The sequence below is a fragment of the Streptomyces glaucosporus genome (assembly GCF_039533345.1).
Lineage (GTDB): Bacteria > Actinomycetota > Actinomycetes > Streptomycetales > Streptomycetaceae > Streptomyces > Streptomyces glaucosporus.
In genome coordinates this window covers 1-225985 of sequence record NZ_BAAATJ010000003.1, presented here as the reverse complement: position 1 = coordinate 225985, position 225985 = coordinate 1, and the positions used below count along the sequence as shown (strand labels likewise).

Here is a 225985-nt window from a genome sequence, read left to right as displayed (position 1 = left end):
CGGGACCGGCGCCCCAGCGGGTACGATCCGCTGCGTACCGACGGATCAAGCCCATCCACAGCGGAGGCGCCACCGTGGCGGGAGAACCACAGGCCGACTGCCTGTTCTGCAAGATCGTCGCGGGCGAGGTCCCGGCGACCGTCGTCCGCGAGTCGGAGACGACCCTGGCCTTCCGGGACATCAACCCCCAGGCGCCCACCCACGTGCTGGTGATCCCCAAGGCGCACTACCCCGACGCCGCGTCGCTGGCCGCCGCCGCCCCCGGGCTGGCCGCGGACGTGCTGCGCGAGGCGGGCGAGGTCGCCGCCCAGGAGAAGATCACCGCCGAGGAGGACGTGCCCAGCAAGGGCTACCGCATCGTGTTCAACACGGGCTCGGGCGCCGGGCAGACGGTCTGGCACGCGCACGCCCACGTGCTCGGCGGGCGCGGCCTGAACTGGCCGCCCGGATAAGGACCGGTTCCCCTCCCGCATGTCCGTACGCGAACTGGTCGTGCTGGGCACCGCCAGCCAGGTGCCCACACGACACCGCAACCACAACGGCTACGTCCTGCGCTGGGACGGCGAGGCCCTCCTGTTCGACCCCGGCGAGGGCACCCAGCGCCAGCTGCTCCGCGCGGGCGTGGCCGCCCACGACCTCACCCGGCTGTGCGTGACGCACTTCCACGGCGACCACTCCCTCGGTCTGGCCGGGGTGATCCAGCGCATCAACCTCGACCGGGTGCCGCACCCCGTCACGGCGCACTACCCGGCGAGCGGGCAGCGGTTCTTCGACCGGCTGCGGTACGCCACGGCCTACCGCGAGACGGCCGACCTGCGCCAGGAGCCGGTGTCCGGGGAGGGCGGCACACTGGCCGCCACCGGCGCGTTCACCCTCCGGGCGCGGAGGCTGTCCCACCCGGTGGAGTCCTACGGCTACCGCCTGACCGAGCCCGACGGGCGCCGGATGCTGCCCGAGCGGCTCGCCGCCCACGGCATCACCGGCCCGGACGTGGGACGCATCCAGCGGGAGGGCGAGCTGCGCGGCGTCACCCTCGACCAGGTGAGCGAGCCCAGACCGGGACAGCGCTTCGCGTTCGTGATGGACACCCGGCTGTGCGACGGCGTGTACGAGCTCGCCGAGGGCTGCGACATGCTGGTCATCGAGTCCACGTTCCTCGACGGGGAGGCGGAGCTGGCCGAGGAGTACGGCCACCTCACCGCCGGCCAGGCCGCGTCCGTCGCGGCGGAGGCGGGCGTGCGGCACCTGGTCCTCACGCACTTCTCCCAGCGCTACGACGACCCGGCCGAGTTCGCCCGGCAGGCACGGGAGGCCGGGTACGCCGGGGAGCTGACCGTGGCCGAGGACCTGATCCGGGTGCCGGTGCCCCGGCGGCGCTGACCGTCCCGCCCCGCCGCGGGAGGCGGGCCGCCCCCGCCTCCCGCGGCGGGCGCCGGCCGTCGGGCACACTGGCCGCATGCTGGACCCGCTCGCCTCGCTCCGCACCCCCGGCGACCCGCCCTGCGACGTCTACCTGACCGGGACCGTCTTCCTGGACATCGTCTTCACGGGACTGGACTCCGCGCCCGTGCGCGGCACCGAGTCCTGGGCGAAGGGCATGGGGTCGAGCCCCGGCGGCGTCGCCAACATGGCCACCGCCCTGGCCCGGCTGGGGCTGCGCACCTGGCTCGCCGCCGCCTTCGGGGACGACGTGTACGGCGAGTACTGCTGGGAGGCCCTCGAACAGGGCGAGGGCATCGACCTGTCGCTGTCGCGCACCGTGCCCGGCTGGCACTCCCCGGTCACCGTCTCGATGGCGTACGAGGGCGAGCGGACGATGGTCTCCCACGGGCACGAGGCGCCGCCGCCGGAGGAGCCCGCCCCCGGCGTGCCGCCCCCGTCCCGCGCCTGCGTGGCCTCCCTGCAGCCGGGCGTCCACCAGGAGTGGGTCGAGGCGGCGGCCCGCCGCGGCAGCCGGGTCTTCGCCGACGTCGGCTGGGACGAGAGCGGCCGCTGGGACCCCGCGGACCTGTCCGACCTGCGGTACTGCGAGGCGTTCCTGCCCAACGCGGAGGAGGCGATGCGCTACACCCGCACCGACTGCCCCCGCGCCGCCGCCCGCAGGCTCGCCGACCTGGTGCCGCTGGCCGTGGTCACCCTCGGCCCGGAGGGCGCCTACGCGGTGGACGGCGGCAGCGGCGAGACCGCCGAGGTGCCCGCCATCTCCGTGGAGGCGCTGGACCCCACCGGCGCCGGGGACGTGTTCATGGCCGGCTTCGTCACCGGCACCCTGGCCGGCTGGCCGCTCGCCGACCGGCTCGCCTTCGCGGGCCTCACCGCCGCCCTGTCGGTCCAGGAGTTCGGCGGCTCGCTGTCGGCCCCCGGCTGGGCCGAGATAACGGCCTGGTGGCAGCACGTCCGCTCCTTCGACGACCAGGACCGGGAGGCCCTGCGCCGCTACTCGTTCCTGGACGCCCTGCTGCCGGGCGCCGCACGGCCCTGGCCGCTGCGCCGGGCGGTGCCGACCATCGGTTTCCGGCGGGTGTGAGCGGGCGCCGGGGAGCGGGAGCGGGCCGCGCGGCGGGGTGAGGCAAATCCCTACTGGTCTGTCAGCCTCACGGCGTACTCTTGAGGGCGAAGCGCACGGCAGCCACAGAGAGGGACGCGCAGGCCACAGAGCCGGCCCATGACTCAGACACAGACAGACCAGGCACGGTCGAATTCCACGAGCGCCCAGTTCACCGTTCCGGCCAAGCACCCCATGGTGACGGTGCTGGGTTCGGGCGACTCCCTCCTCCGGGTGATCGAGAGGGCCTTCCCGTCGACCGACATCCATGTCCGCGGCAACGAGATCAGCGCCACGGGCGACGCGGCGGAGGTAGCTCTCGTCCAGCGGCTCTTCGACGAGATGATGCTGGTGCTGCGCACCGGCCAGCCGCTCACGGAGGACGCGGTGGAGCGCTCGATCGCCATGCTCCGCGAGGCGGACCCCGAGTCGGAGACGCCCGCCCAGGTCCTCACCCAGAACATCCTGTCCAACCGCGGCCGCACGATCCGCCCGAAGACGCTCAACCAGAAGCGCTACGTGGACGCGATCGACAAGCACACCGTCGTGTTCGGCATCGGCCCGGCGGGCACGGGCAAGACGTACCTGGCCATGGCCAAGGCGGTGCAGGCCCTCCAGGCCAAGCAGGTCACCCGCATCATCCTGACCCGGCCCGCGGTCGAGGCGGGGGAGCGGCTCGGCTTCCTGCCGGGCACCCTCTACGAGAAGATCGACCCGTACCTGCGCCCGCTGTACGACGCGCTGCACGACATGCTCGACCCGGACTCGATCCCGCGGCTGATGGCCGCCGGGACGATCGAGGTCGCCCCGCTGGCGTACATGCGCGGCCGGACGCTCAACGACGCGTTCATCATCCTCGACGAGGCGCAGAACACGAACCCCGAGCAGATGAAGATGTTCCTCACCAGGCTCGGGTTCGACTCCAAGATCGTCGTCACCGGCGACGTCACGCAGGTGGACCTGCCGGGCGGCACGAAGAGCGGTCTGCGCCAGGTGCAGGAGATCCTCGAAGGGGTGGAGGACGTCCACTTCGCGAGGCTCACCAGCACCGACGTCGTCCGCCACAAGCTGGTGGGCCGTATCGTCGACGCCTACGACCGCTACGACGTCCGCAACGGCACGACCGACGGCGGCGACCGCAGAAAGTAGCGACCGCGGAGAGCCGCGGTCGCGGAGAACAACGGAGAGCGTCCACCACCCCCATGTCGATCGACGTCAACAACGAGTCCGGGCGGGAGATCGACGAGCGCGCGATCCTCGACATCGCCCGCTACGCCCTCGCCCGGATGCGCATCCATCCGCTCTCGGAACTGTCGGTGATCGCCGTCGACACCGACGCCATGGAGCAGCTCCACCGGCAGTGGATGGACCTCCCCGGCCCCACCGACGTGATGTCCTTCCCCATGGACGAGCTGAGGCCGCCCGCGAAGGACTCCGACGAGCCCCCGCAGGGCCTCCTGGGCGACATCGTCCTGTGCCCGGACGTCGCCGAGAAGCAGGGCGCCGAGGCCCCGACGAAGCACTCCATGGACGAGGAGCTCCAGCTCCTCACCGTCCACGGCGTGCTGCACCTGCTCGGCTACGACCACGAGACCCCCGCCGAACGGGCCGAGATGTTCGGCCTCCAGGCGGCGATCGTCGACGGCTGGCGCGCCGAGCGCGGCCTGACCGGGCCCTCGCCGGCCCCCACCACGACGTGAGCGTCCAGCTGATCGTCGCGGCGGTCGTCCTGGTGGGCGTCGCCTGGCTCGCGGCCTGCGCCGAGGCCGGCCTGGCCGGCGCCACCGGCTACCGCGCCGAGGAGGCCGTACGGTCCGGGCGGCGCGGCGGCGCCAAACTGGCCGCCGTCGCCGCCGACCCCACCCGCTACCTCAACCTGGCGCTGCTGCTGCGCGTCGCCGCCGAGATGGGCGCGGGGGTCCTGGTCACCTACGGCTTCCTCCACACCTTCGACGAGACCTGGCAGGCCCTGGCCGCCGCCATCGCCGCGATGGTGCTCGTCTCCTACGTCGCGGTCGGCGTCTCGCCGCGCACCATCGGCCGCCAGCACCCGCTGAACACCGCCACGGCCGCCGCGTACGTCCTGCTGCCGCTGGCCCGCGTGCTGGGCCCGCTGCCGCAGCTCCTGATCCTCCTGGGCAACGCCCTCACCCCGGGCAGAGGCTTCCGCAAGGGCCCGTTCGCCACCGAGGCCGAGCTGCGGGCGATGGTGGACCTGGCCGGACGGGAGTCGCTGATCGAGGACGAGGAGCGCCGGATGGTGCACTCCGTCTTCGAGCTGGGCGACACCCTGGTGCGCGAGGTGATGGTGCCGCGCACCGAGCTGGTCTCCATCGAGCGGTTCAAGACCATCCGCCAGGCCCTCACCCTCGCCCTGCGCTCCGGCTTCTCCCGCATCCCGGTGACGGGGGAGAGCGAGGACGACGTCGTCGGCATCGTCTACCTCAAGGACCTCGCCCGGAAGGTCCACATCAACCGCGAGGCCGAGACCGAGCTGGTCTCCACGGCGATGCGGCCGGCCGTCTTCGTCCCCGACACCAAGAACGCCGGGGACCTGCTGCGCGAGATGCAGCGGGACCGCAACCACGTCGCGGTCGTCATCGACGAGTACGGCGGCACGGCCGGGATCGTCACCATCGAGGACATCCTGGAGGAGATCGTCGGCGAGATCACCGACGAGTACGACCGGGAGCTGCCGCCGGTGGAGGACCTGGGAGAGGGCCGCCACCGCGTCACCGCCCGCCTCGACCTCGGCGACCTGGGCGAGCTGTACGGCCTGGACCTGGAGGACGAGGACGTGGAGACGGTCGGCGGCCTGCTGGCCAAGCTGCTGGGCCGGGTCCCCATCGCGGGCGCCACGGCCGTCGTGGACGTCACCGGGGCCCGCGCCGACCGCAGCGCCGACCCGGCGCTGGAGGCCCTGCGGCTGACCGCCGAGTCCACGGCGGGGCGCCGCAACCGCATCCTCACGGTCCTGGTCGAGCCGGTCCGCGCGGCCGTCCCCGAACCGGAGGAGGAGCACGCCGCGGGGAGCGGCGGCTGACCGCCCGGTCCGCGCCGGTACGTACCGCCGGACTCCCTCCACCCGCGGCGGGGGGAGAGCATATGCTCGGCCCCATGAGCGAAGCCGCCGCCCTGGACCCCGAAGACCGCAAGATCATCACCCTCGCCCGCAGCGCTCGGGCCCGCAACGGCGTGCCCGAGGGGGCGGCCGTCCGGGACGAGACCGGACGCACCTACGTGGCCGGGACCGTCGCGCTGAAGTCGCTCAGGCTCAGCGCCCTGCAGACGGCGGTCGCCATGGCGGTGGCGTCCGGGGCCCAGTCCCTGGAGGCCGCGGCCGTGGTCTCCGAGGCGCCCGCGGTGCCCTCCGCCGACCTCGCCGCCGTCCACGACCTGGGCGGGCCGGCCACGCCCGTGCTGCTCGCCGGGCCCGACGGCGCGCTGCGCTCCACGGTCACCGCGGGCTGAGCGGCCCGGGGCGGCCCGGAGCGGCGCGGAACACTCCGCCGATCGGGGAGAATGGCCACCATGAGCGACCGTTCCCCCTCATCCCGGCCCGCCCAGCGGACGGAGCCCGCGCCGCACCGCGCGGGTTTCGCCTGTTTCGTCGGCCGCCCCAACGCGGGCAAGTCGACCCTCACCAACGCCCTGGTGGGGACGAAGGTCGCGATCACCTCCAACCGCCCCCAGACCACCCGCCACACCGTGCGCGGCATCGTCCACCGCCCCGACGCCCAGCTCGTCCTCGTGGACACCCCCGGCCTCCACAAGCCGCGCACCCTGCTGGGCGAGCGGCTCAACGACGTGGTGCGCACCACCTGGGCCGAGGTCGACGTGATCGGTTTCTGCCTGCCCGCCGACCAGAAGATCGGCCCCGGCGACCGGTTCATCGCGGGGGAGCTGGCGTCCCTCAGGCGCACCCCGAAGGTCGCGATCGTCACCAAGACCGACCTGGTGGACTCCAAGGCCCTGGCCGAGCAGCTCCTGGCCGTGGACCGGCTCGGCAAGGAACTGGGCATCGAGTGGGCCGAGATCGTGCCCGTCTCGGCCACCGAGGGCACGCAGGTGGGCCTGCTGGCCGACCTGCTCGTCCCCCTCCTCCCCGAGGGGCCGTCGCTCTACCCGGACGGCGACCTGACCGACGAGCCCGAGCAGGTCATGGTCGCCGAGCTGATCCGCGAGGCCGCGCTGGAGGGCGTGCGCGACGAGCTGCCGCACTCCATCGCCGTGGTGGTCGAGGAGATGGCGCCCCGCGAGGGCCGTCCCGCGGACCGGCCGCTGCTGGACATCCACGCCAACCTCTTCATCGAGCGCCCCAGCCAGAAGGGCATCGTCATCGGCCCCAAGGGCAGCCGGCTGAAGGAGGTCGGCACCAAGTCCCGCCGGCAGATCGAGGCCCTCCTCGGCACGCCCGTCTACCTCGACCTCCACGTCAAGGTCGCCAAGGACTGGCAGCGCGACCCCAAGCAGCTTCGGAAGCTGGGCTTCTAGCCCCCGTGCCGCGCCCGTGCCGCCGTCCGCCCCCCGAGGCCGGGGCGGCGGCCCGGGGCGGCCGCGTGGAGACGGACGAGGAGGTCCCGCCGGGCGGCGGGACCTGCGGGGCACTGGCCCCCGACGACCTGGCGGACGACTTCGGCTTCCCCCGGTGCGGCCTCCCCCGCGGCCACACCGGCCGGCACCGGGAGCCGGCGAGCGGCGCCGCCCGGCACGGGGAGGACCGAGCCGCACCCGCCGCGGGGCGGACACGGGGGCGGACACGGGGGTGAACCCGCGTCCGTCCTGTGAGTTCTCGCATACTGATACGCGCCGCCGTACGCATTCGCCCTCGGTTATGTTTGAGAGGTCATGCGTTTTGGGCTGCTTCTCCTTAGCTGCCGCGGCGAGGGCCTGTAGACATACGGCCGACCCCCTCACCGCGGAGTCCGGTGCTGCCGTCGTCGGCCACCTTTGAAGCCACCTCACTCCGCGATCAGGAGACAAGCCCACCATGAGCGATTCCTCTTCCCGCGTCGGCCGTCCCACGCCCGTCACCGCGGCGACCGTCACCCAGAAGCCGTCGGGGATGCCGATCCACAAGTACCGCGGCTACGAGGCCGTGGAGCTGCCCGACCGCACCTGGCCGGACAAGCGCATCACCAAGGCCCCCCGCTGGCTGTCCACCGACCTGCGCGACGGCAACCAGGCGCTGATCGACCCGATGTCGCCGGCCCGCAAGCGCGCGATGTTCGACCTGCTGGTCCGCATGGGCTACAAGGAGATCGAGGTCGGCTTCCCCTCTTCCGGGCAGACCGACTTCGACTTCGTGCGCTCCATCATCGAAGAGGGCGCCATCCCCGAGGACGTGACGATCTCCGTCCTGACCCAGGCCCGCGAGGAACTGATCGAGCGGACCGTGCAGTCCCTGGTGGGCGCCCCCCGCGCCACCGTCCACCTGTACAACGCCACCGCGCCCGTCTTCCGCCGCGTGGTCTTCCGGGGCAGCCGGGAGGACGTGAGGCAGATCGCCGTGGACGGCACCCGCCTGGTGATGGAGTACGCCGAGAAGATCCTGGGCGACGACACCGTCTTCGGCTACCAGTACAGCCCGGAGATCTTCACCGACACCGAGCTGGACTTCGCCCTGGAGGTCTGCGAGTCGGTGATGGACGTCTGGCAGCCCGAGGAGGGCCGCGAGATCATCCTCAACCTGCCGGCCACCGTCGAGCGCTCCACGCCCTCCACCCACGCCGACCGGTTCGAGTGGATGTCGCGGAACCTGTCCCGCCGCGAGTTCATCTGCCTGTCCACCCACCCCCACAACGACCGCGGCACCGCCGTGGCCGCGGCCGAGCTGGCGGTCATGGCCGGCGCCGACCGCGTCGAGGGCTGCCTGTTCGGTCAGGGCGAGCGGACCGGCAACGTGGACCTGGTCACCCTGGGGATGAACCTGTTCAGCCAGGGCATCGACCCGCAGATCGACTTCAGCCAGATCGACGAGATCCGCCGCACCGCCGAGTACTGCAACCAGATGGAGGTCCACCCGCGCCACCCCTACGCGGGCGACCTGGTCTACACCGCCTTCTCCGGCTCCCACCAGGACGCCATCAAGAAGGGCTTCGAGGCGATGGAGGCCACCGCCGCCGAGCAGGGGAAGACGGTGGACGAGATCGAGTGGGCGGTGCCGTACCTGCCCATCGACCCCAAGGACGTCGGCCGCTCCTACGAGGCCGTCATCCGCGTCAACTCCCAGTCCGGCAAGGGCGGCGTCGCCTACGTCCTGAAGAACGACCACAAGCTGGACCTGCCGCGCCGGATGCAGATCGAGTTCTCCAAGATCATCCAGGCGAAGACCGACGCCGAGGGCGGCGAGGTCACCCCGCAGCAGATCTGGGACGTCTTCCGGGACGAGTACCTGCCCAACCCGGAGAACCCCTGGGGCCGCATCCAGGTCAAGAAGGGCCAGACCACGACCGACACCGACGGCGTGGACAACCTCACCGTCGAGGCCACCGTGGACGGCGCCGAGACCGTGCTGACCGGCAGTGGCAACGGCCCGATCTCCGCCTTCTTCGACGCGCTGGCGAAGATCGGCGTCGACGCCCGGCTCCTGGACTACCAGGAGCACACCATGAGCGAGGGCGCCTCCGCGCAGGCCGCCTCGTACATCGAGTGCGCCATCGACGGCAAGGTGCTGTGGGGCATCGGCATCGACCCCAACACCACCCGCGCCTCCCTGAAGGCCATCGTCTCCGCCGTCAACCGCGCCTACCGCTGACGGACGCGGCGCCCACCGCGGCCCGCGCCGAACCCGCCGCCCCCGCCGGACGCCGTCCGGCGGGGGCGGACCCGTTCCACGCCCCCGGGGAGGGGCTCACCGGACGTCCAGCTCGGCCCAGACGGTCTTGCCGGGCGACGGACCCGGTTCCCGCCCGCAGACGCCCCAGCGATCCGCGAGAGCCCCGACGAGGAGAAGTCCACGGCCGTGCTCGTCGGAGGGCGCGGGGGCGATGGGCGACAGGGACGGACGCTTCTCGCCCCGGGCGTCCGCAACCTCGACGCGCAGGGTCGCGGGCAGAGGAGGAGGGGCGGAGAGAGCGAGCCGGAGAGCGAAGTCCCGGCCGGGCACGCGGCCGTGGACGACGGCGTTCGCGGCCAGCTCGGCCACCAGCAGGCAGGCCGTTCCGGCGGCGTCCCCGTCGTAGGGGAAGCCCCACTCGTCGAGCCGCACCGCGGCCAGGTGCCGCGCGAGCCGCGCACCACGCGGAGTCGGACTGAACCGCATCCGGAACTCGTACGGACCGCACGGAGGGGTGTGGGCGCGGAGGCCGAAGAGAAGGCGGCTTGAGGGGCTTTCAGGCGTCATGCCCACCAAGGAACAGCACCACCGCGTGAGTTGGGGATGGCCGCCGCGTCCCTACCGGGAGGTGTACGCGTTTGTACGAGGTCCTGTACGCGCCACGCGCCGTAACGGCGACTCATGAGGCCGAGTTGTCCATGCGAAGCCTGCGGACGGGGTGGTGTCACATGGGTGAGCAGAGCGACTACGGGGCGACGACGCTCAGGTACTTCGGCAGCCAGATGAAGCTGTTCCGCCGGAGGGCGGGGCTGTCCCGCGCGGAACTCGGCGACCGGATCGGGTACTCGGAGGCGACGGTCGCCTCCGTCGAGCAGGGGCGGCGGATGCCGCAGCAGGAGTTCGTCGACCAGGTGGACGAAACTCTGGGCGCGGGCGGGGTGTTGCGAGCGGGCATGCCGTACCTGCTCCAGTCCCGCTACCCGACATGGTTCCGGGACTTCGCCCTGCTGGAGGCGGAGGCGGTGAGCCTGTACTCGTACGAGAACCACGCGGTGCCGGGGCTATTGCAGACGGAAGAGCACGTACGCGAAGTGATCTCGGCTCGCTGCCCACCGCTCGACAACGAGGAGATCGAGAACCGTGTCGCTGCCCGAGTCGATCGGCAGGGACTCCTGAACCGTAGTCCAGCGTGCGTACTGGGTTTCGTGATCGAAGAGGTCGTGCTGCGGCGCCCTATCGGGGGTAGGAACGTGCACAAGAGGCAGCTTCGGCGCTTGTTGGAGTGTGCGGAGATGCGCAATGTCTCGGTGCAGGTCATGCCGACGTCGCGGGAGACCCACATGGGCTTGGATGGGCCCTTCGTCCTGTTGGAGACTCCAGACGGCCGGAACCTGGCTTATGCGGAGGGACAGAGCGGGAGCTTCCTGGTCTCCGACCGGAAACGAGTGAGTGTGCTCGCGCAACGGTATGGAATCATCCGGGCACAGGCTTTGTCCCCGGAAGAATCAGCGCATCTCATCGAGCAGGCGGCGGGAGACCTATGAACACCGAGCGGGCCACGGGAACCAGCGGATTGGTGTGGCGCAAGAGTAGCTACAGCGGCAACGAGGGTGGCAACTGCGTCGAGGTCGCGACCGACCCTGGCACCGTCCACGTGCGGGATTCCAAGGAGCCGGGACGAGAGCCGTTGGCGTTCCCGCGTACGGCTTGGAGTGCGTTCGTCGGCTTCGCCGCGGAGTGACCTCCGTGTCGGGGTCACTCGGGTCTACCGGGCGGCCCCGATGTGTTCGAGCAGGGCGCGGAAGGTCCTCGGCGTGGGTGTTGGGTTTCTGATCGAAGAAGTCGTGCTGCGGCACCTCATCGGGAAGGAGCGCGCACAGGAGGCAGCTTCGACACGTGTCGGAGTGCGCGAAGATGCGCACTGTTTTGGTGCAGGTGATGCCGACATCGCGGGAGACCTATGAACAGCGAGCAGCCCACGACCGCGCCCGACGGACTGTCGTGGTTCAAGAGCAGCTACAGCGGTGGGGATGGCGGCAACTGCGTCGAGGTCGCGGCCGGCTCCGACACTGTCCGCGTACGCGACTCGAAGGACAGGGCGGGCGGGACGCTCGCCTTCGTCCCTGCGGCTTGGAGCGCGTTCGTCGGCCTCGCCGTGAAGTGAACCCCGTGTCGGGGCCACCTGGATCTACCGGGCGGTCCCGATGCGTTTCAGCAGCGTGCCCAGGATCTCCTCGGCGTGCGTCCACAGCACCGCGCCCCCGATTCCGGGGACGAGACGGCGGACGGCTCCGGGGATGCGTGACGCCAGCGAGGCGCCCCGGTCGGGGGAGTGGGAGGTGTCCTCCGCGCCGTACCACAGGTCCACCGGCACGGCGATCTCCGACAGGTCCAGCCCCACCGCTTCCAGCGGCCCATGACCAGGGCGGTGTCGCGGGCGTAGCCCTCCGGTCCCTGGGCGAAGCCCTCCTCCAGCGCCCGCCGCCAGGCGGCGGCGAACGCCGGGTGCCGGTAGACCGCCAGGTCGCACTCCGGGCTGCCCGCCAGCACCATGTCCGCCATGGCCCGAGGCGTGAAGCCGGCGAGGATCCGCTCCGCGGCGGCCGGGTCGGCGACGGCGGTGCCGACCAGTCGCCGCAGGCCATCCGGCAGTGCGTCGGCGAACCGGGGATCGGCGATCTCGTCCGCCCCGGAGACCACGGCGAGCGCGCCCACCACGCCCCGCGCCGCGCAGGCGAGGGCGAACGGCGCGCCCTGCGAGTTGCCCACCATGGCGGGACGTCCGAGCCCCCGGGCGGCGGCGAAGACGCGGACGTCCTCGGCGAAGCCGGCGAAGGTGCGTCCCGGGGACGGGGTGGAGGCGCCCAGGCCGGGCCGGTCCAGGGCGATCAGCCGCACCCCGAGCGCGGTCACGGCGCCGCTGCCGAACCCCAGGTGCCGGCTCGTGCCCGCGCCCGGGGAGAACAGCACGGGGACGCCGTCCTCCGGTCCCCACTCCGCCCAGCCCAGCAGCCTCCCGCCGGGAAGCCGCTCCTCGCCCGTCCGCTCCGGATCGGTCACGCCCACGTCCATGCGCGCCATCCTGCCGAGCCGGCCGGCGGGTCCGCGACGGCATTTCGCCCGCCCCGGTCGCTCCCGAGGTCACCCCCCGGAGGTGCCGGGGAACGCCGTCCGACCGGCGGGAACACCCCTCGGACCGGTGCGCAGGGGCCGGACGGGGCGGGGATATGTCCCGTCCGGGGTACTGACGTCACCTCAAGAATGTGGTTAGCATCACGTTCACGCGGCAATGGCGCTGAAGCGTGACGGAGGTACGTCAGTGGTGCACTCCCGGAGCCGGGACGGCCGGAAACTGCGTGTGGCGGGCGTCCGTACGACATGGCGCACGGTCGACGACGGCGAGTTCTTCTGCCCGTCGTGCGGAGGGGACCGCAACTACCGGCGCCGCACCGGACGCCGCCGGCTGGTCGTGCTCGGCGTGCCCGTCCTGCCGCGCGGGGACGCCGGTCCCGTGCTGGAGTGCGCCGAGTGCCGCGAGCACTTCGGCACCGACGCCCTGGACCACCCCACCACCACCCGGCTGGGCGCCATGCTCCGCGACGCCGTCCACACCGTCGCCATGGCGGTGCTCGCCGCGGGCGGGTCGGAGTCCCGCGCGGCCCGCGAGGCGGCCGTCGAGGGGATCAGGGGAGCCGGTTTCCCGAACTGCTCCGAGGAGCAGCTGGTCGCCCTGCTCGCGGCGGTCGGGGCCGACAGCGTCGCCATGGACATCGAACTGCACGAGGCCCTGGCCCCGCTCGCCCCGCACCTCGCCCCGCCGGGCCGCGAGAGCCTGCTGCTCCTGGGCGCCCGCGTCGCCCTCGCCGACGGCCCCTACACCCCCGCCGAACGCACGGTGCTGACGTCCGCCGGACAGACGCTGAGCCTGTGCCGGGAGGACACCGAGCGGCTGCTCGACACCGCGCGCACCACCCTCTCCTGAGCCCCTTCCCCCGGCGCCCGCCGCCCCACCGCGGGAGCGCGGGTGGGGGAGAATGGGGGAATGAGCCTGTTCCGCGACGACGGTGTGGTCCTGCGAACCCAGAAGCTGGGCGAGGCGGACCGCATCATCACGCTCCTCACACGCGGACACGGCAGGGTGCGGGCCGTGGCGCGGGGGGTGCGGCGCACCAAGTCCAAGTTCGGCGCGCGGCTGGAGCCCTTCTCGCACGTCGACATCCAGTTCTTCGCCCGCGGCAGCGACCTGGTCGGCCGGGGGCTGCCGCTGTGCACCCAGACCGAGACCATCGCGCCGTACGGGCGGAACATCGTCACCGACTACGCCCGCTACACCGCCGGGACGGCGATGCTGGAGACGGCCGAGCGGTTCACCGACCACGAGGGCGAGCCGAACGTCCAGCAGTACCTGCTGCTGATCGGGGCGCTGCGGACCCTCGCCGCGGGCGAGCACAGCCCCGGGCTGGTGCTGGACGCCTTCCTGCTGCGCTCCCTGGCCGTCGGCGGCTACGCGCCGAGTTTCGAGGACTGCGCCCAGTGCGGGCTGCCCGGCCCCAACCGGTTCTTCTCCGTGGCCGCCGGCGGTGTGGTGTGCGCCGACTGCCGGGTGCCGGGCAGCGTCGTGCCGTCCCCCGAGGCGCTGCGGCTGCTGGGCGCGCTCCTCACGGGCGACTGGGCGACCGCCGACGCCGCCGAGCCCCGGCACGTGCGGGAGGGCAGCGGCCTGGTCTCCGCCTACCTCCACTGGCACCTGGAGCGCGGCCTGCGTTCCCTGCGCTACGTGGAGAAGGGCTGACCGGCTACTCTCGCCGTAGTCCCCCGACCCACCGAGCCCGTTACCCGGGCGTGGCCGCGGCGGCCCGCACGGGTGGAGAAGAGAGCACCATGGCACGGCGCGGAATGCTGTCCCGGCAGCGTCGCGAGTACCTCACGCCCGATCCGCACCCCTCCGGCGCGCGTCCGCCGAAGATCCCCGGCAGCCTGGTGCCGAAGCACGTGGCGGTCGTCATGGACGGCAACGGCCGCTGGGCCAAGCAGCGCGGGCTGCCGCGCACCGAGGGGCACAAGCGGGGCGAGGGCGTCGTCATGGAGGTCCTCAAGGGCTGCCTGGAGATGGGCATCGAGAACCTCTCGCTGTACGCCTTCTCCACCGAGAACTGGAAGCGCTCGCCCGAAGAGGTCCGCTTCCTGATGAACTTCAACCGCGACGTCATCCGCCGCCGCCGCGACGAGATGGACGCCCTGGGCATCCGCATCCGCTGGGTGGGCCGGATGCCCAAGCTGTGGAGGTCGGTCGTCCAGGAGCTCCAGATAGCGCAGGAGCAGACCAAGGACAACGACGCCATGACGCTGTACTTCTGCGTCAACTACGGGGGCCGGGCCGAGATCGCCGACGCCGCGGCGGCCATCGCGGCGGACGTGCGGGCCGGACGGCTGGACCCGTCGAAGGTGACGGAGAAGACCGTCGCGAAGTACCTGTACTACCCGGACATGCCGGACGTGGACCTGTTCGTCCGGCCGTCCGGCGAGCAGCGCACGTCCAACTACCTGATATGGCAGAGCGCCTACGCCGAGATGGTCTTCCAGGACGTGCTCTGGCCGGACTTCGACCGCCGCCACCTGTGGGACGCCTGCCTGGAGTACGCCCGGCGCGACCGCCGCTTCGGCGGGGCGGAGCCCAACCAGGTGCCCGCCGCCGGCGAGCGGCAGGACGGCGGACCGGAGGAGCCCGGGCAGGCGGGGGAGCCGGGAGAGCCGGGGCAGGTGGCCCCGTCCGGCGTCTGAGCGTTTGGGCGTCCCGGCATCCGGGCGCCCACGCGGGACGCGCCGCGGCCCCGCCGCACCTGCGGGTGCGGCGGGGCCGCGGCGCGGGTGCGCGGTCCTTGTGCTCAGGCCTTGGAGCGTCCGGCGGCGGCGCACTCGCCGCAGGTGCCGAAGATCTCGACGGTGTGGGCCACGTCGACGAAGCCGTGCTCCTCGGCGATGGAGTCCGCCCACTTCTCCACGGCGGGGCCCTCCACCTCGACGGCCCGGCCGCAGTGGCGGCAGACCAGGTGGTGGTGGTGGTCGCCACTGCTGCACCGGCGGTAGACGGCCTCGCCGTCGTCGGTGCGCAGGACGTCCACCTCGCCCGCGTCGGCCAGCGACTGGAGGGTGCGGTAGACCGTGGTCAGACCCACCGAGTCGCCTCGGTGCTTGAGCATGTCGTGCAGCTCCTGGGCGCTGCGGAACTCGTCGACCTCGCTGAGAGCCGCCGCCACAGCGGCGCGCTGCCGGGTCGACCGGCCGCGTACGGGGGGACCTGCGGTCGCCACCATTGCCTCCTCATGTCGGCGCTACCTCGCGTAGCTGATCGGCCATTGTGCCAGGGTGTGGCGGGCGCGGTGGGGGAGCACCCCTTACCGGTGCGCCGTGCCGGTGGATCCCACCGGCGCGTTCCCGCCCGTGCCGCCACCGGCGACCGTGGTCACCTCACCGCACGACCGTAGCGCCCTCGGGTGCCTCCTGCGTCCTGTGGTGTTCCTCATGCCGGGCCCCCGCTCTGCTCCGTACCCGGTCTAGGAGGGGCGCCACCACCGCCAGGAGCGCGAACAGCGCGATCGCCAGCAGCACGATGCTCGCGCCGGGCGGCACGTCCGCGTAGAAGGACGTCGCGGTGCCGGAGAGGGCGACCAGCACGCCGGTGGCCACCGACAGCGCCAGCGTGGTGGCGAAGCCGCGCGTGACCTGCTGGGCGGCGACGACGGGCAGCACCATCAGGGCGCTCACCAGCAGCAGCCCCACCACCCGCATCGCCACGGTCACCGTGACCGCCGCGGTGACGGCCAGCAGCAGGTTGAGCATCCGCACCGGCAGTCCGGTGACCCGGGCGAACTCCTCGTCCTGGCAGACGGCGAAGAGCTGCCGCCGCAGCCCCAGGCAGACCGCCAGCGCGAACGCGGACAGCGCCACGATCGCGGTGACGTCCTCGGGGGAGACGGTGGTGATGGACCCGAACAGGTACGTCATCAGGTCGGCGTTGGAGCCGCCCGGCGACAGGTTGACGATCATGACGCCGCCGGCCATGCCGCCGTAGAACAGCAGGGACAGCGCGATGTCGCCGCGCGCCATGCCGTACCAGCGGATCAGCTCCATCGCGACCGCGCCGAGGGCGGAGACCAGCACGGCCGTCCACACCGGGTTGGTGCTCAGCAGGAAGCCCAGCGCCACACCGGTCATCGCCACGTGCCCGATGCCGTCGCCCATGATCGCCTGGCGGCGCTGGACGAGGTAGATGCCGACGGCCGGGGCGGCGACGCCGACCAGCAGCGCGGCCAGCAGGGCGCGCTGCATGAAGGGGTAGTCCAGTAGTTCGATCATGTGAGCAGTCCGGTCCGGGCGGGGGCTGAGGGGTCGGGGTGCGGGTGGCAGGCCTGGTCGTGGAGGTGGGTGGTGCCGTCCACGCGCTCGACCCGGCCGTCGTGGAGGACGACGGTGCGGTCGATCAGCGGGGCGAGCGGACCCAGCTCGTGCAGCACCAGCAGGACGGAGGCGCCCCGCTCGGTCTGCTCGGTCAGCGCGTCGGCCAGGACGCGCTGGCTGAGCAGGTCCACCCCGGCCAGCGGCTCGTCCATGACCAGCAGCTCCGGCTCGCCGGCCAGCGCGCGGGCGATCAGCACGCGCTGGTGCTGGCCGCCGGAGAGCGCGTCGACCGAGTCGCGGGCCCGGCCGGCGAGCCCGACCAGCTCCAGGGCGCGGTGCACGGCTTCCCGGTCCGCGCGCCCGAGCGGCCTCAGCCGCCTGCGGGCCAGCCGCCCGGCGGAGACCACCTCGCGCACGGTCGCGGGGACGCCGGCGGCGGCGGTCGAGCGCTGCGGCACGTAGCCCACGCGCCGCCAGTCGCGGAAGCGCCGCAGCGGGGTGCCGAACAGCTCCAGCTCGCCGCTCGTGGGCCGCACCTGGCCGACGACGGTCCGCACCGTCGTCGACTTCCCCGATCCGTTCGCGCCGAGCAGGGCGACGACCTCGCCGCGCGCCACGTCCAGGTCGATCCCGCGCAGCACCTGCCGCCCCCCGAGCGAGGCGGTCACGCCCCGCAGGGACAGCGCCGGGGGCGCCGTGGTCCGCTCGTCCGCCATGGGTGGCCTCCTCATCGGGCTGGTCGGGCTGGTGGGTTTCGCCGGGCTGGTGGGTCCCGCCGGGCCGGCCGCCGGGTTCACTCGGCGCCGAGCGCCGTGCGCAGGGCCTGGAGGTTGGCACGCATGACCTCGAAGTAGTCGTCGCCGCGGGAGTCGTCGCCGATGCCCTCGACGGGGTCGAGGACATCGGTGCGCAGGCCCAGGTCGTCGGCGAGGGTCCCGGCCGTCCGGTCGCTGGCGGCGGTCTCGAAGAAGACGGTGTTCACCTTGTCCTCCTCCGCGATCTCGTGGAGCTCCTTCATCCGGGCGCCGCTGGGCTCGGACTCGGGGTCGAGGCCGGCGATGGACTCCTCGTGGAGGCCGTAGCGCTCGGCGAGGTAGCCGAAGGCGGAGTGGGTGGTGATGAAGGTGTCGGTCCGGCGGTTCTCCAGGCCCTCGCGGAAGTCCGCGTCGAGGGCGTCCAGCTTCTCCGCCAGCGCCTCGGCGTTCTTCCGGTAGTCGGCGGCGTGCTCCGGGTCGGCCTTCGCCAGGGCCTCGCCGACGCCCTCGGCGATCTCGGCGTACTTCACCGGGTCGAGCCAGACGTGGGGGTCGAGGGCGTCCTCGCCGTGGCCGTGGTCGTGGCCCTCGTGCTCCCCGCCGTGCTCGTCCCCGTGTCCTTCCTCGTGTCCCTCATGTCCTTCCTCGTGCCCGGAGCCGTGCGTCTCCAGTTCGGTGTACGAGCCGGCCTCGGCGACGTGCTCCGCCCCGGACTGCTCGATGGCCTTGTCGACGGCGGGCTGGAACCCCTCCAGGTAGACGACGAGGTCGGCCTTGCCCAGGTCGGCGATCTGCCGGGGGCTGAGCTCCAGGTCGTGCGCCTCGACGCCGGGCTTGGTCAGGGTCTCCACCGTGACGTGCTTCCCGCCGATCTCCTCGGCGAGGAACCGCATGGGGTAGAACGAGGCGACGACGTCCACCCCCTTCCCCCCGCCGTCCGCCGTGCCGGTGCCGCACGCGGTCAGGCCGAGCGCGCCCAGGGCGACGGCCCCGGCCAGGACGGCGCGGGAGGCGGTGCGGGGACGGGGTATGAGGGGGCGTCGTCGAGCGTTCATGACAGTCATTTTCAGCCGAGATGGAAATGATTGTCAAATGAAATGAGGGGATCTCCGTCCGGCCCGCCCGGGTGCCCGCCCGGCGGTGCCCGAACCCCGGACCGATTTGGTCAGGCCCCCTCCATCGCCGGTAACCTGAGGTATTCCGTCGTCTGTACCGAAGAGAGCACCGTGGCCGCCGACAAGATCGACACCATCGTCAGCCTCAGCAAGCGCCGTGGCTTCGTCTACCCCTCCAGCGAGATCTACGGAGGGACGAGGGCCGCCTGGGACTACGGTCCGCTGGGTGTGGAGCTGAAGGAGAACATCAAGCGCCAGTGGTGGCGCTCCATGGTCACCTCGCGCGACGACGTGGTCGGCATCGACTCGTCGGTGATCCTCGCCCCCGAGGTGTGGGTGGCGTCCGGTCACGTCGCCACCTTCACCGATCCGCTCACCGAGTGCACCTCGTGCCACAAGCGGTTCCGCGCGGACCACCTGGAGGAGGGGTACGAGGCCAAGCACGGCCGTCCCCCGGCGAACGGCCTGGCCGACGTCAACTGCCCCAACTGCGGCAACAAGGGCCAGTTCACCGAGCCCAAGCAGTTCTCCGGCCTGCTGTCCACCCACCTCGGCCCCACCCAGGACTCCGGCTCCGTCGCCTACCTCCGCCCGGAGACCGCGCAGGGCATCTTCACCAACTTCGCCGCCGTCCAGCAGACCTCGCGCAGGAAGCCGCCGTTCGGCATCGCGCAGATGGGCAAGTCCTTCCGGAACGAGATCACTCCGGGCAACTTCATCTTCCGGACCCGCGAGTTCGAGCAGATGGAGATGGAGTTCTTCGTCAAGCCGGGCGAGGACGAGAAGTGGCAGGAGTACTGGATGGAGCAGCGCTGGAACTGGTACACCGGCCTGGGGCTCCGCGAGGAGAACATGCGGTGGTACGAGCACCCCGAGGAGAAGCTCTCCCACTACTCCAAGCGCACCGCCGACATCGAGTACCGCTTCCAGTTCGGCGGCAGTGAGTGGGGCGAGCTGGAGGGCGTGGCCAACCGCACCGACTACGACCTCACCGCGCACTCCAAGGCCTCCGGCCAGGACCTGTCGTACTTCGACCAGGAGGCCGGCGAGCGCTGGACGCCGTACGTCATCGAGCCCGCGGCCGGTGTCGGCCGCACGATGCTCGCGTTCATGCTCGACGCCTACGTCGAGGACGAGGCGCCCAACGCCAAGGGCAAGATGGAGAAGCGTGTCGTGATGCGCCTCGACCCGCGCCTGGCGCCGGTCAAGGTCGCCGTCCTGCCGCTCTCCCGCAACCCGCAGCTCTCGCCGAAGGCCAAGGAGCTGGCGGCCGCGCTGCGCAAGCACTGGAACATCGAGTTCGACGACGCGGGCGCCATCGGCCGCCGCTACCGCCGCCAGGACGAGATCGGCACGCCGTACTGCGTCACGGTCGACTTCGACACCCTCGAGGACAACGCGGTGACCGTGCGCGAGCGCGACTCGATGAAGCAGGAGCGGGTCTCGCTCGACCAGGTCGAGTCCTACCTCGCCGGCCGCCTGCTGGGCTGCTGAGCGAACCGTCAGCCTTCCGTGGCACGGGCGGTGCACCGCGTCACGGAAGCGGAAGGGAACCGGCCGGTTCACCGGCCCCGAACCGCTCCCCCTGCCGGGATCCGGCAACCGGGCGGCCCCCGACACTGCTGCCATCGCCCCTGCCGCCGCGTCCGGCCGCCTGCCAGGATCGGCCGGGACGCACGGCGGTGTCCGGAAGGGGGATGAGGGACGGATGCCGACAGTGAGCATGGTCAGCGGCTACGGCACGGACGGGCGCCTCCACGAGGTGCGGATCGTCCGCGACATCTCCCTCCGCCGCGGGGCGGGGGACGCCCACATCGTCTGCGGCACCTGCGACCACCGGGAGGCGGCCCCGTGCGGCGGCCCCGCCCGGGCCGGGGCCGCCCACCACCTCGCCGAGCACGGCGGCGGGATGCCGCAGCGGCTGAGCCCCGCGCCGTGGATCCTGGGGCTGGTCGGGGCGGCGGGCTTCCTCGCCGTCCTCGCCGCCGCCGTCCTGGGGCACTGAGGCGGCGGCGCGGGCCGGTCCGGGGCCGGCCGGAGGGCGGGGCCGCGAACGGGCGACGGCGAATGGGGGACAATGGGGGACCGTCCCCCCGGAACGACCGTCCCGAAGCGACAGAGGATGCCCACGCCCATGACACAGCAGCTCGCCATCGGCCCGCACACGGTCCGGCCGCCGGTGGTCCTCGCGCCGATGGCCGGGATCACCAACGCGCCGTTCCGGACGCTGTGCCGCGAGTTCAGCGGCGGCAGGGGGCTGTTCGTCAGCGAGATGATCACCACCCGGGCGCTGGTGGAGCGGGACGCGAAGACCATGCGTCTCATCCGCTTCGATGCGAGCGAGAAGCCGCGCTCCATCCAGCTCTACGGCGTGGACCCGGCGACCGTCGGCAAGGCCGTCCGCATGATCGCCGACGAGGACCTGGCCGACCACATCGACCTCAACTTCGGCTGCCCCGTCCCCAAGGTGACCCGGAAGGGCGGCGGCTCCGCGCTGCCCTACAAGCGCCCCCTGCTGCGGGCGATCCTGCGCGAGGCCGTGGCGGGCGCGGGCGGACTGCCGGTGACGATGAAGATGCGCAAGGGCATCGACGACGACCACCTCACCTATCTGGACGCCGGGCGCATCGCCGTGGAGGAGGGCGTCACCGCCATCGCCCTCCACGGCCGCACCGCCGCCCAGCACTACGGCGGCACCGCCGACTGGGAGGCCATCGCCCGGCTGAAGGAGGCCGTCCCCGAGATCCCGGTGCTGGGCAACGGCGACATCTGGTCGGCCGACGACGCCGTGCGGATGATGCGCGAGACCGGCTGCGACGGGGTCGTGGTCGGACGCGGCTGCCTGGGGCGGCCGTGGCTCTTCTCCGACCTGGTCAACGCCTGCGAGGGGTCCGGGGAGCGCGCCCGGCCGTCGCTGCGGGAGGTCGCGGCGGTGATGCTGCGGCACGCCCGGCTGCTGGGGGAGTGGCTGGAGGACGAGGCGCGCGGCGTGATCGACTTCCGCAAGCACGTCGCCTGGTACACCAAGGGCTTCTCCGTCGGCTCCGAGATGCGCCGGAGGCTGGCCGTGGCCTCCTCCCTGGCGGAGCTTGAGGACCTGCTGGGCGAGCTGGACCTGGACCAGCCCTGGCCGGCGGGCGCCGACGGGCCGCGCGGGCGCACCTCGGGCCGGAACCGGGTCGTCCTGCCGGACGGCTGGCTGGACGACCCGAACGACTGCGCGGGCGTCGCGGCGGACGCCGAGCTGGACACCTCCGGCGGCTGATCCGGCGACCGGACCCAGGGCGGGACCGGGGCCGGTCCCGTCACCGGGGCGGCCCGGGGTCACCGGGCCGCTTCGCCGCTCCCCACCGGGGCCTCGGCCCGCGCCTCGGCCTGTCCTTCGGCCCGCGCCTCGGCCCGTGCCTCCGCCCGGACCCGGGCGCGCGGCCGGGCGACGGCGGCGGGCACCGGGGCGTGCTCCCCGGCCCGCGCGGTCCGGTGCAGCAGGTCCAGGACGAGCGCCGCCGTCCAGCTGAACTCCCGGCTGCCGTGCCCGGCTCCGGTGTGGGGGTCGACGTACTCGGCGAAGTCCGAGGAGGCGGCCGCGGCCAGTACCGCGGCCCGCAGGGCGTCGGCGTCGGCGGTCCGCCCGTGCTGCCGCAGGCCGCGCTCCATCAGCCAGTTGATGTTGAACCAGGCCGGGCCGCGCCAGTAGCGGCGCGGGTCGAAGGCGTGTCCGCGCAGGTCGTAGCTGGGCACCAGCCGTACGGCGCCGCCCAGCCCGAAGTGCTCGCCGCGGACCGTGTCCAGCAGGGCGCCGACGACGTCCCGCGGCAGGCCCGGCACGATCAGCGGCAGCAGTCCGGCGACGCTGCGCTCGGCGATCGGCCGCCCGGAGCGCACGTCGAAGCAGAGGAACTGCCCGGCCTCCGCGTCCCACAGCCCGTCCACCAGCGCGGCGGTCAGCTCGCGGGCCCGGCGGCGGTGGGCGTCGGCGTCGGCGCGCAGCTCCTCCCGGGCCCCGGAGACGGGGGCGATCTCGGGCGCGATCTCCTCGGCGATGTCCGCGAGGGCGTGCTCGGAGGCGATCAGCAGGGCGTTGACGCCGGGGTCCTCGACGGCGAACCGGTGCGGCGCCCGGGCGTCCAGGTAGCCGTGGTCGCGGTAGTCGGCGGCCAGCCGCACGTACCGGGCGTAGTCCAGGTCGGTGGGGCGGTCGGCGGCGGAGCCGTGGTCGAGGTCGGCGCGGCGGAAGGAGCCCGGCGGGGCCGGCTCGACACGCGCCAGCGGCCCGTCCCAGCAGGGGCTGTTGTCCATGCCCGGCTCCCACGGGTGGACGACCGACACCAGCCCGCGTCTTCCCAGGTCGCGGTGGGCGGTGAGGTAGTGGTGCCAGGCGACCAGCTTCGGGTACAGCCGCCGCAGGAAGCCGCGCCGCCGCGAGAGCGCCGGGTCGGCCCGGTGCACCAGCCAGGCGGCCAGCGCGTGGACGGGCGGCTGCACGATGCCCGAGGTCTCGACGTCCGCGGGCGCCCCGGCCGCGGCTCCGGCGGTGGAGGACCGCCAGAAGTCGGGGCTGGGGAAGTAGGCGTCCAGGGGGACGGCCGGGTTGAAGACGATGTGCGGGACGCGTCCGTCGCCCCACTGGGCGGCCAGCAGCGTCTCCAGTTCGCGCTGGGCGCGTTCCGGCGACAGGTGGCGCAGGCCGATCGCGACGAACGCCGAGTCCCAGCTCCACTGGTGGGGGTACAGGCTGCGCGAGGGGACGGTCGAGCCGCCGGTCCAGTTGCGCAGCAGCACCCGCCGCGCGGCGTCGCGCAGCCCGTCCGCCGCGGAGCCGGACGCGGACCGCTGGGCGGGGACGTGGAGCCGGACGGGCGGGATCTCCCTCATCGGACCGCCGCCCGGCGACCGGCGCGGAGGACGGCCGGTGCGGACCCGGTCCCGCCGTCCGGCGCGTGTGCGCCGGTGGAGGGAACGGCCGGGTGCACACGGTGGAACCGCGGGTATCCGGTCGAGGGCCGGGGGACGTCCCCCGGAACGGCTGTGGGCCGGGGAGGGTCGGTGAACGGTGCGACGCGCTCCACGAGGACTCCGGATCTGAAGATGACGTCTGGGTTACGCCTATGTAAGCCTAGGGTTTTGTCTTACGGAAAGGCAGAAATGGGGTTGTGAGGCCTGACACAGGGGGCGCGAAGAGGGTGAAAGGGGGCGTATGCGGGTCAATGCGTGCCCGTCAACTCCGTTGCGTCGCAGCGGCGCTGGCCGCGGTGCTGCTCTGCGCCGGTCCGCTGTCCGGCTGTTCGAGTGAGGCGAACACCACGCCCGACAACAGGATCACGGTGTGGTCCCTGGAGAACCTCCCGCCGCGGATGGCCGCCACCGAGGAGGTCGTCGCCCGGTTCGAGGAGAGGACCGGGGTCGAGGTCGACCTGGTCGGCGTCGCCGAGAACCAGCTCCCCCAGATGGTCATGTCGGCCGCCGCCGCGGGCGACCTGCCCGACGTCATCGGCGCGGTGACCCTCGGGCAGGTCTGGCAGATGTACGCCAACGACCTGCTGAACACCGAGGTGGCCGGCGACGTCGTCCGCGCGCTGGGCGCCGACACCTTCACCGCCGGGGCCCTGGAGCTGACCGGCGACGGGGACCGGCGGCTGGCGGTCCCCTCCGATGCCTGGCTGCAACTGGTCGTCTACCGCGCGGACCGCTTCCGCGAGGCGGGCCTGCCCGCCCCGGACACCTACCGGAACCTGCTGCGCGCCGCCGGGGAACTGGACGGCGGGGGCCGTACCGGGATCTCCCTGCCCACCGACCCCGCGGACGTCGCCACCCAGCAGAGCTTCGAGTACCTGGCCCTGGCGGACGGCTGCGAACTGGTGCGCGCCGACGGGGACGTGGCCCTGGACTCACCCGCCTGCCGCCGCGCCTTCGCCCTGTACGACACCCTCGCCCGCGAGCACGGCGCCCCGGGCACCCAGACCGTCGACACCACCCGCGCCGCCTACTTCTCCGGCTCCTCCTCGGTGCTCGTCTGGTCCTCCTTCGTCCTCGACGAACTCGCCGGGCTGCGCGACGACGCCCTGCCGAGCTGCCCGGAGTGCGCCGGCGACCGCGGCTTCCTGGCGGAGAACAGCGGGATCGTCACCGCCGTGGAGGGCCCGGACGGCACGGGGCCCGCCCGGTTCGGCGAGATCACCTCCTGGGCCGTCACCCGGACCGCCGAGACGGAGGCGTCCCGGGCCTTCGTGGAGTACATGATGAGCGAGGGCTACCGGGACTGGTTCGGCATGGCCCCCGAGGGGAAGATCCCGGTGCGCACCGGAACCCCGGGGGACCCCGGGGAGTTCCTGCGCGCCTGGCGCTCCGGCTCCCTCGGCGTGGACCGGCGCGAACCCATGGACCGGGTCTACCCGCCCGAACTCCTCGACCGGCTCGCCGACGGCGTGACGGGCATGAGGCGCTGGGGCATCCCCCAGGGCCAGGGCACCCTCGTCGGCGCCATGAGCGGCGAACTGCCCGTGCCCAAGGCCGTCGGGGCCATGACCGGCGGCCGGCTCTCCCCCGGCGAGGCCGCGCGCGACGCCGACGAGGAGGTCTCCGCCCTGCGGGACTCCCTGCGGTGACCCCGCCCGGGCCCCTGGCCCCGTACCCGTCCCCGTACCCGTCCCCCCCCCCACACGCCCGAGGTACGCAGCCCATGACGACGACGCACCGCCGCGCGGCCCGGCGCCGCGACCGGCCCCTCACCGCCGCCCAGCGGGAGAACCGCGCGGGACTGGCCTTCGTCACCCCCACCGTCCTGGTGGTCCTGGTGGTGGTCGTCCTGCCCATCGCGTGGACCGTGCTGCTGGCGTTCCAGGACGCCCGGCTGGTCGACATCCAGGGCATGGGGCTGCTCGGCGACTGGACGTGGGACAACTTCACCGCCGTCTTCGGCGCGCCCGGCTTCTGGAGCAGCCTGGGCACCACCCTGGTCTACGCGGTGGGCGGCACCGCCGGATCGATCCTGCTGGGCCTGGCCGCCGCCCTCGCGCTGCGCAGGCCGTTCCGCGGCCGGGGCCCGCTGCGCGCCGCGATGCTCCTGCCGTACGTCGCGCCGGTCGTCGCGGTGGCCTTCGTCTGGCAGGTGGCGCTCAGCCCGCAGTACGGCATCGTGGGCGAGTGGGGGCGGCGGTTCCTCGGCTGGGAGCGGGCGCCGGCCTTCCTCTCCACCCGCGGCCACGAAGTCTCCCTGCTGGGCCTGGAGTTCGAGATCCCCCTGGCCCTGCTGACCGTCATCGCCTTCGAGACCTGGCGCTACTTCCCGTTCGCCTTCCTCTTCCTGCTGGCCCGGCTCCAGGCCGTGCCCGCCACCCTGGAGGAGGCCGCCACGGTGGACGGCGCCACCGTCTCCCAGCGCTTCCGGTACGTCCTGCTGCCGCAGCTGATGCCGGTCGTCGCGCTGCTGAGCGTGCTGCGCTTCATCATGACGTTCAACAAGTTCGACGACGTCTACCTGCTCACCGGCGGCGGGGCGGGCACCGACGTCGTCGCGGTGCGCGTCTACGAGTTCCTCACCGCCCGCTACGACGTGGGCGCCGCCGCGGCCCAGGCCCTCGTGCTGGCCCTGGTCCTGGTGGCCCTGCTGGGCCTGTACTTCCGGTTCTTCGCGGGCAGGACGAGGGAGGAGGCGTGATGAGCCGCGCCCGGGTGGAGGAGAGGGTCTTCGCGGTCCTGCGGTGGGTGGTGATCGCCTTCCTCGCGCTGATCACGGTCGCGCCCTTCTGCTACATGCTGCTGCTGTCGGTGAAGCCGATCGACGCGCTGCTGCTGGACCCGGGGAGGCTGTGGGTGAGCGCGCGCGAGTTCACCGCCGACACCTACCGGGAGGTGCTGCGGCCCGCCTCCGAGGGCGGCCAGGGGTTCGTGCGGATGCTGGCCAACTCCGCCGCGGTCTCCCTCGGCACCGTCGCGCTCACCCTGCTCGCGGCGGTCCCCGGCGCGTACGCCGTCGGACGGCTGAGGTTCTTCGGCGGCCGGCACGTCGGCGCGCTCTTCCTGGCCGTCTACCTCTTCCCCGCCACCCTGCTGGCCGTGCCGCTGTTCGTGCTGTTCGCCAGGATGGGACTCCAGGGGAGCCTGACCGGGCTCGCGATCGTCTACATCGCGCAGACCGTGCCGGTGTCGATCTACATGATGAGGAACTACTTCGCGACCGTCCCCCGCAGCGTCGAGGAGGCGGCGGCGCTCGACGGCTGCACCCGGCTGCAGACGGTCCGCAAGGTGGTGCTGCCGCTCTCGGTGCCCTCCCTGATGGCCACGGGCCTGTACATCTTCATGATCGCCTGGAACGAGTTCCTGTTCGCGCTGCTCTTCCTCGTCGCGAAGCCGGAGAAGTGGACGGTCTCCCTGGGGCTCCAGCAGCTCGCGGGCGGGATCGAGGTCTCCAAGACGGTGCTGATGGCCGGGTCGGTGGTGCTCACCGTGCCGGTGGTGCTGCTGTTCTTCGCCGCGGAGCGGATGCTGACGGAGGGGCTGACCAGCGGCGCCGACAAGGGGTGAGCGGCGGGGAGCCCGCGCGAGCGGCGAAGATTGCGGCATGATCGAGAACCAGTCGAGCGCGGGACACCTGCTGCACCTCATCCGCAGCGGCGAGGCGACCACCCGCGGCGAGCTCCAGCGGGTCACCGGGCTGTCCCGCTCCACCGTCGGCAACCGTCTCGACCGGCTCTTCCGGGCGGGCTGGATCCGGGAGGGCACCACCGTCCCCGTCGGCGGGGGCGGCGGACGCCCCGCGGGACGGCTGGAGTTCGACGGCACGCACGCCGTGGTCCTCGCCGTGGACCTGGAGACCCGGTACGGGCGGGCCGCCGCGCTCGACCTGAGGGGCAGGGTGCTGGCCGAGCACACCGGCCCCCTGAACGTCGAGGACGGCCCCGAGACGGTGATCGACCGGCTGGCGCGCTGGTTCCCGTCGCTGCTGGAGCGGGCCGGGGCCGTGCCCGGGGACGTCTGCGGCATCGGCCTGTCGGTGCCCGGGCCGGTGGAGTGGGAGTCCGGGCAGGTGGTCCAGCCGCCGATCATGCCGGGCTGGGACCGCCATCCGATCCCCGAGCGGACGCGGCGGGCGTACGCCGAGCACGTCCTGGGGGACGCCGGGGCGGAGGACAGGGCGCCCGTCGTCCTGGTCGACAACGACGCCAACCTCATGGCGTACGCCGAGCAGCGCGCCCACTACCCCGACTGCGGCGCGTTCCTCCTGGTGAAGGTCTCCACCGGGATCGGCGCCGGGCTGGTGGTGGGCGGCGAGGTGTACCGCGGCATCGACGGAGGCGCGGGGGACATCGGGCACATCCGGCTGCACGACCGGCCGGACGCCCTGTGCATGTGCGGGTCGTACGGCTGCCTGGCGGCGGTCGCCAGCGGCCGGGCGCTGGCCGCGCAGCTCGGCGCGGCCGGGGTGGCGGCCGGCACCGGAGCCGGGGTGCGGGACCTGCTCGCCGCGGGCCGGCCCGAGGTCGTCCGGCTGGCCCGGGAGGCGGGCCGCAGGGTGGGGGAGGTGCTGGTCACGGTCGTCACGGTGCTCAACCCCGGGGTGCTGATGATCGCGGGCGACCTCGCCGGGACGCCGTTCGTCACGGGGGTGCGCGAGCTGCTCTACCAGCGGGCCATGCCCCGCAGCACCGCTCATCTGACGGTGGTCACCTCCCGGCTCGGGGACCGCGCGGGCCTGATCGGGGCCGGGGCCATGGTGGTGGAGCACCTGTACGCCCCCGGCCGGGCCGACGCCCGCCTCGCCGCCATGGGCCTGTGACGAAGGCGGACGGAACGGGGCGGAACGGAAGGGCGGGAGGGGCGCCGGCCCGGTCTGCGGCCACTGATCGCTCATCGGAGCGGGAGGGAGCGCGAATGTGTCCGATGACTGAGACGAGGCGGTTACCGAGGGCGTGATTCTCGCCACTTTGATAGGAGCCCTGCTCATATGAGCGAGAAAAGGTACCCTGCACTTCTCCAAGGGGTGGCACTGAGTGCCACCCCTGCTCATTTCAAGAGTTGACGCCGGATGTCACCCATGGTGGCGATGGAGCGCTCCATCCGCGACCGACGGTGCAGAAGACTTTGGACGGTGAACTCGCCTTTCCCCGGCTCTTGGGAAGCCCTTTGCTTTTGATCCTTCACCTGATGGGCGGTTACACCCTCATGGCCTAATGGTGGCCGTACTCCAAACCCTTCGATCTGGGTACTCTCCCCGCCGTCAGGGCAGCCTCCCCCGGACCCGTCCGGGGGGATCCAGCGAGGAGCGCGATTCTCGTGCCGGAAAACGAAGAGCCTCACGTAACCAGGAAGTTCGTCTACGACTTCACCGAGGGGAACAAGGACCTCAAGGACCTCCTCGGCGGCAAAGGGGCCAACCTCGCCGAGATGACCAACCTCGGCCTCCCGGTCCCTCCCGGGTTCACCATCACCACCGAGGCGTGCAAGGTCTATCTCGAATCCGGCGCCGAGCCCCCGGCGCTCCGCGACGAGGTGAGTGCGCACCTCGACGCCCTGGAGCGGAAGATGGGCAAGAAGCTCGGCCAGGCGGACGACCCCCTCCTCGTGTCCGTGCGGTCCGGCGCCAAGTTCTCCATGCCCGGGATGATGGACACCGTCCTCAACATCGGCCTGTCCGACGCCTCGGTCGCCGGGCTCGCCGCCCAGGCCGGGGATGAACGTTTCGCCTGGGACTCCTACCGCCGCCTCATCCAGATGTTCGGCAAGACCGTGCTGGGCGTCGACGGCGACCTGTTCGAGGAGGCGCTGGAGGAGGCCAAGCGCGCCAGGGGCGCGGCCACCGACGTCGACCTGGACGCCGGCGACCTCAGGAAGCTCGTCGAGCGGTTCAAGGCCATCGTCTCCGAGGAGACCGGGCGCGAGTTCCCCCAGGACCCGCGCGAGCAGATGGACCTCGCCATCCGCGCGGTCTTCGACTCCTGGAACGGCGAGCGGGCCCGCCTCTACCGCCGCCAGGAGCGCATACCCCACGACCTGGGCACGGCCGTCAACGTCTGCTCCATGGTCTTCGGCAACCTCGGCCCCGACTCCGGCACCGGCGTCGCCTTCACCCGCGACCCCGCCGGCGGCCAGCAGGGCGTCTACGGCGACTACCTCGCCAACGCCCAGGGCGAGGACGTCGTCGCCGGCATCCGCAACACCGTGCCGCTCGCCGAGCTGGAGAGGATCGACAAGAAGTCCTACGACCAGCTCATGGAGATCATGGAGACCCTGGAGAACCACTACAGGGACCTCTGCGACATCGAGTTCACCATCGAGCGCGGCAAGCTGTGGATGCTCCAGACCCGCGTCGGCAAGCGCACGGCCGCCGCCGCCTTCCGGATCGCCACCCAGCTCGCCGACCAGGGCCTGATCGACGACGCCGAGGCGCTCCGCCGCGTCACCGGCGCCCAGCTCGCCCAGCTGATGTTCCCGCACTTCGACGAGGCGAAGGCCGGCGACGGAGGGGCCGAGCGGATCGGCAAGGGCATAGCCGCCTCGCCCGGAGCCGCCGTCGGCCGGGCCGTCTTCGACTCCGCCACCGCCGTCAGGCGGGCACAGGAGGGCGAGAAGGTCATCCTGGTCCGCCGCGAGACCAACCCCGACGACCTCGACGGCATGATCGCCGCCGAGGGCATCCTCACCAGCCGCGGCGGCAAGACCTCGCACGCCGCCGTCGTCGCCCGCGGCATGGGCAAGACCTGCGTGTGCGGCGCCGAGGAACTGGAGGTCGACACCAGGCGGCGCCGGCTGACCGCGCCGGACGGCACGGTCGTCGAAGAGGGCGACGTCATCTCCATCGACGGCTCCACCGGCAAGGTCTACCGCGGCGAGGTCCCCGTCGTGCCCTCCCCCGTCGTGGAGTACTTCGAGGGCCGCATCCGGGCGGACGAACAGGCCGGCGAGCTGGTCAGGGCCGTGGACCGGATCATGACCTACGCCGACGGCGTCCGCCGCATGAAGGTGCGGGCCAACGCCGACAACGCCGAGGACGCCGCCCGGGCCCGCCGCTTCGGCGCCCAGGGCATCGGCCTGTGCCGCACCGAGCACATGTTCCTCGGCGAGCGGCGCGAACTGGTCGAGCACCTGATCCTGGCCGAGACCGAGGAGCGGCGCGAGTCGGCGCTGGACGCGCTGATGCCGCTCCAGAAGGGCGACTTCGCCGAGCTCTTCGAGGCCATGGACGGCCTGCCGGTCACGGTGCGGCTGCTGGACCCGCCGCTCCACGAGTTCCTCCCGGACCTCACCGAGCTGTCGGTGCGCGTCGCGCTCGCCGAAGCCCGCGGCGAACGCGACGAGAACGACCTGCGCCTGCTCCAGGCCGTCCGCCGCCTCCACGAGCAGAACCCCATGCTGGGTCTGCGCGGCGTACGGCTCGGCCTGGTCATCCCGGGCCTGTTCACCATGCAGGTGCGGGCCATCGCCGAGGCCGCGGCCGACCGCCGGGCCGCCGGCGGCGACCCGCGCGTGGAGGTCATGATCCCGCTGGTGGGCACCGTCCAGGAACTGGAGTGCGTCCGCGAGGAGGCCGAGAAGGTCGTCGCGGAGGTGGAGCGGGCCCGCGGCGCGGATCTGAACCTGGCCATCGGCACCATGATCGAGCTGCCGCGCGCCGCGGTGACGGCCGGGCAGATCGCCGAGTGCGCCGACTTCTTCTCCTTCGGCACCAACGACCTCACCCAGACCACCTGGGGCTTCAGCCGGGACGACGTGGAGGCGAGCTTCTTCGCGACCTACCTGGAGAAGGGCATCTTCGGCGTCTCCCCCTTCGAGACCATCGACAAGGAGGGCGTCGGAGCGCTGGTGCGCACCGCCGCCGAGGCCGGCCGGGCCGCCCGCCCGGACATCAAGCTCGGCGTCTGCGGCGAGCACGGCGGCGACCCGGAGTCCGTCCACTTCTTCCACGAGGTCGGTCTGGACTACGTCTCCTGCTCCCCGTTCCGCATCCCGGTCGCCCGCCTGGAGGCCGGCCGCGCGGCGGCGATGGAGACCGGCGGGGGCAGCGACAGCCGCTGACCCCGCGACCCGATACCACCACCCGACGCCGGAGCCCGTCCCCGTCAGCCCCTACCCTCACCGGCGGGGACGGCCCCGGCCACCGAAAGGAAGGGGCGGCGCCTGTGCGGAGGCGCCGCCCCTTCCGCCATGGCCTGCTCGGATTCCCGGGACGAGGGGGTGCGCGGGGGCGCGGGGCCCGGGCCGGACGGGCGCGGTGGACGGCGGCGCGGGCCCCGGCGAGCATGACCCGGACGGGAACCGACCCGGAGGGAGACACGCGGATGACCGTGATCAGGACGCCCCGGCTGGTGCTCCGGCGCTGGCGCGAGGAGGACGTCGAGCCGCTGGCCGCCGTCAACGCCGACCCCGAGGTGATGCGCTGGATCGGGGACGGATCGGTCCGCGACGTGGAGCGGACGCGCGCGGGCGTCGAGGAGATGGAGCGCGAGTGGGAGGCGGAGGGGTTCGGCCTGTTCGCGGTCGAGGTCCGCGCCACGGGCGAACTGGCCGGGTTCGCGGGCCTGTCGGTGCCCCGCTTCCTGCCGGAGGTGATGCCCGCGGTCGAGGCCGGCTGGCGGCTGGGGAAGCGCTTCTGGGGCAGGGGGCTGGCCGGTGAGGCGGCCGCCGCCGTGCTGCGGTTCGGCTTCCTGGAGTGCGGGCTGGACCGTGTGGTGAGCATCGTCCAGGTCGGCAACGACGCCTCCGAGCGCCTCGTGCGGAGACTGGGCATGCGCTGCGAGCGCGAGACCGTCGACCCCTCCTGCGGGCGTCCGGTCCGGGTCCACGCGATCACCGGGACCGAGTACACCGAGTACGGCGCGACGCGGTGACAGGCGCCCCGGCGGAACCGGCGGGGACGGCAGGGCCGTCCCCGCCGCCGTACGCGACCGCCGACCGCCCGAGGACGACTCCATGACCGCAGCGACCGCCGCCCGCCACCTGTACCTCGCCCGGCACGGCGAGGCGACGCCCGACGAGAGCGCGCTGACCCTGGCCGGACGCCGCCAGGCGGAGCTGCTGGGGGAGCGGCTCCGGGGCGTTCCGCTGTCGGCGGTCCACCACGGGCCGCTGCCCAGGGCGGAGGAGACGGCCCGCTTGGCCGCCGGGCGGCTGGACGGGGTGCCCCTGCACCGGTCGGAGGCGGCCGGGGACTACGTGCCGTACGTGCCGGCGCCGGAGGAGCTGCCGCCGGAGTGGGCCGGGGGGATGCCGCGCCGGCTCGGCGGTGTCGCGGCGGAGGAGCGCGAGCGGGGAGCGGAGCTGGCGCGGGAGGCCCTCGCGCGGTTCACCGGTCCGGTGCCGGGGGAGGAGCCCCGCCACGAGCTGGTCGTCACCCATGCCTTCCTGGTCGCCTGGCTGGTCCGCGACGCCCTGAGCGCACCCCGGTGGCGCTGGATGGGGCTGAACCACGCCAACGCCGCGCTGACCGTCATCCGGTACGCGCCGGACGGGCCGCCGTCGGTGCTGCTGTACAACGACACCGGTCACCTCCCGGAGGGGCTCCGCTGGACCGGGTTCCCGCCCGGGCTGCGGGTCCGGTGAGCCCCGGCGGGGTGACGAAAGGGAGATACGGCGTCAACTCTTGAACGAGTGACGCCAGTTGCAGATCGTTTCCGTCCAACATCTTGACGGCTGTTTATCTCAACTTTACGTTGCCGGAATCTGAGAGCGCTCTCAAACCCCCCGCACTCCCCCACGAGGAGCCGTTCATGAGATTCCGCAGACGTCCCGCCGCGCTGCTGGCGGCGGTGGCGGCCACGGCGGCCGCCGCCACCGGCCTCGGCGTCGTCGGGGCGGGCACCGCCGGCGCCGCCACCGTCCCCGTCGGCCAGGGCGGCTACAGCGACACCCGGCCCGCCGGGGCCGCCGGGCCGGAGAACAACGCCGGCGCCTCCGTCAAGCCGAAGGTCACCTCCGCCGCCGCGGGCAAGCCGGTGCCCACCAACGACTGGTGGTCGTCCCTGGTCTTCCAGCGCTACCCCGACAACCCGTACTCCGAGAACATGTACGGGCACCCGCTCACCTACCGGGCCGTCTCCGGCGGGCTGGAGGTCGGCTACCCCACCTCGCACGCGATCGTCGGGGACGGCCGCCAGTACGAGTTCACCCACAAGCGGGACCTGACCATCGGTCTCCAGGGCCTCAACTCCCCCGACGCCAGGGCCGACTCCTGGAGCGACTGGACCGTCACCCCCTACTGGTCCGACGGCACCCGCACCCTGCGCACCACCATCGGCCACGGACTGCCCTACGTGTACGCGCAGGGCACCGGCGGCGCCGCGCAGATCTCCGCCGCGAGCACCCCGAACGTCTTCGCCGACGACGGCAACGTCCTGGGCGTCACCGTCGGCGGCCACCACTACGCGCTGTTCGCCCCCACCGGCAGCGACTGGACCGTCTCCGGCAACGACATCCGCGCGAACCTGGGCGGCAAGGACTACTTCTCCCTGGCGGTCCTGCCGAGCACCGACGCGCTGGCCACCTACCGCAAGTACGCCTTCAGCTTCGTCACCGGCTCCAAGGTCACCTGGGACTACGACCGGGCCGCCGGCCGGATCAAGGCCACCTACGCGCTGACCACGACCGCCAAGGAGGGCAGCCAGACCGGCACCCTCCAGGCGCTCTACCGCCACCAGTGGCTCCACACCTCCGACCCGCTGACCTCCTACACCTACGTCTCGCCGCGCGGGACGATGAAGGTCCGCGAGGGCACCTCCTTCACCACCTCCCAGAAGGTCACCGGGGTCCTGCCGGGCCTGCCCAGGACGTCCGGCGTGGACAAGGCCAGGCTCACCGGCTACCTGAACGAGGTCGTGAACGCGGCCGACCCGTTCGACGGGGCCACGGACACCTACTGGACGGGCAAGCAGCTCGGCAAGCTCGCCCAGCTCGTGCCCATCGCCGACCAGATCGGCGAGACCGGCATCCGCGACAGGCTGCTCGGCCTGATCAAGGGCCGGCTCCAGGAGTGGTTCACCGTCGGCGGGGCCTCGGAGTTCTCCTACGACCGCGACTGGAAGACCCTCATCGGCTACCCCGCCTCCTACGGCAGCGACAAGGAACTCAACGACCACCACTTCCACTACTCGTACTACGTGATGGCCGCGGCCATCGTCGCCCAGTACGACAAGGCGTGGGCCGCCGACTCCGCCTGGGGCGGCATGGTCAAGACCCTCATCAGGGACGCCGCCAACCCCAGCCGCACCGACGAGAAGTTCCCCTTCCTGCGCGGCTTCGACGTCTACGCCGGCCACAGCTGGGCCGCCGGCCACGCGGGCTTCGCCGCCGGCAACAACCAGGAGTCGTCCTCCGAGTCGATCAACCTCAGCGCCGGCCTGGTCCTGTGGGGCTCGGCCACCGGCGACACCTCCCTGCGCGACCTGGGCGTCTACCTGCTGACCACCGAGGCCGAGGCGATCGCCCAGTACTGGTTCGACGCCGACCAGCAGGTCTACCCCGGCAACTTCGACCACGACGTCGTCGGCATGGTGTGGGGCAGCGGCGGCGCGTACTCCACCTGGTGGACCGCCAACCCCGAGGAGATCCACGGCATCAACGTCCTGCCGGTGACCGGCGGCTCGCTCCACCTGGCCCGGAACAAGGACGCCATCCGGCGGAGCATCGCCGAGATGGAGAAGGCCAACGGCGGCCCGGCCGTCGAATGGCGCGACATCTTCTGGGAGTTCCAGGCCCTGGCCGACCCCGCCAAGGGCAAGGCCGCCTGGGACGCGCAGGGCGGCAACTACGGCCCGGAGGCGGGCGAGAGCAAGGCCCACACCTACCACTGGGTCGCCACCCTGGACGCGATCGGCGCCCCCGACCCCTCCGTCACCGCCGACAGCCCCACCGCCGCGGTCTTCACCAAGAACGGCACCCGCACCTACGTGGCGCACAACTTCTCCGACTCGGCGAGCACGGTGACGTTCTCCGACGGCGGCAGGCTGACCGTCCCGGCCCGCTCCACGGCCACCGGCACCGGCACCGCGGACCCGGGCGACCCCGGTGACCCGGGCACCCCGGCCACCGGCGACACCCTCCACCTGCGCTCCGGCGGAACGCTGAGCACCACGTCCGGTTCCGCCACCGCCGACACCATCCCCTCGGCGGGCGGCGCCAACCACGACGGGACCCCCAACCGCCCGCTGGTCTACGAGATCAGGAACGTCAACGGCACCCACAAGGCGGGCGGCACCACCGACTTCCGGCTGAAGGTGGACGCGGGGACGGCCGTCGGCCTCGGCCAGCAGGCCCGGGTCTCGTACGACCTGACCGGCGACGGCACCTTCGACCGGGTGGAGACCTACCGCTACTTCGCCACCGACCCGGTGGACGGCTGGGAGGAGTACGCCGCCTCCCGCGCCGGACTGAAGTCGGCCTCGGGCAGCCTGGGCAACCTGCGGGGCGGAACGGTCCGCGTCGAGGTGTGGAGCGCGATCGGCAACGGCCCGTCGAAGCTCCAGGTGGGCTCCGGATCGGTGCTCACCATCCCCTTCGGGTGACCGGTCCCTGGCACCGGACCCCGACAGGGCGCCGTGCCCGCACCGCGTCACGCGGTGCGGGCACGGCCGCTCCCGGCCGGCGCGGGGAGCGGAGTAGCGTGCACTTCGTGGCCCCGGTCCGGGTGAACGCGGTCCGGTGAACTCCGGTGGTTCGTCGGACAGTTCGCCGATGACCGGAGACCGCGCCATGCGCACCCTTCGCGCCCGTGCCGCCGCCCTCGCCGTGCCCCCGGCGTCATGCCTGGCATGCCTGTCGCTCCTGTCGGCCTGCTCCACCGGTTCGGACACACCGGTGGACGGCGGCCCCCCGGAGAGCGTGGAGAGCGCCGCGGCCCCGAGTTTCTCGCCGCACCCCGAACCGGAGGGGCGAGAGGAGCGGGAGGAGCGGTGGAGACTCGGCCAGGCGGGCCCGAACGGCGAGACGCCGTGGCCGCCCTCGCCCGGACCGAAGGCGGTGCGCGACGCGTTCGCCGGTCTGCAGGACACCCTGGACGACTCCTGCGACACCCCGGGGAACTGCGAGTACCTCCCGAACCGGGTGCTGGACGAACTGGCGGACCCGGACGAGGCGATGAAGGCCGACGCCAAGGGCCCCGGCCGCTTCCCCGAGCCGATCGCCTGGATGGCGGCGCTGCGCGAGGACGCCGGCGACGACCCGTCCTACCAGCACCTCAAGGCGCACCAGGAGGAGATCTTCGGCACCCGCGACCGCATCAACGTCTGGATGCAGGACCATCCGGACGACTACCGCTGGCGGGCACGGCGGGCCCGGTCCCCCGGCGGCGCGCCGCCGGGGGACCGGGGGGGGAGGGGGGAGGAGCCTCAGGAGCGGAACGGGCCCCGCACCTCGTAGGTGATGCCGCCCGAGCTGCTGCCGCTGGTGCCGCGCTGGCTGGAGAAGTACAGCCGGCTGCCGTCGGGGGAGAAGGCCGGGCCGGTGATCTCCGAGGACGACTGGCCGCCGATCCGCAGGAAGGGCGCCACCACACCGTCCGGGGTGATCACGCAGATCTCCATGTTGCCGCCGTCCTCGGCGACGAACAGGTCGCCGGAGGCCGAGCCGGTGACGTTGTCCACGCCCGTCAGCGGGGCGCCGCCGGTGACCAGGGAGTCGTCGTAGGCGAGTTCGATGGTGTCGCTCGCCGCGTTGAGCCGCCACACCCGGCCGTCGCCCTTGGTGGTGAACCAGCAGATCCCGTCCGCGTAGTGGCAGCCCTCACCGCCGTTGAAGTGCTTGGCCGCCGAGACCTGGTGGCGGGTGGCGGTGGAGGAGGCGGACGGGTCCGGGACGCGGGCCCAGCCGATGGAGCCGGAGGTGCCCGTGCCGCCCGTCATCACCTCCAGCGTCCCCGAGGAGAGGTCGCCCCAGGTGGTGGGGCGGAAGCGGTAGAGGCAGCCGTCGGAGACGTCCTCGGTCAGGTAGATCACCTTGCGGACCGGGTCGGCGGCCGTGGCCTCGTGCTTGAAGCGGCCCATGGCGTCGCGGCGGACGGCGGCCTTCACGCCCCACGGGTCGGTCTCGTAGACGTAGCCGCGGTCCACCTCCTCGCAGGACAGCCAGGTGTTCCACGGTGTCGCGCCGCCCGCGCAGTTCTGCCGGGTGCTCGACAGGATGCGGTAGGCGCCGGTGACGGTGCCCGAGGAGTCGAAGCGGACCGCGCTCGCGCCGCCGCCGGGGTTGATCTCGGAGTTGGAGACGTAGATCCAGCCGGTGCCGTCGGGGTAGCAGGCGCCGCCGTCGGGGGCGTTGTGCCAGGTGTAGGAGGTGCCGGGGACCCTCTGCCCGGAGCGGGCGATCACCCGGCTGGTGAAGCCCTGGGGCAGCTGGATCCCGTTGGCGTCGGCCGATCGCAGGGCCCCGTAGGGGCTCGGGCCGGGCTGGGCGGGGGCGGCGTGCGCGGCGCCCCGCCACAGGGAGCCGCCGAAGGCGGCCACCGATCCGGCGAGGACGGCACCGCGCAGGAAGTCACGACGTTCCACGATCACTCCACCGAGGTCGTCTGGCCCCGCGACCGGCCGGCCGCGGGGTCGAACGATCCGGAAAGGTAGGGACCCTGCTTTGACGGGACATGAACAATCGACCGCTCCGGGTGGCCGGTTGCCCCAACACCGTTCGTCCCGCCCGGGCTTCCGCGGTCCGGTCGCCCGCCCGGCCGGGCGGACGGCCGCCGCTCACCGGGCCGCCGCTCACCGGTACGGCGGGAACTCGTAGCGCACGCCGGTGAGGCGCTCGGACACCGCCCACAGGCGCTCGGCGGCGGCGTTGTCGCGGGTCCAGGGCGCGCGCCAGGACGGGCCGGGCTCCCCGCGCACGCCCAGCCGGCTCGGCCCGGTGAAGGAGTCCTGCCGGACCATCGGGGCGGTCGCGGCGTGGAGGATGGGGAGGGCGCCCGCCTCGGGGGAGGAGGCGAGGAGCCGGTTGAGCAGGCGCGCGGCCCTCTCCCTCCCGTGGCGGCCCGCCAGCCGCGGCCCCTTGGCCTGGAGCTCGGTCGAGGAGTACCCGGGGTGCGCGGCGGCGGAGAGGATGTGGTGGGGGGCGGCGCGGCGGGCCAGTTCGCGGGTGAACAGCAGGTTCGCCGTCTTCGACCGGGCGTAGGCGATCCAGGGGTGGTAGCGGTGCTCGGCGTTCGGGTCGTGGAGGTCGACGTTCGCCATGGCGTGGGCGAGGCTGGAGACGGTGATCACCCGGGCGCCGCGGGCGGCCAGCAGCCGCGGCAGCAGCAGGCCGGTCAGCGCGAAGTGGCCGAGGTGGTTCACCCCGAACTGCGTCTCGAAGCCGTCCGCGGTGCGGGAGCGGGGGAGGGCCATCAGCCCGGCGTTGTTGACCAGCAGGTGGAGTTCGTCGAAGGGCAGGGCGTCGGCGAAGGCCCGCACCGAGGCCAGGTCGGCGAGGTCCAGCAGCCGCATCTCGGCCCGCGCGTCCGGCACCTGGTGGAGCAGCCGGCACAGGGCCGCCGAGCCCCGCCGCCGGTCGCGGCAGGCGAGCACCACCCGCGCGCCGTGCCGGGCCAGCTCACGCGCGGTGACCTGGCCCAGGCCGCTGTTGGCGCCGGTGACCACGGCGGTCCGCCCGCCGAGGTCGGGGATGTCCCGCGCGGTCCAGCCCATGCCCTGTCGCTCCTCGCCTCGGCCCCGCCCGGTCTACCGTGACGGCGCGATCGGTCACCTTCGCGGGGCACAGCGTAGGCCGGGCGGGAGGCCGGGGCGAGAAGTCCGGCGCCACCGGAGTGGGGCGCCGGGGCCGGATGGGTCGGGGGCGGTCAGGAGGCCAGGACGCGCACCTCCGTGCCGCAGGACATCCGGCGGTCGTGGCCGACCGTGCGCTCCGGCCCGGTCAGGGTCAGCGGCACGGTGTGGCGGACGTCGGCGCTGGAGGCGGCCAGGCGCAGCTCCACGGCGCCGGGTTCGACGATCCGCTGCCCGGGGCGCAGGGTGTACGAGGTCAGGTCGGCGTGGAAGTCGAAGACGACCTCGGCGGCCTGGCCCGGCTCCAGCGTCACCCGCGCGTAGCCGATCAGCCGGCTGACCGGCTGGACGGTGCGGGCCACGGGGTCGTGGAGGTAGAGCTGGACGACCTCGGTGCCGGCCCGCTCACCGGTGTTGCGGACGGTGAGGCGGACGCCGGTGCCGCCGTCCGTCGGCACGGTGTCGGAGTCGGCCCCGGCGGCCTCCCACGCGAAGGTGGTGTAGGACAGGCCGTGCCCGAAGGGGTACAGGGGCGTCGGGTCGATGTTGCTGGCCGCGCCCTTGAGGCCCAGCGGCGGCGCGAGGTAGGTCCAGGGCTGGCCGCCGTTGCCGCGCGGCACGCTGACCGGGAGCCGGCCCGAGGGGTTGACCCGGCCGGTGAGCACGCCGGCGACCGCCGGTCCGCCCTCCTCCCCGGGGAAGAACGCCTGCACGGTGGCGGCGAGCCGCCCCTCCCACCGGCCGAGCGCGTAGGGGCGGCCGGTGAGGAGCACCAGCACGACCGGGCGGTCGGTGCTCTCCAGCAGCTCGTCCAGGAACGCGGCCTGACCGTCGGGGAGGGTGAGGTCCTCGGCGTCGCAGCCCTCGCCGGAGGTGCCGCGCCCGAAGAGGCCGGAGCGGTCGCCGAGCACGGCGACGACGACGTCGGCGTCACCGGGGTCCCCGGTGAGGGCCGCGCCGGGCAGCTCGGCGCCCAGGGCGTCCAGCAGCGTGGGGATCTCCACGCCGACGGGCAGCTCGGGGTGCTCGACGCCGACGTGCCGGGGGAAGGTGTAGCAGCCGAGCATGGCGGACTGCTCGTTCGCGTACGGGCCGACCACGGCGATGCGGGCCGTGGGGTGGAGCGGCAGGACGCCCTCGCGGTTGTCCAGCAGCACCACGGACTCCTCGGCCACGCGCCGGGCCAGGGCCCGCATCGCGGGCGGGTCGAGGTCGATCGGCCCCTCCGAGACGGGCGAGGACTGCGTCCAGTCGGGGTCCAGCAGCCCCAGCTCGCACTTCTGCCGCAGGACCCGCAGCACGGCCCGGTCCACCAGCTCCTCGGGGACCTCCCCGGACCGCACGGCCTTCAGCAGGGGCTCGCCGTAGCAGCGCACGCTCGGCAGCTCCACGTCGACGCCCGCGGCGAGGGCCAGGGCCCCGGCCCGGGCGGGGGAGTCGGCGACGCGGTGGTTCCGCTCCAGGAACGAGATCCCGAAGTAGTCGGCGACGACCGTGCCGTCGAACCCCCACTCCTCGCGGAGCAGACCGGTGAGGAGGTCGGGGTTCGCCGCCGCCGGGACGCCGTCGATGTCGTTGTAGGCGTGCATCACCGAGCGCGCGCCGCCCTCGCGCAGGGCCATCTCGAAGGGCGGGAGGATCACGTCGGCCAGCTCGCGCGGGCCGATCGAGACGGGGGCGTGGTTGCGGCCGCCCCGCGAGGCCGAGTAGCCGGCGAAGTGCTTGAGCGTGGCCACGATCCCGCTCGACTCCAGGCCCGCCACATAGGCGGTGGCCACGGTTCCCACCAGGTAGGGGTCCTCGCCGATCGACTCCTCGGTGCGGCCCCAGCGCGGGTCGCGCACCACGTCCAGGACGGGGGAGAGGCCCTGGTGGATGCCGACCGAGCGCATCGAGGCGCCGATGGCCGCGGCCATCTCCCGGACCAGGGCCGGGTCGAAGGTCGCCCCCCAGGCCAGGGGGGTGGGGAAGATGGTGGCCTGCCAGGCGGTGAAACCGGTCAGGCACTCCTCGTGGGCGAGGGCCGGGATGCCGAACCGGTTGGCCGCGGCGACCTTCTTCTGGAAGGCGGCCAGCGCCCGGGCGCCCTCGCCCGGCTCCACGGGAGCCGTGCCGAAGGGGCGGGTGATCTGGCCCAGGCCGTGGGGCAGCAGGCCGTCCAGGTCGACGGCCTCGGAGACCTCGTGCTGGAACGGAGCGACGTCCTCGCCCTCGGCCTCGGAACCGGGCCAGATGCTGGAGAGCTGGGCCAGCTTCTCCTCCAGCGTCATCCGGGACAGCAGATCGGCGGCGCGTTCCTCCGCGGGGCGGGAGGTGTCCTGCCAGGGGTGGTGATGCATGAGGCTCCTTGTTCAGCGTCAGGCGTGTCTCGCGCGGTCCCCGCGCGGCTCAGCGCCCGCCTGCGCCCATGAGGCCGTTGATGAGCTGACGGCGGGCGAAGAGGTACACGACGAAGATCGGCACGATCGACAGCACGACCGCGGCGAGCAGGGCCGGGATGTCCACCCGGAACTGGCCCACGTAGTCGTAGAGGCCGAGGGTGAGCACCCGGCTCTCCCGGGACTGCGTGAGGATCAGCGGGAAGAGGAAGTTGTTCCAGGCCTGCAGCGCCGCGTAGACGCCGACCGTGGAGATCCCGCCGCGGGAGAGCGGGACGACGAGCTGGAGGAGGACGCGGGTCTGGCTCGCCCCCTCCAGCGCCATCGACTCGTACATCTCCTCCTCGATGTCCCGCATGGTGCCGGCCAGGATCAGCACGCAGACCGGCAGGCAGAACGCCGCCGTCGGCAGGATGATCGCCAGCAGGCTGTCGTACAGGTTCATCTGGGTGATCAGCAGGTAGATCGGGATGATCACCGCCTGGGCCGGGATGGCCAGGCCCAGCAGGAAGAACTGGAAGATCTTCTGCGAGGTGCGGCTGAGGGTCCGCACCACGGTGTAGCCGACGCCCACCGAGAGGACGACGACGATGGCCGCGGTGGCCACCGTGACGATCGCGGTGTTGAGCAGGTACGTGAAGAAGTCGCTCTCCAGCACCTTGCGGTAGTTGTCCAGCGTCAGGTTCGTGGGCAGGGCGAGCGAGCCCTCGTCGAAGTAGGCGTCGCGGTCCCGGAGGGTGGTGAGGACCAGGACGTACAGCGGCAGGCCGACGATGACCAGCCAGACGACGGAGGCGACGCCCGCCGGGATGTTCCACTTGCGGACGCTCCGGAGCCTGCCGCGCAGGCCCCGGTCGTTCCGCCGCTGAGGGGTCCGCGGGAGCGGCTCGGCGGGCCGGGGCTGCTGCTGCTCCGGCCGGGTTGCGGTCTTCACATCCCCTCCCGGGTGCTGCGCATGGCGCTGAAGCCGGAGATCCGGACCATCAGCAGGGAGATGGCGGTGGCGACCACGACGAGGACGGTGGCGATGGCGCTGGCGTAGCCCATGTCGTAGGCCTGGAAGCCGGTCTCGTACATCAGGTAGGGCACGATCGTGGTGTCCGTTCCCGGCCCGCCCTCGGTCAGGATGAGGACGGTGTCGAAGAAGGTCAGCGCGCCGACCACCATCAGCACCGAGGAGGTGACGATGGTGTTGCGCAGCTGCGGCAGGGTGATGGAGAAGAACTGCCGGACGGTTCCCGCCCCGTCGAGGGAGGCGGCCTCGTAGAAGGACTTGGGGATCTGCCGGGCGCCGCCCTGGTAGAGCAGGGTGTGGAACGGGATGAACTGCCAGGCGGCGACGAAGGCGACCGCGGCCATGGCGCCCTGCCCGGAGCCGAGCAGGTTTCCGTCCTCCAGGCCGAACCACGGGCCGATCTCGGAGATCAGGCCGAAGTTGGGGTCCAGCAGCGACTTCCACAGCAGCGCCAGGGCCACCGAGGACGCGAGCAGCGGCAGGAAGAAGATCGCGCTGAGAACGGCCCGGTTCTTCTGCCGCCCGGCCGACCACACCCCGAGCAGCAGGGCGATCGGCGTCTGGATCAGCCAGCTGGCCGCGGTGAGCACGACGCTCAGCCAGATGGCCTGCCGCATGGTGGGGTCGCTGAACAGGCGCTCCCAGTTGCCGGTGCCGCTCACCGAGGGGAAGGAGCCGAGGCCGTCCCAGCTGGTGAAGGAGAGGTAGACGACCAGGGCCATGGGGCCCACGGCGAACAGGACGAAGAACAACACGCCGGGAACCGCCCAGGCAATGCCCGGGCGGCCCACGCGCGGCGACGCGGTCGGTGCTGCTTGCTTCACTTGAGAGCCTTCATGGCGTCGACGAACTCTTCGGGGCTGAGCTGCTTGTTGAAGAGCTTCTGGATGTTGGTGAGCATCGGCGAGGCCTGCTGCGCCGGCAGGGCCTGGTCCCACGAGAGGGTGAAGGACGGGGCGTCGCGCACCATGTCGTACTGGTAGATGGCGTAGTCGGGGGCGTCGTGCCCGGCCACCAGGTCCTCGGAGTCCGAGGTGGTGGGGACGTCGCCGTTGTCGACCAGGGACTCGGCGTACCAGTCCTCGCTCGCGGTCTTGACGAACTCGATGGCCGCCTCGCGCTGCTTGCCCTTCAGCTTGGAGCTGATCGACCAGAAGTTGGTCGGGTTGCCGACCACGCTCTTGGGGTCGCCCTTGCCGTCGGGGAGCGAGGGGAAGGTGGTCCAGCCCAGGTGCTTCTCGGCGAACTCCGGCTGGTTGGCCTTCTGGTTGGAGAACTCCCAGCTGCCCATCAGGTGCATGGCGGCCTTGCCCTTGGCGAAGAGGGTGGAGGCGCCGTCGGCCGTGTAGTTGACCGACTTGTAGTTGTTGCCGAACGCGCCGCGGTCGACGAGGTCGCGGATGGTCTCGGCGGTCTTCAGGACGGCCGGGTCGCCCCAGGCCTTGGAGTCGCCGTCCTGGATGCGCTGGAAGACCTCGGAGCCGCCGATGCGGTCCAGCAGGTACTCGACCCACATCAGCTCGGTCCAGGCGTCGGTGCCGGCGAGCGCGAAGGGGGTGACGCCTTCCTTCTTGAAGGTGTCGATCAGCTTGAGGACGTCTTCCCAGGAGTTCGGCGGCTCGGCGCCGGCCTTCTCGAAGACCTCCTTGTTGTAGAAGAGGATCACCGGCTGCATGCCCCGCATGGGGACGCCGTAGTACTTCCCGTTGACCTTGCCCGCCTCGAGGATCGAGGGGATGAAGGACTCCTTGAATTCGGCGTCCTTCTCGAACTCGGGCGTGAGGTCGACCAGCATGTCCTTCTCGACGAAGTTGCTGATGCTGCCGCCGCCCCAGTTGAAGAAGACGTCCGGGGCGTTGGGGGTGCCCATGGCGCTGCGCATCTTGTCCTGGTAGCCCTCACCGGGCACCTCGACGAGCTTGGCCTTGACGTCCGAGTTCTTGTTGAAGCGCTCGACCGCGTCTCGCTGCACCTTGGTGGAGGCGTCCTGGTAGACCCAGACCTCCAGGGTGTCGGCCTTCGACTCGCCGGGGCCGCCGCTGCCGCAGGCGGTGAGCAGGGAGGCGGCCAGAGCGGCTGCCGTCACCGTGGCGGCGTGGCGCCGCCGGAACCCTCTACGGCCCGCCTTCGCAGAGCCCAGCACTGCTGTTCGCATCGCGCATACCTTCCGGAAGGAATCCGAAAATTATCGGTAGTGGTGTGGGGAACGTACGGATGCGCCATGCGTGTGTCAACGGGTCTGACAAAGAAACGGGAGGAGCGGGCCGGGATGTGATGTTCCCGTGACCTCCGGATGTCCGGCGGGACGCCCCGGGCTCAGGCCCGCGGGGGCGCCGTGCTGGCACGAACGACCAGCTCGGTGGCGAGTTCCACGCGCGGGGAGTCCACTTCCTCGCCCCGGGCCTGGCGCAGCACGGTACGGGCCGCCACCTTGCCCATCTCCACCAGCGGCTGACGCACCGTGGTCAGGGGCGGAGCGGACCAGCGCACTTCCGGAAGGTCGTCGAAACCGACGATGCTGACGTCCTCCGGCACCCGCATCCCGCGCCGCCGCAGCGCCTCGATGGCGCCCAGCGCCATCTGGTCGCTGGAGGCGAACAGCGCGGTGGGCGGCTCGTCCAGGTCCATCAGCCGGTTGCAGCCGGTGAAGCCGGACTCGTGGTAGAAGTCGCCGGGCACCATGAGCCGGTCGTCCACGGGCACGCCCGCCGCCTCCAGCGCGGCGCGGTAGCCGTCCAGCCGGGCACGGCTGCACAGCAGGCGCGGCGGGCCGGCGATGAAGCCGATCCGGCGGTGGCCGAGCCGGAGCAGGTGCTCGGTGGCCGCCATGCCGCCGGCCCAGTTGGTGGCTCCGACGGTCGGCGCGTCCAGGGCGAGCGACCCGGCCGGGTCCACCACGACCAGCGGCACGCCCAGCCGGTGGAGCTCCTCGTGCAGCACCGGCTCCAGGACCGAGGTCACCAGGATCACGCCGCCCGAGGCCCGGGCCCGCAGGTTGCGCATCCACTGCCGGGCCGAGCCGGCGCGGTCGTGGATCGCCGAGACCACCGTGCCGAAGCCGACCTCGTGCGTGGTCTCCTCCACCCCGCGGATGATCTCCACGGCCCACGGGCTGTCCAGGTCGTTGAAGACCAGGTCGATCAGGGCGGGACGGTCACCGGAGGAGGAGGTGCGGCGGCGGTACCCGTACTGCCGCAGCAGCTCCTCGACCCTGGCGCGGGTCGCGGGCGCGACGTCCGACCGGCCGTTGACCACGCGCGAGACGGTGGGGACCGAGACCCCGGCCTCCTGGGCGATCGCCGTGATCGTGACCTTCTGCTCCACCTTCGGCGCGATTCTCTGCTCGGCGACCCCGCCGGCCGTGCCCGCCGCGCTCTCCGTCATGCCGTCTGTCATGCCCTTGCTCCTCCACCGTTGACGGGCGTTCCCATCGGCTCTACCGTTCCCGGCGCACCCTCGAAACCTTCCAACAGTCTTCCGGAAAGTGTTCCGGGGCGTCGAGAGAGGGACACCCCAGCATGAGGTCACACCGTGTACGCACCGTACGTCGTTTAGCCAGGGCAGTCGTAGCCGCGTCCGCGGCGGCGGCCACCCTGGCCTTCGGTTTCGCCGGCACGAGTCAGGCGGCCGTACCCACCTTGAGGGAGGAGGCCGAGCCCACCGGCCGCTTCATCGGCACGGCGATCAACGACGGGCTGCTGAGCAACAGCACCTACCGGGGCATCGCCGCGACCGAGTTCAGCAGCGTCACGGCCGAGAACGCCATGAAGTGGGACGCGGTCGAGCCGCAGCGCGGCCAGTTCAACTGGGCCGGCGGCGACCGGCTGGTGCAGTTCGCCCAGCAGAACGACCAGCTCGTCTACGGCCACACCCTGGTCTGGCACAGCCAGATGCCCCAGTGGCTGCAGAACGGCTCGTTCTCCAACACCGAGCTGCGCACCATCATGACCGACCACGTCACCACCCAGGCCGGCCGCTACCGGGGCCAGGTCCAGCGCTGGGACGTGGTCAACGAGGCGTTCAACGAGGACGGCACCTTCCGGCAGAGCAAGTTCTACCAGCAGCTCGGCGAGTCCTACATCGCCGACGCCTTCCGGGCGGCCCGCGCCGCGGACCCGAACGCCAAGCTCTTCATCAACGACTACAACACCGAGGTCCGCAACGCCAAGAGCGACGGCCTGTTCCGGCTGGTGCAGCGGCTGAAGTCCCAGGGCGTGCCCATCGACGGGGTCGGCTTCCAGAGCCACCTGATCGTCGGCAACGTGAACGGCCCCGCGATCCAGCAGAACCTCCAGCGCTTCGCCGACCTGGGCCTGGAGGTCGCGATCACCGAGCTGGACATCCGGATGCGGACGCCCTCCGACAGCACCAAGCTCCAGCAGCAGGCCCGGGACTACCGGGCCGTGGCCGACGCCTGCCTGGCGGTCTCCGCCTGCTCCGGCATCACCGTCTGGGGCATCAGCGACCGCGACTCCTGGGTGCCGGGCACCTTCCCCGGCGAGGGCGACGCCTGCCCCTGGGACAGCGACTACCGGCCCAAGCCCGCCTACGAGGCGCTGAAGGCCGCCTTCGCCGATGCGGGCGGCGGCCCGGGTGACGGCCCGGACGACCCGGGTGACGAGCCGGACGAGCCGGACGAGCCGGACGACCCCAACGCCTGCACCGCCGTCTTCACCGTCTCCAACCGCTGGGCCACCGGCTCGGTCGTCTCCGTCACCGTCCGCACCACCCAGGCCCTGAACGGCTGGCGCGCGGAGTTCGAGCTCCCGGCGGGCGTGACCGTCGCCAACGGCTGGAACGGAAGCTTCTCCCAGAGCGGCAACCGCGTCACCGTGACCAACGCCGCGTACAACGGCACGGTCCAGGCCGGCGGGACGGTCTCCTTCGGTTTCCAGACCGGCGGAGGCTCGGCCCAGGACGGCACCGCCGTCAGCCTCGGCGGCCAGAGGTGCGCCGCGGGCTGACCCCCGGTCTCCCGGCCGGCGCGCCGACCGTCAGGGCAGGGCGGACGGTGCGCCGGACGGGGCCGCCCCGGTCGCGGCCCGCCCCACACGGGCCGCGGCCGGTTCAGCGGGTGCGGACGGCGTAGACGGGCACCGACACCCCGTCGTCGTCCAGACAGCGCCCCGTGGCCAGGTCGAACCGCTGCTTCAGCAGCGGCGACGCCACGAACGCCCGGCCGCCGGCCGAGCCCAGCAGCCCGCGCGAGAGGACGCAGGCGCCGGTGAACGGATCGCGGTTGCCGACGGCGTAGGTCCGGCCCGCCCGGTCCCGGAAGAGGGCGATCTGGCGGCCGTCGGGCAGCAGCGCCGCCACCCCCCGGCCGGGCAGCAGGTCGGACAGGGCGCACACCGCGGCCCAGTCGCCGCCGGCCCGCACCTCCACGCGCGGGTCGGCTGCCGCGGCGGTCGTGACGTCCTCGGAGGCGGTGACGGTCATCGGGAAAGGCTCCCTTCGGGAGTGCGGACGGGGATGTCCGGGCCGGACAGGATCGTCAGGTCGGGCCTGACCTGCTCGCGTTCGGGGACGAACCGCACCGAGGGGTCGGGCGTGCCCGGCGCGTTGACGAAGGACACGAAGCGCCGCAGCCGTTCGGGATCGTCCAGGGTCTCCGCCCACTCGTCCCGGTAGTTCGCCACGTGCCCGGCCATCAGCGCCTCCAGCTCGTCGCACAGCCCCAGCGAGTCGTGGACGACCACGTCCCGCACGTGGTCCAGGCCGCCCTCGATCCGCTCCAGCCAGGCCGCGGTGCGCTCCAGCCGGTCGGCGGTGCGGACGTAGAACATCAGGAAGCGGTCGATCAGCCGGACCAGTTCGGCGTCGGACAGGTCCTGGGCCAGCAGGTCGGCGTGGCGCGGGGTCGCGCCGCCGTTGCCGCCCACGTACAGGTTCCAGCCGTTGGCGGTGGCGATCACGCCGAAGTCCTTGCTCCGCGCCTCGGCGCACTCGCGCTGGCAGCCGGAGACCGCCGCCTTCAGCTTGTGCGGCGCCCGCAGGCCCCGGTAGCGCAGCTCCAGGTCGATGGCCATCCGCACCGAGTCCTGCACCCCGTAGCGGCACCAGGTGGAGCCCACGCACGACTTCACCGTGCGCAGCGCCTTGCCGTAGGCGTGGCCCGACTCGAAACCGGCGTCCACCAGCCGCGCCCAGATCGCCGGGAGCTGGTCCACGCGGGCGCCGAACAGGTCGATCCGCTGCCCGCCGGTGATCTTGGTGTAGAGGCCGAAGTCGCGGGCCACCTCGCCGATCACGATCAGCTTCTCGGGGGTGATCTCCCCGCCGGGAATGCGCGGCACGACCGAGTACGAGCCGTTGCGCTGGAGGTTGGCCAGGTGGTGGTCGTTGGTGTCCTGGAGCGCGGCCTGCTCGCCGTCCAGGATGTAGCCGCCGGCGCCCAGCACCGGGGCGAGCGAGGCGATGACCGAGGCGACGGCCGGCTTGCAGATCTCGCAGCCGTCGCCGCCGCGGGCCTCCTCGCGGCCGTGGCCGTCCAGCAGCTCGGCGAAGGTGGTGAGCCGCCGGGTGCGGACGATCTCGTACAGCTCGCCGCGGGTGTGGGAGAAGCAGCCGCACAGGCCCTTGTCGACGGTGACGCCCCCCGCCTCCAGCTCGGCGTCGACCAGCGCGGTGAGCACCTTCACGCAGCTTCCGCAGCCGGTGCCCGCCCGGGTGCACTTCTTCACCTCGGGCACGGTGGTGCACGCGTGGTCGGCGACGGCCGCCCGGACGGTCCCCTTGGTGACGTTGTGGCAGCTGCAGATCACCGCGTCGTCCGGCAGCGCGGCCGGCCCCAGTGCCGCCGGCGCCCCGGCCCCGGCGGGCAGGACGAGCTGCTCGGGGGCGACCGGCGGGACGCCGCCGGTCATCGGGCGCAGCGTGCCGTACGCCTCGGCGTCGCCGACCAGCACCCCGCCCAGCAGGGTGCCGTCGGGGGCGACCACCAGCTTCTTGTAGACGCCGGCGCGCGAGTCGGAGTAGACGACGTCCAGGCAGCCCTCGGTCCTCCCGTGCGCGTCGCCGAAGGAGGCGACGTCCACGCCCAGCAGCTTGAGCTTGGTGGAGGTGTCGGCGCCGGTGAAGGACGCCCCCGCGCCGCCGGCGATCGTCTCCGCCGCCACCGCGGCCATCTCGTAGCCGGGCGCGACCAGTCCGTACACCGTGCCGTCGGCGGCCCTCGCGCACTCGCCGATGGCGTACACGGCCGGGTCGGAGGTGCGGCACCTCTCGTCGACGGCGATGCCGCCGCGCTCGCCGACCTCCAGCCCGCAGTCGCGGGCGAGCCGGTCGCGGGGCCGCACGCCCGCCGAGAAGACCACCAGGTCGGTGGCGATCACCGAGCCGTCCGAGAGCGTCATCGCGGTGACGGCCCCGCTTTCGTCCGCGGTGATCTCCTGCCCGCCGACGCCGGTGTGGACGATCAGCCCCATCCCCTCGACGGTCCGGCGCAGCGCCGCGCCGCCGCCCTCGTCGACCTGGAGGGACATCAGCCGCGGGTTGAACTCCACGATGTGGGTCTCCAGCCCCAGCCCGTCGAGCGCCCCGGCCGCCTCCAGGCCGAGCAGGCCGCCGCCGACGACGGTGCCGACCCGGCTGCCGCGCGCGTACTCCTCGATGGCGAGCAGGTCCTCCACCGTGCGGTAGACGAAGCAGCCGGTGCTGTCGTGGCCCGGTACGGGCGGTACGAACGGGTACGAGCCGGTGGCCAGCACCAGCGTGTCGTAGCCGATCTCCAGCCCGGCGCGCGAGGTGACGGTGCGCGCCTCGCGGTCGACCGAGACGGCCGGGTCGCCCACGTGCAGCTCGATGCCGTGCCTCGCCATGAAGCCCTCGTCCACCAGGGACAGCTCCTCGGGGGAGGTGCCGGAGAAGTACGAGGTGAGGTGGACGCGGTCGTACGCGGGCCGCGGCTCCTCGCACAGCACGACCACCCGGGCCCGCCCGGTGACCCCCCGGTCCGCGAGCTCCTCCAGGAACCGCTGGCCGACCATCCCGTGTCCGACGAGCACGATCGTGGGGTGTGGCGTTCGGGGCATGTCTACAGGCCTCCATCGTCGGTGATCAGGTGGAGCAGCGGGGCGGAGGGCAGCGGTTCGTCGTCCTCCCAGGTGCGGGCGAGCGTGCCGACGGCGCCGAGGTCGCCCAGGAGGATCCCGCCGGCGAGCCGGCCGCCGCGGACGACGACCTTGCGGTAGAGGCCGCGCGTGGCGTCGGCGAGGCGGACGACGTCGTCCTCCGGCCGGGGCACGGTCTCGCCGAACGCGGCGAGGTCCAGCGTCCGGCCCGGTCCGCCGGCGGGCGGGGCGAGGGTGAGCCGGGTCAGCGCCCGGGTGCCGGCGTACGCGGCGCCGTCCGCCCCCAGCAGGACGCGGGCCAGCGCGTCGGCCTGGTCCTGGGCGGCGCCCGCCAGGCCGTAGACCGTCCCGCGGTGCTCGGCGCAGTCGCCGACGGCGTGGATCCGGGGATCGGAGGTGCGCAGCCCGTCGTCGACGACGATCCCCTCGCGGACCTCCAGCCCGGCCGCCCGGGCGAGCCCGGTCCGCGGCCGTACGCCGCAGGCCAGCACGGCGACCTCGGCCTCCAGCCGGTAGCCGTCGGCGAGTTCGACCGCGCGGACGGCCCGCCCGCCGGTCCCGCCGGTCCGGGTCTCCAGCCCGCGCACCCGGCACTCGGTGTGGACCTCCACGCCCAGGCCCTCCAGGTGGTCGCGGAGCAGCGCCGAGGCGCGGGCGTCCAGCCGGCCCTCCATCAGGTGCTCGCCCTGGTGGGCGAGGACGGTGCGGACGCCGCGCCCGGCCAGCGCGCGGGCGGCGGAGACCCCCAGGAGGCCGCCGCCGACCACGACCGCCCGCGTCCCGGGGAGGGCCTCCGCCATCAGGGCCCGGCAGTCGGACAGGGTGCGGAAGGGGTGGACGCCCCGGGGCAGTTCGCGTCCGCCCGGGGCGGCGCCGGGCGGGCCGCCGCCGGACAGGCCGCGCAGCGGCGGCAGCACCGGGTTGGCGCCGGTGGCCAGCACCAGGGTGTCGTACGGCACCGAGGAGCCGTCGTCGCAGAGCACCTGCCGCCCGGCCCGGTCCAGGCGGACCGCCCGCACCCCCCGCAGCCAGCGGGCGGCGGGCGGCAGGGGGAGGGCCGTCACCTCCGGCCCGTACCGTCCGGCCAGCACCTCGGCCAGCAGCACCCGGTTGTACGGCGCGTACGGCTCCTCGCCGACGACCGTCAGGTCCACGGCGGCGCCGGCGGCGGACAGCTGCCCGGCGAGCCGCGCGGCGGCCATCCCGCCGCCGATCACCACCACACGTGTCGTCGAGGTCATGCGGGCAGCGTGCCGCGCCGCTGTTTCCCTCCGGCATCCCGGCTGTTTCCCCCGGGCAACGCCGCCCTCAGCGCGCACCGGCCCGGGGTGTGAGCCCCGGACGACGGCGCGGCCCGGGCGGGATCAGGCCGGTTCGGGGGCCGGCGGCGCGCACGGCGCGGACGGGCACGGCACGGACGCGCACGGCACGGCGGAGGCGGTCCGCCGCGCGGCCGGCCGGACGGGCAGCGCCGCCAGGCGCCTGGCCCAGGGCGACGACGCCCACACCAACTCCTCCTGGGGCACGGAGAGTTCCATGTCCGGCAGGTGGTTCCGGAGGACCTCCACGGCCGTCCGCACGATCAGCCGGGCCTGCGCCTGGGCCGGGCAGGCGTGCGGGCCCGCGCCGAACGCCGTGTGCGCCCGGTTCCCCGGCACCGGCCGCCCGCCCCGGGGCAGCGCCCGGGGGTCCGTGTTGGCGGCGGCCAGCCCCAGGACGAGCATGTCCCCGGCCCGGACGTCCTGCCCGCCCAGGAGCAGGTCGCGGGTGGCGTAGCGGGCGGGGAGGTGCTGGACGGGAGGGAACCGCCACAGCACCAGGTCGAGGACGTCGTCCACGGTGAGGCGCCCGTCGTCCAGGGAGGACCGCACGGCGGAGTCGGTCAGCAGGACGTGGAGGGCGGAGGCGATCCAGTCCCTGGTCGTCTGGTGGGCGATCCCGGCCGTCAGCGCCACGCTGTGCAGCACCTCCTCGTCGGTCAGCGCGGCGGGGTGCGCCAGCAGCAGGGAGACGACGTCGGCGCCCGGCCGTCCGCGCTTCTCCGCGATCAGCGCGCCCAGGAGGCGCTCCAGGCGGCGGACGGCGTCGGGGGAGTCCGCGCTGACCGCGGCGGCGCCGGCGGCGGCCTCGGCCACCTGCCAGCCGGTCCGCTCGTCCGCGCCCAGCAGCAGGGCGAGGACCGACAGCGGCAGCCTGCGCGCGTAGTGCGCCACCAGGTCGACCTCGCGCCGCCCGGCGAAGGAGCCGGCCAGCCGCTCGGCCGCGGCCCGCACCGCGCGGCCCAGTTCGTGCCCGCCGAACCGGGCCAGCGCGCCGGTGACGGCCGCCCGCATCCGCGGGTGCCGCCGCCCGCCGGCGGGCGGCGGAGCCGGGCGCAGGCCGAGGGACGCCAGCAGCGGTGAGCCGGCCGGGACGAGACCCTCGCGCAGCAGGTTCCAGCACCGCGGGTCGCGGCCGAAGTCCCGCTCGTTCCGGGCCAGCAGCAGCACCTCCCGGTAGCCCAGGACGAGCCAGGCGTGGAGGTCCGGGGCGAGGGCCACGGGGGCGACCGGACCGTATTCGGCCCGCAGCCGCTCGTACAGCGCGTGCAGGCCGTTCCCGCCGGGGCCCGGCGCGTACAGCGGGACGGGACGGCGGCGGCCCGGCGGCGGTCCGGCCGGAGGCAGGCGGTGGGGGATGGCGATCATGGCGTGGCTCCGGGGGGGGGGAGAGAGGCGACGCGGTGGGCGAGGTCCGCACCCGGAGACAACGCCCTTCCGGCGTGTGAGGTCAATCTCCTTGTCTGAAAAGCGGGTTGGGATACCCCTGACGAGTGACCGCGGTATTGCGCGGAGCGCTTCCACCTGATCGGCGGGCCCGCCCGCCGGGCTCGGTCGGCCAGGGCCCGCCCCGGATCCCGCCCGCGCGGCCCGGGGAAGCGCGGGCCGGGGGTGAACGCGGCGTCCGGCCCGGCCTTGACCGCACTCGCCACCTCGCGCAGGGCGCCGTGGCACCAGATGGCGCCGTGCGGCTCCCCGGCCCCGACGCCGTACGCGTCGGCACCGGCCGCCCGGCACAGGGCCGGCGCGCGGCGGACGTGGAAGTCCCGGCTCACCGGCGGGGCGCGCTCGACGCCGAAGATCCGGCGGGCCCGGGAGCGGGAGTCCCAGGTGTCGAAGCCCGCGTGGTCGCCGACCGCGTCCCCGGCGGGAACGCCGCGCCGCACCGGACAGGCGCGCATCGCGCCCGTCCCGCCGTAGTCGCGGCGGCTGTTGTCACCGGCCACCGGCACCGCGCGCACCGCAGGTGACGTCCCGCGGCGTGCCGGGGCCGCCCGGCTACCGTGGACCGGCAGGACCGGCAGGACCGGCAGGACCGGCAGGACCGGCAGGACCGGCAGGACGGGCAGGACCGGCAGGACGGGCGACAGGGACGAGACGAGGAGCGGCGGCGATGACGGAGACGACGCGGGCGGTGCGGACGGCGGGCGTCCTGACCGTGCTGACCACCACCGACACCCCCGAGAAGGCCGACGCGCTGGCCCGCGGCGCGGTGGAGGCCCGCCTCGCGGCGTGCGCGCAGGTGACCGGGCCGGTGACCTCGGTGTACCGGTGGGAGGGCGCCGTGCAGTCCGAGCGCGAGTGGCAGGTGCTGCTGAAGACGACGGCGGACCGCTACGACGCCCTGGAGGCGCACCTGCGCGCGGCCCACGACTACGACACCCCGGAGATCATCGCCACCCCCGTCGTCCGGGGCGGCGCGGACTACCTGGCGTGGGTCGCCGCGGAGGTGCGCGAGGCGGACGGCGGGGAGGCGGGGAGCGACTGACCGCGGCGCGCGGCGGCGTCCTCCCCGGAGGCGCTCCGCGGTCCGCCCGCCGCCGCGCTCACCCCGCCTCCGGCGTCCCCGGCGCGGCTGTGCCGCCGGAGCCGCCGTCCCCGGCGCGCTCCACCCGGACCGCGCACACCTTGAACTCCGGCATCCGCGAGACGGGGTCCAGGGCCGGATTGGTCAGGGAGTTGGCGCGGCCCGCGCCCGGCCAGTGGAACGGCATGAAGACGGTGTCCGGGCGGATGCCGGCGGTGATCCGGGCCGGGGCCACCGCCCGGCCCCGCCGCGAGACCACCGCGACCGGCTCGCCCCCGGCCACCCCCAGCCTCCCGGCCAGCCGCGGGTGGAGCTCGACGAAGGGGCCGGGCGCGGCGTCGTTCAGCTCCGCCACCCGGCGGGTCTGGGCGCCCGACTGGTACTGGGCCGGCACCCGGCCCGTGGTGAGCAGCAGCGGGTACTCCGCGTCCGGCTCCTCCGCCGGGGGCCGGTGGGCGACGGGCACGAAGCGGGCCCGGCCGTCGTCGGTGGCGAAGCGGTCCAGGAACAGGCGCGGGGTGCCGGGGTGCGGGCCGGGGGAGCCGTCCCCCGCGGGGACGTCCGGGCACGGCCAGAAGACGCCGTCCTCCTCGGCGATGCGCCGGTAGGTGATGCCGGAGTAGTCCGCCCGGCCGCCGGCCGAGGCCCGGCGGAGCTCGCCGAAGACCTCCTCCGGGTCCGTGGGGAAGCCCCTCTCCCAGCCCAGCCGGGCGGCGAGCGCGTTCAGCACCTCCAGATCGGTGCGCACCCCGGGCGGGGCGTCCACGGCCTTGCGGCGCAGCAGCACCCGGCCCTCCAGGCTGGTCGTCGTGCCCGTCTCCTCCGCCCACTGCGCCACCGGCAGCACCACGTCGGCCAGCTTGGCCGTCTCGGAGAGCACCACGTCGCACACCGCGAGGAAGTCCAGCGAGGCGATCCGCTCCTCCACATGGGCGGCGCGCGGCGCGGAGACCACCGGGTTGGAGCCCGTCAGCAGCAGGGCGCGCACGTCGCGGCCGAGCGCGTCCAGCAGCTCGTACGCGCTGCGCCCCGGCCCCGGCAGCACGTCCGGGTCCACGCCCCACACCCGGGCCACGTGCTCGCGCGCGGCCGGGTCGTCCAGCCGGCGGTAACCGGGGAGCTGGTCGGCCTTCTGGCCGTGCTCGCGCCCGCCCTGGCCGTTGCCCTGGCCGGTCAGGCAGCCGTAGCCGGACAGCGGGCGGCCCGCCCGGCCGGTGGCCAGGCACAGGTTGATCCAGGCGCCGACGGTGTCGGTGCCCTTCGACTGCTGCTCGGGACCGCGCGCGGTGAGCACCATCGAGGCGGGCGCGTCGCAGAACATCGCGACCGCCTCCCGCAGCCGCGGCACCGGCACCCCGGTGATCCGCTCCACCAGCTCCGGCCAGTGCGCCATCGCCGCGGCGCGCGCCTCGGGCCAGCCGGTGGTGCGGGCCGCCACGAACTCCTCGTCCACCCGCCCCTCGGCCACCACCAGGTGCAGCATGCCCAGGGCGAGGGCCAGGTCGGTGCCCGGACGCGGGGCCAGGTGGAGGTCGGCCTGCTCGGCGGTCCGGGTGCGCCGGGGGTCGACGACGACCAGTTTCCCGCCCCTCTCGCGCAGCTCGGCGAAGTACCGCAGGGCGGGCGGCATGGTGTCGGCGGGATTGGCGCCCACCAGGATCACGCAGCCGGTGCGGGGGATGTCCGCCAGCGGGAACGGCAGGCCCCGGTCCAGACCGAACGCCCTGTTCAGGGCGGCGGCGGCCGAGGACATGCAGAACCGCCCGTTGTAGTCGATCTGCGAGGTGCCCAGCACCAGACGGGCGAACTTGCCCAGCGCGTACGCCTTCTCGTTCGTCAGCCCGCCCCCGCCGAACACCCCGACCGCGTCCGGCCCGTGCGCGGCCCGCACCTCCGACAGGCCCCGGGCGACGCGGTCCAGGGCCTCCTCCCAGGACGCCGGCTCCAGCGGCCCGCCGGGGCGGCGGCGGACCAGGGGCCCGGTCAGCCGCACCCGGGAGGACAGCAGGGCGGGCGCGGTGCGGCCCTTGCCGCACAGGGCGCCGCGGTTGACGTCGAACGCGGTGCGCCCGACCGCCTCCACACCGCCCGCCGCGCCGTCCGCGGCCGGCCGCAGCGCCATGCCGCACTGCAGGGCGCAGTAGGGGCAGTGGGTTTCCACGGACGCCGCGGGGGAACCGGGGGCCGGACCGGCGGGCGGGGCAGTCGTCGCGCTCATGCCGCACAGCGTGCGCGGCGCGTGTTACGCCCCGCGCCCCCGCGGGTTACGGGAGGGGCACACCGGCCTCCTCCCGGCCCGGGGCGCGGCGTGAGCCGTCCGCAACCGGACGACACGGCCGCGCAACGGCGGGGCAACCGGCGCCCGCCACACTCGCCCCCATGACTCCCTCCCTCCTGCCCGGCCCCGCGCCCGTCCTGGTCGCGGTCGCCCACGGCTCCCGCGACCCCGAGGCGCTGCGCACCGTCACCGCGCTGCTGGCGCTCGTCCGGTCGCTGCGGCCCGGACTGCGGGCGGAACTGGGGCACGTCGAACTGAACGAGCCCCTGCTCACGGACGCCCTGGACGCGCTGCCGCCCGGCGAGACCGTCCTGGTCCCGCTGCTGTTCGGCCGCGGCCACCACGTCAAGCACGACCTGCCGCGGGCCGCTGCCGCCGCCCGGCACCTGCGGACGCGGATCGCCGCCCCGCTGGGCCCGCACCCCCTGCTCGCCGACGCCCTCGCCGCGCGCCTGGCGGAGACCGGCTGGACCGCCTCCCGCACCGGCGGCGTGGTGCTGGCCGCCGCCGGCTCCCGCGACCCGGAGTCCGCCGTGGACGCCGGGCGGACGGCCGCCCTGCTCTCCGCCCGCCTCGGCGGCACCCCCGTCGTCCCCGCCTACGCCTCGGCCGCCGCGCCGACCGTTCCCGAGGCGGTGGCCGCCCTGCGGGCCGCGGGCCGCCACCGCACCGCCGTCGCCTCGTACTTCACCGCCCCCGGCCTCTTCGCCGCCCGGTGCGCGCGGGCCGTCCCCGGCCTGCCCGCCGCCCGGCCGCTCGGCGCGCACCCGGCCCTGGCCCGCCTGGTGCTGCACCGCTACGACGAGGCCCGCGCCGCCTCCCTTCCCGGCCGCCTGAGCGTCGCGGCCCGCGCCTCGTGACCCCCGGACGCCGCAGCGGCCCCCGGATGTCGCAGGGCACGCGTACGGTCGGTGTGTGGACGGCGGACACGGCGATGCGTACGGCATGGACGAGACCCTGCACGAGACCGGGCACGAGACCGCGCACTACGACGCGGCGGCACTCGAACGCTGGGTGCCCGAGCCCGACAAACGCCCCGGCCGGACGGCCTTCCAGCGCGACCGGGCACGGGTGCTCCACTCCGCCGCGCTCCGGCGGCTGGCGGGCAAGACCCAGGTCGTCGCCCCCGGCGGAGCCGCGCAGGCGTGGGACGCCACCCCCCGCACGAGGCTGACGCACTCCCTGGAGTGCGCCCAGGTCGGCCGGGAGCTGGGCGACGCGCTCGGCTGCGACCCGGACCTGGTGGAGACCGCCTGCCTCGCCCACGACCTGGGCCATCCGCCCTTCGGGCACCACGGCGAACGGGTGCTGGACGAGATCGCCGCGCCCTGCGGCGGCTTCGAGGGCAACGCCCAGTCGCTGCGGCTGCTGTCCCGGCTGGAGCCGAAGCGGTTCGCCGAGGAGCGGACCGGGGACGGCGTCCGGCCGGTCAGCGTCGGCCTCAACCTCACCCGCGCCGCGCTGGACGCCGCCACCAAGTACCCCTGGCCGCGCGGCGGCCACCCGGACGACCCCGCCTCGAAGAAGTTCGGCGTCTACGAGGACGACCTGCCGGTCTTCGAGTGGTTCCGGCGCGGCGCCCCCGGGCGCCGGCGGTGCTTCGAGGCGCAGGTCATGGACTGGTCCGACGACGTCGCCTACTCCGTCCACGACCTGGAGGACGGCCTCCACGCCGGGCACCTCGACCCCAACCTCCTGCTGGCCGAGCCCGAGCGCCGCGAGGTGCTTGCCGTCGCCGCCCGCCGCTACGCGCCGCCCGGCACCGAGGAGGCCGAACTGGCCGAGGCCCTCGACCGGCTGCTGGACCAGGAGTGGTGGCCGCACGGCTACGACGGGACGGCCGTCGCCCAGGCCCGGCTGAAGGACGCCACCAGCCAGCTCATCGGCCGCTTCTGCCTGGCCGCCGAGGGCGCCACCCGGGAGGTGTACGGTCCGGGCCGCCTCACCCGCTACGCCGCCCGCCTGGTGGTGCCGCGCGGAACACGGCTGGAGTGCGACGTGCTCAAGGCCGTCGCCGCCCGGTACGTCATGCAGCGCCCCGACCAGGAGCGGCTGCGCCGCGAGCAGCGCGCCGTCCTCCTCGAACTGGCGGACGCGCTGACCGCCCGCGCCCCGGCCGGCCTGGACCCCCAGTTCCGCGCGCTGTTCGCGGCGGCCGGCACCGACGCGGACCGGCTGCGGGTGGTCGTCGACCAGATCGCCTCCCTCACCGACGCCTCGGCCCGCCGCCTCCACGCCCGCCTCACCGGCACCGGCACCACGGTCGTCGACACCGGCGCGGGGTGAGCCGGACGCGGCCGGCGGTCACACGCGCGGCACCGGTCCGGAAGGGGTCCCGGTCCGACCGCGAACGGGGCGAGTCCCCACGGCCCCCGGGGCCCGGCGCCACCCGATCGCCCGACGGGTCCCGGGGCCGGCCACGCACCGGACCGGAGGACGGCGGCGGGCGACAACCACCCCAACGCCCCAACTGCGGTGGCAGACGGGACGGCGGGCGGATTGCATCGGGGGTGAGGCCCCACCGGGCCCGACCTTCTGCCAGTTCTTCGGAAAGGCACACCGTCCATGCGACGTATCACCACAACGCTGGGCTCCCTCGCCGCGGCGGCTCTGATGACCCTCTCCGTTCCCACCTCCGCGTCCGCGGCGGAGGGACTCCTCGTCCTCGGGGACAGGTCCTTCCAGAACCCGAGCGGCTGCTACGCCCTCCTCGGGGACCGGGGCGGCCGCGCCGTGACCCTCGAGGAAGGCGCCGCCGCCGACATCGCCGCCCAGCTGCCGGCCGACACCCCCGCCGGCACCGCCACCGACACACCCGCCACCACCACTCCCGCCACCACCCCCACCGGCGGCGGGAACGACGACGGACGCGGCGGCGACGGACGCGGCCGCGAGACGACGGTCGGCAACTACACCAACCGGGCGGCCCTGATCTTCGAGGGCGACTACTGCACCGGGTACGCGGTGGACACCGTCTACCCGGGCGAGCACGTCGAGGTGGAGGGCCGGAGTCTCTTCATCCGGTAACCCCTCCCACCGCGTGTCACCCCACGCACCGCACCCGCCGGGCACCGCGCCCGGCGGGTGTGCGGCGCCCTGGGAACGGCCCTCGGCGGGAGCCCGGCCGCACGGCGGGGCCGGGCGTCAGGAGAGGGCGTGCCCGGTGGTGCTGTCCACGTGGGAGGGGATCTCGCCCTCGTGGCGGTCGCCGGTCGAGGCCGTGCCGGTGGGTTCGAACATCAGGATCGACCCTCCCGGCGAGGACGGCTTGTGCTCGGTGCCGCGCGGCACGACGAAGACGTCCCCCTTGTTCAGCACGACGGTGGACTCGACGCCGTCGGCGTCGCGCAGGGCGATGTCGAACCGGCCGTCGAGGACGAGGAAGAACTCGTCGGTGTCCTCGTGGACGTGCCAGACGTGCTCCCCCTCGGCGTGGGCGATCCGCACGTCGTAGTCGTTGACGCGGGTGACGATCCGCGGGCTGTAGACGTCCGTGAAGGAGGCCAGCGCCTCGGTCAGGTTCACGGGCCGCGCGGGCCGCTGTGCGGGTTCGGTGTCCATAGGGCCGATTCTGGCCCGAGCCGCGCCGGGTGTCCCGGCCTTTTCCGGGCATGATCGCCGCGGGCCCGCCCGCACCGTGGGACGCCCGTATCCGTTGCCCGGTACACGCACCGGTTCCGCGGAGCCGTACCGGAAGCCGGCGGGGACCGCTAGCCTGCCCGGATGTTCGCGGAACTGACGGACCCCCTGTGGAACGGGGACCCCGAGCCCCTGCGTGCCTGGCTGGACCGCCGGGGAGTGGACACCCGGAGCCTGTGGCGTCTGCCGCGCTGGAACACCGAGCCCATCCGGGACGGCGTGCCCTCCGGCAGGCGGCCGCCGGACCGCCTGGCCCAGGCGGCGGCGGAGGTGTCGGCACAGCTGCCGAAGGTGACGGACGAGCCGGGCGGCGTGCCCCTGCTGCTGCTCTACCTGGTCCACGAGGTGGCGGAGGCGTGGGAGACCTCCTACCACTTCAGCCTGCTCTGGGACACGCTGCGGGGCGCACGCGGCTGTGTCCGCGACCACTGGACGCCCCGGCACCCCGCGGACGGGACGGCGGCGGACGCGGCGCTCCGCCTGATGGACACCCTGGACGCCAGGATCACGGCGGAGAACGCGATGGCCAGCGGCCTGTTCACCGCGCTGGCCGAGGCCACCGACAGCGCCGTGGCGCACGCCCGGGAGGCGGCCGCGCTGGCCGCGGAGCTCCCCGCGGAGTACGCGGGCGTACGGGAGTACGTGACGCGGGTGGCCGACAGGGACACCGCCCACGGCACCGCGACGGCCCTCGCGGCACGCGCGGCCGAGGCGTTCCTGCGGGACGGAACCCCGCCGGACTCCGCGATCGAGGCGCTGGCCGCGGCGGAGGACGACGACCGGATCGACCGGAGGCACCGCAGCGAACTCCGCGCCCACCGGTTCAGCCTCGCCGCCCTGAGCCGCGACGCCGGCAGGGACTGGCTGCGGCTGGACCGGGGCACGGTGGTGTACCTGTACCCGTTCTCCCTGCGGGGCGTCAGCCCCGAGGAGGCCGTCGAGTGCGCCGTACGGGAGGCGGCCGGGTGGCGTCTCGCGGGGGCCGGAGCCGTCCAGGTCCACCACTCCCTGGACCTGGACGACGTCTGGGACGGGGCGGACTCGCTCGGCCGCCGCTACGAGGGGGCCTCCGTCCACCTGCCGGAGGTGGCCGTCCGAGGCCTCGACGGAGCGGAACTGGCGAGGCTCAGGGCCGAGATCAGGTTCTCCCGGCTCGGCAACCACTGCGTCCGCTTCGAGACGGAGGCCGAGGACCTCTCCCCGGCCGGCCTCCACGCGCTGATGTTCCGGGCCGCGCCCGAACACGGCGCGGGACGCGTGGTGTTCTCGGGCGGCGCCGGGGACGGCGGCGCCGGGGCGGCGCACTGGCCGCGCCTGTCGGACCTCGCCCTGCAACTCGCCCTGGACACCGCGGAAGGACTGCGCGCGGCCGACGGGTTCGACCGGGTGAGGGCCGTCGCCCGGCCCGGCATGTTCCACGTGGTCGTCTCGGTCGACGAGGCGTCGGTGGTCCCGGGCCCGCGCGCGGACCCCTCCTCCGCCCGCCGCGAGGTGACGACTCCCGAGGAGCTCGCCGCCGCCGCGGGGGCGCAGGTGCTCACCAGCCCGGTCCCCAACTTCACGGGGGCGGTGGCCGAGTGGAGCCGTTACGTCACCGGCGAGGCCCTGTCGTCGGACTTCGTGAACGTGACCGGGAACCGGGTGCTGACCACCTGCAACACCACGGTGCTGGTCGGGTTCGGGACCGCCGACTTCGTCATGAAGGGGGACAGGGCCATGGCGGAGTTCGCCGCCTCCCTGGAGGGGCTCTTCGCCGGCTGGTCCGACGAACTGGCCGACCACTACCGGAAGATCAGGGAGCTGCAGGCGAGGGTGGCCGGGGACGGCCGGTCGTCGGCCGGCGCCGACGTCCTGGCGGACCTGTCGAGGGAGCTGGACGCGGAGAAGATCCGTCTGGACGAGTTCGCGATACAGGCCAGGTCGACCATGGCGCTCATCCGCTCCCCGTCCCTGCTCTCCTCGCCGGTCGCGGCCCACACCCTGGAGCGGATGCTGGACGCCTCCGGCTACCCGAAGCGGGTGGACGAGCTCGTGCACCGCATCGAGGAGGTGGCGCACGAGCAGCTCGGCGTGGTCGTCGACAAGATCGCCGGGCAGCGCAGGGAGCAGGAGAGCCGGGCGGAGGCGGAGGCGGAACGCCGGCGCAGGAACAGGCTGGACACCCTGCTCGCGGTGATCGCGGCGATCGGCATCTCCGGTCTCGGCCAGATCTTCCAGTCCGGCTACGAGGTGAAGGACTGGGGCGCATGGGGGATCATCGTGGTGGTCCTCACGCTGGCGGTCGTGGCGGGATGGGTGTTCCGCCGGGTGACGGACGAGAGGACGGACGGAGGGGCGTAGGCCCGTGGGCTGAGGAGGCGGCGGTGCGGGTACGGGACGTCGCCGACGGTGATCCGCTGCTGGCGCGCGTCTACGACGACCTGCTCGTCCCGTCGTTCCCGGCCGACGAGATGGAGACCCTGGAGTGGCTCCGCACCCGGCTGGCAGAGGGGACCGCGGTGGTGACCGCCGCCGTGGAGGCCGACGGCACGCCGGTGGCGGCGGCCGTCGGGGAGTGGGACCCCGGCAGCCGGGTCCTGCTGCTGTCCTACCTGACCGTCCGCCCCGGGCTGCGCTCGAAGGGCCTGGGGAGCCTCCTGCTGGAGGAGGTCGCCGGGGCGTGGCAGGAGCGCTTCCGCCCGCTGCTGACGCTCGCCGAGGTGGAGCACCCGCTGGCGCACAAGGCGGACCGGGCGTACGGGGACCCGGCCGCCCGGCTGCGCTTCTACGCCCGCCACGGCGCGCGCGCCCTGGACCTCCCGTACTTCCAGCCGGCGCTGCGGCCCGGAGCCGGCCGCGTCCACGGGATGCTGCTGCTGGTGCTCGCCCGGGCGGCCGGCGGCGGGGGACGGGAGGAGGGCACGGTCGCCCCCGGGCCGGTCCGCGCGTTCGTCGAGGACTACCTGCTGTCCGAGGGGGAGGCGGAGCCGGACGGGGCGGTGCGGCGGCTGAGGGAGGGCCTGGCGCGCCCCGGCGGCATCCGGCTGCTGCCCCTGGACCCCCCCGAAGCGCTGCCGCTGTCCACCCCTGACGGGATCTGACGCCGGCGGTCAGCGGCCGCCCCCCGGCTCCCGTGCCGCCAGGTCGGCGACGACGGCGGCGTGGTCGGAGGGCCATACGCCGTCCACGGGGGCGTCGCCCGCGCGCCGCACGGACAGCACACGGCCGGCGCCGCCGGGGCCGGGCGGGCCGACGCGGATGTAGTCGACCCGGTCGCCGGGGCCCTCGGCGGCGCGGGACCCGGCGATGTCCCGGGTGGCCGACGGCTCCCGGGGGTCGGCGTGGTCCCAGGCGTCCAGGAGGACCTGGCCGGGGACGGCGGGAGGCGTCCCGCGGCCGCCCAGCAGCCGGATCTCGTCGGAGTCCGGCCGGGCGTTGAAGTCGCCGGTGACCACCGGAGGGAAGCCGGTCCGGCCGCGGCGGGCCGCGACCAGCCCGGCGACGGCGGCCACCTGCTCGCGGCGCACGGCGGAGGCGTGGCGGGCCGAGGTCAGGTGGGCGGTGAAGAACGGCACCCGGTGGGCGGGCGCGTCGACCAGCGCGTACAAGGCCATGCGCCCGTCGTCCAGGTCCCGCGGCGCGGGCAGCCGGACCGCCTCGTGGGCGGCCACGGGCCAGCGGCTGAGCACGGCGAGGCCGATGTCGGCCGCCGGGTCGCCCAGGCGCTCCCGCCATCTCCCGGGCCTGTCCGAGGGGGCCCAGACCCAGTGCATGCCGAGTTCCCCCGCGAGCCACTCCGCGAGGTTCTCCCCGGGATCGGCCCACACCTCCTGGAGCCCGACGATGTCGGGCTCCAGGTCGCGCAGCACGGTGAGGACGGCCTTCCGCCGCTCCTGCCACGGACCGAACCGCCACCACACGTTCCACGTCAGCACACGCATTTGCCGCCCGTCCCTTTCCCGTCCCGCCGGAATCTCCGCGTCCGTCGCCCGGTACCCGGGGGAGGTGACGCGCAACGGCCCGGCGGGGGAACGGCCGGCGAACCCTGCCCCGCCGGGGCCGCTCCCGGTGGCGGACGGCACCGTTCAGGAAAGTCGGAGGCGTGTGCCATGCTGCGGCCTCAGGACCGCCGTACCGGCGGTAAGGACTGGTTGTGCGGGCGCACACGCCGCCCCGGCGACCGCTGGGCGGCGGCCGCGGCACGACCACTTCGACATGGACATCTGTGGGGCATGGTGCTGTCGTGGGAGATTCCCGGGCGACCTGGGAGTCCCTTCCGAGGAGGGATGCGCGGATGCACGGTGCGAACGCGGCACGGACGGCCGTGGCGGAACTGATCGGCGGCGCCCGCGCGGGGCGGGGCGGCGCCCTGCTGGTGCGGTCCGAACCGGGGCTCGGCACCACCACCCTGCTCGACGAGGCGGCCGCCCGCTTCGGGAGGGACGGCGGCACCGTGCTGCGCGTCCGGGGCGCCGCCGCCGAGACCGCCGTCCCCTACAGCGGGCTGCACGCCCTGCTGCACCCCGTCGCCGACCGCCTGGCGCCGGACGACCCGCGCACGGCGGCCCTCGCCGGGGCCCTGACGCTCGGCGAGGTGCCCGCCGCCGCGGCCCGGGGACCGGTGCCGGCCGCCCTGCGGGCCCTGCTGCAGGACCTGGCGGCCCGCGGCCCGCTGCTGATCTGCGTCGACGACGCCCACCACCTGGACGAGCCGTCCCGCCGGGCCCTGGGCTTCGCCGCCCGGCGCCTGGACGCGCCCCTGCCCGTGGCGATGCTCGTCGGGGCGCACGACGACGGGACCGAGGACCCGCTGCTGGCGGGCCTGCCCCGAACCGCCCTGGAGCCGATGGACACCGCCGCCGCGGCGGCGCTCCTGGACGGGCTGCTGCCCGAGGACGCCGGCCCGGCCCTGCGGGAGGCCCTCCTCCACACCGGCGGGGGGAACCCCGGGCTCCTCACCGACCTCGTCGCCTCCCTCACCCCCGAACAGCTCACCGGCGCCGTCCCGCCGCCCCACCCGCTGCCGCCGGCCGGACCCAGACTGCGGTCGTACGCCGCCGGGCTGGCGCGGCTGCCCGGCGGCGTCCGCACCCTGCTCCTGACGGCCGCCGCCGCGTACGAACTCGGCGGCACCGCCCACCGCGCCACCCTGCTGCGCGCCGCCGCCCGGGCCGGGACCGGTCCCGGGCCGCTGGACGAGGCCGAGGAGCGAGGCCTGCTGCGGCGCGAGGGGGACACCCTCCGCTTCGCCCACACCCTGCTGCGCCTGGCCGCCTACTGGGGGGAGCCGCCGGAGCGGCGCCGCACCGCCCACCGGCTGCTGGCCGGCGCCCTGGCGGAGCGCCACTCCCGCGGCCCGGGCGGGACCCCGCGGCACCTGACCGCCCTGCGCCACCGCGCGGCGTCCGCCGCGGGTCCCGACCCGCACCTCGCCGACGCCCTCGCCTCCGCCGCCTGCGACACGCCGGCCGCCGGCGAGCGCGGCCACGCCGAACTGGCCGACGCCCTGTGGCGCGCCGCCGAACTCACCGGCGACGACCAGGACGGCGACGACCAGGACGGCGACGCCCAGGACACCGGCGTCCGCGCGGCCCGGCTGACCGCGGCGGCCGAGCACGCCTGGTCGGCCGGGTTCCCGTACCGGGCCCTGGCCCTGCTGGACCGGGCCCGCGCGCTGCCCGTCCACGACGCCGTCCGCGGCCGCACCGAACTCGTGCGCGGCTCCCTGGAGTTGCGCAACGGCGTGGTCACCGACGCCCACGAGCTCCTGTCCTACGCGGCCCGGCTGCTCGCCCCGTACGACCCGCACACCGCCCGCCGGGCGCTGCTCCACGCGAGCGAGGCGTCCTGGGCGGTCGGCGACATCGGGGGCCTCCGCGCCGACCTCGCCCGCATCGCCGCCCTCCCGCACTCCGCCGGGGACCCGCTGCTGGACGACTACCGCGCCGGGCTGGACGCCGTGCTGTGCGGGGACTTCGCCCGCGGCGCCCCGCCGCTGCTCCGCGTCCTGCACCACGCCGCCGAGGAGCGGCAGCCCTGGCGGCTGATCCGGGCCGGGATCGCGGCCCTGGTCGTCGGCGACGTCGCCGCCGCCCTGGACCTCAACACCCGGGCCCTGGCCGCCGCCCGGGCGTGCGGCCCGGCCGCCCTGGTGCCGCAGGCGCTGGAGCACCTGGCCTACAGCGAGCTGCGGGCCGGACGGCACCGCCGTGCCCGCGCCCACGCCCGGACAGGGCTGCGTCTGGCGCGGCGCACCGGGCAGCGCAACTGCGCCGCCCACCACCACGCGGTGCTGGCGATGGCCGCGGCGGTGGAGGGGGACGCCGAGGCGTGCGCCGGGCACGCCCGCGCGGCGGGCGAGGACGCCGGCCCCCACGGTCTGGGCGTCGCCGCCACCCTCGCCCAGTGGGCCCTGGCCCGCTGCGACATGGGACAGGGCAGACCGCACGAGGCCGCGGCCCGGCTGGACCCCCTGGTGGGCTCCGGGCCGGGCGCCGGGCAGGGGCACTTCGCGCTCCAGGCGCTGGCCGCGCCGTGTCTGGCCGAGGCCGCCGCCCTCGCCGGCGACACCGGAACGGCCCGCCGCGCCGTGGAGTACTTCACCGGATGGGCGGCCGTCACCGCCGATCCGCTGGCGCCCGCCCAGCTCGCCCGCTGCCGGGCCCTGCTCGCCGGACCGGAGGAGGCGCCCGGGCTGTTCGCCCGCGCCCTGGAGGAACACGCCGTCACCGACAGCGACTTCGAGCGGGGACGCACCCAGCTGCTGCACGGCAAGGCGCTGCGCCGCGGGCGGCGGCCCGGCGCGGCCCGCGGCGTGCTGCGCGACGCGCTCCTGGCCTTCGAGCGGTGCGGCGCCCGGATCTGGGCCGAGCAGGCCCGCGCCGAACTGCGGGCCACCGGCGAGGCGGACGGGGCGGCGGGCGCGGACGGGCCCCGGGTCCTGGGCAGGCTGACGCCCCAGCAGCTCCGCATCGCCCGGTGCGTGGCGGAGGGGGCCACCAACCGGGAGGTCGCGCTGCGGCTGTCGGTCAGCCCCCGCACGGTCGACCACCACCTGCGCAACGTCTTCGCGGCGCTGGGCGTCCGCTCCCGGGTGGAGCTCACCCGTGTCCTCGCGGCGGCGGGCGACGGCTGACGGCCGCCGCGCCGCACCCCGCGGAACGCGGCTCCGGGGGACGCGCTCTTGACGGAGGACGCGCGGAAGCTTTGGACACCTGGGAAACTGAGCGGTCGCTAAGCAATGTCGGCGCACCCCTGGCGTCCCCGACCCCGCCCGTCCACAATGCGGCATCAGCCCCCTGATGCCCGCCAGGTGGAGGACCGTGATGCACCCCGTCGTACGTTCCCCTGTGAACGCGGAGGCCGTGGCCGTGCTGCACCGGGCCGCCCGCCCCCTGATGGACGAACTGCCGCAGCTCACCGACCGCGTCGTCGCGCTGCTGCGGAAGGAGGAGCCCGCCTACCGCGCCGCCTCGGTGGACCAGGACGAGCTGTGGCACGAGGTGCACCGCTCGCTGCGGCACAACGTGGGATCCCTGCTGCGCCCGGGGGAACTGCGCGAGGCCGCCCGGCACTGCTCCCGGCAGATCGGCGCCCGGCGCGCCGAGCAGGGACTGCCGCTGGACGCCCTGCTGCACGCCTTCCGGCTCGGCGGGGCCGTGGTCTGGCAGGCCCTGGTGGACCAGGTCACCCGGCGCGACCCCGACGGCGCCCGGCTGCTGGTCCACATGGCGGCCGAGGTGTGGGACTTCGTCGACGAGCACTGCGCGGTGGTGGCCGAGGCGTACCGGCAGACCGGGCGGCGCCTGACCTGGCGCCGCGAGAACCGCCGGCGGCTGATGGCGGAGGCCCTGCTGGAGGGCACCATGCGCGTCGCCGACCTGCCGGAGGTCTCCGAGGCGCTGGGGCTGCCCGAGCGGGGCCGGTACGCGGTGGCGGTCGTCGCCGGCCCCGGCCGGGAGACCCACCGGGCCGTCGTCCGCGCCGCCGTCCCGGCCGGGGCGCGCGTCCTGTGGCACGTCCGGGCCGACGCGGACCTGGGCATCGTCCTGCTCGGCGGGAGCGGCGACGGCAGCGGCGGGGGCGGCGCCGGGGACGGTGCGGACGGCCCGGACCTCCTGGAGGCGCTGGCCGCCGCCCTGCCCGCCCTGCCCGGTGTCCGGACCGGCATCGGCTCCGCCGTGGACGGCCTGGCCGCGGTCGGCGACGCCCGCCGGCTCGCCGAGACCGCGCTGCGCTCCGCCGCCCCCGGGGGCGACCCGGTCCTGCTGGACGAACACCTCCCGGCGGCCCTGCTGGTCTCCTCGCCCGACCTGGCGTCGGCGCTGGCCGAACGGGTGCTGGGGCCCGTGCTGCGGCTGGAGGGCGGCGACCGGGACCTGCTGCTGGACACGCTGGCGGTGTGGCTGGAGTGCGACGGATCGGCGCGGCGGGCCGGCGGCAGGCTGTTCTGCCACCGCAACACCGTCCTCAACAGGCTCCGCCGCTTCGAGCAGCTCACCGGCCGGTCGCTCAGCCGCCCGCACGAGGTGGCCGAGCTCTCCCTCGCCTTGACGGCCCGCCGACTGCTCCACACCCCGGCCCGTACCGCTGTGTGAGACCGGCGGTGAGACCGCGCCCGCCGGCGGCGTGACGGGGACGGCGGACGGGAAGGACCAAGGGGGAGGAACGCCGGAGAACGGACGAGAACCCCGGCAACACCCGCAACGCATCCGCAACACACCCGAACCGCCCATCCCCGCCCCTTTCCGGCGGCGCGGCCGATGCGGCACGCTCACGGGGGACGCACACCGGCAGGGGGGCACGCAGCGAGGAGGACCACGTGGTCGACGCACACCGCACGTTCGTCATCGTCGGCGGCGGTCCGGCCGGGGCCGGGGCGGCCGAGACCCTGCGGGCCGAGGGGTTCACCGGCCGCGTCATCCTGATCGGCGACGAACGCGACCACCCCTACGAGCGGCCTCCCCTCTCCAAGGGGTACCTCGCCGGCACCACCGGACGCGCCGACGTCCTCCTCCACGAACCCGCCTGGTACACCCGGGCCGAGATCGAACTCCACCTCGGACAGCCCGCCGTCCGCCTCGACCGCGAGGCCGGGACGGTGGAGCTCGGCGACGGCACCCGCATCCACTACGACGCCCTGCTGCTGGCCACCGGCGCCGAACCGCGCCGCCTGGACGTCCCCGGCACCGGCCTGGCCGGGGTGCACCACCTGCGCCGCCTGGCCCACGCCGAACGGCTGCGCGGCGCCCTGGCCGGACTGGGCCGCGACAACGGGCACCTGGTCGTCGCCGGGGCGGGCTGGATCGGCCTGGAGGTGGCCGCCGCCGCCCGCACCTACGGCGCCGAGGTCACCGTCATCGAGCAGCGGGCCACCCCCCTGTACTCCGCCCTCGGCCCCGAACTGGGCGACGTCCTCGCCGACCTCCACCGCGAGCACGGCGTCCGCTTCCGCTTCGGCACCCGGATCACCGAGATCGTCGGCCAGGACAGCCAGGTCCTGGCCGTCCGCACCGAGGACGGCGACGAGCACCCGGCGCACGCCGTGCTCGCCGCGATCGGCGCCGCCCCCCGCGTCTCCCTGGCCCGGTCCGCCGGGCTGGAACTGGCCGCCGACCCCGTGGGAGGCATCGCCGTGGACGCGTCCCTGCGCACCTCCGACCCGCGCGTCCACGCCGCGGGCGACGTCGCGGCCCTCCACCACCCGCTCTTCGGCGTCCGGCTGCGCGACGACCACTGGGCCAACGCGCTCGACGGCGGCCGGGCAGCCGCCCGCGCCATGCTCGGGCAGGAAGTGGTCTACGACCGGATCCCGTCCTTCTTCTCCGACCAGTACGGCACGAGCCTGGAGTACTCCGGCTGGGCGCCCCCGGGCTCCTACGACCAGGTGGTGGTCCGCGGCGACGTCGGCAGACGGGAGTTCACCGCGTTCTGGCTGGGCCGGGAGAGGGTGCTGGCCGGGCTGGGCATGAACGTCCGGGACGCCGCCGGCCCCGTCCGGCGGCTGGTGCGCTCCGGCGGCCGGGTGGACCCGGAGAAGCTGGCCGACCCCTCGGTGGCCCTGGACGACCTGACCGGCGGCTGATCCGCGCGGGCCCCGACCGGGGCCGTGGCGCGGCGGGCACGACCGGCCCCGCGATCCGCACCGCCGTGGGGCCCGTCCCCGGGGTCCTCGGCCCGCACCGCGTCTCCGCCGGGGGCGTCGGCGGCGCGCGGTGACACCACGTCCGCCCCGCCGGCGCACGGGCGCGGACGGGGCGGGACGGGGAACGGGAAGCCTCAGTTCCCGTCGGCCGGCTCGGGCCGGGCGGTCCGGCCGGCGCCGGGGGCGGCCGCGTCGTGCCGATCCGCCGGGAAGTCCTCGTCGAACGGCGGCTTCCGGTCCGTCCAGGTCATCTCCGTGATGACGGTGTAGCCGAGGAGGTCCCCCGGCTCGTGGCCGTCGTGCGCCCTGAGCGCCACGTCCTCCGTGGCCATGGGCGCTCCGGTCCTCCGGTCGAAGACCAGCCGGTGCTCCCGGTCGCCGTTCGTGCTCCCGTCCCCGATCGCGACCGCGTTGCCGACCCGGCCGTCGCGGGTCTCGACCTCGCCGAGGTCCCGCACGCCGGGCAGGGCGGCCAGCAACCGGTAGGCGGCGGCGCGCTGCCCGGACGTGGCGGGCATGTGGAAGGCGAGGTGGACGGTGGTGTGGAGCAGCATCTCGTCCATGACCCGCCGCGGGGCGTTGTAACGCCGGTCGACCAGCGCCTCCAACTGGGTGCGGAGCTTCCCGGGATCGGTGGACAGGCCGGCCAGTTCGTCCAGGCCGAACTCCCCCATGCGACCGCTGTCCGCGATGCCGCCCGGGGCGTCGGAGCCGATCAGCCCCCGGCCCTCGTAGGTGACGATCTCCCGCACATCGCCGGGTCGGGCGCCGGGGACGGTGAGGTCCCACTTCCTCGGCGAGCCGTCGGCGCGCCAGGCCTCCTCGTCGGCCGGGCTCGCGGGCCGGGCGCCCATGTCGAGGTCCTGGGACCACTGCTTGCCGGTGCCGGCGGCGACCCACCTCTTCGACAGGTGCCGGACGTCGAGCGTGTAGTCCCCGCCGGGGACGTCCCGCAGCCGGCCCCTGCGCTCCTCCCGGTACCAGTACGCGCCCGACGCGTCCGGTGTCCGCTCCACGTCGGAGGCCGCCGCCAGCAGCACCCGGGAGGGGCCGAACGACGGCCGGGCGGCGTCCGTGCCGCCGTGCCGCACCACGCCGTCCCCGGGTACGCCGGAGGCGATCACCGCCGCCGCCACCGCGGCCGCCGCGGCGGTCAGGGCCGTGCCCCACACCGGACGGGGCCGCCACAGGGGCCGCCGCGCCCGCCGCGGGACCGGTCCCGGGCCGCCGGCCGGGCCGTCCGCGGCCCCGGCCGGGAGCATCGCCCGGTCGAGTTCCCGGGCGCGCGTCCCGGGGTCCACCGGCCGGTCCGGATCGAGGTGGCCGGGACGTGCCGCGGCCAGCCGCCGCATGACGTCGTGCTTCATCTCACGCATCCTCTCCTGTGGTCCGCACCCGGAGGGGCGCGGCGGAACGCGCCGGCGCCGTGCCGCTCCCGGCGGCCCTGGCCAGCCGTCTGCGGGCCCGGTGCAGCCGCACCCGCATCGCGGCCGCGGAGCAGCCGACGACCTGCGCGGCCTCCCGCGGACCCAGCCCCTGCCACGCGGCGAGAACGAGGACCTCACGGTCCTCGTCGCTCAGCGAGGCCAGCGCGCGGCGCAGCGCCATCCGGTCGGCCACCTCCTCGGCGATGTCGTCCTCCGTCCGCTCGGTCCACTCCCGCAGCTCCGCGGCGAGCGAGGCCCGGCGGACGTCGGCCCGCACGGTGTCGCGCAGGACGTTGCGCGCCACGGCGAGCAGCCACGGCAGGGGCGGCTGCGGCACGTCGCCGAACCGGCGCCACGCCACGGCGAACGTCTCGCTCACCACCTCCTCGGCCACCTGCCGTCCCGCACGGCTCACGACGTAAGCCCACACGCGCTGCCGGCAGGCGTCGTACATGCTGGTGAAGCGTGCCGCGTCGTCGGACACCGGCCGCACCTCCGTTCCTCCGGGTGCCTTACACCGAGTAGTGGTGCGGGAGGGCCGATCGTTACAGGCGGGTCCGCCGGATCCGGGGCGTCCGGGACGCGCCGTAGACTTCTGCCGTGGCGGGCAGGATCAACGACGAGGACGTGAAGGCGGTACGGGACGCGGTCCCGATCGACGCCGTCGTCTCCGAGTACCTCCAGCTCCGCCCGGCGGGCGGCGGCAACCTCAAGGGCCTGTGCCCCTTCCACGACGAGAAGTCCCCGTCCTTCCACGTCAGCCCCAGCAAGGGCCTCTACCACTGCTTCGGCTGCCAGGCCGGCGGCGACACCCTCGACTTCGTGATGAAGGTGGACCACCTCTCCTTCTCCGAGGCCGTCGAGCGGCTCGCCTCCCAGGCCGGGATCACCCTGCGCTACGAGGAGGGCGGCTACGCGCCCGGCCGCCAGCAGGGCGAGCGCATCCGGCTGGTCCAGGCCCACAAGGCCGCCGCCGCGTTCTACGCCGAGCAGCTCGACTCGCCCGAGGCCGAGATCGGCCGCCGCTTCCTGGCCGAGCGCGGCTTCGACCAGGACGCGGCCGCGCACTTCGGCGTCGGCTACGCCCCGGCCGGCTGGGACCACCTCACCCGCTTCCTGCGCGGCAAGGGCTTCAGCGACAAGGAGCTGATCCTCGCCGGCCTCTCCCAGGAGAGCCGCAACGGCCGCCCCATCGACCGCTTCCGCGGCCGGCTGATGTGGCCCGTCCGCGACATCACCGGCGAGGTCGTCGGCTTCGGCGCCCGCAAGCTGCGCGAGGACGACAACGGGCCCAAGTACCTCAACACCCCCGAGACGGCGATCTACCGCAAGTCCCAGGTGCTGTACGGCATCGACCTGGCCAAACGGGAGATCGCGAAGACGGGCCGGGCCGTGGTCGTCGAGGGCTACACGGACGTGATGGCCTGCCACCTGGCCGGGGTGACGGGCGCCATCGCCACCTGCGGCACCGCCTTCGGCGGCGAGCACGTCAAGATCCTCCGGCGGCTGCTGATGGACAACTCCCGCTCGGAGGTCGTCTTCACCTTCGACGGCGACGCCGCCGGCCAGAAGGCCGCCCTGCGCGCCTTCGAGGACGACCAGAAGTTCGCCGCCCGCACCTCCATCGCCATCACCCCCGGCGGCATGGACCCGTGCGAGCTGCGGCTCGCCCAGGGCGACGAGGCGGTGCGGGACCTGGTGGAGGGCCGCTCCCCGCTGTTCGAGTTCGCCATCCGCTCGGTCACCGCACAGCACAACCTGGACACCGCCGAGGGCCGCGCCGCCGCCCTGGAGGAGGCCGCGCCGATCGTCTCCCGGATCAAGGACGGCGCGATCCAGCACCAGTACGCGGTCCGGCTGGCCGGGCTGCTGGGCATCCTCGACACCGAGTTCGTCGTCCGGCGGGTGGGGCAGCTCGCCCGCTGGGAGCGCGAGCGCCGCGCCGCCGCCCCCGGCGCTCAGCAGCCCCGCCCCGCCGGGCCGCCCGTGCCGCAGCCGCCGGCCGGCCCGGTCCCGCGCGGTCCCCGGCTCGACCTGCGCACCCCCCAGCGGCTGGCCGAGCGCGAACTGCTCAAGCTGGCCCTGCAGTTCCCGCACCTGGTCTCCCCGCTCTTCGACGCCTACGGCTCCGACGAGTTCACCGCCGACCCCTACGTCGCGGTGCGCGAGGCCATCGAGAAGGCCGGGGGAGTGGAGCGGGCCGACGGGGAGTACCTCGCCCGGGTGCGCGACGCCGCGCCGGACGACACGGTGCGGTCGCTGATCACCGAGCTGAGCGTGGAGCCGCTGCGCACCTCCCGCGAGCCCGACGAGGGCTACGCCGGGGAGTTCCTGGTCAAGGTGCGGCTGGAGGCGGTCAACCGCAGGATCGCCGACCTGCGCGGCACCTTCGAGCGGCTGGTCAGCACCGGCAATGAGGGCCAGACGGCCGTCGCCGAGCAGCTGTGGACGCTGGAGCGGTACGGACGCTCCCTCCGCGACCGGGGCGCCGCCGCCCTCTGGGGCTGAGACCTCCGCCCTCCGGGGCCGGGCCCCCGCCTGTCCCGCCCGCCTCCCGTCCGGGGCGGCCTCCCGCGGCCCGTCCCGTGGCGTTCCGTGCGCGTCCGGTCACGGTGGAGTCCAAAAACCGGGCGCACGACTCTCGTGGGCGGAGTGTGTCGTACCCCACACTGGGGACGGTACCCGAGTCCTCGGAGCGTCGATCTTCCGGAGAGCCGCTCATCCGACCGGGGACGGACGGCGGCCCGGCCGCGCCCGTCTCCCTCCCGTGCGTCGCCCCCGAACCGGCAGCGATCAGCTTGGAGGCCGCCCCCGTGCAGACCCAGACCCCGGCCGGCGCGACCCTCACCGCCCCCGTCGTGCCCGTGTCCCCGTCCGTCCCGTCCCCTCCGCCCGGCGTCCCCGCCGCGGACCCGGCCGGCCTCCCGACCGACGGCCCCTCCGCGGAACCGGAGCAGGACGCGCTCCCGCTCCCCGGCCGGCCCCCGTACGTCCCGCTGTCGCTGAGATCCGAGGGGTCCGGCCCCTCCGCTGACCTCTTCCGCCAGTACCTGCGCGAGATCGGCCGCATCCCCCTGCTGTCGGCGGCCGAGGAGGTCGAACTCGCCCGGCGCGTCGAGGCGGGCCTGTTCGCCGAGGAGAAGCTCCTGCGCACCCCCGGCCTCGACGACCGGCTCGCCCTCGACCTCGACCGGCTGGTCGTCATGGGCCGGATGGCCAAGCGCCGGCTGATCGAGGCCAACCTCCGCCTGGTGGTCTCCGTCGCCAAGCGGTACGTCGGCCGGGGGCTGACCATGCTCGACCTGGTCCAGGAGGGCAACCTGGGCCTGATCCGGGCCGTGGAGAAGTTCGACTACACCCGGGGCTTCAAGTTCTCCACCTACGCCACCTGGTGGATCCGCCAGGCGATGTCGCGGGCGCTGGCCGACCAGGCCCGCACCATCCGCGTCCCCGTCCACGTCGTGGAGCTGATCAACCGCGTCGTCCGCGTCCAGCGCCACATCCTCCAGGAGCGCGGCTACGAGCCGACGCCCGAGGAGGTGGCGGACCGGCTCGGCCTGACGGGGGAGCGGGTCGGCGAGGTGCTGCGCCTCGCCCAGGAGCCGGTGTCGCTGTACGCGCCGGTGGGCGAGGAGGAGGACGTCCACCTCGGCGACCTGATCGAGGACGGCGACGCGCCCTCGCCCGTGGAGTCCGCCGCGTTCCTGCTGCTGCGCGAGCACCTGGAGGCGGTCCTGTCCACCCTCGGCGAGCGCGAGCGCAAGGTCGTCCAGCTCCGGTACGGCCTCGACGACGGCCGCCCCCGCACGCTGGAGGAGATCGGCCGTCTCTTCGGCGTCACCCGCGAACGCGTCCGCCAGATCGAGTCCAGGACCCTCGCCAAGCTCCGCGACCACGCGTACGCGGACCAGCTCAGGGGCTACCTGGACTGAGCCGGGGCCGGGCCGGGCGGCTCAGCCGAACGCCCCCGGGTGGGTCTGCTCCCGCACGGCCACGTACTGCTGCCGCACCGCCTGGCCCACCGCCAGCTCCTCGCCCGCTTCCAGGACCCGGCCGGCGGGCGCGGGCCAGAGCGGGGGCTGCTGCGGCGAGAGCGTGCCCTGCGCCACCCCCAGCGCCCAGGCCGCCTGGCGGGCCGCGCCCAGCGCCGTGTAGTCCGCGGGCTGCGGGACCACCACCTGCGCCCCCAGCAGGGACGGGGCGATCGCCTGGACGGCGGGGAGCTCGGCGGCGGCGCCCAGCAGGAACACCCGCCGGACCGCCACGCCCCTGCCCCGCAGCACGTCCAGGGCGTCCGCGAGCCCGCACAGCATCCCCTCGAACGCGGCGCGCGCCAGGTGCTCCGGCTTCATGCTCTCCCGCCGCAGCCCGGCCAGGGTGCCCGCGGTGTGCGGCAGGTCCGGGGTGCGCTCGCCCTCCAGGTAGGGCAGCAGCACCAGCCCGTACGAGCCCGGGGTGGACTCCAGCGCCAGCGCCGACAGCCCCTCCAGGTCGGTGCCCAGCAGGTCGGCGGCGCCGCGCAGCGCCCGCACGGCGTTGAGGGTGTACACCACCGGCAGGTGCATCCCGGTGGCGTCGGCGAGCGAGGTGATCATGCCGCTCGGTTCCGCCAGCGCCTGGTGGTGGACGGAGAAGACCGACCCGGAAGCCCCGAGGGACACCACCGCGTCGCCGACGCCGACCCCCAGCCCGAAGGCGGCGGCCATCGTCTCGCCCGTGCCGGCCGAGATCAGCAGCCCTTCCGGGGTCTGCCCGGCGGCCTCGGCCGGGCCGATCACCTCGGGCAGCCGCACCGGCCGGCCGAGCGCCAGCTCCGCCAGGTCGGGCCGCCAGGACTCGGTCGCCGCCGACCAGTAGCCCGTCCCCGAGGCGCCGCCGCGGTCGGTGGTGCGCCGGGCGGGACGGCCCAGGAGCTGCCACACCAGCCAGTCGTGCGGCTGGAGCACCTCGGCCACGCGCTGCGCCGCGTGGGGCTCCTGCCGCGCCAGCCAGCGCAGCTTCGCCACGGGCTGCGCCGCCTGCGGCACGACCCCCACCGCCTGCGCCCACGCCTCGCGTCCGCCGAGCGCGTCGACGAGGTCGGCGGCCGCGGTCTGCGCGCGCCGGTCGTTGCCGACCAGCGCGGGCCGTACCGGGGCGCCGTTCTCGTCGAGCGGGACCAGCCCGTGCTGCTGGGCCGAGACGCCGATCGCCTGGACGCCCTCCAGCAGCCCGCCGGCCGCGGCGTCACCGAGCGAGAGCAGCCAGGCCTGCGGGTCGATCTCGGTGCGCCTGCCCGCGGCCGCGCCGTCCCCGCCGTCCGCGCCCTCCGGCACGGGATGCGGGGCGTGTCCCTGTCTGATGACGGCACCGGTGTCGGTGTCGCAGACGACGATGCGGGTGTACTCGGACGAACTGTCCAGACCGGCGACTATCCCCATGAGGGGACATGATGCCTCACCGGCGGCCTCACTGGCCTCCGGGGGACTGGAGTCCCTCCGGGGCCGCGACGGCCTGCGTCTGCGAGGCCGGCGCCTCACCGGCCGCCCCCTCGCCCTTCCGCGCCGCCGGACGCAGCAGCTGCGGGAACACGGCCCGGACCAGGGGCTCGGTCCAGCGGGCGGCGAGCGGCCCGATGACCACCAGCAGCAGGACGTACGCGGTGGCCAGCGGCCTGATCTCGCTGGAGACCCCGGCGGCCAGTCCGGCGATGACGATGGAGAACTCGCCGCGCGCCACCAGGGCGCCGCCCGCGCGCAGCCGTCCCCGCGGACTGATGCCCGCGCGTCCCGCCGCGTACCAGCCGGTGACCACCTTGGTGACGACGGTCACCACCGCCAGGATCAGCGCGGGGACCAGCACGGGCGGGATGTTGGCCGGGTCGGTGGACAGGCCGAAGAACACGAAGAAGACGGCCGCGAACAGGTCCCGCAGCGGGGCGAACAGCCGGTGGGTGTTCTCGGCGACCTCCCCGGACAGGGCGATGCCGACGAGGAACGCGCCGACGGCGGCGGAGACGTGCAGCCGCTGGGCGATGCCGGCGATCAGCAGGGTCAGTCCGAGGACCACCAGCAGCAGCAGTTCCGGGTTGTCCGAGGAGACCGACTTGCTGATCAGCCGCCCGTGGCGCAGCGCGACGTACAGCACCAGGCCCACCGTGCCCAGCGCGATGACCAGGGTGAGGCTGCCGCCCGCCAGGCCGACGCCGGCCAGCAGGGTGGTCAGGATCGGCAGGTAGAGGGCCATCGCCAGGTCCTCCATGACGAGGACGCCGAGGATGACGGGGGTTTCGCGGTTGCCGAGCCGGCCCAGGTCGGTGAGGACCTTGGCGATGACGCCGGAGGAGGAGATCCAGGTGACGCCGGCCAGCGCCACGGCGGCCACCGGGCCCCAGCCCATGACGAGGGCGGCGACGGCCCCGGGGGTGGCGTTGAGGACGAAGTCCACCAGTCCGGACGGGTACTGCGTCTTGAGGTTGTCGACGAGTTCCGAGGCGCTGTACTCCAGGCCGAGCAGGAGCAGCAGCAGGATCACGCCGATCTCGGCGCCGATCGCGACGAAGTCCTCGCTGGCGCTGAGCGGCAGGAACCCGCCCTTGCCGAAGGCGAGCCCGGCCAGCAGGTACAGGGGGATGGCGGACAGTCCGATCCGTCCGGCGAAGCGTCCGATCAGGCCGAGGCCGAGGATGATGGCGCCCAGTTCGATGAGCAGGATGGTGGTGTCGTGCATACTCAGCCCCCCGTGATGATCTGGGCGAGTTCCTCAACGCCCTCGCGGGTGCCCACGACCACGAGGATGTCCCCCGCCTCCAGCCGGAAGTCCGGGCCCGGCGCGGGGTGCGGCGCGGTGCGCCGCAGCACGGCGACGATGGACGCGCCGGTACGGGTGCGGGCGCGGGTGTCGCCCAGCGGCCGTCCCCGGTACGGGGACTTGGTGGTGACCGGGATGCGCTCGGTGGCCAGGTCCAGCTCGCCCACGGCCAGGTCCGGTCCCCTGTCGGGCGCGATCAGCGCGGCGAGCGACGCCGCCTCGTCGGGGTCGAGTTTGAAGGACGCCTGGCAGTTGTCGGGGTCGTCGGCCGAGTAGAACCCGAGGAAGCGCCGCCCGTCCTGGTGGACGACGATGGACAGGTGCTGTCCGGAGTGGGTGGTGACGTCGTACTGGACCCCGACACCCGGAAGCGGTGTGCGTTTCATGGGCAAGGCTCTCTCCGTGGAAGGCGGATCGGGCGGGCCCTGGGACCGGCGGCGGCGACGGACGAGCCCGTGCGGGTAAAGCGCCGGTAAGTTTCTCACAAAGCGCCTGGACAGCGGTCGTACAGACGTGCGCGGACCGTGCGCCACGCCGGTCGGGATCCCCGGATCCGGGGCGGAGAGGCGGCGGGAGGACGTGGGCCCCGCCGGCCGGATCCGCCGGGGACGGGCGGCCCCCGTGCGATGGCGGGGCCCGGTGACAGGGTGCCGGCCGTCCGGGCGGAGTGCCCCGGAACGCCTTCGACGGGGCTCGGTGTGGGGCGGGTGGGACTCGAACCCACGGCCGACGGATTATGAGTCCGCTGCTCTAACCGGCTGAGCTACCGCCCCCGGAACGGCGCGTCACGCACATCTGTGCGCGCCGTCTGCCGCAGCATAGCCGCTCATACGATCTGCCGCCCGTGCCGGGGTGGGCATCGGCCGGTGAGGCCCGTGATCACCGGATTGCCGGTTTCGCCGCGACGCAGAGCGCCTACCCGGAAGATCGCCCGATACGCCGAGAGGGGCCCCGTTCGGGGCCCCTCTCTCACTGCTCCCCCGACTGGACTCGAACCAGTAACCTGCCGGTTAACAGCCGGCTGCTCTGCCAATTGAGCTACAGGGGACTGCTCTGTGGAACCGCCCTTCCGGTTTCCCGGGGGCGTTCCCTGCTGGCGAGGAATACAGTAGCGCATCCCCGGGGGTGCTCTGAAATCGGTATCCGTCCCGGCCCTCGGGGTACTCGTGGGATGTCCGCCGCGGACCGCGGCCCGCACCCCGGTGCAGGGGTGCGCAGGGAGATGTCTGAGGAGAGGGTGGAGCCAATGCGCTACCGGCTCACGTTCGTCGTAGGGATGGCCGTCGGGTACGTGCTCGGCACGCGGGCCGGGCGCGAGAGGTACGAGCAGCTGCGCAAGAGCGCACGGCGGTTCATGGAGAACCCCGCGGTGCGCAACGCCTGCGAGTCCGCCGCGGTCAACGGCCGGCAGATGGCGGGCAAGGCCCTCGACACGGTGTCCGAGCGGATGGGCGACCGCCTGCCCGGCACGGTGTCCGACAAGGTCCGCTCGATGGGGGGACGCCGCGCCGCGCAGGGCTCGCCGCTCGACGACGGCTGGGGCACCAGCAACACCTGAACGGGTCCCGCCCCGCTGCCCTTCGCGCGGGGGAGAGACGGGACGGCCGTCAGCCGCCGTCCGGCAGCCGGCCCGCGCGGGAGGCGTCGAGCAGCGGGCCGAGCAGGTCGCCGTGCCGCTCCAGCCGGGGGGCGACGTCCCCGGCGGTGAAGACGAGGTCGCCGGGATCCGTGCACCCGGCGATCTCGTCCCACGTCACCGGCGTGGAGACGGTCGGCCGGGGGCGGGCGCGCAGGGTGTACGGGGCGGCCGTGGTGCGCGTCCAGGCGTTCTGGCTGTGGTCGACGAAGACCCGGCCCGTGCGCAGGCTCCGGGGCACCTGGTGCACGGCCAGGTCCGGCAGTTCCTCCGACGCCTCGCGGGCCAGCCGCTCGGCGTACCGGGCCACCGCTGCGGACTCGGTGGGGCGCAGCGGGACCAGCACGTGGAGGCCCTTGGAGCCGGAGGTCTTGGCGTAGGAGTCCAGGCCGTCCCGGGACAGCCGGTCGCGGAGCCAGCGGGCGACCGCGCAGCACTCGACGACCGTGGCGGGGGCGCCGGGATCGAGGTCGAACACGAGCCGGTCGGCCTCGCCCTCGCCGGGAAGCCGCCACTGGGGCACGTGGATCTCCAGGGCGGCCAGGTTGGCGGCCCACAGCAGGGTCGGCAGGTCCTGGACGAGGACCTGCCGGTCGGTGCTCCCGTCCACGCGGTGCACCTCGCGCACGGTCACCCAGTCCGGTGTGCCGGACGGCACGTGCTTGGCCATGAAGGGGCTGCTCTCCACACCGCCGGGGGCGCGGACGAACGACGCCGGGCGGTCGCGCAGGTGGGGGAGGAGGACGTCGGCAGCGGCGGCGTAGTAGTCCACCACGTCGCCCTTGGTGAAACCGGCGGCCGGGTAGAGCACTTTGTCCAGGTTGCTCAGGGCCAGATCACGGCCTTCCACGACGGTGTTCGGCATGGGGGACGAGTGCCACGGGCGGCGCGGTTCATGCGGCGGCGGGGCGGCGCCGGGGCGGACGGGAGGCGTTGCCGGGCGGTTCGGGCTGCGGATAACCTGTGTTCGCGATTCCGGCCAGGCTTCGGAATCTCGAACATGAAAGACCCGGGGGCCCGGGGAGAATGGGGGGAGGGCGGCGATGGGACGTCTCGTACCGGCCGTGACCAGAGCTCTCGACATACTGGAACTCTTCCTCGACGGGGACGGCACCCTGTCCGCGCCGGAGATCACACGCAGGCTGGGGCTGCCCCGCACCACCGTCCACGAGCTGGTGACCACGCTGGCCGCCCGCTCGTACCTGGTGCCCGTTCCCGGACAGCCCGGACGCTACCGCCTGGGGGTGCGGACGTACCAGCTCGGCAGCCGCTACGCCGAGCAGCTCGACCTGGCCGCCGAGGGGCAGCAGGTGGCCCGGAGCGTCGCCGAGACCTGCGACGAGACGGTGCACGTGGCCATCCTGGAGGGCGCGGACGTCATCTACATCGCCAAGGTGGACAGCACCCACGCCGTCCGGATGGTCTCCGCCGCCGGACGGCGCCTGCCCGCGCACTGCACCTCGGTGGGGAAGATGCTGCTGGCCTCGCTGCCGCCGGAGGAGCTGGACGCGCGCCTGCCCGGCCCCGGCGACGAGCCGCTGAGGGCGATGACCGAGAACTCCATCACCTCGCCGGCCGAGCTGCGCGAGGCGCTGGCGAAGATCAGGGAGCGCGGCATCGCCGTCGAGGAGCGGGAGTCCAACCCGGACGTGAGCTGCGTGGCCGCGCCCGTGCGCGACAGCACCGGCAGGGTGGTCGCGGCGCTCAGCATCTCGGTGCCCACCATCCGCTGGAGCGGGGAGCGGCGCGCCGAACTGGAGACGCTGGCGGCCAAGGGGGCCGCCGAACTGTCGGCGCGGCTCGGACACCGGGGCGCGGCGTAGGCGGACGGACGGAGGAAGGGGCGGGCATGGCCGGAACGGGCGGGGCGCCGCGGATCGAGGTCGCGGTGCGGCACGACGCGCTGCTGGGCGAGGGGCCGACCTGGGACACGGCGAACGAGCGGCTGATATGGGTGGACATCCTCTCCTCACGGGTGCACACCTGGGACCCGGCCGCCGGCCGCCGCACGGTGCTGGCCACCGAGCAGCACGTGGGCGCGGCCAAACCGCGCGCGGGCGGCGGCCTGGTGGTCAACCTCCGTGACGGGGTGGGCCTGTACGACGCGGACGGCTCCTTCTCCTGGCTCCACCGCGACCCCGTCCCCGGCCGCCGCGGCAACGACGCCGCCGTGGCCCCGGACGGCGCGCTGTGGGCGGGCACGATGGCGTACGACGAGCACGCCGGCGGCGGCACGCTCACCCGCGTCGCCCCGGACGGCTCGGCGGTGACGGTCCTGCCGGAGGTGACGGTCAGCAACGGCACGGGCTGGAGCTCGGACGGGCGGCTGATGTACTACGTCGACACCCCCACCCGCCGCATCGACGTCTTCGACGCCCCCCGGGCGGGCGGCCCCGGGGTGACCGGCCGCCGGACGCTGGCCGTGATCGAGGAGGGGGCGGGCTTCCCGGACGGGCTGACGGTGGACGCGGACGGCTGCGTGTGGGTGGCCCTGTGGGGCGGCGGCGCGGTCCGGCGCTACACCCCCGACGGCAGGCTGGACCGCACCGTCCCCGTCCCGGCCGTCAACACGACGGCGTGCGCCTTCGGCGGGCCGGGGCTGCGGGACCTCTACATCACCACGGCGCGCACCGGGACCGACCCCGCCGCGCAGCCGCTGGCCGGCTCCCTCCTGGTGCTGCCGGACGCGGGGCAGGGGATCGGGCAGCCGCCCTTCGCGGGGTGAGCACAGGATCTTCACAAGGGGAGTCTTTCGTTCGGCGCGCGCGCCCCCGTACTCTCCGGACTCCATGGCCTACTGCGTCACGTGCCGTCGCCATCTGAACGGCGCCCTCTCCTGCCCGGGTTGCGGCACACCCAGCCATGACCTGGCGCCGGCGGACCCGTCCGCCCCCGCGCCCGCCGGTCCGGCCGCCCCGGAGCCGGCCGGTCACGGCTACGGATCGTACGGCCCGTACGAGCCGCACGGCGGCTGGGGCCCCGACCCGTACCAGGCGTACCCCGGCGACGGCCGCGACGGTCCCGGCGTCCGCGACGAGGGCGCCGGCGAGAGCCATGACGGCACTCCGGACGGGCGGGACGGGCACGGCGGCGAACACGACAGCCAATACGGCGGCGAACACGACAGCGAGTACGGCGGCGAACACGCTGACGAGCGCGGTGACGGGCACGAGCGCGGCAGCGTCCCGCCGCCCGCGCGGCGCGGGCGGCGGGCGCGGTCGAACACCGGGCGCCGCCGCCGGACGGCCGTGGCGGGCCTGGTGCTCGGCGCCGGGCTGGCCACCCTGGGCATAGCGGAGTTCACCACGGAGGGCGTGCTGGAGCGGCTTCCGCTTCCCGCCCTCCCCGCCTTCTCCACGGACGGCGGCTCCGACGACGGGCCGGGCGACGCCCCGGCCGAAGACGGCGACACGGCCGAACTCCCGCCCGCCGCCGAGCGGTCGGGCGCGGGCGCGCCCTCGTCGTCCGCCTCCCCCTCCGCCTCGGGCTCGCCGTCCGAGGGCCCGTCGGAGTCCGCCGACGCCTCGGCCGGCCCGGACGAGGCGGAACCCTCCGGGTCGGCGGACTCCGGCGGGCCCTCCGCCGCCGTCACCGAGTCGGACGCCGCAGGCGGGCCGCAGCCCACCGCCGAGCCCACCGGGGAACCGGAGCCCCCGCGGACGACGCCCGCCGCCCCGCCGCCTCCCGAGCCCACCCGGGAGCCGGAACCCGAACCGGAGCCGACCTGCAACCGCTTCATGTGGTGGTGCGTCTAGCGGGGCCCGGCAGGTCGACCCGTCCGGCGTCCAGCACGCGCTTGAGCAGGTCGCGCAGGAGTTCGCGCTCCACCGGGGTCAGCTCGGCCAGGGGCTCGCGGGCGAAGTCCAGCGAGGCGCTCAGCCGTTCGGCCGTGTCGCGGCCCTCCTCGGTGACGGCGGCGAGCTTGACGCGCCGGTCGGCCGGGTCGGGGCGGCGCTCGACGAGGCCGCGGGACTCCAGCCGGTCGACTATGCCCGTCACGTTCGACGGCTCGCACTTCAGCCGCCGGGCGATCTCCCGCATGGGCAGGGGGCGCTGCCGGAGGAGGGCGAGCAGCCGGGCCTGGGCGCCGGTCAGGTCGTGCCGGGCGGCGGCCTCGTCGTACTCCTGGTGGTAGCGGGCGACGACCGCGCCGATCAGCCCGACGACCTCGGAGGTGAGCGGATCGGCGGAGGAGGGGCGGGAGGACATGGCACCAGCGTACCGATTTGCTTGACAGGATGAAATATTCAGGACACGGTTGTTTCAGGCACTGAAATTTCTGGAGGCGTTTTCATGACGTTGCCCGCGACCGGACGCGAGTGGCACCTGACCGCCCGCCCGCAGGGATGGCCCGCCCCGGACGGCTTCGCGCTGCGCGAGGCTCCCGTACGGACCCCCGGCCCCGGCCAGATCCTGGTGCGCAACCTTCACCTCTCGGTCGACCCGTACATGCGCGGACGCATGGACGACCGCAAGTCCTACGTGCCCCCGTTCCGGCTGGACGAGCCGATGGACGGCGGGGCGGTCGGCGTCGTCGTCGCCTCCGAGGCCGAGGGCATCGCCCCGGGCGACCACGTGCTGCACGGGCTCGGCTGGCGCGAGTACGCCACGCTGGACGCGCGGCACGCCTCGAAGGTCGACCCCTCTCTGGCCCCGCTGACCACCTACCTCGGGGTGCTCGGCATGCCCGGGCTGACCGCCTACGCCGGGCTGCTGGAGGTCGCCTCCTTCAAGGAGGGGGACGCCGTCTTCGTCTCGGGGGCCGCGGGCGCGGTCGGCAGCCAGGTCGGCCAGATCGCCCGCCTCAAGGGCGCCTCGCGCGTCGTCGGCAGCGCCGGGTCGGACGAGAAGGTCCGGCTGCTCACCGAGGAGTACGGCTTCGACGCCGCCTTCAACTACAAGAACGGGCCCGTGTCGCAGCAGTTGAAGGAGGCCGCGCCCGACGGCATCGACGTCTACTTCGACAACGTCGGCGGGGACCACCTGGAGGCCGCCATCGGCTCCCTGAAGGTCCACGGCCGTGTCGCCGTCTGCGGCATGATCTCGCAGTACAACGCCACCGAGCCGCCCGCCGCCCCGCGCAACCTGGCGCTCGTCATCGGCAAGCGGCTGCGGATCCAGGGGATGCTCGTGGGCGACCACTCCGCCCTGCGGCCGAAGTTCGTGGAGGAGGTCTCGGGGTGGATCCGCTCCGGTGAGCTGAAGTACCACGAGACGGTGGTGAAGGGCATCGAGAACGCGCTGGACGCCTTCCTGGGCATGCTGCGCGGGGAGAACGTCGGGAAGATGGTCGTCAGCCTCGACGACTGAGCCGGCGCCCCCCGGCGCTCCGTGTGCGGAGGCCGCCCCGGAACCTCCGGGGCGGCCTCCGCGCGCTGTGCGGCCCGTCACACTCGTTTCTGCGCAAACCATTGACGCGAACGATCGCTCGACCTAACTTCCCGTTCGGACTTCCGATCACTATTCGAAATTTCGAACGTGGGGTGGATGGTATGCGTCGAACCTCCCTGCCGGGCCGCGCCCCCAGCCGGCGGCGCGTGCTCGGCGGCATGGCCGCCCTGGCCGCCCTGGCGGCCACCGGGGCGGTCGGCACCGCGGGATGCGCCGCCCCCGCGGCCGTGGGCCGGGGCCGGACCAGGGTGCGCTTCTGGCACCTCTACGGCGGAGGCGACGGCGTGAACATGCAGACGATGCTGGACGCCTACCGCGCCGCCCACCCCGAGATCGCCCTGGAGGCGTCCACGCTCCAGTGGGGCGCCCCTTACTACACCAAGCTCGGCATGGCGGGCGCCGGCGGACGCGCCCCCGAGGTCGCCGCCCTCCACCTGGCGCGGCTGCCCGGCTTCGGCCCCGGCCGGCTGCTGGACCCCTTCGACCTCGACCTGCTGGCCGAACACGGCGTCACCGAACGGGACTTCCCCGCCGACCTGTGGCGCCGCGGCCGGATCGGCGGAGCGCAGTACGCCGTCCCGCTCGACACCCACCCGATGGTCCTCTACTACAACACCGACATCTGCGCCGAGGCCGGACTGCTCGGCCCGGACGGCAGGCTGAAGCCGATCCGCGGCACGGAGGAGTTCACCGCCGCGCTCCGCGCGGCCGGGAAGGTCACCGGCAAGCCCGGCCTGGTCGTCGAGACCCTCGGCGCCGGAACCATCGGCCCCTGGCGGCTGTTCTCCACCTTCTACTCCCAGACCGGCGGCACCCTGCTGAACGAGGACGCCACCCGCATCACCGTCGACGACGCCAAGGCCCTGGACGTCCTGCGCTTCATGCGGCGGCTCACCGAGGAGGGCCTGGCCCACCGCCGGGTCGACTACAACGGGACGGTCGGGGTCTTCGGCGGCGGCGAGACCGCCTTCCTCCTCAACGGCGAGTGGGAGGTCAGCACCTTCGCCAACCTCGACCTCCCCTTCTCCATGACCCGGGTGCCCGCCCTGTTCGGCCGCCCCAACGCGCAGGCCGACTCCCACTGCTTCGTCCTCCCCCACCAGCGCGACCGGGGCGGCGAGACCAACGAGGCGGCCCACGCCTTCGTCGCCTGGATGCTGAAGAACACCGTCGAATGGGCCAAGGGCGGCCACGTCCCCGCCTACCTGCCCGTCCTGGAGGAGCCCGCCTACCTCGACCTGGAGCCGCAGTCGGAGTACCGGTCCGTGATCGACGACGTGGCCCTGGACCCGCCCGCCTGGTTCGCCGGCTCCGCCTCCACCATGTGGATCGAACTCGGCGCGGTCTTCTCCGGAGTGCTCACCGGCTCCCGCACACCGCGGGGAGCCCTGGAGGAGGCCAAGGCCCGCCTCCGGGAACTGCTCGACACCCCCGATCCGCTCGGAGGCCAGGCATGACCGCGACCGCGCCCACCGCTCCCGTGCCGCCCCCGGCGGCCGCCGGAACCGCCGGGAAGACCCGTCCCGTGACCGTGCGCCGCCGCTGGACCGAGCACGGCCTGCTCTTCACCGGGCCCTTCCTGCTGCTCTACGCCCTCTTCCTGGTCTGGCCGCTGCTGCTGGGCCTCAAGATGAGCCTGGGCGACGACAACATCGCCGGCACCGGCGGCGACTTCGTCGGCCTGGACAACTACGCCGAGGCGCTGCGGGACCCGGCGGTGTGGTCCTCGCTGTGGCACACGGTGTGGTTCACGCTCCTGTCCACCGCGCCGCTGGTCCTCACCGGACTGGTCATGGCCCTGCTCGCACACCACCTGCGGGTGCTCCAGTGGCTGTGGCGGCTGTCGTGGTTCGCGCCGTTCCTGCTGCCGTCGGGCGTCGTCGGCCTGCTGTGGCTGTGGATGATCTACCCCTCCGACTTCGGCCTCGCCGACCTGCTGCTGAAGTCCGCCGGCCTCAACCCCGGCATCGGCTGGCTCACCGACACCCGCTACGCGATGCTCTCCATCGTGCTGACCACCGTGTGGTGGACGGTCGGATTCAACTTCCTGCTCTACCTCGCCGCGCTCCAGGCCATCCCCCGGCACCTGTACGAGGCGGCCGAACTGGACGGCGCCGGCGCCTGGCAGCGGCTGCGGCACATCACCCTGCCGATGCTCGCCCGCACCACCGGGGTGGTGGTCGTCCTCCAGCTCCTCGCCTCGCTGAAGGTCTTCGACCAGATCTACATCATGACCAGCGGCGGGCCCGACGAGAGCACCCGGCCGATCCTGCAGTACGTCTACGACGCGGGCTTCACCGGCTACCGGATCGGCTACGCCTCGGCCGTCTCCTACGTCTTCTTCGCCCTGATCGTGATCGTCTCGCTGATCCACCTGCGGATGACCCGCCGTTCCCGTGAGGAGGCCGCCAAGTGAGCGCGACCGTGAAGACCGCACCGGCCGCCGGGGGCAGCCCGGGCGAGGCGGTGCCCGCGCCGCGGAGGACCGCGACCGGGAGGAGGGCGCCGGAGGAGGAGGCCGGACGCAGGCCGCGCTGGACCCCGGGCCGCTTCGCGATGCTCGCCGCCGCGCTCGTCCTGGTGGTCCTGTGGGTGCTGCCGCTCCTCTGGGCGGTCGCCACCTCCCTCAAACCCGAGGCCGAGACGACGCGGACCTCGCTGGAGTGGATCGGCTCGCGGATCACCTTCGAGGCGTACGAGAAGGTGTGGGCCTCCGGTGATCTGGCGCAGTGGATGCTGAACTCGGCCTACGTCTCGGTCATGACGACCGTGCTGACCGTGCTGACCTGCGCCATGGCCGCCTACGGCTTCTCGCGCACCGACTTCCGCGGCCGCCGGTTCCTCTACGGGCTGGTGCTGGCCGGGATCATGGTGCCGCCGCAGGTGCTCATCGCCCCGCTGTTCGCGGAGATGGTCTCCCTCGGACTGGTCGACACCTACTGGGGGGTGATCCTCCCTCAGGTCGCGGCTCCTGCCATGGTGTTCATCCTGGTGAAGTTCTTCGAGGGGGTGCCGCGCGAACTGGAGGAGGCGGCCTTCGTCGACGGCGCGGGACGCTGGCGGGTGTTCTTCACCGTCGTCGTGCCGCTGTCGCGGCCGGTCCTGGCGGCCGTCGCCATCTTCACCTTCATCCAGACCTGGAACAACTTCCTGTGGCCGTTCCTGGTCACCACCGACCCGGGCGGGATGACCCTGCCGGTCGGCCTGGTCAACGTCCAGTCCACCTACGGCGCGCGCTACGCCCAGGTGATGGCCTCGCTGGTGATCGCCGGACTGCCGCTGCTGCTGGTCTTCGCGTTCTTCCAGCGGCAGATCGTCCGCGGCGTCGCCCACACGGGACTGGCCGGCCAGTGAGCGGCGCCACGGGCCCGAGACGGACCCCCAGACGGGAGGAGGCCGCCCATCCCCCTGACCGCGTACGGAAGGGACACCCAGGAAGCCGTGCGCTCCGGACAGCTTCCGAAGACCCCCGAAGGAGCCTCATGAACCGCCGACCGGGCGGGCGCACCCGCGCCCGCCGTTCCCCGACCGTGCTGGTCGCCGTCCTCCTGGGCCTGCTCGTGGCCCTGGCGCCCGGCACCGCGACCGCCTACCCGGGCCCCGGCCGGGTCACCGGCGACGTCTCCGTCCACGACCCGTCGATGATCCGCCTCGACGACGGCCGGTACATCCTGTACTCCACCCACAACGGGCCCCAGGCCCGCATCTCCACCGACCGGATCCACTTCACCCACGCCGGCCCGGCCTTCCCCGCCCCGCCCTCCTGGTGGGCCCGGTACTCGCCCGAGAAGAGCCCCTGGGCGCCCGACATCTCCAAGCACAACGGCCGGTACTGGCTGTACTACTCGCTCTCCACCTTCGGCTCCAACCACTCCGCCATCGGCCTGGCCACCAGCCCCACCGGGCTGCCCGGCACCTGGACCGACCGCGGCCTGGTCCACTCCACCACGTCGAACTCCAACTACAACGCCATCGACCCCAACCTCTTCGTCGACGGCGACGGCAAGTGGTGGCTGACCTTCGGCTCCTGGTGGTCGGGGATCAAGACGATCCGGCTCGACCCGGCCACCGGCAAGCAGCACTCCGGCGACCGCACCGTCTACTCCGTCGCCGCCCGCAACCCCACCAGCAACGGCATCGAGGGCCCGACGCTGGTCAAGCGCGGCGGCCACTACTACCTCTTCGCGTCCTTCGACCGCTGCTGCGCCGGGACCGACAGCACCTACAGCATCCGCGTCGGCCGCTCCACCAGCCCCACCGGTCCCTTCCGCGACAGGAACGGCGTGGACATGCGCAACAACGGCGGCACGGTGGTCCTGGAGACCCACGGCCGGGTCGTCGGCCCCGGCGGCCAGTCGGTCCTCGCCGACGTCGACGGCGACCTGCTCGTCTACCACTACTACGACGGCGCCAACAACGGCTCGCCCACCCTCGGCATCAACCTGCTGCGCTGGGACAACGGCTGGCCGGTAGCCTACTGAAACCTTTCAACCACGGGTGGGGCCGCACCGGCCCCACCCGCCCCGGCGCCCCTCCCACCCGACACCGGACCGTCCCCGACGGAAGGAACCCATGAGCACCGCGAAGCCCGCCCCCGCCCACCCGGCCCGGTTCACCCTCGACCCCGCCTTCACCGTCGGCGAGGTCGACCCCCGGCTGTTCGGCTCCTTCGTGGAGCACCTCGGCCGCTGCGTCTACACGGGCGTCTTCGAACCCGGGCACCCCTCCGCCGACGACCAGGGCCTGCGCACCGACGTGCTGGACCTGATCCGCGAACTGGGCGTGACCGCCATCCGCTACCCCGGCGGCAACTTCGTCTCCGCCTACCGCTGGGAGGACAGCGTCGGCCCCGTCGAGGAGCGCCCCCGCCGCCTGGACCCCGCCTGGCGCTCGGTGGAGACCAACCGCTTCGGCCTGTCCGAGTACATCGACTTCGTCCGCAAGGTCGGAGGCGAACCCATGATGGCCGTCAACCTCGGCACCCGCGGCGTGGCGGAGGCCGTGGAACTGCTGGAGTACGCCAACCACCGCGGCGGCACCGCGCTCTCCGACCTGCGCGCCGCCCACGGCGACAAGGAGCCCTACGGCATCCGGCTGTGGTGCCTGGGCAACGAGATGGACGGCCCCTGGCAGACCGGCCACAAGACCGCCGAGGAGTACGGCCGGCTCGCCGCCGAGACCGCCCGCGCCATGCGCCAGATCGACGACTCCCTCGAACTGGTCGCCTGCGGCAGCTCCAGCCAGGCCATGCCCACCTTCGCCGCCTGGGAGGCCACCGTCCTGGCCGAGACCTACGACCTGGTGGACCACATCTCCCTCCACGCCTACTACGAGGAGATCGACGGCGACCGCGACTCCTTCCTGGCCTCCGCCGTGGACATGGAGTCCTTCATCGAGAACGTCGTCGCCACCTGCGACCACGTCGGGGCCCGGCTGAAGTCCTCCAAGCGGATCAACCTCTCCTTCGACGAGTGGAACGTCTGGTACCAGCGGCGCCACCACGCCCAGACCCCGCCCGACTGGGAGGAGGCGCCCCGGCTGCTGGAGGACAACTACTCCGTCACCGACGCCGTGGTCTTCGGGTCCCTGCTGATCGCGCTGCTGCGCCACGCCGACCGGGTGACCGTCGCCTGCCTCGCCCAGCTCGTCAACGTGATCGCCCCGATCATGACCGAGCCCGGCGGCCCGGCCTGGCGGCAGACCACCTTCTTCCCCTTCGCCCAGGCCTCCCGCCACGGGCGCGGCCGGGTGCTGGACGTACGGGTGCAGTCGCCCACGTACACCACCGCGAAGTACGGCGAGGTGCCGCTGCTGCACGCCACCGCCGTGCGCGACGAGGACAGCGGGGCCGTCACCGTCTTCGCCGTCAACCGCGGGCAGCACGACGCCCTGCCGCTGGAGGTGAGCCTCCACGGGATGGACCTGGGGCGCGTCGTCGAGCACAGCGTGCTGGCCGACGACGACCCCGAGGCCCGCAACACCCTCGACGACCCCGGGCGGGTCGCCCCGCACCCCGGTGAGGGCACCGAGCTGAAGGACGGCGTGCTCCGCACCGTCCTGGAGCCCATGTCGTGGAACATGATCCGGCTCGCCTGAGCCGGCGGGCCCGGACGGCACGACGGCGGGGGCGGCCCGGTGCGGGCCGCCCCCGCCGTGTGCGCACCGTCCCCGGCGCGTCCTACTCGGCGGAGAAGGAGTGCACGGTCGTGGACCGGTACTTCTGCCCCGGACGCAGCACCGTGGTGGGGAAGGCGGGCTGGTTGGGGGAGTCGGGGAAGTGCTGGGTCTCCAGGCAGAACCCGTCGCCCTGCCGGTAGACCCGCCCCGAGGTGCCCTCCAGGGTCCCGTCGAGGAAGTTGCCGCTGTAGAACTGCACGCCCGGCTCGGTGGTGGCGATCCGCATCACCCGGCCGGAGACGGGCTCGGAGACGGTGATGACGTGCTCCGGCTCGGCCGTGATGCCCTTGTCCAGCACCAGGTTGTGGTCGTAGCCCTGCCCGAACAGGATCTGCTCGTGCGCCTCGCGGATGTCCGCCCCGATCGGCTTGGCCCGGCGGAAGTCGAACGGCGTGCCGCCGACCCGCGCCAGCTCTCCGGTGGGGATCAGCGTCTCCCCGACCGGGGTGTAGCGGGAGGCGGCCACCTCCAGGCGGTGGTCCAGGACGCTGCCGCTGCCCTCCCCGGCGAGGTTGAAGTAGGTGTGGTTGGTGAGGTTGACGACGGTGGGCCGGTCGGTGGTGGCCTCGTAGTCGATCCGGAAGTCGCCCCGCCGGTCCAGCGTGTACTCCACCCGGACCTCCAGCGTGCCGGGGAAGCCCATCTCGCCGTCGGGGCTGGTGCGGGTGAGGACCAGCCCCGCCTCGCCGCGCCGGGTGAACGGCTCCACCCGCCACACCCGGGCGTGGAACCCCTGGTCGCCGCCGTGGAGGGTGTGCCCGTTGTCGTTGCGCGGCAGCTCGTACGCCTTCCCGTCGACGGTGAGGCGGCCGTTCGCGATGCGGTTGCCGTAGCGGCCGATGAGGGCGCCGAAGTACGGCGAGCGGTCCACGTAGGACGCCAGGTCGGAGAAGCCGAGCGAGATGTTGGCGTACCGGCCGTCGCGGTCGGGTACCTCCAGGGACTGCACGACGCCGCCGTAGGACAGCACCTTCAGCCGGGTGCCGCCGCACTCCAGCGTCCAGAGGTCCACCCCGGTGCCGTCCGCCAGCTCGCCGAACCGTTTCCGCCGGGGCGGGGACGGCTCCCCGGGCCGGGCGTGCGCCTCCTCCGCGCCCGGTCCCACGGCCGCGGCGGCCGTCAGCCCGGCCGCCGCGGCCGCCGTGATCACTGCGCGTCTGCTGGTGCTCATGTGCCCACCTTCCTCTTGTTCCAGACGTCGAATCCCACCGCCGCCAGCAGTACCAGACCCTTGATCACCTGCTGGTAGTCGGTGCCGATGCCCACCAGGGACATGCCGTTGTTGAGCACGCCGAGCACCAGACCGCCGATGACGGCACCCAGCACGGTACCCACGCCGCCGCTCATGGAGGCGCCGCCGATGAACGCCGCGGCGATCGCCTCCAGCTCGAAGTTGATGCCCGCCTGCGGGGTGCCGGCGTTGAGCCGCGCGGCGTAGACGCAGCCCGCCAGCGCCGCCAGCACGCCCATGTTGACGAAGACCAGGAAGGTGACCCGCCTGTCCCGCACGCCCGACAGCATGGCCGCGGCCCTGTTGCCGCCCAGCGCGTACACGTGGCGGCCGACGACGGCGTTGCGCATCACGAAGCCCAGCCCGATCAGGATCGCGCACATGACCAGCAGCACCACCGGGACGCCCCGGTAGCTGGCCAGGGTGAGGGTGAACGCCAGCACCGCCGCCACGACCGCCCCGCACTTGAGGAGGAACAGGTTCAGCGGCAGCACCTCCAGCTCGTACGCCTGCTGCCGGCGCCGGTCGCGCCACTGCTGGACGAGGACGATCGCCACCACGACCACGCCGATGAGCACCGTCAGGTCGTGGTAGTCGGACAGCGGGCCGCCCTCGGGCAGGAAGCCCTGGCTGAGGTTCTGGAAGCCCCGCGGGAAGGGCGCCAGGGACTGGCCCTCCAGCAGGATCTGGGTGCCGCCGCGGAACAGCAGCATCCCGGCGAGCGTCACGATGAACGAGGGGATGCCCACGTAGGCGATCCAGAAGCCCTGCCAGGCGCCCGCCAGCGCGCCGATCAGGAGGGAGCACGTCAGCGCCAGGGGCCAGGCCATGTCGTACTCGACCATCATCACGGCCGCCGCCGCGCCGACGAAGGCGGCCAGAGAGCCGACGGACAGGTCGATGTGGCCGGCGATGATCACGATCATCATGCCCATGGCCAGGATGAGGATGTAGCTGTTCTGCTGGACGATGTTGGACACGTTGACGGGCTTGAGCAGGTTGCCGTCGGTCCATATCTGGAACAGCAGCACGATCAGCGCCAGTGCGACGAGCATCCCGTACTGCCGCATGTTGGCGCGCACGGTGCGCACGAGCAGCGCTCCGGCGGTGCTCCTCCCGGAGCTCCCTCCGGCGCCCCCCGCGGAGCGGGACGCGCTGCTGCCTTCGGTCTCGGTCGGGGTGGTCTTCATCTGGAGCCTCGGCTTCTGTCCATCGTCATGTGGCGCATCAGTACTTCCTGGCTCGCGTCCTCGCGGGACACCTCACCGGTCAGCCGGCCGGCCGCCATGGTGTAGATCCGGTCGCACATCCCCAGCAGCTCCGGCAGCTCCGAGGAGATCATCAGCACCGCCTTGCCCTGGGCGGCGAGCCGGTCGACGACGGTGTAGATCTCGTACTTCGCCCCGACGTCGATGCCGCGCGTGGGCTCGTCGAGGATCAGCACCTCGGGGTCGGCCTGCATCCACTTGCCGAGCACGACCTTCTGCTGGTTGCCGCCGCTGAGCCGGCCGACCCGCTCGAAGACGGTCGGGGTCTTGATGTTCATCGACCTCCGGTACCGCTCGGCGACCTGCCGCTCCCGGTGCTCGTCGACGATCCCGCCCCGGGCGAGGCCGGGCAGCGAGGCCAGGGAGATGTTGCGGGCGACGGTGTCGATCAGGTTCAGCCCGTAGGTCTTGCGGTCCTCGGTGACGTACGCGAGGCCCGCGGCGACCGCGGCGGGGACGGTGCGGGTGTCGGCCTCGCGGCCGTTCAGGCGGACCGTCCCGCCCGCGTACACCCCGTAGGACCGTCCGAAGACGCTCATCGCCAGCTCGGTGCGGCCCGCGCCCATCAGCCCGGCGATGCCGACGATCTCGCCGCGCCGCACCGTCAGCGACACGTCGTCGACGACCTTGCGCTGGTGGTCGATGGGGTGGCGGACCGTCCAGCCGGAGATCTCCAGCGCGACGGCCCCGGCGTCCTCGCCCCGGTAGGGGGTGCGCTCGGGGAAGCGGTGGTCCAGGTCCCGGCCCACCATGCCGCGGATGATCCGGTCCTCCGTGACCTCCGCGGGCGCCCCGGGCGACGGGCGGACGGCCAGCGTCTCGACCGTCCGCCCGTCGCGCAGGACGGTGACGGTGTCGGCGACGCGCAGGACCTCGCCCAGCTTGTGGGAGATGAGGATGCAGGCGATGCCCTGGGACCGCAGCTCCAGCAGGAGGTCGAGGAGCTTGGCGCTGTCCTCGTCGTTGAGCGCGGCGGTCGGCTCGTCCAGGATCAGCAGCCTGACCCTCTTGGCCAGGGCCTTGGCGATCTCCACCAGCTGCTGCTTGCCCACGCCGATGTCGGCGACGCGGGTCTGCGGGTTCTCGTGGAGCCCCACCCGGCGCATCAGTTCGGCGGCGTGGCGGACGGTCTCGTTCCACCGGACGACGCCGCGCCGGGCGTGCTCGTTGCCCAGGAAGACGTTCTCGGCGATGGAGAGGTAGGGGACCAGGGCGAGCTCCTGGTGGATGATGACGATGCCGCGCCGCTCGCTGGCCCGGATGTCCCGGAACGCGCACGGCTCTCCCTCGAAGAGGATCTCCCCCTCGTAACTGCCGTGCGGGTGGACGCCGCTGAGCACCTTCATCAGCGTCGACTTGCCCGCGCCGTTCTCCCCGCAGACGGCGTGGATCTCGCCGTGGCGGACGGTCAGGTTCACCCCCGACAGGGCCCGGACCCCGGGGAAGGTCTTGGTGATGGAGCGCATGTCCAGAACGCTGCTCATGGTCGTCTCCCGGTGGTCTGGGGCGGGCTACTTGAGCTGGTCGGCCGTGTAGTAGCCCTCGTCCACGAGCAGGTCGGTGTTGGACTTGTCGATGCTGACCGGTTCCAGCAGGTAGGCGGGGACGGTCTTGGCGCCGTTGTCGTAGGACTCGGTGTCGTTGACCTCCGGCTCGCGGTCGTTCAGCACGGCGTCGGTCATCTCCACGGCCCGCCGGGCGAGTTCGCGGGTGTCCTTGAAGACGGTCTGGGTCTGCTGCCCGGCGATGATGGACTTCACGGAGGCCAGTTCGGCGTCCTGCCCGGTGACGACGGGGTAGGGCTTGGACCCGGTGCCGTAGCCGGCGCTCTTCAGGGCCGAGATGACGCCGATGGAGATGCCGTCGTAGGGGGAGAGGACCGCGTCCACGCGCTCGCGGCCGTAGTGGCGGCTGAGCAGGTCGTCCATCCGCTTCTGGGCGGTGCCGCCGTCCCAGCGCAGGGTGGTGACCTGGTTCATCTTCGTCTGGCCGCTGCGGACGACGAACCGCCCGTCGTCGATGTACGGCTTCAGCACGCTCATCGCGCCGCGGAAGAAGAAGCCGGTGTTGTTGTCGTCCGGCGAGCCGGCGAACAGCTCCAGGTTGAACTTCCTCCCCTCGTTCTCCTCCGGCTTCAGCGCGTCGACGATGTACCGCCCCTGGAGCTCGCCGACCTTGAAGTTGTCGAAGGTGGCGTAGTAGTCGACGTCGTCGGTGCCGCGGATGAGGCGGTCGTAGGCGATGACGGGGATGCCGGCCTCCTCGGCGCGGCGGAGCACGTCGGTCAGGGAGGAGCCGTCGATCGCGGCGACCACCAGCGCCTCGTGCCCCTTGGAGATCATGTTCTCGAGCTGGGCGACCTGGTTCTCCACCTTGTCGTCGCCGTACTGCAGATCGGTCTTGTAGCCCTTGGCCTCGAACGCCTTCACCATGTTCTCGCCGTCGGCTATCCACCGCTCGGAGGACTTGGTGGGCATGGCGATGCCGATGGTGCCGCCCTGGGGGTCGTCGTCGCCGGCCTTGCTGCCGCCCTCGGAGCTCTGGCCGCAGGCGGTGAGGGTGAGGGCGAGGGCGGCGCCGAGGGCGAGGGCGGCTCTGGCGGCGGGGGTGCGGGTGCGCATGGCGGTTCGGTTCCTCCGTGTGGGTGGCGGGGATCGTGCGGAGCGCCGGGCGCCGGTCAGGCGGGGAAGCGGTCGAGCGGGCCGGGCAGCCGGGAGCCGAGGGGGGACATCCCGGTGTCGGCGCCCAGGCGGGCCAGCAGGTCCAGGGCGAGGCGTCCGCGCCGGACCCGCTCCCGGGCGGTGTCCAGGGTCAGGTCGCGCAGGTGCGCGCCGTAGGGGTAGATGCCGGGGGCCTTGCTGAGGCCGAACTTGAGGTAGATCGGCGCGCCGCGCCGGATCAGCTCGGCGATGTCGTACATCCGGACGTAGCCGCCGAGGTCGTCGGGGGCCTCCAGGTAGAAGTCCATCGGGGCGCGGCTGACCCGGCGGATCTCGGTCAGGTGCTCCAGGGTCAGGTCGGAGGGCACGTTGATCGAGTCGGCGCCCAGGTGCTCGTAGACGGCGTACGAGGCCGGGTTCACGGGGCCGATGAGCGCCGAGACCTTGAAGGTGGTGTCGGCGGGCAGCACGCCCCGGGTCCGCAGCCGGTGGAGGGTCAGCAGGACGCCCTCGTCGGCCACCAGCAGGCAGCGCACGCCGAGTTCGGTCGCGCGCAGGGCGTCCTCGACGCATCCGGCGAGCGCGTCGTGGCCGCGGGCGCGCAGTCCGGCGCCGCCGGAGGGGGTGCGGGTCCCGGCGCCGGTGTCCCAGGTGCCGCGCGGCCCGGTGAACAGGCACAGCTCGACGTTCCGCTCGGAGCAGGCCCCGACCATCTCGGTGATCTCGGCGTCGGTCAGCATCCACACGCCGCTGCCCTGGCTGATGCGGTGGACGGGGACGTCGAGGTCCCTGGCCTCCTTCAGCACGGTCGCCACCGCCTCCGGTCCCTCCACGGAGGGGACCTCGGTGCGCCAGGAACCCCCGTCGGGGAAGGTGTGCGGGGAGGCGTCGGAGGGGTCGGCGGGCGGGACGGGGTGCCCGAGGGCCGCGAGGGCGGTCTCGCCGGGGCGGCGGGCGGAGGGCGGTCCGGACTGTCCGGACAGAGGGGTGGACGCGTCGGTCACGATGCTCCCATGTTCGATATGTCGTACGTCATTCGCGAGTGAGGGTGTGGGGAGGCCCGGCGCCGGGGGGCGGCGGGCCGGGAGTGGGGGGGGAGGGACCGGTCAGGGACGCAGCAGGACCTTGCCGACGTCCGGATCGCCGCTGCCGACCAGTGCGACGGCCTCGGCGAAGCCGTCCAGCGGCAGCTCGTGGGTGATCAGGGCGGCGGGCGAGAGCAGCCCGGCGTCGAAGGCCCGCACCGCGTGCGCCCAGGCGGCGGGCGGGGCACCGAAGACGGACCGGACGGTGAGCTGGCCGACGGTCAGGTGGACGGGGTCGATGCCCAGCGCGCCGGGTTCGGGCAGGCCGGTGAGGACGACCCGGCCGCCGCGCCGGGCGAGCAGGCAGGAGTCGTGCGCGGTGGTGGGGGCGCCCGCGGTCTCCACCACCAGGTCGTAGCGGCCGCGCAGCTCCTCGGCGTCCGCCGGGGCCCGCACCTCGCCGGCGCCCATGGACAGGGCCTGCTCGGCGCGTTTCACCCGGGGGTCGACCACCAGCAGCTCGCCGGGGGAGACGGCGGCCAGCAACTGGACCGCCAGCAGCCCGAGCGTGCCCGCGCCGACCACGGCGACCCGTTCCCCGGGCCGGGGTCCGCCCGCCAGCACCGCCGCGGCGACCACGGCGGCCGGCTCCAGCAGTGCGGCGGAGCGCAGGTCGGCCCGGTCGTCGAGGACGTGGAGCAGCCGGGCGGGCAGGGTGAGGCTGTCGGCGAAGGCGCCGGGCCGGGTGAAGCCGGTCTCGTCGTAGCCGCCGGTGCACAGGCTGGTGGCGCCCTCCCGGCAGCGGTCGCAGACCAGGCAGGCGCGGAATCCCTCGCCCACCACCTTCCGTCCGACCAGGGCCGGGTCGACGCCGGGCCCGACCGCGTCCACCGTGCCGGACCACTCGTGGCCGGGGACCACGGGGTAGCGGACGTAGCCCTCGGCGCGCGTCCCGGCGTACACCTCGCGGTCGCTGGCGCAGACACCCGCCGCGTACACCGCGACCCTCGCCTCGCCGGGGCCGGGTGCGGCGCGTTCGGTCTCCACCAGCCGGTGGACGCCGGGCCGCTCCACGACGACGGCGCGCCCGGCGCCGTCCGGCGCCGGGGCGTGTGCGTTCACCACTGTGCCCATCCCCGTGCCCATCCCCGCGCCCGCTCCTGTGCGTGCTCCTGTGCGCGCCGTCCCGCCCGGCGGGCGGCGGTGGTCCCGCGGACCGCGTCCGGGGGCGGGGGCGTGCCGCCGGGGCGGAGCCCCGAGGCCGCACGCCCCCGTGCCGCACCGCGCGTCATGCCCGCGCTCCGCGCGGGTCCCGCTTCTCCCAGCCCTCGGCCCACAGGTCGAACCGGGCCTGCTGCTGCGGGAACTCCGCCGCCGCGTCGGTGTCCAGCTCCACGCCCAGGCCGGGGGCGTCGGGGAGGGCGAAGTAGCCGTCCACGACCTCCGGGGCGCCCTTGACCACCTTCTTGATCTCGGCGTCCGCGAAGTCGTTGAAGTGCTCCAGGATCTTGAAGTTCGGTGTGCAGCCCGCCAGTTGGAGGGAGGCCGCGGTGAGCACCGAGCCGCCGACGTTGTGCGGGGCGACCATCGTGTAGTGGGTTTCTGCGGTGGCCGCCAGCTTGCGGGTCTCCAGGATGCCGCCGATGTGCCCGAGGTCGGGCTGGATGATGTCGGCGGCCTGCGACTCGAACAGCTCGCGGAACTCGATCCGGTCGTGGATGCGCTCGCCGGTGGCGATGGGCATGTCCACCTTGTCGGCGACCTTGGCCAGGGCCTTGAGGTTCTCCGGCGGCACCGGCTCCTCCAGCCAGCCCGGCTTGAACGGCTCGACCTCGCGGGCGATGCGGACCGCCGTGGCGGGGCTGAACCGGCCGTGCATCTCCAGCAGCAGCTCGCACTCCGGGCCGATGGCGTCCCGCACGGCCTCCACCAGCGCGACCGAGCGGAGCGTCTCGGCGTGGTCCAGCTCGAAGTGGCCGGTGCCGAAGGGGTCGAGCTTGAGCGCCTTGTAGCCGCGCTCGACGACCTTCAGGGCCGCCTTGTGGAACGCCTCGGGGGTCCGTTCGACGGTGTACCAGCCGTTGGCGTACGCCTTGACCCTGTCGGTGACCTTCCCGCCGAGGAGCTGCCAGACGGGGACGCCCAGCGCCTTGCCCTTGATGTCCCAGCAGGCCATCTCCACGACCGCGATGCCGGACATCACGATCTCCCCGGCCCGCCCGTAGTCGCCGTACTTCATGCGCCGCACCAGGTCCTCGACCGCGAAGGGGTCGGAACCGGCGATGTGGTTGACCTCGGCCTCGCGCAGGTAGCCGATCAACGCGTCGGTGTGCCCGAGCATCCGGGTCTCGCCGACGCCGGTGAGTCCCTCGTCGGTGTGGACCTGGACGTAGGTCAGGTTGCGCCAGGGGGTGCCGACGACGTGGGTGCTGATTCCGGTGATGCGCACAGCGGTTGCCCCTCTACGCTGTTCGAGATTTCGTCATGCGTTCGAAATGCTGGCGCGAATGTAGTGACACGCGCTCACCGGCGTCAATGGGTCGTACGGAGATCCGGGAGGATCCGGGGGTGATCCGGCGGCTCCGGCGCCGCCGCCCGCCTCAGGAGGGCAGCCGCTCGGCGGCGACCCGGCGGTGGGCGATCTCGGCGAGTTTCCGCTGGCCCGCCTGGCCGGGGTGGAACCAGTCCCAGGGGCTCAGCTCGCGGGTGGTGAAGCGGTACTCGTGGACCTGCCCGCCGTCGTGGCGGCAGCGCGCGTCGCGCGCGCAGACCTCCCGCAGCGCGGCGTTGTAGGCCCGCACCCGGTCCGCCACCTTCGCGCGGCGCTCCACGGCCGCCGCGTCCGCGGCCTGGGCGTCGCCCAGCATCGAGGGGCAGATGCCCAGCTCCCACACCCGCGCGGCCAGCGGGTGGGAGCGCCCCTGGGACCACAGCCGCTCCAGGTCCGGCACGCCGGCCACGTACACCTGGGTCCTGGGCGAGGCCCGGCGCAGGACGCGCAGCGCCTCGGCGAAGTCGGCGCGGAAGTCGGCCACCGGCGTCATCTCCGCCACGGTCGGCCGGCAGGCGTCGTTCGCGCCGATCAGGACCGTCACCAGGTCCGGCCGGCGCGCCGCGGCCCTGCGGGCCTGGGCGGGCAGGTCGGCCATCAGGGCGCCGGAGCGCGCGAGGTTCCAGCGCGCGGAGGCCGGGACGCCCAGCCGCTGCGCCAGGCTGTCCACCTCCGGGGAGGTGCCGGTGGCCCAGGACGCCTCGGGGCAGTCGGACAGCAGCGAGCAGGCGTCGTAGGCGCGGGTGATGGAGTCGCCCAGCGCCGCCAGCGAGCCGGGGTCGGTGTCCCACTCGGGCGTGGAACCGGGGCTGGGGCTGGGGGAGGAGGGGGAGGGGCGGGCGTCGGACCGGGCCCCCGGGGGGCGGGACGCGCCGCGCTCGTCCGGCGGGCCGCCCGACACGGCCAGGACGATGAACGTCACGACGGCCGCGACCACGGCGCACGCGCCGAGCACGAGCCCTCCGCCGCGCGCACGGCCGAACGTCGCGCTGTCTCGCACGTCTCCTGCCCCCGATTCTCGCCGTTTCCCGGTGGGTGGTGGTTCGGACGGGTGGGTTGGGCGCCCTGGCCGACGGTACGTCACCTCTCGCCCGCCGTGGCGCGGTAGCTTTTTCCATGACGGTCCGAAAATGGCCGCCGGACGCAGTTGACAGATTACATCGCGTCACTTGCTGTCCCTTTTAGGGAGAAACGGCACGGATAGTGTTTACTGTTCGTAACCTCGGGCTGGAGGACACGTGACCGATGGGACAAGATGTCAGGCGCCGGTCCGGCGCACGGCCGGCAGGGATTCGAGGCCGCCACGGAAGGTCGTCGAACCGCACAGGAGGTCCCGGTGACGACGCGTGGAGTTCTGTACGTGCACTCCGCACCCCGCGCACTGTGTCCGCACGTGGAATGGGCCGTCGCGGGGGTGCTGGGCGCCCGCGTCAGTCTCGACTGGATCAAGCAGCCCGCCTCGCCGGGCACCTGGCGCGCGGAGCTCTCCTGGCAGGGCGAGCCCGGCACCGCCTCCAAACTCGCCTCCGCGCTGCGCGGCTGGCGGATGCTCCGCTTCGAGGTGACCTCCGAACCGTGCGCCACCGCGGAGGGCGAGCGCTACAGCTCCACCCCCGACCTGGGCATCTTCCACGCGGTGACCGGTCTGCACGGCGACATCCTCATCCCCGAGGACCGGCTGCGCGCCGCGCTGGACCGCGCCTCGCGCGGTGAGACCGAGCTGGAGACCGAGATCGCCAAGCTGCTCGGCAAGCCCTGGGACGACGAACTGGAGCCCTTCCGGTACGCGGGCGAGGGCGCCCCGGTGCGCTGGCTCCACCAGGTGGTCTGACCCCCGCCGGACGCCCCCGCGCGGTCCCGGCTCCCGTCCCGCCGCGCCGTTCGCCCCGGCCGCGCCGCGGGTCGTACGGTCCTTGGTATGACAACCCAACCGACGACCGTGGCGGTCCTGGGCACCGGCATCATGGGCGCGGCGATGGCCCGCAGCCTCCTGCGCGCCGGCCTGGCCGTCAACGCCTGGAACCGCACCCCCTCCCGTGCCGAACCGCTGGCCGCCGACGGCGCCCGCGTCACGGCGACCGCCGCCGAGGCGGTCGAGGACGCCGGCGTGGTGCTCACCATGGTCCACGACGGCCCCGCCGTCCTGGAGGCCGTGCGCGCCGCCGCTCCCGGCCTGCGGCCCGGCACGGTCTGGCTCCAGTCCACCACCACCGGACTCGACGCCCTGCCCGCGCTGACCGCCTTCGCCGACCACCACGGGCTCCGCTACGTCGACGCCCCCGTCCTCGGCACCCGCGAGCCCGCCGAGAACGGGCGGCTGACGGTGCTGGCGGCCGGACCGGACGACGTGCGCGAGCGCCTCGCGCCCGTCCTGGACGCCGTCGCCGCCCGCGTCCGCTGGCTCGGCGACCGGCCGGGCGACGCCACCCGCCTGAAGCTGGTCTGCAACTGCTGGGTGCTCGCCGTCAACCACGGCGTCGCCGAGACGCTCGCCCTGGCCAGGGGGCTGGGCGTGGACCCGCAGGAGTTCCTGGACGCGATCGCCGGCGGCGGGCTCGACATGGGCTACCTGCGCATGAAGTCCGACGTCATCCGCTCCGGGGACTTCACACCCGCCTTCGCCGTCCGCACCGCCGAGAAGGACGCCCGTCTGATCGTCGAGGCCGGCCGGGCCGCGGGGGTGCGGACGGACGTGACGGCGGCGGGCGCCGAACGCTTCCGCCGGGCCGCCGAACTGGGCCACGGCGACGAGGACATGGCGGCCTCGTACTACGCCGGGTTCGAGGGCGCCCCGGGCTCCCCGGGACGCTGAGGCCCCCCGGGACCGGGCGGCGGGGGCGGCAGCAGCCGGTCCACCGCGCGCCGGGCGCGGGCGGCGGGGTCCGTCCCCGGACCGGAGCCGTCGTAGAGCTGGATCGTGTGGTTGAGGCTCATCAGGATCCCGTTCAGCTCGAAGACGACCTGCTCCGGATCGGTGTCCGGGGGCAGTTCGCCGCGCCCGGCGGCCGTCCGCACGTCAGCCGCCAACCGGCGCCGCCACGCCCCGAACTGACGTTGCAGCAGGTCCCGCACGGGGCCGCCGCGGCCGTCGTACTCGAAGGTGGAGGCGACGAAGAGGCAGCCGCCCGGGAACACCCCCCGCTCCAGGTAGGAGATCCACGACGCGCAGACCGCGCGCAGGCGCGCCAGCCCCGGTTCGGCGCCCGCCGCGGGGCGCCAGACCTCGCGGTCGAAGATCACCGCCGCCCGCTCTAGGGCCGCGATCTGCAGCGCCTCCTTGGTGCCGAAGTGGCCCAGCAGGCCGGACTTGCTGATGCCGAGGTCGGAGGCGAGCCGCCCGATCGTCAGCCCCTCCAGGCCCTCCAGGGAGGCGAGGGAGACGCTGTGCTCGATGATCCGCTCGCGGGTGCGGCGGGCTTCGGCGGCGGATCTGCGCGGGCTCACGGGGGTCATCGTACCGAGAGCCGGGGGAGATAGAGTCCGATCGATCGGTCGCTATAAAGTCGTGGGCGTCGCCGGGACGAAGGCCGCGTCAAGGCCGGCCCGAAGAAGCCGATGAAGAGGAGCGCCGTGCACCCGACCCGTATCACCGCCCTGGGCCACCACCAGCCCGACCACGTCCTGACCAACGACGACCTGGCGGGCATGGTGGACACCAGCGACGAGTGGATCCGGCAGCGGACCGGCATCGTCACCCGCCGCATCGCCCGCGAGGAGTCCGTCGCCGACCTGGCCGCCGCGGCGGCGGGCAAGGCCCTGGCCGCGTCCGGGCTCGACCCGGCCGACATCGGCCTGGTCGCCGTCGCCACCTGCTCGGCACGGGACCGCTGCCCCTCCACCGCCGCCCAGGTCGCCGGACGCCTGGGCATCCCCGGCGCCGTCGCCTTCGACCTCAACAACGGCTGCGCGGGCTTCACCACCGCCCTGGCCGCCGCCGACCACTCCCTGCGGGCCGGGGCCGCGCGGCACGCCCTCGTCATCGGCGCCGAGAAGATGTCCGACGTCACCGACTGGACCGACCGCTCCACCTGCGTCCTCCTCGGCGACGGCGCGGGCGCGGCCGTGGTCAGCGCCGACCCCGGCGGATCCTCCGCCGCCCCCGGCATCGGCCCGGTCGTCTGGGGGTCCGACCCCTCGCGCGGCGACGCCGTACGGCTGATGGGCGACTGGCAGCCGCGTTTCGCCCAGGAGGGCCAGACCGTCTTCCGCTGGGCCACCACCGAACTGGCGCCCCTGATCGAGCAGGCCTGCGAGAAGGCCGGGACCACCCCGCGCGAACTCGGCGGGATCGTCACCCACCAGGCCAATCTGCGGATCATCGAGTCCCTGGTGCGCAGGCTCGGCGCCGACGGCGCCGTGGTGGCACGCGACGTGGTGGAGTCCGGCAACACCTCGGCCGCCTCCGTTCCGCTCGCCCTGTCCAAGCTCGTCGAGCGCCGCGAGATCGAACCGGGCGCCCCCGTGCTGCTGTTCGCCTTCGGCGGCGGCCTCTCCTGGGCCGGACAGGTCGTCACCTGCCCCTGACACCAGGGGAACCGGCAGGACGTCAGGGGCCGCCGGGCGGATGCCCGGCGGCCCCTGACGCCGTGATGTCGCGGTGCGGGCGCCTTCTGGCGGCGCGTCAGACCGTCCGGAGGGCCAGGACGACGTTGTGGCCGCCGAAGCCGAAGGAGTTGTTGATCGCGGCGATCCGGCCCCCGCCCAGCGGGCGGGCCCCGCCGCGCACGATGTCGGCGTCGACCTCCTCGTCGAGGTCGTCGACGTTGATGGTCGGCGGCGCGGTGCGGTGGTGGAGCGCCAGCACCGTCGCCACCGTCTCCACGCCGCCCGCGCCGCCCAGCAGGTGGCCGGTCATGGACTTGGTGGCGGAGACGGCGACGTGGTCCAGGTCGGCGCCCAGCACCTTGCGCAGCGCCTTGATCTCGGCGACGTCGCCCTGCGGGGTGGAGGTGGCGTGCGCGTTGAGGTGCACCAGCTCCGCCGGGTCCAGGCCGGTGGCCTCCAGCAGGTTCTGCAGCGCGGTGGCGATGCCCCGGCCGGTCGGCTCGGGCTGCGCGATGTGGTGGCTGTCCGCGGACAGGCCCTGGCCCAGCACCTCGCAGTAGACCTTCGCGCCGCGCCTGGCGGCGTGCTCGGCCGACTCCAGCACGACGACGCCCGCGCCCTCGCCGAGCACGAAGCCGTCCCGCGCCTTGTCGAAGGGGCGCGACACGCTCTCGGGAGCGCCCTCGTTCTTGGACAGCGCCATCATGGTGGCGAACGCCGCGATGGGCAGCGGGTGGATCGCCGCCTCGGTGCCGCCCGCGACGACCACGTCGGCGCGGCCGGTGCGGATCATCTCCACGGCGTAGCCGATCGCCTCGGCGCCCGAGGCGCAGGCGCTGACGGGGGTGTGCACGCCCGCCTGGGCGCCCACGTCCAGCCCGACGTTGGCCGCCGGGCTGTTGGGCATCAGCATCGGCACGGTGTGCGGGGAGACGCGGCGCGAGCCCTTCTCCCGCAGCACGTCGTACTGGTCGAGCAGCGTGGTGACGCCGCCGATGCCGGAGGCGACGACCGCGCCGAGCCGGTCGGGGTCCACCAGGCCGTTCTCACCGGCCTTGCCCTCGTAGCCGGCGTCGGCCCACGCCTCGCGGGCCGCGATCAGCGCGAACTGCGCCGAGCGGTCCAGCTTGCGGGCCAGGGGGCGCGGCAGGACCTCGGACGGCTCGACCGCCACCCGGGCGGCGATCCGCACGGGCAGCTCGGCCGCCCAGTCCTCCTCCAGGGGCTTCACCCCGGAGCGTCCGGCGAGCAGGCCCTCCCATGTCGATGCGCTGTCGCCACCCAGCGGTGTGGTTGCGCCGATACCGGTGACGACCACGGAGTGATGGGTCGCGTTCACAGGAATTCTGTCTCCACTGGTAGGGGTCGTGGGATTCTCGGCCACCGCGGAGCGGGTGGCGACAAGCGCGTCTTCCGACGTCGGACCGGGTCAGTCCTGGTGGTTGAGGATGTAGTCCACGGCGTCGCCGACGGTCTTGAGACCCTTGACGTCGTCGTCCGGGATCTTCACGCCGAACCGCTCCTCGGCGGCGACGACGACCTCGACCATGGACAGCGAGTCGACGTCCAGGTCGTCGGTGAAGGACTTCTCCGGCTGGACGTCCTCGACCGGGATGCCGGCGATCTCGTTCACGATCTCGGCGAGACCGGCGACGATCTCTTCCTTGGTGGCGGCCATTCTGGCGCTCCTTACGTGTTGGTGTTGCGGTCCGGATGTTGTGGTGCGGATTGACCGACTCAGGGGAGGGTAACGACCGTTGCCGCGTAGACGAGACCCGCCCCGAAGCCGATGACGAGCGCGGTGTCGCCGCTCTTCGCCTGCCCGGTCGCCAGCAACCGCTCCATGGCGAGCGGGATCGAGGCGGCCGAGGTGTTGCCGGTGGTCTCCACGTCGCGGGCGACCGTGACGTGCTCCGGCAGTTTGAGGGTCTTCACCATCGAGTCGATGATCCGCACGTTGGCCTGGTGCGGGATGAAGACGTCCAGATCGTCCGGGGAGAGCCCCGCGGCGTCCAGCGCCTGCCGGGCGACCTTCGCCATCTCGAAGACCGCCCAGCGGAAGACCGTCTGGCCCTCCTGCCGGATCGCCGGGAACTTCTCCACCTCGCCGTCGCGGTAGCTGTCCCACGGCACGGTCTGCGTGATGACGTCCGCCTTGTCGCCCTCCGAGCCCCAGACGGTGGGGCCGATGGCCGGCTCCTCGGACGGGCCGACGACCACCGCCCCGGCTCCGTCGCCGAACAGGAAGGCGGTGCTGCGGTCCGTCAGGTCCGTCAGGTCCGACAGCCGTTCGACGCCGATGACCAGGACGTACTCCGCGCTGCCCTCGACGATCAGGCCCTTGGCGATGGTCAGGCCGTAGCCGAAGCCCGCGCAGGCCGCGGAGATGTCGAAGGCGGCGGCCCTGCCGGTGCCCAGCCGGTGGGCGACCTCGGTGGCGATGGAGGGCGTCTGCTTGAAGTGGGAGACGGTCGAGATGACGACCGCGCCGATCCGGTCGGGGGAGATCCCGGCGTTCGCGACGGCCTTGCCCGCCGCGGCCAGCGACATCTCGGCGACGGTCTCCTCCGGGCCCGCCCAGTGCCGGGTGGCGATCCCGGAGCGGGAGCGGATCCACTCGTCGGAGGAGTCGATGTGCTTGAGGATCTCCTCGTTCGGCACCACCCGGGTCGGGCGGTAACCGCCGACGCCGAGAACACGCGCGTACGGGGCGCCCTGCGCGGGCCGGATCTTCGCGGTCATGGGTCTCGGGTCTCCTGTTCGACTACTCGGCCGCCGCGCCGGCGGACCCGCCGTGCTCGGCGATCAGCTCACGGGCCGCGTCGAGCTGGTCGGGGGTCTTCACGGCCAGCGTCTTCACACCCGGCAGGGCGCGCTTGGCCAGGCCGGTGAGGGTGCCGCCGGGGCACACCTCGATCAGCGCGGTGACCCCCAGCCTCCCGAAGGTCTCCATGCACAGGTCCCAGCGCACGGGGTTGGAGACCTGGTGGACCAGGCGCCGCACGACCTCCCGGCCGTCGGAGACCACCCCGCCGTCCTGGTTGGAGACGTAGCGGACGCGCGGGTCGCGCGCCTCGACGCCCTTGACGGCCTCCTCCAGCGCGGAGACGGCCGGAGCCATGTGGTGGGTGTGGAAGGCGCCCGCGACGGCCAGCGGCCGCACCATCCGGACCCCCTCCGGCTTCTCCTCGGCCAGCGCGGCGAGCTGCTCGGTGGTGCCCGCGGCGACGATCTGCCCGGCGCCGTTGATGTTGGCCGGGGTGAGCCCCAGCTTCTCCAGGTGCGCGGTCACCGTCTCCGGGTCGCCGCCCAGCACGGCGGTCATCCCGGTCTCGGTGACGGCGGCGGCCTCGGCCATCGCCAGACCGCGGCGGCGGACGAGCGCCATCGCGTCCTCGGGGGTGAGGACTTCGCCGATCGCGGCGGCGGTCAGCTCGCCCACGCTGTGCCCGGCGACCGCGCCCAGCGCGTCCTCGGCGACGCCGTCCAGCAGCGCCTGGGCGGAGATCAGCCCGGCGGCCACCAGCAGCGGCTGGGCCACGGCGGTGTCGCGGATGCGCTCGGCGTCGGCCTCGGTGCCGTAGTGCACCAGATCCAGGTCTATGGCGGCCGACCACTCCCGCAGCCGGTCGGTGACGCCGGGGAGTTCGAGCCAAGGGGTCAGGAAGCCGGGTGTCTGGGCACCCTGGCCGGGAGCGACGAGTACGAGCACTCTCTCACTCTCTCTTGTCGACGGAGGTCCCCGCCGGTGGGGACCGGCACGAAGAACGGTCGGGGTAATTGTTGAAGGCCGACAAAACCGTTGGGCACGACTATATCCGGCCGGTCTGCTCGGCCAGGCGTCCCAGTATCAGCGCGACGCGCAGGGTGAAGGCCGAACGGACATCGGAGGGCGACCATCCGGTGACGTCGGTCACACGTCGAAGCCGGTAGCGGACGGTGTTGGGGTGGACGAACAGCATCCGCGCCGCGCCTTCCAGGGAACTCGCCTGCTCCAGATAGACGCTGAGCGTCTCCAGCAGCGCCGCGCCGGCTTCCTGGAGCGGTCTGTAGATCTCCTCCACCAGCAGTGTCCGCGCGGTGGGGTCTCCGGCCATCGCCCGCTCCGGCAGCAGATCGTCCGCCAGCACCGGCCGCGGCGCGTCCGGCCACGCGGCGCACGCCTTCAGTCCGGCGGCGGCGGCCCGCGCCGAACGCGTCGCCGACAGCAGGTCGGGGACCACGGGCCCGGCCACCACCGGACCGGGCGCGAACGGCCCGATCAGCGCCCTGGCGACGTGCAGCGGGTTGTCCGAACCGCCCGCGATGACCACCAGGCGGTTGCCCAGCACGCCGGTGAGCACCTGGAGCCTGGCGTGGCGGGCGGCGCGCCGGATCGCCTCCACGGTCAACTCGCTGTCCCCGTCGGGCGCGGTGCCCAGCACGACGACGACGTGCTCGGGGGAGCTCCAGCCCAGCGCGGCGGCGCGGGAGACGGCCCCCTCGTCGGCCTCGCCGGAGACCACGGCGTTGACCACCAGCGACTCCAGCCGCGCGTCCCACGCGCCGCGCGCCTCGGCGGCCTGCGCGTACACCTGGGCGGTGGCGAAGGCTATTTCACGCGCGTAGACGAGCAACGCCTCGCGCAGCACGTGCGCGTCGCCGGGCGCGGCCACCTCGTCGATGGCCGCTTCCACGACCTCGATGGTGGTGCGGACCATCTCCACGGTCTGCCGCAGGGTGATGGCCCGGGTCAGTTCGCGCGGCGCGGTGCCGAACACGTCCGTGCTGATGGCCTGCGGCGTCTCCGGGTGCCGGAACCACTCGGTGAACGCCGCGATGCCGGCCTGTGCCACCAGTCCGATCCACGACCGGTTCTCCGGCGGCATCGCGCGGTACCACGGCAGTTGCTCTCCCATCCGCGCGAGCGCGGCGGCGGCCAGCCTGCCGGAGGACTGCTCCAGCCGCCGCAGCGTCTCGGGGTGCGGATGGGGGCGTCGCTTGTCGGGTGCTGGTGTCTGCGTGGGTTCGGGCACGGGACAAGACTGCCCTATTGGTACGGCGGGGCGGGTGGCGGGTGTCGGATTCGCACAACGGACGGGCGCCGTCTCCCGGGCCGGGCGGTGTGCTCGGGGCGTACTCGGGGTGTGCTCGGGGCGTGTTCAGCGGGACGGCCCGCGCGGTGACGGGGCGGCAGGCGCCGTCCGCCGGCCCGGCGTCCCGGAGCGGCCTCCGGGCCGGGGCGGCCGCGGCCGGGCGAGACGGTGGAGGAGGGCCGCGGCGAGGTGGACGACGGCGATCCCGAGCAGCAGGAGCGACGGGGGCAGCGAGGCGGCGATCCCGGCGAGTGCGGCTCCGCAGGCCGCCGCCGAGATCTTCAGGCCCGCCCCGATGGTGAAGACCTGGGAGCGCACCCGGGCGGGGGAGTGGGCGGCCCGGATGCGCAGGGTGGCGCTCAGCAGCGGCCCCTCGAACACCCCTGCCGCGGCGAAGAGCGCCGCCAGGACGGGGAACGAGGGCGCGGCCGAGGCGGCGGCCAGGACGAGGCCGGCGCCCGACAGGGAGACGGAGACCAGGAGCCGGGGCGGGAGGGAGCGCAGCCATCGGGCCACCGCCAGGGCGCCGGCGAGCGCCCCGGTGGCGAACGCGGTCATCAGCACGCCTCCGGAGTCCGGACGGCCCAGGCCGGTCGCCAGGAGCACCGCGGTGGTGGTCAGACCGCCGATCCCCAGGGAGTTCAGGCAGGTGGCCGCCGTGACCGCGCGCAGTTCGCGCACCCGCCACACGGTGGCCAGACCCGCCGCGAGGTCGGCGCGCAGGGGCGCTTGCGCGGACCGTTCCGCGCCGGGGCTCCCGCCGGCGGGCTCCGGCCGCCCGTACGGCAGCGTGGACGCGAGGACGGCCGCGCACGCCGCCGACACGCCCAGCAGGGCCACGGCGGGCCCGGGGGAGGCCAGTGCGGAGACGGCGCTCACCAGGGCGGGGCCGGCCACCGACACGGCGTTGTACGTCGCCGCGTCCAGGGCGTACGCGCGGTCGCGGTCCGGTCCCTCGGGAACCAGGCGGGCGACCAGGCCCGACAGTCCGCCGGTGACCACCGGCCCGCAGCAGCCCCCGAGCGCCGCCACGGCCAGCACCACGGGCAGGGGGACGCGTCCGGTGATCGCCGCCAGCGCGGCGATCCCCGAGGCCAGGCCGGCCAGCCCGCACGAGTGGAACAGCCGGGGGCTGCGCACCCGCTCGGCCAGGGCGCCCGTCAGCGGCGCCGCGAGGACGTGCGGCGCCATCCACGCGGTGAGCACGAACGCGCCCTGGGCCGCGCTGCCGGTGCGGTGCACCGCCAGCATCACCACGGCCACCGCCATGCCCTCCCCGGCCAGCCGTGCGAGGAGAGCGGTGACCAGATAGGGCCGCAGCCCGGTGTGCGGTCGCATGCGCGCCTCCATGGGTAACGCCCTTTGTGCAAAAGACGTTACCCTCGGAGGGGAGAGGCAGAGGAGCCGATGGTGAACGACATTGCGGCCGAGGGGGGATTCCGGCCGGCCCTGCGGCTGCTCGACCTGGCCAACGCGGTCCGCACGGACCCCGGCCTGCCCAGGGAGGAGCTGGTCGCCCTGCTCGTCCGCCACGGGGAGGACCCGGACGACCTCACCGAGGAGGCGTTCCCCCCGGAGGCCGCGGAGGAGATGCGGGCCGCCGCCGCCCGCCTGGCCGCCGTCCTGACCGAGACCGACACCGGCCGGGCCGCCCGCGCCCTCAACGGGATCCTCGCCGAGTGCGGCGGGCCCCCGCGCCTGACCGACCACGGCGGACGCCACACCTGGCACCTGCACGCCGATCGGGGCGAGGACGCGGGCCGGGCCGACTGGTTCCTGGCCTCCGGCGCCCTGGCACTGGCCCAGATCATCACCGAGTACGGCCGCGCCACCTGGGGCGAGTGCGCGGCCCCGGGCTGCTCCACCCTCTACCTGGGCACCGGCCCCGGGAGCGCCCGCCGCTACTGCTCCGCGACCTGCGCCTCCCGCGCCCGCGTCGCGGCCCACCGCCGCCGCAGGCGGGAGGGCCGGTAGGAGCCCCGCCGCGGGCCGCCCCGGCCCCCCGGGGGCGCGGTCACGCGCCGGGCGACGGGTTCCGCAGGACCTCGATCACGCTCGCGTAGCTGTCCCGGCCGTGCCCGGCGGCCCTCGCCCGCACCATGGCGTCCTTCAGCAGCTCGGGCAGGGCGTTGTCCAGGCCGCGGGCCCCGGCCGCGTGGAGGAGGTGGTCGATCGCCGCGATCTGCACGTCGACGGTGGCGTCGTCGCCCGGGTAGCGGCCGGCGTCCACCTGGGACGCGTAGGTGGTCATGAAACCGGCCACGGCGGTCAGCCAGCGGACGGCGATCGGGGTGAACGCCGTGGCCTCCGTCCCCTCCGCGCCGACCAGCGCGGTGCCGTGCAGCCAGCCGGTCAGCGTCGCCCACATCAGACCGAGCAGGGCGGCGTCGTAGAGGGAGGCCATCCCCGGGTCGCCGCCCAGGTGCAGGGGGTCGCCCAGGGCGGCCAGGGTGGGCCGCCAGGTCTCGAAGACGGGCTCCGGGCCGCTGTAGAGGAACATCATCTCCGGGCTGCCGACCCCCGGCGGGGTGGTCATGATCGCGCCGTCGAGGTAGCCGGCCCCGTGAGAGCGCGCCCACTCGGCGGTCTCCCGGGCCTGCTCCGGCGAACCGGAGGTGAGGTTGACCAGCGTCCTGCCCGCCAGGGAGCCGGCCACGGGGTCGAGGACGGCGCGCAGCACGTCGTAGTCCAGTACACAGGCGACGACCAGCGGGCTCGCCGCGACCGCCTCCCCGGCGGTCCCGGCCGGGGAGGCGCCCTTGCCCACGAGCACCTCCGCCTTGTGCGCCGAGCGGTTCCACACGGTGGTCGGATGCCCCCGGTCCAGCAGCGCGGCGGCCAGCGCCGAGCCCATCGACCCCAGCCCCAGGACGGTCACGGCCGGACGGTCAGCGTTCATCTCGCAACTCCCCACAGGTGTCCGCCCACGGCGGACGATCGCGTCGTTCGGACGGGGACCACGCTCGCAGCGCGCGGCGGTCCGGGACAGTGACGGCGGTGCCGTCCGTCGCCGAATTCCTGCCACGCGGCCGGCGGTGTGGCCTACGCTGCTGGGCATGGGTGCCGGTTCCGTCGCCGTGGTCGTGCCCGAGGGCATCGGGATCCCCTCCTGGGACCTGTACGAACTCGCCATCCCCTGCACCGTCTTCGGGAAGCCGCAGCCGGACCTGGCCGACCCCTGGTACGACCTGCGGCTGTGCGGGACGGGGGACGGCCCCGCCGACGGCCCGGGCCTGACCCTGCGGTCCCCTCACGGCCTCGACGACCTCGTCGGCGCGGACACGGTGATCGTCCCCTCCGTCCCCGACGCCTGCGTCGAGGACGGCGAGCCGCTCCCGCCGGACCTGATCAAGGCACTGCGCCGCGCCCACGAGGCCGGCGCCCGCATGGTGTCCCTGTGCACCGGTGCCTTCGCGCTCGCCGAGGCGGGCCTGCTCGACGGCCGCCGCGCCACCGCCCACTGGTCGCACACCGCCCAACTGGCCGCCCGCTACCCCGAGGTGGAGGTCGACGACTCGGTGCTGTACGTCGACAACGGCGACGTCCTCACCAGCGCCGGGCTCACCGCCGGCCTCGACCTCTGCCTCCACATCGTGCGCCGCGACCTGGGCGCCCACGTCGCCAACCGGCTCGCCCGCCGGATGGTCGTGCCCGCCCACCGGCCGGGCGGCCAGGCCCAGTTCGTCGACCTCTCCGTGCCCGCCACCGACGACGGGAGTCTGGCGCCGGTCCTGGAGTGGGCCCGCGCGCACCTGGACGAACCCCTGACGGTCGAGGACCTGGCACGGCGCGCGGCGATGAGTCCGCGCACGTTCTACCGGCGGCTCCGGGCCGCCACGGGCACCACACCCCTGCGCTGGCTCCTCAATCAGCGCCTGGCGAGGGCCCAGAGCCTGCTGGAGGCGACGGACCTGCCGGTCGAGAAGATCGGCGAACTGAGCGGCCTCGGCACGGCCAACAACCTCCGCCACCACTTCCTGAAGCACGTCGGGGTCCCGCCGGGCGAGTACCGCCGCGCCTTCCCCAGGACACCGCCCTCCCCGCAGGCGCCCCAGGGAATTTGAGAAAGTCACCCAGACGGGACGGACAACACCCCCTTGCCGCCCCTGTGTTGGGGCGTGGACGGCCGAACACCCACGGCCCTGGAGGGGGACTTGCCGGTTCTCGCGACAGGACGGCAGGGAGTCGTCTGCGCGTTCGGGGCGAACCGTCCGCCCTGGCTTTCCGCGCTGCCCGCGCCTAGGGTTCCGGCAACGCGAGAGGGGACCTGATGGACCGCCACATCCGCACGGTGGACGACGTGCTGCGTCTCCTGGACGGCATGTTCGCACCCGAGGCCGACCGCTGGACGGACGGCGGGGCGTCCTGGTGGGACGGCTTCTACACCGACCGCTCCAGGCCGGTGCCGTTCTTCGCCGCGAAACCGGACGAGAACCTGGCCTCGTACCTCGACCGCGGCCTGATCGCCCCGGGCCGGGCCCTCGACCTGGGCTGCGGACCGGGCCGCAACGCCCTCCACCTCGCCTCCCTGGGGTTCGAGGTGGACGCCGTCGACCTCTCCCCGGAGGCCGTCGCATGGGCGGAGGAACGGGCCCGCGAGGCGGGGGCCGCCATCCGGTTCCGCGTCGGGGACGCCTTCGCCTCCGGCGCGGACGCCCTGACCGGCCCCTACGACCTGATCCACGACTCCGGCTGCTTCCACCACCTGCCGCCGCACCGCCGCATCAGCTACCTCACCCTCCTCGACCGCGTCCTGGCGCCCGGCGGGCACCTCTCCCTCGCCTGCTTCGCGGCCGGGGGGATGGGCTGCGAACTCCCCGACGAGGAGCTGTACCGCCAGGGCCGCCTCCACGGCGGCCTCGCCTACACGCCCGAGTCGCTGCGCCGGATCTTCTCCGGACTGGAGGAGGTCGAGCTGCGCCGCATGAACGACGAGCCGTCCGACTCCCCCTGGTTCGGGGAGCCCTTCCTCTGGACGGCGCTGTTCCGCCGCCCCGCCTGAGCCGTCCCGGGGCCGCCGGCCCTGCCCTGGGGCGACACGGCGCGGGACGCGGAGCGCCGGATGCCGCGGCTGGCCGCCGCGCTGGAACTGGACGGGCCGGACCGGCCGCTGGTGTACGTCGGGCCGCGCCTCGCCCTGGCCGCCGGCTCCGGCCTCGTGTCCGTCCGGCTGGACGACCGGGGGCTGGGCCTGCGGGCGCGGGTCTGCGCGGAGTGGGCGGCCTTCGCACGGTCCGGCGGGCCGGTGGCGGTCATCGCCGGACTCGACCCGTTCGCGCCCGCCTCCGCCCCGGAGGAGGTGGAGGGGTACCTGCGCACCCGCGCCCCGAACGGCCGCCTGAGGATGGGAGGTACGGCCGCCGTGTGACGGCCGGGGGCCGCCCGCGTACCGTGAAGGAATGCTGCACATATGGCGTGAAGCCGACCGTTATCGGGGCGGTGACGCGGCGGCCGGGGTGGAGACCCGGCACGCCTTCTCCTTCTCCGGTTTCTACGACCCCTCCAACACCCGCTTCGGACTGCTGGTCGCCTGCAACGAGGAACGGCTCGCGCCGGGCGCGGGCTTCGCCGAACACCCGCACGCGGACGTGGAGATCGTCTCCTGGGTGATCGAGGGGGAGCTGACGCACGAGGACTCGGCCGGACGCCGCGCGGTGGTCCGGCCCGGGGACGTGCAGCGGCTGAGCGCCGGGCGCGGCATCCGCCACGTGGAGCGCAACGCGGGCGGCGAGCCGCTGCGGTTCGTGCAGATGTGGCTGGTGCCGGGGGTGTTCGGCGGCGACGCCGAGTACGAGGTGGTGCGCGGCATCGCCGACGGCACCCCGTACGGGCTGGACCGCGCCGACGCGGTCCTCCACGTACGGCGGCTGGGCACGGGGCAGCGCACGGCGATCCCGGACGCGCCGTGGGTGTACGTGCACGTGGTGCGCGGCGGGCTGCGCATCGGCGGGGAGCTGCTGGAGCCCGGGGACGCGGCGCGGATCACCGACGCGGAGGGGCTGGAGGCGGCCGGGAACGCCTCCGGAACCGAGGCGCTGATCTGGGAGATGCACTCCGAGCCGTCCTACGGCTGAGGAACGGACGCCGGGGCGCGGGCCGGGGCCGCCGCACGACGGTCCCGGCCCGCGCGGCGTCACCGGTTCCGGCGTCGGACGCCCGTGGGCGCGGTGAGGACGGCCAGGCCCAGCGCCAGGACGGCCATCCCGCACCAGGACACGGCCGGCAGGCGCTCGCCGAGGACGGCCACGCCCAGCACGGCGGCGACGGCGGGCTCGGCCAGCGTCAGCGTGGTCGCCGCCGACGCGGTGGTGCGGCGCAGCCCGTGGCCGAAGAGCCGGTAGGCCAGGAACGTGGTGAAGAACGCCAGGTGCAGCGCCACGGCGGCACCGCGCGCGGTGGCGAGCCAGCCCGTGCCGGCGAGGACCAGGACGGGCAGCACCAGCAGCGCGGCGGCGCCGAACATCGTCCCCATCACGGCGTCGGAGGAGTGCCCCCGCACGATGAGCCGTCCGCCGATGAGCGAGTAGGCGGCGTAGGACAGTCCGGCCAGCGCGGCGAGCAGGACGCCGAGGGCGTCCACGCGGGCGGCGCCCTCGGTGAGCTGCGGCCCCAGGACGAGGAGGACGCAGCCGAGCACCGCGGCCAGGGTCGCGGCGGTCCAGCGCGCCGTGGGCCGGGCCTGCCCGGTGAGCCAGGCGAGCAGCCCGGTGAAGACCGGGGCGCTGCCCAGCGCGATCACCGTGGCCACGGCCACGCCCGTCCGTGCCACGGCCGGGTAGAAGGTGAGCGGGTACCCGGCCACCGCCAGCGCGCCCAGGACGAGCAGCCGGCGCTCGGCGCCGGTGCACCGGGCGGGCAGGGAGCGGGCGCCGCGGGAGGTGAGGAACAGCAGCAGGCCGCCGAGGGCCATCCCGGCGGCGCCGATCGCCGCCGCCGACGCGCCGGCGGGCGCCAGGGAACTGGCGGTTCCGGTGGTGCCCCACAGCACCGCCGCGACGAGGATGGGCAGCGGACCGCTCAGCGCGCCGCCGTGCCGCGCCGCTTCGGGCCCGCCGGGTTCGGTGCCGGTCCGCCGGGAGGGGGTCGGGGAGGGAGAGGTCTGGTTCTGCACGGTCGTGGACTTCCGTTGTCGAATGCGCCTGGGACGGTTTCCGGGAGCGGGCGCACGACAGCGGGCCCCGGCGGCCGTGGGACGGCCGGGGGCGCGGGATCAGACCCTCGGGGTCGGACCGTCGCGGTGTGCGCCCGTCAGGCGCGTACCGGCGGCGGCAGAACGTTGCGCCAGGAACTCATGCGCCGATCGTACCGGCGTCCTCGCGCACCGGGGCGGGCCGGGGCCTGAACCGTACCGGGCCGGGGCCTGGACCGTCCCCGGCCCGCCGCCGCGTCCGGAAGCCTCAGCCGGGCAGCACGAGCTGCCCGGCGCCCCGGCGTTCGAAGTCCAGCAGGCGCCGCTTGCGGTCCACGCCGCCGCCGTAGCCGGTGAGGTCGCCGGTGGACCCCACCACACGGTGGCAGGGGACGATGATCCCGACGGGGTTCCTGCCGTTGGCCAGGCCGACGGCGCGCGCGGCCGCCGGCCGCCCGATCCGCTCCGCGAGCCGCCCGTACGAGACCGTCTCCCCGTACGGGATCTCCAGCAGCGCGTTCCACACCGTGCGCTGGAACGGGGTGCCCCGCAGGTCCAGCGGCAGGTCGAACGCGGTGCGCTGCCCGGCGAAGTACTCGCCGAGCTGCTCCTCCACCGCGCCGAACGGCCGCCCGTCGCGTTCGCCGAAGCTCTCCTCGGGCGGCCGGTGGCGCTGCCGCTCCATGTAGAGGCCGATGAGCCGGCCCTCCTCGGCCACGAGCGTCAGCGGACCGTACGGGCTGTCCACCACGGTGTTCACGCGGCGTCGCGCGGGGGCGCGGATGGTCATGGGGGTGTCCTCTCGTGCAGGGCGGGCCGCGGTACTCGGCGGCCCCCGGTCCGGCAGTCGGTCCGGCAGCCGGTTGATCGGGTGGTCGCCGGTGGCCCACAGGTGCTGCACGGCGTAGGCGCGCCAGGGCCGCCACGCCCCGGCCCGGCGGGTCAGGGCGCCGGGGGAGGAGGGCAGCCCCAGGGCGCGTGCGGCCAGGCGGACCCCCAGATCGGTCGCGACGAAGGCGTCCGGGTCCCCGAGCGCCCGCATCGCGATCGTCTCCACGGTCCACGGACCGACGCCCGGCAGCGCCGCGAGCCGCGCCAGGGCGAGCCGCCGGTCGCTCCCGGGCCCGAGGTCGATCTCCCCGGAGGCGAGGGCGGAGACCAGGGCGAGCAGCGTGGCCCGGCGGGTGCGCGGCATGGCGAGCGCCCCGGGGTCCATTTCCGCCAGGGCGGCCGGCTCGGGGAAGAGGTGCGTCAGGCCGCCCTCCGGGTCGTGGACCGCTTCGCCGTGGGCCCGCACCAGCCGGCCGGCGAGGGTGCGGGCGGCGGCCGTGGAGACCTGCTGGCCCAGCACGGCGCGCACGGCGAACTCGGCCGGGTCCGCGGTGCCGGGTACCCGGCGGCCGGGCGCCCGCGCCACCAGCGGAGCCAGCAGCGGGTCCCCGCCCAGGTGCGCGTCGACCGCGAGCGGGTCGGCGTCCAGATCGAGCAGCCGGCGGCACAGGCCGACGGCGGCGGACAGGTCGCGCATGTCGCTCAGCACCAGCCGGCAGTCGACGCGGCCCTCCCCGTCCGGTTCCCGGCCGGGGGCGGGGCCGGGCCGCAGGGCGACGGTCCCGTGCCCGTGCGGCAGCCGCACCGTGCGCCGGTACGCCCCGTCCCGCCACTCCTCCACACCCGGTACCGCCGTGGCGGCGAGATGCCCGAAGAGACTGTCCGGGAACAGCGGCTCGCGGTGGGGGAGCCGCAGCGACACCGCCCCGGGCACGCCGGCGGCCGGGACGTCCTCAAAGGCGCGGCGGTCGGCGTCGAGGTGCATGGTGCCAGTCTCGGCGGCGCCCGCCCTCCGGTTCCAGCGGAAAACGGACAGGGAGGCCGGATGGCCGGATCGCGTGGTCGGCCGCGGGGCACGGCCTAGGGTCCGGCCGTGGACACCGCTTCCCTCCTCGAACACCTGCGGCGCGAACTCGGCGCCTTCCGGGCCTGCCTGGAAGGCGACACGGCCGCCCCCGTGGAGCACTGCGGCGACTGGACGCTGCACGACCTCGCCGCCCACCTGGGCGGGGGCAACCTGTGGGCGGCGGCGGCCGTCACCGAGCGGCACGGCGACCACCGGCCCCCGGCCGCACCGCGAGAACCGGCCGCCCTGGAGCGGTGGTTCGAGGAGACGGCCGCGGCCCTGCTGGACGCCCTCGGCGCCGAACCGTCCACCCCGGCCTGGACGTTCCACCCGCCGCACACCGTCGGCTTCTGGCGGCGCCGCTGCCTGGAGACCCTGGTGCACCGCTGGGACGCCGAGCACGCCCTGGGCGCGCCCCGCCCGCTGGACGCGGAACTCGCCGCCGAGGGCGTGGCCGAGGTCTTCGACACCATGGCACCGCGGCAGATCGAGCGGGGCCGCGCCACCCCGCCCGGCCACGCCGTGCGGCTGACCGCCACGGACACCGGGGCGTCGTGGACGTACGGCCCCGGCGACCCCGTCGCCGCCGTCTCCGGCACCGCGGAGAACCTCCTGCTGGCGCTGTGGGGCCGCGTCCCCGCCGACGGGGACGCGCTGGTGTGGGAGGGCGACCGGGAGGCCGGGCGGCGCGTCCTGGACGGGCCCCTGGTGCCCTGAGCACCAGGGGCCCGTGGAGAGCCCGGCGGGAGCGGGCCCGCCGGGACGCCCTCAGCGGAACAGGTGGTAGGGGATGGCGTCGGCCAGCATCCCGTAGCCCTTCGGGTTCAGGTGCAGCCAGTCGCCGTCGTGGACGTCCGCCCGGAGCCGGCCGGGGTCGCGCGGGTCGCGCACCGCGCGGTCGAAGTCGATCACGGCGTCGAACCGGCCGCCGGTGCGGATCCACTCGTTGACCGTCCGCCGGGTCCGCTCGCGCAGGCCCGCCGGGTCGTCGTACATCCCGTTCCCGCCGAACGGCAGCAGCGTCGCGCCGTAGACCTCGATGCCCTGGGCGTGGGCGCGGGTGACGATCTGGTCGTACGCGGCGATCAGGTCGTCCGCGACCCGCTTCTGGGCCGCCTCGGTGGCCTCCGCGGTGCCGATGTCGTTGACGCCCTCGAAGACGATCAGCCACTCGACGCCGCTCTGGGCCAGTACGTCGCGGTCCAGCCGGGCCAGGACGTTGGGGCCCAGGCCGTCGTCGAGGACCCGGTTGCCGCCGGCGCCCTGGTTCAGCACGGCGATGCCGGACGTGCTCCGGCGGGACTGGAGCCGGTCGAACCACTGGTCGGGCCAGCGGTCGTTGCCGTTGGTGGTGGAGCCCCGGCCGTCGGTCAGCGAGTCGCCCAGGACGGCGACCGCCGCGGTGGACTTCTTGGTGTGGACCTCGACGCCGCTGAGGAAGTACCAGTGGTCGGTGGGGGTGGCGCCCGGCAGGTCCTCGGCGTGGACGTGGTTGCCGCGCAGCAGGTGGGAGGTGGTCCGGGAGCCGGGGTGGGAGGTGATCTCGTTCGAGGCCTGCCCCTCGGCCAGGTAGGTCGTCACGGTGAGGTTCGTCCCGGGCGCGACCTTGAGGTCCAGCGGGTCGGAGACCGCCTGCGCCCCGACCGGGATCACCGTGGAGGACCGGCCGCCGAAGGTCACCGGCCGGGAGGTGCCCGGGCGTATCGCGCTCGTCCCCGCCTTCCCGCCGGCCGGGAGCGCCACGGAGACGGCCGTGACGGGCAGGGCCGTGCCCCCGAAGGCGTTGGAGAACCGCAGCCGCAGCCTGTCCCCGCCGACGGTGACGCGGACGGTCTGCCGCAGGGTGGTGTCCTCCAGGACCAGGCCGTCCCGCGTGAACGGGGCGGGCGGCATGTTGTGGGGTTCGGTGAGCTGCGGCATCGACGTCCAGGAGTTCACCCACTGCCGCGCGCGGCCCTCGGAGGCCGGGGTCGCCGGGGAGCCGGAGGCGGCCCCGGCACGCTCCTCCCCGGCGGTGGGCGGGGCGCCGGTCACGGCGGACGCCGCGAACACGGTGGCCACGAGGGCCGCCGCGGCGGCCAGGCCGGACAGGCGGGACAGGCGGGACGGTCTTCTTCTCACGGGGTGCGTCATGGGCTGCGCGTCCTCCGGTGGGGGCGGTGGTCGTCACGTGCGCGCGTGACGCTAGCCGCCGGGCACGGCGGAGGGGCAAGAGCGCGTCCCGGCTACTGCGGCGTACGGCAGCAGTACGCGGTGTACGGCGCGGTGGCGGCGGGGGGCGGTCGGCCGGCGGCGGCCCGCAGGCCGGCCGCCGGCCGCACCCGTCACTCGCCCGCGTACTCCAGCGGCTTCTCGCCGCCGACGAGGTGCTGCCGGGCCGTGACCCGGCTCCTGCGCACCGCCCAGCCGATGCCGAGGACGACGGCCCAGGCCGCGCCGACGTACAGCGAGATGCGGGCCTCGGAGTCGAGGGCGACGAGGAAGGTCACGAAGACCAGGAACAGCAGCGCGATCCAGCTGCACACGCTGCCGCCGGGGGCCGGGAAGGACGAGGCGGGGAGACGGCCCGCCGTGACGGCGCGACGGTAGAGGATGTGGCTGACCAGGATCATCGCCCAGGTCCAGATGCCCGCCGCGGTGGCCACCGAGGTGACGTAGCCGAAGGCCTTCTCCGGAACGAAGTAGTTCAGGATCACGCCGATGCCCATCAGGGCGACGGAGAGGGTGATGCCCGCCGCCGGGGTGCTGCGGGAGTTCAGCCGGCCCAGGATCTTCGGGGCCTCGGAGTTCACGGCGAGGCCGCGCAGCATGCGGCCGGTGGAGTACATGCCGGAGTTGCAGGACGACAGCGCCGCGGTGAGGACCACGAAGTTGACGATGGCGGCGCCCAGCGGAATCCCGATCTTCTCGAAGGCGTGGACGAAGGGGCTCACATTGGGTCCGAACTCGGTCCACTCCACCACGGCGAGGATGACCGTGAGGGCGCCGACGTAGAAGATCGCGATGCGCCAGGGCAGGGTGTTGATCGCCTTGGGCAGGGTCTTCTCCGGCTCCTCGGACTCGCCCGCGGTGACACCGACCAGCTCGACGGCGAGGTAGGCGAACATCACGCCCTGGAGCGTCATCAGGCTGGAGCCGATGCCGTTGGGGAAGATGCCGTCGTGGGCCCAGAGGTTGCTCGCGGCGGCGGTGTCGCCGGCGTCGGAGAAGCCGAGGGTGAGCACGCCGAGACCGATGACGATCATGCCGATGATCGCCGTGACCTTGATCATCGAGAACCAGAACTCGACCTCGCCGAAGATCTTCACCGAGATCAGGTTGACGCCGAAGAGCACCACCAGGAACGTCAGCGCGCTGACCCACTGCGGGATCTCCGGGAACCAGAAGTTCACGTAGATGGCCGCCGCGGTGAGCTCGGCCATGCCGGTGACGACCCACATCATCCAGTAGGTCCAGCCGGTCGCGAACCCGAAGAAGGGGCCGAGGAACTCGCGGGCGTACTCCGCGAAGCTTCCGGAGACGGGCCGGTAGAGGAGCAGCTCGCCGAGCGCTCGCATGATGAAGAAGATGATCACGCCCGCCAGGGCGTACATGAGGATGATGCCGGGCCCGGCCTTGGCGATGTTCGCCCCGGCGCCCATGAACAGGCCCACTCCGATGGCGCCGCCGATGGCGATCATCTGGACCTGACGGCTGCCGAGACCTCTCTGGTATCCCTCCTCGGAGGTCTGGTGGCCCGTGTGGGCCGTGGTGCCCGCCGCGGCGGTACGGCCCGTGACCTTCTCGGGGGTCATGGTGGTGTGCGCCTTTCTCCACGTCCGACCCCGGACTGTCCGGGGTCGGGTCTTCCGGCCCCCCCGGACTGGAGTCCCGCGTGCCGGCGGTCGGCCGGCCCGGCGCCGCCGCGTGCGACATGGGGTGGGTCACCCGCGGCAGTTGTGAACGTCTACCACGGGGCGGGGGAGTGGATGAAGGAAGCGCATGTGAGCGGGATCACGGAAATAGGCTCATCAATTCATCGAATGTTCGCAAATCGGACGCGATCGTAACCGTATCTTTGACCGGACTTGAATGTCCTTTGAGCGAACACTTTCGGATGACGAGCGGGGCCGGGCGGGGAACGCCACCCCGCCCGGCCCCGCTCGTCATCCGAAAGTGTTCGAGCCGGCGGCGCACCGGTCCGGGCCGGGGCGTCCGGCCGTCCCGCCGCCGCCCGTCGCGTCAGAGGCCGCGCAGCTCCGCCAGCACCGCGTCGGTGAAGGGCGGCCACGCCTCGACCGCCCAGGGCCCGAAGGCGCGGTCCGCCAGGGCCACGCAGGCGGCGCCCGCGTCCGGATCCACCCACAGGAACGTGCCGGACTGGCCGAAGTGGCCGAAGGTGCGGGGCGAGGAGGACGCGCCCGTCCAGTGCGGCGACTTGCCGCCGCGGATCTCGAAGCCGAGCCCCCAGTCGTTGGGCTTCTGGTTGCCGTAGCCCGGGAGGACGCCGGCCAGGCCGGGGAAGGCCACGGAGGTCGCCTCGGCGACGGTCCGCGGGTCCAGCAGGCGCGGGGCCTGGAGCTCGGCGGCGAAGCGGACCAGATCGGCCAGGGTGGACACGGCGTCCTTGGCGGGGGAGCCCGGCAGGTCGGTGGCGGTCATGCCCAGCGGGGTGAGCACGGCCTCGCGCAGGTACTCGGGGAAGGGGATGTCGGTGGCCTTGGCGATGTGGTCGCCGAGGACCTCGAAGCCCGTGTTGGAGTAGATCCGGCGGCTGCCCGGCCCGGCCATCGTGCGGTGCTCGTCGAAGGCCAGCCCGGAGGTGTGGGCGAGCAGATGCCGCACGGTCGAGCCCTCGGGACCGGCCGGCTCGTCCAGCTCCACCGCGCCCTCCTCGACGGCCACCAGCACCGCGTACGCGGCGAGGGGCTTGGTGACCGAGGCGAGCGGGAAGCGGTGGTCGGCGGGACCGTGCGTCCCCGCCACCGTGCCGTCGGCGCGGACGACGGCGGCCGCCGCCGTGGGGACCGGCCAGTTCTCGATCGTGCGCAGGCTCTCCATGGATCCGAGCCTAACGTGGGGCCGGACGGGGGAAGATGGCGGGATTTGGCCTCCGGTTTCCGCTTGCTTGGAGCGCACTCCAACTCCGTAGCGTTCCCTTATGACCGTGACGCAGACGCAGACGAGCGGCACCGCGGCCGAACCCCTGGAGGACCTGTGCGCGTCGGCGGGGACGCCGCACCCCAGGCCGGACGGGCAGGACCGCTACACGATCAGCGAGGTCGCCGCGTTCACCGGCCTGAGCGCCCACACCCTGCGCTGGTACGAGCGGATCGGTCTGATGCCGCACATCGACCGGTCCCACACCGGGCAGCGCCGCTTCACCAACCGGGACCTGGACTGGCTGGCCTTCGTCGGCAAACTGCGCCTGACCGGCATGCCGGTCGCGGACATGGTGCGCTACGCCGAACTGGTACGGGCGGGCGACCACACCTTCGAGGAGAGGCAGGAACTGCTGCGCGCCACCCGCGAGGACGTACGGCGCAGGATCGCCGAACTGCAGAGCACCCTGGCCGTCCTCGACTTCAAGATCGAGTTCTACGCGGACGCCCGGCGGGCGTCGGAGAGGTTCTGAACCGCATGAGCACGGAGAAGACCGAGCGGATCACCACGACCCGGCTCGGCGCCGACGGACCCGAGGTCGGCGTCCAGGGCCTGGGCTGCATGGGCATGAGCTTCGCCTACGGCCCGACGGACGCCGACGAGGCCCGCGCCACCCTGGAGCGCGCCCTGGAACTGGGCGTCACGTTCTACGACACCGCCGACATGTACGGCTTCGGGGAGAACGAGAAGTTCATCGCGCCCTTCGTGAAGGCGCACCGGGACGAAGTGGTGGTGGCGACCAAGTTCGGCATCGTCATGGACCCCGACGACCCCCTCAAGCGGGGGATCCGCAACGACGCCCCCTACATCCGGCAGTGCGTCGAGGGCAGCCTGAAGCGGCTCGGCGTCGAGACCATCGACCTGTACTACATGCACCGCCGCGACGTGAACGTGCCGATCGAGGAGACCGTCGGCGCCATGGCCGAACTGGTGGCGGAGGGCAAGGTCAGACAGCTCGGACTGAGCGAGGTCACCGGTGACGAGCTGCGCGCCGCGCACGCCGTGCACCCGATCGCCGCGGTCCAGTCCGAGTGGTCGGTCTTCAGCCGGGACGTGGAGCGCACCGCCGTCCCCGCGGCCAAGGAGCTGGGCGTCACCTTCGTGCCGTACTCGCCGCTGGGCCGCGGTTTCCTGACGGGGGCCTTCACCGACGCCGGAAAGGAGCTGAGCGAGGACGACTTCCGGCGGACGATGCCCCGCTTCACCGGCGAGAACGCGGCGGCCAACGCCGCCCTGCTGGAGCCGCTGCGCGCGATCGCCCAGGCGCGCGGGGTCAGCCTCGGACAGGTCGCCCTGGCCTGGGTGCAGCAGCGGGCGTCCGTCCACGGGCTGCCGGTCGTCCCGATCCCGGGCACGCGCCGGCGCGGCCGGGTCGAGGAGAACACCGCCGCCACCCGGATCGAGCTGACGGCGGACGAGCAGGCCGCGCTGGAGCCGATCGCCGACCGGGTGGCCGGGGGCCGCTACGCCGACATGAACTTCACGTCGGCGGGCCGGGAGTAGCCGCACGGGGCCGCGGGGGCGTGCGGCGGGCCGCGCCCCCGCGCGGCGGCGTCACAGCTCGGCGAGGAGCTCGGCCTTCTTCGTGCTGAACTCGTCGTCGGTGAGCAGTCCGGCCTCGTGGAGCTCCCCCAGGTGCCGTATCCGGTCGGCGATGTCCCCGGGCGCGGGGCGGACCGGGGCGGCGGGCGGCTCCGCGCGGGGGACGGCCACCGCCCCGGCCGTCCCCGGGTCCGCACCGGCCGCCCGCACCGCCTCCAGCACCGAGGCGGCCAGCGGCAGCGACTCGTGCACCAGCCCGTAGCCCAGCCCGAAGACGACGGCCGCCGGGTCCTGGTCGGGTTCCGGGGACGGCCGGTCGCGCGTACCGCGGCGGACCAGCCGCAGATGGCCGCCCATGACCTCGGGCGAACGCCACACGACGTCCTCCAGCTCGCCGACGGCGAACGTCTGGTCGCCCGCCTTCCACTTGGCCGAGGAGGCCCCGGTCCAGAACCAGCGGAAGGACACCGCCAGCCCGTCGAAGGAGACCTTGCCGTCGTACGCCTTGAACTGCAGCGGAGGCGCCGGGGCGGCGACCAGGTGGCGGTCGGCGGGCTCCTCCGCCCACGGACCGAGGACGGAGCGGACCGCTTCGGCGCAGGAGGCGGCCAGGGGCTCGCGTTCGGCGGGGAGCACCAGGCGGTAGGGGTCGCTGGTCTCCCGGAGCTGCCCGGCCGCGGCCTCCATGAGCGGATCGGCCCCCGGCCGGGGCTCGGCGCGCAGCACGACCGTGCCCCGTCTGGTGCCGGGGACCACCTCGATCGACCTCAGCGCTTCGTAGGGGACACGCCGCTCGCCCAGGACGTGGAACAGCTTCGGTGTGCGGATCCCCCGTTCGAAGCGGATGAGCACGGAGTCGGTGTCGAACTCCCAGGAGGAGTTAATTCCGGCCAGTACGTCACCCATGCGGGCCATCGTATGCGCCGTTGGCCCGGGTCGTCCCGCCCCGGCGTGCCAGACGCGTCACAGCTCGTGCACCCGGTGGTAGCTCCCCGTACCGACGGCCGCCATGTTGGCCAGGCTCCCGGTGCCCGGCTCGAAGTAGCCCGTGTGCCCGGCGGCGCCCGAAGTGGCCAGGCGGCGGGCGCCGAAACCGGGGGAGACCGGGTCGGCGCCGTGGCCGAGACCGCCGAACTCCAGATGGGGCACGTCCGCGATCCAGTCCCCGTCGCAGCGCATCGCCCACACCCGGGCCGGGGCGTCCAGCTCGGCCGCCCGGTCGGCGCGCATTCCGGGACTGCCCGCCACCGTGATGTCGGTGACCCGGTCCGGCAGCCGCTCGTCCCGCCCGCCCCGGGCGGCGACCCCGCACACCACCGAGCCGTAGCTGTGGCAGAACAGCGCCGCGGTGGAGCGGCCGGGCAGGCCGCGCAGGAAGGAGACCAGGCGGCGGGCGCCGTCCTCGGCCAGCCCGCCCGCCGCCGCGTCCATGCCGACACCGCGCGGCGTGGTGTAGTCGGCCCAGGCGACGGTGGCGGTGCGCACCCGGGGCGCGGTGGCCCGTTTGCGCCGGTGCAGGGCCAGGGCCATGCCGACCGGGGCGGTGTACCGGCGCCGGGTCCGCTCGAAGGTCAGCACGTCGGTGTCCACGCCCGGCACCACGACCGACACCCGCTGGGCGTCCTCCAGGTCCCCGAAGACCTCCACCGCCCGGCCGCGTCCGGCCGGGTCGAAGGCGAGGATCTGGCGTCCCGCCCGCAGCAGCGAGGTGAAGCGGTGCATCCGGCGGCCCGCCTCGTGGCGGCCCTCGTCCGTCAGCCGGCGGTCCGTCATCCGTCTTCGCTCGGCGGCGCGGGCCTGGGCGAGCGCGATGCGGTTGGCGCGGTAGCGCAGCCCGACGGGAACGCCGTCGAGGTTGCCCACCACCAGGGGGTGCCGGACCGCGAGGCGGGCCCGCTGGGCGGGGGTCAGGCTCTGGAAGAAGCGGGCGACGGCCTGGGGCTCGGATCCCGGCGCGGGGAGGGGGCGGCCGCCGATGCGGCCCTCCTGCCAGGCCAGCAGGGCGGCGGTGCGCGGCCCGGGGGCGGTGTGCCGGCCCCGGCCGGCCGTCCAGCCGGAGGTGATCAGCAGTACCAGGACCACGGCGAGGGCGAGCAGGACCCGTCCCGCGGCGGGCGGGACGGCCGGGACTGCCGGGACGGCGGCGTTCTTGGCGTCGATCGAGTGCAAGGGGATTTCGGAAGGGAGAGGAGAGCCACAGGTCTGTCACCCTGGGAGACGCCCGGGAAGCCGTACCCGATGCGTGATCCACCTCACGTTTCCGTGGGGCGAACCCACTCGGACGGGCGCGGGACGGCCGGACGGGAGGCGTGCCGCGCCGGGCGCTGGTCTCCCGGCGCCCCGGCAGGGGTCCGACCTCCGGGGGTGGGGCCCGGCTGCCGGCGGGGCGGGGCCGAGCCGGTCGGGGCGGTCCTCGTGGAACCGCCCCGCGGCCCGGACGCCGGCCTTCGACGCCGCTCCCCGCAGGCACCGGTCCCTCCGGCCCCGGGCGAGCCGCGGCACGCCCGGGGCCGCGTCGGCCTGTGGACGACCCGAAAGCTGTGGACAACCCGGCGCCTGTGGACAACTCCGCTACCCGTCCCGGTGAAACGGCCGGTCCGCTCTTGGCAGGCCGCCCGACCCGCGCCGAAGCTGGTCGCACGACCGACACGGGGGAGTGATCCACATGCACCGCACACGTACGAATCGCACCGCACGCGGCGTCCGCGCCGCCATGACGGCGGCCCTGCCGTCGGCCGCCGTCCTGCTCGCGGCCCTGACGCCGCAGACCGCCGGAGCCGCGGAGGAGCCGCCACGGCTGGGGCAGTGCGCGGCGGGCCGGCTGTGCCTGTGGGAAGGAGAGGACTTCCGGGGGCCGCGCCACACCCGGGAACTGGCGGACACCGACATCGAGAGCTGCACCCCCCTGCCACGGGGGACGACCGCCGGCTCGCTCGCCAACCGCACGGGCCGGCCCGTGACGACGTACCAGAGCGCGGAGTGCGCCGAGACCGGCGAGTTCGACACCTACCCGTCGGGCTCCTGGGCGCCGAAGTCGCCCTACCAGGTGCGGGCCGTCAAGATCTGGGAGAGCTGAGATGCGCGGCCGTCTCCCCCGGGGCCCCGCGCCCCTGTCCCTTCCCGTACCCGTACGGCATCCCGCGGACCACCGGGGGTATCCGGACCGACAGCCCGGTCCGACGACCCTGGGAGGGATGATGACGGGCTCACGCTTCATGGGACGCACGCAGCGCGGCGGGGCCGACCTCACCGGCGACGAACGCTCGACGTTCGGTGTCATCGGAGTGGTCTGCGCGGTCGCCGGGTTCTTCGTGATGGGTTTCGTCCTCGGCCCCATCGCGATGATCTGCGGCTGGCTCGCCATGGGCCGCCGCTGGACGGGCGCCCGCTCGAAAACGGCCCTGGTGGCCGTCGTCCTGGGCGCGATCGACACCGTTCTCGCCCTGATATGGCTCGCCGGGGCCTCCGGATCGTGGGGTCTGTGGACGTGACGGCGTGACGCGCACGTGCCTCGGCCCCGGCCGGAAGGCCGGGGCCGAGGCACGTGCCGGGAGGATCCGGCCGGACCGGATCAGGCGTCGCCGCCCTCCGGGCCCGGGCCGGCGGCGGTCACGTCGAGCAGCTGGTAGCGGTCGAGTGCCTGCTTGAGCACCGAGCGGTCCACCTTGCCGTCCCTGGCCAGCTCGGTGAGCACGCCCAGGACGATCGACTCGGCGTCGATGTGGAAGAAGCGCCGGGCCGCGCCGCGGGTGTCGGCGAAGCCGAAGCCGTCCGTGCCCAGCGACTGGTACCGGTTCGGCACCCAGCGGGCGATCTGGTCCGGGACCGAGCGCATCCAGTCCGAGACGGCCAGCACGGGCCCCTCGGTGCCCTGGAGGGCGCGGGTCACGTACGGGACGCGCTGCTCCTCCTCCGGGTGCAGCAGGTTGTGCTCCTCGGCCGCGACGGCGTCACGGCGCAGCTCGTTCCAGGAGGTCGCCGACCAGACGTCCGCCCTGACGTTCCACTCCTCCGCGAGGATGCGCTGGGCGTCCAGGGCCCAGGGCACCGCCACGCCGGAGGCGAGGATCTGCGCGGGGATCTCACCGGCCTCGGCCTGCTTGTAGCGGTACAGGCCCTTGAGGATCCCCTCGCGGTCGACGTTCTCGGGCTCGGCCGGCTGCTGGATCGGCTCGTTGTAGACCGTCATGTAGTAGAAGACGTCCTCGGCGTTCTCGCCGTACATCCGCCGCAGACCGTCCCGCACGATGTGGGCGATCTCGAAGCCGAAGGCGGGGTCGTAGGCGACGCACGCCGGGTTGGTCGAGGCCAGGAGCTGGGAGTGGCCGTCCGCGTGCTGCAGACCCTCACCCGTCAGCGTGGTGCGGCCGGCGGTGGCGCCGAGCACGAAGCCGCGCGCGAGCTGGTCGGCCATCTGCCAGAACTGGTCGCCGGTCCGCTGGAAGCCGAACATCGAGTAGAACACGTACACCGGGATCAGCGGCTCGCCGTGGGTGGCGTAGGCCGATCCCGCCGCGATCAGCGAGGCCGTGCACCCGGCCTCGGAGATGCCGTCGTGCAGCATCTGGCCGTTCGGGGACTCCTTGTACGCCAGCAGCAGCTCGCGGTCCACCGACTCGTAGGTCTGGCCCAGCGGGTTGTAGATCTTGGCCGTCGGGAAGAACGAGTCCATGCCGAAGGTGCGGTACTCGTCGGGGGCGATCAGCACGAACCGCTTGCCGATCTCCTTGTCCCGCATCAGGTCCTTCAGCAGCCGCACGAAGGCCATCGTGGTGGCGACCTTCTGCTGGCCGGAGCCCTTCCTGACCGTGGCGTAGGTCTTCTCGCCCGGCAGGACCAGCGGCTTGGAGCGGTCCACGCGCGTGGGCACGTAGCCGCCCAGCTCCCGCCGCCGGTCGTGCATGTACTGGATCTCCTCGGAGTCCCGCCCCGGGTGGTAGTACGGGGGCAGCCCGGACTCCAGGTCCTTGTCGGGGATCGGCAGGTGCAGCCGGTCCCGGAAGCGCTTGAGGTCCTCGACGGTCAGCTTCTTCATCTGGTGGGTGGCGTTGCGGCCCTCGAAGTTCGGGCCGAGCGTCCACCCCTTGACCGTCTGCGCCAGGATCACCGTCGGCTGGCCCTTGTGCTCGCGGGCCGCCTTGTAGGCCGCGTACACCTTGCGGTGGTCGTGACCGCCGCGACCCAGGTGCAGGATCTGCTCGTCGGTCATGTTCTCGACCATCTTCCGCAGCCGGTGGTCGCCGCCGAAGAAGTGCTCGCGGATGTACGCGCCGGTCTCCGTGGCGTACGTCTGGAACTGGCCGTCGGGGGTGGTGTTCAGCTTGTTGACCAGCACACCGTCGCGGTCCTGAGCCAGCAGCGGGTCCCAGGAGCGGTCCCAGATGACCTTGATCACGTTCCAGCCGGCGCCGCGGAAGTACGACTCCAGCTCCTGAATGATCTTGCCGTTGCCGCGCACCGGGCCGTCGAGCCGCTGGAGGTTGCAGTTGACGACGAAGGTCAGGTTGTCCAGACCCTCGCGGGCGGCCAGGGAGAGCTGCCCGAGCGACTCCGGCTCGTCCATCTCGCCGTCGCCCAGGAACGCCCAGACGTGGCAGTTGGAGGTGTCGGCGATCCCGCGCGCGTGCATGTAGCGGTTCATCCGCGCCTGGTAGATCGCACTGATCGGGCCGAGCCCCATGGAGACCGTGGGGAACTCCCAGAAGTCCGGCATCGACCGCGGGTGCGGATAGCTGGACAGGCCGTTGGGGGCCTTGGACTTCTCCTGGCGGAAACCGTCCAGCTGCTCCTCGGTGAGCCGGTCCAGGAGGAAGGCGCGAGCGTAGATGCCCGGGGAGGCGTGTCCCTGGAAGAAGACCTGGTCACCGCCGTCGCCGTGGTCCTTGCCCCGGAAGAAGTGGTTGAAGCCCACGTCGTACAGCGAGGCCGAGGAGGCGAAGGTGGCGATGTGCCCGCCGACCCCGACGCCCGGCCGCTGCGCGCGGGAGACCATCACGGCCGCGTTCCAGCGGGTCGCGTTCAGGATCTTGCGCTCGATCTCCTCGTTGCCGGGGAAGAACGGCTCGTCCTTGGTCGCGATCGTGTTGACGTAGTCCGTGCTGCGCATCTCCGGAACGGCCACGCGCTTCTCGCGGGCGCGCTCGATGAGGCGGAGCATGAGGTAGCGGGCCCGTTCCCGGCCTCGCTCGTCGACGGCCGCGTCGAGCGAGTCGAGCCATTCCTGGGTCTCCTCGGGATCGAAGTCCGGGACCTGGCTGGGAAGGCCACCAATGATGATCGGGTTGCGATCGGATCCGGAAGCCACGCTTTTCCTTCTGTTCGTTATTGCTCTGCAGGGTGTCGCGCCGTCTCCCATCGTGTACCGCTGGGGCGGATACGTCATCTCTACCGAGCGGTAACCCCACTCCGTGAGACGTCCGGGTGCCCGGCCCGGTGCGGCCGGGGCGTGAGTCGGCCGAACGGCAACCCTACGCCCTGGGGCCGGTGAGGCGTGCACGGCCGTTCGAGCCGCTCCGGTTCCCTCATCCAATGGGGCAAAATAGGCATACGGCTGTGCCGCGCGCCACACTGGTTCAGGCGGTGTGCGGCGACACGTCAACGTTTGGGCGGGATCGGCGGCCGGGTACTTGCGCGATCGTCCCGGCACGTGTGGACTACGCCCCATGCATCGCGCACGTGCGCGGGCACCCGTACTTTCGAAAGATGACAGGAGGCAATCCGTGAGCGCGACCGCGGACCACGCGGAGGAGCGGACCAACCCCGCCGCAAGGCTGGGTTTCCAGCCCGGGCAGGTGGTCCAGGAGCTCGGTTACGACGACGACGCCGAGCAGGCACTCCGTGAGGGAATCGAGGCCATCACGGGCCAGGAGCTCGTCGGCGAAGACTACGACGACATGGCCGACGCCGTGGTCCTGTGGTTCCGCGAGGACGACGGCGATCTGACGGACGCGCTGGTGGACGCCATCACGTTGATCGAGGACGGTGCCCCGGTCTGGCTGATGACGCCGAAGACGGGCCGACCCGGGTACGTCGAACCCAGCGAGATCGGGGAGGCGGCCCAGACCGCGGGCCTGGCCCAGACCAGCACCGTCAACGCGGGCAAGGACTGGACGGGCAGCCGGCTGGTCACCCCGAAGACCGCCCGCACCGGCAAGCGCTGACACCGCGCGGGCCGCGGACCGTCCGAGCCCCCCGTCCGGCATCCGCCGGGCGGGGGCTCGGTGCGTAGGGTGGGGGCGTCACCTACCGAAGGGAAAGACTCCCCATGGCGATCGAGGCGGGCACCAAGGCCCCGGAGTTCGAGCTGAGGAACCAGCACGGCGAGACCGTGCGGCTCGCGGACTTCAGAGGACGGAAGAACGTCGTCCTGCTCTTCTACCCCTTCGCCTTCACCGGGGTGTGCACCGGCGAGCTGTGCGCCCTCCGCGACGAGCTGCCGCGCTTCGTCAACGACGACGTCCAGCTCCTGGCCGTCTCGTGCGACTCCCCGTTCTCGCTGCGCGTCTTCGCGGAGCAGGAGGGGCTCGACTACCCGCTGCTGTCCGACTTCTGGCCGCACGGGGACGTCGCGCGCGAGTACGGCGTCTTCGACGAGGAGAAGGGCTGCGCGGTGCGCGGCACTTTCGTCATCGACAAGGACGGGGTGGTGCGCTGGACGGTGGTCAACGCGATTCCCGAGGCGCGCGACCTCAACGAGTACGCGAAGGCCCTCGAGAGCCTGTAAGCCCTGCAGGCGCGGGGAACCGATCACTAGGATCGGCTCGTTATCCAACGGCATCCACGTATGGGGGCACGCAGTGCTCCTTTCGAACATCCGGGAGGACTCGTGGGAGTCAGCCTCAGCAAGGGCGGCAACGTCTCGCTGACCAAGGAAGCCCCCAACCTGACCGCCGTGATGGTCGGTCTGGGCTGGGACGCCCGCACCACCACGGGCGCGGACTTCGACCTGGACGCCAGCGCGCTGCTGACGAATGCCGAGGGAAAGGTCGCCAACGACCTGAACTTCGTCTTCTTCAACAACCTGAAGAGCCCCGACGGCTCGGTCGAGCACACCGGCGACAACCTCACCGGTGAAGGCGACGGCGACGACGAGGTCATCAAGGTGAACCTCGCCGCGGTGCCGGCTGACGTCGCGAAGATCGTCTTTCCGGTGTCGATCTACGAGGCCGAGGCCCGCCAGCAGAGCTTCGGCCAGGTGCGCAACGCGTACATCCGCGTGGTGAACCAGGCCGACGGCAGGGAGCTGGCCCGCTACGACCTGAGCGAGGACGCCTCCACCGAGACCGCCATGGTCTTCGGCGAGCTCTACCGGCACGGCGGCGAGTGGAAGTTCCGGGCCATCGGCCAGGGCTATGCCTCGGGGCTGCGCGGCATCGCCCAGGACTTCGGGGTCAACGTCTGACACCCGCCGGCCGCCGCGTACGGCCGATCGGCACCATCTGATCTCGGCAGTGCCCGGCGCCGCAGACTTCCGTCCCCAGGGAGTGTGCGGCGCCGGGCGGTTCGGCGGCACCGGGCACCCGCACCGGGAGGGAGGCGGCGGCACGGACGTGTCCCGCTCCCCGGGGGGCGCGGCGGCCGCCTCCGGAGGCCGCGCCGGATCCGGCCCGTCGCGACCCGGGCGAGGACGCCTCCGCCGGAACCGCCGTGATCTTCGCCGCGATTCCCCGGCACGGGGGCGGTCGGAAGTTCCGTGCCGCCGGCCAGGGGTACGCGTCGGGGCCGAGAGGCATCGCCCTAGACTTCGGAGTAAACGTTTCGTAAAGCGGACCGCGGACAGCGGCCCCACCGCACACGGCGCGGGGGGATTCCCACGAGAGAGAAGATTGGGTAGCCAGTGGTTCTGAGAACATTCGGCTGGTCCTTCGGCGTCACCGCCGCCGGACTCGTCGCCGCCTACTTTTTCGGGGGGTGGGAGGCGTTCGCCCTTGTGGGAATCCTCTCCATCCTGGAGATCTCGCTGTCGTTCGACAACGCGGTCGTCAATGCCGGCGTGCTGAAGAAGATGAACGCCTTCTGGCAGAAGATCTTCCTCACCATCGGCATCCTGGTCGCCGTCTTCGGCATGCGCCTGGTCTTCCCCATCGTGATCGTGTGCATCTCGGCGCAGCTCGGGCCGATCGAGGCGGTCGACCTGGCGCTGAACGACCAGGAGCGGTACGAGCAGCTCGTCACCGACGCCCACCCGGCGATCGCCGCCTTCGGCGGCATGTTCCTGTTGATGATCTTCCTCAACTTCATGTTCGACCGGGACCGCGACGTCCACTGGCTGAGGGTGATCGAGCGGCCGCTGGCCCGCTTCGGCCAGGTCGAGGGACTGTCCGTGGTCATCGCCCTGATCACCCTGCTGGTGTCGGGCACCGTGCTGGCGACCCACGCGGTGCTGTACGAGGGCCATGCCGACAAGTCCGCGACGGTCTACCTGGCCGGCATCGGGGGTCTGCTGACCTACCTCATCGTCAACGGCCTCTCCACCCACTTCGAGAACAAGATCGAAGAGGAGGAGGAGCAGGAGCACGAGGCCGAGGAGGCCGCCAAGCGGGCGGGCAAGGAACCCCCGGTGGTGCTGCTCGCGGGCAAGGCCGCGTTCTTCATGTTCCTCTACCTGGAGGTCCTGGACGCGTCCTTCTCCTTCGACGGTGTCATCGGCGCCTTCGCCATCACCAACGACCCAGTCATCATCGCGCTGGGCCTGGGCATCGGCGCGATGTACGTCCGGTCCCTCACGGTCTACCTGGTCCGCCAGGGCACCCTGGACGAGTACCGCTACCTGGAGCACGGCGCCCACTACGCCATCGGCGCCCTGGGCGTCCTGCTGCTGATCACCATCAGGTGGCACGTCAACGAGGTCGTCACCGGCCTCATCGGCGTCGCCCTGATCGGTTCCGCCTTCTGGACGTCGGTGCTGCACAACCGCCGCGACGCCGCGAAGGGCGGCGGCGAGGGCGGCACCCCGGCCGAGAAGCCGGAGGTCCCCTCCGGGGTGTGACGGCGGCCCGATTGCGGAACGCTCTGTGCGGGGCGGCCACGCGGTGGAACCGCGCGGCCGCCCCGCGGCGTTGACAGCACGGTCCGGTCGGGAGTCAGTGGGGGTGGGAACGCATGGTCTCCCTGTGGGAGAACTGGCGCGGCGGCATGCGCAGGGGTCCGAGGTTCGACACGGCCGGCGGTCCGACGACGTACGCGATGGAGCTGACCAGGCGGCACTCGACGGTCTCGCTCACCCGGCAGGGGGCCGACAGCGGCAACCTGCAGATCAACCTCTCCTGGCGGATGCGCTCGTCCGACCTCGACGGACGGTCCCGGCGCGGGGAACTGCTGCGCAATCCGCTGGCGATGTTCAAGCCCGAGCCGGTGCAGGGGCACACGCAGGGCATGGTGACGGTGGACCTCGACCTGGCCTGCCTGTACGAGCTGAAGGACGGCAGCAAGGGCGTGGTCCAGTCCCTCGGCGGCCTGCTGGGGGAGATCAACTCGCCGCCGTACGTCAAGCTCAGCGGCGACGACCGGTTCGGGGGGTCCTCGGGCGAGACCATCTACGTCAACCTCGACCACAAGGACGAGATCAAGCGGCTGCTCGTCTTCGTCTACATCTACGACGGCACCCCGGCCTTCGACCGTACGCAGGCCGTGGTCACGCTGATCCCCAGCAACGGCCCCCGGATCGAGATCGGGCTCGACGAGCGTGCCCCGGAGGCCCGCTCGTGCGCGGTGCTGCTGATCGAGCACGACGCCAAGGGCCATCTGGTGGCACGCCGCGAGGTCCGCTACGTCTACGGCTTCCAGTCCGAACTCGACCGGCTCTACGGCTGGGGGCTGCAGTGGGGCCGCGGCTACAAGAGGAAGGCCGGCCGGGCATGACCCCGTCCGGCCCGTGCGGGCTCCCGGCCGTGCGGCCGGGAGCCGTCCGGGGGCCGGTCTAGCGGCCCAGGAACTGCGGTCCCTGCGGGGGCAGGGTGAAGGCCGGGTCGGGCTGGTGCGGGTAGCCGTACGCGGGCGGCCGGACCGGCGGGGGCGGGGGCGACTGCGGGTACCCGTACGCCGGCTGCGGGGAGGCCGGGGGCCGGCTCGGCGGCTGGGGGTACCCGTACGCGGGCTGCCCTCCGGGCGGTGTCCCCGGGGCGACGCCCATCGCGGGCTGGGGCGGCACCGGCGGGGGCGGGGGGATGGCGACCGTCGCCGCGGCGGGCTCGGGCTGCGGCTCGGGGCCCGGTCCCGGTTCGGGACGGGGCTCGGGTTCGGGGAAGGGCCGCGGTTCGGGACGGGGCTCGGGTTCGGGGAAGGGCCGGGGTTCGGGCACCGGGTCCGGCTCGGGGATGTCGGGCTCCGGGGGAGGCTGCGGAACGGTGTGCGCCGGTTCCCCGGCCGCGTCCTGGGCGCCCTCCTCCACCGAGACCCCGAACTCCGTCGCCAGCGCGATCAGGCCGTTGTCGTAGCCCTGTCCCAGCGCGCGGAACTTCCAGCCGTCCCCGCGCCGGTACAGCTCGCCGCAGATCAGGGCCGTCTCCGAACCCGTCTCCGGCCTGATCTCGAACCGCGCCACCGTCTCGCCGCTCCCGGAGTCCTGCACGAGCAGCACCAGGTCGCGTACGTCGGCGAAGGTGCCGCCGTCCGCCGAGGCCGCCAGCAGCACCCGGTCCACGGACTCGTCGAGTCCGCCGAGGTCCGCCTCGACGGAGTCGGTCAGGCCCTCCGGCTCGCGCCTCTTGGGGAGGTACCGGACCAGTCCCGAGGGGTGCCGGGGCTGGTTGTAGAAGACGAAGTCCTCGTCGGAGCGCACGCGTCCGTCCGCACCCAGCAGCAGCGCGGAGGCGTCGACGTCCAGTGCGCCCGTGCCCGGTGTCCAGCGCAGCACGGCGCGCACGGCCGTCGTGTGGAGCTGGATGTTCGACCCCTTCAGCATCGCGTGCGTCATGGAGCCATCCTGCCTGGAGCGGCCCGTCGGGACAACGCGGGAGTCCCGGCGCCACAGGTTTGCCCGTAAGTAATATTTTGTTCATGCATTCGGGTAACTTTTGAGCCAAGCTCGTACGTACGATGGTCGGCCGGATCTCGCTCATGAAAGCCATGAGGCCGGTGGAGGAACGGGGGTCCTATGCGGCATTTCGGACACCTCTCGCCGGAGATCCGGCGCGAGCTTTTTCACCGTGAACCGGTCGAATTCTCCCCCCGGTCGCCGGCCCGGCTGCTCTCGGCGGCCCTCGGCGCCACCCTCTACAGCCCGGCCACCCGCCCCCGGCTCGCCGAGGACGTCCGCAAGCAGGCCCGCAACGGAGTGGTCTCCATGGTGCTCTGCCTGGAGGACTCCATCGGCGACGCCGACGTGGCCGACGCGGAGGAGAACCTGGTCAGGCAGTTCGCCGACCTGGCGGAGGACGGGACCGGCGAGGTGCCGCTGCTGTTCGTCCGGGTCCGCGAACCCGCCCAGATCACCGGCCTGGCCCGGCGGCTGGGACCGGCCGTCTCCCTGCTGTCCGGATTCGTGCTGCCCAAGTTCACCGAGGAACGCGGCATCCCCTTCCTGGAGGCGCTCACCGCGGCCGAGGCCGCCTGCGGACAGCGGTTCTTCGCCATGCCCGTCCTGGAGTCCCCCGAACTCCTCCACCTGGAGACGCGCGTGGAGACGCTCACCGGGATAGCCCGCACCGTCGACAAGTACCGCGACCGGGTCCTGGCGCTCCGCCTCGGCGTCACCGACTTCTGCTCCGCCTACGGGCTGCGCCGCAGCCCCGAGATGACCGCCTACGACGTCCACATCGTCGCCTCGGTCATCGCCGACGTGGTCAACGTCCTCGGCCGCGCGGACGGCACCGGCTTCACCGTCACCGGACCGGTGTGGGAGTACTTCCGCCTCCAGGAGCGGATGTTCAAACCGCAGCTGCGCCGCAGCCCGTTCACCGGCCGCGCCGAGGAGCTGCGCGCCACCCTGATCGAGCACGACATGGACGGGCTGCTGCGCGAGATCGAGCTGGACCGCGCCAACGGCCTGATGGGCAAGACCTGCATACACCCCTCGCACGTGGCCCCCGTGCACGCCCTCTCGGTGGTCAGCCACGAGGAGTTCAGCGACGCCACGGACATCCTGCGGCCCGAGCGCGACGGCGGCGGCGTCCTGCGGTCCTCGTACACCAACAAGATGAACGAGGTGAAGCCGCACCGGGCCTGGGCCGAGCGCACCCTGCTGAGGGCCGAGGCCTTCGGCGTCGCCCGCGAGGGCGTGGGGTTCGTCGAACTGCTGGCGGCGACCGCGTGAGCGGCGGATACGGTGAGGGGGGCACCACGGTGACCGGGGAGGCGGACACGGACGGCAAGAGGCACGGCGCACAGCACGCCGGGACGCACACCGGGGCGGACGGCGGCGGGCAGTGGTCGGGGGAGTGGGTCGCACAGCGGCTGGGCGTCCGGCTGGAGACCTCCGGGGACGGCCCCGGCGGACTGCGCGACCTGCTGGGCCTGGCCCTGCGGCGCAACCCGCGCCGGGCCCACCTGCTGGTCTCCCGGGTGCTGGGCAAGCACGTCCCGCAGCTCCCCGCCGTCGTCCACGGCACCGGAGTCGGCCTGGGCGAGCGGGTCCGCGACCTGCTGGGCGAGGACGCCGGCCGCGCCGTCGTCCTCGGCTACGCCGAGACCGCCACCGCGCTGGGCCACAGCGTCGCCGACGGCCTGGGCGCCCCCTGCCTCCACTCCACGCGCCGCCCCGTCCCCGGGGTGACGCCGGTCGGCGGCTTCGAGGAGGAGCACTCCCACGCCACCTCCCACCTGCTGCTGCCGGAGGACCCGGAGCTGCTGGCCGGAAACGGCCCCCTGGTGCTGGTCGACGACGAGTTCTCCACCGGCACCACCGTCCTCAACACCCTCACCGCGCTGCACCGGTCCTTCCCCCGCGAGCGGTACGTGATCGTCGCCCTCACCGACCTGCGCGGGGAGGCCGACCGCGTCCGGCTGGAGAAGTTCGCCGCCGACCTCGGCGCCCGCATCGACGTGGTGGCCCTCGTCACCGGCCGCGTCCGCCTCCCCGGGGACGTCCTGGAACGCGGCGCCGCCCTGGTCGAGGCCCACGACACCCCGCCGCCCGCGCCCGCCCCCGGGCCGTACGAGGTGCACCGCGTCGACCTGGGCTGGCCCCTGGGGCTCCCGGACGGCGGACGGCACGGCTTCACCCCCGCCCACCGGGCCCGCCTGGAGGCCGCCCTGCCGGCGATGGCCGCCCGGATCGCCGCCGGACTGCCCGACGGGGCGCGCAGGGTGCTCGTGCTGGGGTGCGAGGAACTGATGTACGCGCCGCTGCGGCTGGCCGGCGCGCTGGCCGGGGCCACCGCGGCGGAGGTCCGCTTCTCCACCACCACCCGCTCGCCCGTCCTGGCGGTCGACGAGCCCGGCTACGCCATCCGCACCCGCCTGGTCTTCCCCGCCCACGACGACCCCGCCGACGGGCCCGGGCAGCGCTACGCCTACAACGTCGCCGGGGGCGGTTTCGACGCCGTCGTGGCCGTCGTGGACTCCGCCGCCGACACCCCCGCCCTCCACGCCCCCGACGGCCTGCTGGCCCACCTCGCCGCCCACACCGGCCGGGTGCTGCTCGCCGTCGTCCCCTCCCACCGGCCGCTGCCGCGCCCGCTGCGCGGCCCGGAGTTCTCCTCCTACGACGCCGAGGACGTCGGCTGGCTGCTCCAGGACCTCTCGGACGTCACCCTGGAGGCCCCCACCGAGGAGCGGGAGGAGGCCATCCAGAGCGGCGGCGCCCACTACGCCGAGTCGCTGCCGGTGGAGTACCAGCCCAGCGAGGAGTACCAGCGGCTGTTCCACCAGGCCCTGGACGCCTCCGCCGCCCGCATCGCCCGCGCGGTCGGCGCGGTGACCGACACGCTGCTCGCCGAGCGCGGGCACGGCATCGTCCTGGCCTCCCTGGCGCGCGCCGGCACGCCCGTCGGGGTGCTGATGCGCCGCTGGGCCCGGCACGTCCACGGGCTGGACCTGCCGCACTACGCCCTCTCCATCGTCCGCGGCCGGGGCATCGACACCAACGCCCTGCGCTGGCTCGCCGCCCACCACGACCCGTCCGACGTGGTGTTCGTGGACGGCTGGACGGGGAAGGGCGCCATCACCCGCGAACTCGCCGAGGCGCTGCGCCCGTTCCCCGGCTTCGACCCCGGGATCGCCGTCCTGGCCGACCCCGGGGGCTGCGTGCGCACCTACGGCACCCGCGAGGACTTCCTCATCCCCTCGGCCTGCCTCAACTCCACCGTCTCCGGGCTGATCTCGCGCACCGTGCTCCGCGCCGACCTCGTCGGGCCCGGCGACTTCCACGGCGCCAAGTTCTACCGCGAACTGGCCGCCTCGGACGTCTCCCGGCACTTCCTGGACACCGTCCAGGCCCGCTTCGACGAGGTCCGCCCCCGGGTGGCCGAGGACGTGCGGGCCCTCCTCGCCGCCGACCGCGCCCCCACCTGGGCGGGCTGGAAGGCGGTGGAGCGGATCAGCGAGGAGTACGGCATCGGGGACGTCAACCTGGTCAAGCCGGGCGTCGGCGAGACCACCCGGGTGCTGCTGCGCCGCGTCCCCTGGCGCGTCCTGGCCCGGCGCGGCGCGGGCGCCGACCTGGACCACATACGGCTGCTCGCACAGCAGCGCGGCGTGCCCGTGGAGGAGACGGACGACCTGCCGTACTCGTGCGTGGGCCTGATCCACCCCCGCTACACGCGCGGCGCGACCGGCGCCGACGGGCGGGCCGTCCGGTGACCGCCCCCGACCCCCGCCCCGTCCTGGTCGCCAGCGACCTGGACCGCACCCTGATCTACTCCGCCGCGGCCCTCGGCCTGACCGTGCCCGACGAGCGGGCCCCGCGCCTGCTGTGCGTGGAGGTCTACCGGTCCAGACCGCTGTCGTACCTCACCGAGGCCGCGGCGGCGCTGCTGGCCGAACTGGCCCGGCACGCGGTCTTCGTCCCCACCACCACCCGCACCCGCGAGCAGTACCGGCGCATCCGCCTGCCGGGGCCGACTCCGTCCTACGCGATCTGCGCCAACGGCGGCCACCTGCTGGTGGACGGCGAGTCCGACCCCGGCTGGCACGCCCGGGTCAGGCGCGCCCTGGCCGCCGACTGCGCCTCCCTGGAGGAGGTCCGCGCCCGCATGCTGGCCGCCGCCGATCCGGGCTGGCTGCTCAAGGAGCGCGTCGCCGAGGACCTGTTCGCCTATCTGGTGGTGGACCGCGAGAGGCTGCCCGACACCTGGGTCAAGGAGCTGGCGGACTGGGCCGGGCCGCGCGGCTGGACGGTCTCCCTCCAGGGGCGCAAGGTCTACGCCGTGCCCCGTCCGCTCACCAAGAGCGCCGCCGTCGCGGAGGTCGCCGACCGCACCGGCGCCCGGCACGTCCTGGCGGCCGGGGACTCCCTCCTCGACGCCGACCTGCTGCTGGCCGCCGACACCGCCTGGCGTCCCGGCCACGGCGAACTGGCCGACCTGGGCTGGGGCGCGCCGCACGTCACCGCCCTGCCCGAGTGCGGGGTGGCGGCCGGGGAGCGCGTGCTGAGGGAGATGCTGCTGCACACCCGCGGGTGCTGAGTGAGGATGCGGGCATGACGACAGACGCCCCCCGCGACAAGCGCCCGCTCCAGACGCCGGAGCTCTACCGGTACGTCCTCGACCACAACCCGCCGCTCGACCCCGTGCTGCGGGAGCTGGTGGAGACCACGCGCGCCCGTTTCCCCGAGCGGGCCGGCATGCAGTCGGCACAGGAGCAGGGCCCGCTGCTGGCCTTCCTGGTCCGGCTGGTCGGCGCCCGCCGCGTCGTGGAGGTCGGCACCTTCACCGGTTTCTCGGCCCTCGCCATGGCCCGGGCCCTGCCCGCGGACGGCACGCTGATCGCCTGCGACGTCTCCGAGGAGTGGACGGCCGTCGCGCGCGAGTTCTGGGCCAGGGCGGGCGTCGCGGACCGCGTCGCCCTGCGCATCGCCCCCGCTCTGGAGACCCTGCGCGCCCTGCCCGCCGGACCGGGGATCGACCTGGCCTACCTGGACGCGGACAAGGACAACTACGTGAACTACTGGGAGGAGCTGGTGCCGCGGATGCGGCCGGGCGGGCTCATCGTGGCGGACAACGTGCTCTACCACGGCGAGGTCGCCGACCCGGACGCCGGCGGCAACGCCGCCGCGATCCGCGCCTTCAACGACCACGTGGCCGCCGACCGGCGGACCGAGTCGGTCATGCTGACGGTCGCCGACGGCGTGACGATCGCGCGCAGGATCTGACCGCGCGAACCCGGCCCGCACAGGATCCGGCCCCGCACGATCCGGCCGCGCACCGCACCGGCGAGGTCCCGTGAGGCAGTGCCTCCACGGGTCCCCGCGTCTCCGCGGACCCGCTCCGGAGGTTTCCCGGGCTCCCGCGGGGCAACGCGCGTCGGGTGTGAGGCAACGCACACCCGGCGGCTGTCCGATCGGTCAGGGCTGACCGATCGGACAGTTAAGGTGGAGGGCATGGCGCGTTCGGCTTCCGCACTGCGCGGACAGATCCTGGAGGCGGCGCTGCACCTTTTCGCGGCCCGCGGCTACCGGGGCACCTCGCTGCACGACATCGCCACCGTGGTGGGCTGCTCCAAGGCCTCCCTGCTCTACCACTTCGCCGGCAAGGACGCGATCCTCACCGAGCTGCTGAGCCCGGCGGGCGAGGCGCTCGCCGCGCTGGACGCCGAGCTGACCGGGCTGGGGGACGAGCGGGTGGTGGAGGCGGCCGTCACCGGATACGTCGAGCTCGCACTGCGCTTCCGGCGCGAAGTCAAGATCATCTTCCAGGACGTCACCGAGATGATCTGCCACTCGGCCCTGGCGGGCATCCCCGACACGGCCGACCGTCTGGTGACCGCCCTGGCCGGACGCTCGACGGATCCCAAGCGCCGCGTCACCGCCTACATGGTGCTCGGAGCCGTCTTCATGACGTGCGCCAGCGACGTGGACGTACCGGACGACGCGCTGCGCGACGAACTGGTCCGCGGCGCGCTGCGGACCCTCGACCGCGCTCCGCGAACCCTCTGATTCCTCTCGCCGACTCCCGAGGAGAGACACCTTCCGCCATGGCGACCCTGCTCTACCGGCTCGGCCGGTTCTCCTTCCGCCGACGGCGACGCGTCGCCGCCGTATGGCTGCTCCTGCTCGCGCTGCTGGGCGGCGCGGCCGCCGCCTTCAGCGGCCCCACCACCGACAACTTCACGATGCCCGGCACCGAGTCCCAGCGGGCCCTGGCCTCGCTGGAGCGGGAGTTCCCGCAGGCCAGCGGCATCACCGGCACCATCGTCATCGCCGCACCGGAGGGGAAGAAGCTCACCCCCGCCCAGGTCGCGCCGGTGGTGAAGGAAGCCGCCGAGGTCCCCGGCGTCGTCGCCGCCGTCGACCCCTTCCAGGCCCGCTCCGTGTCGCAGGACGGCCGCTACGCCCTGGTCCAGGTCCAGTTCGAGACCCGCGCGAAGGACGTCACCGACGAGCAGCGGGAGGCGTACGAGAAGGTCGGCGCCTCCGCGGAGGGGCTGCGGGTCGAGCACGGCGGTGAGATAGCGGCCAGCAAGGTGGAGGTCGGCTCCACCGAGGCGCTCGGCGTCCTGGTCGCCGCGGTGGTCCTCGTCGTCACCCTCGGCTCCCTGGTGGCCGCCGGAATGACCCTGCTCAACGCGCTGATCGGCGTCGGGGTGGGCATGGCCGCCCTCTTCGCCCTCAGCGGCGCCATGGAACTGACCTCCACCGCGCCGATCCTGGCGCTGATGCTGGGCCTGGCCGTCGGCATCGACTACTCCCTCTTCATCACCTCCCGCTACCGCCAGTTCCTCGCCGAGGGCCTGGACTCCGAGGAGGCGGTGGGCCGGGCGACCGGAACCGCCGGCTCCGCCGTCGTCTTCGCCGGCGCCACCGTCGTCATCGCCCTGGCCGGACTGTCGGTCGTCGGCATCCCCTTCCTGGGCGTCATGGGCCTGGCCGCGGCCGGCACCGTCGCCGTCGCCGTCCTGGTCGCCCTCACCCTGCTGCCCGCCGTCCTGGGCTTCGCCGGCGAGAAGGTCCTGCCCCGCAAGCAGCGCGGCGGCGCGGCCGTGGAGCCCGAGAAGGAGGGCTTCGGCTTCCGCTGGGGCCGGATCGTCACCCGGCTGCGCATCCCCGTCCTCCTCCTGGGGGTCGTGGGGCTGGGCGCGCTCACCCTGCCCGCCCAGGACATGCGCCTGGCACTGCCCGACGCCGGCACCGCCGCCCCCGGCTCCGCGGCCCGCGAGGCCTACGACCTGACCAGCGAGGGCTTCGGGCCGGGCTTCAACGGCCGCCTGGTGGCCGTCGTCTCCGGCGACGACGCGCGCTCCACCGGGGCCGCCGTCAAGGAGGCCGCGGCGGTGATCCAGGGCACCGACGGCATCCTCGCCGTGACCCCGCCGCAGCTGAACGAGCAGGGCACCACCGCGCTGCTGACCGTCATCCCCAAGGCCGGCCCCACCGCCGCCGCCACCGAGGAGGCCGTCCACGACATACGCGACCGCGTGGCCGGCATCGAGGGCGCCGACGTCGCCCTGACCGGCGTCACGGCGATGGGCATCGACGTCTCCGAGAAGCTCGCGGACGCCATGCCGGTCTACCTGCTGCTCGTGGTGGGGCTGTCCATCCTGCTGCTGATGCTGGTCTTCCGCTCCATCCTGGTCCCGGTCAAGGCGGCGCTGGGCTTCCTGCTCACCGTCGGCGCCACCTTCGGCATCACCGTGGCCATCTTCCAGCAGGGCCACCTGGCCGACCTGGTGGGCGTGGACGTCCCCGGCCCGCTGGTGAGCTTCCTGCCGATCCTGCTGATCGGCATCCTGTTCGGCCTGGCCATGGACTACGAGGTGTTCCTCGTCTCCCGGATGCGGGAGGACTTCATCCACGGCGACACCCCCCAGCAGGCCACGGTCAACGGCGTCGGGCACAACGCCCGGGTCGTCACCGCCGCCGCGCTGATCATGACGTCCGTGTTCGGCGGGTTCGTGCTCATGCACGACCCGATCATCAAGTCCATCGGGTTCGCCCTGGCCATCGGCGTGCTCATCGACGCGTTCGTCGTCCGCATGGCCCTCGTGCCGGCGGTGATGTCCCTGCTCGGCCGCGTCGCCTGGAAGCTGCCCCGCCCCGTCGACCGGGTCCTGCCCAACCTCGACATCGAGGGCGAGAGCCTGCGGAAGCGGCCCGCCGGCACCGAGCCCGAGAAGGAGACCGCCGGGGTCTGACCCCGCCGGAGACCACGACGCCGGCGGTGCGAGGAGCACCGCCGGCGTCAGGGCCGTACCGCGAAAACCGCCGGGCGGTCAGCCGCAGCAGCCGCCCCCGCAGCACCCTCCGCCCCCGCCGCCGCTCGGCGCGGGGGCGGAGGCGCGTGCGGAGACGCCGCCCACGGCCACCGTGGACAGCAGCTTGACGGTGTCGTCGTGGCCCTCCGGACAGGTCGCGGGCGCACCGGACTCGGCCATCGGGCGGTTCAGTTCGAACGTGGTGCCGCAGGAGCGGCAGCGGAACTCGTAACGCGGCATGAAACGCAGCATAGCCACGGCCCGGCCCGGACAGGCAGAGGAGGCTCAGCCGCCCGCGGCCCGCTCCCGGCGGATGGCCCGCACCACCTGCGCCACCGTCTCGCGGATGGAGTCCAGTTCCACCAGGAAGTGCCACCAGTCCGGGTGCCGCCCCGTCAGCCCCGCCACGGCCCGGTCCAGCCGGGCCACCGCGGCGTCCAGCGGACCGGCGTGCCGCGGATCGGGATGGGTGCGGTCGGCCATCGCCAGCCGCTGGGCGTCGCGGATGGCGAAGCGCACCCGCTCCACCTCCCCGGTGTGGTCGGAGGAGACCTCGTTCAGACGCCGCAGCCGCTCACCGGCGGCCGAGACCGCCTCGTCGGCGTCGTTCAGCAGAGCCCGCACCGTCGCCAGCCGCGCCGTGGCGTCCGCCCACCGCTGCTCCCGGCGCGCCTCGCGGGCCTCCGCCAGCCTCTCCTCCGCCTGCCGCACCGCGCGCCCGGCCTGCTCGGGAACCTGCTGGAGGTCCTCCCAGCACGCCGCGGCGAACCGCCGCCGCAACTCGCTGAGCACCGGCTCCACCTGGCCCGTCCGGGTGTGCAGCGCCTCGGCGCGGGTGCGCAGGGAGGCGAGCCGCCGGTCGGTCTCCGCGGCCCGCTCCGGCAGCCGCCCGGCCTCCTCGCGGACCGCCTCCGCCTCGCGCAGGACGCGGTCGGCCCGCTGGATGGTCTCCCGCACACCGTGCCGGCCCGCGCCCTCGTTGAGCCTGGTCAGCTCCGGGGAGAGCGCGGCCAGCCGAGCCGCCAGGTCGTCCGCCCGCAGACCCGAGGCGCGTACGGAGTCGAGGGCGTCGGTCGCGGCGCGCAGCGCCTGCCGGGCCCGCTCCACGGCGGGCGCGAGCCGGGCGAGCCGGCTCCCGGCGCTCTCCAGGAGCGGCCCGAGCCCCTGCCCGAACCGCTCCAGGTCCCCCTTGGTCCGCTCCAGCTCCTCGGTGGCTCTCACCAGGGCCTGGCGGGCGCGGGACGCGGCACCGGGGTCCAGGTCGTCCCGGTCCAGGTCGTACGCGTCCACGGCCTTGATGTAGTCGTGGCTGACCTGGTCGATCCGCCGCCCGAACTCGGCGAAGTCGGCGACGGCCCGGCGGGCGGCGGGGGAGTCGTCGACGGCGGCCAGGGTCTCGATGGAGATCCGCAGATCGCGCTGGGCGGTGTCCAGTTCGTAGAAGGCGGTGGCCGCCGCGTCCTTCGCGGCCTGGGCCTCGGCGCGCAGGCTCTCGGCGCGGCCGCCGCCTCCCCAGCCCCAGCGGCGCGCGCCGCCGTTCATCGCCGCCACGTGTGTCCTCTCCCCGTAGGTGCTCACCGGCCCGGCTGCCATTCTCCCACCCGGCACCGGGGAGCACACGGGGCCCGAACACACGGCGGCCCGGTCAGCGCGCGGTGCGAACCGTCACGTCGCCGTTGTCGCTGAAGGCGTCGACGGTGCGCTCGCCGTCCTCGTCGCGCGGCACCTCCACCCGGGTGCGGCCGTTGCCGGCCTCCGCGTCCACCCGGTACGCGGCGCGCGGCAGCTCGACGGTGACCGGACCGTTGTGGCCGCGGGCCTCCACCCGGTCCGGGACCTCGGCCAGCGCCAGCTTCAGTCCGCCGTTGTCGACCTCGGCGACGACCTCGCGGGAGCGGACGCCGGTGGCCTCGACGGAACCGTTGTGGCTGCTGAGCTCCAGCGGCCCGGCGACGTCCCTGACCCTCACCCTGCCGTTGTCCGAGGCGACCGCGAGCGAGCCGCGGAAACCGCGGGCGGTGACGTCGCCGTTGTGGCCGACGACCCGCACCGCCACCCCGTGCGGCACCTCCACCCGGTGCCGGATGTCGCAGCTCGCGGGCCCCTTGCAGTTCGGCCCCAGGGACAGCGTGCCGTCCTTCAGGGACCACCTCGCGCCCGTGCTGCCGCCGTAGGCGAGCCCGGCGAACCAGCGGGTGACCCGCACATCCCTCCGGTCCGCGGCGACCAGCTCCAGCGGCGAGTCGTCGACGTCGATCGTCAGCGTCTCCCGCCCCTCGCCGAGCGTGAAGCCGCGGTGCTCCGGCTTGGCGTCGCCGGCGTCCACGCACCCGGCCGCCCCCGCGGTGACGGCCACCGCCAGGGCGACGGCGAGCAGGGCGCGAACGGTGCTGCGGCGGGTCTCGGTGGTCATCGGCGTTCTCCGTCTCCGGTCGGGCAGGACGCGTCCTCGGGCGTCTCCGACGCTACGGACCACCGCCCCCGCCGGGACATCCCGCACACCACCGGACCGCTGGTGGGGACAGCCCCCCCGTCCCCCCGTGGGGTTTGCGGCGCGGGCAGGGCGGCAGGGTACGCTGTGATTTCACATCCCCCGGGCGCATAGCTCAGCGGTAGAGCGCTGCCCTTACAAGGCAGATGTCGGCGGTTCGAACCCGTCTGCGCCCACCGGTACGAAGCCCCCGGCCCCGACGGGCCGGGGGCTTCGATGTCCGGTTCCGGCGCCGGCGGTGGCCGGCCGGAGCCGGGGCATTGCCGCAGGGTTTCCGGCCGTCCGGTCGGCTCGCATCGGCCCGGCCGCCGTGTGCGGCTTCCCGGGGCGGGCGGTCAGGCCCTCGCCCAGGTGCGGCGGTTCCTGGCCGTGGCGTGGATCCTCTCCACATCGGACGGCGCAAGGACGCCTGTGAGCGGCCCGAGCGCCGAGACCGTACGGTCCTCGTACACGCCCACGTCGAGCAGGGTGGCCACCTTGGTCACCTCGGCCGTGTCGACGAAGACCAGCACCGGCCGCACGTCGACCGGGAAGCCGCAGCCTTCGGTGAGGACCCTGGACGCCCGTCCGGCCTCGTTGCGGCTCCTGCGCACGTAGGGGTATGTCCGGCCGCCGATCCGCACGGAGTCGTCGCCCACCCAGACCCTTGCACCGGGGTGGCGCTTGGTGTTGACGCTGAAGACCCCTCCAGGACCGATCAGCAGGTGATCGATGTCCTTGTCGCCGGGCAGCGGGATCGAGTGCAGCACGCGCCAGCCGCTTGCCGTCATGCGCTCCAGTTCCGCCCCGACGATCTGCTCGCCCTTGAGGCCCGCTCGCCAGCTGTCCGCCTCGGACTTCCTGCCGAGCAGCCGCGTCAGCGCGTACAGCCACGGTCGGGGGGCGAGCTCGGCGACCTTCGCGCGGAGTGCTTCGCCGGGCCGGTTGGAGGCCAGATCCTCCGCGGGGGACAGCGGCGGGCTCCCGGCCGCAGGCGTCGGAGCACCCGTCCAGGGGAGGTGCGGTGCCAGCGCGTCGAGCGCCCTGGTCCTGTACTCCTCCACGAGTATGTCGAGCCGTCCGGTCTTCCGGTCGTACCAGGCCACACTCGTGCCGTCCGGCAGATTCACGTACAGCCGGTCGTGTCCGTACCGCTTCCACGGCGAGACCCGTAACTCGCTCACGCTCCACCCCCACGCGACGGCGGCGACATCGTCACAGCCATGGGAGCAGCAGCCGCCGGCGGCCACAAGAACGCCGGTGCGGTGGGAGGGTTTCGACGCTTCGTCAAGGCGGTTCCGCCACGCGGCGTCGCGCGGCCCGTGTCCTGTACGCGGGTCAGCGGGTCAGCGCGAAGCCGGCGAGCGAGACGAGGACCAGGGAGACGGCGAAGAAGACGAGGTACCGGCGCGGGACCTCGATCGGTTCCGTGAGCTCGCCCCTGCGCCACCGTTCGAACCCCTCCCGGAACAGCTTCCGCATGGGGAGCATGCCGAGCGTCAGGCCGATGTGGGCAGACGAGTACATGACGAGCGCCTCGGCCGGGCTGAAGCCGTTCAGGCGGCAGAAGGCGACCAGGCCCACACCGCAGGCGACCATGATCACCGGGTAGGCGATGCGGAACTTCCGCAGGGGGATCCAGCTGCCCAGGGCGCCGCTGGACAGGGCGGTGGACGCCGCGGCCAGCAGCCACAGCCATCCGATGGATAGGGACGTGAGCATGGGATGCCCTTCTGCGCCAGGGCGGGCACCGGCCTTGTGAGGCCGGTGCCCGCTGGTCGGATCAGTGGTCGGCCGTCATCCGATGATCACCCGAAAAGGGAGGTCGGCGTACCAACGGCGGGCCGGGAGGAGCCGCTGCCGGGTCGCGCGGCCCGATGGACGGTGGACGGGACCCCGTCCTTGGGTGTGCGCCCGGTCCGTTCGGACCGGCCGGGGCCGGGCATATCGCGGTGCGGAACCCAACGTCCTTTGGAAACATGGCGGTTCGGACCCGACCAGAAGGAGACCCCGTGCCCCGTGCCGTCACCCTGATCCGCTCCGCATCCCTCTCCGACGTCGCCGAGTACGCGTACGCGGCCACGGCGCCCGCCGACGCGCGTCTGATCTTCCTCGCCGGGGCGTGCCCCCTGAACGAGGACGGCACCACGGCGGCCGTGGGCGACTACGCCGGGCAGGCCGCGAAGGCCGTCGAGAACATGAGGACCGCGCTCGCGGACGCGGGCGCGTCGATCGAGGACGTCATCAGCACCCGGGTGCTCGTCGCCTCGGACCGGCAGCAGGATCTGGTGACCGCCTGGGAGGTGGTCCGGAACGCGTTCGGGGACCACGACGTGCCCAGCACCCTGATGGGCGTCACCGTGCTCGGCTACGACGACCAGCTCGTGGAGATCGAGGCGGTCGCCGCCGTGCTCGACGACTGAGGGGCGGGCCCGGGTGGGCCGGACGGCGGACGGACGGCCGCCGGCGGAACCCGGTCACGGTCCGGAGTCGTTGGCAGGAGGCAGGCCGTGACGAGACGGGCAGCGGACGAAGCCGAGGTGGCACCAGTGGCGATGTGGGACCGGATCAAGGACCAGGCGAAGAACCTCCAGCAGTCCCGGGGTGTGCAGGGGCCGGGTGCGCGGACACCGGGCGGACAGGGCGGGGGCCATGGCCCCGGATCCGGCGGGGGGCCGCGCGCCCAGCTGGTGAACATGCTGAAGGCCCAGCTCAGCTCGGTGAAGACGGAGTTGAAGAGTGGCGCCTACCGGGACGCGAGCATGGCGATGTGCGCGCTGGTGGCCGCCGCGGACGGACAGGTCGACCCCGCCGAACGGCAGCACGTCGAGTCGATGATCGTCGGCAACGACGTCCTGCAGAACTTCCCGGCGGACCAGCTCCGCCAGCGGTTCAACAAGCATCTGGACCGGCTCCTGGCCGACTTCCAGGCGGGCAGGGCGGAGGCGATGCAGGAGATCGCCAAGGTCGCCAAGAAGCCGACGGAGGCCAGGGCGGTGATCCAGACCGGCATCGTGATCGCCGGTTCCGACGGCTACTTCGCGCAGGCCGAGCAGCACGTCATCCGGGAGGCCTGCGCCGCACTGGGTCTCCGCCCGGAGGAGTTCAACGTCTGAGCCCCGTCCGTCCGGCCCCGGAACGGGGAAGGTGCGCGGCGGCGGCGGGGCCGCCGCCGCGCGGGGGTGTTCAGTCCCGCGCGGCGGCCGGTGCGGAGGCGTCCCCGTGGGGGCCGTCGTCGGGGAGGTCGGCGAAGGAGTACGGCGGCCACGGGCCGAGGAAGCGGATGCGGGCGGCGGGCTGCTCGTCCCGCACGGCGGCCAGGACGGCGCCCACGGCCTCGATGTCCGGCCTGCGGACGAGGAGCGCCGCGGAGAGGACGTTGATCTCGTCGGCGTCGCGCACGCTGCGGCTCCGCTCGCGCAGGTCCTCCGCCACCGCCAGGAGCCGGTGGCGGACGTCGGAGTAGAGGGCGTCGGCGAGGCGTTCGGAGGACTCCCGCCGGACCTGCTCCAACTGACGGGCCAGCAGGCGGCGCAGACCGGGGGAGCGCTCCGCCATCTCGGTCTCCAGGGAGCGTGCGCGCTCGTCGTCCCGCGCGGACGCCGCCCGGTCGACGGTGATCTCCACCCTGAGCTCGGCCCGGCCGGCCAGGGCCTCCAGCCGGGAGCGGAGCCCGTCGGCGCGGGAGGCGATCCACTCCCGCAGGCGCTCCTCGGCGCTCCGGCGACCGCCGGGCGAAGTGCCGGGTGAAGTGCCGGGCGCCACCAGGACGTTGAAGGTCATGGGCAGGGCCGTCCCGGTGCGCTCCCACACCGCCACCACCGCGGCGTCCTGTTCGGCCACCCGGCGCCGCACCTCGTCGTCCGCGCCCTGGTAGGGGGCCGGGTCCGCGTCGTGGACCAGGGCCGCGACGCCCGTGCCCGGCGCCTCCAGCAGACGCAGGGGGAGGCCGTCGATGCCGGTGACGCCGTCGGCCGCGTCCGGCCGGTGGGGCACCAGCGCGTAGACGTACAGGGCCCGTTCCGTCACCGCCGCGCCTCCTCGGCCCAGCGGGAGGGGTTGACCAGCTTGTCCACCACGTCGTCCACCACCTCGTCCAGGCCCCGGTGGAGGTCCGCGACGGAGTCGGTGATGCCGTGGTCGGCCTTGATCTCCTCGATCGCCTCGTCCAGTTCCAGGAGGGCGTCGCCGAGGCGCTCCAGCTCCTCCACAGTCAGGTCGCCGCCCTCCATCCGGCGCACGGCCTGGCGCTCCAGCGCCTCCTGGATCACCTCGACCAGGGTGACCACCAGGGACAGCACCCCGTGTTTGAGGCTCTTCTCGTCGACGGTGATGGCCATTCGTCTCCTCCTCCCGCCTGCTTCCTCAAGGTCTGCTTCCCGGCCTCCGCCCTCCGGGCTTGCTCCCGGCGCCGGGCCGTGCCGCGGGCAGCCGGGTCACGCCGCGGGCAGGGGCGGCGCGCCGCGCAGCGAGTCCAGCGCCCCGGTCCAGCGGCGCGGCTCGTCGGCCGCGAGGGTCACCGTCCCGCGGGATCCGGTCCCCACGGTGAACACGGTGCCCTCGCCGCCCGGTCCGGGTTCCGTCCCGGGGCGGACGGCGGTGATGTCGGCGGCGGGCAGGACCAGGGCGGGCCGGGCGTCCAGCGGCGACTTCCACACCAGGCCCCTCGGGGTGAGCCGGCCGTTCCCGCCGCGCCACAGGGCGCCGTCCCGGCGCGGCTCGCGGTACCACAGGTGACCCTCCACCAGCGCCCGGTCGTCCGGGCCCGGTACGGCGGGCAGCGGATCGTCCGAGGCGAGCGGGCGGGGGCAGGTGCGGACCAGCAGGTCGCGCAGGCGCTCGGGGTCGGCGGCGGACAGCAGCGCCCCGGCGCCGTCGGCCAGCTCCACCCGAACCCGGGTGCGGGTCTCGCCGCCGACGGTGCGCTCCCTCTCCAGCCGCACCGCGCGCACCGCGGCGAGTTCGGCCTCCCACAGCACCTCGCGGGGCTCGCGGCGCACGACGAGCAGCCGCTGGTCGGTGAGGTGGACGGTGCCCGGACGCCAGGTGGTGTGGAAGCCGTCCGCCAGGAGGTGGCCGCCGTGCATGCGGACGACGGCCTGCTCACCGGCCCGCAGGTCCACTTCGCGCCGTGTGGCGGAACGTTCCGCCCAGGCGCGGGTGTCGGCGTCCCACTGCCGCAGCATGCCGTACTCCAGCATGGTCTCCATGCCGGCGATCGCCGCGCGGAGGCTGACGCCGATCAGCGGGATGTCGGCCACCGCCACGATGAGGTCCAGGTGGAGGACGGCTCCCTTGTTCAGCAGGACCTCGACGAGGTCGTCCAGCGTCACCCGCGGATCCCTCGTCGGCTTCATCGGCGGCCGCTCAGCCGTCACGCCGCTCGTCCTCCCCGCTCCGGACGTCCCGGCCGCCGGACTCCGGCAGGGCGCGCGGAGCGCCGCCGTCGGCGGCCAGCCGCGCCTGGGCGCTGCGCCACCCGCACCACGGGCACCACTCGTTGAGCAACTGGCGGACGGGGACCCTCTTCCCGCACTCGGGGCAGGTCTCCTTCTCCTCCCGGACCTCGCGCCAGGCGGCCGTCTCGGTGTCGGTGCCCGCGGGGAACTCCAGCCCGTACCGCGCGGCGGTCTCGAAGGAGGCCAGGGCCGCCCGCAGCCGGATGCCGAGGAGTTCGACGCCGGCCACCGACACCATGATGTCCGCGTTGAGCACCAGGCCCTTGTCGAGAAGGGTCTCCACCACGTGGGCCAGGCTGCCCTCACCGTCCCGCCGCGGCTCCATCGGGCGGACGGACCGGGGAGCCGGCGCCCCGCCCCGCGCCACGGCGGGCGGCCGCGCGGACGCGGACGGACCGGCGTCCGCCTCGGCCGGGATGCCTCTTTCCTGGTAAGTGCTCACCCCGTACGCCTATCCGGGTGACCGCGTCCCATGCGCCCGGCGCGGCGGCTGCCGCGTCGGCGCAGGTACGGGAGGGTGCGGGGCCCGCGGTGCCGAGGCGGCCGGCCGCCTCGGCACCGCGGGCGCTCACTCCGCGGCCCGGACGGCCTCGGCCGCTCCTGCGGTCCCGGCGGCCTCCGCGGCGTGCGCGCGGGCCTCGGCGTAGGCGTCCCGCAGGTCCGCCCCCCGGGGCAGCCGGTCGGACGGACCGACGAGCCAGCCGCGCTCGCCGACCCGCCGGGACCCGACGGCGTCCGGAGGCGGCATCAGCACCAGCGTCCCGCGGCCCAGGACGCTTCCCCCGGTGACGTCCCAGCCGTCCGCCGATCCGGGAGCGACGAAGAACTCCGCGCCCAGCGGGGCCAGGAGCACGGGCCCCACCGGCGCGCCGGAGTCCCGCAGCCGCTGGACGGTCTCACGGGCCAGTCCGGCCGGGACGCGGACGACGTCCCAGGCGATCCCCGTGGGGACCTCGGCCAGGACGCCGCGCTCCCAGGCGGACAGGACGGCGGGCACCCGGCCGGTGGGGCGCAGCCACTCCACGGACCGGTCCGGGGCGGGGGCCTCCTGGTGGGACAGGGGGCCCGCCTGGCGGGGAACGAGGCCCGTCCGGTGGGGGGAGGGGATGAGGGTCACGGTGTCGCCTTCCTGTCCTGTCCCGTCCGGGGAGCCGCCGGCGGCCCGGCCGGCCCGGACGCCGGGCGCACGGCGGTCCCAGGACGTCGTCACTGATCGCTTACGGCCCCAGGGTGGCGGCGCGGCACCCCCTCAACTGTCACTCTTCGGTGACACCCGAGCGGGCCCGGCGGCCCGGACCGCCCGCTCACAGCCCGATCCAGGAGGCCAGCCGCGTCAGCGTGTCCGGGGAGCGGCGCCGCAGGTGGAGCAGCCCCCGCACCGTCTCCCGCGCCCGGGGGTGGAAGCGGGTCTGCTGGGGCGCCAGCCTGCGGGCCTTCAGCAGCGAGGCCAGCGACGCCTCCGCCCGGCCCGTCTCCAGCTCGGCGCGGGCCACGTCCACCAGCAGGGCCGCCCGCCGCGACGCCGCCCAGCCGCGCGGCGGGCGGACGGCGCGCGCCGCCGCCAGCGCCTCGTCGAACTGCCGCAGCTCCAGCCGGGCGAAGACCTCGTGCGCCCCGACGTTCGCCGGGCCGAAGGACAGCCAGTGCACCGCCCCGACCTCGCCCGTGCGCGCGGCCGTCTCGGACGCCTGCGCCAGGTGCTCCTCGACGGCCGGCCGGTCGCCCGCGCGGGCGGCGATCACCGCCGCGCCCAGGTGCAGCTGCCCGGCCACCGCCAGGCTCTCCGTGCTCCTCCGCGCTTCCCGGCCGGCCTGCTCCAGCAGGTGGTGCCCGTGCGCCGCCATGCGCAGGCCGATCCGGTGATCGGCGTCCCGGGCGCGGTAGGACAGGGCCCTCTTGTACTGGCGGATGGCGCCCAGCAGCGGATCGCCGGCGCGCTCGGCGGCCCAGCCCATCCGGTCGAGCGCGATGACCGCCAGGTCGTAGCGGCCGAGCTTCGTCGTCACGTCGTGGGCGCTGCGGCAGGCGGATGCCATGGCCCGCCACAGCTCCGTGCTCGGGCGCTCGTGGCAGGAGGCGGTCAGGTCCGTCAGGAGTCCCGGCAGGCTCGCCGCGGCCTGGTACAGCCGGGCCTCGCGCACGTCGCGGCAGAGCGCGTCGGCGGCGGCGATCAGGTCGGAGGGGGAGGCGCCGGCCTGGCGGGGGTCGGTCGGCAGGTCGTACAGGTCGAGCGCCTCGCGGATGGGCCGGACGAGGGCGGCCACCCGGTCGGGGCGCAGGGGGTGCTCGGCGTGCCCGGTCAGGGCGGCCACGTCGACGCGCAGCGCCCGGGCGACGGCCGCGACGAGCTGGGGGGACGCCTTCTTGTGCCCGCTCTCGACGTGGCGCAGCAGGCTGTACGAGTAGGGGATGCGCTGGGCCAGGCCCCGCTGGGTGAGCCCGGCGCGCTTGCGCAGGGCGGCGATCCGGTAACCGATGTGCTCGTCGTCCGATACGGGCATACCGGTGTCCTTCCGTTCCGTGCTGCACTGCCCGGAAAGGTACCCGCGGACGGCCCCGCCGGACCGGACCCCGCGTCGGCCGCATGTGGTGGACTTCCCCGCATGACGAACCGAGTTCTGTACCTCTTCGGCTGCGCCGCCCTGCCGGTCCTCCACATCGACCGCGCGGTCCGCGACGCCAGGGCGCGGGGGTGGGACGTGTGCCTGGGGGTGACGCCGACCGCGCGGGAGTGGCTGGCGGACCGGTTGCCGGAACTGGAGGAGCTGACCGGGCGCCCGGTGCGCAGCTCCTACCGGCTGCCGGGCCTGCCGGAGGTGTGGCCCCGCGCGGACGCCGTGGTGGTGGCGCCGGCGACGCTGAACACGGTCAACGCGTGCGCGCTGGGCATCACCTCGACGTTCGTGGTGGGGTTCGCCGCGGAGGCGATCGGCAAGCGCATCCCGCTGGTGGTGATGCCGTGCGTCAACTCGGCCTATGCCACGCACCCGCAGTTCGACCGCTCGCTGGAGACCCTGCGCCGGGCGGGGGTGCGGGTGCTGTACGGGCCCGGCGGGTTCGTGCCCAACCCCCCGGGCCGGGGGCGGCCCGAGGCGTACCCGTGGCACCTGGCGCTGGACGCCGCCCAGGACGCGGTGGAGGGGGCGGCGGGGGCGGCGGGGTGATCGTCCGGCTGCCCGAGGGGTCGTGGTGGGACTGGGACGTCGTCGAGTGGAACGCCGGCCGGCTGCGGCTGGGCGCCGGGTACGACCTGACGTACGCGCACGGCCTGGAGCTGGTCTTCGGCGACCCGCTGTTCGTGGTGTGCCCCGCGGCCTTCCACGATCCGGTGTTCCGGGAGCCCACCCGTGAGGAGGAGGCGCTGGTCGCCCGGTGCGTCGGCGAGACGCCCCCGGTGCTGGTCGCCTTCGACGCCGACGCGGGCGGGACGGAGCCGGCGTCCTGCCTGGTGGCGGCCGGGAGCGTCGAGGTCGTCGCCGGGACCGTCCTCCGCCGCCGCCGGGCGGGCCCGCCCGGCGGGCGTCCCGCCTCCCGGACTGCCGGGCCCGCCACCCGACCGGACCGGGCACGGGATGTCGGGTCCGGCGGGGGCCGCCCTTCCTAGCGTGGACGGCACAGGGAAGGAAGGAGGGCCGGGAGTGCTGGAGCGGCTGAACCGGGCCATGGAGCACATCGAGCGGAACCTCGACCGGCAGGTCGACGCGGCCGAACTGGCGCGGATCGCCCTCACCTCGGAGTACCACCTGCGGCGGCTGTTCTCCGCGCTGGCCGGGATGGGGCTGTCGGAGTACGTCCGCCGCCGCCGGCTCACCGTCGCGGGCGCCGAGGTGCTCGCGGGGGAGCGGACGCTGCTCGACATCGCGGTGCGGTACGGCTACGGCTCGGGCGAGGCGTTCGCCCGCGCGTTCCGCGCCGTGCACGGCGTCGGCCCCGGCGAGGCCAGGCGGACCGGCGCCGCCCTGCACTCCCAGCCCCGGATGTCCTTCCGGCTCGTCGTGGAAGGGAGCGGTGGTATGCGGTACCGGGTGGTGGAGAAGGGGGAGTTCGCCGTGGTCGGCAGGAAGGCGCGCGTCCCCCTGGTGCACGAGGGCACGAACCCGGCGATCGCCGGGTTCGTGCGGAGCGTCGACCGGGAGGTCCGGGAGCGGCTGGAAGGGCTCTCCGACCAGGAGCCGCGCGGGGTCGTCGGGGTGAGCGACGGCATCGCCGCGGACCGGGCGGAGGGCAGCGGACTGGACTACTGGCACGGCGTGGTGACCGGCGCCGAGGCGCCCGGGGACATGGACGTCCTCACCGTGCCGGCGGGCACGTGGGCGGTCTTCGAGAGCTCGGGCGAGTTCCCGCGGGCGCTCCAGTACCTGTGGCGGGACGTGTTCACCCAGTGGTTCCCCTCCAACCCCTACCGGAGCAGGCCGGGCCCGGAGATCCTGCGCACCCGGCTGTCGGCGGACGGCGCCGAGGCGGACGCGGAGCTGTGGATCCCGGTGGAGCGGACCGCGGCCTGAGGTCGCGGAAGGGCCCGCCGCGGTCCGGTGACGCGCCCGCACGGCCGCCGAGGTCCCCGCGGTGGTCGCCGGAACCGGCCGGCGCGCCGGAACGCGGGGAGGGACCCGAGCCGCCCCCACACGGCTCGAGTCCCCGTCCCGTTCGGCCCTGGCCCCGTCCCCTCGCCGGGACGGGGCCGGGCCCCTTCGGTCATCCGGCCGCTGGACGGCTCAGGACCGGATGACGGCCCACACGATGTGGCCCAGTCCGCGCCCGGCGGACTCGACCCCCCAGGAGTGGGTGAGCGTCTCGATGAGCTGGAGGCCCCGGCCGCGTTCCTCCTCGGCCCCGGGGAAGAGCAGCATCGGGGTGCTCGCGTAGCTGCCCTGGTCGCGGACCTCGACGCGGATCTGGCCGTCGGCGACGTGCAGCAGGCAGCCGATCCGGTCGCTGTCGGTGTGGAGCACGGCGTTGGCGAACAGTTCGGAGACCACCAGCCGCGCCGTGTGGCAGACGTCCACGGGGACGCCCCACTGGAGCAGCCGGTCGAAGGCGCGGTTGCGGGCGTCGGCGACGGAGACCGCCTGAGCCGGGAGTTCGAAGGTCTCCTGACGCAGATCAGGGCACACGCCGATCGCGCTCGGGAGCGTCATCGTGCCTTGAGAAAGCGCCACGGCCGTCCGCCTTCCGTACGTCTGCCTGGGGACCCTCACTATCCTCGCTGCCTCGGGCAGAAGGCAAGAGGCGTCTTGCAAATTGCAGAATATTCAAGGCAGGCTGCCCGAGCCATCGACGGTGTGTCAGACTTCCCTTCCGACAGGGCTTTCGAGGGAGGGAACGTGGCGACCGTCGGGCGGATCGTGCTCGGCCTGCGGCTTCGCGACCTGCGGGAAAAGGCCGGATGCTCCTACGAGGAGGCCGCTCGCGCGCTCAGCGTCAACACCGCGACGGTCCGCCGGATGGAGAAGGCCGAAGTCGGCTTGAAACCGCTGTTCGTCGAGAAGCTGCTGGAGACCTACGGGGTCGAACGGCCGGAGATCGACGCCTTCCTGACGCTGGTGGAGGAATCCCGCAAGCCGGGCTGGTGGCACCGCTTCCGCGACGTCCTGCCGGACTGGTTCGGCCTGTACGTGAGCCTGGAGGGCGCCGCGAACCTCATCCGCGGCTACGAGCCCCACTGCGTCCCCGGCCTGCTCCAGACCGAGGACTACGCCCGCGCGCTGCTGCGCACCGGCTTCCCCAACGCGCCCGACGAGGAGATCGAACGCCGCGTCGCGCTGCGCATGGGGCGGCAGCGGCTCCTCGAGAAGACCGACGCCCCGCGCCTGTGGGCCGTGATGGACGAGACGGTCCTGCGCAGGACCGTCGGCGGGCCGGAGGTCATGAGGGCGCAGGTCGACCGGCTCCTGGAGGCGATGGAGCTGCCGAACGTCACGCTCCAGGTCCTGCCGTTCGACGCGGGGCCCCATCCCGGCATGTTCGGCCCCTTCCAGCTCTTCCGGTTCGACATACCGGAACTCCCGGACATCGTCTACACCGAAAGCCTCACCGGCGCCGTCTATCTCGACGAGCGCCCCGACACGGCCGCCTACCTGGAGGTCTTGGACCGCATGGGTGCTCAGGCCGTATCAGTACGACGTACCGGGGAGTTCCTCGGTGCCATTCGCAAGGAGTTCTGACCGATGGGTCACATTTACAACGGGATGCCGGCCAAGGAGCTCGGGACCGAGGGCTGGCACAAGCCGTGGAGCGGGACCAACGGCGGCAACTGCGTGGAGGCGATGAAGCTCGGCGACGGCCGTGTGGCGCTGCGGCAGTCCAACGACCCCGACGGTCCGGCCCTGATCTACACCCACCAGGAGATCGAGTCCTTCATCCTGGGCGCCAAGCGGGGCGAGGCCGACTTCCTGCTCGCCTGAGGCGAACCCGACCACACCCACCACCCCCCACGGGAGACGAGATGACCGCGCAGGGCTTCTCCGCCGACGACATCGACACCAGCAGACCGCACTCGGCCCGCATGTACGACTACTTCCTCGGAGGCAAGACCAACTACGAGGCCGACATCAAGGGCGCCGAGGCGGTCATCGCCGGCTGGCCCGGGGTGCTGACCGGCGCCCGCGTCAACCGCGCCTTCATGCACCGGGCGACCCGCTGGCTCGTCCGCGAGGCGGGGATCCGGCAGTTCCTGGACATCGGCACGGGCATCCCGACCGAGCCCAACCTCCACCAGGTCGCCCAGGGCCTGGCCCCCGAGGTCCGGGTCGTCTACGCCGACAACGACCCCATCGTGCTGAGGTACGCGCAGGCCCTGCTGCGCAGCACCCCCGAGGGGCGCACGGCCTACCTCCACGCGGACGTGACCGAGCCGGACACGATCCTCGGCCACCCCGAGCTCCACGAGACGCTGGACCTGAGCCGCCCGGTCGCCCTCTCCCTCAACGCGGTCTTCCACTACATCGGCGACGAGAAGAAGCCGCACGAGGTGGTGGCGAAGCTGGTGGACGCGCTGGCGCCCGGCAGCTACCTCACCCTCACCCACTGCACCCCCGACTTCGACCCCGAGACGTGGAGGCGGCTGCACGAGATGGCCGCCGGGGCCAACTCCCCCATGGGCCGGGAGCGCACGAAGGAGGAGATCCTGCCCTTCTTCGAGGGGCTGGAGTTCGTCGAGCCCGGTCTGGTCCCCCCGCACCGCTGGCGGCCGGAGCCTGACCAGCCCCTCGCGGACGCCACCGACGCCGAGGTCTCCCTGTACGCGGGCGTCGCCCGCAAGCCCTGACGCGCCCTTCCGCCTCCGTCCCGGCGCGCGGTCCCTCGGTGAGGGGCGGCCGGGGCGGGGGCGGGGCGCGCCCGGGCGGCGCCGCGCCGTGTCAGGAGGCGCCCCGCGTCCGCCCGCGCCGCACCAGACGGGCCGCCAGGAAGCCCGCGCCGAGGAGGGCCGGTACGGAGAGCGCCGTGCCCAGCCAGGCCGCCCCCGTCCACTGGCCGCCCAGGTAGCCGACGCCGACGCCGTACACGGCCCAGACCAGGCCCGCCAGGGCGGACCAGGGGAGGAACTCCCGGGTGCGCAGCCGCGCCGCCCCCGCCGCCAGGCCCATCACCGAGCGGCCGGCCGGCGCGAACCGGGCCAGGACGACCAGGGGGCCGATGCCCCGGGCCGGCACGTGGCCGAGACGCTCCTGGGCGGACGACAGCCGCCGGGAGCGGGCGACGGCCCGGCCGAGGCGGACACTGCCGTGCCGGGCCAGGGCGTACACCAGCAGGTCGCCCAGGAGAGAGGCCGAGGCGGCGCACACCACCAGCGCGCACGTCGTGGGGAGCGGGGCCTCGGAGGGCAGTCCGGCGGCGGTGCCCGCCGCGGCGGCCGCCGCGGCCACCAGGACGCCGCTCGGCAGGAGGGGCAGGAAGACGTCCAGCAGCACGGACAGCGCTATGAGCACGTAGATCCAGGGGGCGTAGAGCAAGTCCCCCAGTGCTTCCTGCACGTTCACTCCCCGGTCCGGCCCCGGACCGGGGGCTTGTACCGCCGTCCAGCCTACGCCCGCGTCACCCGTGGGGCTCCGGCGGGGGCCACGCCGCTCCCGGCTGCCCGGGAAGCGGCGGGGGAGGCGGGAGCATGGGCCGGCGGGCCGTCCGCCGCGGTGGGCCGGCGGGAGCGGACGCGCCGGCGTCCCGGACGCCGGAGGCCGCGGCGGCGCGGGCGACCTGCCTCCCCGTTCCGCCCGGCCACCGCGGGCCCGCGCCGGTACAGCCGCGACCGGCGCGGGCCCGTACGACGGGGGCCGGGCCCTTGTCCTGCGGGGTCCGGCGTCAGCAGCCGGCGAGGACGCCGCCGAGCCTGCTCTTCTCCGCGGAGTCCACGGACAGGCCGTAGCTGTGCTTCACCCACACCCACATCCGGGCGTAGGTGCAGTGGTAGGAGGAGCGCGGCGGCATCCACTCGGCCGGGTCCTTGTCGCCCTTGGCCTGGTTGACGTCGTCGGTGACGGCTATGAGCTGCGCGGTGCCCAGGTCGTTGGCGAACGCCTGCCGCCTGGCGGTGGTCCAGGAGCTCGCGCCCGAGCGCCATGCCTCGGCGAGCGGAACGACGTGGTCGATGTCCACGTCGGAGGCGGCGTACCAGGTGGCGCCGTCGTAGGGGGAGTACCAGCTTCCGCTGGTGGCCGCGCAGCTGCCGTCCTGCACCACGTTGCTGCCGTCGCGCTTGAGGACGACCTCGCGGGTGTTGCAGGTGCCGCTCTGGGTGATCCAGTGCGGGAACTTGTCGCGGCTGTAGCCGTCGGAGGAGCCCTCGGCCCGCACCGTGAGGGCGTTCAGGTAGGAGCGGGCGGTGGAGGCGCTCGGCGGGGTGGGCGGCGCGGCCTGGGCGGTCGGGGCGCCCAGGAGGAGCAGTCCGGCGAAGAGGGCGAGGAGCGTGCCGAGAGTGGTGGATCGACGCGCGTAGAAGGCACGCCGCGGCGTGGGCATGCGCATGCCGTGCATGTGAACTCCCTTGGCATGGGGGGATGGAGGAGCGGAAGAACTCCGACAGAGTGGCGCCGAAAGGTTTCCTCCCAGCGGTCGCCAGGTAACAGGGTGACGACATGAGCACGTCAGATCAAGAGTCGCGGCGGGACCGGCTCCCGCGCTCGGCGCACCCGGGCGGCGCGCGGCGCTTCCGGAGGGAGCCCGCAGCCGGCGCATAGGCTGCCGAAGTGCCGGACATCCCGCCTGCCGCGCCGTACCGGGCAGCCGACACCCTGCTGCCCGTCACCCCCGCCCTCGGCGCCGTCCTCGCCGTCCTCCTCCTGGCCGCCGCGGGCGTCGCCGCGCTCGCCCGCCTGGCCCCGGACCGGGGCCGCGGCCACGCCCGCGCCGTCCTCGCGGCCGGAGCGCGCGCCGCCGTCCAGCTCGCCGCCGTCTCCTGGGCGATCGGCTGGGTCGTCGGCGCGGCGCCGAGCCTGCTCGCCTTCCTCCTCCTGATGTACGCGGTGGCGGCGCGGACCGCGGGCCGCCGCGTCACCGGCAACCGCACCTGGTGGTGGGCGGGCCTGCCGATCGCCGCGGGCGTGGCGCCGGTGGTGCTCGTCCTGCTGCTCACCGGGCTCGTCCCGTTCCGGGGCATCACGCTGATCCCCGTCACCGGCATCCTCGTCGGCGGCGCGCTCACCGCGAGCGCGCTCGCCGGACGCGGCGCCCTGGACGAGCTGCGCACCCGCCGCGGCGAGGTCGAGGCCGCGCTGGCACTGGGCTTCACGGACCGCGACGCCCGGATGGAGATCGCCCGCCCGGCGGCCTCGGGCGCCCTGGTCCCCGCCCTGGACCAGACCCGGACCGTGGGGTTGGTCACACTGCCCGGCGCCTTCGTCGGCATGCTGCTGGGCGGCGCCTCGCCGGTGCGGGCCGGGGCCGTCCAGCTCTTCGTCCTGGTGGCGCTGCTGCTGGTGGAGGTGGTCGCGGTCGCGGTGGTGCTGGAACTGGTCGCGCGCGGGCGGCTGCACCGGGACGGCGGCGCGGGGGAGGGCCGGCCGGCGGGCGGCGGGTGACCCGGGGCATCGCGTAGGCTGTCGGACGACTGAAGGGGAGTAGCTCTTCGCCGGACCGTCGACACACTGGCCGGCCCGTCCTCGACGGACCGACCCGGCGCCCGGAGCCGGTGCCCGCGCACCGCGCCAGCGAGACCTTCGGCCGCAGTGTTCATGGCTGCCCACGCCATGTGTCCATGACGCTGCCGTGCCGAAGTGCGTCCGCTCCCGCGAGCCCCTCGGCACGGCGGCCCGATACCGACGAGGGAATCCGTTCCGTGCTCAGTCTCACCGCCGCCGCCATCACCTTCGGCGTCGTCTTCCTGGCCGAACTGCCCGACAAGACGGCACTCGCCGGACTGGTGCTCGGCACCCGTTACCGCGCCTCGTACGTCTTCGCGGGCGTCGCCGCCGCCTTCGCGGTCCACGTCACGCTCGCCGTCGCCGCGGGCAGCGTGCTCACCCTGCTCCCGCAGCGCCTGGTCCAGGGCATCACCGGCGCGCTGTTCCTGGTGGGCGCGCTGGTGCTCCTGCTGAAGAAGGACGACGGGGAGGAGGAGATCCGCAAGCCCGGTGACCAGTCCTTCTGGAAGGTGGCGGGCAGCGGTTTCATGCTGATCATGGTCGCCGAGTTCGGCGACCTCACCCAGATCATGACCGCCAACCTCGCCGCCCGCTACGAGAGCCCGCTCTCGGTCGGCCTCGGCGCGGTGCTCGCCCTGTGGGCGGTCGCGGCCATCGGCATCCTGGGCGGCCGTGCGCTGATGCGCCGCGTCCCCCTGAAGCTGATCTCCCGGATCGCGGCCTGCGTGATGCTCGTCCTGGCCGGTCTGAGCTTCTACGAGGCCCTGACCGCCTGACCGGGCGACCGGGCCCCGTTCCCGCCGTCCCCCTCCCGCGTGCGCGGGAGGGGGACGGCCACGCCCCTCCCGCGGAGCCGGCGGGGAGGAAGGCTCCGGGGGAGGGGCGTGTGTCTTTCGGGGCGGCGGCTCAGACGGCCGCGGGGACGACGCGCAGCCGCACGGCGCCGCCGTCCCCCGGTTCGACGCGGACGTGCTCCAGCGTCGGCGCGTGGACGGTGGGGGAGAAGGCGGCGGCCCGGGGGCCGACGCCGACCACCCGCATGCCGGCCGCGCGGCCGGCCTCGACGCCCGCCCCGGAGTCCTCGAAGACGACGCACTCGCCGGGCTCGAAGCCCAGCTCGGCCGCGGCCTTGAGGAAGCCCTCAGGGTGCGGCTTGCTCGCGCCGACCGACTCCGCGGTGATCCGCACCCGTGGCATCCGCAGGCCGGCGGCCGCCATGCGGGCGGTGGCCAGGGGGGCGCTCGCCGAGGTCACCAGCGCGTGCGGGACGTCCTCGATCGCCGCCAGGAACGCGGGGGCGCCCGGAACCGGCACGACGCCCTCGGTGTCGGCGGTCTCCTGCGCCAGCAGCCGCCGGTTCTCGGCGATGTTGACCTCCATGGGCCGGCCGGGCAGCAGTTCGGCCATCGTGGCGTACCCCTGCCGCCCGTGCACGACCTTCATGACCTCGTCCCCGTCCAGGCCGTGCTCGGCCGCCCAGCCGCGCCAGACGCGCTCGACGGCGGCGTCCGAGTCGACCAGGGTGCCGTCCATGTCCAGCAGCAGGGCGCGGGCCGTCAGGGTGACGGCAGCGGCGGCGGTGTCCGACGGCATGCGGAGGCTCCAGCGGGTGGGGACGGAGAACACGAAGTGGTCCGCCCGCCGGTCAGGGATCCCGCGTCAGGCACGGGGAACGGGCGGAACCACTTTGTTTCTCCAAGATACAAAACGGTTCGCTCCCGCGCCACTCCGGGTCGGAACTCAGCGGCCTCCCCGCCCCTGGGTGGCGCGCTCCAGCTCCCTCCGGGTGTTCGGGCCGTACACGCCCTCCGGGTCGCCGTGCACCCCGTGCCACACCTGGAACGTGGCCACCGCCTCGCGGACGCCGTCGTCGTACCTGCCGTCCGGCTCGCCCCGGTAGACGCCCCGCGCGGCCAGCCGGTACTGCAGCTCCACGACCTCCGGGCCGGTGTCGCCCTCGCGCAGCACGGACGACCGCCCCCCGCCGTCCTCCCGGTCCCCGTCGCCCCGGCCGCCCCACCCGTCCCGGCCGTCCCGGCCGTCCTGACCCGGGAGGCCGGAGGAGGACGGCCGAGGGTCCGCCTTCCCGGAGGAGGAGGCGGAAGGGGAGCCGGCGGACGCGGAGGGGGACGGCGAACCGCTCCGCGACGGGCTCGCGGACGCGGAGGCCGACGCCGGCGCCGAGGAGGACGGGGACGCGGTGGCGCCGGGACCGGGCCGTGCGGACTCCCCGGTGTCGGCGGTGGGCAGCAGCAGGGTCGGCGCACCGCCCCGGTCCTCGAACCGCGCCTCGTCGAAGGGGTCGTCGCCCTGGGCGAACACCCCGGCGATCAGCGCGGCGGAACCGACCGCCGCCAGCGCGGTGCCGCCCACGGCGACCAGCAGACCGCGCCTCGCACGGCGGCGGGGAGGCCGCTCCTCCACCACCGGCAGGGGGGACGTGTCCTCGTCCGGACGGCCGGCCTCGTCGGACGCCCCCTCGAACATCGCCAGATCGGCCGGATCCGGTCCGCCGTCCGGCTGCGCCACCGGCCGCGGCAGCACCTCCACCCCGGCGCACCGGCACGTCGCCCGGCCCGAGGCGTCCGCCGGCCTCTGGCACACCGGGCATATGGGCGTGTCCGCCACTGTGGGCTCCCCTCCCTCAGAAACGCTCACGAGATTACTCGATGGCCTCCGGGTCACCCGATGTCGTGAGACGTCCGCCCGTGGCCCGCCGCACCGCCGCGGAGCTCCCCGCTTGGCACGGTGATCCCGGGGCACTCGCCACGGACGGAACACGGAACGGAACCGCGGGCCGCCCGCCGCCGGACCGCGCGGCGGGACCCGTACGTCGGCGAGGAGGAGTCCATGACGCAGCACGCACCGGCCGCCGGTGCCCCGCCCACCGAACCGGGGGCCGACCGCCCGCGCCGCTCGGTGTGGCTGGCGATCGGCGCCCTGCTGCTGGGCATGCTGCTGGGCGCCCTCGACCAGACGATCGTCGCCACCGCGCTCCCCACCATCGCCAGCGACCTCGGCGGGCTGGAGCACCTCTCCTGGGTGGTCACCGCCTACCTGCTGGCCTCCACCGCCGCGACCCCGCTGTGGGGCAAACTCGGCGACCAGTACGGACGGAAACGCCTCTACCAGGCATCGATCGTCATCTTCCTGGCCGGCTCGGTCCTGTGCGGACTCGCGCGGAACATGCCCGAGCTGATCGCCTTCCGGGCCGTCCAGGGCCTGGGCGGCGGCGGCATGATGGTGCTGTCGATGGCGATCGTCGGCGACATCGTCCCGCCCCGCGACCGGGGCCGCTACCAGGGCGTGTTCGGCGCGGTCTTCGCCGCCACCAGCGTGCTCGGCCCCCTGCTCGGCGGCCTGTTCACCGAGCACCTCGACTGGCGCTGGGTCTTCTACGTCAACCTGCCGGTGGGCGTGGTGGCCCTCGCCGTCATCGCCGCCGTCCTCCACATACCGGTCCGCCGCGAGAAGCACCGCATCGACTACGCGGGCATCGTGCTGATCGCCACGGTGGCCACCTGCGCGGTGCTGATCACCTCGCTCGGCGGCACCACCTGGGAGTGGGCGTCGCCGCAGGTCGCCGGCCTGGCCGTGCTCGGCGTCGCGGCGCTGGCCGCCTTCGTCCTCGTCGAGCGGAGGGCCGCCGAACCGGTCCTGCCGCTCGGCCTGTTCCGGGTGCGGACCTTCACGCTCTGCTCGGCCATCGGCTTCGTCGTCGGCTTCGCCCTGTTCGGCGCGATGACCTACCTGCCGACCTTCCTCCAGGTCGTCCACGGGATCTCGCCCACCATGTCCGGCGTGCACATGCTGCCGATGGTGCTGGGCGTGCTGGTCACCTCCACCGGCTCCGGCCAGATCATCAGCCGCACCGGCCGCTGGAAGGTGTTCCCCGTGGTGGGCACCGCCGTCACCGCGGCCGGCCTGCTGCTGCTCCACAACCTCGACGAGAACAGCACCACCTGGCAGATGAGCGGCGCCTTCCTGGTGTTCGGCCTGGGCCTCGGACTGGTGATGCAGGTGCTGATCCTGGCCGTGCAGAACGCCGTGCCCTACGCGCACCTGGGCGTGGCCACCTCCGGCACCACCTTCTTCCGCTCCATCGGCTCCTCGGTCGGCGTCTCCGTCTTCGGCACGATCTTCGCGAGCGTCCTGGCGGACCGGATGGCCGACGCCCTGCGGGGCCGGACGCTGCCGCCCGGCGTCAGCGCGGAGGGGCTGCGGGCCGATCCGCGGGCCGTCGGCACGCTCCCGGCGGAGGTCCGCCGGGACGTCCTGGGGGTCTACGCCACCTCCATCACCGACGTCTTCCTGTGGGCGGTGCCCGTGGTGCTGGCGGCCTTCGTGATGGCCTGGTTCCTGAGGGAGGACCCCCTGCGCGGCAGCGTCAGGTCCCCCGACGCCAGCGAGGTCATCCCGCCCAACCCCGTGGAGCGCTCCTCCGGCGAGGAGGTCGCCCGCGCCCTGTCGCTCCTCGGCAACCGGCAGGGCCGGCGGGACCTCTACCGGCGCATCGGCGAACGGGCCGGGGCCGACCTCGGGCCCGCGTCCTGCTGGATGCTGCTGCGCATCCACCGCTACGGCTCCGTCGAGCCCGCCCTGCTGGCCGACCGCAGCACAGTACCGCTGGAGGTGACCCTGGAGGCGGCCCGCGAACTGGAGGAGCGCGGGCTGGCCGTGCGCGAGGGGCTGCCCCTGATCCCCACCGCCCGGGGACGGGCGGTGGCCGACCGGCTGGCCGCCGCCCGCGAGGAGTGCCTGGCCGAGCTGCTCGGCGACTGGTGGACGCCCGACCGGCCCACCGACCTCGCCGAGCTGGTGCACCGGCTCAGCGAGGAGACGGGCGGCTCGGAGAGGGAGTGCCCGCGTCCGGAGGCCGGGCGGCGGGCCGGGGTGTGACGCCGCGGGGCCCCTCCCGGCCGCGGCAGGCGCCGAGGCCGGGAGGGGCCGGGGTTCCCGGCGGCCGGGTCAGCCCTCCTGCGGCCTGGGCGCGGCCTGCTGGACGACGTCGAACGTCCACAGCTCCGCCCCGGACGCGGCCGGGCGCCCGCCGCCACCGCCGCCCTGCCCCTGGTGGGCGGCCTTCATCGGGCCCTCCATCCAGGCCCGGTAGGACTCCTCGTCCCGCCAGCGGGTGTAGACCAGGTAGCGGTCGGTGCCCTCCACCGGGCGGAGGAGTTCGAACCACTCGAAACCGTCCGAGGACTCCACCACCCCCGCCCGGGAGGAGAATCGCCGCTCCAGCTCCTCCCGCTGCTCGGCGGGGACGGACAGGACGTTGATCTTCACGATGCTCATGGGTCCATCCTGCCCTCCGCCCGCCGGGGCGGCGCACCCGGCACGGCGGGCCGGACGGCGCCCGGGCCCCCGGCGCGGGGAGCGGGCACCGTCGGGCGCGACACGCGGAGCGGTACGCGGAAGGGCCCGGTCCGTGCGCACGGACCGGGCCCTTCCACGTACCGCCGTCGTGGGACGCGTCCTCACAGCCGCAGCAGCCGCTCGGTGGCGTCCCGGTACCGGCGCAGGACGTTGCGCAGATCCTCCGTCCCCGCCGCCGCGCCCTCGCCGTGCCAGGGCGCGCGCAGACCGTGCCGCTGCTCGGCGACGAGCGCGCCGATGCGGCGGAAGACCTCGTCGAACAGGGCGTCCGCCTCCTCGACCGAGCGCCGCGGCTCGTCGACGAAGCCGTTCACCGCATGGTGCAGGCGCCGGGCGAACTCCTCGCGCTCGGCCGGCGGCAGGAGCGCGGACTCCGGCTCCCCGCCGGCCCGCTCCGTCCCGGCCGTGCCGTGGTGGGTCATGGTCATGCGCTCCTCCCCGACGCGTCGTGGTGGTGCGGCTCGTGGCGGTGCGGCGTCCGGAGAGCGTGGAGCTTCTCGGCGAGGCGGCCGTGGTGCGGCCCGCCGTCGGAGCGGGCGCCGCCGCCGTGGACGCCGCTGCCGCCGTGCCGGTCGTGTGCGTCACGGCCGTCGTGCGCGTCGTGCGCGTCGCGGCCGTGGTGCTCCGGGGCCGGGTCCGGGGCGGTCTGCGCCACGAGGTCCTCGTACAGGGCGCGGGCGTGCACCAGCGCCTCCCGCAGCCGCTCGGTGTCGGCCTGCCCCTCGCGTCCCAGCACGGCCACCGCGTGCATCTCGCGGTAGCCCTGGACGCGCTCGGGGTGGTGCACCGAGAGCGCGGCGACCTGCTCGTCGTACCCGTCGCCCGGGAAGCCGCGCGCCTCGGCCAGCCGCCCCAGCAGCCGGTCCGCCTCGGCGACCGCCTCGGCGGGCGAGTCGACGAACCGCTCCTGGACCGCGGCCCACTGGGCGGCGTAGCTCTCGCGCTCCCGGGGCGTCAGCGGCTGCGGCCGCAGGTTCCCGTGGCGCCGCAGCCGCTCCTGGAGTTCCTGTTCGGCGGCCCTGACGTCACCGCCGTGCTGGGCGACGGTCCGCTCGTACTCGGGCCCGAAGCGCCGCCGCAGCGAGTGCGGCCCCTTCCGCGCGCGGGCGAGGTACAGGGCGAGTGCGATGACGACGACCGCCACCACGATCAGAGTGATGATCAAGCCTGTGGACATGGCTCGCCTTCCACGAGTGTCCCCTTGCTCGGGCTGTCACCCGTCCGCGTTGCCGCCTTTGTCCCCCGCAAACGAAGCGCTGGTGAAGGCCACCGGGGCGTCGAACGCCGCCCGCCGCACGGCCCGGCGCAGCGCCCGCAGCACCGTCGCGCCCAGGGCGAGGGTGAGCACCGCGGTCAGCAGCGCGCGCGACAGGTCCCAACCCATCGACGTGGCGAGGACGTAGGCGGCGAACTTGGCCAGCTTCGTTTCGACCGGATCGCCCGGATCGTAGGAGATGCCGGTGGCCGTGCCGGGGATGAACGGCCAGCCGTAGAGGTTCATCACCGTGCCGTACAGCACGGCGGCGACGGCCCCGTACACGGTGAGCACCGCCAACTCCGGCCTCCCGCGCAGCCGGTGATGGCCCGGCAGCAGGCCCGCGCCCATCGCCACCCAGCCCGTGGTCAGCATCTGGAACGGCAGCCACGGCCCGACGCCGCCGGTCAGCAGGGCCGAGGCGAACATCGACAGCGCCCCCAGGACGAACCCGAACCCCGGCCCCAGGACCCGCCCGGAGAGCACCATCAGGAAGAACATCGGCTCCAGCCCGGCCGTCCCCGCCCCCAGCGGGCGCAGCGCGGCGCCGGCGGCGGCCAGCACGCCCAGCATCGCCACGGCCTTGGCGCCCAGGCCGGTGTCGGCGACGGCCGCCACCGCCACGGCCAGCAGCAGCGGCATCAGCAGCGCGAACAGCCAGGGCGCGTCGTGGGAGTGGGCCAGCCCGGAGTCCGGGTCGGCCAGCAGCGGCCAGCCGAAGGCGGCGACGCCGACCGCCGAGACCAGGCCGATGGCCGCGGCGGAGCGCGGCCCGAGCCGGACGGGCCGCGCCCGCCGGCCGGCGGTGCGGGGGCTGGTTCCCGTCATCCCCGTTCCCCCGCTTCCTCCAGGGCCGTCCGCACCTGGCCGACCGTCAGCCACGGCTGCGGGGAGAGGACCTTGGCGACCTGCGGGGCGAACGCGGGGGAGGAGGTGACGACCTCGGCGGACGGGCCGTCCGCCACCACCTCCCCGTCGGCCAGGACCACCACCCGGTGGGCGAGTTCGGCGGCCAGTTCGACGTCGTGGGTGGCCAGGACGATGGCGTGGCCGTCGCCGGCCAGGGAGCGCAGCACTCCGGTCAGCCGCTCCTTGGCCGCGTAGTCCAGGCCGCGCGTCGGCTCGTCCAGGAGCAGCAGCGGCGGGGCGGCCGAGAGGACCACGGCCAGCGCCAGCACCAGCCGCTGGCCCTCGGACAGGTCGCGCGGGTGCGTGGTGTCGGGCACGTCCGGCAGCAGGGCGGACACCAGGGCGCGGCAGGTGCCGGGCTCGGCGCCCGTGTCCCGGTCGGCGGCAGCGCACTCGGCGGCGACGGTGTCCGCGTACAGCAGGTCGCGCGGGTCCTGCGGGACGAGGCCGGCGTGGCGCAGCAGCTCGGAGGGCTTGGTGCGGTGCGGGACGACACCGGCCGCGCCGCCCAGCCGCACCCGGCCGCGCGCCGGCTCGTGCACCCCCACCAGGGTGTTCAGCAGGGTGGACTTGCCCGCGCCGTTGCGGCCCATCAGCGCGACCGTCTCACCCGGCCGCACCGTCAGGTCCACGTCCTGGAGGACGGGCACGCGGCCGCGGTGGACGCTGAGCGAGGAGACCTCGGCCAGCGGCGGCGTCCCGGACGGCCCGCGGGCCGGGGGCGGGGCGAGGGGCGCCAGCCGCTCCCGCAGGCCGGACGCCCGGCGCCGCGCGTCGCGCACCGACAGCGGCGGCGGGGTCCAGCCGGCCAGCCGCCCCAGGGCCACCACGGGCGGGTGGACCGGCGAGAGCGCCATCACCTCGGCCGGATCGCCCAGGACGGGCGCGGCGCCGGGCGCGGGCAGCAGCAGCACCCGGTCCGCGTACTGCACCACGCGCTCCAGCCGGTGCTCGGCCAGCAGCACGGTGGTGCCCAGGTCGTGGACCAGCCGCTGGAGCACGGCCAGCACCTCCTCGGCCGCGGCCGGGTCCAGGGCGGAGGTCGGCTCGTCCAGCACCAGCACCCTCGGGTGCGTGGTGAGCACCGAGCCGATGGCGACGCGCTGCATCTGCCCGCCGGAGAGGGTGGCGATGGGCCGGTCGCGCAGTTCGGCCAGGCCCAGCAGGTCGAGGGTCTCCTCCACCCGGCGCCGCATGGTGTCGGCGGGCAGGCCCAGGGACTCCATCCCGTAGGCGAGTTCGTCCTCGACGGTGTCGGTGACGAAGTGGGCGAGCGGGTCCTGGCCCACGGTGCCGACGACGTCGGCCAGTTCGCGCGGCCGGTGGTCGCGGGTGTCGCGGCCGGCCACGGTCACCCGGCCGTGGAGGGTCCCGCCGGTGAAGTGCGGGACGAGCCCGGAGACGGTGCCCAGCAGTGTGGACTTGCCGGTGCCGGACGGGCCGACGACCAGCACCAGCTCGCCCTCGTCGACGGTGAGGTCCACGCCGCGCAGCGCGGGCGCGGCGGCGTCCTGGTAGGTGACGGAGACCTGGTCGAAGCGGATCATGCGGGGGTCGTCTCCTTCGCCGGCGGGGTCTTTCCGGGCCGCCGGCCCTCGTCGTCGCCCGCGCCGGGCCCGTCGGCCGGCACGGGCGCGACGAGGGCCGGGAGCAGGCCGATCAGGACGGCCGCCGCGGGCCACGGCGGCAGTCCGGGCACGGTCAGGGGGACCGTGGTCGGGTTGAGCTCCTCGGGGAGGGCGGAGGCGGCCCGGACCACGGCCGCGGCGGCCACGGCCCCGGAGGCCGACACCAGCCAGGCGCGCGCCCCCCAGCGGTCGGGCCGGTAGCGGCTGCGCACCGAGCGGCGCCCGCCCAGCCGCAGTCCGCCGAGCGCGGCGGCCAGCCCGATGAGCAGCACCGGCAGCCCGTAGCCGGCGCCCTGGGCGGCCAGCAGCCCGTACGTTCCGGCGCACACGCCCAGCAGCCCGCCCAGGGTGAGGGCGGCGGTGGTGCGGCGGACGGCGGGCGGCACCTGCGCGGTACGGCCGTAGCCGCGGGCGTCCATCGAGGCGGCCAGCGCCACCGAGCGTTCCAGCGCGCCCTCCAGGACCGGAAGTCCGATCCGCAGCACGGCCCTGATCCCCCTGTCGTCGCGGCCGCGCAGCCGGCGGGCGGCGCGCAGCCGCCGGACGTCGGCGATCAGGTGGGGCGTGAACGTCATCGCCACGACCACCGCCATCCCCGCCTCGTACAGCGCGGCGGGCAGGGACTTCAGCAGCCGGGCGGGGTTGGCCAGGGAGTTGGCGGCGCCGAAGCACACCAGGATGGTGACCAGCCTGAGTCCGTCGTAGAACGCGCGCGCCAGTCCCTCGGCCGTGACCCGGCCGCCGAGCCGCACGCCCTGCGCCCAGTCGGGCAGGGGGATCTCGGGGAGGGTGAACAGCACGGTGGTGCCGGGGACCGGGGAGCCCAGGAGCACGGCGAACGCCATCCGGACGGCCAGCACCAGCAGGGCGAGCCTGAGGAAGACGCCGTAGCCGCGCGCCCAGGGGGCGTCGGTGCGGCGGGCCGCGACGACGTACCCGGTGACGGCCACGATCAGCGCCAGCAGCAGCGGGTTGGTGGTCCGCGAGGCGGCCGTGGCCAGTCCGAGCGCCCACAGCCACCACGCGCCCGCGTGGAGGGCGTTGGCGCGGGTCGCCCGGGGGGCGCGCAGCGCGGCCGGGAGGGTCATGACCGGCGCCGGCGGGCCCGCAGGACGGCCGCGGCGAACAGGACGGCGACGACGGCGGCGCCGACGATCGCGCTCGCGGGGGAGCCGCCTCCGGTGTCCTCGGAGGCGCCGGCCGTACCGTCCCCGGCGTCCTTGCGTCCGTCCGCCGCCCCGCCCGCCTTGTCGGTGCCGTCGGCGGTGTTGCCGGTGTTGCCGGTTGTGTTGTCGGTGTCGGTGCCGGAGACCTGCTCGCCGCAGCCCGTCCGCGGGTAGCCCGCGATGGCGCACAGCAGCGAACTCGAGTCGTACCGCAGCGGCTTGAGGGCGGCGGCCAGCGCGTCGGCGGCGGTCCCGTCCTCGGGGACGACCGCGCAGACGGTGCGGCCCTTTGGCGGCCTCTCGCCCGAGGGGGCGTCGGCCGGGGTGCCGAAGTCGACGTTCAGCGCGATCCGCTTGCCGTCCCCGCGCGGCTCGGTGCCGCCGCAGATCTCCTCGAAGTCCGCGCTGCCGCGGGGCCGTTCGGCGTCGGCGGAGTCCTCGCTCACGGCGAACCGGAAGCCCAGCACGTCCCCGTCGCCGGGCCGCAGCGTGCCCGGTCCCTGGGTGGCGTACGTCCACGTGCCGCCGTCGCGCTCCCAGAAGGACCAGTAGCGGTACCCCTCCGCGTGCGCGGGCGCCGCGCCGGCCACCACCAGGGCGGCGGCCGGCAGGACGGCGAGGAGGGACGCGGCGGCTCGCCGCGGTGCGCGCGGGAGGATCACCGGGACCGCCTCCCGCGCCGGAGGGCGAGCAGGGCGGCGGCCACGAGGCCGGCCAGGACCGCGCCGGCGGCGAGCCAGGTCATCGGCAGGCCGCCGTCGTCCGCCGGGTCCTGCCCGCCCTTGCCGTCCTGCCCGTCCTTGCCGTCGTCCCCGCCGTCCGCCGGGACGGACGCCGGGGCCGGGCCGGTGGCGTTCAGGAGCTCCACCAGGTCGGCGCCGCCGAAGTCGGACGGGTCGCCGCCGGCGGCGCGGGCGGCCAGGACGAGCTGGCCCAGGGCGGCCGGGCTGCTCTTGAACTGGTCCCACCGCGGGGCGTTCTCCTCCAGCCAGGCCAGGGACTCCTCCGCCGCGTCGCGGTGGCCGGCGGCGGCCAGGGCGAGCACGGCGTCGGCGGTGTTGCCGTAGTCCGGCTGCTCCTCGGCACCGGGCATGGCGGACGTCAGGTGGCCGCCGTTCTTCTCCAGCACCTTCGCCAGGTAGGCGGCGCCGCCCTGGGCCGCCTCGGCCGGGGCGGGCTCCTCGTCCCCGCCCTCGCCGCAGTCGGGGGCCGCGGACGCGGCGGCCTTCGCGCCGCCGGGTTCGACGACCAGGTCCTCGCCCAGCGCCGCCAGGACGGCGGCGGCCGTGGCGTCGTCGTTCGCGGCCAGCCGGCCCTTGTCGTCGGGCTGGTAGGCGAAGGCGCCGCGCTCGCCGGCCTTCGCGTCGCAGCCGAGGCGGAAGTCCGCCAGGGAGTCGTACGGGGACTTCCCGTCCTTGGCCGAGAGCACCTTCGCCGGGTCCTCGCCCGCCGCGACCAGGGCGCCGATCACCAGGGAGACGGAGTTGGCGTCGCTGGGACCGCCGGGGTTGTAGCTCCAGCCGCCGTCCTCGTTCTGGACCAGCTTCAGCCACTCCACGGCCTTCCCCACCCGCTCGTCGTGGCCGCCGAGGGCGGCCAGCGCCTGGACGGCGACGGCCGTGGCGTTGACGTCGGCCACGGTGTCGGTGGTGCACGGCTCGGTGGGGTCGGGGCGGTAGGAGGCGAAGGCGCCGTCCTCGCACTGCTGCCCGGCCAGCCACTCCACGGCCTTCCCGGCGGGCTTCACCCCGGCAGTGTCCTGGGCCAGCAGGGCCAGCGACTGGCGCCACACGCCGTCGTACCGCGGGTCGCCCTTCCCGTACAGCGCGGACGGCAGGTTCTTCTCCGCCGGGGCCTGCGCGGACGGCGACTCCTCGGCGGAGGCTGCGGGGGCCGCGGCCGCGCACAGCGCGGCGGAGGCGGCCAGGGCCGCGACGGTGCGGCGCAGGGACATGGCGGGTGCCTTTCTCGTGGGCGTCTTCCGGGCGCAGCCGTGCGCGGCCGGCCGACCGCGCTCGCCGCACGGGGCACACCGGGCTCGGCTCCGCACTCCTCGACGGTGCCGGTCCGGGGCCGCCCCGCCGGACGGCGGAGGCGGCCCCGGGAGCCTGCTCGTGCCCGGGCGGGTGTTCCGGCTCCGGCGGGGACGGGGTGCGTCCGCCGCGCTCACGGTTGCGGGTCAGCGCCGGATTCGCACCGGCTTCCCCCGCTCGGGCACATGACGTTCGTCGGCTCACTCTAACGGGCGGGCGACCGGGGCCGGCCGCCGGTGGGAGCGGGATCACACGGGGCTCCGGGCCGTCCGGCGGCCCCGCCGGGGGCATGTCCCGCACGCCTTCGGGGAGTTGGGGAAATCCTCCGGCCGGAGAACGGGCCGGGCGGCTCTTTCGGCATCCTCACCGATTTCCTCCAGTGGTTCACACCAAAGAAATCCCCGGATTTCAGGCGCAATTCGTTGACGCGCGTAGCGCCGGTCCGGGACGCTCGGGGCGCGGGAATCCCCCGGCGCGTGGACGGCCGCGCCGGGGGAGGGATCCGCGCAGGCGGGGGCGGTGCCGGGGGCTTTTCCGGAACCGGTCCGTGAATTCCCTCCGTACGCCGGGTGGAAATCGGCGGTCCCCTCCGTTCTCTCCTTGACGTGTACATGACTTATCGGTAGAAAAGCCTCCCCGTCCACCGGCGTGAGCGGGCCGCCCCCCGGGATGCCGCCCACCCCCACGCGCATGCTGACCTGGAGGAAGAAGATGTCCCGACGCTCCACGGCACCGAGACGCAGAACCGCGTCCGTGCTCGGCGGCCTGGCCGCCGCCGCACTGCTCCTCACGGGCGGGCCCGCGGGCGCCGCCCCCGCGGACGGCCCGGCGCCGTCCGCCCCGGTGAACCGGGCGTTCGCCCGGGCCGCCGAGGAGTTCCAGGTCCCGCGGGACCTGCTCGTCGCGGTCGGCTACGGGGAGAGCCGCCTCGACGACCACGGCGGGAAGCCCAGCCACGCGGGCGGCTACGGCGTGATGCACCTGGTCGACAACCCCGTGCACCGCACCCTGGAGGAGGCCGCCGAGCTGACCGGCGAACCGGAGGCCGACCTGAGGCGGGACACCGCCGCCAACGTCCTCGGCGCCGCCGCCGTACTGCGCGCCTACGCCGACGAGTCGGGCCTGGACGCAGCCGAACGCCGCGACCCGGACGCCTGGTACCCCGTGGTGGCCCGCTACGGCGGCGCGGACGACGCCCGGACCGCGAGGCTCTACGCCGACGCCGTCTACGACTTCCTGGCGGACGGCTTCAGCGCCCTCACCCCGGCCGGCGAGCGCGTCACCGTGGAGCCGCGGGACGTCGACCCCGAACTCGGCCGCTACGCCGAGGTCCGCCCCCTGGGAGACCCCGCCGGCCCCGCCGCCTCCCCGGAGTCCTCCGGGACGGGCGCCCTGAGCACCGACTACCCGCCCGCCCTGTGGGCGCCGGCGCACTCCGGGAACTACACCGCCGGCCGCACGTCGCCGATCACCCACATCGTCGTCCACGTCACCCAGGGCTCCTATGCCGGGGCCATCGGCTGGTTCCAGAACCCGGACGCGGACGTCAGCGCCCACTACGTGATCCGCTCCTTTGACGGGCAGGTCACACAGACGGTCCGCGACCGCGACACCGCCTGGCACGCCCGGTCCGGCAACCCCTACTCCATCGGGATCGAGCACGAGGGCTACGTCGACAACCCCGCGTGGTTCACCGACGCCATGTACCGCTCCTCGGCCGCCCTCACCCGCCACCTGTGCGACCGCCACGGCATCCCCAGGGACCGCGCGCACATCGTCGGCCACCACGAGGTCCCGGGCAACGACCACACCGACCCCGGACCCAACTGGAACTGGACGTACTACATGCAGCTGGTGCGCGGCGGCGACGCCACCGCCCCCGTCCAGCTGGACTTCGCCTCCTACGGCACGCTGCGCAGCGGCTCCACCGGCGCCCAGGTCAAGGCCGCCCAGCACCTGCTGAACCAGAACGGCTTCGACGCCGGCGCGGTGGACGGCGTCTTCGGCGCCGCCACCGAGGGCGCGGTGCGCGCGTTCCAGCGCAACCGCGGCCTGACCGCCGACGGCGCCGTCGGCGCCCGCACCTGGACGGCCCTGCTCTCGGCGGGCGCCACGCCCACGCTGCGGCAGGGGAGTTCGGGCGAGGACGTACGGCGGCTCCAGCGCGCCCTGACGGCCGCCCTCGGCCGGACCGTCGGCACCGACGGACTCTTCGGCCAGGCCACCGACACCGCCGTCCGCGACTACCAGCGCACCCGCGGTCTGGCCGTGGACGGCATCGTCGGCGCCGGCACCTGGGGCGCCCTGCAGGCCGGCCGGTAGCCCGCGGGACACCCGCGCCGACACCTCGGTCCGCACCACCGCGCGGTGGTGCGGACCGACGCGTTCCGGGGGCCGGGACCCGTCCCGGGCGGCACCGCCGGCACACCCTTGTTACTCGTGCGTTCCTCACGACCGAGTCGTGACAGCTGTGACTGTTCCGTCACCGCCCGCACATGGAAAAGTCTTCCCCGTCGCCGCCAGACACGCCGGATGAGCCGAAGGGGGAACGATGAGCAAGGGTTACGCCGTCTTCTGCGACGCGGACCGCTGGTTCTACGACGCCCCCCACCGCATCCCGGACGACGCCGGCCGCACCGGCGGCTGGACGGCGGCCCTCCGCCCCGCCCCCGAAGGATGGCAGCGCCACCGCTCCGGGGACTGGCTGGCCCTGCGCCCGCTGGACGCCGAACTGCCCAAGCAGGGCTGGAAGATCCACGTCTCCGCCTGCCTGGACAACGCCGAGCGGATCATCGACGCGGTCTGGGACTACTGCGTGCCCCGCGGCATCGCCTTCAAGTTCATCCCGAACCGCTACCTGCTGCACAACCGCAACGCCAAGTACGCCGACCGCGGCGGCAGCGGCAAGTTCGTCACCGTCTACCCGGCCGGCGACGAGCAGTGCCGCACCATCGCCGAGGACCTGGACGCGCTGCTGGCCGGCGAGCCCGGCCCGTACATCCTCAGCGACCTGCGCTGGGGCAACGGCCCGGTGTACGTGCGGTACGGCAGCTTCACCGAACGGCACTGCTACGACCGGGACGGCGAGCTGCGCCCCGCGATCGAGGACGCCGAGGGCCGCCTGGTGCCCGACCGCAGGGACCCGGCCTTCCACGTGCCGGACTGGGTCGCCCTGCCGGACTTCCTCAAGCCCCACCTGGAGGCCCGCAACGCCACCAGGGTCGGCGACATCCCGTACCGCATCGAGAAGGCCCTGCACTTCTCCAACGGCGGCGGCGTCTACGTCGCGACCGACACCCGCACCGGCGAGAAGGTCGTCCTCAAGGAGGGCCGCCCGCACGCGGGCCTGGCCGCCGACGGGGCCGACGCCGTGACCCGGCTGCGGCGGGAGAAGGAGGCCCTGGAGCGGCTGTCCGGCCTGCCCCAGACCCCCGGGGTGCACGACTGGTTCACCCTCGGCGACCACCGGTTCCTGGCCCTGGAGTACGTCGAGGGCAAACCGCTCAACAGCTTCTTCGCCCGCCGGCACCCGCTGATCGAGTCGGACCCGGGCCCGGAGCGGATGGCCGAGTACACCGAGTGGGCCCTGCGCATCCACCGCCTGGTGGAGGAGGCCGTCGAGGCCATCCACGCCCGCGGCGTCGTCTTCAACGACCTCCACCTGTTCAACATCATGGTCTCCGAGGACGAGTCCTCGGTGACGCTCCTGGACTTCGAGGCCGCGGCCCACATCGACGAGGGCCGGCGCCAGGTCATCGCCAACCCCGGCTTCGTCGCCCCCGCCGACCGCAGGGGATTCGACGTCGACCGCTACGCCCTGGCCTGCCTGCGGATCGCCCTGTTCCTGCCGCTCACCAACCTGTTCGCGATCGACCGGGGCAAGGCCGCGCACCTGGCGCGGATAGTCGCCCGGGAGTTCCCCGCCGTGCCGCGCGAGTTCCTCGACGAGGCGGTGGCGGAGATCACCCGGGGCTGGCAGCCCCCGGAGCGGTCCGGGTCCGGCGGCGCGGCGCAGGAGGGGACGGCGGGCACCGCACCGGGCGGCTCCGCGGACGCGTACCTGCCCGTGCACCCCGCCGACTGGCCGCGCAGCCGCGACTCGATGACGCGGGCCGTGCTCGCCTCGGCCACCCCCGAGCGCGAGGACCGCTTCTTCCCCGGCGACATCGCCCAGTTCGCCCCCGGCGGCGGCATCTGCTTCGCCCACGGTGCGGCCGGAGTGCTCTACGCCCTGGCCGAGACCGGCGGGGAGCGCTGCCCCGACGCCGAGGAGTGGCTGCTGCGGAGGACCAAGGAACCCGCCTCGGGCACACCGCTGGGCTTCTACGACGGCCTGTCCGGCGTCGCCTGGACCCTGGAGCGGTTCGGGCACACCGACCGCGCCCTGGAACTGGCCGGCACGATCCTCGACCAGCCCTGGGAGGCACTCGCCCCCGACCTGCACGGCGGCCTGTCCGGCATCGGCCTGGCCCTCGACGCCCTGGCCGCCGCCACGGGCGAGAGCGCCCTCCACGACGCGGCGCTGCGCTGCGCCCAGCTCGTCGCCGACAAGGCCGACCGGAGCGGCGGCCGCCCCCTGCCGGCCGCCAAGGGAGCCCCCCGCGCCGGACTGCTGTACGGCTCGGCGGGACAGGCCCTGCTCTTCCTGCGGCTGTACGAGCGCACCGGCCAGCCCGAGCTGCTGGAGCGCGCGGCGACCGCCCTCCACCGCGACCTGGACTGCTGCGTGACCGGCGCCGGCGGCGCCCTCCAGGTGGACGAGGGCTGGCGCACCATGCCCTACCTGGGCGCCGGCAGCGTCGGCATCGGCATGGTGCTGGACGACTACGCCGCCCACCGCGAGGAGGAGCGCTTCGAACAGGCGCGGCACGACATCCTCGAGGCCGCCCGGTCGAGGTTCTACGCCCAGCCCGGCCTGTTCCGCGGAGTGGCGGGGATGATCCTCCACCTCGCCCGCACGACCACCGGCGAACCCGGCACCCACGAGGCCGATCTGCGCCGCCAGATCGACTCGCTGACCCGGGCCGCCGTTCCCTACCGAGGCCATCTGGCCTTCCCCGGCGAGCAGATGATGCGCCTGTCGGCGGACCTCGCCACCGGCACGGCCGGCTGCCTGCTCGCCCTGGGCAGCGCGCTGCACGGCACGTCCGTGCACCTGCCCTTCCTCCCGCCGCCGCCCCGGCGGCCCCAGAGCCGGTCTTCCGTCAGGGAGGCCGTACCAGAAAACCCGTCCCCACGGAAATGAAAGGAACAGAGAAATGACGCTTCTCGACCTGCAGACCATGGAGACCCCGCAGGGCGACGAGTTCACCGGTGGTGGCTCGCAGGCCAGCCTGCTGCTGTGCGGCGACAGCTCCCTGAGCGTCGTCACCTGCAACTGACCACGTCACCGCGGACGCTGACTCCGCGGAGGTGAAACGGTCAACGCGGTCCCGGGCGGTCACGACGCCCGGGGCCGCGTCGCCGTTGACCGTTGTTGTACCCCCGCAGCCCCGCGCGTACCCCTGCCGCACCGTCCACGGACGCGAGGACCACCGCCCATGGCCATCCAGCCCACCGTCCAGGGAACCGACGGCGCGCCGGACGGGCCCACGGATCCCGAAGAGCCCGCCGGCCCGGACGAGGCCGCCGGGCGCGACCCGGCCGGCCGCCTCCTGCTGGACGCGGTCCGCCACAGCGCCGGCCGCACCGCGTCGATCTGCCTGCTGAGCACCGCGGCGGCGGCCGCGTCCGTCGCCCTGCCCTCCGTCCTGGGACGCGCCCTCGACCTGCTGCTGGACCGGGACGGCCGCGGGGGAGCGGGCCCCTGGCTCGCGCTGTGCGCGGCACTGGTCGCGGCCGAGGTGCTGCTGGGCGCGGCGACCGCCCTGCTGACCGGCACCACGAACGCCCGCACCACGGCCTGGCTGCGCCGCCGCGGCCTGGGTCACCTGCTGGCCGTGGGGCCGCACCGCGCGGCCCGCTTCACCCCCGGCGACCTGGTGACCCGCCTGACGGGCAACGCGGCCGAGGCGGGCAACGCCCCCGCCACCGTCGCCGGTCTCTTCGCCTCCCTCCTGACCCCGCTGGGGGCCCTGGTCGCCCTGGCGCTCACCGACCTGTGGCTCGCGGCGGCCTTCTGCGCCGGGGTGCCCCTGCTGGTGCTGCTGCTGCGCGCCTTCGCCCGCGGCTCCTCCGACAGCGTCTCCCGCTACCAGCGAGTCCAGGGCGAGATCGCCGCCCGCCTGGTCGAGGCGCTCGCCGGCGCCCGCACCGTGGCCGCGGCGGGCACCGCCGACCGCGAGCGCGCCCGCGTCCTGGCCCCGCTGCCCGAACTCTCCGACCAGGGGCGGCGGATGTGGCGGGTGTACGGGCACGCCGTCGTCGGCAGCGGCGTCCTGGTGCCCCTGCTGACGATCGCCGTGCTGGCGGTGGGCGGGGCGCGCCTGGCCGCCGGGCACCTGAGCGTCGGCGAGCTGCTGGCCGCGTCCCGCTACGCGTCCCTGGCCGCCGGCATCGGAGGGGTGACGGGCCAGATCAGCGCCCTGACGCGGAGCCGGGCCGCCGCCCGGCGCGCCGCCGAACTGCTCGCCGTGCCCCCGGTCGCGCACGGCCGCCGGCCGCTGCCGCCGGACGGCGCCGGCACGCTGGAGCTGCGCGGCGTCACCGCCGTGCGCGGCGGACGGGCGGTGCTGCGGGACGTGGACCTGACCGTTCCCGGCGGCACCACGACGGCCGTCGTGGGGCGGTCCGGCGCGGGCAAGTCCACCCTGGCGGCGCTCGCCGGGCGGCTGGCCGACCCCGACGGGGGCCGGGTGCTGCTGGACGGGGTCCCGCTGGACGCGATCGACCCCGCCGAGCTGCGCCGGGAGGTCGGCTACGCCTTCGAACGCCCCGCCCTGTTCGGCACGTCCGTCGGCGAGGCCATCGCCTTCGGCGCGTACGAACCGGACCGGGAGGCCGTCGAGGCCGCCGCTCGGGCGGCCGGCGCCGACGGCTTCGTCCGCCGCCTCCCCGGCGGGTACGCCACCGCGCTCGCCGAAGCGCCGCTGTCCGGCGGCGAGTTCCAGCGCCTGGGCCTGGCCCGGGCCTTCGCCCACGCGGGCCGGCTGCTGGTGCTCGACGACGCCACCTCCAGCCTGGACAGCGTCACCGAACTCCAGGTGGGCCGGGCCCTGACCGAGGAGGTGCGGGCCGGCACCCGGCTGATCGTCGCGCACCGGGTCTCCTCCGCCGCCCGCGCCGATCTGGTGGTCTGGCTGGAGGACGGCCGCGTCCGGGCCGTCGGCCCCCACGCGGAGCTGTGGGAACTCCCCGACTACCGCGCGGTGTTCGCGACCGGGGACGCCGCCGGGGAGACCCCGGGGGAGACCTCCGGGAGGAGCCTCGGGGAGGGATCCCGGTGAGCCGGGACGTCCCGGGGCCGGCCCGCCGCCTCCTGCCGCGGGCGCTGCGCTTCCTGCGCGGCCGCGGTCGCGTGCTGGCCGCGCTCGGCGCCTGGTCGCTGCTGGAGTCGGCGCAGACCTTCCTGACCGGCTACGGGGTGGCCCAGGCCCTGGACCGCGGCTTCCTGGAGGGGCGGACCGGCGCCGGGCTGGCCTGGCTGGCGGTCGCCGCCGCGGCCGTCCTCCTGGGCGGGCTGGCGACCCGGGGGGTCTTCCGGGGCCTGGCCGATCTCGTCGAGCCGCTGCGCGACGGGCTGCTGCGCCGCGTGGTGGCCCGTGCCCTGCGGCGGGCCGCGGACGACCCGGCCCGCGCGGACGCCTCGGCCGTCTCCCGCCTCACCCACCAGACCGAGCTGGCCCGCGACAGCTTCGCCGGGCTGGTGCTGGTGCTGCGCTCCTTCGTGTTCACGGCGGCCGGGGCCCTGGCCGGACTGGCGTCCCTGGCCCTCCCGCTGCTGCTGGTCGTCCTGCCGCCCCTGGCGCTGGGCCTGCTGCTGTTCACGGCCACGCTGGTGCCGATGGCGGCCCGCCAGCGGGACTTCCTCGACGCGGACGAGGCCCTCTCCACCCGGTACGGGGCCGTCGCCGCCGGGCTGCGGGACGTGGTGGCGTGCGGCGCCGAGCGGCGCACGGCCGCGGAGGCGGACGGACTGGTCGGCGCCGAGGTGGCCGCGGCCCGCTCGCTGGCCCGCTGGGCCGCGGCCCGCACGCTGGCGCTGGGCGTGGCCGGCCACCTGCCCGTCGTCCTGCTGCTGGCCGCCACTCCGTGGCTGCTGGACAGGGGGGTCACGGCGGGCGCGCTGCTGGGTGCGCTGACCTATCTGACCCAGTCCCTGCTGCCCGCCCTCCACACCCTGATGAACGCGCTGGGGGCGGCGGGCACCCGGCTGCTGGTGATCCTGGACCGGCTCGTCGGGGACGACCCGGACGGCACCCCCGCGGACGCTGCGGACCCCGCTGGTGCTGCGGATTTCGCGGACACCGGGAAGACCGGGGACGCCGCGGCGGCCGTCCCCCGGGGCGGCGCGCGCACCGCCCCGGCGCCCTCCCCCGCCGCCCGGAGCGCCGGCTCCCGCGTGGAGCTGCGGTCGGTGACCTTCGCCTACGGCCCCGCCCAGCCGGTCCTCCGCGACGTCGACCTGGTGGTCGAACCCGGCGAGCACCTGGTGGTGGTGGGCCCCAGCGGCATCGGCAAGTCCACGCTCGCCGCCCTGGTCGCGGGGCTGCTCGCGCCCGGCGCGGGCCGGGTGCTGGTGGACGGCGAACCGGTCCGGGGCCGGGGCCTGGACGCGGACGAGGCGGCCCGGCGGCGGGTGCTGATCCCGCAGCAGGCGTACGTCTTCACCGGCACCCTCCGCGAGAACCTCCTGTACCTGCGCCCCAAAGGCGTGGAGGGGACGCCGGATGAGGCCGTGGCCGCCTCGGTGGACGCGGTCGGCCTCGGCCCGCTGGTGGACCGGCTGGGCGGCCTGGACGCGGTGGTCGACCCGGCGGCCCTCTCCCAGGGGGAGCGGCAGCTCGTCGCACTGGGGCGGGCCCACCTGTCGCCCGCGCCCCTGGTGCTGCTGGACGAGGCCACCTGCCACCTGGACCCGGCGGCGGAGGCACGCGCCGAGCGGGCGTTCTCCACCCGGCCCGGCACGCTGGTGGTGATCGCCCACCGGATCAGCTCGGTCCACCGGGCCGACCGGGTGCTGGTGATGGACGGGGCCCGCGCCGCGGTCGGGAGCCACCGCGAACTGCTGGACCGCTCGCCCCTGTACCGCGACCTGGTCGGCCACTGGCACGGCACCGGGGACGCCCGCGGCGCCGGGGACGGCGGGACGGGCGGCGGCGGGGCCGCGGCCCTCCGGGCCGGGCACGCGTAGCCGGGCACGCGTGAAGGGCGCCCGCCGCGGGAGGGCGGGCGCCCGCGCGGAGACGCCGTCCGGCTACACCCAGCCGGCGCCCTGGGAGATCCGGATGGCGTCCACCCGGTTGCGGGCCCCGGTCTTGCGGGTGATCGCGGACATGTAGTTGCGTATGGTGCCGCGCGACAGGTGGAGGCGGCCGGCGATCTCGGAGACCGTGGCGCCCTTGGCGGCCAGGGACAGCACGCTCAGCTCCCGTGCGGTCAGCGGCATGTCGGCGGCGCGCAGCAGGTCGTGGGCGAGGGACTCGTCCACGTATCTTCTTCCGGCGGCGACGTGCCGTATCCCCTCCATCAGCTTCTGGGGGGTGGCGTCCTTGTTCACGAACCCCATCGCCTGTGCGTCGTAGGCCCGGCGCAGCAGACCGGGCCGTCCGGGAGTGGCCAGAACCAGCAGCCCGCATTTCGCCGCCGTCATGTGCCGGCACAGTTCCGTCACCCCGCCCCCGTCCGGCAGTTCCGGCAGTTCCATGTCGACGACGCACACGTCCGCGCGCAGGGACCGGAGTCGGCTGGTATCGCCGGACCAGGGAACGTCCTTGACCTCCATGTCGGGCGCCTCGTCGAGCAGCGCTGCCAGGCCGGATCGCAACAGGCCCAGGTGGTGCACCAGCAGTACCTGAATCACGTTCGGCTCCTCCAGTGCCCTGTACGGGTGATGGTTGTCGAACACCCGTCAACAGATACCTACTCATGCCGCCGGATAACGCATACTTCCGGCCAGTACCGGCCAGTAGCCAAAGCAGTTGGAGTGCGCCGGGGGCGCACGGCCGAATCGCCCTACCGGTCCACATGCGCCTTTTCGGAAATGTCGGGACGGAGAACTCGTACACGCATTCGGCATTTTTTCGAACATGTTCGGTGATGGTGGATCCGCCTCCCGGATCCGCCCTTTCCGGAGGCGGTCCGCGCCGGCTCCCGGACCGGCGTCCCCTCCCGGGCGGGGCCGTGGCGCGAATCACCCGGGCCCGGCCGGTCCGGATCTCATACCGGCCGGTAATCTTGCAGGCCGGAGCCCTGGAGGGGCCCCGGAACCGGGTGCGACCGGGGTGCCGACGGAGCACCGCCGGGCGACTTGTGAAACTTGTTCTGGATCAACGGAGCGGTTACGCTCCCGCGGACGTTTGCCGCGAGGACCTTCAGAAGGGGGCCGTGAGTGACGGCAGAGGCCACCTGGGACGCCGTGCCCGGCCCCCTGGCGGGCGCAGCCGCCGACGGCGACCGGCCGCTGAGGATCGCGCTGCTCACCTACAAGGGGAACCCCTTCTGCGGCGGCCAGGGCGTCTACGTGCGCCACCTGTCGCGCGAACTGGCCCGGCTCGGCCACCGCGTCGAGGTGATCGGCGCCCAGCCCTACCCCGTCCTCGACGACGACGCGGACCTGGCGGGGGAGGTCACCCTCACCGAACTCCCCAGCCTCGACCTCTACCGGCAGCCCGACCCCTTCCGCACGCCGAAGCGCGAGGAGTACCGCGACTGGATCGACGTGCTGGAGGTCGCCACCATGTGGACCGGCGGCTTCCCCGAGCCGCTGACCTTCTCCCTGCGGGCCCGCCGCCATCTGGCCGCCCGCCGCGGCGAGTTCGACGTCGTCCACGACAACCAGACCCTCGGCTACGGCCTGCTCGGCCTGGAGCGCCTGGGCTTCCCCCTGGTCACCACCGTCCACCACCCCATCACCGTGGACCGGCGGCTCGACCTGGACGCCGCCCGGGACTGGAAGCGGCGGGCGTCCGTGCGCCGCTGGTACGGCTTCACCCGCATGCAGAAGCGGGTGGCCCGGCGGCTGCCGTCCGTGCTGACCGTCTCCGGCTCCTCCCGCCGGGAGATCACCGAGCACCTGGGGGTGCGCCCCGAGCGCGTCCACGTCGTGCCCATCGGCGCCGACACCCGGCTGTTCTCGCCCGACCCCTCCGTGCCCGAGGTCCCCGGCCGCATCGTCACCACCTCCAGCGCGGACGTCCCCCTCAAGGGACTGGTCCACCTCGTCGAGGCCCTGGCGAAGGTCCGCACCGAACACCCGGACGCGCACCTGGTGGTCGTCGGCAAGCGCGCCGAGAACGGCCCCGTCGCCACCGCGATCGAGCGGTACGGCCTCACGGACGCCGTCGAGTTCGTCAAGGGCATCAGCGACCGGGAACTGGTGGACCTGGTCCGCGGCGCCCAGATCGCCTGCGTCCCCTCCCTCTACGAGGGCTTCTCCCTCCCCGCCGCCGAGGCCATGGCCACCGGCACCCCGCTGGTCGCCACCACCGGCGGCGCCATCCCCGAGGTCGCCGGCCCCGACGGCGAGACCTGCCTGGCGGTTCCCCCGGGCGACGCGGGCGCGCTCGCCGCCGCGCTGGGCAGGCTGCTCGGCGACGCGGACCTGCGCGCGAGGCTGGGCGCGGCCGGACGGGAGAGGGTGCTGAGCCGCTTCACCTGGGAGCAGGCCGCCCGCGGCACGGTGGAGCACTACCGCGCGGCGCTCCAGGACACGGCGGCCCGGCGCACCTCCGCCCCCGCCCTCAGCTAGACCCCCGCACGTCACCGAGGAAGGCAGACCGCCAGTGCTGACCGTGGACTTCTCCCGCTTCCCGCTCGCCCCCGGCGACCGGGTCCTGGACCTGGGGTGCGGCGCCGGGCGCCACGCCTTCGAGTGCTACCGGCGGGGCGCGCGAGTCGTCGCGCTGGACCGCAACGGCGAGGAGATCCGCGAGGTCGCCAAGTGGTTCGCCGCCATGAAGGAGGCCGGGGAGGCCCCGGCGGGCGCCGAGGCCACCGCGATGGAGGGCGACGCGCTCGCGCTCCCCTTCCCGGACGACAGCTTCGACGCCGTGATCATCTCCGAGGTGATGGAGCACATCCCCGACGACAAGGGCGTCCTCGCCGAGATGGTCCGGGTGCTCCGCCCCGGCGGGCGGATCGCGGTGACCGTGCCGCGCTACGGCCCGGAGAAGGTCTGCTGGGCCCTCTCCGACGCCTACCACGAGGTCGAGGGCGGCCACATCCGCATCTACCGCGCCGACGAACTGCTGGCGAAGATGCGCGAGGCGGGCCTGCGCCCGTACGGGACGCACCACGCGCACGCCCTGCACTCCCCCTACTGGTGGCTCAAGTGCGCCTTCGGGGTGAACCGGGACGGCGACGACGCCGCGCTGCCGGTGCGCGCCTACCACAAGCTGCTGGTCTGGGACATCATGAAGAAGCCCCTGGCCACCCGCCTCGCCGAGAACCTCCTCAACCCCGTGATGGGCAAGAGCTTCGTGGCCTACGCCACCAAGCCGCACCTTCCCGTCGCCGCGGCGTCCGGCGCGGAGCGGGCGTGACGAGCCCGGGCCGCACCGAACGGCTCGTCCTGCCGGGCGTCCTCACCGCCGAGGAGGCCGCGCTGACCGTGGCGGGCATCGCCGCGCTCCAGCGGCCCGACGGCGCGATCCCCTGGTTCCGCGGCCACCACCTCGACCCCTGGGACCACGTCGAGGCCGCCATGGCGCTGGACGCGGCCGGCGAGCACGAGCGGGCCGAGGCCGCCTACCGCTGGCTGGCCGAGCACCAGAACACGGACGGCTCCTGGTACGCCGCGTACGCCGACGGGGACGCCGAACGCCCCACCGACCTGGGCAAGGAGAGCAACTTCTGCGCCTATGTCGCCGTCGGGGTGTGGCACCACTACCTCGCCACGGGGGACGACACCTTCGTGGAGCGGATGTGGCCGGTGGTCGTGGCGGCGATGGAGTTCGTCCTGGGCCTCCAGCAGCCCGGCGGCCAGATCGGCTGGAAGCGGGAGGCCGACGGCACCCCCGTCGCCGACGCCCTGCTGACCGGCTGCTCCTCCATCCACCAGGCGCTGCGCTGCGCGCTCGCCCTCGCCGAGCACCGCGAGGAGCCGCAGCCGGACTGGGAGCTGGCGCTGGGGCTGCTCGGCCACGCGGTGCGGCGCCACCCCGAGCGCTTCCTGGACAAGAGCCGCTACTCGATGGACTGGTACTACCCCGTCCTCGGCGGCGCGGTGACCGGGCCCGAGGCCAAGGAGCGCATCGAGGAGGGCTGGGACCGCTTCGTCGTACCCGGCCTGGGCGTGCGCTGCGTCCTGCCCAACCCGTGGGTGACCGGCGGTGAGAGCGCCGAACTGGCGCTGGCGCTGTGGGTGATGGGGGAGTCGGACCGGGCGCTGGAGATCCTGCGCTGGATGCGGCACCTGCGGGCCGGGAACGGCATGTACTGGACCGGATACGTCTTCGAGGACGACGCCTTCTGGCCGGAGGAGCTGACGTCCTGGACCGCCGGTTCGCTGCTGCTGGCCGTGGCCGCCCTGGGCGGCGACGAGGCCACGGTGGCGGTCTTCGGCGGGGAGGGGCTTCCGGCGGGGCTGGAGCCGGACTGCTGCTGAGGCCGTCCGGCCCCGGCCCTCCGCCGTCCCCACAGCCGGCCGGGCCGCCGTCGGCGACGGCCCGGACCGCGGGCGGCCCGGGAACAGGCGGGCCGCCGCCGCGATTCCGTCGGGCTCACCGCCCTCCGGTCGCTCTTCTCGGTTCGCTTTTCTCGGATCGCTCTCTTCGGTCACTGCCTGCGGGGCGCTGCCCCGGCCGGCGCCGCCCGGCAGCGGCAACCGTATCGTCCGGGTTGCCGCTTGTGTCGTCGTCAAACCCAACCGTCCCCTTTGGCGCGCCTGTTGAGGCTTCCGCCGCGGGAAGTGCCGGACGGTGCGCGGCGGGACTCCCGGTACGGCGCTGCCCGTGCGGCGTTTCCTGTGCGGCGCTCCGGACGACGGCGACGGCCCCCGCCCGGTGCCGGACGGAGGCCGTCGAGTGGTGTCGCCGGACCGCGTGGGCGGCCGGGGTGCGGGGTGTCAGCCGCGCTGGATGCCCGAGGTGTCCTGCAGGACGCCGCGGCGGCCGTCCTGCGTCTGCGCCACCAGCGCCTGACCGCGCTGCTCGACCGCCAGGTACCAGGTGCCCGGCGCCAGTTCGGCGATCGGGTTGGGCGAGCCGTCCTCCGGGAAGAGCGGACGCGCGACCGGCACGGCGAACCAGAACGGCTGGAAGTGCGGGTCGGCGGGAGCGCCGCCCGCCGCCGGGGAGGGCTGGCCGCCGTACGGCGGCTGCGGCTGACCCGGCTGCTGGTGCTGCTCCGGCTGGTACCCGCCCGGCTGGGGCTGACCGGGCTGCGGCTGGTGCTGGCCCGGCAGCGGACCGCCCGGGTAGCCGTAACCGCCCGGCTGCGGCTGGCCCGGCTGGGGGCCGCCGGGGTAGCCGTACCCGCCCGGCTGCGGCTGACCCGGCTGCGGGCCCGGACCGTAGGGGTTCGGGGCCGCCTGCGGGGAGGGCGCCGGGAGCAGCGGGGCCCTGAGCGCGGGCACGGCGTTGCCCAGGATCGCGAAGGCCGCCATGACCAGACCGCCGATGAGGGTCAGCCAGGCGCCGATGCCCAGTTCCACCCCGTCGTTGGCGCTCCCGTACCCGGTGTCGACCTGGGGGACGAGGTCGGAGAACGTCGACCACAGGGCCGACCAGCCGACGAAGACCGCCAGTGCGGTGCCCCACTGGTCGAGACCGAGTCCGAGGACCTTCCGCTCCCCGGGAAGCATGTGCCCGAGAGCGAGCAGGGCCGCGGCGGCCAGACCGGCGATCGTCACGGTCGGCAGCAGCGGGAAGAAGGCGGGCTCCCAGGTGTTGAAGGAGCAGGTCCCGGTGCAGTTCTCGTCCTCGGCCTGGAAGAAGGCGAGGAAGGAGGCGATGAACAGCAGCACCGCTGCTCCGATTACCGCGCCATCGCTTCGGGTGAGCGAGCGGATGTTCACGTAAGATCCTCAATCGGTTTCGTCATGGTCTGGTCAGACGGGGGCGGGCCCTATCGTACGGAAGGACGCCCGGCGCGGTCCGGCGGGTCCGTCTTGTTCGTCCCGTCGTGGTAACGGTTCTCCGCCTCCCGCAGATAGGCCGTGACGCCGTCGGCGATGCCGCGGGCCGCGCGCTCCCGCCACGCCGGATCGGTGAACCGCCGGGCCTCGCGGGGGTCGCGCATGTTGCCGCATTCGAGGAAGACCTTGGGCACCCGGGACAGGTTGAGCCCGCCCAGGTCGCCGCGGGTCACCAGTCCGGTGCCGGCCGTGGAGGGGCCCAGGTAGTCCGCCGGGCCGGAACCGGTCGCCCCGGCGAAGGCGTCGGCCAGGTGCTCGCCCAGCCGCCGGGACGGGCCGGTGATCCGCGTGGTGTCGGCGGCCCCCTCCGTCACCCGCGCGGGAAGGATCACGTGGAAGCCCCGGCCGCCGGCGGCGGAGCCGTCGGCGTGGACGGAGACCACGGCGTCGGCCCCCGCCTCGTTCCCCGCCCGGGCGCGCTCGTCGATGCACGGCCCGTACGGCCGGTCGCCGTCGTGGGTGAGCTCCACCGTGGCGCCCCGCTCCTCCAGGAGGGCGCGGGCGCGGCGCGCGACGTCGAGGGTGAACAGCGCCTCCGCGTACCCGGAGTCGGTGGCCGTGCCGGTGGTGTCGCACTCCTTGCGGCCCGTGCCGATGTCGACCCGGCGCGCGATCTCACGGGTGTGCTCGCGGTTGTCCGGGTTGTGCCCGGGGTCGAGCACGACCACCGCGCCCCGCAGCGGCCGGCCGTCCCCGTCCGGCTTCCCCGACGGCTTCCCGGACTCCCCGCGCGCGGGCGGGGAGGAGGCCGCCGGGGAGGGGGACCGCTCCGGCCCGGCGCCGGCGTCCGTCCCCTCCGCGGCCCGCCGCGCCAGCCAGCCCGCCAGGCAGACGGGCAGCAGGAGCGCGAGGACGATGAACAGCCGTCTGACCAGGGACATGAGCGCAGATCGTAGCGGTGGCGGGGGTCAGAGCCCCGGGCCCGTGCGCCGCAGCACGCGCAGCGAGCGGAGCGCCGAGACCTCCGTGAAGGCGCCGGACTCCAGCGCCCGCCGGTAGATCCGGTACGGCGCCTGGCCGCCGTCGGCCGGGTCGGGGAACACGTCGTGGATGACGAGCAGCCCGCCCTCCGCCAGGTGCGGCGCCCAGCCCTCGTAGTCGGCGCGCGCGTGCTCGTCGGTGTGGCCGCCGTCGACGAAGACCAGTCCCAGCCTCCCGCCCCACAGGGACGCGATCCGGGGCGAGCGGCCGACGAGCGCGACGACGCGGTCCTCCAGCCCGGCGGCGTGGAGGGTGCGGCGGAAGGCCGGGAGGGTGTCCATCAGACCGACCTCCGGATCGACCAGCTCCGGGTCGTGGTACTCCCAGCCCGGCTGCTGCTCCTCGCTGCCCCGGTGGTGGTCGACGGTCAGGACCGTCACGTCCCCGTCCGCGCGCCGGGCGGCGTCGGCCAGCAGGATCGTGGAACGCCCGCAGTACGTGCCGATCTCCAGCAGCGGCAGCCCCAGCCGCGCCGCCTCGCGGGCGGCGGCGTACAGGGCCATCCCCTCGTCCGCGGGCATGAAGCCCTTCGCCGCCTCGAACGCGGCGACGACCTCGGGCGAGGGCCCTGCGGCGTCCTCCATCGACGACCTCCCTGACCTGGTCCGACCGGCCGGCCCGGTCCGTCCGGTCCGGTGCCGCGGCCCATGCTGCCGCACCGGACCGCCGGGCCGGCCACGGGGGTGGGGAGACGGCGCTCCCGGCGCGGACCTCCCGGCCGCTCAGCCGGTCCGGTCCTGTCCGCCGGGGCGGCGGTGGCGGCCCTGCGCGGGCACCGCCGCCTCCTCGCCGACGGCGGCCGGGCCCCGGTGCCTGCCCCGGGCTCCACCGGCCCCGCCACCGGCCCCGTCCGGGGCCGGGGCCTGCGGCCGGGGCTGCGGCTGTATCCGCGGCTGGTGCTGTGCCTGCGGCTGGTGCTGCGCCTGCGACTCGGGCCGGGGCTGCGCCTGTGCCTGTGTCTGTGTCTGGACCTGTGCCTGCGCCTGTGTCTGGGCGTCTGTCTGGGTCTGGGACATCGCCGGCTACTCCATGAATCGGGTCGGGTTCCCTCCGTACCCGACCGGATCGTAGTAGTTCTACGATCTTCGCTCCGCAGAGGTCCGGGTCAACGGCGCGTGCCGCAGGGGAATCGGGGGACGCGCGACCGAGCGGAGGGTGAACACGGTGAACGAGCCGGTCTCCTCCCCGCCCGCGGGCGGCGCCTGCGGGACCGGCCCGGCCTGCTCCGCCGCCGGCTCCGTACGCGGCCGGGGCAGCGGCTCGGGCTCCGGGCAGGGCACCGCGATCCGGGCCAGCCCGCACGGCGTGTGGCCGGTGGAGTACGGCAGCCGCAGCTCCCCGCCGGCCGTCCACAGCCCCGACCCCCGCAGCCACCCCCGCGGGGCGGCCAGGTGCTGGAGCCTCCGCTGCGCGGGCCGCCACACCGCCACCCACGTCCCGTTCGGCCCGTCCACGCGCAGCGCCACCGCGCAGCCCTCCGGCACCAGGGCCTGGCCGGGCTGGACGGCGAACGGGGTCAGCGCCACCCCCTGCGGACGCAGCGCCTCGGGGAAGCGCACGGGCCGGTGGCTGCCGAGGACCCCCCAGCCCAGCCGCGTCTCGCCGGGGGCGTCGGACCGCACGATCAGCAGCCCGCTGTCGGGGTCGGCGAGCAGCAGCCGGTCGTCGCTGTCGTCGGTGATCTGCAGCAGGGGGGAGACCTCGCCGCGCTCCAGGTCGACGACGACGGCCTTCGTGCGGCCGGAGGCGTCGGTGCGGTCCAGGGCCAGCAGCCGCCCCTCGCCGTCCAGCCAGGTGCCGCCCGAGCAGCGGCCCGGCACCTCGGCGACCGGCTCCGGGCCGTAGGACCCGCCGTGCACCAGCCACACCGCCGTGCTCTCCGCGCCGGGCCGGCCGGGGGAGAGGGCGTAGGCCGCCAGACCGCCCGGAGCGGGCGGCAGCAGCGTCAGCCGCCCGGACTCCACCGAGCCCAGGGGGAGTTCGCCGGTGCACGGGCCGGTGGGGTAGAGCAGCGCGAGATGGTGCCGGTCGGCGGCCCTGCGGCAGATCAGCACCCGCCCGTCGGGCAGCGGCAGCACCTGGGTGCCCGGCCCCTCCGGCCGCGGGCCCGGCAGCGGCACCGCGTACGGCTCGGGCCCGTCCAGCGTCCAGCGCTCGGGGGTCCACCCCCCGCCCTGCCCGGCCGCCGTGAGCCTGGCCGCGTAGGAGCCGTCCGCCGCGATCGTGAAGCCGGTGTACGCCGCTCCCCCGCCGCCACCCGGGACGGTGTCGTCGGCACAGACAGTCATCGACCCATCACCTCCGGTGGCGACGCTAGTTCCGCGTTCCCGGCCGGACGGCGCCACTCGGGGGCCTTCACCCCTTCGGGGGACGGCGGCCGGATTCGCGGGGGGAGGCGCCGCGCGGTGCGCGCCGCCGGACGGAGGGACCCGGCGGGGACCTCGCGGGAGCCCGGCCGGGGACCGGCCGGCCCGGCGCCGCCGGGGCGTCCCGTCCCCCCGGCGGGCCTCCGGCCCGGCACTCCGGGGCGCGCGGCAGGTAACCTCTCACCCGTGCCTGCACTCTCCGATGTCATCGCCGCGCTCGACGACCTGTGGCCCCCCGGGTGGGCCGAGCAGTGGGACGCCGTCGGAACGGTCTGCGGAGACCCCGGCGCCGAGGTGAACCGGGTGCTGATCGCCGTCGACCCCGTGCGGGAGACGGCCGACGAGGCGGTGGAGCTGGGCGCCGACCTGCTCCTCACCCACCACCCCCTCTACCTGCGCGGGACGAACACGGTCTGGGCCGGCACCTTCAAGGGCCACGTCGTCCACACCCTGATCCGGAACGGCGTCGCCCTCCACGTCGCCCACACCAACGCCGACCGCGCCGACCCCGGCGTCTCCGACGCCCTCGCCGGCGCCATCGGCCTGCGGGTCGTGGCACCGCTGGTGCCCGACCCCGCCGACCCCTCCGGCCGCCGCGGCCTGGGCCGGATCTGCGAGCTGGACGCGCCCGAGCCGCTGGCCCGGTTCGCCGAGCGGGTGGCCGCGGCCCTGCCCGCCACCGCGCAGGGCGTCCGCGCCGCCGGCGATCCCGGCCGCCCGGTCCGCACGGTCGCGGTCTGCGGCGGCTCCGGCGACAGCCTCTTCGACGAGGTGCGGGCGGCCGGCGTCGACGCCTACGTCACCGCCGACCTGCGGCACCACCCGGCCTCCGAGGCCGTCCAGCACGCCGCCCGGACCGGGGGGCCGGCACTGGTGGACGCCGCGCACTGGGCCACCGAGTGGCCCTGGTGCGAGCAGGCCGCCGCCCAGCTCGACTCGGTGTCGCAGCGGCACGGCTGGGGACTGCGCGTCCACGTCTCCCGTACCGTCACCGATCCCTGGACCATCCACGCGGCGTCCGCCCCCGCCGACGGCGCCGCACCCACCACCCACACAGGAGCCCCCAACTGAACGCCGAGCCAGCCGACCAGATCCGCCTCCTCGACGTCCAGGCCCTCGACCTGCGGCTCACCCAGCTCGCGCACCGGCGCAAGAACCTGCCCGAGCACGCCGAACTCGAGAGCCTGAACGCCGACCTCGCCCAGGTGCGCGACCTGCTGGTCGCCGCGCAGACGGAGGAGAGCGACACCGCCCGCGAGCAGACCAAGGCGGAGCAGGACGTGGACCAGGTGCGCAAGCGCGCCGCCCGTGACCAGGAGCGGCTCGACTCCGGCGCGGTCACCTCCCCCAAGGACCTGGAGAGCCTCCAGCGGGAGATCGCCTCCCTCGCCAGGCGCCAGGGCGACCTGGAGGAGGTCGTCCTGGAGATCATGGAGCGCCGCGAGGCCGCCCAGCAGCGGGTCGCGGAGCTGACGCGGCGGGTCGAGTCCGTCCAGGCCAAGATCGACGACGCGACGGCGCGGCGCGACGCCGCGCTGGAGGAGATCGACACCGAGGCCGCCACGGTCGCCAGGGAGCGCGAGATCGTGGCCGGCGCGGTCCCGGCCGACCTGGTCAAGCTCTACGACAAGCTCCGCGAGCAGCAGGGCGGCGTCGGCGCGGCCCGCCTCTACCAGCGGCGCTGCGAGGGCTGCCGCCTGGAGCTGAACATCACCGAGCTCAACGAGATCCGGCAGGCCCCGGCGGACTCGGTGGTGCGCTGCGAGAACTGCCGCCGCATCCTGGTCCGCACCCCCGAGTCCGGGCTGTGATGACGGGTTCCCCCGAATCCCCCCGGACCTTCGTCGTCGAGGCCGACGGAGGTTCCCGCGGCAACCCCGGCCCGGCCGGGTACGGCGCGGTGGTCCGCGACGCCCGGACGGGACGGACGCTGTCGGAGACGGCGGAGTACATCGGCACCGCCACCAACAACGTCGCCGAGTACCGGGGCCTGATAGCGGGCCTGCGCGCGGCCCGCGAGCTCGACCCGGGGGCGGCGGTGCGGGTCCGGATGGACTCCAAGCTCGTCGTGGAGCAGATGTCGGGCCGCTGGAAGATCAAGCACCCCGACCTGCGTCCACTGGCGATGGAGGCCGCCTCGGTCTTCCCGCCCGGGGCCGTCACCTACGAGTGGATCCCGCGCGAGCGGAACGGGCACGCGGACCGGCTGGCCAACGAGGCCATGGACGCCGGACGCCGCGGCGAGGCCTGGCAGCCGTCCTCCTCGGCGGCGGAACTCGCCGCCGGGGACGCCGGCGCCTCCGCCGGGGCCGCCCCGGCCACCGCCGAGAGCTCCGCCGAGGCGCGGGCGGCGGCCCGCGCCGCCGTGCGGCAGGCCGTACGGGGCGCCGCCGGAACCCCGGGTGCGGCGCCGGACCCGGCGGAGGCCGCCGCGGCCGATCCCACCGCCCCGGCCGGGGAGGCCGAGCCGAAGACCCCGCAGGCGGGCTGGGCCGCCGACCTGGGCACCCCCACCACGCTGGTGCTGCTCCGGCACGGCGAGACCCCCCTCACCCCGTACAAGAAGTTCTCCGGCAGCGGCGGGAGCGACCCCGCGCTCTCGGCGGCCGGGCTGCGGCAGGCCGAGGCGGCGGCCGCCGCGCTCGCCGGGCGCGGCACCGTCCAGGACGTGGTCAGCTCGCCGCTGACCCGCTGCCGCCAGACCGCCGGGATCGTCGCCGCGCGGCTCGGCCTGGAGGTCGAGATCGACGAGGACCTGCGGGAGACCGACTTCGGTGCCTGGGAGGGCCTGAGTTTCGCCGAGGTGCGCGAGCGCTACCCCGAGGACCTGGACGCCTGGCTCGCCGACCCCGGCGCGCCCCCCACCGGCGGCGAGTCCTTCGCCTCCGTCACCCGCCGCGTCGAGCGGGCCCGGGACCGGATCCTCGCCCGGTACCCGGGCCGGACGGTGCTGGTGGTCTCCCACGTCACGCCGGTCAAGGTGCTGGTGCGGCTGGCGCTGGGCGCCCCGCCCGAGTCGCTGTTCCGGATGGAGCTGTCGGCCGCGTCCCTGTCGGCGGTGGCGTACTACGCCGACGGCAACGCGTCGCTGCGCCTGCTCAACGACACCGGTCACCTGCGCTGAGGCCGCCGGGCCCGGACCGGCCGGGGAGCCGGCCGGGCCCGCGGGCCGCCCTCACAGCTCGGTGACCACCACGTCCAGCCGCCAGGGCGTGCCGCCCCTCGCCGGAGGCTCGCACTCCACCCGGTGGCCCAAGCCGCGCAGCACCCCGGCCAGCTCCTCCGGGCCGGCCGGCTCCTCGCCGGCGCGGAGCAGTTCGCGGACGATCCGCCCCTTGGTGGCCTTGTTGAAGTGGCTGACCACCGACCGCTTCTCCACCCCGTCGACGATCCTCGACTGGAGCACCCGCACGGTCGCGGTGCGCCCGGCGAGCTCGCCCTTCGGCTTCCACATCGCCCCGTAGGCGGACGACCGCAGGTCCAGCACCAGCCCGTCGCCCGCGGCCTCGGGCAGCACCGCCTCCAGCGGCTCCCGCCAGTACCGGCCCAGGCTCCCCAGCCCGGGCAGCTTCACCCCGCCCGAGCAGCGGTAGGGCGGGATCGGGTCGGTGATCCGCACCGCCCCCCACAGTCCCGAGAACACCAGCAGCCACCGCTCGGCCCGCTCCCGCGCCGGGCCGTCCAGGGCGCCCAGGCCCAGCGCCTCGTAGAGCACGCCGGTGTAGACCTCGCCGGCGGGCAGCGTCCGGGCCGTCCGCAGCGCGGCGTTCACGGCCACCTCGCCGCGCAGTCCCTCGCTCAGCCCGAGCACCTCCCGGGCCTTGTCCTCGTCGGCCGAGCAGAGTTCCACCAGTTCGCCGAGCACCGCCTCGCGCGCGGCCGTCAGTCCCGGCAGCGACAGGGCCGCCAGGTCGAGCGGGGGACCGGAGGCGCCGGTGGCCTTGCCCTCGGACGGTGGCAGCAGTACGAGCACGGTGGTTCTCCTCACGGGCGGTACGCGCGCCGCACGTTCCGGCGCGCTCAGCAGCGTACGTCCACCGTCCGGACGCGCCGGTTCCGGCCTGTGGCGCGGGCCCGGCCGACCCCCTGGCAGACCCCGGCCGACGCACCGGGCGGCTCGGAGGCATACGGGCCCCCGGGGTGGGCACCCGGCCGCCGGAAAAGCCCTGAAAGGGAAATATCCGGCGATCCGCACGGCCGTCCGGGACGGCCGGGAGAGAAGGAGGACCATGGCCGGGAAGAGCGAGAACCGCGACGAGAAGATGAAGGAGACCGCCCAGGAGCACGTCCGCCACATCTCCGGGGAGACGGCCAAGGGCCGCGTCGACCCGGCCGCGGCGGGGAAGCGGGCCGAGGAGACCGGGGAGCCCGGGGAGAAGGGCGCCTCCGGCGGCGGGAAGACCGGGCAGAAGGGCACCGGGAACGTCCGGGGCAGCGAGGGCATGCCGCGCTCCGGCGCGGACCTCGGCGACCGCGGCACCGGCGGCGAGGCCGCCCGCGAGGCGATCGGGGCCGACCCCTCCAAGTCCGGCGGCGAGGTGGAGGACCGCAGCACCGGCGAGTCCACCCGCGAGGAGACGCTCGGCGACGAGGGGAAGTCCTGACGGACGCGCCCGGCGGCACGCGGGCCCGGACCCTCCCCCGAACGGGTCCGGGCCCGCCTCCGTCCGTCCCGGCGGGCTCGCCGCCGGATCAGCCGCCGGACCCGCCGGGCAGGGCCCGGCACCCGCACGTCGGCCGGCGCGGGGTCGACGCGCACGTGGTCTTTCAGGGTTCATCCGCTGATCGTGGCGCCGGTCCGGCCAGCCCGTGCAACAGCAGGTCCGTGAGGGTGTCGATGACGTGCTGGTCGTCTTCGCCGCCGGGGGGCGTGAGCACGGCGTAGTTGAGGGTGACGAGCATCGCGCCTATCGCCACCGCGATGAACTCGGGGTCGCCGGGCAGCTGGTGTCCGCGCTCGACCAGGTACTCCAGATGCTCCCGGATGGTCCCTGTCCGCTCGCGCAGGTCGCGCCAGGCCCGGCCCGTGCCGGGATCGTCGGCCACCATCGCCTGGAACAGCGCGAGCGCGACCGGGCGGTTCTGCCGCATCACCGTCCACGCGGCACCGACGTGGTCGCGCAGCTGGTCGCGGTCGGTCAGGTCGTGGTCGCGGGGGTGCTCCAGGCCGGTCATGCGCTCGTCGATCGCATCCTCCATCTCGGCGAGGAGCGCCTGGAGCAGCTCGTCCTTGCCGGCGAAGTGTTCGTAGAACGAGCCGGTCGAGCGTCCGGCCGCGGCGGTGATGTCGGTGATCTTCGTATTGAGGTAGCCGCGATCGTTGAACAGCCTCCGCGCCGCGTCCAGCAGCGCGGCACGGGTCTGGGCCGCCCGGACTTTTCGGCTGGTGGTGCTCGCCTGCGGCATGTCGTCCTCCATCGGCTGTTGACAGACGCCAGCGTATCGGAACACACTTTCACCGAATCATTATTCACTGAAATTCGATTCGGGGAGGCGTCATGCGGACGGTCGTGATCGGTGGCGGTATAGCCGGGCCCGCCATCGCCCTCGCACTGCGGCGGATCGGTCACGACGTGACCGTCTACGAGGCGTACGACGTTCCGCCCGAGGACGTCGGCGCCCACTTCAGCCTGGCGGTCAACGGCCTGCGCGCGCTGGAGAAGCTGGGCTGCCTGCGCGACGTACAGGCGGCCGGACACCCCATCGAACGGATGCGGTTCTACACGGCGGGCGGCCGCCTCCTGGGCGACGTGCCACGCCTTCGGCGCGAAGCCGACGCGATGCGCAGCATCTCGCTCCGGCGCGGACGGCTCGTGGCAATCCTGAGGCGCGCGGCGCTCGACGCGGGCGCGCGGATCGTCACCGGCGAACGCCTGGTGGGCGGGACGGAGTCGGCGGACAGCGTGGTGGCCGAATTCGCCTCCGGCCGGCGCGACACCGCGGAGCTGCTCGTGGGCGCCGACGGCGTCTGGTCAACCGTGCGCGGGCTGATCGACCCGTCCGCGCCGCGCGCGGAGTACGCGGGGCTCTACGGGGTCGCCGGAATCGCCGCCATGACGGGTCTCGAGCCCGGCGTCTGGAACCTCACCTACACGCGCAACGGTGCCTTCGTACACACCAGCATCGACGAAGAGACCCAGTGGTGGACGGCTCAGATCGGGGACCCGGTCAAGCCCGACCTGCGAGGCATCGACGACGCGCAATGGCTACGGCGCCTCAGCGAGCTGTTTCCGGAGGCAACGCCGAGGGCCATCATCGGAGCCGCGACATCGATAGTCGCGTCCGGCTGCCTGAACGTCTGCGATCCGGTCCGGACGTGGCACAGTGGGCGCATGGTCCTGGCCGGCGACGCCGCCCACCCCGTCGGCGTCGGACACGGCGCCTCGATGTGCATCGAGGACGCTTTGGAACTCGCGGCGGCGCTGAGCAGCGCCCCGACCGTCCCGGCGGCACTCAAGGCCTACGACGCGACACGTCGCCCGCGCATTGACAAGCTGCTCAAGCACGGGCACAACGCCCGTGAGAGCAAGCGGCCCAGTGTCGTGAAGCGACAGGTCAACGCGGCGAAGATGCGCGTAATCCTCCCGTTCTTCGAACGGGCGCAGGGATACCTGTACGACTATGAGCCGCCTTCCCTGTCCGCCGCAGGCGGATCACAGTCCGCCACGCGCTAGACGGTCTGCGGGCCCGACACCTCGCTCGTGAAGACGGACGCGGGTCGCCGGCGATGGGTGTCGGTAGGGCCTCATTCACCGGGGTTCCTTGCGTGATCGCGTTCTGTCCGGGTTCATCCGGTGAGGCCGGGGGCGGTCAGGGGCCCGCGGCAGTCGCGGGCGGTGTGGCGCAGGGCGGCGATGCTGGTGTGGCCGTCCCGGCGGTGAACGCCGATGGCGAGGTTGCGCAGGCCGGCCATGACCCGCGGGAGACGGCCGGCATGGATCCTGGAGTCGTCCTCGCGGAACGTGCGGACGCGGACGTGGTGCAGAAGATTTTCGGTCTTCCAACGTCCTCTGGTCCAGGCGGCGAGCCGGGCGCCGGTCGCCGCGCCGGGCGGCAGGCTGGTGATCGGGCAGACCCGTTCGACGGTGAGCTTGCCGGTGGCGAAGTCCTTTCTCCGGCGAACGATGTGGAGAACTCGGCGGGCGTCGGGGTGGGCGGAGGCGGCGGTCCTCAGCCGCCGGATCCCCGTGCGGTGGCGGGCTCGGGTGCGCTCGATGCGGTCGAGAGTGATCTCCCGCCGGATCAGCCGCCGGACCCGTCGGGCCGGCCGGCGGGCAGGGCCCGGCGCCCGCCCGCCTCCCGCAGCGCCTCGACCGCCGCACGCGGGTCGTCGGCGCAGAACCGCAGCACCCGCGCCCGCTCCCGCCCGCCCAGCGGGCGGACGACCGCCACCGGCCCGTCCAGCTCCACCGTCACCGTCGTCCGGCCGCCCACCGCCAGGTCCATCACCCCGTCCGCGAACCGCGGCGTCCGCCCGCCGGGGGAGCGGTGCTCGACCCGCGCCGAGACGATCCGCCTCGCCGGCACCCGCACGTCCACCAGCGCGCCGTACCGCACCCGCAGCGAGCCGTCCGCGCCCACCACGTGCGGACGCGCCACGCAGGCGGCGTGCAGACCCAGCAGCAGCGCCATCCCCCACACGTCCAGCACCAGCACGACCAGGTGCACGACCGGCCACCGGGCCAGCAGCAGACCCAACGCCACCGTCTCCACGGCGGCCGCGAACAGCAGCACGTACACCACCGGCGCCTGCTCGCCCGCGTACGGCACGGCCCTGTCGCCCGCGCCCACTCCGTGCGGCGGGCGCCGGGCCGCCCACCGGGCCAGACCCGCCAGGACCCGCAGCTCGTGGAGCACCAGCCGCCGCACCGGGACGGGCACGGCCGCCCGCACGGCGTCGCGCGCCGCCTCCCGGCGGCCCAGCCCCCGTCCGCGCGCCCGCCGCCACAGCCGGACGAACACCGCCGCCTCCGCGGCGAGCGCGCACCCCACCAGCGCTTCCGCCGCCACGACCACCGGAACCGGAACCCGCACCCCGGCCACCAGGCAGACCACCAGCCCCAGCTCGAACGGCACCACCGCGAGCAGACCCCACCGCGCGGCCCACCGCGCAGGCCGGCCCCGGCTCACCGGGCACGCTCCGCCAGCAGCCGCATCGCCTGCCGCACGGCCTCCGCCTGGGCGGGGGAGAAGTCGGCGAGCAGCGCCCCGGCGAAACCGTCGGCGCCCTCCACGCCGCCCGCCACGCCGGACGGGACGCCCCCGACCGCCTCCAGCACCGCCTCCGGCACGGCGTCCGCCACCGCCCGGGCCGTCTCCGCCACGCGCGGATCGTCCGTCCCGGCGTCCGACAGCGCGTCCAGCAGGGCGTACACCTCGTACACCCGGGCCATCGCCGCCGGGTCGCCGCCCGCGTCCCCGAGCGCCGCGATCAGCTCCCGGCGGACCTCGGGAGGCGCGGTCGTCTCCATCAGGGCCAGCAGCTCCCGCTCCCGGACCGCCATCTCCGGCTCGGGGCCGGGGAACTCCGCGGCGGTCCGGGCCATCTCCCCGAAGAGCGCGGCCAGTTCGGGGGAGACCGGCCCCTCCGCGGGCAGTTCGCCGCGCTCGGCCAGCCGCAGCAGCTCGCGGACGCGGGCCCGCCGCTCGCGCAGCGCCTCCTCCTGCCGGGCCAGGTCGCCGTCGAGTTCGGTCAGCACCTCGTGCAGTTCGCGGCCCGCGTCGTCGGCCAGGACGTCCCGCACCTCGTCCAGGCTCAGCCCCAGCTCGGTCAGCCGCCGCACGCGCGCCAGCAGCACCGCGTCGCGCATCCCGTACTCCCGGTAGCCGTTCGCGCGCCGCGCGGGCTCGGGCAGCAGACCCAGACGGTGGTAGTGCCGCACGGTACGGGTGGTGACACCCGCCAGGGCGGCCAGCTCGCCGATCCTCATGGCCCCGAGTCAACACATTGACGTCGCGACAAGGTCAAGGGCCGCCGGCCCGCGCCCCGGGCGGTCGAGGTCCGGCCGCGGTCCGGCCGGGGCGGTCGCGGCGGGTAGCATGGACGGCACGGCAGACGAGTCGTGCGGGCGGTCGCGGCGGGGATCCTTCGGGGGAACCGCCGAGGAACGTCCGGGCTCCACAGGGCAGGGTGGTGGGTAACGCCCACCCGGGGTGACCCGCGGGAAAGTGCCACAGAAAACAGACCGCCGGGGGCCCAACCGCCCCCGGTAAGGGTGAAACGGTGGTGTAAGAGACCACCAGCGCCCAGGGTGACCTGGGCGGCTCGGTAAACCCCACCCGGAGCAAGGTCAAGAGGGGCAGCCGTCCCGGTGAGGGGCGGCGGCCCTGCGCGGATGTCCGAGGGCGGCCCGCCCGAGTCCGCGGGTAGACCGCACGAGGCCGGTGGCGACACCGGTCCCAGATGGATGGCCGCCTCCCGGCGGGCCGCGAGGCCCGCCGGAGACAGAACCCGGCGTACAGCACGGCTCGTCTGCCACCACCCGCTCCGGCCTGCCGAAACCCCGGCCCCTTCCGACTCCGGGCGGGGCCTGGGGAGTGCCCGGGGAATTCCCGGACCCGCCCGGCCCCGGGGTCAGGGCCGGTCGTCCGCACCGGTCGGCAGCACCGCTTCCGGCGACTCGGGCAGCGTCTGGCCACCGTCGACGGTGATGACCTGTCCCGTGATGAACGACGCCCCGTCACCGGCGAGGAACGCCACCACGTCGGCGATCTCCCGCGGCCGGGCCAGGCGGCCCAGGGGGACGGCCGCGGCCATCTGGGCCAGGTAGGACTCCCCCAGCTCCTCGAGCCCCTCGGTCAGCACGTTGCCGGGCGCCACCGCGTTCACGGTGATGCCGTACGGGGCGAGTTCCAGCGCGGCCGTACGCATGAAGCCCAGCTGCGCGGCCTTGCTCGCGCCGTAGTGGCTCCAGCCCGGGAAGCCCGTGAGGGGGCCTGTGATCGACGACGTCAGGACGATCCGGCCGCGCCCCGACTCCCGCAGCAGCGGCACGCACGCCGCGACGGCGAGTATCTGGCTCTCCACGTTGGTGGCGAAGACCTCGCGCACGTCGGCGTGCGTCATGTCCGCCAGCGGCCTGTTGGGGAAGACGCCGGCGTTGAGGCACAGCACGTCCAGGCCGCCGAGCGACGTCCGGGCGGACTCGGCCAGCCGATGCGCGAAGTCGGGCTCGGTGACGTCGAGTGCGAGTCCCTCCACGGTCTGCCCGGCACGGCGCCCGGCTCTCCTGAAGGTCTCCATCACGCTCTCCGGAACGCTGCGCCCGGTCAGGAGGACGTCCGCCCCGGCGGCCACGAACGTGGACGTGATCGCGGCGCCGATACCGCGTGTGCCGACGACGACGACGACCTTGGCGGGTAAGGAACTGTTCATGCGGCCCTGCCTCGTCTCTCGTGTGCGCCGGGTGTGGTGTCCGGCCGGTTCCCACGGCGTGTGGTGCGGCCCCGAGGTGAACAATGTCCCGCCGCGAGCGCCGTCATGCTCGGGCCTCGATACCCACAAGGCCGCCCGCCGCCGCCCCGCTCATCCTTTCGGGTGTGCGCCGGGCTTCTCCGCGTTTCCCTGCGCGGGAGCGCCGTTACCGTGCGCACGGGGCGAAGGGCGCCGTTACGGTGGAGTCGAAGGGAGACCCGTGATGACCATGGCCATCGATCGGTCCGTGCAGACGAGTGACTCCGCGCAGATGAGCGTCGAGGAGTTCGAGCAGCTCGAAGCCTCGGCCCCGGAGACGGTGACGCTGGAATTCGTTCGTGGAGAGCTGAGGGTCAAGCCGGTGCCGGACGGGGATCACGGAGAGATCATCAGGTGGCTGCTCAAGCGGTGCATGGTGCAGCGACCCGAGTCGTACCTGTATCCGGAGCAAGGGCTCATCGTCGAGAAGTACGGCAACGGCCGGGCTCGGCCCGATGGGGCTCTGGCCCCCGAGATGTACTTCGCCGGGCGCGGTGAGTGGTCCGACCCCAGCGGTGTGCTGATGGTCGTCGAGGTCACTTCCACCCGGCCGGGGAAGGACCGCACCGAGAAGCCCGACGGGTACGCGGAGGCCGGCATCCCGGTGCACCTGCTGGTCGACCGCGAGCGGCAGGAACTCGTCGTCCGCTCCCGCCCGGAGAAGGGCCGCTACCGCGACGTGCACACCACCACCGGGCTCGGCGAGGAGCTGCGGCTGCCCGACCCGGTGGGGATCGTGCTGGCGACCGAGGAGCTCAAGGAACTCATGGCCTGACGGTGCCCGTGAACGGACGGCTCCCGGCGGTCTGTTGACTTCCCGGCACCGCGTTCGGCGGGCCGCCGAGCGGGTGGGGCCGGACGCCGCACCGCTGCGCGGACGCCGCTCGTCGCGGATGATGCCGGTAGGCGACGGAAGGAGCACCGCCATGGGCACCGAGGAGTCCCGCGACAGCGGGCCGCGGCCGCACGTGCTGGACATCGAGCAGGCCACCCTGGCCAACGACACCTACCGCACCGCGCTGTGGACCGGGAACCACCTGCAGCTCACGGTGATGAGCATCGAGCCGGGCGGTGAGATCGGCCTGGAGATGCACCCCGACCGGGACCAGTTCCTGAGGGTGGAGTCGGGGAAGGGGAGGGTCCTGATGGGGCCGGCCCGGGACCGGCTCGACTTCGACCGCGAGGTGGCCGACGACTGGGTGGTCCTGGTTCCGGCCGGTTCCTGGCACAACGTGGTCAACACCGGGGACGGGCCGCTGAAGCTCTACTCCCTCTACGGCCCTCCCGAGCACCCGCGCGGCACCGTGCACCGCACGAAGGCCGAGGCCGACGCCGCGGAGGAGGCAGAGGAGGCCGGGACCGCCGAGGCCGCCGGAGACTAGGCGCGGGACCGGCCCCCGGCGGTCGCCCCCCGGCGGCCGGCGCGCAGGGTCTCAGCCGGCGGAGGCCAGGGAGACCCTCACCTTGATCCGCTTGCCTATGGGCTCCCGCCGGACGTCGAAGCCCTCGCACAGGGCGAGGACGATCTCCAGGCCGTGCTGGCCGACCCGTCCCGGCTCGGCCGCCCGGGCGACGGGCAGGACCGATTCGCGGTCCCAGACGGTGATCTCCACCGTGTCGCCGGCCAGCTCCAGGTCGAGCAGGCAGGGGCCGGGGGCGTACTTGCAGACGTTGGTGACCAGCTCGCTCACGACCAGCCGGACCGTCTCGACCGCCCGGGACGGGACGGGGACGCCGTACTCGGTCCGCAGCCGGTCCAGGAAGCCGACGGCGAAGTTCCGTGCGGCCGGGATGGTCTCCGGCCCCCCGTCGTACGAGGCTCCGGCCCGTATCCGAGGCCCCGGGACCGCCGTGCCGCCGTCCGCCTCCAGCATGATCCGTTCCATGAACCCACTCCGTCCCCGGCGCTTTCCGCCCCGTGCGGGCGATGGCCGATCACCCGTTTACCCCGCCCGCCACGCGGTATGCGGAGGTGTTCGGAGGTGTGAGGCGGCCGTCGGCGCCGGGCTCCGGCGCCTTGCTGAGATTGCTGTGACTGCTGTGATGGCCCGGAGTGTCGTGATATGACCGAGTCCGGCGGGTAGGCGCCCGGTCTCGGGCCGGTACGGATGCGGGGATGTGACGTGCGGGCGAGGGCGGCGGCGAGGTGAGCGGCATCGGGGGCGGGCAGGCGAGGCCGGCCGGGCTCGGAGCCGCCGGGACCCGTTTCCGGCACCCGGCGCGGCTCGTCGTCGCCGGCTTCGCGGTGGCCGCGGCGGTGGGCGCGGCGCTGCTGTCCCTGCCGGCGGCCGCGGAGTCCGGCGAGCGCACGGACGTGGTCGACGCGGTGTTCACCGCGACCTCGGCGGTGTGCCTGACCGGCCTGGTCACCGTGGACACCGGGAGCCACTGGTCCGCGTTCGGCGAGGTCGTCGTCCTGCTGCTCATGCAGGCCGGCGGTCTGGGGATCATGACGCTGGCCGCGCTGTTCGCGGTGCTGGTCTCCGGCCGGCTGAGGCTGCGGGCGCAACTGGTCGCGCAGACCGAGAGCCGGCACCTGGGCATGGACGACCTGCGCCGGATGGTGCCGGGCATCATCCGGTTCGGCCTGGTGTGCGAGGCGGCGGTGGCCGCCGTCCTGACGGCGGTGTTCCTCACCCGGTACGACCGCCCGCCGGGAACCGCCCTCTACCAGGGCGTCTTCCACGGGGTCTCGGCGTTCAACAACGCCGGGTTCTCGACCCACCGCGACAGCCTGGCGTCCTACGCGGGCGACCCGTGGGTGTGCCTGCCGGTCGCGGCGGCGGCCGTCGTCGGCGGGCTGGGCTTCCCCGTGGTCTTCGAACTGGTCCGGTCGTGGCGCAGGCCCGGCGACTGGTCGGTGCTGACCCGCATCACGGTGGTGCTCACCGTGCTGCTGCTGGCGCTGGGCACCCTGGTGATCACCGCGGCCGAGTACACCAACCCCGGGACGCTGGGGCGGCTGGGGGAGGGGGAGAAGTGGCTGGCGGGGTTCTTCGCCTCCGCCGCCGCCCGCAGCGTCGGCTTCAACACCGTCGACGTCTCGGCCATGGGCTCCGAGAGCCTGCTGGCCACCGACGTCCTGATGTTCATCGGCGGGGGCAGCGCGGGGACGGCGGGCGGGATCAAGGTCACCACGCTCGGCCTGCTGGCGTTCGTGGTCTGGGCGGAGATGCGCGGCGACCCCGGCGCCCGGGTGGGGAACCGGCGGGTGCCGGAGGGCAACCAGCGGCAGGCGCTGGCCATCGTGCTGCTCGGCGCGGGAGCGGTGGTGGTGTCCACGTTCGCCGTGCTGGCCATGACCGACTTCAGCCTGGACCGGGTGCTGTTCGAGGTGATCTCCGCCTTCGCCACGGTGGGCCTGTCCACGGGGATCACCGCCGAGCTCCCCGCGGCGGCGAAGGTGCTCCTGACCGTGCTGATGTTCGCGGGCAGGCTCGGCCCGCTGACCCTGGCGACCGCCCTGGCCCTGCGCGAACGCGCCCGCCGCTACGACCTGCCCGAGGAGAGGATCATCGTTGGCTGACCGCAGCAACGAACCCGTCGTCGTGATCGGCCTGGCCCGGTTCGGCAGCGCGCTGGCGCTGGAACTGACCGAGCGCGGCGTCGACGTGCTCGCCATCGACAGCAACCCCAGGACCGTCCAGGACCTGTCCGGGCGGCTCGCCCACGTCGTCACCGCCGACGCCACGGACATCGAGGCGCTGCGGCAGCTCGGCGTGCCGGACTTCTCCCGCGCGGTGGTCGCCATCGGCACCAACATGGAGGCCAGCATCCTGACCACCTCGCTCCTGGCCGAGCTGGAGGTCGCGGACATCTGGGCCAAGGCGGTCAGCCGCCGGCACGGCCGCATCCTGGAGCGGATCGGGGCCCGCCACGTGGTCTACCCCGAGTACGACATGGGGGAGCGGGTGGCCCATCTGGTCTCCGGCCACATGCAGGACTACGTCGAGCTGGACGAGGCCCACGCCATCGCGAAGGTCGGCCCGCCCGGGGAGCTGGTCGGCGTCCCCCTCGGCGAGGCCGGGATGCCCGCCCGGTACGGCGTCGACGTGATCGCGGTCAAGCCCGCGGAGGGCGGCTTCGAGCCCGCCGGGCCCGGCACCGTCCTGGCCCCGGGGGACGCCATCCTCGTCCTGGGGCGCATCAGCAGGGTGGAGCGCTTCGCGGACGCCGTCTGACGGGCCGCCCCCGGCGGGCGGGGGCGGGCCCGCCGGGGGGCGTCCGCGGGCCCGCGCGGTTCACCCGATGCGGACCGCCGCCCCCGTCACCCGCACGCGCGGGTCGTCCGCGCTCAGCCCCACCTCCAGCAGGCCGGGGCGGCCCATGTCGTGCCCCTGGTGGAGGGTGAGCCGCGCCGGCGCGGCGGCCAGGCACAGGGCGCGGAGGTAGCCGCCGAACGCCGCCGCTGCCGCCCCCGTGGCGGGGTCCTCCACGATCCCGCCGACCGGGAACGGGTCGCGGACGTGGAAGACGGTGTCCGATTCCCGCCACACCAGCTGGAGGGTGGTCAGGTCCAGGCGGAGCATGAACGCCTTCAGCCGCTCGAAGTCGTAGTCCAGCGCGGCCAGCCGCTCCCGGGAGGCGGCGGCGAGCACCAGGTGCCGGGCGCCGGCGAAGGCGATCCGCGGCGGCAGGGCCGGGTCCAGTTCGCCGTGCCGCCAGCCGAGCGCGGCCAGGGCCTCGGCCACGTCCCCGCCGTCGGCCTCCTCCACGTGCGGCTCGACGCTGGTGAGGGTGGCGCGCAGGTCGCCGGTGACGGTGACGGGGACGGTGCCGGCCCGGGTGGCGAAGACCAGCTCGCCCGGTCCGATCCGCTCGGCGAGCGCGACGGCGCTCGCCACCGTGGCGTGCCCGCAGAAGGGCACCTCGGCCAGCGGGCTGAAGTACCGGATGCCGAAGCCGCGTCCCGGCGCGGCTTCGAGGCCGGGGGGCGGCGGGGTGAGGAAGGCGGTCTCCGAGTAGCCGACGCGGGCGGCGATCGCGAGCATCTCCGCGTCGTCCAGCGCGCCCGCGTCCGGCACGACCCCGGCCGGGTTGCCGCCGCCGGGGTCGGACGAGAAGGCCGTGTAGCGCAGTACCTCGGGGGCGTCCCCCGTGCTGTCCGTGGTCATGCCCGGTGAACTCCGCGCCGGCCGGCGGGTATTCCGGGAGGGCCTCCCCCGTGCCCGGGCGGGCCCGCGTCACCTTCCGGCCACGGAAGCGTCGCGCACCGGCCAACAACCTGCTTCCGGGACGCCGCCCCGGGCCGCTGCAATCGTGTACATGACGCATACGCCGAGCGCCACCGCCGAACTCAGAGCCGCCGCACGCCACCTGAACCGCCGGCGGTTCCTCACCGTCTCCGGGGCCGCCGCCGCCCTGGCCCTCGGTACCAACCTGCCGTCCGCCGCCCACGCCGCCCCCTCCCTCGACCCGCGCCGGATCGCCGAGGACCCCTTCACCCTGGGCGTCGCCTCCGGGGACCCGCGCCCGGACTCCGTGGTGCTGTGGACCCGCCTCGCCCCCCGGCCCTACGAACCGGACAGCGGGATGCCGGCCCGCCCGGTCGCCGTCCGGTGGGAGGTGGCGCACGACGCGCGCTTCCGCCGCACCGTCGCCCGCGGCGGGGCCATCGCGTACCCCGAGTTCCACCACTCCGTGCACGTCGACGTCCGCGGCCTGGAGCCCGGCCGCGACTACCACTACCGCTTCCACGTCGGCCGCTGGACCAGCCCGGCCGGCCGCACCCGCACCGCTCCCGCCGCCCACGCCTCGCCCGCCGCACTCCGCTTCGGCCTGCTGTCCTGCCAGGCGTACCACGACGGCTACTACACGGCCCTGGGCCACCTCGCCCGCGAGGAGGACCTCGACGCCGTCTTCCACCTCGGCGACTACCTGTACGAGTACGCCGTCTCCGCCGCGGGCGGCAGCCGCGACTACACCGACCGCACCCTGCCGGACCTGTTCAACCGGGAGACGGTGACGCTGGAGGACTACCGGCTGCGGTACTCCCTGTACAAGACCGACGCCGACCTCGCCGCCGCCCACGCCGCCCACCCGTGGATCGTCACCTGGGACGACCACGAGACGGAGAACAACTACGCCAACGGCGTCCCCGAGAACGGCGTCCCGCCGGAGGAGTTCCTCATCCGCCGCGCCGCCGCCTACCGCGCCTACTACGAGAACATGCCGCTGCGCCGCCCCCAGCGCCCCCAGGGGCCCGACCTGCGGCTCTACCGGCGGCTGCACTACGGGAACCTGGCGCAGTTCGACGTCCTCGACACCCGCCAGTACCGTGACAACCAGGCCAACGGCGACGGCTGGAAGGTCCCCACCCCCGAGTCCGAGGATCCGGCGCGCACCATGCTCGGCGCCACCCAGGAGCGCTGGCTGGTCGACGGCTGGCGGCGGTCGCGGGCGCTGTGGAACGTCGTCCCGCAGCAGGTCGTCTTCTCCCGCCGCCGCAACCGGGTCGAGGGCCCCTGGCCGCTGTCGATGGACGCCTGGGACGGCTACCCCGGCTCCCGCGAGCGGGTGCTGGCGGGCGCCGACGCGGCGGGCGTGGAGAACCTCGTGGTCCTCACCGGGGACGTCCACGTCCACTACGGGTTCGACATCAAGCGCGACTTCGACGACCCCGGCTCCCGCACCGCCGGTGTGGAGATCGTCACCACCTCCGTCACCAGCGGCAGGGACGGCGCGGCGAAGCCCGCCAACTGGCAGACGCTGATGACCGCCAACCCGCACCTGAGGTACTACAACGGGCAGCGCGGATACGTCGTGCTGGGGCTGGACCGGGAGAAGCTGCGGGCCGACTACCGCACGGTCCCGGCGGTCACCACCCCGGGCGCGCCGATCGCCACCGCGGCGTCCTTCGTCTCGCCGGCGGGCGAGCCGGGGCTGGTGCCGGCCTGAGGGGCGTCCCGCCCGGCGAAACGCGGTGGGCCGGGGTCCGGAAACCTGGGATGATTGGACGGTTCCCGTCGATTCATCTGGAGAGGTGCATGTCCGACCCCGGCCCGTCCCCGGCCGCCGAAGCCCGCATACCCGAAACCACACCCGGACCGCACAGACCCGGCCCCGCCGCCGGACCCGGCGGCGAGGCGCGGCCCGCCGGCGGCGCCCGCGCCGGCCTGCTGATCACCCTCATCCTCGGCAGCCTCACCGCGCTCCCCGCGCTGTCGATGGACATGTACCTCCCGGCGCTGCCCGACATCGGCGCCGCGTACGGCAGCCCCGCCGCGCAGGTGCAGCTCACCCTCACGGCCTGCCTGCTGGGCCTGGCCGTCGGGCAGGTCGTCGCCGGCCCGATGAGCGACCAGTTCGGCCGCCGCCGCCCGCTGCTGATCGGCATGGCGGGGTACGTCCTGGCCAGCGTCGCCTGCGCGCTGGCCCCCGGGGTGCAGTCCCTGACCGTCTTCCGGCTCGCCCAGGGCCTGGCCGGGGCGGCGGCGATCGTGATCGCCCGCGCGGTCGTCCGCGACATGTTCGACGGGCTGGCCATGGCCCGTTTCTTCTCCACCCTGATGCTGATCTCCGGCCTCGCCCCGATCCTGGCGCCGGTCTTCGGCGGCCAGGTGCTGCGGTTCACCGACTGGCGCGGCGTCTTCCTGGTCCTGGCGGCCTTCGGCCTGGTCACCACCCTGGTCACCGCGCGCTGCCTGCCGGAGACCCTGGAGCCCGGCAAGCGGCACAGCGGCGGCGTCCCCGACGCGCTGCGCACCATGCGCGGGCTCTTCGCCGACCGGGTGTTCACCGGATACCTGCTGGTGGGGAGCTTCGCCTTCGCGGCGCTGTTCGCGTACGTGTCCGCCTCGTCGTTCGTCGTCCAGGAGATCTACGGGGCCTCGCCGCAGACGTTCAGCCTGCTGTTCATGGTCAACTCCATCGGGCTGGTGGCCTTCGGCCAGGTCAACGGCAAGCTCCTGGTGGGGCGGGTCTCCCTGGACCGGGTCATCGCCGCCGGTCTCGCCGTGATCCTGCTGTCGGCCGTCGCGCTGCTGCTGATGACCTCCGGCGTGTTCGGGCGGGTCGGGCTGGTGCCCGTCTCCGCCGCGCTGTTCGTGCTGATGTCGGCCATGGCCCTGGTGCTTCCCAACGCCAGCTCCCAGGGGCTGATGCGCGCCTCGCACGCGGCCGGCTCGGCCTCCGCGCTGCTGGGCGCCTCCCAGTTCCTCGTCGGCTCCCTCGCCCCTCCGCTGGTGGGCGTCGCGGGCGAGGACACGGCCGTCCCCATGGCGGTGACGCAGCTCGGCGCGGTGCTCCTGGCGATCGTGAGCTTCGCCGTTTTCTGCCGCCCCGGCCGGCGGCGCGGGCGCACGCGGATGTGAGGGGCGGGCCCGCCCGGGATCGCGCGGAACGGGACGCGACCCCGGGCGGTGCGTCTCACCGCTCGTGCGGTACCACCGGGCGGGTCACGGGGACCACGGCGACGAGGTCGTCCAGTCCCCTGAAGTCGTCCGGATTCGTGGTGAACAGCGGCAGCTCTTCGGCGATCGCGGTGGAGGCGATCATCAGGTCGGCCACGCGGCGTCTGGGCTTGCGGCCCGCGGAGACCACGGCGGCGCAGACCCGCCCGTAGGCGCGGGCGGCTTCCGCGCCGAAGGGGATCGGGTCGAACTCGTGCTCCGTGCGCTGGAGGACGTCGAGTCTCCTGGCCCGCTCGGCGTGCTCGTCGTAGTCGTCCTGTTCCTCGTTCCTGCGGACCTCGTGGGGGCCCGCGGACAGTTCCGCCAGGGTGACGGCGCTGATCGCCACCTCGGCGGGCAGCTCCCCGGGGTCCACCCACCTGCGCAGGATCACGATGTTCGTGTCGATCAGCCCCTGCCGGTACTCAGCGGGCATAGGGGTCGCCCGCTTCCTGGTCGGCCGCGTGCTCCTGGTCCGCGCGGAAGGACTCCAGGGAGATGCCGGGGGCGGTGCGCGACATCGCCGCGAATTCGCCGCGGGGGACGAATCGCCTGCGCCGCCGCAGAGGGACCAGCTCACCGATCTCGTGGCCGTCGCGGGTGACGGTGAAGGACTGCCCGGCCTGAACGGCATCCATGATCTCTTTGGACCGGCTGCGCAGGTCGCGCTGGGTGATTTCGGGCTGTGCGGTCATATCGCTCACGATACGCCGCATGTGCCGCCTTGTGCTACCGGGTGGCACAGGGTGTTTCGGTGCGTGGTTCCGGGTGCGGCCACCGGGGTCGGGGCTTCGCCGTCTTCTGCCGCCCCGGCCGGCGGCGCGGGTCCTCCCCGTCCCGCCGCGCCGGGTGACGTCCGGTCAGAGCGCCGCGAGCGCGGCGCGGCGGCGGCGCGCGGCCTCGGCCAGGACGGGCCGGTGGGCGGCGAGCCGCCGGGCGCGGCCGGCGGTGAGGACGCCGACCGGTTCGCCGCCGCGGTGGTAGGAGACCTCCAGGTGCCGCCCGGGGACGTCGTACTCGACGGTCCGTACCTCGTCGGCGAGGTGCGGGAGCCCCAGTGAGCGGATGCGGACGCCGTACAGGTCGGACCAGAACGACGGCACGGTGACGGGGGGTTCGGGCGGCTCGCCGGCCCCGGCCGGGTGGAGCAGGGCGCGGGCGGCGAGGGCGGAGTGCTCCACCGCCGCGCTCCAGTGCCCGAGGTGGAGCGTGCCGTCGGCCAGGGGGTGCGGGCGGCGGGAGACGTCGCCGGCGGCGACGACGTCCGGCACGACCGTGCCGTCCTCGGCGAGGACGCGGCCGTGTTCGTCGCAGACGACCGCGCCGCCGTCCAGGAGGAGGCCGCTGCCGCGCAGCCAGGCGGTGTGCGGGACGGCGCCCAGGGCGAGCAGGACGACGGTGGCCGGGACGTGGGTGCCGTCGTCCAGGTCGGCCCCGGTGACCCGGTCGGTTCCGGTGAAGGACCGGACGGTGGTGCCGGTGCGCAGGTCGACGCCGGCCTCCCGGTGCAGCCGGGCGACGAATTCCCCGGCGACGGCCCCGGCGGAGCGCGCCAGGGGGAGCTCCCCGGCCTCGACGAGGGTGGTGGGGACCCCCAGTTCCGCGGCGGTGGCGGCGACCTCGGAGCCGAGGAACCCGGCGCCGACGACGAGCAGCCGGGCGCCGTCGGCGGTGAGGTCCCGGCGCAGGGCGCGGGCGTCGTCGAGGGTGCGCAGGGTGCGGACGCCGTCGGGGACGGGCGCGGGCCAGGGGCGGGCCGCCGCGCCGGTGGCGATGACGAGGCCGTCCCAGTGCAGGCGGTCGCCGTCGGCGAGGACGAGTTCGCGGTCGGCCGGCCGCAGCGCGGCGGCGGGGACGCCGGTGCGCAGCTCGGCGCCGAGGTCGCCGGAGGGCGACAGGGCGATGTCGTCGAACTCCCGGGTTCCGGCGAGGACTTGCTTGGACAGCGGCGGGCGGTCGTAGGGGGCGTGGGGTTCGTCGCCCACCAGGGTCAGCCGGCCGTCGAAGCCCTGGTCGCGCAGGGCCCTGGCGGTTCTGGTACCCGCCAGGGACGCGCCGACCACGACGATGTGACGCGGGCTCATGCGGCGGCCCCGTCGGCGTGGCGGGTGTCCTGGAGGGTGATCGCCTGCACGGGGCAGGCGGCGGCGGCCTCCCGGACGGCGGCGAGGACGTCGGCGTGCCCGGGGCCCTCGGGGACGTCCGGCTGGACGACGAGGGTGTCCTCCTCGTCGAAGGAGAAGTGGTCGGGGGCGGCGAAGACGCACTGGCCGTGGCTCTCGCAGCGGTTCATGTCGACGTGGATGCGCATGGATCACTCCTGGTGGGTGGTGGTGCGGGACGGGCGTCAGGCGGCGCTGCGGGAGCCGGCCGCGGCCACGGGAGGGTTGAAGCGGGAGGCGGCGGGCGGGCTCCAGCCGGCGGGCAGGGTGCCGGGGAGTTCGGCGACGCCGGTGACGGTGAACTCGACCATGCGGCCGGTGCCGCCGGACGCGGCGGCGTCGGCGTCCCAGACGATCTCGGCGGTGCCGGTGAGGTGGAGGGTGGTGCCCGTTCCGTAGTCCGGGACCACCAGGCCCGCCCTGGGGTTGACGAAGAGGTTCCCGAGGGTCAGGAACATCGCGTTGCCGATGTAGTCCGGCCAGCGGAGCCGGGTGGGCGACAGGACCTGGAGGAAGCCCGGGTTGCCGCCGCGGTGGGAGGCGTCGGCGCGGCCGTGTTCGTCGGCGGTGGCGATGAAGAAGGTGTCGGCACCGGCGAGGAAGCGCTGCTGGCCGGGGTCGAGCCGGTCGCTCCGGCGGGCCGGGGGCCGTGCCGGCGGCGGCCCGGCGTCCGCCTCCGGCGGGGTGCGCTTCTGGATGTACTTGGGGCAGTTGGCCACCACCTGGTCGAGGTCGACCAGGAGGCCGCCGCCGTGCGGACGCGCGGTGCCGTTCATCCGCATGCGCCGCCGGGTGGCGGCCTCGATGGCGAGCATCCCCAGGTGGACCGGCCCCTCCAGGACGGGCGCCAGGGGGTCCTCCGGGGCCGGGCGGGCCGCCACGGACAGGCTGCGCTCGTTTGGGGCGCGGAGGAACCCCACGGGTCCGGTGAGCACGGTGGCCCAGAGGTCCCCGCGGTCGTCGGCGGCCCCGACGACCAGCAGGCGCTGCTGGGTGAGGAAGGCGGCCGCGACGGGAGGCACGGTGTCGCGGATCGCGCGTCCGGAGACGTCGGCCTCCTCCTGGAGACCGGCGCGTCGCTGGACCTCGCGCTCGCCGTGGTGGTAGGGGCCGGTCACGGTGGTCGCTCCTTGGGACGCGGTGCGGTGGGGTGGGCGGGGACCGGGTGGCCGCCGGTCGGGGAGTGGTCGGGACGGCCACCCGGCCGTACGGGGATCAGAAGAAGCCGCAGGTGGGAGCGGCGGCGACGGGGGCGGGGGCGGTGTCGGCGCCGGAGGGGGCGTAGATCTCCAGGCGGATGCCGTCGGGGTCGGTGAAGAAGATGCCGCCGGAGGAGGCGCCCTCGCCGTGGGGGACGACCCCGTCGTACTTGAACTCGGCGCCCAGGCTGCGCAGCACCTCCTCGGCAGCGCGGACCTCCTCGATGGTGTCCACCTGGAAGGACAGGTGGTGGAGGCCGGCGAGGCCGGGGGCGTACCCGCCCTCGCTCTGCTGCCACAGGGTCACCATGAGGCGGCCCTCGCGGCCGAGGAAGGCGTAGGCGCGGCCGGGCTCGCGGCCCTCCGCCTGGATCTCGAAGCCGAAGACCTTCCGGTAGAAGTCCAGCGATCGGTCCAGGTCGGTGACGTTCAGGCCGATGTGGCCGGTCTGCAGAGCGGTGGGGACCGTGGAAGCGGACATGACGCATTACCTCCAGCACGGTGTTCGGGACCACCCCGAACTAACCTTCGTCGGAGACTTTAGTGGTTAGAAACAGAGAGGGTCAACTTCCTATTCGGCGATAGCCGGTTAGAGTGGGGTGACGACAGCCGAAGGAAGGAGCTCACATGGGTGCCGGCACGGGAGACGCCAGTCCTCCGTCCACGGCGACCGGTGCCGACCCCAGGCCGCTCCGGGACGAGCCGCTCAGCCTGGACCTGCTCAACACCCGCTGGATCGACGGCGGGATCCGGCACGACCTGCTGGCCGACCTCGACGGGTTCGCCCTGTGGCTGGCCGGCCACGGCCTGCTGGAGCGGACCGGCGGCGCCACCCCCGCCGCCCTGGCCGCCGTCCTGGAGGCCCGCGAGGCACTGGGAGCCGTCGTCGCCGCCCCCGGCGACGAACGCGCCCGGCAGCGGCTCAACGCCGTCCTGGCCCGCGGACGCGTCCTGCGCAGCCTCGGCCCGGAAGGGCCCGCGGAGCGCGTCGAGCCCGACGATCCCGCCTGGCTGGCGGCCTGGCTGGCCGCCGACGACTACCTGCGCCTGGTGGCCGCGGCCCCGGACCGCATCCGGGCCTGCGCCAACGACGAGTGCATCCTGCACTTCTACGACGTCTCCAGGAACGGCACCCGCCGCTGGTGCTCCATGTCCGGCTGCGGGAACCGCGCCAAGGCGTCGCGGCACTACGCCCGCACCCGCCGGCACCGGGCCCCGAAGAGCACGGACGACAGGGGGTAGGCCGTCCTCCGGGGCCGGCCGCCCCGGAGGACGGCCGAGCGGCCGGTACCGGAACACCGTCCGGCACCGGCCGCTGAAACGCCCGGGCCCGGCCCGGGCTCCGGTCACATCCAGGCGGGGAGCGGGGGAAGCCCACCCCGGGTGCACCGCAGCCCGTCCCCGGACCCGCGGCCCGCCAGCCAGGCCGCCAGGGCGTGGGCCGGGCCGGTCACCCGCACCGGGTCCCCGGGGCCCGCCCCCGTGGTGAACAGCTCCCCGGTTCCGGTCACGTGCAACGCCAGGGGCGGGCAGTCCCGGCGGCCGGACCAGGAGGCCGACAGGGAGGCCACCAGGAACCGCGCGTCCTCCTCGGACCAGTCGGCCGGGGCGTGGCCGGCCGCCAGGTCCACGTGGTGGAGCAGCACCTCGCGCAGCCGGTGCCCCAGCAGCCCGCGGGCGGGCAGCCTGTCGCCGTTGCGCAGGACGACCTCGGTCGACCACGCGCCGTCCCCCAGCAGCCGGGCGTGCCGGACGAACTCCTCACCGGACCGGTCCAGGTCCGCCAAGTGCGTGGCGAGGGGCCGGTGCGCGTCCCGCTCGATCTCGGCCTCCCGCACGCCCTCCCCGGCGTACATCGGGCGGGGGATGCCGGTCTCCGCCCAGGTGAGGAGGTTGCGCAGGCCGTCGGCGTTGCGGGCCACATGGGCGCAGACGTGGCCGCGGGTCCACCCCGGCAGCGCCGAGGCCGCGGCCAGGCCCGCGTCGCCGAGGGAGGCCACCGTGGCCCGCAGGTCCTCCTGGGCGGCGGCGATGCGTGCGAGGAGTGCGTCGACGTCGGTCGGCGCGGTGGTTTCCATGGTCCCTCCGTGGTTCGACAGCTGTCCGGGGCCGCGGCCCGGCTCACTCGGCGCGGGCCGCCATCGGGGGCCGCTCCCGCTGGAAGTCGGCGGTCCCGGTGCGCTCGCGCAGTTCGGCCCGGCGCACCTTCCCCGACGCGGTGCGCGGCAGCCGGTCCGTGAAGGTGATGAGGTGGACCTGCTTCTGCGGGGGCAGCTCCCTGTCGAGGTGGCCGAAGACGTCCTCCGCCGTGGACCGGTCGCCGGAGTGGGGGGCGGCCGGGACGACGAACGCCTTGGCCACCCACTGCCCGATCGGGTGGGGGTGCGGCACGACGGCCGCGTCGGCCACTGCGGGGTGGGACAGCAGGACGCGCTCCAGCTCCAGCGGGGAGATGCGGTGGTCGAAGGACTTGAACATGTCGTCGGCCCGGCCGACGTAGCGGAAGCTCCCGTCGGCCCCGCCCACCACCAGGTCGCCGGTGTGGTAGAGGCCGCCGGCGAAGGCCGCCGCCGTGCGCCGCTCGTCGCCCGCGTACCCGGCCATCACGCCGACGGGCCGGTCCGCCAGGTCGATGCAGAGCTCACCGGTCTCTCCCGGCGGCAGCGGCGCGCCCGTCTCCGGGTGGACGACGACGGCCCGGTAGCCGGGCATCGGCCAGCCCATGCGGCCGGGCACCACCCGGCGGCCGGGCGGGGTGCCGAGCTGCCCGGTGGTCTCGGTCTGGCCGTAACCGTCCCGGATCTCGATTCCCCAGGCGTCCCGGACGGTGTGGAAGACCTCCGGGTCCAGCGGCTCGCCGGCGCTGGTGGCCTCGCGCAGCACGGGCGGGCGCTGCCCGATGCCGTGCCGCACGAGCGCGCGCCACACGCTGGGCGGCGCGCAGAACGAGGTCACCCCGCGGGTGCGCAGCACTTCCGCGATGTGCTCGGGGCCGCTGCGCTCGGCTGCCGGCGCGACGATCTGCGCCTCGGCGTTCCAGGGGACGAAGAAGGAACTCCAGGCGTGCTTCGCCCAGCCGGGGGCCGAGATGTTGAGGTGGACGTCGCCGGGCCGAAGACCGTTCCAGTACATGCCGGAGAGGTGGCCCACGGGGTAGCTCAGGTGGGTGTGGACGACCATCTTCGGCAGCGATGTCGTACCCGAGGTGAAGTAGCAGAACAGCGGGTCGTCGGCGGCGGTGGCGGCGTCCGGCCGGAAGTCGGCCGGCGCGGACCGGGAGTGCCGGTGGTCGGTCCAGCCGGCGGGCTCGCCGCCCACCGCGATCCTGGACCACTCGCCGGGCAGGCCGTCGAAACGGGGGGCCAGGGCGGCCTCGGCCACGACGTGCCGGACGCCGGCGCGGGCGATGCGGTCGGCGAGCTCGGCCGGGGAGGCCGTGACGTAGGTGGGCACCACCACCGCACCGAGCTTGATCGAGGCCAGCAGCGTCTCCCACAGGGCGGGCCGGTTGTCCAGGACGACCAGCACCGGGTCGCCGCGGCGCACGCCCTGGTCGCGCAGCCAACAGGCCACCTGGTCCGAGCGCCGGGACAGATCCGCGAAGGACAGCTCCGTGTCGCCCTCCGCGCCGACCACCCGCAGGGCGGTGCGGTGGTTGCCGCGGGCCATCGGGTCGAACCAGTCGAGCGCCCAGTTGAAGGTGTCCGGCCGGGGCCAGGAGAACTCCCGGCGGGCGGCCTCCAGATCCTCCCGGTGCCGCAGGAGGGTGTCGCGGGCCTGCTTGAAGAGCAGCCCCGCCGGGCCGAACGTCATGCCCCCTCCCCTCCGGCCGGGGCGCCCGAGGCGGCGCCGACGAGTGCCCGTCCGGTGGGCCGGGGCTCCTCCGGTCCGCCGGACAGCAGGTCCGCGGCGATGGCGTCGGCGTCCCGGTAGAACAGGGTCCGCATCCCCGGGCGGCTGCTGCCGACCTGGGTGAACCAGCGGGTGTGCTCGGTGGGGATGCCCAGCGCGTACAGGTCGGTGCGGACCCGGCCGGCGGCGTCCACGACGTGGAACGGGGCGCGGGTGACGGCCAGGCCGCCGGTCTCGAACCGCTCGCCGTGGACGGGATCCTCCACCACGTACTCCGAGATCAGGCCGTCGTCCAGCAGCCCGCGGATGAGGGGGGAGGTGTCGCGGTGCAGGTTCGGGGTGGGAATGCGGGCGTCGATCAGCACTCGGACCGTCCGCGCCGAGCCCGCCACCTGCGGTGAGGCGACGCGGAAGCCGCCCGTCCCCTCGTCCGTGGTGTAGGAGGTGGCCGGGCCGGCGACCTCGACGATCCCGGCCTCGATGAGGGCCAGCAGCTGGCGGACTCGGTACCGGGGCGGTCCGGCCGACAGCAGGGAGTTGACGGGCAGGTAGCGGCGGAGGAAGGCGTCCCGGTGGGAGGAAGGACGCAGCCCCCCGTAGTCGACCGCCTCCCGGACCACGTTGCGGATGTCGCGCAGGACGTCCAGGGCGGCCTTGAGCGGGCCCTCGCTGTTGCCCAGGTCGGCCTCGGCCAGGTCCCGGCGCATGATCTCCAGGAGCTCGGCGCGGAAGGTCTGCGGGTCGGGGAAGTGCCGGTCGCCGAAGGGGCGGGCCAGGCGCTGGAGGTCGAGGGGAGGGATGTCCTCGAGGCCGGCCTCGCGCAGCAGTCCGGCCGGATCGCCGCCGGAGAGCAGTACGGCCGAGTGACGCTCGGCGAACCTCTCGCCCGCCTCCTTCCCGTCCCGGGCGGTGACGTGCGCCGTCCAGTAGACGTGGTCGAGTTCCTGCAGGAGCAGAGGCAGTACGTCCTCGTCGAAGTCCAGGCGGGCGCTGCCGGTGTCCGCCATGCGCCGCTTGCGGGCCTGCTCGACGGCGTGGGGGGTGAGGAAGAGCGCGCGGTGGCTGAAGTGAGGCTCCTTCTGGTTCCTGCCGCGGGCCGGGATCGGCAGCCCGCTGCGGGAGCCGGCCACGATGCGCGGTTCGCGGCCGCTGGGCTCGTAGCGCATGGAGCCGTCGGACAGGGTGGTGAAGGCGCCGCCGCGGCCGAGGGTGAGGGCGACCATCACGTCGTAGAAGGACAGGCCCATGCCCAGGATGCCGACGGCCGTGCCGGGCGGGATGGTGTCGGCGTCCAGGGCGAGGTCCGCGGCGGAGTCGCCGCACAGGTAGTGGACCCCGGGCCGGCCCGCCGCGAAGTCGAGCATCTCGCGCTCGAAGCCGTCGGGCCGGTTGCGGGGGTGGCCCGTGGTCAGGACGACCTTGTCGGCGAAGAGCGGGACCGGGTCGCTCTCGCACAGGAGGTCGTAGCCTCCGCCCGGCCGCGGCCGCAGCCGGACGACCCGGTCGCGCACCGGGACCAGTTCGGCCTCCTCGGGCAGGTGCTCGGCGATCGTGCGGTAGACCGAGCGCAGGTACTGCCCGTAGCGCAGCCGGGAGGCGTAGTCGTTCGGCCCCAGGAGTTCCTCGCCGTGGGTGCGGGAGCGCTCGGCTATCCACTGGCCCAGGCTGGGGCCGGCGCCGGGCCGGGCGGGGCCGTCGTCGGGCTCCCCGGAGTACATGGTCACCTGGCCGACGACGGTGTTCATGGTGAACCAGTCCTGTTGGTCGGTGCGCCACACGCGGCCCGCGCCGACCTCGACCGCGTCGATGGCGTAGACGCGCAGTCTCCGGCGTGGCGCGGGCTCCTCCCGCAGCCGGACGGCGAGCCGCTCCAGCACGGACAGTCCGCGCGGGCCGGTGCCGATCACGGCTATGGCGAGTGGCTGCGGATCAGTCGGCAGTCCGGTCACTGTTCCTCACTTCGCTTCCTGTCGGGTCCGGCCCGCGGCCGGCAGGGGTTCCGGTGACACCGCAGGGTCCAGGGCCTCGCGGTCGAAGGTTTTCTGAACGTGCGAGAGCATCGCGAGCAGTTCATCGGCGCCGACGGACGCCGCCGTGCCGCCGGGCGCGCTCCGGACGGGCATCCGGCCGGCGGAGGACCAGCGCAGCCGGCCCCGGGAGTCGATGTGGCTGCGAGCGCGCTGGGCGTTGTCGGCGTGGAGGCAGTAGGGGATGTCGAGGTATCCCCTGGCGAACGCCGCCGGGATCGCGCGGTCGATGTCGCCGTGGAGTTCCAGGACGGCCTCCACCAGGTCCCGGGCCTCGGCGTGGATCTCCTCCGCCTCGCCCTCGTCGGGGTGGTCGGCCGGGGTGGCGGTCGCGGTGCGGGCCGCCTCGGAGGCCGTCTCCAGGGCGTGGATGTTGTCCTCGACGGTGGGGATGCGGTGGGCTTCGGCGACCGTCTTGACGATGAGCCGTTCCGTGCCGGTGAGCGCGGCCAGGCGTGCGCTCTCGCGCAGTAGGGCCAGGGCTCCGGGGACGGTGCGCGGGAAGACGCCCATGTAGGTGTAGAGCACCACGTGCCAGTCGGTGTCTCCCAGGTACTCCCCGGCCAGCCGCCGCAGTGCGGCCAGGGCCGCCACGTCCTGGGGGAAGCTGGTCTGCTGGGCGTAGCTGAGCGAGATGCTGCGCAGGCCGTGCCGCCGGAAGAAGATGCCCTCCAGGACGGACAGGGCCACCAGGAGGCTCGGCGGGCACAGCTGCCCGAGCATGCAGCCGCCGAAGCTCTCCAGATGGGCCCCGGGCACCCGTTCGGCCAGGAGCTCGCAGCTACGGGCCCAGGCGTCGACGGCCTCGGCCAGCGGGGTGCGGCTGTAGGGCAGGCAGTAGGAGACCGGTCCGCCCTCCGTGGCGTCGAGTCCGGCGTCGACCAGGGCCTGGACGATGCCCAGGGGGAGGGGGGAGCCGTGGCGTACCTGGATGGCGAAGTCCCCGGCGCCGGCGGCGGCGATCATCCGACGGGTCGTTCGGCCGCCGTGGGCGACGATGGGGAAGCCGTTGAGCTCCTCGCCGTTCCGCAAGGCGCGTGCGGCGGAGGCGTGGTCACCGACCCGGGTGTAGCTGTCCAGGGTGATGGTGCCCACCGTGCGGGCGGGGGTGTCGTGGACGGCCCTGAGCCCGGCTCCCATCTGGGCCACGGTCGGGAACCCCATGCGCGGCTGGACGACCAGCTCCCCGTCCGAGCGTGCCGCGGCCACGGCGGCGGCGAACGAGCCGGTGGGGGCGGTGCGCCCGAGGGAGGCGCTCACAGGGCCGGAACCGCGGAACCGGCTCCGCGCAGGGCTCGCGTGCCGGGGGCCGCGAGGTAGCGGCGGAACTCGCCTATGCCTGTGGAGTCCTCGAAGACCGCGTCGAAGCCGGCCTCGATCAGGGCCCGGGTGTGGCCGCCGTCCTCGGCTCCGCGGGTGCCGAGTTTGCCTCCGATGACGACGGGCAGGCCGGCCAGGTCGGGTTCGGCGCGCAGCCGGGCGATGAGGCGGCGACCGTCGAGGTACCCGTGCCCGTTGACGCTGCTGATCACCACCATGTCGGGGCGGTGGCGCCGGCACTCGGCCACCAGGAGGTCGTCCGGGACGCAGGCTCCGATGTTGATGACGGTATGGCCGTACTCCTCGATCAGCAGCTGGAGGAAGACCAGGTTCCAGGTGTGGGAGTCGGAGGAAACGCTGGAGACCAGCACCCGGCGGGGGCCGGTGGTGTCGGGGAGCGGATCCGGTGTGATGACCGCGGGGGCGGCAGCGGACATGGTGTGCGTATCTCCGGTGGAGTGGTGTGAGGGGCTTGGGTGTGGTGGGCGGTGCGGAACGGGAGCCGGGCCCCGGAACCGGCTCCGGGACGGAGTGCCCGGTTCCGGGGCCGCATGGGTCAGGCCTGCGCGACGGCCGGTTCGCCGACGGGCCGGATGGGACGGTCGGGAGTGCGCGCGGCCGCGGGACGCGTCCGGATGGCCAGCACGGTGCAGCCCTGGCGGCTGGACATCTGGTGCTTGGTGCCCGGGGCCTCGACGACGAGGTCCCCCTTGTTGTAGGAGGTGCCGTCGCTGTGGTCGAGGACGCCGTCGAGGACGAGCATCAGCTCGTAGCCCAGGTGCTCGTGGAAGTCGCCGTGGGCGCCGGGCGGGAAACGCAGGAGCAGGCCGACGGAGTCCTCGCCCTTCTCCTCGTCGGGGGCCCACAGGACGTGGTGCTCGACTCCGACCCGGCCGGGCTCCTTCCAGGGCACCCACGAGAGGTCGGTGAGCTCGAAGCCGCTGCGGAACACATTCGGAATGAATTCGATGTCGGACATCTCTTCCTCTGGGTCGAAAGCAGGACGCGAGCCCTCGGAAATGCTCGGGGAGAAGGGGCTCAATGCCTGCGGGAAAACCTTCGGGCACGAGATTATCCAGGTGGCTGCGCCTTATACGGCGAGATTTTGATGGCCGGTATCGGGGTTTCCGATGGCTCCTTTGCCGATATCCCGGGGGGAGGGGGCGGGGAAAGACCGGGGTCCCTTCCGGAGACGCGAAACCGCCCGCCCCCGGCGCCGTGGGCGGGCAGTTTC

At 74.3% G+C, this 225985-nt stretch carries 207 protein-coding genes, 3 tRNA genes, 1 other RNA gene and 2 pseudogenes; 107 read left to right on the top strand and 106 right to left on the bottom strand.

Going from position 1 to position 225985, the window contains the following annotated elements:
* Window positions 1-74: 74 nt before the first annotated feature.
* The 9 genes from ABD358_RS05265 (at window position 75) to leuA (ending at window position 9302) form a co-directional block, all read left to right on the top strand.
* Window positions 75-452 (top strand): histidine triad nucleotide-binding protein, encoded by a 378-nt coding sequence (locus tag ABD358_RS05265; protein ID WP_344629654.1) that lies wholly within the window; start codon window positions 75-77, stop codon window positions 450-452.
* 19 nt (window positions 453-471) lie between these two features.
* Window positions 472-1380, top strand: a complete 909-nt coding sequence (locus tag ABD358_RS05260; RefSeq protein WP_344629653.1) for a ribonuclease Z — start codon at window positions 472-474, stop codon at window positions 1378-1380.
* A 76-nt stretch (window positions 1381-1456) separates the two neighbouring features.
* Window positions 1457-2527 (top strand): carbohydrate kinase family protein, encoded by a 1071-nt coding sequence (locus ABD358_RS05255; RefSeq protein ID WP_344629652.1) that lies wholly within the window; start codon window positions 1457-1459, stop codon window positions 2525-2527.
* A 138-nt stretch (window positions 2528-2665) separates the two neighbouring features.
* Window positions 2666-3694 (top strand): PhoH family protein, encoded by a 1029-nt coding sequence (locus ABD358_RS05250; RefSeq protein ID WP_344629651.1) that lies wholly within the window; start codon window positions 2666-2668, stop codon window positions 3692-3694.
* Between the two features lie 53 nt (window positions 3695-3747).
* The gene (gene ybeY, locus ABD358_RS05245; protein WP_344629650.1) at window positions 3748-4245 is read left to right on the top strand and encodes an rRNA maturation RNase YbeY; all 498 of its coding nucleotides are present in this window, start codon (window positions 3748-3750) and stop codon (window positions 4243-4245) included.
* Entirely contained in the window at window positions 4242-5588 is a 1347-nt protein-coding gene (locus ABD358_RS05240) for a hemolysin family protein (RefSeq protein ID WP_344629649.1), read from the top strand. Before ybeY ends, ABD358_RS05240 begins: the two co-directional genes overlap by 4 nt.
* A 62-nt stretch (window positions 5589-5650) precedes the next feature.
* Complete coding sequence (locus tag ABD358_RS05235) at window positions 5651-6016, top strand: cytidine deaminase (protein ID WP_425576248.1); 366 nt, start codon at window positions 5651-5653, stop codon at window positions 6014-6016.
* Between the two features lie 51 nt (window positions 6017-6067).
* On the top strand, window positions 6068-7039 hold the full coding sequence (gene era, locus ABD358_RS05230) for a GTPase Era (RefSeq protein WP_344629647.1): 972 nt from the start codon (window positions 6068-6070) through the stop codon (window positions 7037-7039).
* 496 nt (window positions 7040-7535) lie between these two features.
* Window positions 7536-9302 carry a 2-isopropylmalate synthase gene (gene leuA / locus ABD358_RS05225; protein WP_344629646.1) on the top strand — a complete coding sequence of 589 codons (1767 nt, stop codon included), beginning with the start codon at window positions 7536-7538 and terminating at the stop codon, window positions 9300-9302.
* 96 nt (window positions 9303-9398) lie between these two features.
* Here leuA and ABD358_RS05220 read toward each other — a convergent pair whose 3' ends face one another.
* On the bottom strand, window positions 9399-9809 hold the full coding sequence (locus tag ABD358_RS05220; protein WP_344629645.1) for an ATP-binding protein: 411 nt from the start codon (window positions 9807-9809) through the stop codon (window positions 9399-9401).
* A gap of 242 nt (window positions 9810-10051) precedes the next feature.
* On the opposite strand from ABD358_RS05220, the gene ABD358_RS05215 reads away from it, so the two are divergent.
* The 3 genes from ABD358_RS05215 (at window position 10052) to ABD358_RS05205 (ending at window position 11487) form a co-directional block, all read left to right on the top strand.
* Window positions 10052-10867: a helix-turn-helix domain-containing protein gene (locus tag ABD358_RS05215; RefSeq protein ID WP_344629644.1), complete on the top strand. Its 816-nt coding sequence runs from the start codon at window positions 10052-10054 to the stop codon at window positions 10865-10867.
* Window positions 10864-11064, top strand: coding sequence for a DUF397 domain-containing protein (locus ABD358_RS05210; RefSeq protein WP_344629643.1), 201 nt, complete (start codon window positions 10864-10866; stop codon window positions 11062-11064). Before ABD358_RS05215 ends, ABD358_RS05210 begins: the two co-directional genes overlap by 4 nt.
* Window positions 11065-11283: 219 nt before the next feature.
* Window positions 11284-11487: a DUF397 domain-containing protein gene (locus ABD358_RS05205; RefSeq protein WP_344629642.1), complete on the top strand. Its 204-nt coding sequence runs from the start codon at window positions 11284-11286 to the stop codon at window positions 11485-11487.
* Window positions 11488-11534: 47 nt separating this feature from the next.
* On the opposite strand, the gene ABD358_RS05200 is transcribed toward ABD358_RS05205, so the two are convergent.
* Entirely contained in the window at window positions 11535-12395 is an 861-nt protein-coding gene (locus ABD358_RS05200; RefSeq protein WP_344629641.1) for an alpha/beta fold hydrolase, read from the bottom strand.
* Window positions 12396-12612: 217 nt separating this feature from the next.
* Between ABD358_RS05200 and ABD358_RS05195 the strand changes: the two genes are divergently transcribed.
* From ABD358_RS05195 to ABD358_RS05185, 3 genes are all read left to right on the top strand, one after another.
* Window positions 12613-13305, top strand: coding sequence for a TerB family tellurite resistance protein (locus tag ABD358_RS05195; RefSeq protein WP_344629640.1), 693 nt, complete (start codon window positions 12613-12615; stop codon window positions 13303-13305).
* Window positions 13306-13365: 60 nt separating this feature from the next.
* Entirely contained in the window at window positions 13366-14115 is a 750-nt protein-coding gene (gene recO, locus ABD358_RS05190) for a DNA repair protein RecO (protein WP_344629639.1), read from the top strand.
* An 89-nt stretch (window positions 14116-14204) separates the two neighbouring features.
* Window positions 14205-15104: an isoprenyl transferase gene (locus ABD358_RS05185; protein WP_344629638.1), complete on the top strand. Its 900-nt coding sequence runs from the start codon at window positions 14205-14207 to the stop codon at window positions 15102-15104.
* A gap of 104 nt (window positions 15105-15208) precedes the next feature.
* Here the strand turns inward: ABD358_RS05185 and ABD358_RS05180 are convergent, their stop codons facing one another.
* From ABD358_RS05180 to ABD358_RS05165, 4 genes are all read right to left on the bottom strand, one after another.
* On the bottom strand, window positions 15209-15634 hold the full coding sequence (locus tag ABD358_RS05180; protein WP_344629637.1) for a Fur family transcriptional regulator: 426 nt from the start codon (window positions 15632-15634) through the stop codon (window positions 15209-15211).
* Window positions 15635-15791: 157 nt separating this feature from the next.
* Window positions 15792-16679 carry a metal ABC transporter permease gene (locus ABD358_RS05175; RefSeq protein WP_344629636.1) on the bottom strand — a complete coding sequence of 296 codons (888 nt, stop codon included), beginning with the start codon at window positions 16677-16679 and terminating at the stop codon, window positions 15792-15794.
* Window positions 16676-17437 (bottom strand): metal ABC transporter ATP-binding protein, encoded by a 762-nt coding sequence (locus ABD358_RS05170; RefSeq protein WP_344629635.1) that lies wholly within the window; start codon window positions 17435-17437, stop codon window positions 16676-16678. The genes ABD358_RS05175 and ABD358_RS05170 overlap by 4 nt, the downstream gene beginning before the upstream one ends.
* Before the next feature lie 77 nt (window positions 17438-17514).
* Window positions 17515-18531 (bottom strand): metal ABC transporter substrate-binding protein, encoded by a 1017-nt coding sequence (locus ABD358_RS05165; protein ID WP_344629634.1) that lies wholly within the window; start codon window positions 18529-18531, stop codon window positions 17515-17517.
* 171 nt (window positions 18532-18702) lie between these two features.
* Here ABD358_RS05165 and ABD358_RS05160 point away from each other — a divergent pair, with 171 nt between their 5' ends.
* From ABD358_RS05160 to dusB, 3 genes are all read left to right on the top strand, one after another.
* Entirely contained in the window at window positions 18703-20085 is a 1383-nt protein-coding gene (locus tag ABD358_RS05160) for a glycine--tRNA ligase (RefSeq protein WP_344629633.1), read from the top strand.
* A gap of 214 nt (window positions 20086-20299) precedes the next feature.
* A complete protein-coding gene (locus ABD358_RS05155; protein ID WP_344629632.1) occupies window positions 20300-20596 on the top strand; it encodes a hypothetical protein in 297 nt (98 codons plus the stop codon).
* Between the two features lie 117 nt (window positions 20597-20713).
* Window positions 20714-21856 carry a tRNA dihydrouridine synthase DusB gene (gene dusB / locus ABD358_RS05150; protein WP_425576247.1) on the top strand — a complete coding sequence of 381 codons (1143 nt, stop codon included), beginning with the start codon at window positions 20714-20716 and terminating at the stop codon, window positions 21854-21856.
* Window positions 21857-21915: 59 nt separating this feature from the next.
* On the opposite strand, the gene ABD358_RS05145 is transcribed toward dusB, so the two are convergent.
* Window positions 21916-23466, bottom strand: coding sequence for an MGH1-like glycoside hydrolase domain-containing protein (locus ABD358_RS05145; RefSeq protein ID WP_344629630.1), 1551 nt, complete (start codon window positions 23464-23466; stop codon window positions 21916-21918).
* 332 nt (window positions 23467-23798) lie between these two features.
* Between ABD358_RS05145 and ABD358_RS05140 the strand changes: the two genes are divergently transcribed.
* The 9 genes from ABD358_RS05140 to ABD358_RS05100 all read left to right on the top strand — a co-directional run bounded on the left by ABD358_RS05140 (window position 23799) and on the right by ABD358_RS05100 (window position 36936).
* On the top strand, window positions 23799-25196 hold the full coding sequence (locus tag ABD358_RS05140; protein WP_344629629.1) for an ABC transporter substrate-binding protein: 1398 nt from the start codon (window positions 23799-23801) through the stop codon (window positions 25194-25196).
* 74 nt (window positions 25197-25270) lie between these two features.
* Window positions 25271-26248, top strand: coding sequence for a carbohydrate ABC transporter permease (locus ABD358_RS05135; protein ID WP_344629628.1), 978 nt, complete (start codon window positions 25271-25273; stop codon window positions 26246-26248).
* Complete coding sequence (locus ABD358_RS05130) at window positions 26248-27114, top strand: carbohydrate ABC transporter permease (RefSeq protein ID WP_344629627.1); 867 nt, start codon at window positions 26248-26250, stop codon at window positions 27112-27114. The genes ABD358_RS05135 and ABD358_RS05130 overlap by 1 nt, the downstream gene beginning before the upstream one ends.
* Window positions 27115-27151: 37 nt before the next feature.
* Window positions 27152-28366, top strand: coding sequence for an ROK family transcriptional regulator (locus ABD358_RS05125; protein ID WP_344629626.1), 1215 nt, complete (start codon window positions 27152-27154; stop codon window positions 28364-28366).
* Between the two features lie 497 nt (window positions 28367-28863).
* Complete coding sequence (ppdK, locus tag ABD358_RS05120; protein WP_344629625.1) at window positions 28864-31602, top strand: pyruvate, phosphate dikinase; 2739 nt, start codon at window positions 28864-28866, stop codon at window positions 31600-31602.
* Between the two features lie 263 nt (window positions 31603-31865).
* Window positions 31866-32414, top strand: a complete 549-nt coding sequence (locus ABD358_RS05115) for a GNAT family N-acetyltransferase (protein WP_344629624.1) — start codon at window positions 31866-31868, stop codon at window positions 32412-32414.
* A gap of 82 nt (window positions 32415-32496) precedes the next feature.
* Window positions 32497-33126, top strand: a complete 630-nt coding sequence (locus ABD358_RS05110) for a histidine phosphatase family protein (protein ID WP_344629623.1) — start codon at window positions 32497-32499, stop codon at window positions 33124-33126.
* A gap of 167 nt (window positions 33127-33293) precedes the next feature.
* Complete coding sequence (locus tag ABD358_RS05105) at window positions 33294-36083, top strand: glycosyl hydrolase (RefSeq protein WP_344629622.1); 2790 nt, start codon at window positions 33294-33296, stop codon at window positions 36081-36083.
* A gap of 169 nt (window positions 36084-36252) precedes the next feature.
* Window positions 36253-36936, top strand: a complete 684-nt coding sequence (locus ABD358_RS05100; protein WP_344629621.1) for a hypothetical protein — start codon at window positions 36253-36255, stop codon at window positions 36934-36936.
* Here ABD358_RS05100 and ABD358_RS05095 read toward each other — a convergent pair.
* The 7 genes from ABD358_RS05095 to ABD358_RS05065 form a co-directional block, all read right to left on the bottom strand.
* Window positions 36906-38063, bottom strand: a complete 1158-nt coding sequence (locus tag ABD358_RS05095) for an alkaline phosphatase PhoX (protein WP_344629620.1) — start codon at window positions 38061-38063, stop codon at window positions 36906-36908. The genes ABD358_RS05100 and ABD358_RS05095 overlap by 31 nt on opposite strands.
* 207 nt (window positions 38064-38270) lie before the next feature.
* Window positions 38271-39191, bottom strand: coding sequence for an oxidoreductase (locus tag ABD358_RS05090; protein WP_344629619.1), 921 nt, complete (start codon window positions 39189-39191; stop codon window positions 38271-38273).
* Window positions 39192-39343: 152 nt separating this feature from the next.
* The gene (locus ABD358_RS05085; protein ID WP_344629618.1) at window positions 39344-41608 is read right to left on the bottom strand and encodes a beta-xylosidase/alpha-l-arabinosidase; all 2265 of its coding nucleotides are present in this window, start codon (window positions 41606-41608) and stop codon (window positions 39344-39346) included.
* A gap of 49 nt (window positions 41609-41657) precedes the next feature.
* Entirely contained in the window at window positions 41658-42581 is a 924-nt protein-coding gene (locus ABD358_RS05080) for a carbohydrate ABC transporter permease (protein ID WP_425576246.1), read from the bottom strand.
* Window positions 42578-43486: a carbohydrate ABC transporter permease gene (locus tag ABD358_RS05075; RefSeq protein WP_344629617.1), complete on the bottom strand. Its 909-nt coding sequence runs from the start codon at window positions 43484-43486 to the stop codon at window positions 42578-42580. The genes ABD358_RS05080 and ABD358_RS05075 overlap by 4 nt, the downstream gene beginning before the upstream one ends.
* Window positions 43483-44817, bottom strand: coding sequence for an extracellular solute-binding protein (locus ABD358_RS05070; protein WP_425576245.1), 1335 nt, complete (start codon window positions 44815-44817; stop codon window positions 43483-43485). The genes ABD358_RS05075 and ABD358_RS05070 overlap by 4 nt, the downstream gene beginning before the upstream one ends.
* Before the next feature lie 161 nt (window positions 44818-44978).
* A complete protein-coding gene (locus ABD358_RS05065) occupies window positions 44979-46046 on the bottom strand; it encodes a LacI family DNA-binding transcriptional regulator (protein WP_425576262.1) in 1068 nt (355 codons plus the stop codon).
* A 254-nt stretch (window positions 46047-46300) separates the two neighbouring features.
* Here ABD358_RS05065 and ABD358_RS05060 point away from each other — a divergent pair, with 254 nt between their 5' ends.
* Entirely contained in the window at window positions 46301-47626 is a 1326-nt protein-coding gene (locus ABD358_RS05060; protein WP_344629614.1) for a glycoside hydrolase family 10 protein, read from the top strand.
* A gap of 103 nt (window positions 47627-47729) precedes the next feature.
* On the opposite strand, the gene nirD is transcribed toward ABD358_RS05060, so the two are convergent.
* From nirD to ABD358_RS05035, 5 genes are all read right to left on the bottom strand, one after another.
* Window positions 47730-48101: a nitrite reductase small subunit NirD gene (gene nirD / locus ABD358_RS05055; protein ID WP_344629613.1), complete on the bottom strand. Its 372-nt coding sequence runs from the start codon at window positions 48099-48101 to the stop codon at window positions 47730-47732.
* Window positions 48098-50695: a nitrite reductase large subunit NirB gene (gene nirB, locus ABD358_RS05050; protein ID WP_344629612.1), complete on the bottom strand. Its 2598-nt coding sequence runs from the start codon at window positions 50693-50695 to the stop codon at window positions 48098-48100. The genes nirD and nirB overlap by 4 nt, the downstream gene beginning before the upstream one ends.
* A 2-nt stretch (window positions 50696-50697) precedes the next feature.
* Complete coding sequence (locus ABD358_RS05045; protein ID WP_344629611.1) at window positions 50698-51975, bottom strand: NAD(P)/FAD-dependent oxidoreductase; 1278 nt, start codon at window positions 51973-51975, stop codon at window positions 50698-50700.
* Between the two features lie 123 nt (window positions 51976-52098).
* Entirely contained in the window at window positions 52099-53421 is a 1323-nt protein-coding gene (locus ABD358_RS05040) for a cytochrome P450 family protein (protein WP_344629610.1), read from the bottom strand.
* The gene (locus ABD358_RS05035; RefSeq protein WP_344629609.1) at window positions 53418-53999 is read right to left on the bottom strand and encodes a SanA/YdcF family protein; all 582 of its coding nucleotides are present in this window, start codon (window positions 53997-53999) and stop codon (window positions 53418-53420) included. The genes ABD358_RS05040 and ABD358_RS05035 overlap by 4 nt, the downstream gene beginning before the upstream one ends.
* A gap of 167 nt (window positions 54000-54166) precedes the next feature.
* Between ABD358_RS05035 and cutA the strand changes: the two genes are divergently transcribed.
* Window positions 54167-54541 (top strand): divalent-cation tolerance protein CutA, encoded by a 375-nt coding sequence (cutA, locus tag ABD358_RS05030; protein WP_344629608.1) that lies wholly within the window; start codon window positions 54167-54169, stop codon window positions 54539-54541.
* A 58-nt stretch (window positions 54542-54599) separates the two neighbouring features.
* Here cutA and ABD358_RS05025 read toward each other — a convergent pair whose 3' ends face one another.
* Entirely contained in the window at window positions 54600-56798 is a 2199-nt protein-coding gene (locus tag ABD358_RS05025; protein ID WP_344629607.1) for a molybdopterin oxidoreductase family protein, read from the bottom strand.
* 161 nt (window positions 56799-56959) lie between these two features.
* Between ABD358_RS05025 and ABD358_RS05020 the strand changes: the two genes are divergently transcribed.
* The 3 genes from ABD358_RS05020 to ABD358_RS05010 all read left to right on the top strand — a co-directional run bounded on the left by ABD358_RS05020 (window position 56960) and on the right by ABD358_RS05010 (window position 59885).
* A complete protein-coding gene (locus ABD358_RS05020) occupies window positions 56960-57718 on the top strand; it encodes a sirohydrochlorin chelatase (protein ID WP_344629606.1) in 759 nt (252 codons plus the stop codon).
* Window positions 57719-57803: 85 nt separating this feature from the next.
* The gene (locus tag ABD358_RS05015; protein WP_344629796.1) at window positions 57804-59144 is read left to right on the top strand and encodes a deoxyguanosinetriphosphate triphosphohydrolase; all 1341 of its coding nucleotides are present in this window, start codon (window positions 57804-57806) and stop codon (window positions 59142-59144) included.
* A gap of 279 nt (window positions 59145-59423) precedes the next feature.
* The gene (locus tag ABD358_RS05010; RefSeq protein ID WP_344629605.1) at window positions 59424-59885 is read left to right on the top strand and encodes a hypothetical protein; all 462 of its coding nucleotides are present in this window, start codon (window positions 59424-59426) and stop codon (window positions 59883-59885) included.
* Between the two features lie 117 nt (window positions 59886-60002).
* Here the strand turns inward: ABD358_RS05010 and ABD358_RS05005 are convergent, their stop codons facing one another.
* Complete coding sequence (locus tag ABD358_RS05005) at window positions 60003-60419, bottom strand: cupin domain-containing protein (protein WP_344629604.1); 417 nt, start codon at window positions 60417-60419, stop codon at window positions 60003-60005.
* 162 nt (window positions 60420-60581) lie between these two features.
* On the opposite strand from ABD358_RS05005, the gene ABD358_RS05000 reads away from it, so the two are divergent.
* Window positions 60582-62837: a hypothetical protein gene (locus tag ABD358_RS05000; protein WP_344629603.1), complete on the top strand. Its 2256-nt coding sequence runs from the start codon at window positions 60582-60584 to the stop codon at window positions 62835-62837.
* A gap of 23 nt (window positions 62838-62860) precedes the next feature.
* Window positions 62861-63577 (top strand): GNAT family N-acetyltransferase, encoded by a 717-nt coding sequence (locus ABD358_RS04995; RefSeq protein ID WP_344629602.1) that lies wholly within the window; start codon window positions 62861-62863, stop codon window positions 63575-63577.
* Between the two features lie 9 nt (window positions 63578-63586).
* On the opposite strand, the gene ABD358_RS04990 is transcribed toward ABD358_RS04995, so the two are convergent.
* The gene (locus tag ABD358_RS04990; protein ID WP_344629601.1) at window positions 63587-64417 is read right to left on the bottom strand and encodes an endonuclease/exonuclease/phosphatase family protein; all 831 of its coding nucleotides are present in this window, start codon (window positions 64415-64417) and stop codon (window positions 63587-63589) included.
* Window positions 64418-64770: 353 nt separating this feature from the next.
* Between ABD358_RS04990 and ABD358_RS04985 the strand changes: the two genes are divergently transcribed.
* The 3 genes from ABD358_RS04985 (at window position 64771) to ABD358_RS04975 (ending at window position 70560) form a co-directional block, all read left to right on the top strand.
* Window positions 64771-67611 (top strand): helix-turn-helix transcriptional regulator, encoded by a 2841-nt coding sequence (locus ABD358_RS04985; protein ID WP_344629600.1) that lies wholly within the window; start codon window positions 64771-64773, stop codon window positions 67609-67611.
* Window positions 67612-67801: 190 nt separating this feature from the next.
* Window positions 67802-69073, top strand: coding sequence for a PucR family transcriptional regulator (locus ABD358_RS04980; protein ID WP_344629599.1), 1272 nt, complete (start codon window positions 67802-67804; stop codon window positions 69071-69073).
* Window positions 69074-69297: 224 nt separating this feature from the next.
* Window positions 69298-70560 (top strand): NAD(P)/FAD-dependent oxidoreductase, encoded by a 1263-nt coding sequence (locus tag ABD358_RS04975; protein ID WP_344629598.1) that lies wholly within the window; start codon window positions 69298-69300, stop codon window positions 70558-70560.
* A 194-nt stretch (window positions 70561-70754) separates the two neighbouring features.
* Here ABD358_RS04975 and ABD358_RS04970 read toward each other — a convergent pair whose 3' ends face one another.
* Together ABD358_RS04970 and ABD358_RS04965 are read right to left on the bottom strand one after the other, a co-directional pair.
* Window positions 70755-71987 carry a CU044_5270 family protein gene (locus ABD358_RS04970; RefSeq protein ID WP_344629597.1) on the bottom strand — a complete coding sequence of 411 codons (1233 nt, stop codon included), beginning with the start codon at window positions 71985-71987 and terminating at the stop codon, window positions 70755-70757.
* Between the two features lies 1 nt (window position 71988).
* The gene (locus ABD358_RS04965; protein ID WP_344629596.1) at window positions 71989-72531 is read right to left on the bottom strand and encodes an RNA polymerase sigma factor; all 543 of its coding nucleotides are present in this window, start codon (window positions 72529-72531) and stop codon (window positions 71989-71991) included.
* 116 nt (window positions 72532-72647) lie between these two features.
* Here ABD358_RS04965 and dnaG point away from each other — a divergent pair, with 116 nt between their 5' ends.
* Window positions 72648-74555 (top strand): DNA primase, encoded by a 1908-nt coding sequence (gene dnaG, locus ABD358_RS04960; protein WP_344629595.1) that lies wholly within the window; start codon window positions 72648-72650, stop codon window positions 74553-74555.
* A 146-nt stretch (window positions 74556-74701) separates the two neighbouring features.
* Window positions 74702-75979 carry an RNA polymerase sigma factor gene (locus ABD358_RS04955; RefSeq protein WP_344629594.1) on the top strand — a complete coding sequence of 426 codons (1278 nt, stop codon included), beginning with the start codon at window positions 74702-74704 and terminating at the stop codon, window positions 75977-75979.
* A 21-nt stretch (window positions 75980-76000) separates the two neighbouring features.
* Here the strand turns inward: ABD358_RS04955 and ABD358_RS04950 are convergent, their stop codons facing one another.
* From ABD358_RS04950 to ABD358_RS04930, 5 genes are all read right to left on the bottom strand, one after another.
* A complete protein-coding gene (locus ABD358_RS04950) occupies window positions 76001-77467 on the bottom strand; it encodes an FGGY family carbohydrate kinase (RefSeq protein WP_344629593.1) in 1467 nt (488 codons plus the stop codon).
* A 28-nt stretch (window positions 77468-77495) separates the two neighbouring features.
* Window positions 77496-78755 carry a cation:proton antiporter gene (locus ABD358_RS04945; protein ID WP_344629592.1) on the bottom strand — a complete coding sequence of 420 codons (1260 nt, stop codon included), beginning with the start codon at window positions 78753-78755 and terminating at the stop codon, window positions 77496-77498.
* A 2-nt stretch (window positions 78756-78757) separates the two neighbouring features.
* Window positions 78758-79228: a cation:proton antiporter regulatory subunit gene (locus ABD358_RS04940; protein ID WP_344629591.1), complete on the bottom strand. Its 471-nt coding sequence runs from the start codon at window positions 79226-79228 to the stop codon at window positions 78758-78760.
* Window positions 79229-79535: 307 nt separating this feature from the next.
* Window positions 79536-79609: transfer RNA gene (locus ABD358_RS04935), tRNA-Ile, on the bottom strand.
* A gap of 202 nt (window positions 79610-79811) precedes the next feature.
* Window positions 79812-79884, bottom strand: a tRNA-Asn gene (locus tag ABD358_RS04930).
* Window positions 79885-80082: 198 nt separating this feature from the next.
* Between ABD358_RS04930 and ABD358_RS04925 the strand changes: the two genes are divergently transcribed.
* Complete coding sequence (locus tag ABD358_RS04925; protein WP_344629590.1) at window positions 80083-80394, top strand: YtxH domain-containing protein; 312 nt, start codon at window positions 80083-80085, stop codon at window positions 80392-80394.
* A gap of 49 nt (window positions 80395-80443) precedes the next feature.
* On the opposite strand, the gene ligD is transcribed toward ABD358_RS04925, so the two are convergent.
* The gene (gene ligD, locus ABD358_RS04920; protein WP_344629589.1) at window positions 80444-81337 is read right to left on the bottom strand and encodes a non-homologous end-joining DNA ligase; all 894 of its coding nucleotides are present in this window, start codon (window positions 81335-81337) and stop codon (window positions 80444-80446) included.
* Between the two features lie 178 nt (window positions 81338-81515).
* Between ligD and ABD358_RS04915 the strand changes: the two genes are divergently transcribed.
* From ABD358_RS04915 to ABD358_RS04905, 3 genes are all read left to right on the top strand, one after another.
* Complete coding sequence (locus tag ABD358_RS04915; protein WP_344629588.1) at window positions 81516-82295, top strand: IclR family transcriptional regulator; 780 nt, start codon at window positions 81516-81518, stop codon at window positions 82293-82295.
* A 26-nt stretch (window positions 82296-82321) separates the two neighbouring features.
* Window positions 82322-83197 (top strand): SMP-30/gluconolactonase/LRE family protein, encoded by an 876-nt coding sequence (locus tag ABD358_RS04910; protein ID WP_344629587.1) that lies wholly within the window; start codon window positions 82322-82324, stop codon window positions 83195-83197.
* 64 nt (window positions 83198-83261) lie between these two features.
* Window positions 83262-84227 carry an SCO2400 family protein gene (locus tag ABD358_RS04905; RefSeq protein ID WP_344629586.1) on the top strand — a complete coding sequence of 322 codons (966 nt, stop codon included), beginning with the start codon at window positions 83262-83264 and terminating at the stop codon, window positions 84225-84227.
* Here the strand turns inward: ABD358_RS04905 and ABD358_RS04900 are convergent.
* On the bottom strand, window positions 84208-84681 hold the full coding sequence (locus ABD358_RS04900; RefSeq protein WP_344629585.1) for a MarR family winged helix-turn-helix transcriptional regulator: 474 nt from the start codon (window positions 84679-84681) through the stop codon (window positions 84208-84210). The genes ABD358_RS04905 and ABD358_RS04900 overlap by 20 nt on opposite strands.
* Window positions 84682-84765: 84 nt before the next feature.
* Here ABD358_RS04900 and ABD358_RS04895 point away from each other — a divergent pair, with 84 nt between their 5' ends.
* From ABD358_RS04895 to arfA, 6 genes are all read left to right on the top strand, one after another.
* The gene (locus tag ABD358_RS04895) at window positions 84766-85782 is read left to right on the top strand and encodes an NADP-dependent oxidoreductase (RefSeq protein WP_344629584.1); all 1017 of its coding nucleotides are present in this window, start codon (window positions 84766-84768) and stop codon (window positions 85780-85782) included.
* Window positions 85783-85964: 182 nt separating this feature from the next.
* The gene (locus ABD358_RS04890; protein ID WP_344629583.1) at window positions 85965-87320 is read left to right on the top strand and encodes an extracellular solute-binding protein; all 1356 of its coding nucleotides are present in this window, start codon (window positions 85965-85967) and stop codon (window positions 87318-87320) included.
* Window positions 87317-88279, top strand: coding sequence for a carbohydrate ABC transporter permease (locus ABD358_RS04885; RefSeq protein WP_344629582.1), 963 nt, complete (start codon window positions 87317-87319; stop codon window positions 88277-88279). The genes ABD358_RS04890 and ABD358_RS04885 overlap by 4 nt, the downstream gene beginning before the upstream one ends.
* 140 nt (window positions 88280-88419) lie before the next feature.
* Window positions 88420-89217 (top strand): carbohydrate ABC transporter permease, encoded by a 798-nt coding sequence (locus tag ABD358_RS04880; RefSeq protein ID WP_425576261.1) that lies wholly within the window; start codon window positions 88420-88422, stop codon window positions 89215-89217.
* Window positions 89218-89345: 128 nt separating this feature from the next.
* Complete coding sequence (locus tag ABD358_RS04875) at window positions 89346-90344, top strand: arabinan endo-1,5-alpha-L-arabinosidase (RefSeq protein WP_344629581.1); 999 nt, start codon at window positions 89346-89348, stop codon at window positions 90342-90344.
* Between the two features lie 91 nt (window positions 90345-90435).
* Window positions 90436-91959: an arabinosylfuranosidase ArfA gene (gene arfA / locus ABD358_RS04870; protein ID WP_344629580.1), complete on the top strand. Its 1524-nt coding sequence runs from the start codon at window positions 90436-90438 to the stop codon at window positions 91957-91959.
* Between the two features lie 82 nt (window positions 91960-92041).
* Here arfA and ABD358_RS04865 read toward each other — a convergent pair whose 3' ends face one another.
* From ABD358_RS04865 to ABD358_RS04830, 8 genes are all read right to left on the bottom strand, one after another.
* A complete protein-coding gene (locus ABD358_RS04865; protein ID WP_344629579.1) occupies window positions 92042-93211 on the bottom strand; it encodes an aldose epimerase family protein in 1170 nt (389 codons plus the stop codon).
* On the bottom strand, window positions 93208-94461 hold the full coding sequence (gene mmsB, locus ABD358_RS04860; protein WP_344629578.1) for a multiple monosaccharide ABC transporter permease: 1254 nt from the start codon (window positions 94459-94461) through the stop codon (window positions 93208-93210). The genes ABD358_RS04865 and mmsB overlap by 4 nt, the downstream gene beginning before the upstream one ends.
* The gene (mmsA, locus tag ABD358_RS04855) at window positions 94458-96023 is read right to left on the bottom strand and encodes a multiple monosaccharide ABC transporter ATP-binding protein (protein WP_344629577.1); all 1566 of its coding nucleotides are present in this window, start codon (window positions 96021-96023) and stop codon (window positions 94458-94460) included. The genes mmsB and mmsA overlap by 4 nt, the downstream gene beginning before the upstream one ends.
* Before the next feature lie 27 nt (window positions 96024-96050).
* Window positions 96051-97160, bottom strand: a complete 1110-nt coding sequence (chvE, locus tag ABD358_RS04850; protein WP_344629576.1) for a multiple monosaccharide ABC transporter substrate-binding protein — start codon at window positions 97158-97160, stop codon at window positions 96051-96053.
* Window positions 97161-97216: 56 nt separating this feature from the next.
* The gene (locus ABD358_RS04845) at window positions 97217-98203 is read right to left on the bottom strand and encodes a hypothetical protein (RefSeq protein WP_344629575.1); all 987 of its coding nucleotides are present in this window, start codon (window positions 98201-98203) and stop codon (window positions 97217-97219) included.
* 102 nt (window positions 98204-98305) lie between these two features.
* Complete coding sequence (locus ABD358_RS04840) at window positions 98306-99358, bottom strand: zinc-dependent alcohol dehydrogenase (protein ID WP_425576244.1); 1053 nt, start codon at window positions 99356-99358, stop codon at window positions 98306-98308.
* Window positions 99359-99512: 154 nt separating this feature from the next.
* Window positions 99513-100673, bottom strand: coding sequence for a mandelate racemase/muconate lactonizing enzyme family protein (locus ABD358_RS04835; protein WP_344629573.1), 1161 nt, complete (start codon window positions 100671-100673; stop codon window positions 99513-99515).
* Window positions 100674-100824: 151 nt separating this feature from the next.
* Window positions 100825-101775: an SGNH/GDSL hydrolase family protein gene (locus tag ABD358_RS04830; RefSeq protein WP_344629572.1), complete on the bottom strand. Its 951-nt coding sequence runs from the start codon at window positions 101773-101775 to the stop codon at window positions 100825-100827.
* Window positions 101776-102111: 336 nt separating this feature from the next.
* On the opposite strand from ABD358_RS04830, the gene ABD358_RS04825 reads away from it, so the two are divergent.
* Entirely contained in the window at window positions 102112-102606 is a 495-nt protein-coding gene (locus ABD358_RS04825; protein ID WP_344629571.1) for a DUF3145 domain-containing protein, read from the top strand.
* Between the two features lie 45 nt (window positions 102607-102651).
* Window positions 102652-103587: pseudogene (locus ABD358_RS04820) on the top strand (NAD(P)-dependent oxidoreductase); the annotation flags it as partial.
* Here ABD358_RS04820 and ABD358_RS04815 read toward each other — a convergent pair.
* The gene (locus ABD358_RS04815; protein WP_344629570.1) at window positions 103545-104219 is read right to left on the bottom strand and encodes a TetR/AcrR family transcriptional regulator; all 675 of its coding nucleotides are present in this window, start codon (window positions 104217-104219) and stop codon (window positions 103545-103547) included. The pseudogene ABD358_RS04820 and the gene ABD358_RS04815 overlap by 43 nt on opposite strands.
* 126 nt (window positions 104220-104345) lie before the next feature.
* Between ABD358_RS04815 and ABD358_RS04810 the strand changes: the two genes are divergently transcribed.
* The gene (locus tag ABD358_RS04810) at window positions 104346-105299 is read left to right on the top strand and encodes a beta-ketoacyl-ACP synthase III (RefSeq protein WP_344629569.1); all 954 of its coding nucleotides are present in this window, start codon (window positions 104346-104348) and stop codon (window positions 105297-105299) included.
* 97 nt (window positions 105300-105396) lie between these two features.
* Here the strand turns inward: ABD358_RS04810 and ABD358_RS04805 are convergent, their stop codons facing one another.
* From ABD358_RS04805 to ABD358_RS04780, 6 genes are all read right to left on the bottom strand, one after another.
* Window positions 105397-106659 carry a beta-ketoacyl-[acyl-carrier-protein] synthase family protein gene (locus tag ABD358_RS04805; RefSeq protein WP_344629568.1) on the bottom strand — a complete coding sequence of 421 codons (1263 nt, stop codon included), beginning with the start codon at window positions 106657-106659 and terminating at the stop codon, window positions 105397-105399.
* A 90-nt stretch (window positions 106660-106749) separates the two neighbouring features.
* Complete coding sequence (locus ABD358_RS04800) at window positions 106750-106998, bottom strand: acyl carrier protein (protein WP_344629567.1); 249 nt, start codon at window positions 106996-106998, stop codon at window positions 106750-106752.
* Window positions 106999-107057: 59 nt separating this feature from the next.
* Complete coding sequence (locus tag ABD358_RS04795) at window positions 107058-108062, bottom strand: ketoacyl-ACP synthase III (RefSeq protein ID WP_344629566.1); 1005 nt, start codon at window positions 108060-108062, stop codon at window positions 107058-107060.
* A 22-nt stretch (window positions 108063-108084) separates the two neighbouring features.
* Window positions 108085-109032, bottom strand: a complete 948-nt coding sequence (locus ABD358_RS04790) for an ACP S-malonyltransferase (protein ID WP_344629565.1) — start codon at window positions 109030-109032, stop codon at window positions 108085-108087.
* 100 nt (window positions 109033-109132) lie between these two features.
* Entirely contained in the window at window positions 109133-110335 is a 1203-nt protein-coding gene (locus ABD358_RS04785) for a PucR family transcriptional regulator (RefSeq protein ID WP_344629564.1), read from the bottom strand.
* Window positions 110336-110461: 126 nt separating this feature from the next.
* Complete coding sequence (locus ABD358_RS04780; protein WP_344629563.1) at window positions 110462-111733, bottom strand: MFS transporter; 1272 nt, start codon at window positions 111731-111733, stop codon at window positions 110462-110464.
* 69 nt (window positions 111734-111802) lie between these two features.
* On the opposite strand from ABD358_RS04780, the gene ABD358_RS04775 reads away from it, so the two are divergent.
* Entirely contained in the window at window positions 111803-112369 is a 567-nt protein-coding gene (locus ABD358_RS04775; protein ID WP_425576243.1) for a CGNR zinc finger domain-containing protein, read from the top strand.
* Window positions 112370-112409: 40 nt separating this feature from the next.
* On the opposite strand, the gene ABD358_RS04770 is transcribed toward ABD358_RS04775, so the two are convergent.
* Window positions 112410-113294 carry an NAD(P)-dependent oxidoreductase gene (locus ABD358_RS04770; protein WP_344629561.1) on the bottom strand — a complete coding sequence of 295 codons (885 nt, stop codon included), beginning with the start codon at window positions 113292-113294 and terminating at the stop codon, window positions 112410-112412.
* Between the two features lie 178 nt (window positions 113295-113472).
* Between ABD358_RS04770 and ABD358_RS04765 the strand changes: the two genes are divergently transcribed.
* From ABD358_RS04765 to ABD358_RS04750, 4 genes are all read left to right on the top strand, one after another.
* Window positions 113473-114459 carry a GlxA family transcriptional regulator gene (locus ABD358_RS04765; RefSeq protein ID WP_425576260.1) on the top strand — a complete coding sequence of 329 codons (987 nt, stop codon included), beginning with the start codon at window positions 113473-113475 and terminating at the stop codon, window positions 114457-114459.
* 206 nt (window positions 114460-114665) lie between these two features.
* A complete protein-coding gene (locus tag ABD358_RS04760; protein WP_344629559.1) occupies window positions 114666-115397 on the top strand; it encodes a class I SAM-dependent methyltransferase in 732 nt (243 codons plus the stop codon).
* Window positions 115398-115457: 60 nt separating this feature from the next.
* Window positions 115458-115763: a hypothetical protein gene (locus tag ABD358_RS04755; protein ID WP_344629558.1), complete on the top strand. Its 306-nt coding sequence runs from the start codon at window positions 115458-115460 to the stop codon at window positions 115761-115763.
* Between the two features lie 31 nt (window positions 115764-115794).
* Window positions 115795-116469 carry a pirin family protein gene (locus ABD358_RS04750; RefSeq protein WP_344629557.1) on the top strand — a complete coding sequence of 225 codons (675 nt, stop codon included), beginning with the start codon at window positions 115795-115797 and terminating at the stop codon, window positions 116467-116469.
* Window positions 116470-116528: 59 nt separating this feature from the next.
* Here ABD358_RS04750 and ABD358_RS04745 read toward each other — a convergent pair whose 3' ends face one another.
* Window positions 116529-117506, bottom strand: a complete 978-nt coding sequence (locus tag ABD358_RS04745) for an EamA family transporter (protein ID WP_344629556.1) — start codon at window positions 117504-117506, stop codon at window positions 116529-116531.
* 286 nt (window positions 117507-117792) lie between these two features.
* On the bottom strand, window positions 117793-119340 hold the full coding sequence (locus ABD358_RS04740) for a methylated-DNA--[protein]-cysteine S-methyltransferase (RefSeq protein WP_344629555.1): 1548 nt from the start codon (window positions 119338-119340) through the stop codon (window positions 117793-117795).
* A 108-nt stretch (window positions 119341-119448) separates the two neighbouring features.
* On the opposite strand from ABD358_RS04740, the gene ABD358_RS04735 reads away from it, so the two are divergent.
* Entirely contained in the window at window positions 119449-120138 is a 690-nt protein-coding gene (locus tag ABD358_RS04735) for a maleylpyruvate isomerase family mycothiol-dependent enzyme (protein WP_344629554.1), read from the top strand.
* 51 nt (window positions 120139-120189) lie between these two features.
* Here ABD358_RS04735 and ABD358_RS04730 read toward each other — a convergent pair whose 3' ends face one another.
* The 3 genes from ABD358_RS04730 to ABD358_RS04720 all read right to left on the bottom strand — a co-directional run bounded on the left by ABD358_RS04730 (window position 120190) and on the right by ABD358_RS04720 (window position 124461).
* The gene (locus tag ABD358_RS04730) at window positions 120190-121554 is read right to left on the bottom strand and encodes an SGNH/GDSL hydrolase family protein (RefSeq protein ID WP_344629553.1); all 1365 of its coding nucleotides are present in this window, start codon (window positions 121552-121554) and stop codon (window positions 120190-120192) included.
* Between the two features lie 191 nt (window positions 121555-121745).
* Complete coding sequence (locus ABD358_RS04725; RefSeq protein WP_425576242.1) at window positions 121746-123215, bottom strand: amino acid permease; 1470 nt, start codon at window positions 123213-123215, stop codon at window positions 121746-121748.
* 427 nt (window positions 123216-123642) lie between these two features.
* Window positions 123643-124461, bottom strand: a complete 819-nt coding sequence (locus tag ABD358_RS04720) for a serine hydrolase domain-containing protein (RefSeq protein WP_344629552.1) — start codon at window positions 124459-124461, stop codon at window positions 123643-123645.
* 100 nt (window positions 124462-124561) lie between these two features.
* Here ABD358_RS04720 and ABD358_RS04715 point away from each other — a divergent pair, with 100 nt between their 5' ends.
* Both ABD358_RS04715 and ABD358_RS04710 read left to right on the top strand, forming a co-directional pair.
* Window positions 124562-125035, top strand: coding sequence for a MerR family transcriptional regulator (locus ABD358_RS04715; protein ID WP_344629551.1), 474 nt, complete (start codon window positions 124562-124564; stop codon window positions 125033-125035).
* 5 nt (window positions 125036-125040) lie between these two features.
* The gene (locus ABD358_RS04710) at window positions 125041-126066 is read left to right on the top strand and encodes an aldo/keto reductase (protein WP_344629550.1); all 1026 of its coding nucleotides are present in this window, start codon (window positions 125041-125043) and stop codon (window positions 126064-126066) included.
* A gap of 51 nt (window positions 126067-126117) precedes the next feature.
* On the opposite strand, the gene ABD358_RS04705 is transcribed toward ABD358_RS04710, so the two are convergent.
* Together ABD358_RS04705 and ABD358_RS04700 are read right to left on the bottom strand one after the other, a co-directional pair.
* Window positions 126118-127011, bottom strand: a complete 894-nt coding sequence (locus ABD358_RS04705; protein ID WP_344629549.1) for a DUF4429 domain-containing protein — start codon at window positions 127009-127011, stop codon at window positions 126118-126120.
* A 57-nt stretch (window positions 127012-127068) separates the two neighbouring features.
* Complete coding sequence (locus ABD358_RS04700) at window positions 127069-128265, bottom strand: alpha/beta hydrolase (RefSeq protein WP_344629793.1); 1197 nt, start codon at window positions 128263-128265, stop codon at window positions 127069-127071.
* A 505-nt stretch (window positions 128266-128770) separates the two neighbouring features.
* On the opposite strand from ABD358_RS04700, the gene ABD358_RS04695 reads away from it, so the two are divergent.
* Together ABD358_RS04695 and ABD358_RS04690 are read left to right on the top strand one after the other, a co-directional pair.
* The gene (locus ABD358_RS04695; protein ID WP_344629548.1) at window positions 128771-129181 is read left to right on the top strand and encodes a peptidase inhibitor family I36 protein; all 411 of its coding nucleotides are present in this window, start codon (window positions 128771-128773) and stop codon (window positions 129179-129181) included.
* Between the two features lie 121 nt (window positions 129182-129302).
* Window positions 129303-129596, top strand: a complete 294-nt coding sequence (locus ABD358_RS04690; RefSeq protein WP_425576259.1) for a small hydrophobic protein — start codon at window positions 129303-129305, stop codon at window positions 129594-129596.
* A gap of 80 nt (window positions 129597-129676) precedes the next feature.
* Here the strand turns inward: ABD358_RS04690 and aceE are convergent, their stop codons facing one another.
* A complete protein-coding gene (gene aceE / locus ABD358_RS04685) occupies window positions 129677-132409 on the bottom strand; it encodes a pyruvate dehydrogenase (acetyl-transferring), homodimeric type (protein ID WP_344629546.1) in 2733 nt (910 codons plus the stop codon).
* Window positions 132410-132824: 415 nt separating this feature from the next.
* On the opposite strand from aceE, the gene ABD358_RS04680 reads away from it, so the two are divergent.
* The 6 genes and pseudogenes from ABD358_RS04680 to ABD358_RS04655 all read left to right on the top strand — a co-directional run bounded on the left by ABD358_RS04680 (window position 132825) and on the right by ABD358_RS04655 (window position 136965).
* Window positions 132825-133265 carry a DUF3052 domain-containing protein gene (locus ABD358_RS04680; RefSeq protein WP_031507288.1) on the top strand — a complete coding sequence of 147 codons (441 nt, stop codon included), beginning with the start codon at window positions 132825-132827 and terminating at the stop codon, window positions 133263-133265.
* A 104-nt stretch (window positions 133266-133369) separates the two neighbouring features.
* Window positions 133370-133828 carry a peroxiredoxin gene (locus ABD358_RS04675; protein ID WP_344629545.1) on the top strand — a complete coding sequence of 153 codons (459 nt, stop codon included), beginning with the start codon at window positions 133370-133372 and terminating at the stop codon, window positions 133826-133828.
* Window positions 133829-133930: 102 nt separating this feature from the next.
* A complete protein-coding gene (locus ABD358_RS04670; protein ID WP_344629544.1) occupies window positions 133931-134506 on the top strand; it encodes a TerD family protein in 576 nt (191 codons plus the stop codon).
* A 203-nt stretch (window positions 134507-134709) separates the two neighbouring features.
* Window positions 134710-134868, top strand: a pseudogene (locus ABD358_RS04665) (TerD family protein); the annotation flags it as partial.
* A gap of 73 nt (window positions 134869-134941) precedes the next feature.
* Window positions 134942-136093, top strand: a complete 1152-nt coding sequence (locus ABD358_RS04660) for a DUF475 domain-containing protein (protein WP_344629543.1) — start codon at window positions 134942-134944, stop codon at window positions 136091-136093.
* Window positions 136094-136206: 113 nt separating this feature from the next.
* Complete coding sequence (locus ABD358_RS04655) at window positions 136207-136965, top strand: Tellurium resistance (protein WP_344629542.1); 759 nt, start codon at window positions 136207-136209, stop codon at window positions 136963-136965.
* 58 nt (window positions 136966-137023) lie between these two features.
* Here the strand turns inward: ABD358_RS04655 and ABD358_RS04650 are convergent, their stop codons facing one another.
* Window positions 137024-138019 carry a TerD family protein gene (locus ABD358_RS04650; protein ID WP_344629541.1) on the bottom strand — a complete coding sequence of 332 codons (996 nt, stop codon included), beginning with the start codon at window positions 138017-138019 and terminating at the stop codon, window positions 137024-137026.
* A 180-nt stretch (window positions 138020-138199) separates the two neighbouring features.
* On the opposite strand from ABD358_RS04650, the gene ABD358_RS04645 reads away from it, so the two are divergent.
* The 6 genes from ABD358_RS04645 (at window position 138200) to ABD358_RS04620 (ending at window position 146331) form a co-directional block, all read left to right on the top strand.
* Window positions 138200-139357: an HpcH/HpaI aldolase/citrate lyase family protein gene (locus ABD358_RS04645; RefSeq protein ID WP_344629540.1), complete on the top strand. Its 1158-nt coding sequence runs from the start codon at window positions 138200-138202 to the stop codon at window positions 139355-139357.
* A gap of 140 nt (window positions 139358-139497) precedes the next feature.
* Window positions 139498-141843, top strand: coding sequence for a phosphoribosyltransferase (locus tag ABD358_RS04640; protein WP_425576258.1), 2346 nt, complete (start codon window positions 139498-139500; stop codon window positions 141841-141843).
* Complete coding sequence (locus tag ABD358_RS04635) at window positions 141840-142667, top strand: HAD family hydrolase (RefSeq protein ID WP_344629538.1); 828 nt, start codon at window positions 141840-141842, stop codon at window positions 142665-142667. The genes ABD358_RS04640 and ABD358_RS04635 overlap by 4 nt, the downstream gene beginning before the upstream one ends.
* A gap of 14 nt (window positions 142668-142681) precedes the next feature.
* A complete protein-coding gene (locus ABD358_RS04630) occupies window positions 142682-143353 on the top strand; it encodes an O-methyltransferase (RefSeq protein ID WP_344629537.1) in 672 nt (223 codons plus the stop codon).
* 228 nt (window positions 143354-143581) lie between these two features.
* Window positions 143582-144136 (top strand): TetR/AcrR family transcriptional regulator, encoded by a 555-nt coding sequence (locus tag ABD358_RS04625; protein WP_344629536.1) that lies wholly within the window; start codon window positions 143582-143584, stop codon window positions 144134-144136.
* A gap of 38 nt (window positions 144137-144174) precedes the next feature.
* Window positions 144175-146331 (top strand): MMPL family transporter, encoded by a 2157-nt coding sequence (locus ABD358_RS04620; RefSeq protein WP_344629535.1) that lies wholly within the window; start codon window positions 144175-144177, stop codon window positions 146329-146331.
* Window positions 146332-146409: 78 nt separating this feature from the next.
* On the opposite strand, the gene ABD358_RS04615 is transcribed toward ABD358_RS04620, so the two are convergent.
* Genes ABD358_RS04615 through ABD358_RS04605 form a run of 3 tightly spaced genes read right to left on the bottom strand, consistent with a single transcriptional unit; the run spans window position 146410 to window position 148804 of the window.
* On the bottom strand, window positions 146410-146631 hold the full coding sequence (locus ABD358_RS04615; protein ID WP_344629534.1) for an FmdB family zinc ribbon protein: 222 nt from the start codon (window positions 146629-146631) through the stop codon (window positions 146410-146412).
* A gap of 45 nt (window positions 146632-146676) precedes the next feature.
* Window positions 146677-147984, bottom strand: coding sequence for a hypothetical protein (locus tag ABD358_RS04610; protein WP_425576241.1), 1308 nt, complete (start codon window positions 147982-147984; stop codon window positions 146677-146679).
* Between the two features lie 52 nt (window positions 147985-148036).
* Window positions 148037-148804 (bottom strand): DUF4097 family beta strand repeat-containing protein, encoded by a 768-nt coding sequence (locus ABD358_RS04605; RefSeq protein WP_344629533.1) that lies wholly within the window; start codon window positions 148802-148804, stop codon window positions 148037-148039.
* A gap of 182 nt (window positions 148805-148986) precedes the next feature.
* On the opposite strand from ABD358_RS04605, the gene ABD358_RS04600 reads away from it, so the two are divergent.
* A tRNA-Val gene (locus tag ABD358_RS04600) sits at window positions 148987-149058 on the top strand.
* Between the two features lie 159 nt (window positions 149059-149217).
* Here the strand turns inward: ABD358_RS04600 and ABD358_RS04595 are convergent.
* Both ABD358_RS04595 and ABD358_RS04590 read right to left on the bottom strand, forming a co-directional pair.
* A complete protein-coding gene (locus tag ABD358_RS04595) occupies window positions 149218-150045 on the bottom strand; it encodes a nuclease-related domain-containing protein (RefSeq protein ID WP_344629532.1) in 828 nt (275 codons plus the stop codon).
* Between the two features lie 154 nt (window positions 150046-150199).
* A complete protein-coding gene (locus tag ABD358_RS04590) occupies window positions 150200-150583 on the bottom strand; it encodes a hypothetical protein (RefSeq protein WP_344629531.1) in 384 nt (127 codons plus the stop codon).
* A 290-nt stretch (window positions 150584-150873) separates the two neighbouring features.
* Between ABD358_RS04590 and ABD358_RS04585 the strand changes: the two genes are divergently transcribed.
* Complete coding sequence (locus ABD358_RS04585; RefSeq protein ID WP_344629530.1) at window positions 150874-151284, top strand: RidA family protein; 411 nt, start codon at window positions 150874-150876, stop codon at window positions 151282-151284.
* A gap of 126 nt (window positions 151285-151410) precedes the next feature.
* Entirely contained in the window at window positions 151411-151977 is a 567-nt protein-coding gene (locus ABD358_RS04580) for a tellurite resistance TerB family protein (RefSeq protein ID WP_344629791.1), read from the top strand.
* 70 nt (window positions 151978-152047) lie between these two features.
* Here ABD358_RS04580 and ABD358_RS04575 read toward each other — a convergent pair whose 3' ends face one another.
* The 6 genes from ABD358_RS04575 to ABD358_RS04550 form a co-directional block, all read right to left on the bottom strand.
* Window positions 152048-152890, bottom strand: coding sequence for a GvpL/GvpF family gas vesicle protein (locus tag ABD358_RS04575; protein WP_344629529.1), 843 nt, complete (start codon window positions 152888-152890; stop codon window positions 152048-152050).
* Window positions 152887-153201, bottom strand: a complete 315-nt coding sequence (locus ABD358_RS04570; RefSeq protein WP_344629528.1) for a gas vesicle protein K — start codon at window positions 153199-153201, stop codon at window positions 152887-152889. The genes ABD358_RS04575 and ABD358_RS04570 overlap by 4 nt, the downstream gene beginning before the upstream one ends.
* Before the next feature lie 96 nt (window positions 153202-153297).
* A complete protein-coding gene (locus ABD358_RS04565) occupies window positions 153298-154239 on the bottom strand; it encodes a gas vesicle protein (protein ID WP_344629527.1) in 942 nt (313 codons plus the stop codon).
* A complete protein-coding gene (locus tag ABD358_RS04560; RefSeq protein WP_344629526.1) occupies window positions 154229-154762 on the bottom strand; it encodes a gas vesicle protein in 534 nt (177 codons plus the stop codon). The genes ABD358_RS04565 and ABD358_RS04560 overlap by 11 nt, the downstream gene beginning before the upstream one ends.
* A gap of 126 nt (window positions 154763-154888) precedes the next feature.
* A complete protein-coding gene (locus ABD358_RS04555) occupies window positions 154889-155437 on the bottom strand; it encodes a hypothetical protein (protein ID WP_344629525.1) in 549 nt (182 codons plus the stop codon).
* A 187-nt stretch (window positions 155438-155624) separates the two neighbouring features.
* The gene (locus ABD358_RS04550; protein ID WP_344629524.1) at window positions 155625-156821 is read right to left on the bottom strand and encodes a helix-turn-helix domain-containing protein; all 1197 of its coding nucleotides are present in this window, start codon (window positions 156819-156821) and stop codon (window positions 155625-155627) included.
* 102 nt (window positions 156822-156923) lie between these two features.
* Between ABD358_RS04550 and ABD358_RS04545 the strand changes: the two genes are divergently transcribed.
* From ABD358_RS04545 to ABD358_RS04535, 3 genes are read left to right on the top strand one after another with little or no spacing between them, the layout of a single operon-like run.
* Entirely contained in the window at window positions 156924-157484 is a 561-nt protein-coding gene (locus ABD358_RS04545; RefSeq protein ID WP_344629523.1) for a flavoprotein, read from the top strand.
* Window positions 157481-157924 carry a hypothetical protein gene (locus tag ABD358_RS04540; RefSeq protein ID WP_344629522.1) on the top strand — a complete coding sequence of 148 codons (444 nt, stop codon included), beginning with the start codon at window positions 157481-157483 and terminating at the stop codon, window positions 157922-157924. The genes ABD358_RS04545 and ABD358_RS04540 overlap by 4 nt, the downstream gene beginning before the upstream one ends.
* Window positions 157925-157958: 34 nt before the next feature.
* Entirely contained in the window at window positions 157959-158825 is an 867-nt protein-coding gene (locus ABD358_RS04535; RefSeq protein ID WP_344629521.1) for an AraC family transcriptional regulator, read from the top strand.
* A gap of 210 nt (window positions 158826-159035) precedes the next feature.
* On the opposite strand, the gene ABD358_RS04530 is transcribed toward ABD358_RS04535, so the two are convergent.
* On the bottom strand, window positions 159036-159458 hold the full coding sequence (locus tag ABD358_RS04530; protein WP_344629520.1) for an ATP-binding protein: 423 nt from the start codon (window positions 159456-159458) through the stop codon (window positions 159036-159038).
* A 186-nt stretch (window positions 159459-159644) separates the two neighbouring features.
* On the opposite strand from ABD358_RS04530, the gene ABD358_RS04525 reads away from it, so the two are divergent.
* Genes ABD358_RS04525 through ABD358_RS04515 form a run of 3 tightly spaced genes read left to right on the top strand, consistent with a single transcriptional unit; the run spans window position 159645 to window position 161587 of the window.
* Window positions 159645-160484, top strand: coding sequence for a helix-turn-helix domain-containing protein (locus ABD358_RS04525; protein WP_344629519.1), 840 nt, complete (start codon window positions 159645-159647; stop codon window positions 160482-160484).
* A gap of 3 nt (window positions 160485-160487) precedes the next feature.
* On the top strand, window positions 160488-160724 hold the full coding sequence (locus tag ABD358_RS04520) for a DUF397 domain-containing protein (RefSeq protein WP_344629518.1): 237 nt from the start codon (window positions 160488-160490) through the stop codon (window positions 160722-160724).
* 41 nt (window positions 160725-160765) lie between these two features.
* Complete coding sequence (locus tag ABD358_RS04515; protein WP_344629517.1) at window positions 160766-161587, top strand: SAM-dependent methyltransferase; 822 nt, start codon at window positions 160766-160768, stop codon at window positions 161585-161587.
* 91 nt (window positions 161588-161678) lie between these two features.
* Here ABD358_RS04515 and ABD358_RS04510 read toward each other — a convergent pair whose 3' ends face one another.
* Window positions 161679-162293 (bottom strand): DedA family protein, encoded by a 615-nt coding sequence (locus ABD358_RS04510; RefSeq protein WP_344629516.1) that lies wholly within the window; start codon window positions 162291-162293, stop codon window positions 161679-161681.
* Between the two features lie 325 nt (window positions 162294-162618).
* Window positions 162619-163281, bottom strand: a complete 663-nt coding sequence (locus ABD358_RS04505; protein WP_425576257.1) for an HNH endonuclease family protein — start codon at window positions 163279-163281, stop codon at window positions 162619-162621.
* A 221-nt stretch (window positions 163282-163502) separates the two neighbouring features.
* Between ABD358_RS04505 and ABD358_RS04500 the strand changes: the two genes are divergently transcribed.
* A complete protein-coding gene (locus tag ABD358_RS04500; RefSeq protein ID WP_425576240.1) occupies window positions 163503-164333 on the top strand; it encodes an ABC transporter permease in 831 nt (276 codons plus the stop codon).
* Between the two features lie 257 nt (window positions 164334-164590).
* Complete coding sequence (locus ABD358_RS04495) at window positions 164591-165172, top strand: TMEM165/GDT1 family protein (RefSeq protein WP_344629515.1); 582 nt, start codon at window positions 164591-164593, stop codon at window positions 165170-165172.
* 130 nt (window positions 165173-165302) lie between these two features.
* Here the strand turns inward: ABD358_RS04495 and ABD358_RS04490 are convergent, their stop codons facing one another.
* Together ABD358_RS04490 and ABD358_RS04485 are read right to left on the bottom strand one after the other, a co-directional pair.
* On the bottom strand, window positions 165303-165989 hold the full coding sequence (locus tag ABD358_RS04490) for an HAD-IA family hydrolase (protein ID WP_344629514.1): 687 nt from the start codon (window positions 165987-165989) through the stop codon (window positions 165303-165305).
* A gap of 147 nt (window positions 165990-166136) precedes the next feature.
* A complete protein-coding gene (locus ABD358_RS04485) occupies window positions 166137-166925 on the bottom strand; it encodes a peptidoglycan-binding domain-containing protein (RefSeq protein ID WP_344629513.1) in 789 nt (262 codons plus the stop codon).
* 321 nt (window positions 166926-167246) lie between these two features.
* Here ABD358_RS04485 and ABD358_RS04480 point away from each other — a divergent pair, with 321 nt between their 5' ends.
* The gene (locus ABD358_RS04480) at window positions 167247-169295 is read left to right on the top strand and encodes an MDR family MFS transporter (RefSeq protein ID WP_344629512.1); all 2049 of its coding nucleotides are present in this window, start codon (window positions 167247-167249) and stop codon (window positions 169293-169295) included.
* 69 nt (window positions 169296-169364) lie between these two features.
* Here the strand turns inward: ABD358_RS04480 and ABD358_RS04475 are convergent, their stop codons facing one another.
* The 8 genes from ABD358_RS04475 to ABD358_RS04440 all read right to left on the bottom strand — a co-directional run bounded on the left by ABD358_RS04475 (window position 169365) and on the right by ABD358_RS04440 (window position 176687).
* Complete coding sequence (locus tag ABD358_RS04475; protein ID WP_344629511.1) at window positions 169365-169694, bottom strand: antibiotic biosynthesis monooxygenase family protein; 330 nt, start codon at window positions 169692-169694, stop codon at window positions 169365-169367.
* A gap of 182 nt (window positions 169695-169876) precedes the next feature.
* On the bottom strand, window positions 169877-170203 hold the full coding sequence (locus ABD358_RS04470; protein ID WP_344629510.1) for a hypothetical protein: 327 nt from the start codon (window positions 170201-170203) through the stop codon (window positions 169877-169879).
* Window positions 170200-170952 (bottom strand): hypothetical protein, encoded by a 753-nt coding sequence (locus tag ABD358_RS04465; protein ID WP_344629509.1) that lies wholly within the window; start codon window positions 170950-170952, stop codon window positions 170200-170202. Before ABD358_RS04465 ends, ABD358_RS04470 begins: the two co-directional genes overlap by 4 nt.
* A 36-nt stretch (window positions 170953-170988) precedes the next feature.
* On the bottom strand, window positions 170989-171858 hold the full coding sequence (locus tag ABD358_RS04460; RefSeq protein ID WP_344629508.1) for an ECF transporter S component: 870 nt from the start codon (window positions 171856-171858) through the stop codon (window positions 170989-170991).
* Window positions 171855-173486 (bottom strand): ABC transporter ATP-binding protein, encoded by a 1632-nt coding sequence (locus ABD358_RS04455; RefSeq protein WP_344629507.1) that lies wholly within the window; start codon window positions 173484-173486, stop codon window positions 171855-171857. Before ABD358_RS04455 ends, ABD358_RS04460 begins: the two co-directional genes overlap by 4 nt.
* Window positions 173483-174655, bottom strand: a complete 1173-nt coding sequence (locus ABD358_RS04450; protein WP_344629506.1) for an energy-coupling factor transporter transmembrane component T — start codon at window positions 174653-174655, stop codon at window positions 173483-173485. The genes ABD358_RS04455 and ABD358_RS04450 overlap by 4 nt, the downstream gene beginning before the upstream one ends.
* On the bottom strand, window positions 174652-175395 hold the full coding sequence (locus tag ABD358_RS04445) for an SCO2322 family protein (protein WP_344629505.1): 744 nt from the start codon (window positions 175393-175395) through the stop codon (window positions 174652-174654). Before ABD358_RS04445 ends, ABD358_RS04450 begins: the two co-directional genes overlap by 4 nt.
* The gene (locus ABD358_RS04440) at window positions 175392-176687 is read right to left on the bottom strand and encodes an SCO2321 family membrane protein (protein ID WP_344629504.1); all 1296 of its coding nucleotides are present in this window, start codon (window positions 176685-176687) and stop codon (window positions 175392-175394) included. Before ABD358_RS04440 ends, ABD358_RS04445 begins: the two co-directional genes overlap by 4 nt.
* A gap of 790 nt (window positions 176688-177477) precedes the next feature.
* Here ABD358_RS04440 and ABD358_RS04435 point away from each other — a divergent pair.
* From ABD358_RS04435 to ABD358_RS04415, 5 genes are all read left to right on the top strand, one after another.
* Entirely contained in the window at window positions 177478-179088 is a 1611-nt protein-coding gene (locus tag ABD358_RS04435) for a peptidoglycan-binding protein (protein WP_425576256.1), read from the top strand.
* A gap of 229 nt (window positions 179089-179317) precedes the next feature.
* Entirely contained in the window at window positions 179318-182011 is a 2694-nt protein-coding gene (lanKC, locus tag ABD358_RS04430) for a class III lanthionine synthetase LanKC (RefSeq protein WP_344629502.1), read from the top strand.
* Window positions 182012-182024: 13 nt separating this feature from the next.
* Window positions 182025-182147: a SapB/AmfS family lanthipeptide gene (locus tag ABD358_RS04425; protein ID WP_344629501.1), complete on the top strand. Its 123-nt coding sequence runs from the start codon at window positions 182025-182027 to the stop codon at window positions 182145-182147.
* Window positions 182148-182306: 159 nt separating this feature from the next.
* The gene (locus ABD358_RS04420; RefSeq protein ID WP_344629500.1) at window positions 182307-184151 is read left to right on the top strand and encodes an ABC transporter ATP-binding protein; all 1845 of its coding nucleotides are present in this window, start codon (window positions 182307-182309) and stop codon (window positions 184149-184151) included.
* Window positions 184148-186058, top strand: coding sequence for an ATP-binding cassette domain-containing protein (locus ABD358_RS04415; protein WP_344629499.1), 1911 nt, complete (start codon window positions 184148-184150; stop codon window positions 186056-186058). The genes ABD358_RS04420 and ABD358_RS04415 overlap by 4 nt, the downstream gene beginning before the upstream one ends.
* Window positions 186059-186121: 63 nt before the next feature.
* On the opposite strand, the gene ABD358_RS04410 is transcribed toward ABD358_RS04415, so the two are convergent.
* Complete coding sequence (locus ABD358_RS04410) at window positions 186122-186727, bottom strand: LuxR C-terminal-related transcriptional regulator (protein ID WP_344629498.1); 606 nt, start codon at window positions 186725-186727, stop codon at window positions 186122-186124.
* A 528-nt stretch (window positions 186728-187255) separates the two neighbouring features.
* Here ABD358_RS04410 and ABD358_RS04405 point away from each other — a divergent pair.
* Genes ABD358_RS04405 through ABD358_RS04395 form a run of 3 tightly spaced genes read left to right on the top strand, consistent with a single transcriptional unit; the run spans window position 187256 to window position 190471 of the window.
* Window positions 187256-188614 carry a glycosyltransferase family 4 protein gene (locus ABD358_RS04405; protein ID WP_344629497.1) on the top strand — a complete coding sequence of 453 codons (1359 nt, stop codon included), beginning with the start codon at window positions 187256-187258 and terminating at the stop codon, window positions 188612-188614.
* A 34-nt stretch (window positions 188615-188648) separates the two neighbouring features.
* Window positions 188649-189407, top strand: coding sequence for a class I SAM-dependent methyltransferase (locus ABD358_RS04400; protein ID WP_344629496.1), 759 nt, complete (start codon window positions 188649-188651; stop codon window positions 189405-189407).
* Window positions 189404-190471, top strand: coding sequence for a prenyltransferase/squalene oxidase repeat-containing protein (locus ABD358_RS04395; RefSeq protein WP_344629495.1), 1068 nt, complete (start codon window positions 189404-189406; stop codon window positions 190469-190471). The genes ABD358_RS04400 and ABD358_RS04395 overlap by 4 nt, the downstream gene beginning before the upstream one ends.
* A 459-nt stretch (window positions 190472-190930) precedes the next feature.
* On the opposite strand, the gene ABD358_RS04390 is transcribed toward ABD358_RS04395, so the two are convergent.
* The 5 genes from ABD358_RS04390 to ABD358_RS04370 form a co-directional block, all read right to left on the bottom strand.
* Window positions 190931-191881, bottom strand: a complete 951-nt coding sequence (locus ABD358_RS04390; protein WP_344629494.1) for a DUF5336 domain-containing protein — start codon at window positions 191879-191881, stop codon at window positions 190931-190933.
* A gap of 50 nt (window positions 191882-191931) precedes the next feature.
* Window positions 191932-192882: an N-acetylmuramoyl-L-alanine amidase gene (locus ABD358_RS04385; RefSeq protein WP_344629493.1), complete on the bottom strand. Its 951-nt coding sequence runs from the start codon at window positions 192880-192882 to the stop codon at window positions 191932-191934.
* 27 nt (window positions 192883-192909) lie between these two features.
* Window positions 192910-193566 carry a class I SAM-dependent methyltransferase gene (locus tag ABD358_RS04380; RefSeq protein WP_344629492.1) on the bottom strand — a complete coding sequence of 219 codons (657 nt, stop codon included), beginning with the start codon at window positions 193564-193566 and terminating at the stop codon, window positions 192910-192912.
* 138 nt (window positions 193567-193704) lie between these two features.
* The gene (locus tag ABD358_RS04375; RefSeq protein ID WP_344629491.1) at window positions 193705-193998 is read right to left on the bottom strand and encodes a hypothetical protein; all 294 of its coding nucleotides are present in this window, start codon (window positions 193996-193998) and stop codon (window positions 193705-193707) included.
* Window positions 193999-194058: 60 nt separating this feature from the next.
* Window positions 194059-195270, bottom strand: coding sequence for a hypothetical protein (locus ABD358_RS04370; RefSeq protein WP_344629490.1), 1212 nt, complete (start codon window positions 195268-195270; stop codon window positions 194059-194061).
* A 264-nt stretch (window positions 195271-195534) separates the two neighbouring features.
* Here ABD358_RS04370 and ABD358_RS04365 point away from each other — a divergent pair, with 264 nt between their 5' ends.
* From ABD358_RS04365 to ABD358_RS04355, 3 genes are read left to right on the top strand one after another with little or no spacing between them, the layout of a single operon-like run.
* Window positions 195535-196419: a Nif3-like dinuclear metal center hexameric protein gene (locus ABD358_RS04365; protein WP_344629489.1), complete on the top strand. Its 885-nt coding sequence runs from the start codon at window positions 195535-195537 to the stop codon at window positions 196417-196419.
* On the top strand, window positions 196416-197159 hold the full coding sequence (locus ABD358_RS04360) for a zinc ribbon domain-containing protein (RefSeq protein WP_344629788.1): 744 nt from the start codon (window positions 196416-196418) through the stop codon (window positions 197157-197159). Before ABD358_RS04365 ends, ABD358_RS04360 begins: the two co-directional genes overlap by 4 nt.
* Entirely contained in the window at window positions 197159-198472 is a 1314-nt protein-coding gene (locus tag ABD358_RS04355; protein ID WP_344629488.1) for a bifunctional RNase H/acid phosphatase, read from the top strand. Before ABD358_RS04360 ends, ABD358_RS04355 begins: the two co-directional genes overlap by 1 nt.
* Before the next feature lie 51 nt (window positions 198473-198523).
* Here ABD358_RS04355 and yaaA read toward each other — a convergent pair whose 3' ends face one another.
* Window positions 198524-199321 carry a peroxide stress protein YaaA gene (gene yaaA / locus ABD358_RS04350; RefSeq protein WP_344629487.1) on the bottom strand — a complete coding sequence of 266 codons (798 nt, stop codon included), beginning with the start codon at window positions 199319-199321 and terminating at the stop codon, window positions 198524-198526.
* Between the two features lie 256 nt (window positions 199322-199577).
* On the opposite strand from yaaA, the gene ABD358_RS04345 reads away from it, so the two are divergent.
* Complete coding sequence (locus ABD358_RS04345) at window positions 199578-199952, top strand: hypothetical protein (protein ID WP_344629486.1); 375 nt, start codon at window positions 199578-199580, stop codon at window positions 199950-199952.
* 163 nt (window positions 199953-200115) lie between these two features.
* On the opposite strand, the gene ABD358_RS04340 is transcribed toward ABD358_RS04345, so the two are convergent.
* Window positions 200116-200754, bottom strand: coding sequence for a TetR/AcrR family transcriptional regulator (locus ABD358_RS04340; protein WP_344629485.1), 639 nt, complete (start codon window positions 200752-200754; stop codon window positions 200116-200118).
* 92 nt (window positions 200755-200846) lie between these two features.
* On the opposite strand from ABD358_RS04340, the gene ABD358_RS04335 reads away from it, so the two are divergent.
* Complete coding sequence (locus ABD358_RS04335) at window positions 200847-202022, top strand: FAD-dependent oxidoreductase (protein WP_344629484.1); 1176 nt, start codon at window positions 200847-200849, stop codon at window positions 202020-202022.
* 113 nt (window positions 202023-202135) lie between these two features.
* Here the strand turns inward: ABD358_RS04335 and ABD358_RS04330 are convergent, their stop codons facing one another.
* The 3 genes from ABD358_RS04330 to ABD358_RS04320 all read right to left on the bottom strand — a co-directional run bounded on the left by ABD358_RS04330 (window position 202136) and on the right by ABD358_RS04320 (window position 204278).
* Window positions 202136-202261 (bottom strand): hypothetical protein, encoded by a 126-nt coding sequence (locus tag ABD358_RS04330; protein WP_344629483.1) that lies wholly within the window; start codon window positions 202259-202261, stop codon window positions 202136-202138.
* Between the two features lie 329 nt (window positions 202262-202590).
* Window positions 202591-203424, bottom strand: a complete 834-nt coding sequence (locus tag ABD358_RS04325) for a hypothetical protein (protein ID WP_344629482.1) — start codon at window positions 203422-203424, stop codon at window positions 202591-202593.
* A gap of 50 nt (window positions 203425-203474) precedes the next feature.
* Complete coding sequence (locus ABD358_RS04320; RefSeq protein ID WP_344629481.1) at window positions 203475-204278, bottom strand: MerR family transcriptional regulator; 804 nt, start codon at window positions 204276-204278, stop codon at window positions 203475-203477.
* A 126-nt stretch (window positions 204279-204404) separates the two neighbouring features.
* Between ABD358_RS04320 and rnpB the strand changes: the two genes are divergently transcribed.
* An RNA gene (gene rnpB / locus ABD358_RS04315) (RNase P RNA component class A) lies at window positions 204405-204823 on the top strand.
* Window positions 204824-204922: 99 nt separating this feature from the next.
* Here the strand turns inward: rnpB and ABD358_RS04310 are convergent.
* A complete protein-coding gene (locus ABD358_RS04310; RefSeq protein WP_344629480.1) occupies window positions 204923-205723 on the bottom strand; it encodes an SDR family NAD(P)-dependent oxidoreductase in 801 nt (266 codons plus the stop codon).
* Between the two features lie 262 nt (window positions 205724-205985).
* Between ABD358_RS04310 and ABD358_RS04305 the strand changes: the two genes are divergently transcribed.
* Together ABD358_RS04305 and ABD358_RS04300 are read left to right on the top strand one after the other, a co-directional pair.
* Window positions 205986-206576, top strand: coding sequence for a Uma2 family endonuclease (locus ABD358_RS04305; protein WP_344629479.1), 591 nt, complete (start codon window positions 205986-205988; stop codon window positions 206574-206576).
* Between the two features lie 151 nt (window positions 206577-206727).
* Entirely contained in the window at window positions 206728-207183 is a 456-nt protein-coding gene (locus tag ABD358_RS04300; RefSeq protein ID WP_344629478.1) for a cupin domain-containing protein, read from the top strand.
* A 51-nt stretch (window positions 207184-207234) separates the two neighbouring features.
* Here ABD358_RS04300 and ABD358_RS04295 read toward each other — a convergent pair whose 3' ends face one another.
* A complete protein-coding gene (locus ABD358_RS04295) occupies window positions 207235-207687 on the bottom strand; it encodes an ATP-binding protein (protein ID WP_344629477.1) in 453 nt (150 codons plus the stop codon).
* A 260-nt stretch (window positions 207688-207947) separates the two neighbouring features.
* Between ABD358_RS04295 and ABD358_RS04290 the strand changes: the two genes are divergently transcribed.
* Both ABD358_RS04290 and ABD358_RS04285 read left to right on the top strand, forming a co-directional pair.
* Complete coding sequence (locus ABD358_RS04290; RefSeq protein ID WP_344629476.1) at window positions 207948-209327, top strand: TrkH family potassium uptake protein; 1380 nt, start codon at window positions 207948-207950, stop codon at window positions 209325-209327.
* Window positions 209320-209982, top strand: coding sequence for a potassium channel family protein (locus ABD358_RS04285; protein WP_344629475.1), 663 nt, complete (start codon window positions 209320-209322; stop codon window positions 209980-209982). Before ABD358_RS04290 ends, ABD358_RS04285 begins: the two co-directional genes overlap by 8 nt.
* Window positions 209983-210042: 60 nt before the next feature.
* Here ABD358_RS04285 and ABD358_RS04280 read toward each other — a convergent pair whose 3' ends face one another.
* Window positions 210043-210915 carry a PhzF family phenazine biosynthesis protein gene (locus tag ABD358_RS04280; RefSeq protein ID WP_344629474.1) on the bottom strand — a complete coding sequence of 291 codons (873 nt, stop codon included), beginning with the start codon at window positions 210913-210915 and terminating at the stop codon, window positions 210043-210045.
* Window positions 210916-211066: 151 nt separating this feature from the next.
* Here ABD358_RS04280 and ABD358_RS04275 point away from each other — a divergent pair, with 151 nt between their 5' ends.
* Together ABD358_RS04275 and ABD358_RS04270 are read left to right on the top strand one after the other, a co-directional pair.
* Entirely contained in the window at window positions 211067-212698 is a 1632-nt protein-coding gene (locus ABD358_RS04275; RefSeq protein ID WP_344629473.1) for an alkaline phosphatase D family protein, read from the top strand.
* Between the two features lie 89 nt (window positions 212699-212787).
* Entirely contained in the window at window positions 212788-214113 is a 1326-nt protein-coding gene (locus ABD358_RS04270; RefSeq protein ID WP_344629472.1) for a multidrug effflux MFS transporter, read from the top strand.
* A 55-nt stretch (window positions 214114-214168) separates the two neighbouring features.
* On the opposite strand, the gene ABD358_RS04265 is transcribed toward ABD358_RS04270, so the two are convergent.
* The 6 genes from ABD358_RS04265 to ABD358_RS04240 form a co-directional block, all read right to left on the bottom strand.
* On the bottom strand, window positions 214169-214627 hold the full coding sequence (locus ABD358_RS04265; RefSeq protein WP_344629471.1) for a type II toxin-antitoxin system VapC family toxin: 459 nt from the start codon (window positions 214625-214627) through the stop codon (window positions 214169-214171).
* A complete protein-coding gene (locus tag ABD358_RS04260) occupies window positions 214617-214886 on the bottom strand; it encodes a type II toxin-antitoxin system prevent-host-death family antitoxin (protein WP_344629470.1) in 270 nt (89 codons plus the stop codon). Before ABD358_RS04260 ends, ABD358_RS04265 begins: the two co-directional genes overlap by 11 nt.
* A 165-nt stretch (window positions 214887-215051) precedes the next feature.
* Window positions 215052-216275, bottom strand: coding sequence for an NAD(P)/FAD-dependent oxidoreductase (locus ABD358_RS04255; protein WP_344629469.1), 1224 nt, complete (start codon window positions 216273-216275; stop codon window positions 215052-215054).
* A complete protein-coding gene (locus tag ABD358_RS04250; RefSeq protein WP_344629468.1) occupies window positions 216272-216502 on the bottom strand; it encodes a ferredoxin in 231 nt (76 codons plus the stop codon). The genes ABD358_RS04255 and ABD358_RS04250 overlap by 4 nt, the downstream gene beginning before the upstream one ends.
* A 36-nt stretch (window positions 216503-216538) precedes the next feature.
* On the bottom strand, window positions 216539-217471 hold the full coding sequence (locus ABD358_RS04245; RefSeq protein WP_344629467.1) for a pyridoxamine 5'-phosphate oxidase family protein: 933 nt from the start codon (window positions 217469-217471) through the stop codon (window positions 216539-216541).
* A 97-nt stretch (window positions 217472-217568) separates the two neighbouring features.
* Window positions 217569-218033, bottom strand: coding sequence for a VOC family protein (locus ABD358_RS04240; RefSeq protein ID WP_344629466.1), 465 nt, complete (start codon window positions 218031-218033; stop codon window positions 217569-217571).
* 146 nt (window positions 218034-218179) lie between these two features.
* Between ABD358_RS04240 and ABD358_RS04235 the strand changes: the two genes are divergently transcribed.
* A complete protein-coding gene (locus ABD358_RS04235) occupies window positions 218180-218794 on the top strand; it encodes a CGNR zinc finger domain-containing protein (protein ID WP_344629465.1) in 615 nt (204 codons plus the stop codon).
* 104 nt (window positions 218795-218898) lie between these two features.
* Here ABD358_RS04235 and ABD358_RS04230 read toward each other — a convergent pair whose 3' ends face one another.
* From ABD358_RS04230 to ABD358_RS04205, 6 genes are all read right to left on the bottom strand, one after another.
* Window positions 218899-219630, bottom strand: coding sequence for a maleylpyruvate isomerase family mycothiol-dependent enzyme (locus ABD358_RS04230; RefSeq protein ID WP_344629464.1), 732 nt, complete (start codon window positions 219628-219630; stop codon window positions 218899-218901).
* A gap of 43 nt (window positions 219631-219673) precedes the next feature.
* On the bottom strand, window positions 219674-221365 hold the full coding sequence (locus tag ABD358_RS04225) for an AMP-binding protein (RefSeq protein ID WP_344629463.1): 1692 nt from the start codon (window positions 221363-221365) through the stop codon (window positions 219674-219676).
* A complete protein-coding gene (locus ABD358_RS04220; RefSeq protein WP_344629462.1) occupies window positions 221362-223353 on the bottom strand; it encodes an FAD/NAD(P)-binding protein in 1992 nt (663 codons plus the stop codon). Before ABD358_RS04220 ends, ABD358_RS04225 begins: the two co-directional genes overlap by 4 nt.
* Window positions 223354-223359: 6 nt before the next feature.
* On the bottom strand, window positions 223360-224691 hold the full coding sequence (locus ABD358_RS04215; RefSeq protein WP_344629461.1) for a methylaspartate mutase: 1332 nt from the start codon (window positions 224689-224691) through the stop codon (window positions 223360-223362).
* Entirely contained in the window at window positions 224688-225188 is a 501-nt protein-coding gene (locus ABD358_RS04210; protein WP_344629460.1) for a cobalamin B12-binding domain-containing protein, read from the bottom strand. Before ABD358_RS04210 ends, ABD358_RS04215 begins: the two co-directional genes overlap by 4 nt.
* Window positions 225189-225307: 119 nt before the next feature.
* Window positions 225308-225730, bottom strand: coding sequence for a cupin domain-containing protein (locus ABD358_RS04205; RefSeq protein WP_344629459.1), 423 nt, complete (start codon window positions 225728-225730; stop codon window positions 225308-225310).
* Window positions 225731-225985 lie beyond the last annotated feature (255 nt).

Coding starts and splice junctions, on each gene's coding strand:
- ABD358_RS05260 (WP_344629653.1), top strand. CDS start 472: ATGTCCGTACGCGAACTGGTCGTGCTGGGCACCGCCAGCCAGGTGCCC.
- ABD358_RS05255 (WP_344629652.1), top strand. CDS start 1,457: ATGCTGGACCCGCTCGCCTCGCTCCGCACCCCCGGCGACCCGCCCTGC.
- ABD358_RS05250 (WP_344629651.1), top strand. CDS start 2,666: ATGACTCAGACACAGACAGACCAGGCACGGTCGAATTCCACGAGCGCC.
- ybeY (WP_344629650.1), top strand. CDS start 3,748: ATGTCGATCGACGTCAACAACGAGTCCGGGCGGGAGATCGACGAGCGC.
- ABD358_RS05235 (WP_425576248.1), top strand. CDS start 5,651: ATGCTCGGCCCCATGAGCGAAGCCGCCGCCCTGGACCCCGAAGACCGC.
- era (WP_344629647.1), top strand. CDS start 6,068: ATGGCCACCATGAGCGACCGTTCCCCCTCATCCCGGCCCGCCCAGCGG.
- leuA (WP_344629646.1), top strand. CDS start 7,536: ATGAGCGATTCCTCTTCCCGCGTCGGCCGTCCCACGCCCGTCACCGCG.
- ABD358_RS05220 (WP_344629645.1), bottom strand. CDS start 9,809: ATGCGGTTCAGTCCGACTCCGCGTGGTGCGCGGCTCGCGCGGCACCTG.
- ABD358_RS05215 (WP_344629644.1), top strand. CDS start 10,052: ATGGGTGAGCAGAGCGACTACGGGGCGACGACGCTCAGGTACTTCGGC.
- ABD358_RS05210 (WP_344629643.1), top strand. CDS start 10,864: ATGAACACCGAGCGGGCCACGGGAACCAGCGGATTGGTGTGGCGCAAG.
- ABD358_RS05205 (WP_344629642.1), top strand. CDS start 11,284: ATGAACAGCGAGCAGCCCACGACCGCGCCCGACGGACTGTCGTGGTTC.
- ABD358_RS05200 (WP_344629641.1), bottom strand. CDS start 12,395: ATGGACGTGGGCGTGACCGATCCGGAGCGGACGGGCGAGGAGCGGCTT.
- ABD358_RS05195 (WP_344629640.1), top strand. CDS start 12,613: ATGGCGCTGAAGCGTGACGGAGGTACGTCAGTGGTGCACTCCCGGAGC.
- recO (WP_344629639.1), top strand. CDS start 13,366: ATGAGCCTGTTCCGCGACGACGGTGTGGTCCTGCGAACCCAGAAGCTG.
- ABD358_RS05185 (WP_344629638.1), top strand. CDS start 14,205: ATGGCACGGCGCGGAATGCTGTCCCGGCAGCGTCGCGAGTACCTCACG.
- ABD358_RS05175 (WP_344629636.1), bottom strand. CDS start 16,679: ATGATCGAACTACTGGACTACCCCTTCATGCAGCGCGCCCTGCTGGCC.
- ABD358_RS05170 (WP_344629635.1), bottom strand. CDS start 17,437: ATGGCGGACGAGCGGACCACGGCGCCCCCGGCGCTGTCCCTGCGGGGC.
- ABD358_RS05165 (WP_344629634.1), bottom strand. CDS start 18,531: ATGAACGCTCGACGACGCCCCCTCATACCCCGTCCCCGCACCGCCTCC.
- ABD358_RS05155 (WP_344629632.1), top strand. CDS start 20,300: ATGCCGACAGTGAGCATGGTCAGCGGCTACGGCACGGACGGGCGCCTC.
- dusB (WP_425576247.1), top strand. CDS start 20,714: ATGCCCACGCCCATGACACAGCAGCTCGCCATCGGCCCGCACACGGTC.
- ABD358_RS05145 (WP_344629630.1), bottom strand. CDS start 23,466: ATGAGGGAGATCCCGCCCGTCCGGCTCCACGTCCCCGCCCAGCGGTCC.
- ABD358_RS05140 (WP_344629629.1), top strand. CDS start 23,799: ATGCGTGCCCGTCAACTCCGTTGCGTCGCAGCGGCGCTGGCCGCGGTG.
- ABD358_RS05135 (WP_344629628.1), top strand. CDS start 25,271: ATGACGACGACGCACCGCCGCGCGGCCCGGCGCCGCGACCGGCCCCTC.
- ABD358_RS05130 (WP_344629627.1), top strand. CDS start 26,248: ATGAGCCGCGCCCGGGTGGAGGAGAGGGTCTTCGCGGTCCTGCGGTGG.
- ABD358_RS05125 (WP_344629626.1), top strand. CDS start 27,152: ATGATCGAGAACCAGTCGAGCGCGGGACACCTGCTGCACCTCATCCGC.
- ABD358_RS05115 (WP_344629624.1), top strand. CDS start 31,866: ATGACCGTGATCAGGACGCCCCGGCTGGTGCTCCGGCGCTGGCGCGAG.
- ABD358_RS05110 (WP_344629623.1), top strand. CDS start 32,497: ATGACCGCAGCGACCGCCGCCCGCCACCTGTACCTCGCCCGGCACGGC.
- ABD358_RS05105 (WP_344629622.1), top strand. CDS start 33,294: ATGAGATTCCGCAGACGTCCCGCCGCGCTGCTGGCGGCGGTGGCGGCC.
- ABD358_RS05100 (WP_344629621.1), top strand. CDS start 36,253: ATGACCGGAGACCGCGCCATGCGCACCCTTCGCGCCCGTGCCGCCGCC.
- ABD358_RS05090 (WP_344629619.1), bottom strand. CDS start 39,191: ATGGGCTGGACCGCGCGGGACATCCCCGACCTCGGCGGGCGGACCGCC.
- ABD358_RS05085 (WP_344629618.1), bottom strand. CDS start 41,608: ATGCATCACCACCCCTGGCAGGACACCTCCCGCCCCGCGGAGGAACGC.
- ABD358_RS05070 (WP_425576245.1), bottom strand. CDS start 44,817: ATGCGAACAGCAGTGCTGGGCTCTGCGAAGGCGGGCCGTAGAGGGTTC.
- ABD358_RS05065 (WP_425576262.1), bottom strand. CDS start 46,046: ATGACGGAGAGCGCGGCGGGCACGGCCGGCGGGGTCGCCGAGCAGAGA.
- nirD (WP_344629613.1), bottom strand. CDS start 48,101: ATGACCGTCACCGCCTCCGAGGACGTCACGACCGCCGCGGCAGCCGAC.
- nirB (WP_344629612.1), bottom strand. CDS start 50,695: ATGCCCCGAACGCCACACCCCACGATCGTGCTCGTCGGACACGGGATG.
- ABD358_RS05045 (WP_344629611.1), bottom strand. CDS start 51,975: ATGACCTCGACGACACGTGTGGTGGTGATCGGCGGCGGGATGGCCGCC.
- ABD358_RS05040 (WP_344629610.1), bottom strand. CDS start 53,421: ATGATCGCCATCCCCCACCGCCTGCCTCCGGCCGGACCGCCGCCGGGC.
- cutA (WP_344629608.1), top strand. CDS start 54,167: ATGACGGAGACGACGCGGGCGGTGCGGACGGCGGGCGTCCTGACCGTG.
- ABD358_RS05025 (WP_344629607.1), bottom strand. CDS start 56,798: ATGAGCGCGACGACTGCCCCGCCCGCCGGTCCGGCCCCCGGTTCCCCC.
- ABD358_RS05020 (WP_344629606.1), top strand. CDS start 56,960: ATGACTCCCTCCCTCCTGCCCGGCCCCGCGCCCGTCCTGGTCGCGGTC.
- ABD358_RS05015 (WP_344629796.1), top strand. CDS start 57,804: ATGGACGAGACCCTGCACGAGACCGGGCACGAGACCGCGCACTACGAC.
- ABD358_RS05010 (WP_344629605.1), top strand. CDS start 59,424: ATGCGACGTATCACCACAACGCTGGGCTCCCTCGCCGCGGCGGCTCTG.
- ABD358_RS05005 (WP_344629604.1), bottom strand. CDS start 60,419: ATGGACACCGAACCCGCACAGCGGCCCGCGCGGCCCGTGAACCTGACC.
- ABD358_RS05000 (WP_344629603.1), top strand. CDS start 60,582: ATGTTCGCGGAACTGACGGACCCCCTGTGGAACGGGGACCCCGAGCCC.
- ABD358_RS04990 (WP_344629601.1), bottom strand. CDS start 64,417: ATGCGTGTGCTGACGTGGAACGTGTGGTGGCGGTTCGGTCCGTGGCAG.
- ABD358_RS04985 (WP_344629600.1), top strand. CDS start 64,771: ATGCACGGTGCGAACGCGGCACGGACGGCCGTGGCGGAACTGATCGGC.
- ABD358_RS04980 (WP_344629599.1), top strand. CDS start 67,802: ATGCACCCCGTCGTACGTTCCCCTGTGAACGCGGAGGCCGTGGCCGTG.
- ABD358_RS04970 (WP_344629597.1), bottom strand. CDS start 71,987: ATGAAGCACGACGTCATGCGGCGGCTGGCCGCGGCACGTCCCGGCCAC.
- ABD358_RS04950 (WP_344629593.1), bottom strand. CDS start 77,467: ATGGGGATAGTCGCCGGTCTGGACAGTTCGTCCGAGTACACCCGCATC.
- ABD358_RS04945 (WP_344629592.1), bottom strand. CDS start 78,755: ATGCACGACACCACCATCCTGCTCATCGAACTGGGCGCCATCATCCTC.
- ABD358_RS04925 (WP_344629590.1), top strand. CDS start 80,083: ATGCGCTACCGGCTCACGTTCGTCGTAGGGATGGCCGTCGGGTACGTG.
- ligD (WP_344629589.1), bottom strand. CDS start 81,337: ATGCCGAACACCGTCGTGGAAGGCCGTGATCTGGCCCTGAGCAACCTG.
- ABD358_RS04915 (WP_344629588.1), top strand. CDS start 81,516: ATGGGACGTCTCGTACCGGCCGTGACCAGAGCTCTCGACATACTGGAA.
- ABD358_RS04910 (WP_344629587.1), top strand. CDS start 82,322: ATGGCCGGAACGGGCGGGGCGCCGCGGATCGAGGTCGCGGTGCGGCAC.
- ABD358_RS04905 (WP_344629586.1), top strand. CDS start 83,262: ATGGCCTACTGCGTCACGTGCCGTCGCCATCTGAACGGCGCCCTCTCC.
- ABD358_RS04900 (WP_344629585.1), bottom strand. CDS start 84,681: ATGTCCTCCCGCCCCTCCTCCGCCGATCCGCTCACCTCCGAGGTCGTC.
- ABD358_RS04895 (WP_344629584.1), top strand. CDS start 84,766: ATGACGTTGCCCGCGACCGGACGCGAGTGGCACCTGACCGCCCGCCCG.
- ABD358_RS04890 (WP_344629583.1), top strand. CDS start 85,965: ATGCGTCGAACCTCCCTGCCGGGCCGCGCCCCCAGCCGGCGGCGCGTG.
- ABD358_RS04885 (WP_344629582.1), top strand. CDS start 87,317: ATGACCGCGACCGCGCCCACCGCTCCCGTGCCGCCCCCGGCGGCCGCC.
- ABD358_RS04880 (WP_425576261.1), top strand. CDS start 88,420: ATGCTCGCCGCCGCGCTCGTCCTGGTGGTCCTGTGGGTGCTGCCGCTC.
- ABD358_RS04875 (WP_344629581.1), top strand. CDS start 89,346: ATGAACCGCCGACCGGGCGGGCGCACCCGCGCCCGCCGTTCCCCGACC.
- arfA (WP_344629580.1), top strand. CDS start 90,436: ATGAGCACCGCGAAGCCCGCCCCCGCCCACCCGGCCCGGTTCACCCTC.
- ABD358_RS04865 (WP_344629579.1), bottom strand. CDS start 93,211: ATGAGCACCAGCAGACGCGCAGTGATCACGGCGGCCGCGGCGGCCGGG.
- mmsB (WP_344629578.1), bottom strand. CDS start 94,461: ATGAAGACCACCCCGACCGAGACCGAAGGCAGCAGCGCGTCCCGCTCC.
- mmsA (WP_344629577.1), bottom strand. CDS start 96,023: ATGAGCAGCGTTCTGGACATGCGCTCCATCACCAAGACCTTCCCCGGG.
- chvE (WP_344629576.1), bottom strand. CDS start 97,160: ATGCGCACCCGCACCCCCGCCGCCAGAGCCGCCCTCGCCCTCGGCGCC.
- ABD358_RS04840 (WP_425576244.1), bottom strand. CDS start 99,358: ATGGGCACAGTGGTGAACGCACACGCCCCGGCGCCGGACGGCGCCGGG.
- ABD358_RS04800 (WP_344629567.1), bottom strand. CDS start 106,998: ATGGCCGCCACCAAGGAAGAGATCGTCGCCGGTCTCGCCGAGATCGTG.
- ABD358_RS04795 (WP_344629566.1), bottom strand. CDS start 108,062: ATGACCGCGAAGATCCGGCCCGCGCAGGGCGCCCCGTACGCGCGTGTT.
- ABD358_RS04780 (WP_344629563.1), bottom strand. CDS start 111,733: ATGCGACCGCACACCGGGCTGCGGCCCTATCTGGTCACCGCTCTCCTC.
- ABD358_RS04775 (WP_425576243.1), top strand. CDS start 111,803: ATGGTGAACGACATTGCGGCCGAGGGGGGATTCCGGCCGGCCCTGCGG.
- ABD358_RS04770 (WP_344629561.1), bottom strand. CDS start 113,294: ATGAACGCTGACCGTCCGGCCGTGACCGTCCTGGGGCTGGGGTCGATG.
- ABD358_RS04760 (WP_344629559.1), top strand. CDS start 114,666: ATGGACCGCCACATCCGCACGGTGGACGACGTGCTGCGTCTCCTGGAC.
- ABD358_RS04755 (WP_344629558.1), top strand. CDS start 115,458: ATGCCGCGGCTGGCCGCCGCGCTGGAACTGGACGGGCCGGACCGGCCG.
- ABD358_RS04750 (WP_344629557.1), top strand. CDS start 115,795: ATGCTGCACATATGGCGTGAAGCCGACCGTTATCGGGGCGGTGACGCG.
- ABD358_RS04740 (WP_344629555.1), bottom strand. CDS start 119,340: ATGCACCTCGACGCCGACCGCCGCGCCTTTGAGGACGTCCCGGCCGCC.
- ABD358_RS04730 (WP_344629553.1), bottom strand. CDS start 121,554: ATGACGCACCCCGTGAGAAGAAGACCGTCCCGCCTGTCCCGCCTGTCC.
- ABD358_RS04725 (WP_425576242.1), bottom strand. CDS start 123,215: ATGACCCCCGAGAAGGTCACGGGCCGTACCGCCGCGGCGGGCACCACG.
- ABD358_RS04720 (WP_344629552.1), bottom strand. CDS start 124,461: ATGGAGAGCCTGCGCACGATCGAGAACTGGCCGGTCCCCACGGCGGCG.
- ABD358_RS04715 (WP_344629551.1), top strand. CDS start 124,562: ATGACCGTGACGCAGACGCAGACGAGCGGCACCGCGGCCGAACCCCTG.
- ABD358_RS04710 (WP_344629550.1), top strand. CDS start 125,041: ATGAGCACGGAGAAGACCGAGCGGATCACCACGACCCGGCTCGGCGCC.
- ABD358_RS04705 (WP_344629549.1), bottom strand. CDS start 127,011: ATGGGTGACGTACTGGCCGGAATTAACTCCTCCTGGGAGTTCGACACC.
- ABD358_RS04695 (WP_344629548.1), top strand. CDS start 128,771: ATGCACCGCACACGTACGAATCGCACCGCACGCGGCGTCCGCGCCGCC.
- ABD358_RS04690 (WP_425576259.1), top strand. CDS start 129,303: ATGACGGGCTCACGCTTCATGGGACGCACGCAGCGCGGCGGGGCCGAC.
- ABD358_RS04675 (WP_344629545.1), top strand. CDS start 133,370: ATGGCGATCGAGGCGGGCACCAAGGCCCCGGAGTTCGAGCTGAGGAAC.
- ABD358_RS04655 (WP_344629542.1), top strand. CDS start 136,207: ATGGTCTCCCTGTGGGAGAACTGGCGCGGCGGCATGCGCAGGGGTCCG.
- ABD358_RS04650 (WP_344629541.1), bottom strand. CDS start 138,019: ATGACGCACGCGATGCTGAAGGGGTCGAACATCCAGCTCCACACGACG.
- ABD358_RS04645 (WP_344629540.1), top strand. CDS start 138,200: ATGCGGCATTTCGGACACCTCTCGCCGGAGATCCGGCGCGAGCTTTTT.
- ABD358_RS04630 (WP_344629537.1), top strand. CDS start 142,682: ATGACGACAGACGCCCCCCGCGACAAGCGCCCGCTCCAGACGCCGGAG.
- ABD358_RS04625 (WP_344629536.1), top strand. CDS start 143,582: ATGGCGCGTTCGGCTTCCGCACTGCGCGGACAGATCCTGGAGGCGGCG.
- ABD358_RS04620 (WP_344629535.1), top strand. CDS start 144,175: ATGGCGACCCTGCTCTACCGGCTCGGCCGGTTCTCCTTCCGCCGACGG.
- ABD358_RS04615 (WP_344629534.1), bottom strand. CDS start 146,631: ATGCCGCGTTACGAGTTCCGCTGCCGCTCCTGCGGCACCACGTTCGAA.
- ABD358_RS04610 (WP_425576241.1), bottom strand. CDS start 147,984: ATGGCAGCCGGGCCGGTGAGCACCTACGGGGAGAGGACACACGTGGCG.
- ABD358_RS04605 (WP_344629533.1), bottom strand. CDS start 148,804: ATGACCACCGAGACCCGCCGCAGCACCGTTCGCGCCCTGCTCGCCGTC.
- ABD358_RS04590 (WP_344629531.1), bottom strand. CDS start 150,583: ATGCTCACGTCCCTATCCATCGGATGGCTGTGGCTGCTGGCCGCGGCG.
- ABD358_RS04570 (WP_344629528.1), bottom strand. CDS start 153,201: ATGGCCATCACCGTCGACGAGAAGAGCCTCAAACACGGGGTGCTGTCC.
- ABD358_RS04550 (WP_344629524.1), bottom strand. CDS start 156,821: ATGCCCGTATCGGACGACGAGCACATCGGTTACCGGATCGCCGCCCTG.
- ABD358_RS04545 (WP_344629523.1), top strand. CDS start 156,924: ATGACGAACCGAGTTCTGTACCTCTTCGGCTGCGCCGCCCTGCCGGTC.
- ABD358_RS04530 (WP_344629520.1), bottom strand. CDS start 159,458: ATGACGCTCCCGAGCGCGATCGGCGTGTGCCCTGATCTGCGTCAGGAG.
- ABD358_RS04520 (WP_344629518.1), top strand. CDS start 160,488: ATGGGTCACATTTACAACGGGATGCCGGCCAAGGAGCTCGGGACCGAG.
- ABD358_RS04515 (WP_344629517.1), top strand. CDS start 160,766: ATGACCGCGCAGGGCTTCTCCGCCGACGACATCGACACCAGCAGACCG.
- ABD358_RS04505 (WP_425576257.1), bottom strand. CDS start 163,281: ATGCGCATGCCCACGCCGCGGCGTGCCTTCTACGCGCGTCGATCCACC.
- ABD358_RS04490 (WP_344629514.1), bottom strand. CDS start 165,989: ATGCCGTCGGACACCGCCGCCGCTGCCGTCACCCTGACGGCCCGCGCC.
- ABD358_RS04480 (WP_344629512.1), top strand. CDS start 167,247: ATGACGCAGCACGCACCGGCCGCCGGTGCCCCGCCCACCGAACCGGGG.
- ABD358_RS04475 (WP_344629511.1), bottom strand. CDS start 169,694: ATGAGCATCGTGAAGATCAACGTCCTGTCCGTCCCCGCCGAGCAGCGG.
- ABD358_RS04470 (WP_344629510.1), bottom strand. CDS start 170,203: ATGACCATGACCCACCACGGCACGGCCGGGACGGAGCGGGCCGGCGGG.
- ABD358_RS04465 (WP_344629509.1), bottom strand. CDS start 170,952: ATGTCCACAGGCTTGATCATCACTCTGATCGTGGTGGCGGTCGTCGTC.
- ABD358_RS04460 (WP_344629508.1), bottom strand. CDS start 171,858: ATGACGGGAACCAGCCCCCGCACCGCCGGCCGGCGGGCGCGGCCCGTC.
- ABD358_RS04455 (WP_344629507.1), bottom strand. CDS start 173,486: ATGATCCGCTTCGACCAGGTCTCCGTCACCTACCAGGACGCCGCCGCG.
- ABD358_RS04450 (WP_344629506.1), bottom strand. CDS start 174,655: ATGACCCTCCCGGCCGCGCTGCGCGCCCCCCGGGCGACCCGCGCCAAC.
- ABD358_RS04440 (WP_344629504.1), bottom strand. CDS start 176,687: ATGTCCCTGCGCCGCACCGTCGCGGCCCTGGCCGCCTCCGCCGCGCTG.
- ABD358_RS04435 (WP_425576256.1), top strand. CDS start 177,478: ATGTCCCGACGCTCCACGGCACCGAGACGCAGAACCGCGTCCGTGCTC.
- lanKC (WP_344629502.1), top strand. CDS start 179,318: ATGAGCAAGGGTTACGCCGTCTTCTGCGACGCGGACCGCTGGTTCTAC.
- ABD358_RS04425 (WP_344629501.1), top strand. CDS start 182,025: ATGACGCTTCTCGACCTGCAGACCATGGAGACCCCGCAGGGCGACGAG.
- ABD358_RS04420 (WP_344629500.1), top strand. CDS start 182,307: ATGGCCATCCAGCCCACCGTCCAGGGAACCGACGGCGCGCCGGACGGG.
- ABD358_RS04385 (WP_344629493.1), bottom strand. CDS start 192,882: ATGTCCCTGGTCAGACGGCTGTTCATCGTCCTCGCGCTCCTGCTGCCC.
- ABD358_RS04380 (WP_344629492.1), bottom strand. CDS start 193,566: ATGGAGGACGCCGCAGGGCCCTCGCCCGAGGTCGTCGCCGCGTTCGAG.
- ABD358_RS04375 (WP_344629491.1), bottom strand. CDS start 193,998: ATGTCCCAGACCCAGACAGACGCCCAGACACAGGCGCAGGCACAGGTC.
- ABD358_RS04370 (WP_344629490.1), bottom strand. CDS start 195,270: ATGACTGTCTGTGCCGACGACACCGTCCCGGGTGGCGGCGGGGGAGCG.
- ABD358_RS04355 (WP_344629488.1), top strand. CDS start 197,159: ATGACGGGTTCCCCCGAATCCCCCCGGACCTTCGTCGTCGAGGCCGAC.
- ABD358_RS04345 (WP_344629486.1), top strand. CDS start 199,578: ATGGCCGGGAAGAGCGAGAACCGCGACGAGAAGATGAAGGAGACCGCC.
- ABD358_RS04340 (WP_344629485.1), bottom strand. CDS start 200,754: ATGCCGCAGGCGAGCACCACCAGCCGAAAAGTCCGGGCGGCCCAGACC.
- ABD358_RS04335 (WP_344629484.1), top strand. CDS start 200,847: ATGCGGACGGTCGTGATCGGTGGCGGTATAGCCGGGCCCGCCATCGCC.
- ABD358_RS04330 (WP_344629483.1), bottom strand. CDS start 202,261: ATGGCCGGCCTGCGCAACCTCGCCATCGGCGTTCACCGCCGGGACGGC.
- ABD358_RS04320 (WP_344629481.1), bottom strand. CDS start 204,278: ATGAGGATCGGCGAGCTGGCCGCCCTGGCGGGTGTCACCACCCGTACC.
- ABD358_RS04310 (WP_344629480.1), bottom strand. CDS start 205,723: ATGAACAGTTCCTTACCCGCCAAGGTCGTCGTCGTCGTCGGCACACGC.
- ABD358_RS04305 (WP_344629479.1), top strand. CDS start 205,986: ATGACCATGGCCATCGATCGGTCCGTGCAGACGAGTGACTCCGCGCAG.
- ABD358_RS04300 (WP_344629478.1), top strand. CDS start 206,728: ATGGGCACCGAGGAGTCCCGCGACAGCGGGCCGCGGCCGCACGTGCTG.
- ABD358_RS04295 (WP_344629477.1), bottom strand. CDS start 207,687: ATGGAACGGATCATGCTGGAGGCGGACGGCGGCACGGCGGTCCCGGGG.
- ABD358_RS04280 (WP_344629474.1), bottom strand. CDS start 210,915: ATGACCACGGACAGCACGGGGGACGCCCCCGAGGTACTGCGCTACACG.
- ABD358_RS04275 (WP_344629473.1), top strand. CDS start 211,067: ATGACGCATACGCCGAGCGCCACCGCCGAACTCAGAGCCGCCGCACGC.
- ABD358_RS04270 (WP_344629472.1), top strand. CDS start 212,788: ATGTCCGACCCCGGCCCGTCCCCGGCCGCCGAAGCCCGCATACCCGAA.
- ABD358_RS04265 (WP_344629471.1), bottom strand. CDS start 214,627: ATGCCCGCTGAGTACCGGCAGGGGCTGATCGACACGAACATCGTGATC.
- ABD358_RS04260 (WP_344629470.1), bottom strand. CDS start 214,886: ATGACCGCACAGCCCGAAATCACCCAGCGCGACCTGCGCAGCCGGTCC.
- ABD358_RS04255 (WP_344629469.1), bottom strand. CDS start 216,275: ATGAGCCCGCGTCACATCGTCGTGGTCGGCGCGTCCCTGGCGGGTACC.
- ABD358_RS04250 (WP_344629468.1), bottom strand. CDS start 216,502: ATGCGCATCCACGTCGACATGAACCGCTGCGAGAGCCACGGCCAGTGC.
- ABD358_RS04240 (WP_344629466.1), bottom strand. CDS start 218,033: ATGTCCGCTTCCACGGTCCCCACCGCTCTGCAGACCGGCCACATCGGC.
- ABD358_RS04235 (WP_344629465.1), top strand. CDS start 218,180: ATGGGTGCCGGCACGGGAGACGCCAGTCCTCCGTCCACGGCGACCGGT.
- ABD358_RS04230 (WP_344629464.1), bottom strand. CDS start 219,630: ATGGAAACCACCGCGCCGACCGACGTCGACGCACTCCTCGCACGCATC.
- ABD358_RS04225 (WP_344629463.1), bottom strand. CDS start 221,365: ATGACGTTCGGCCCGGCGGGGCTGCTCTTCAAGCAGGCCCGCGACACC.
- ABD358_RS04210 (WP_344629460.1), bottom strand. CDS start 225,188: ATGTCCGCTGCCGCCCCCGCGGTCATCACACCGGATCCGCTCCCCGAC.
- ABD358_RS04205 (WP_344629459.1), bottom strand. CDS start 225,730: ATGTCCGACATCGAATTCATTCCGAATGTGTTCCGCAGCGGCTTCGAG.